The sequence below is a fragment of the Paenibacillus sp. 11B genome (assembly GCF_030487755.1).
Classification (GTDB): domain Bacteria; phylum Bacillota; class Bacilli; order Paenibacillales; family Paenibacillaceae; genus Paenibacillus; species Paenibacillus vandeheii.
Genome location: NZ_JAUKNS010000006.1, coordinates 55,507 through 286,192 on the forward strand (window position 1 = coordinate 55,507; position 230,686 = coordinate 286,192).

General features: G+C 47.1%; 219 protein-coding genes, 28 tRNA genes, 6 rRNA genes and 1 other RNA gene (2 of these 254 running past the window's edge). 32 read left to right on the forward strand and 222 right to left on the reverse strand.

The annotated features are described in order from the left end of the window. The 14 genes from Q0V21_RS24245 to Q0V21_RS24310 form a co-directional block, all read right to left on the reverse strand. A protein-coding gene (locus Q0V21_RS24245) for an AAA family ATPase (protein WP_301880973.1) crosses the window boundary here: on the reverse strand, window positions 1–996 show its 5' portion. It extends 1,269 nt beyond the left edge of the window; the window shows 996 of its 2,265 coding nt (coding positions 1–996); its start codon is at window positions 994–996; the stop codon falls past the left edge of the window. Window positions 997–1,494: 498 nt separating this feature from the next. Then, window positions 1,495–2,184, reverse strand: a complete 690-nt coding sequence (locus tag Q0V21_RS24250) for a hypothetical protein (protein ID WP_301880974.1) — start codon at window positions 2,182–2,184, stop codon at window positions 1,495–1,497. Window positions 2,185–2,198: 14 nt separating this feature from the next. Then, a complete protein-coding gene (locus Q0V21_RS24255) occupies window positions 2,199–2,450 on the reverse strand; it encodes a hypothetical protein (protein ID WP_301880975.1) in 252 nt (83 codons plus the stop codon). A 2-nt stretch (window positions 2,451–2,452) separates the two neighbouring features. Beyond that, a complete protein-coding gene (locus tag Q0V21_RS24260; protein ID WP_301880976.1) occupies window positions 2,453–4,033 on the reverse strand; it encodes a DEAD/DEAH box helicase in 1,581 nt (526 codons plus the stop codon). 10 nt (window positions 4,034–4,043) lie between these two features. After that, window positions 4,044–4,634, reverse strand: a complete 591-nt coding sequence (locus tag Q0V21_RS24265; RefSeq protein WP_301880978.1) for a hypothetical protein — start codon at window positions 4,632–4,634, stop codon at window positions 4,044–4,046. A gap of 29 nt (window positions 4,635–4,663) precedes the next feature. Further along, window positions 4,664–5,764 carry an ATP-binding protein gene (locus tag Q0V21_RS24270; RefSeq protein WP_301880979.1) on the reverse strand — a complete coding sequence of 367 codons (1,101 nt, stop codon included), beginning with the start codon at window positions 5,762–5,764 and terminating at the stop codon, window positions 4,664–4,666. Continuing rightward, window positions 5,764–7,071, reverse strand: a complete 1,308-nt coding sequence (locus tag Q0V21_RS24275; RefSeq protein WP_301880981.1) for an AAA family ATPase — start codon at window positions 7,069–7,071, stop codon at window positions 5,764–5,766. Before Q0V21_RS24275 ends, Q0V21_RS24270 begins: the two co-directional genes overlap by 1 nt. Window positions 7,072–7,086: 15 nt before the next feature. Then, window positions 7,087–7,242, reverse strand: a complete 156-nt coding sequence (locus Q0V21_RS24280; RefSeq protein ID WP_443146323.1) for a DUF6877 family protein — start codon at window positions 7,240–7,242, stop codon at window positions 7,087–7,089. 150 nt (window positions 7,243–7,392) lie between these two features. After that, on the reverse strand, window positions 7,393–7,644 hold the full coding sequence (locus Q0V21_RS24285) for an AbrB/MazE/SpoVT family DNA-binding domain-containing protein (protein ID WP_301880982.1): 252 nt from the start codon (window positions 7,642–7,644) through the stop codon (window positions 7,393–7,395). A gap of 43 nt (window positions 7,645–7,687) precedes the next feature. Next, window positions 7,688–7,879 (reverse strand): hypothetical protein, encoded by a 192-nt coding sequence (locus Q0V21_RS24290; protein WP_301880984.1) that lies wholly within the window; start codon window positions 7,877–7,879, stop codon window positions 7,688–7,690. Window positions 7,880–7,894: 15 nt separating this feature from the next. Continuing rightward, window positions 7,895–8,104, reverse strand: coding sequence for a hypothetical protein (locus tag Q0V21_RS24295; protein ID WP_301880985.1), 210 nt, complete (start codon window positions 8,102–8,104; stop codon window positions 7,895–7,897). A 64-nt stretch (window positions 8,105–8,168) separates the two neighbouring features. Further along, window positions 8,169–9,032 carry an antA/AntB antirepressor family protein gene (locus Q0V21_RS24300; protein ID WP_301880986.1) on the reverse strand — a complete coding sequence of 288 codons (864 nt, stop codon included), beginning with the start codon at window positions 9,030–9,032 and terminating at the stop codon, window positions 8,169–8,171. Then, the gene (locus tag Q0V21_RS24305) at window positions 9,029–9,307 is read right to left on the reverse strand and encodes a helix-turn-helix domain-containing protein (RefSeq protein WP_301880987.1); all 279 of its coding nucleotides are present in this window, start codon (window positions 9,305–9,307) and stop codon (window positions 9,029–9,031) included. Before Q0V21_RS24305 ends, Q0V21_RS24300 begins: the two co-directional genes overlap by 4 nt. Before the next feature lie 5 nt (window positions 9,308–9,312). After that, window positions 9,313–9,594, reverse strand: coding sequence for a helix-turn-helix domain-containing protein (locus tag Q0V21_RS24310; RefSeq protein WP_301880988.1), 282 nt, complete (start codon window positions 9,592–9,594; stop codon window positions 9,313–9,315). A 223-nt stretch (window positions 9,595–9,817) separates the two neighbouring features. On the opposite strand from Q0V21_RS24310, the gene Q0V21_RS24315 reads away from it, so the two are divergent. The 4 genes from Q0V21_RS24315 to Q0V21_RS24330 are packed head-to-tail and all read left to right on the forward strand — an operon-like array spanning window position 9,818 to window position 12,131. After that, on the forward strand, window positions 9,818–10,252 hold the full coding sequence (locus Q0V21_RS24315) for a helix-turn-helix domain-containing protein (RefSeq protein ID WP_301880989.1): 435 nt from the start codon (window positions 9,818–9,820) through the stop codon (window positions 10,250–10,252). Between the two features lie 19 nt (window positions 10,253–10,271). Next, window positions 10,272–10,685 (forward strand): ImmA/IrrE family metallo-endopeptidase, encoded by a 414-nt coding sequence (locus tag Q0V21_RS24320; RefSeq protein ID WP_301880990.1) that lies wholly within the window; start codon window positions 10,272–10,274, stop codon window positions 10,683–10,685. 55 nt (window positions 10,686–10,740) lie between these two features. Then, window positions 10,741–10,911, forward strand: coding sequence for a hypothetical protein (locus Q0V21_RS24325; RefSeq protein WP_301880991.1), 171 nt, complete (start codon window positions 10,741–10,743; stop codon window positions 10,909–10,911). 14 nt (window positions 10,912–10,925) lie between these two features. Further along, window positions 10,926–12,131, forward strand: coding sequence for a tyrosine-type recombinase/integrase (locus tag Q0V21_RS24330; RefSeq protein ID WP_301880993.1), 1,206 nt, complete (start codon window positions 10,926–10,928; stop codon window positions 12,129–12,131). Window positions 12,132–12,227: 96 nt separating this feature from the next. On the opposite strand, the gene Q0V21_RS24335 is transcribed toward Q0V21_RS24330, so the two are convergent. From Q0V21_RS24335 to Q0V21_RS24475, 29 genes are all read right to left on the reverse strand, one after another. Then, window positions 12,228–12,298, reverse strand: a tRNA-Gly gene (locus Q0V21_RS24335). 9 nt (window positions 12,299–12,307) lie between these two features. Then, window positions 12,308–12,381: transfer RNA gene (locus tag Q0V21_RS24340), tRNA-Pro, on the reverse strand. A gap of 7 nt (window positions 12,382–12,388) precedes the next feature. Next, a tRNA-Leu gene (locus Q0V21_RS24345) sits at window positions 12,389–12,467 on the reverse strand. A 14-nt stretch (window positions 12,468–12,481) separates the two neighbouring features. After that, window positions 12,482–12,558 (reverse strand) — tRNA-Arg (locus Q0V21_RS24350). A gap of 6 nt (window positions 12,559–12,564) precedes the next feature. After that, window positions 12,565–12,639, reverse strand: a tRNA-Gly gene (locus Q0V21_RS24355). A gap of 10 nt (window positions 12,640–12,649) precedes the next feature. Next, a tRNA-Leu gene (locus Q0V21_RS24360) sits at window positions 12,650–12,730 on the reverse strand. Between the two features lie 6 nt (window positions 12,731–12,736). Further along, window positions 12,737–12,812: transfer RNA gene (locus Q0V21_RS24365), tRNA-Lys, on the reverse strand. Between the two features lie 8 nt (window positions 12,813–12,820). Then, window positions 12,821–12,906, reverse strand: a tRNA-Tyr gene (locus Q0V21_RS24370). A 9-nt stretch (window positions 12,907–12,915) separates the two neighbouring features. Further along, a tRNA-Thr gene (locus tag Q0V21_RS24375) sits at window positions 12,916–12,991 on the reverse strand. A 20-nt stretch (window positions 12,992–13,011) separates the two neighbouring features. Beyond that, a tRNA-Phe gene (locus Q0V21_RS24380) sits at window positions 13,012–13,087 on the reverse strand. 121 nt (window positions 13,088–13,208) lie between these two features. Beyond that, a tRNA-Asp gene (locus tag Q0V21_RS24385) sits at window positions 13,209–13,286 on the reverse strand. Window positions 13,287–13,313: 27 nt separating this feature from the next. Then, window positions 13,314–13,387 (reverse strand) — tRNA-Met (locus tag Q0V21_RS24390). Window positions 13,388–13,406: 19 nt separating this feature from the next. Next, a tRNA-Val gene (locus Q0V21_RS24395) sits at window positions 13,407–13,482 on the reverse strand. Window positions 13,483–13,489: 7 nt separating this feature from the next. Further along, a tRNA-Glu gene (locus Q0V21_RS24400) sits at window positions 13,490–13,561 on the reverse strand. Between the two features lie 4 nt (window positions 13,562–13,565). After that, window positions 13,566–13,641 (reverse strand) — tRNA-Asn (locus Q0V21_RS24405). A 1-nt stretch (window position 13,642) separates the two neighbouring features. Beyond that, window positions 13,643–13,718, reverse strand: a tRNA-Ala gene (locus Q0V21_RS24410). 28 nt (window positions 13,719–13,746) lie between these two features. Next, window positions 13,747–13,820 (reverse strand) — tRNA-Ile (locus tag Q0V21_RS24415). A gap of 39 nt (window positions 13,821–13,859) precedes the next feature. Beyond that, a 5S ribosomal RNA gene (gene rrf / locus Q0V21_RS24420) occupies window positions 13,860–13,976 on the reverse strand. Between the two features lie 83 nt (window positions 13,977–14,059). Continuing rightward, a 23S ribosomal RNA gene (locus tag Q0V21_RS24425) occupies window positions 14,060–16,985 on the reverse strand. A gap of 354 nt (window positions 16,986–17,339) precedes the next feature. After that, a 16S ribosomal RNA gene (locus tag Q0V21_RS24430) occupies window positions 17,340–18,891 on the reverse strand. The 16S, 23S and 5S rRNA genes sit together here with 17 tRNA genes alongside, the layout of an rRNA operon. Before the next feature lie 682 nt (window positions 18,892–19,573). Then, window positions 19,574–20,119, reverse strand: coding sequence for a GNAT family N-acetyltransferase (locus Q0V21_RS24435; RefSeq protein ID WP_301880994.1), 546 nt, complete (start codon window positions 20,117–20,119; stop codon window positions 19,574–19,576). A gap of 53 nt (window positions 20,120–20,172) precedes the next feature. Further along, window positions 20,173–21,777 carry a response regulator gene (locus Q0V21_RS24440; RefSeq protein ID WP_301880995.1) on the reverse strand — a complete coding sequence of 535 codons (1,605 nt, stop codon included), beginning with the start codon at window positions 21,775–21,777 and terminating at the stop codon, window positions 20,173–20,175. Continuing rightward, on the reverse strand, window positions 21,774–23,765 hold the full coding sequence (locus Q0V21_RS24445; RefSeq protein ID WP_301880997.1) for a cache domain-containing sensor histidine kinase: 1,992 nt from the start codon (window positions 23,763–23,765) through the stop codon (window positions 21,774–21,776). Before Q0V21_RS24445 ends, Q0V21_RS24440 begins: the two co-directional genes overlap by 4 nt. Before the next feature lie 27 nt (window positions 23,766–23,792). Continuing rightward, on the reverse strand, window positions 23,793–24,641 hold the full coding sequence (locus tag Q0V21_RS24450; RefSeq protein ID WP_024629431.1) for a carbohydrate ABC transporter permease: 849 nt from the start codon (window positions 24,639–24,641) through the stop codon (window positions 23,793–23,795). Then, the gene (locus Q0V21_RS24455; RefSeq protein WP_285079965.1) at window positions 24,638–25,588 is read right to left on the reverse strand and encodes a carbohydrate ABC transporter permease; all 951 of its coding nucleotides are present in this window, start codon (window positions 25,586–25,588) and stop codon (window positions 24,638–24,640) included. The genes Q0V21_RS24450 and Q0V21_RS24455 overlap by 4 nt, the downstream gene beginning before the upstream one ends. Window positions 25,589–25,634: 46 nt before the next feature. After that, window positions 25,635–26,972 carry an ABC transporter substrate-binding protein gene (locus Q0V21_RS24460; RefSeq protein ID WP_301880998.1) on the reverse strand — a complete coding sequence of 446 codons (1,338 nt, stop codon included), beginning with the start codon at window positions 26,970–26,972 and terminating at the stop codon, window positions 25,635–25,637. 320 nt (window positions 26,973–27,292) lie between these two features. Then, the gene (locus Q0V21_RS24465; RefSeq protein WP_301880999.1) at window positions 27,293–29,635 is read right to left on the reverse strand and encodes a glycoside hydrolase family 88/105 protein; all 2,343 of its coding nucleotides are present in this window, start codon (window positions 29,633–29,635) and stop codon (window positions 27,293–27,295) included. A gap of 253 nt (window positions 29,636–29,888) precedes the next feature. After that, on the reverse strand, window positions 29,889–31,466 hold the full coding sequence (locus tag Q0V21_RS24470) for an S-layer homology domain-containing protein (protein WP_301881000.1): 1,578 nt from the start codon (window positions 31,464–31,466) through the stop codon (window positions 29,889–29,891). Between the two features lie 234 nt (window positions 31,467–31,700). Then, on the reverse strand, window positions 31,701–32,519 hold the full coding sequence (locus Q0V21_RS24475; protein ID WP_301881001.1) for an endonuclease/exonuclease/phosphatase family protein: 819 nt from the start codon (window positions 32,517–32,519) through the stop codon (window positions 31,701–31,703). Window positions 32,520–32,809: 290 nt separating this feature from the next. Here Q0V21_RS24475 and Q0V21_RS24480 point away from each other — a divergent pair, with 290 nt between their 5' ends. Both Q0V21_RS24480 and Q0V21_RS24485 read left to right on the forward strand, forming a co-directional pair. Next, a complete protein-coding gene (locus Q0V21_RS24480; protein ID WP_301881003.1) occupies window positions 32,810–34,579 on the forward strand; it encodes an SWIM zinc finger family protein in 1,770 nt (589 codons plus the stop codon). A 5-nt stretch (window positions 34,580–34,584) separates the two neighbouring features. After that, entirely contained in the window at window positions 34,585–37,602 is a 3,018-nt protein-coding gene (locus Q0V21_RS24485) for a DEAD/DEAH box helicase (protein ID WP_301881194.1), read from the forward strand. Window positions 37,603–37,767: 165 nt separating this feature from the next. Here the strand turns inward: Q0V21_RS24485 and Q0V21_RS24490 are convergent, their stop codons facing one another. Continuing rightward, the gene (locus Q0V21_RS24490) at window positions 37,768–38,238 is read right to left on the reverse strand and encodes a hypothetical protein (protein WP_301881005.1); all 471 of its coding nucleotides are present in this window, start codon (window positions 38,236–38,238) and stop codon (window positions 37,768–37,770) included. Window positions 38,239–38,630: 392 nt separating this feature from the next. Here Q0V21_RS24490 and Q0V21_RS24495 point away from each other — a divergent pair, with 392 nt between their 5' ends. From Q0V21_RS24495 to csaA, 5 genes are all read left to right on the forward strand, one after another. Further along, complete coding sequence (locus tag Q0V21_RS24495) at window positions 38,631–39,167, forward strand: RNA polymerase sigma factor (protein WP_301881006.1); 537 nt, start codon at window positions 38,631–38,633, stop codon at window positions 39,165–39,167. Further along, entirely contained in the window at window positions 39,151–40,275 is a 1,125-nt protein-coding gene (locus tag Q0V21_RS24500) for a DUF4179 domain-containing protein (RefSeq protein WP_301881007.1), read from the forward strand. Before Q0V21_RS24495 ends, Q0V21_RS24500 begins: the two co-directional genes overlap by 17 nt. Before the next feature lie 30 nt (window positions 40,276–40,305). Continuing rightward, window positions 40,306–40,887, forward strand: a complete 582-nt coding sequence (locus Q0V21_RS24505) for a VanZ family protein (RefSeq protein ID WP_301881008.1) — start codon at window positions 40,306–40,308, stop codon at window positions 40,885–40,887. Window positions 40,888–41,086: 199 nt separating this feature from the next. Next, window positions 41,087–41,719 (forward strand): uridine kinase, encoded by a 633-nt coding sequence (gene udk, locus Q0V21_RS24510; RefSeq protein ID WP_285079982.1) that lies wholly within the window; start codon window positions 41,087–41,089, stop codon window positions 41,717–41,719. A gap of 168 nt (window positions 41,720–41,887) precedes the next feature. Then, window positions 41,888–42,217 carry a chaperone CsaA gene (gene csaA / locus Q0V21_RS24515; RefSeq protein WP_024629442.1) on the forward strand — a complete coding sequence of 110 codons (330 nt, stop codon included), beginning with the start codon at window positions 41,888–41,890 and terminating at the stop codon, window positions 42,215–42,217. Between the two features lie 230 nt (window positions 42,218–42,447). On the opposite strand, the gene Q0V21_RS24520 is transcribed toward csaA, so the two are convergent. Then, window positions 42,448–43,284 carry an AraC family ligand binding domain-containing protein gene (locus Q0V21_RS24520; protein ID WP_301881009.1) on the reverse strand — a complete coding sequence of 279 codons (837 nt, stop codon included), beginning with the start codon at window positions 43,282–43,284 and terminating at the stop codon, window positions 42,448–42,450. A gap of 195 nt (window positions 43,285–43,479) precedes the next feature. On the opposite strand from Q0V21_RS24520, the gene melA reads away from it, so the two are divergent. Beyond that, window positions 43,480–44,781 carry an alpha-glucosidase/alpha-galactosidase gene (gene melA, locus Q0V21_RS24525; protein WP_301881010.1) on the forward strand — a complete coding sequence of 434 codons (1,302 nt, stop codon included), beginning with the start codon at window positions 43,480–43,482 and terminating at the stop codon, window positions 44,779–44,781. Between the two features lie 79 nt (window positions 44,782–44,860). Here the strand turns inward: melA and Q0V21_RS24530 are convergent, their stop codons facing one another. The 10 genes from Q0V21_RS24530 to ytxJ all read right to left on the reverse strand — a co-directional run bounded on the left by Q0V21_RS24530 (window position 44,861) and on the right by ytxJ (window position 57,685). Then, complete coding sequence (locus Q0V21_RS24530) at window positions 44,861–45,571, reverse strand: response regulator (protein ID WP_301881011.1); 711 nt, start codon at window positions 45,569–45,571, stop codon at window positions 44,861–44,863. Window position 45,572: 1 nt separating this feature from the next. Beyond that, window positions 45,573–47,153, reverse strand: coding sequence for an ATP-binding protein (locus tag Q0V21_RS24535; RefSeq protein ID WP_301881012.1), 1,581 nt, complete (start codon window positions 47,151–47,153; stop codon window positions 45,573–45,575). Window positions 47,154–47,161: 8 nt separating this feature from the next. Continuing rightward, the gene (locus Q0V21_RS24540) at window positions 47,162–49,501 is read right to left on the reverse strand and encodes a histidine kinase (RefSeq protein ID WP_301881013.1); all 2,340 of its coding nucleotides are present in this window, start codon (window positions 49,499–49,501) and stop codon (window positions 47,162–47,164) included. Window positions 49,502–49,714: 213 nt separating this feature from the next. Then, window positions 49,715–50,275: a potassium-transporting ATPase subunit KdpC gene (gene kdpC / locus Q0V21_RS24545; protein ID WP_301881014.1), complete on the reverse strand. Its 561-nt coding sequence runs from the start codon at window positions 50,273–50,275 to the stop codon at window positions 49,715–49,717. A gap of 37 nt (window positions 50,276–50,312) precedes the next feature. Then, window positions 50,313–52,457, reverse strand: a complete 2,145-nt coding sequence (gene kdpB, locus Q0V21_RS24550) for a potassium-transporting ATPase subunit KdpB (RefSeq protein ID WP_483312386.1) — start codon at window positions 52,455–52,457, stop codon at window positions 50,313–50,315. Between the two features lie 67 nt (window positions 52,458–52,524). Further along, on the reverse strand, window positions 52,525–54,204 hold the full coding sequence (gene kdpA, locus Q0V21_RS24555; RefSeq protein ID WP_301881015.1) for a potassium-transporting ATPase subunit KdpA: 1,680 nt from the start codon (window positions 54,202–54,204) through the stop codon (window positions 52,525–52,527). 64 nt (window positions 54,205–54,268) lie between these two features. Further along, window positions 54,269–54,346, reverse strand: a complete 78-nt coding sequence (locus Q0V21_RS32940) for a potassium-transporting ATPase subunit F (RefSeq protein WP_082350862.1) — start codon at window positions 54,344–54,346, stop codon at window positions 54,269–54,271. A gap of 627 nt (window positions 54,347–54,973) precedes the next feature. Beyond that, window positions 54,974–56,170 carry a spr1629 family repressor/antitoxin gene (locus Q0V21_RS24560; protein WP_301881016.1) on the reverse strand — a complete coding sequence of 399 codons (1,197 nt, stop codon included), beginning with the start codon at window positions 56,168–56,170 and terminating at the stop codon, window positions 54,974–54,976. A 34-nt stretch (window positions 56,171–56,204) separates the two neighbouring features. After that, complete coding sequence (locus Q0V21_RS24565) at window positions 56,205–56,963, reverse strand: spr1630 family ClpXP-sensitive toxin (protein WP_301881017.1); 759 nt, start codon at window positions 56,961–56,963, stop codon at window positions 56,205–56,207. 182 nt (window positions 56,964–57,145) lie between these two features. Then, entirely contained in the window at window positions 57,146–57,685 is a 540-nt protein-coding gene (ytxJ, locus tag Q0V21_RS24570) for a bacillithiol system redox-active protein YtxJ (protein ID WP_301881018.1), read from the reverse strand. Window positions 57,686–58,059: 374 nt separating this feature from the next. Here ytxJ and Q0V21_RS24575 point away from each other — a divergent pair, with 374 nt between their 5' ends. After that, window positions 58,060–58,932 carry a hypothetical protein gene (locus Q0V21_RS24575; RefSeq protein WP_301881019.1) on the forward strand — a complete coding sequence of 291 codons (873 nt, stop codon included), beginning with the start codon at window positions 58,060–58,062 and terminating at the stop codon, window positions 58,930–58,932. Between the two features lie 116 nt (window positions 58,933–59,048). Here the strand turns inward: Q0V21_RS24575 and Q0V21_RS24580 are convergent, their stop codons facing one another. From Q0V21_RS24580 to Q0V21_RS24720, 29 genes are all read right to left on the reverse strand, one after another. Continuing rightward, window positions 59,049–59,480: a VOC family protein gene (locus Q0V21_RS24580; protein WP_301881020.1), complete on the reverse strand. Its 432-nt coding sequence runs from the start codon at window positions 59,478–59,480 to the stop codon at window positions 59,049–59,051. Between the two features lie 199 nt (window positions 59,481–59,679). Continuing rightward, window positions 59,680–59,907, reverse strand: a complete 228-nt coding sequence (locus tag Q0V21_RS24585) for a hypothetical protein (protein WP_024629454.1) — start codon at window positions 59,905–59,907, stop codon at window positions 59,680–59,682. Between the two features lie 162 nt (window positions 59,908–60,069). Continuing rightward, window positions 60,070–60,942 (reverse strand): sugar phosphate isomerase/epimerase family protein, encoded by an 873-nt coding sequence (locus tag Q0V21_RS24590; protein ID WP_301881021.1) that lies wholly within the window; start codon window positions 60,940–60,942, stop codon window positions 60,070–60,072. A 12-nt stretch (window positions 60,943–60,954) separates the two neighbouring features. Beyond that, window positions 60,955–61,830 carry a sugar phosphate isomerase/epimerase family protein gene (locus Q0V21_RS24595; RefSeq protein WP_301881022.1) on the reverse strand — a complete coding sequence of 292 codons (876 nt, stop codon included), beginning with the start codon at window positions 61,828–61,830 and terminating at the stop codon, window positions 60,955–60,957. Between the two features lie 129 nt (window positions 61,831–61,959). Then, on the reverse strand, window positions 61,960–65,064 hold the full coding sequence (locus Q0V21_RS24600; protein WP_301881023.1) for an alpha-mannosidase: 3,105 nt from the start codon (window positions 65,062–65,064) through the stop codon (window positions 61,960–61,962). Then, a complete protein-coding gene (locus tag Q0V21_RS24605; RefSeq protein ID WP_301881024.1) occupies window positions 65,061–67,373 on the reverse strand; it encodes a glycoside hydrolase family 3 N-terminal domain-containing protein in 2,313 nt (770 codons plus the stop codon). Before Q0V21_RS24605 ends, Q0V21_RS24600 begins: the two co-directional genes overlap by 4 nt. A 44-nt stretch (window positions 67,374–67,417) precedes the next feature. Continuing rightward, window positions 67,418–69,640 carry a helix-turn-helix domain-containing protein gene (locus Q0V21_RS24610; protein ID WP_301881025.1) on the reverse strand — a complete coding sequence of 741 codons (2,223 nt, stop codon included), beginning with the start codon at window positions 69,638–69,640 and terminating at the stop codon, window positions 67,418–67,420. Window positions 69,641–69,815: 175 nt separating this feature from the next. After that, a complete protein-coding gene (locus Q0V21_RS24615; RefSeq protein WP_301881026.1) occupies window positions 69,816–71,453 on the reverse strand; it encodes a type 2 periplasmic-binding domain-containing protein in 1,638 nt (545 codons plus the stop codon). A gap of 128 nt (window positions 71,454–71,581) precedes the next feature. Beyond that, window positions 71,582–72,490: a carbohydrate ABC transporter permease gene (locus tag Q0V21_RS24620; RefSeq protein WP_231952803.1), complete on the reverse strand. Its 909-nt coding sequence runs from the start codon at window positions 72,488–72,490 to the stop codon at window positions 71,582–71,584. 15 nt (window positions 72,491–72,505) lie between these two features. Then, window positions 72,506–73,486, reverse strand: a complete 981-nt coding sequence (locus Q0V21_RS24625; RefSeq protein ID WP_024629462.1) for an ABC transporter permease — start codon at window positions 73,484–73,486, stop codon at window positions 72,506–72,508. A 312-nt stretch (window positions 73,487–73,798) separates the two neighbouring features. Then, window positions 73,799–75,211, reverse strand: a complete 1,413-nt coding sequence (locus Q0V21_RS24630) for an alpha-L-fucosidase (RefSeq protein WP_079344892.1) — start codon at window positions 75,209–75,211, stop codon at window positions 73,799–73,801. 461 nt (window positions 75,212–75,672) lie between these two features. After that, window positions 75,673–76,731: a Gfo/Idh/MocA family protein gene (locus tag Q0V21_RS24635; protein ID WP_301881028.1), complete on the reverse strand. Its 1,059-nt coding sequence runs from the start codon at window positions 76,729–76,731 to the stop codon at window positions 75,673–75,675. A 263-nt stretch (window positions 76,732–76,994) separates the two neighbouring features. Continuing rightward, window positions 76,995–77,861: a sugar phosphate isomerase/epimerase family protein gene (locus Q0V21_RS24640; RefSeq protein ID WP_301881029.1), complete on the reverse strand. Its 867-nt coding sequence runs from the start codon at window positions 77,859–77,861 to the stop codon at window positions 76,995–76,997. A gap of 169 nt (window positions 77,862–78,030) precedes the next feature. Then, window positions 78,031–79,521 (reverse strand): alpha-L-fucosidase, encoded by a 1,491-nt coding sequence (locus tag Q0V21_RS24645; protein WP_079344896.1) that lies wholly within the window; start codon window positions 79,519–79,521, stop codon window positions 78,031–78,033. A 77-nt stretch (window positions 79,522–79,598) separates the two neighbouring features. Then, window positions 79,599–79,769 (reverse strand): hypothetical protein, encoded by a 171-nt coding sequence (locus Q0V21_RS24650; RefSeq protein WP_161634233.1) that lies wholly within the window; start codon window positions 79,767–79,769, stop codon window positions 79,599–79,601. Window positions 79,770–79,953: 184 nt separating this feature from the next. Beyond that, on the reverse strand, window positions 79,954–80,142 hold the full coding sequence (locus Q0V21_RS24655; RefSeq protein WP_024629467.1) for a hypothetical protein: 189 nt from the start codon (window positions 80,140–80,142) through the stop codon (window positions 79,954–79,956). Window positions 80,143–80,243: 101 nt separating this feature from the next. Then, on the reverse strand, window positions 80,244–83,030 hold the full coding sequence (locus Q0V21_RS24660) for a glycoside hydrolase family 3 C-terminal domain-containing protein (protein WP_301881030.1): 2,787 nt from the start codon (window positions 83,028–83,030) through the stop codon (window positions 80,244–80,246). A 220-nt stretch (window positions 83,031–83,250) separates the two neighbouring features. Continuing rightward, window positions 83,251–84,339, reverse strand: coding sequence for a low temperature requirement protein A (locus Q0V21_RS24665; RefSeq protein ID WP_301881031.1), 1,089 nt, complete (start codon window positions 84,337–84,339; stop codon window positions 83,251–83,253). Window positions 84,340–84,451: 112 nt separating this feature from the next. Beyond that, window positions 84,452–85,414 carry a ring-cleaving dioxygenase gene (locus tag Q0V21_RS24670; RefSeq protein ID WP_079344902.1) on the reverse strand — a complete coding sequence of 321 codons (963 nt, stop codon included), beginning with the start codon at window positions 85,412–85,414 and terminating at the stop codon, window positions 84,452–84,454. Window positions 85,415–85,528: 114 nt separating this feature from the next. Beyond that, window positions 85,529–85,771, reverse strand: coding sequence for a DUF896 domain-containing protein (locus tag Q0V21_RS24675; RefSeq protein WP_301881196.1), 243 nt, complete (start codon window positions 85,769–85,771; stop codon window positions 85,529–85,531). A gap of 216 nt (window positions 85,772–85,987) precedes the next feature. Continuing rightward, window positions 85,988–87,019 (reverse strand): SPFH domain-containing protein, encoded by a 1,032-nt coding sequence (locus Q0V21_RS24680; RefSeq protein ID WP_079344904.1) that lies wholly within the window; start codon window positions 87,017–87,019, stop codon window positions 85,988–85,990. A gap of 39 nt (window positions 87,020–87,058) precedes the next feature. Next, the gene (locus Q0V21_RS24685; RefSeq protein WP_443146325.1) at window positions 87,059–87,835 is read right to left on the reverse strand and encodes a TPM domain-containing protein; all 777 of its coding nucleotides are present in this window, start codon (window positions 87,833–87,835) and stop codon (window positions 87,059–87,061) included. Window positions 87,836–87,858: 23 nt separating this feature from the next. Beyond that, on the reverse strand, window positions 87,859–88,890 hold the full coding sequence (locus Q0V21_RS24690; protein WP_079344906.1) for a TFIIB-type zinc ribbon-containing protein: 1,032 nt from the start codon (window positions 88,888–88,890) through the stop codon (window positions 87,859–87,861). A 48-nt stretch (window positions 88,891–88,938) separates the two neighbouring features. Then, entirely contained in the window at window positions 88,939–89,643 is a 705-nt protein-coding gene (locus Q0V21_RS24695; protein ID WP_301881033.1) for a PspA/IM30 family protein, read from the reverse strand. 192 nt (window positions 89,644–89,835) lie between these two features. Beyond that, window positions 89,836–90,636, reverse strand: coding sequence for a carbohydrate ABC transporter permease (locus Q0V21_RS24700; protein ID WP_301881034.1), 801 nt, complete (start codon window positions 90,634–90,636; stop codon window positions 89,836–89,838). A 72-nt stretch (window positions 90,637–90,708) separates the two neighbouring features. Further along, window positions 90,709–91,578: a carbohydrate ABC transporter permease gene (locus tag Q0V21_RS24705; RefSeq protein WP_079344910.1), complete on the reverse strand. Its 870-nt coding sequence runs from the start codon at window positions 91,576–91,578 to the stop codon at window positions 90,709–90,711. Between the two features lie 70 nt (window positions 91,579–91,648). Then, window positions 91,649–92,962, reverse strand: a complete 1,314-nt coding sequence (locus Q0V21_RS24710; RefSeq protein WP_301881035.1) for an extracellular solute-binding protein — start codon at window positions 92,960–92,962, stop codon at window positions 91,649–91,651. Between the two features lie 111 nt (window positions 92,963–93,073). Then, complete coding sequence (locus Q0V21_RS24715; protein ID WP_301881036.1) at window positions 93,074–94,660, reverse strand: response regulator; 1,587 nt, start codon at window positions 94,658–94,660, stop codon at window positions 93,074–93,076. Further along, entirely contained in the window at window positions 94,648–96,477 is a 1,830-nt protein-coding gene (locus Q0V21_RS24720; protein WP_301881038.1) for a cache domain-containing sensor histidine kinase, read from the reverse strand. Before Q0V21_RS24720 ends, Q0V21_RS24715 begins: the two co-directional genes overlap by 13 nt. 204 nt (window positions 96,478–96,681) lie before the next feature. Between Q0V21_RS24720 and Q0V21_RS24725 the strand changes: the two genes are divergently transcribed. The 5 genes from Q0V21_RS24725 to Q0V21_RS24745 all read left to right on the forward strand — a co-directional run bounded on the left by Q0V21_RS24725 (window position 96,682) and on the right by Q0V21_RS24745 (window position 103,811). Then, window positions 96,682–98,391, forward strand: coding sequence for a sigma-54-dependent transcriptional regulator (locus tag Q0V21_RS24725; RefSeq protein WP_301881039.1), 1,710 nt, complete (start codon window positions 96,682–96,684; stop codon window positions 98,389–98,391). Window positions 98,392–98,556: 165 nt separating this feature from the next. After that, window positions 98,557–99,543 (forward strand): 2-keto-3-deoxygluconate permease, encoded by a 987-nt coding sequence (locus tag Q0V21_RS24730; protein WP_024629477.1) that lies wholly within the window; start codon window positions 98,557–98,559, stop codon window positions 99,541–99,543. Window positions 99,544–99,605: 62 nt separating this feature from the next. Beyond that, window positions 99,606–100,901 (forward strand): four-carbon acid sugar kinase family protein, encoded by a 1,296-nt coding sequence (locus tag Q0V21_RS24735; protein ID WP_301881041.1) that lies wholly within the window; start codon window positions 99,606–99,608, stop codon window positions 100,899–100,901. Further along, a complete protein-coding gene (gene pdxA, locus Q0V21_RS24740) occupies window positions 100,898–101,899 on the forward strand; it encodes a 4-hydroxythreonine-4-phosphate dehydrogenase PdxA (RefSeq protein ID WP_024629479.1) in 1,002 nt (333 codons plus the stop codon). Before Q0V21_RS24735 ends, pdxA begins: the two co-directional genes overlap by 4 nt. A 190-nt stretch (window positions 101,900–102,089) precedes the next feature. Then, window positions 102,090–103,811 (forward strand): sulfatase family protein, encoded by a 1,722-nt coding sequence (locus tag Q0V21_RS24745; RefSeq protein WP_301881197.1) that lies wholly within the window; start codon window positions 102,090–102,092, stop codon window positions 103,809–103,811. Between the two features lie 27 nt (window positions 103,812–103,838). Here Q0V21_RS24745 and Q0V21_RS24750 read toward each other — a convergent pair whose 3' ends face one another. The 10 genes from Q0V21_RS24750 to Q0V21_RS24795 all read right to left on the reverse strand — a co-directional run bounded on the left by Q0V21_RS24750 (window position 103,839) and on the right by Q0V21_RS24795 (window position 116,512). After that, window positions 103,839–104,966: a glycoside hydrolase family 88 protein gene (locus tag Q0V21_RS24750; RefSeq protein ID WP_301881042.1), complete on the reverse strand. Its 1,128-nt coding sequence runs from the start codon at window positions 104,964–104,966 to the stop codon at window positions 103,839–103,841. A gap of 32 nt (window positions 104,967–104,998) precedes the next feature. Further along, window positions 104,999–107,341, reverse strand: a complete 2,343-nt coding sequence (locus tag Q0V21_RS24755; RefSeq protein WP_301881043.1) for a helix-turn-helix domain-containing protein — start codon at window positions 107,339–107,341, stop codon at window positions 104,999–105,001. 51 nt (window positions 107,342–107,392) lie between these two features. Further along, window positions 107,393–108,277, reverse strand: coding sequence for a carbohydrate ABC transporter permease (locus Q0V21_RS24760; RefSeq protein WP_301881044.1), 885 nt, complete (start codon window positions 108,275–108,277; stop codon window positions 107,393–107,395). A 29-nt stretch (window positions 108,278–108,306) separates the two neighbouring features. Continuing rightward, window positions 108,307–109,233 (reverse strand): ABC transporter permease, encoded by a 927-nt coding sequence (locus Q0V21_RS24765; RefSeq protein WP_443146326.1) that lies wholly within the window; start codon window positions 109,231–109,233, stop codon window positions 108,307–108,309. Window positions 109,234–109,315: 82 nt separating this feature from the next. Further along, entirely contained in the window at window positions 109,316–111,004 is a 1,689-nt protein-coding gene (locus tag Q0V21_RS24770; RefSeq protein ID WP_301881200.1) for an extracellular solute-binding protein, read from the reverse strand. Between the two features lie 259 nt (window positions 111,005–111,263). Continuing rightward, window positions 111,264–112,148 carry an IS3 family transposase gene (locus tag Q0V21_RS24775; protein ID WP_301879581.1) on the reverse strand — a complete coding sequence of 295 codons (885 nt, stop codon included), beginning with the start codon at window positions 112,146–112,148 and terminating at the stop codon, window positions 111,264–111,266. After that, a complete protein-coding gene (locus Q0V21_RS24780; RefSeq protein WP_079350485.1) occupies window positions 112,097–112,414 on the reverse strand; it encodes a helix-turn-helix domain-containing protein in 318 nt (105 codons plus the stop codon). Before Q0V21_RS24780 ends, Q0V21_RS24775 begins: the two co-directional genes overlap by 52 nt. Window positions 112,415–112,576: 162 nt before the next feature. Continuing rightward, window positions 112,577–113,431, reverse strand: coding sequence for an aldo/keto reductase (locus Q0V21_RS24785; protein ID WP_301881045.1), 855 nt, complete (start codon window positions 113,429–113,431; stop codon window positions 112,577–112,579). Window positions 113,432–113,597: 166 nt separating this feature from the next. After that, complete coding sequence (locus Q0V21_RS24790) at window positions 113,598–114,842, reverse strand: macrolide family glycosyltransferase (protein WP_301881046.1); 1,245 nt, start codon at window positions 114,840–114,842, stop codon at window positions 113,598–113,600. Window positions 114,843–115,258: 416 nt separating this feature from the next. Then, window positions 115,259–116,512, reverse strand: coding sequence for a mechanosensitive ion channel family protein (locus Q0V21_RS24795; protein WP_301881048.1), 1,254 nt, complete (start codon window positions 116,510–116,512; stop codon window positions 115,259–115,261). Window positions 116,513–116,715: 203 nt separating this feature from the next. Between Q0V21_RS24795 and Q0V21_RS24800 the strand changes: the two genes are divergently transcribed. Further along, on the forward strand, window positions 116,716–117,438 hold the full coding sequence (locus tag Q0V21_RS24800) for a hypothetical protein (protein ID WP_301881049.1): 723 nt from the start codon (window positions 116,716–116,718) through the stop codon (window positions 117,436–117,438). 740 nt (window positions 117,439–118,178) lie between these two features. Here Q0V21_RS24800 and Q0V21_RS24805 read toward each other — a convergent pair. The 8 genes from Q0V21_RS24805 to Q0V21_RS24840 form a co-directional block, all read right to left on the reverse strand. After that, window positions 118,179–118,751 carry an ATPase gene (locus Q0V21_RS24805; protein WP_301881050.1) on the reverse strand — a complete coding sequence of 191 codons (573 nt, stop codon included), beginning with the start codon at window positions 118,749–118,751 and terminating at the stop codon, window positions 118,179–118,181. Further along, window positions 118,744–118,941 carry a hypothetical protein gene (locus tag Q0V21_RS24810; RefSeq protein ID WP_024629495.1) on the reverse strand — a complete coding sequence of 66 codons (198 nt, stop codon included), beginning with the start codon at window positions 118,939–118,941 and terminating at the stop codon, window positions 118,744–118,746. Before Q0V21_RS24810 ends, Q0V21_RS24805 begins: the two co-directional genes overlap by 8 nt. A 653-nt stretch (window positions 118,942–119,594) precedes the next feature. Beyond that, entirely contained in the window at window positions 119,595–119,930 is a 336-nt protein-coding gene (locus Q0V21_RS24815; protein ID WP_301881051.1) for a YolD-like family protein, read from the reverse strand. 13 nt (window positions 119,931–119,943) lie between these two features. Continuing rightward, window positions 119,944–120,237: a hypothetical protein gene (locus Q0V21_RS24820; RefSeq protein WP_301881052.1), complete on the reverse strand. Its 294-nt coding sequence runs from the start codon at window positions 120,235–120,237 to the stop codon at window positions 119,944–119,946. A gap of 2 nt (window positions 120,238–120,239) precedes the next feature. After that, window positions 120,240–120,443: a hypothetical protein gene (locus Q0V21_RS24825; RefSeq protein ID WP_063564804.1), complete on the reverse strand. Its 204-nt coding sequence runs from the start codon at window positions 120,441–120,443 to the stop codon at window positions 120,240–120,242. Between the two features lie 125 nt (window positions 120,444–120,568). After that, entirely contained in the window at window positions 120,569–120,865 is a 297-nt protein-coding gene (locus tag Q0V21_RS24830; RefSeq protein ID WP_301881053.1) for a DUF3139 domain-containing protein, read from the reverse strand. Between the two features lie 79 nt (window positions 120,866–120,944). Next, complete coding sequence (locus Q0V21_RS24835) at window positions 120,945–121,592, reverse strand: hypothetical protein (RefSeq protein ID WP_301881054.1); 648 nt, start codon at window positions 121,590–121,592, stop codon at window positions 120,945–120,947. Window positions 121,593–121,817: 225 nt separating this feature from the next. Beyond that, window positions 121,818–122,033 (reverse strand): helix-turn-helix domain-containing protein, encoded by a 216-nt coding sequence (locus Q0V21_RS24840; protein ID WP_301881055.1) that lies wholly within the window; start codon window positions 122,031–122,033, stop codon window positions 121,818–121,820. A gap of 113 nt (window positions 122,034–122,146) precedes the next feature. Between Q0V21_RS24840 and Q0V21_RS24845 the strand changes: the two genes are divergently transcribed. After that, on the forward strand, window positions 122,147–122,281 hold the full coding sequence (locus Q0V21_RS24845; protein WP_256984622.1) for a hypothetical protein: 135 nt from the start codon (window positions 122,147–122,149) through the stop codon (window positions 122,279–122,281). Window positions 122,282–122,692: 411 nt separating this feature from the next. Here Q0V21_RS24845 and Q0V21_RS24850 read toward each other — a convergent pair whose 3' ends face one another. The 31 genes from Q0V21_RS24850 to Q0V21_RS25000 all read right to left on the reverse strand — a co-directional run bounded on the left by Q0V21_RS24850 (window position 122,693) and on the right by Q0V21_RS25000 (window position 147,648). Further along, the gene (locus Q0V21_RS24850) at window positions 122,693–123,433 is read right to left on the reverse strand and encodes a Panacea domain-containing protein (RefSeq protein WP_301881056.1); all 741 of its coding nucleotides are present in this window, start codon (window positions 123,431–123,433) and stop codon (window positions 122,693–122,695) included. Between the two features lie 15 nt (window positions 123,434–123,448). Further along, a complete protein-coding gene (locus tag Q0V21_RS24855; protein ID WP_301881057.1) occupies window positions 123,449–124,123 on the reverse strand; it encodes a nucleotidyltransferase family protein in 675 nt (224 codons plus the stop codon). Window positions 124,124–124,352: 229 nt separating this feature from the next. After that, window positions 124,353–125,147 (reverse strand): N-acetylmuramoyl-L-alanine amidase, encoded by a 795-nt coding sequence (locus Q0V21_RS24860; protein ID WP_301881058.1) that lies wholly within the window; start codon window positions 125,145–125,147, stop codon window positions 124,353–124,355. Beyond that, window positions 125,140–125,577 (reverse strand): phage holin family protein, encoded by a 438-nt coding sequence (locus Q0V21_RS24865; protein WP_301881059.1) that lies wholly within the window; start codon window positions 125,575–125,577, stop codon window positions 125,140–125,142. The genes Q0V21_RS24860 and Q0V21_RS24865 overlap by 8 nt, the downstream gene beginning before the upstream one ends. 147 nt (window positions 125,578–125,724) lie before the next feature. Continuing rightward, window positions 125,725–126,162: a hypothetical protein gene (locus Q0V21_RS24870; protein WP_301881060.1), complete on the reverse strand. Its 438-nt coding sequence runs from the start codon at window positions 126,160–126,162 to the stop codon at window positions 125,725–125,727. Window position 126,163: 1 nt separating this feature from the next. Continuing rightward, window positions 126,164–126,790, reverse strand: coding sequence for a hypothetical protein (locus Q0V21_RS24875; RefSeq protein ID WP_301881062.1), 627 nt, complete (start codon window positions 126,788–126,790; stop codon window positions 126,164–126,166). Next, window positions 126,791–128,170 (reverse strand): pyocin knob domain-containing protein, encoded by a 1,380-nt coding sequence (locus Q0V21_RS24880; protein WP_301881063.1) that lies wholly within the window; start codon window positions 128,168–128,170, stop codon window positions 126,791–126,793. Then, window positions 128,170–128,451 (reverse strand): ketopantoate hydroxymethyltransferase, encoded by a 282-nt coding sequence (locus Q0V21_RS24885; RefSeq protein WP_301881064.1) that lies wholly within the window; start codon window positions 128,449–128,451, stop codon window positions 128,170–128,172. Before Q0V21_RS24885 ends, Q0V21_RS24880 begins: the two co-directional genes overlap by 1 nt. Continuing rightward, complete coding sequence (locus tag Q0V21_RS24890; RefSeq protein ID WP_301881065.1) at window positions 128,451–129,032, reverse strand: putative phage tail protein; 582 nt, start codon at window positions 129,030–129,032, stop codon at window positions 128,451–128,453. Before Q0V21_RS24890 ends, Q0V21_RS24885 begins: the two co-directional genes overlap by 1 nt. Further along, window positions 129,025–130,110 (reverse strand): baseplate J/gp47 family protein, encoded by a 1,086-nt coding sequence (locus Q0V21_RS24895; RefSeq protein ID WP_301881066.1) that lies wholly within the window; start codon window positions 130,108–130,110, stop codon window positions 129,025–129,027. Before Q0V21_RS24895 ends, Q0V21_RS24890 begins: the two co-directional genes overlap by 8 nt. Then, window positions 130,103–130,519, reverse strand: coding sequence for a DUF2634 domain-containing protein (locus Q0V21_RS24900; RefSeq protein ID WP_301881067.1), 417 nt, complete (start codon window positions 130,517–130,519; stop codon window positions 130,103–130,105). The genes Q0V21_RS24895 and Q0V21_RS24900 overlap by 8 nt, the downstream gene beginning before the upstream one ends. Continuing rightward, window positions 130,503–130,901, reverse strand: a complete 399-nt coding sequence (locus tag Q0V21_RS24905) for a DUF2577 family protein (RefSeq protein WP_301881068.1) — start codon at window positions 130,899–130,901, stop codon at window positions 130,503–130,505. Before Q0V21_RS24905 ends, Q0V21_RS24900 begins: the two co-directional genes overlap by 17 nt. A gap of 4 nt (window positions 130,902–130,905) precedes the next feature. Then, the gene (locus tag Q0V21_RS24910) at window positions 130,906–132,066 is read right to left on the reverse strand and encodes an XkdQ/YqbQ family protein (protein WP_301881069.1); all 1,161 of its coding nucleotides are present in this window, start codon (window positions 132,064–132,066) and stop codon (window positions 130,906–130,908) included. Next, complete coding sequence (locus tag Q0V21_RS24915; protein ID WP_301881070.1) at window positions 132,063–132,710, reverse strand: LysM peptidoglycan-binding domain-containing protein; 648 nt, start codon at window positions 132,708–132,710, stop codon at window positions 132,063–132,065. The genes Q0V21_RS24910 and Q0V21_RS24915 overlap by 4 nt, the downstream gene beginning before the upstream one ends. Next, a complete protein-coding gene (locus Q0V21_RS24920) occupies window positions 132,707–135,625 on the reverse strand; it encodes a phage tail tape measure protein (protein ID WP_301881071.1) in 2,919 nt (972 codons plus the stop codon). Before Q0V21_RS24920 ends, Q0V21_RS24915 begins: the two co-directional genes overlap by 4 nt. Before the next feature lie 210 nt (window positions 135,626–135,835). Next, a complete protein-coding gene (locus Q0V21_RS24925) occupies window positions 135,836–136,264 on the reverse strand; it encodes a phage tail assembly chaperone (protein WP_301881072.1) in 429 nt (142 codons plus the stop codon). A 34-nt stretch (window positions 136,265–136,298) separates the two neighbouring features. Continuing rightward, window positions 136,299–136,763: a phage tail tube protein gene (locus Q0V21_RS24930; RefSeq protein ID WP_301881075.1), complete on the reverse strand. Its 465-nt coding sequence runs from the start codon at window positions 136,761–136,763 to the stop codon at window positions 136,299–136,301. Window positions 136,764–136,766: 3 nt separating this feature from the next. Beyond that, window positions 136,767–138,092 (reverse strand): phage tail sheath family protein, encoded by a 1,326-nt coding sequence (locus Q0V21_RS24935; RefSeq protein ID WP_301881077.1) that lies wholly within the window; start codon window positions 138,090–138,092, stop codon window positions 136,767–136,769. A 2-nt stretch (window positions 138,093–138,094) separates the two neighbouring features. Further along, window positions 138,095–138,304 carry a hypothetical protein gene (locus Q0V21_RS24940; protein WP_301881079.1) on the reverse strand — a complete coding sequence of 70 codons (210 nt, stop codon included), beginning with the start codon at window positions 138,302–138,304 and terminating at the stop codon, window positions 138,095–138,097. Window positions 138,305–138,308: 4 nt separating this feature from the next. Beyond that, a complete protein-coding gene (locus Q0V21_RS24945) occupies window positions 138,309–138,752 on the reverse strand; it encodes a phage portal protein (protein ID WP_301881080.1) in 444 nt (147 codons plus the stop codon). Further along, the gene (locus tag Q0V21_RS24950) at window positions 138,749–139,297 is read right to left on the reverse strand and encodes an HK97 gp10 family phage protein (RefSeq protein ID WP_301881082.1); all 549 of its coding nucleotides are present in this window, start codon (window positions 139,295–139,297) and stop codon (window positions 138,749–138,751) included. The genes Q0V21_RS24945 and Q0V21_RS24950 overlap by 4 nt, the downstream gene beginning before the upstream one ends. Beyond that, window positions 139,294–139,638 (reverse strand): DUF3599 family protein, encoded by a 345-nt coding sequence (locus Q0V21_RS24955; RefSeq protein ID WP_301881084.1) that lies wholly within the window; start codon window positions 139,636–139,638, stop codon window positions 139,294–139,296. The genes Q0V21_RS24950 and Q0V21_RS24955 overlap by 4 nt, the downstream gene beginning before the upstream one ends. Beyond that, window positions 139,635–140,021 (reverse strand): protein YqbG, encoded by a 387-nt coding sequence (gene yqbG, locus Q0V21_RS24960; protein ID WP_301881085.1) that lies wholly within the window; start codon window positions 140,019–140,021, stop codon window positions 139,635–139,637. Before yqbG ends, Q0V21_RS24955 begins: the two co-directional genes overlap by 4 nt. A 3-nt stretch (window positions 140,022–140,024) precedes the next feature. After that, window positions 140,025–140,330 carry a hypothetical protein gene (locus tag Q0V21_RS24965; RefSeq protein ID WP_301881086.1) on the reverse strand — a complete coding sequence of 102 codons (306 nt, stop codon included), beginning with the start codon at window positions 140,328–140,330 and terminating at the stop codon, window positions 140,025–140,027. A gap of 40 nt (window positions 140,331–140,370) precedes the next feature. Then, entirely contained in the window at window positions 140,371–141,312 is a 942-nt protein-coding gene (locus Q0V21_RS24970; protein ID WP_301881087.1) for a phage major capsid protein, read from the reverse strand. Window positions 141,313–141,354: 42 nt separating this feature from the next. Next, the gene (locus tag Q0V21_RS24975; RefSeq protein ID WP_301881088.1) at window positions 141,355–142,590 is read right to left on the reverse strand and encodes an XkdF-like putative serine protease domain-containing protein; all 1,236 of its coding nucleotides are present in this window, start codon (window positions 142,588–142,590) and stop codon (window positions 141,355–141,357) included. Between the two features lie 136 nt (window positions 142,591–142,726). Then, a complete protein-coding gene (locus Q0V21_RS24980) occupies window positions 142,727–143,623 on the reverse strand; it encodes a phage minor head protein (RefSeq protein ID WP_301881089.1) in 897 nt (298 codons plus the stop codon). Next, entirely contained in the window at window positions 143,610–145,109 is a 1,500-nt protein-coding gene (locus Q0V21_RS24985) for a phage portal protein (protein ID WP_301881090.1), read from the reverse strand. The genes Q0V21_RS24980 and Q0V21_RS24985 overlap by 14 nt, the downstream gene beginning before the upstream one ends. A 12-nt stretch (window positions 145,110–145,121) precedes the next feature. Continuing rightward, on the reverse strand, window positions 145,122–146,372 hold the full coding sequence (locus Q0V21_RS24990; protein WP_483312387.1) for a PBSX family phage terminase large subunit: 1,251 nt from the start codon (window positions 146,370–146,372) through the stop codon (window positions 145,122–145,124). A gap of 61 nt (window positions 146,373–146,433) precedes the next feature. Next, window positions 146,434–147,321, reverse strand: a complete 888-nt coding sequence (locus Q0V21_RS24995; protein ID WP_301881092.1) for a phage terminase small subunit-related protein — start codon at window positions 147,319–147,321, stop codon at window positions 146,434–146,436. A 57-nt stretch (window positions 147,322–147,378) separates the two neighbouring features. Continuing rightward, window positions 147,379–147,648: a hypothetical protein gene (locus tag Q0V21_RS25000; protein ID WP_301881093.1), complete on the reverse strand. Its 270-nt coding sequence runs from the start codon at window positions 147,646–147,648 to the stop codon at window positions 147,379–147,381. A gap of 122 nt (window positions 147,649–147,770) precedes the next feature. Between Q0V21_RS25000 and Q0V21_RS25005 the strand changes: the two genes are divergently transcribed. Then, window positions 147,771–148,424 (forward strand): DUF4145 domain-containing protein, encoded by a 654-nt coding sequence (locus tag Q0V21_RS25005; RefSeq protein WP_301881094.1) that lies wholly within the window; start codon window positions 147,771–147,773, stop codon window positions 148,422–148,424. Here Q0V21_RS25005 and Q0V21_RS25010 read toward each other — a convergent pair. The 5 genes from Q0V21_RS25010 to Q0V21_RS25030 all read right to left on the reverse strand — a co-directional run bounded on the left by Q0V21_RS25010 (window position 148,421) and on the right by Q0V21_RS25030 (window position 151,739). Then, the gene (locus Q0V21_RS25010) at window positions 148,421–148,630 is read right to left on the reverse strand and encodes a hypothetical protein (RefSeq protein WP_301881095.1); all 210 of its coding nucleotides are present in this window, start codon (window positions 148,628–148,630) and stop codon (window positions 148,421–148,423) included. The genes Q0V21_RS25005 and Q0V21_RS25010 overlap by 4 nt on opposite strands. Before the next feature lie 136 nt (window positions 148,631–148,766). Next, window positions 148,767–150,071, reverse strand: a complete 1,305-nt coding sequence (locus Q0V21_RS25015; RefSeq protein ID WP_301881096.1) for a site-specific DNA-methyltransferase — start codon at window positions 150,069–150,071, stop codon at window positions 148,767–148,769. Window positions 150,072–150,415: 344 nt separating this feature from the next. Beyond that, the gene (locus Q0V21_RS25020; protein ID WP_301881097.1) at window positions 150,416–150,655 is read right to left on the reverse strand and encodes a hypothetical protein; all 240 of its coding nucleotides are present in this window, start codon (window positions 150,653–150,655) and stop codon (window positions 150,416–150,418) included. 329 nt (window positions 150,656–150,984) lie between these two features. After that, entirely contained in the window at window positions 150,985–151,278 is a 294-nt protein-coding gene (locus Q0V21_RS25025) for a hypothetical protein (protein ID WP_301881098.1), read from the reverse strand. 125 nt (window positions 151,279–151,403) lie between these two features. Then, the gene (locus Q0V21_RS25030) at window positions 151,404–151,739 is read right to left on the reverse strand and encodes a hypothetical protein (protein WP_301881099.1); all 336 of its coding nucleotides are present in this window, start codon (window positions 151,737–151,739) and stop codon (window positions 151,404–151,406) included. Window positions 151,740–152,530: 791 nt separating this feature from the next. Between Q0V21_RS25030 and Q0V21_RS25035 the strand changes: the two genes are divergently transcribed. After that, window positions 152,531–152,947 carry a hypothetical protein gene (locus Q0V21_RS25035; RefSeq protein WP_301881101.1) on the forward strand — a complete coding sequence of 139 codons (417 nt, stop codon included), beginning with the start codon at window positions 152,531–152,533 and terminating at the stop codon, window positions 152,945–152,947. A gap of 152 nt (window positions 152,948–153,099) precedes the next feature. Here Q0V21_RS25035 and Q0V21_RS25040 read toward each other — a convergent pair whose 3' ends face one another. From Q0V21_RS25040 to Q0V21_RS25065, 6 genes are all read right to left on the reverse strand, one after another. Further along, window positions 153,100–154,338: a HEPN domain-containing protein gene (locus Q0V21_RS25040; RefSeq protein ID WP_301881103.1), complete on the reverse strand. Its 1,239-nt coding sequence runs from the start codon at window positions 154,336–154,338 to the stop codon at window positions 153,100–153,102. Then, on the reverse strand, window positions 154,317–154,538 hold the full coding sequence (locus Q0V21_RS25045) for a hypothetical protein (protein WP_301881104.1): 222 nt from the start codon (window positions 154,536–154,538) through the stop codon (window positions 154,317–154,319). Before Q0V21_RS25045 ends, Q0V21_RS25040 begins: the two co-directional genes overlap by 22 nt. Before the next feature lie 65 nt (window positions 154,539–154,603). After that, window positions 154,604–155,080, reverse strand: coding sequence for an ArpU family phage packaging/lysis transcriptional regulator (locus Q0V21_RS25050; protein ID WP_301881106.1), 477 nt, complete (start codon window positions 155,078–155,080; stop codon window positions 154,604–154,606). 87 nt (window positions 155,081–155,167) lie between these two features. Further along, a complete protein-coding gene (locus tag Q0V21_RS25055; RefSeq protein ID WP_301881107.1) occupies window positions 155,168–155,293 on the reverse strand; it encodes a hypothetical protein in 126 nt (41 codons plus the stop codon). Beyond that, entirely contained in the window at window positions 155,294–155,473 is a 180-nt protein-coding gene (locus Q0V21_RS25060) for a hypothetical protein (protein ID WP_301881108.1), read from the reverse strand. After that, window positions 155,473–155,850: a LexA family protein gene (locus tag Q0V21_RS25065; RefSeq protein WP_301881110.1), complete on the reverse strand. Its 378-nt coding sequence runs from the start codon at window positions 155,848–155,850 to the stop codon at window positions 155,473–155,475. The genes Q0V21_RS25060 and Q0V21_RS25065 overlap by 1 nt, the downstream gene beginning before the upstream one ends. 102 nt (window positions 155,851–155,952) lie before the next feature. Here Q0V21_RS25065 and Q0V21_RS25070 point away from each other — a divergent pair, with 102 nt between their 5' ends. Then, complete coding sequence (locus Q0V21_RS25070; RefSeq protein ID WP_301881111.1) at window positions 155,953–156,255, forward strand: hypothetical protein; 303 nt, start codon at window positions 155,953–155,955, stop codon at window positions 156,253–156,255. Window positions 156,256–156,336: 81 nt separating this feature from the next. Here Q0V21_RS25070 and Q0V21_RS25075 read toward each other — a convergent pair whose 3' ends face one another. The 19 genes from Q0V21_RS25075 to Q0V21_RS25165 form a co-directional block, all read right to left on the reverse strand. Beyond that, window positions 156,337–157,206, reverse strand: coding sequence for a hypothetical protein (locus Q0V21_RS25075; protein WP_301881112.1), 870 nt, complete (start codon window positions 157,204–157,206; stop codon window positions 156,337–156,339). Window positions 157,207–157,226: 20 nt separating this feature from the next. Beyond that, window positions 157,227–157,646: a RusA family crossover junction endodeoxyribonuclease gene (locus Q0V21_RS25080; RefSeq protein WP_301881113.1), complete on the reverse strand. Its 420-nt coding sequence runs from the start codon at window positions 157,644–157,646 to the stop codon at window positions 157,227–157,229. Then, the gene (locus tag Q0V21_RS25085; protein WP_301881114.1) at window positions 157,643–157,801 is read right to left on the reverse strand and encodes a hypothetical protein; all 159 of its coding nucleotides are present in this window, start codon (window positions 157,799–157,801) and stop codon (window positions 157,643–157,645) included. The genes Q0V21_RS25080 and Q0V21_RS25085 overlap by 4 nt, the downstream gene beginning before the upstream one ends. Beyond that, the gene (locus Q0V21_RS25090) at window positions 157,789–157,923 is read right to left on the reverse strand and encodes a hypothetical protein (protein ID WP_301881116.1); all 135 of its coding nucleotides are present in this window, start codon (window positions 157,921–157,923) and stop codon (window positions 157,789–157,791) included. Before Q0V21_RS25090 ends, Q0V21_RS25085 begins: the two co-directional genes overlap by 13 nt. A gap of 53 nt (window positions 157,924–157,976) precedes the next feature. After that, window positions 157,977–158,135 (reverse strand): DUF6906 family protein, encoded by a 159-nt coding sequence (locus Q0V21_RS25095; protein ID WP_301881117.1) that lies wholly within the window; start codon window positions 158,133–158,135, stop codon window positions 157,977–157,979. A 12-nt stretch (window positions 158,136–158,147) separates the two neighbouring features. Next, complete coding sequence (dnaB, locus tag Q0V21_RS25100; protein ID WP_301881118.1) at window positions 158,148–159,575, reverse strand: replicative DNA helicase; 1,428 nt, start codon at window positions 159,573–159,575, stop codon at window positions 158,148–158,150. Further along, window positions 159,547–159,888, reverse strand: a complete 342-nt coding sequence (locus Q0V21_RS25105; protein ID WP_301881119.1) for a replicative helicase loader/inhibitor — start codon at window positions 159,886–159,888, stop codon at window positions 159,547–159,549. The genes dnaB and Q0V21_RS25105 overlap by 29 nt, the downstream gene beginning before the upstream one ends. Then, a complete protein-coding gene (locus Q0V21_RS25110; RefSeq protein ID WP_301881120.1) occupies window positions 159,881–160,867 on the reverse strand; it encodes a helix-turn-helix domain-containing protein in 987 nt (328 codons plus the stop codon). The genes Q0V21_RS25105 and Q0V21_RS25110 overlap by 8 nt, the downstream gene beginning before the upstream one ends. A 16-nt stretch (window positions 160,868–160,883) precedes the next feature. Continuing rightward, complete coding sequence (locus Q0V21_RS25115) at window positions 160,884–161,168, reverse strand: hypothetical protein (RefSeq protein ID WP_301881121.1); 285 nt, start codon at window positions 161,166–161,168, stop codon at window positions 160,884–160,886. Window positions 161,169–161,367: 199 nt separating this feature from the next. Further along, window positions 161,368–162,228, reverse strand: coding sequence for a recombination protein RecT (gene recT, locus Q0V21_RS25120; RefSeq protein ID WP_301881122.1), 861 nt, complete (start codon window positions 162,226–162,228; stop codon window positions 161,368–161,370). A 9-nt stretch (window positions 162,229–162,237) separates the two neighbouring features. Then, window positions 162,238–163,185 carry a YqaJ viral recombinase family nuclease gene (locus Q0V21_RS25125; RefSeq protein WP_301881123.1) on the reverse strand — a complete coding sequence of 316 codons (948 nt, stop codon included), beginning with the start codon at window positions 163,183–163,185 and terminating at the stop codon, window positions 162,238–162,240. 13 nt (window positions 163,186–163,198) lie between these two features. Beyond that, window positions 163,199–163,321, reverse strand: a complete 123-nt coding sequence (locus Q0V21_RS25130) for a hypothetical protein (RefSeq protein WP_301881124.1) — start codon at window positions 163,319–163,321, stop codon at window positions 163,199–163,201. 88 nt (window positions 163,322–163,409) lie between these two features. Next, window positions 163,410–163,649, reverse strand: a complete 240-nt coding sequence (locus Q0V21_RS25135; RefSeq protein WP_301881126.1) for a hypothetical protein — start codon at window positions 163,647–163,649, stop codon at window positions 163,410–163,412. Window positions 163,650–163,778: 129 nt separating this feature from the next. Then, the gene (locus Q0V21_RS25140; RefSeq protein ID WP_301881127.1) at window positions 163,779–164,015 is read right to left on the reverse strand and encodes a hypothetical protein; all 237 of its coding nucleotides are present in this window, start codon (window positions 164,013–164,015) and stop codon (window positions 163,779–163,781) included. Then, the gene (locus tag Q0V21_RS25145) at window positions 164,012–164,284 is read right to left on the reverse strand and encodes a hypothetical protein (protein WP_301881128.1); all 273 of its coding nucleotides are present in this window, start codon (window positions 164,282–164,284) and stop codon (window positions 164,012–164,014) included. The genes Q0V21_RS25140 and Q0V21_RS25145 overlap by 4 nt, the downstream gene beginning before the upstream one ends. Before the next feature lie 6 nt (window positions 164,285–164,290). Beyond that, a complete protein-coding gene (locus Q0V21_RS25150; RefSeq protein WP_301881204.1) occupies window positions 164,291–164,530 on the reverse strand; it encodes a helix-turn-helix domain-containing protein in 240 nt (79 codons plus the stop codon). A 105-nt stretch (window positions 164,531–164,635) separates the two neighbouring features. Next, complete coding sequence (locus tag Q0V21_RS25155; RefSeq protein ID WP_301881129.1) at window positions 164,636–164,881, reverse strand: hypothetical protein; 246 nt, start codon at window positions 164,879–164,881, stop codon at window positions 164,636–164,638. 10 nt (window positions 164,882–164,891) lie between these two features. Further along, window positions 164,892–165,029, reverse strand: a complete 138-nt coding sequence (locus tag Q0V21_RS25160; RefSeq protein ID WP_301881131.1) for a hypothetical protein — start codon at window positions 165,027–165,029, stop codon at window positions 164,892–164,894. Continuing rightward, complete coding sequence (locus Q0V21_RS25165) at window positions 165,029–165,265, reverse strand: helix-turn-helix transcriptional regulator (protein WP_301881132.1); 237 nt, start codon at window positions 165,263–165,265, stop codon at window positions 165,029–165,031. The genes Q0V21_RS25160 and Q0V21_RS25165 overlap by 1 nt, the downstream gene beginning before the upstream one ends. 142 nt (window positions 165,266–165,407) lie before the next feature. Between Q0V21_RS25165 and Q0V21_RS25170 the strand changes: the two genes are divergently transcribed. From Q0V21_RS25170 to Q0V21_RS25180, 3 genes are all read left to right on the forward strand, one after another. Then, window positions 165,408–165,797, forward strand: a complete 390-nt coding sequence (locus tag Q0V21_RS25170) for a helix-turn-helix domain-containing protein (protein ID WP_301881133.1) — start codon at window positions 165,408–165,410, stop codon at window positions 165,795–165,797. A gap of 385 nt (window positions 165,798–166,182) precedes the next feature. Then, complete coding sequence (locus Q0V21_RS25175; RefSeq protein WP_301881134.1) at window positions 166,183–166,902, forward strand: hypothetical protein; 720 nt, start codon at window positions 166,183–166,185, stop codon at window positions 166,900–166,902. A gap of 81 nt (window positions 166,903–166,983) precedes the next feature. Then, complete coding sequence (locus Q0V21_RS25180) at window positions 166,984–168,429, forward strand: recombinase family protein (protein ID WP_301881135.1); 1,446 nt, start codon at window positions 166,984–166,986, stop codon at window positions 168,427–168,429. 65 nt (window positions 168,430–168,494) lie between these two features. On the opposite strand, the gene ssrA is transcribed toward Q0V21_RS25180, so the two are convergent. The 10 genes from ssrA to Q0V21_RS25230 form a co-directional block, all read right to left on the reverse strand. Then, window positions 168,495–168,857, reverse strand: a transfer-messenger RNA (tmRNA) gene (gene ssrA / locus Q0V21_RS25185). Between the two features lie 682 nt (window positions 168,858–169,539). After that, the gene (gene smpB / locus Q0V21_RS25190) at window positions 169,540–170,022 is read right to left on the reverse strand and encodes an SsrA-binding protein SmpB (protein ID WP_024629496.1); all 483 of its coding nucleotides are present in this window, start codon (window positions 170,020–170,022) and stop codon (window positions 169,540–169,542) included. Between the two features lie 178 nt (window positions 170,023–170,200). Further along, window positions 170,201–172,978 (reverse strand): ribonuclease R, encoded by a 2,778-nt coding sequence (gene rnr, locus Q0V21_RS25195; protein ID WP_301881137.1) that lies wholly within the window; start codon window positions 172,976–172,978, stop codon window positions 170,201–170,203. Between the two features lie 451 nt (window positions 172,979–173,429). Continuing rightward, window positions 173,430–173,663, reverse strand: coding sequence for a preprotein translocase subunit SecG (gene secG, locus Q0V21_RS25200; RefSeq protein ID WP_024629498.1), 234 nt, complete (start codon window positions 173,661–173,663; stop codon window positions 173,430–173,432). Between the two features lie 229 nt (window positions 173,664–173,892). Further along, window positions 173,893–175,179, reverse strand: a complete 1,287-nt coding sequence (gene eno / locus Q0V21_RS25205; protein WP_024629499.1) for a phosphopyruvate hydratase — start codon at window positions 175,177–175,179, stop codon at window positions 173,893–173,895. Between the two features lie 240 nt (window positions 175,180–175,419). Continuing rightward, complete coding sequence (gene gpmI, locus Q0V21_RS25210) at window positions 175,420–176,964, reverse strand: 2,3-bisphosphoglycerate-independent phosphoglycerate mutase (RefSeq protein ID WP_024629500.1); 1,545 nt, start codon at window positions 176,962–176,964, stop codon at window positions 175,420–175,422. Continuing rightward, window positions 176,964–177,716, reverse strand: a complete 753-nt coding sequence (tpiA, locus tag Q0V21_RS25215) for a triose-phosphate isomerase (protein ID WP_301881139.1) — start codon at window positions 177,714–177,716, stop codon at window positions 176,964–176,966. The genes gpmI and tpiA overlap by 1 nt, the downstream gene beginning before the upstream one ends. Window positions 177,717–177,749: 33 nt before the next feature. Beyond that, entirely contained in the window at window positions 177,750–178,931 is a 1,182-nt protein-coding gene (locus Q0V21_RS25220; protein WP_024629502.1) for a phosphoglycerate kinase, read from the reverse strand. Between the two features lie 149 nt (window positions 178,932–179,080). Beyond that, window positions 179,081–180,088 (reverse strand): type I glyceraldehyde-3-phosphate dehydrogenase, encoded by a 1,008-nt coding sequence (gap, locus tag Q0V21_RS25225; RefSeq protein ID WP_056695277.1) that lies wholly within the window; start codon window positions 180,086–180,088, stop codon window positions 179,081–179,083. A gap of 107 nt (window positions 180,089–180,195) precedes the next feature. Continuing rightward, a complete protein-coding gene (locus Q0V21_RS25230; RefSeq protein WP_024629504.1) occupies window positions 180,196–181,221 on the reverse strand; it encodes a sugar-binding transcriptional regulator in 1,026 nt (341 codons plus the stop codon). 482 nt (window positions 181,222–181,703) lie between these two features. Between Q0V21_RS25230 and Q0V21_RS25235 the strand changes: the two genes are divergently transcribed. Further along, a tRNA-Arg gene (locus Q0V21_RS25235) sits at window positions 181,704–181,778 on the forward strand. A 179-nt stretch (window positions 181,779–181,957) separates the two neighbouring features. Next, complete coding sequence (gene clpP, locus Q0V21_RS25240) at window positions 181,958–182,554, forward strand: ATP-dependent Clp endopeptidase proteolytic subunit ClpP (RefSeq protein WP_079344952.1); 597 nt, start codon at window positions 181,958–181,960, stop codon at window positions 182,552–182,554. 191 nt (window positions 182,555–182,745) lie between these two features. Here clpP and Q0V21_RS25245 read toward each other — a convergent pair whose 3' ends face one another. The 7 genes from Q0V21_RS25245 to Q0V21_RS25275 all read right to left on the reverse strand — a co-directional run bounded on the left by Q0V21_RS25245 (window position 182,746) and on the right by Q0V21_RS25275 (window position 189,405). Further along, a complete protein-coding gene (locus tag Q0V21_RS25245) occupies window positions 182,746–183,843 on the reverse strand; it encodes a PdaC/SigV domain-containing protein (RefSeq protein WP_301881141.1) in 1,098 nt (365 codons plus the stop codon). Window positions 183,844–184,207: 364 nt separating this feature from the next. Next, window positions 184,208–184,963, reverse strand: coding sequence for an SIMPL domain-containing protein (locus tag Q0V21_RS25250; RefSeq protein ID WP_301881142.1), 756 nt, complete (start codon window positions 184,961–184,963; stop codon window positions 184,208–184,210). A 147-nt stretch (window positions 184,964–185,110) separates the two neighbouring features. Continuing rightward, window positions 185,111–185,380 carry an HPr family phosphocarrier protein gene (locus Q0V21_RS25255; protein WP_017691248.1) on the reverse strand — a complete coding sequence of 90 codons (270 nt, stop codon included), beginning with the start codon at window positions 185,378–185,380 and terminating at the stop codon, window positions 185,111–185,113. 178 nt (window positions 185,381–185,558) lie between these two features. Next, window positions 185,559–186,497 (reverse strand): DNA-binding protein WhiA, encoded by a 939-nt coding sequence (gene whiA / locus Q0V21_RS25260; protein ID WP_079344958.1) that lies wholly within the window; start codon window positions 186,495–186,497, stop codon window positions 185,559–185,561. Window positions 186,498–186,503: 6 nt separating this feature from the next. Continuing rightward, the gene (locus tag Q0V21_RS25265; protein ID WP_024634129.1) at window positions 186,504–187,490 is read right to left on the reverse strand and encodes a gluconeogenesis factor YvcK family protein; all 987 of its coding nucleotides are present in this window, start codon (window positions 187,488–187,490) and stop codon (window positions 186,504–186,506) included. Between the two features lie 13 nt (window positions 187,491–187,503). After that, window positions 187,504–188,403 (reverse strand): RNase adapter RapZ, encoded by a 900-nt coding sequence (gene rapZ, locus Q0V21_RS25270; RefSeq protein ID WP_024634128.1) that lies wholly within the window; start codon window positions 188,401–188,403, stop codon window positions 187,504–187,506. A 51-nt stretch (window positions 188,404–188,454) separates the two neighbouring features. Next, on the reverse strand, window positions 188,455–189,405 hold the full coding sequence (locus Q0V21_RS25275; protein WP_024634127.1) for an ROK family glucokinase: 951 nt from the start codon (window positions 189,403–189,405) through the stop codon (window positions 188,455–188,457). A gap of 363 nt (window positions 189,406–189,768) precedes the next feature. Here Q0V21_RS25275 and Q0V21_RS25280 point away from each other — a divergent pair, with 363 nt between their 5' ends. Genes Q0V21_RS25280 through Q0V21_RS25295 form a run of 4 tightly spaced genes read left to right on the forward strand, consistent with a single transcriptional unit; the run spans window position 189,769 to window position 193,206 of the window. Then, window positions 189,769–190,725 (forward strand): ABC transporter ATP-binding protein, encoded by a 957-nt coding sequence (locus Q0V21_RS25280; RefSeq protein WP_301881145.1) that lies wholly within the window; start codon window positions 189,769–189,771, stop codon window positions 190,723–190,725. Between the two features lies 1 nt (window position 190,726). Next, window positions 190,727–191,464, forward strand: coding sequence for an ABC transporter permease (locus tag Q0V21_RS25285; RefSeq protein ID WP_079344962.1), 738 nt, complete (start codon window positions 190,727–190,729; stop codon window positions 191,462–191,464). 9 nt (window positions 191,465–191,473) lie between these two features. Further along, on the forward strand, window positions 191,474–192,601 hold the full coding sequence (locus Q0V21_RS25290) for a sensor histidine kinase (protein ID WP_301881146.1): 1,128 nt from the start codon (window positions 191,474–191,476) through the stop codon (window positions 192,599–192,601). 2 nt (window positions 192,602–192,603) lie between these two features. After that, on the forward strand, window positions 192,604–193,206 hold the full coding sequence (locus Q0V21_RS25295; protein WP_301881147.1) for a response regulator transcription factor: 603 nt from the start codon (window positions 192,604–192,606) through the stop codon (window positions 193,204–193,206). Between the two features lie 174 nt (window positions 193,207–193,380). On the opposite strand, the gene Q0V21_RS25300 is transcribed toward Q0V21_RS25295, so the two are convergent. From Q0V21_RS25300 to dnaX, 42 genes are all read right to left on the reverse strand, one after another. Then, the gene (locus Q0V21_RS25300; RefSeq protein ID WP_029881471.1) at window positions 193,381–194,412 is read right to left on the reverse strand and encodes an AI-2E family transporter; all 1,032 of its coding nucleotides are present in this window, start codon (window positions 194,410–194,412) and stop codon (window positions 193,381–193,383) included. 160 nt (window positions 194,413–194,572) lie between these two features. After that, the gene (gene trxB, locus Q0V21_RS25305; RefSeq protein ID WP_301881148.1) at window positions 194,573–195,532 is read right to left on the reverse strand and encodes a thioredoxin-disulfide reductase; all 960 of its coding nucleotides are present in this window, start codon (window positions 195,530–195,532) and stop codon (window positions 194,573–194,575) included. A gap of 170 nt (window positions 195,533–195,702) precedes the next feature. Next, window positions 195,703–197,436, reverse strand: a complete 1,734-nt coding sequence (locus Q0V21_RS25310) for a tetratricopeptide repeat protein (RefSeq protein ID WP_301881149.1) — start codon at window positions 197,434–197,436, stop codon at window positions 195,703–195,705. Between the two features lie 193 nt (window positions 197,437–197,629). After that, on the reverse strand, window positions 197,630–199,381 hold the full coding sequence (locus Q0V21_RS25315; RefSeq protein WP_301881150.1) for a prenyltransferase/squalene oxidase repeat-containing protein: 1,752 nt from the start codon (window positions 199,379–199,381) through the stop codon (window positions 197,630–197,632). A 39-nt stretch (window positions 199,382–199,420) separates the two neighbouring features. After that, window positions 199,421–200,293: a carbohydrate ABC transporter permease gene (locus Q0V21_RS25320; protein ID WP_301881152.1), complete on the reverse strand. Its 873-nt coding sequence runs from the start codon at window positions 200,291–200,293 to the stop codon at window positions 199,421–199,423. A gap of 70 nt (window positions 200,294–200,363) precedes the next feature. Further along, window positions 200,364–201,263 (reverse strand): ABC transporter permease, encoded by a 900-nt coding sequence (locus tag Q0V21_RS25325; protein ID WP_301881153.1) that lies wholly within the window; start codon window positions 201,261–201,263, stop codon window positions 200,364–200,366. 138 nt (window positions 201,264–201,401) lie between these two features. Continuing rightward, window positions 201,402–202,991, reverse strand: a complete 1,590-nt coding sequence (locus Q0V21_RS25330; protein ID WP_301881154.1) for an extracellular solute-binding protein — start codon at window positions 202,989–202,991, stop codon at window positions 201,402–201,404. 331 nt (window positions 202,992–203,322) lie between these two features. Then, window positions 203,323–205,575, reverse strand: a complete 2,253-nt coding sequence (locus Q0V21_RS25335; RefSeq protein ID WP_301881155.1) for a helix-turn-helix domain-containing protein — start codon at window positions 205,573–205,575, stop codon at window positions 203,323–203,325. A gap of 298 nt (window positions 205,576–205,873) precedes the next feature. After that, complete coding sequence (locus Q0V21_RS25340) at window positions 205,874–206,821, reverse strand: ribose-phosphate diphosphokinase (RefSeq protein WP_024634118.1); 948 nt, start codon at window positions 206,819–206,821, stop codon at window positions 205,874–205,876. A gap of 79 nt (window positions 206,822–206,900) precedes the next feature. Beyond that, on the reverse strand, window positions 206,901–207,725 hold the full coding sequence (gene hisJ / locus Q0V21_RS25345; RefSeq protein ID WP_301881157.1) for a histidinol-phosphatase HisJ: 825 nt from the start codon (window positions 207,723–207,725) through the stop codon (window positions 206,901–206,903). An 11-nt stretch (window positions 207,726–207,736) separates the two neighbouring features. After that, window positions 207,737–208,465, reverse strand: a complete 729-nt coding sequence (gene hisIE, locus Q0V21_RS25350) for a bifunctional phosphoribosyl-AMP cyclohydrolase/phosphoribosyl-ATP diphosphatase HisIE (RefSeq protein WP_079344980.1) — start codon at window positions 208,463–208,465, stop codon at window positions 207,737–207,739. Then, window positions 208,458–209,219 carry an imidazole glycerol phosphate synthase subunit HisF gene (hisF, locus tag Q0V21_RS25355; RefSeq protein ID WP_079344982.1) on the reverse strand — a complete coding sequence of 254 codons (762 nt, stop codon included), beginning with the start codon at window positions 209,217–209,219 and terminating at the stop codon, window positions 208,458–208,460. Before hisF ends, hisIE begins: the two co-directional genes overlap by 8 nt. A gap of 231 nt (window positions 209,220–209,450) precedes the next feature. Continuing rightward, window positions 209,451–210,185, reverse strand: coding sequence for a 1-(5-phosphoribosyl)-5-[(5-phosphoribosylamino)methylideneamino]imidazole-4-carboxamide isomerase (gene hisA / locus Q0V21_RS25360; protein WP_024634114.1), 735 nt, complete (start codon window positions 210,183–210,185; stop codon window positions 209,451–209,453). A 297-nt stretch (window positions 210,186–210,482) separates the two neighbouring features. Then, complete coding sequence (gene hisH / locus Q0V21_RS25365) at window positions 210,483–211,103, reverse strand: imidazole glycerol phosphate synthase subunit HisH (RefSeq protein WP_301881158.1); 621 nt, start codon at window positions 211,101–211,103, stop codon at window positions 210,483–210,485. Window positions 211,104–211,106: 3 nt separating this feature from the next. Next, window positions 211,107–211,736, reverse strand: a complete 630-nt coding sequence (hisB, locus tag Q0V21_RS25370) for an imidazoleglycerol-phosphate dehydratase HisB (protein WP_094939832.1) — start codon at window positions 211,734–211,736, stop codon at window positions 211,107–211,109. Further along, window positions 211,729–213,033, reverse strand: a complete 1,305-nt coding sequence (gene hisD / locus Q0V21_RS25375; RefSeq protein WP_301881162.1) for a histidinol dehydrogenase — start codon at window positions 213,031–213,033, stop codon at window positions 211,729–211,731. The genes hisB and hisD overlap by 8 nt, the downstream gene beginning before the upstream one ends. Window positions 213,034–213,195: 162 nt before the next feature. Further along, complete coding sequence (gene hisG / locus Q0V21_RS25380; protein WP_024634110.1) at window positions 213,196–213,855, reverse strand: ATP phosphoribosyltransferase; 660 nt, start codon at window positions 213,853–213,855, stop codon at window positions 213,196–213,198. A gap of 1 nt (window position 213,856) precedes the next feature. Further along, on the reverse strand, window positions 213,857–215,068 hold the full coding sequence (locus tag Q0V21_RS25385) for an ATP phosphoribosyltransferase regulatory subunit (protein WP_024634109.1): 1,212 nt from the start codon (window positions 215,066–215,068) through the stop codon (window positions 213,857–213,859). A gap of 539 nt (window positions 215,069–215,607) precedes the next feature. Then, the gene (locus tag Q0V21_RS25390; protein ID WP_024634108.1) at window positions 215,608–216,150 is read right to left on the reverse strand and encodes an acyltransferase; all 543 of its coding nucleotides are present in this window, start codon (window positions 216,148–216,150) and stop codon (window positions 215,608–215,610) included. Continuing rightward, window positions 216,147–216,797: a pyrophosphatase PpaX gene (gene ppaX, locus Q0V21_RS25395; protein WP_079350116.1), complete on the reverse strand. Its 651-nt coding sequence runs from the start codon at window positions 216,795–216,797 to the stop codon at window positions 216,147–216,149. The genes Q0V21_RS25390 and ppaX overlap by 4 nt, the downstream gene beginning before the upstream one ends. A gap of 6 nt (window positions 216,798–216,803) precedes the next feature. Further along, window positions 216,804–217,841, reverse strand: a complete 1,038-nt coding sequence (gene lgt, locus Q0V21_RS25400) for a prolipoprotein diacylglyceryl transferase (protein ID WP_301881165.1) — start codon at window positions 217,839–217,841, stop codon at window positions 216,804–216,806. A 125-nt stretch (window positions 217,842–217,966) separates the two neighbouring features. Beyond that, window positions 217,967–218,905: an HPr(Ser) kinase/phosphatase gene (gene hprK / locus Q0V21_RS25405; protein ID WP_301881166.1), complete on the reverse strand. Its 939-nt coding sequence runs from the start codon at window positions 218,903–218,905 to the stop codon at window positions 217,967–217,969. Window positions 218,906–219,168: 263 nt separating this feature from the next. Next, on the reverse strand, window positions 219,169–220,293 hold the full coding sequence (locus Q0V21_RS25410; protein WP_301881169.1) for an ABC transporter ATP-binding protein: 1,125 nt from the start codon (window positions 220,291–220,293) through the stop codon (window positions 219,169–219,171). A gap of 103 nt (window positions 220,294–220,396) precedes the next feature. Next, the gene (locus Q0V21_RS25415) at window positions 220,397–221,590 is read right to left on the reverse strand and encodes a PucR family transcriptional regulator (protein ID WP_301881170.1); all 1,194 of its coding nucleotides are present in this window, start codon (window positions 221,588–221,590) and stop codon (window positions 220,397–220,399) included. Window positions 221,591–221,752: 162 nt separating this feature from the next. Then, window positions 221,753–221,825, reverse strand: a tRNA-Lys gene (locus tag Q0V21_RS25420). A gap of 7 nt (window positions 221,826–221,832) precedes the next feature. Then, a tRNA-Tyr gene (locus Q0V21_RS25425) sits at window positions 221,833–221,918 on the reverse strand. A 9-nt stretch (window positions 221,919–221,927) separates the two neighbouring features. Then, window positions 221,928–222,003: transfer RNA gene (locus tag Q0V21_RS25430), tRNA-Phe, on the reverse strand. 20 nt (window positions 222,004–222,023) lie between these two features. Beyond that, window positions 222,024–222,101, reverse strand: a tRNA-Asp gene (locus Q0V21_RS25435). 9 nt (window positions 222,102–222,110) lie between these two features. Further along, window positions 222,111–222,186 (reverse strand) — tRNA-Thr (locus tag Q0V21_RS25440). Between the two features lie 5 nt (window positions 222,187–222,191). After that, window positions 222,192–222,267: transfer RNA gene (locus tag Q0V21_RS25445), tRNA-Val, on the reverse strand. A gap of 9 nt (window positions 222,268–222,276) precedes the next feature. Next, window positions 222,277–222,353, reverse strand: a tRNA-Met gene (locus Q0V21_RS25450). Between the two features lie 46 nt (window positions 222,354–222,399). Continuing rightward, window positions 222,400–222,491 (reverse strand) — tRNA-Ser (locus Q0V21_RS25455). A gap of 87 nt (window positions 222,492–222,578) precedes the next feature. Then, a 23S ribosomal RNA gene (locus Q0V21_RS25460) occupies window positions 222,579–225,504 on the reverse strand. Window positions 225,505–225,709: 205 nt separating this feature from the next. Next, window positions 225,710–225,785, reverse strand: a tRNA-Ala gene (locus Q0V21_RS25465). Window positions 225,786–225,807: 22 nt separating this feature from the next. Next, window positions 225,808–225,884: transfer RNA gene (locus Q0V21_RS25470), tRNA-Ile, on the reverse strand. A gap of 37 nt (window positions 225,885–225,921) precedes the next feature. Next, window positions 225,922–226,038: ribosomal RNA gene (rrf, locus tag Q0V21_RS25475) — 5S ribosomal RNA — on the reverse strand. A 106-nt stretch (window positions 226,039–226,144) separates the two neighbouring features. Continuing rightward, window positions 226,145–227,696, reverse strand: a 16S ribosomal RNA gene (locus tag Q0V21_RS25480). A gap of 359 nt (window positions 227,697–228,055) precedes the next feature. Beyond that, on the reverse strand, window positions 228,056–228,325 hold the full coding sequence (locus Q0V21_RS25485; protein ID WP_285080726.1) for a pro-sigmaK processing inhibitor BofA family protein: 270 nt from the start codon (window positions 228,323–228,325) through the stop codon (window positions 228,056–228,058). A gap of 36 nt (window positions 228,326–228,361) precedes the next feature. Beyond that, entirely contained in the window at window positions 228,362–228,592 is a 231-nt protein-coding gene (locus Q0V21_RS25490; RefSeq protein ID WP_443146329.1) for a DUF2508 family protein, read from the reverse strand. Between the two features lie 344 nt (window positions 228,593–228,936). Next, on the reverse strand, window positions 228,937–229,536 hold the full coding sequence (recR, locus tag Q0V21_RS25495; RefSeq protein ID WP_062329683.1) for a recombination mediator RecR: 600 nt from the start codon (window positions 229,534–229,536) through the stop codon (window positions 228,937–228,939). 34 nt (window positions 229,537–229,570) lie between these two features. Next, window positions 229,571–229,882 (reverse strand): YbaB/EbfC family nucleoid-associated protein, encoded by a 312-nt coding sequence (locus Q0V21_RS25500; protein ID WP_024628773.1) that lies wholly within the window; start codon window positions 229,880–229,882, stop codon window positions 229,571–229,573. 48 nt (window positions 229,883–229,930) lie between these two features. Next, window positions 229,931–230,686, reverse strand: the end of a protein-coding gene (gene dnaX, locus Q0V21_RS25505; RefSeq protein ID WP_301881174.1) for a DNA polymerase III subunit gamma/tau. 1,005 nt of this gene lie beyond the right edge of the window; only the last 756 of its 1,761 coding nucleotides appear in the window; its start codon lies off the right edge, out of view — the gene reads right to left on this strand; the stop codon is at window positions 229,931–229,933.

The following is a 230,686-nucleotide window of genomic DNA, read 5'->3' on the forward strand; positions in this document are numbered from 1 at the left end:
ACCCTCAATCCATTCATGCCATTCCGCCCAACTTGCACGGCCAATATTGGTATCCACAATGAACTGCTTTTTCCCGTTACGTTCAACGCCTGGCATCCGTGAAAGCCTCGAGGGATTCCGATTCTGCTTATCAATGTTCAGACCGTTTTTCTTACAAACGTTATATAGGTAGTCAACCCGCTTCCGGTACTCGTCATAATCAGCTGCATCCACTTTCACAATAGCGTGAACACTCTTCCCACCACTGTAGACCATGACAGCGATAGGCAGCTCTAGTTCCCGCATGATCGCGTTCTGCTTTTCAATGTCCATCGTGTCCGATTCAACAAGTGCGTACCGGAATTCGGTCACGTTATCGTTCTTGACCCCTTTACCATCCAACGGGTTGAACCGGATCCACGCGCCGGCAGCTGCATCGTAATCACCCAGCACGGAACCGATATCATCACCACTCTGATTGAGCGCCTGGATCAGCTCACCTGCTGTCCGATCGTATGCCCCTTTGGTGGGCAGATACTTGCCTTCATCGTTCTGCCAAGTATCCGTTACATAGCCCACGTTCTCCGATGCTTCGAACAACGTCTGCAGGTATGTGGTGAGCTGCTGAATCGGATTCCATACGGCTGGCTCGTGGATCTCCTTACCTTCAATCCAGTTCTTATCGACCACAACATAATCTCCGCCAGCAATTTCATCATCCCAACCGAGTTCCCGATCCTCTCGACCTGCAGAACGTGGTACCCATCCGTTATCCTTGGCCATCTGTGTAATCGTTGCACCAGTAACAGGGATGCCGGATCCTTCAAAGGAAGTCCACTTTCTGAAGCACTCCCCGGGACGGTACCGGCCGCTGTCCCGTTTGCTCCAATCATCCCAATCACTGGCCGTATAACCTTCATATTTCAATGCCATTCCGACGTTGACCCATTCCTGGTAATCCAGGTACGAAGGATCAACATGGTCCAGCAATGCCATAAGATCCAGTTTGTGCTCCATCCGTTTCACTACCTTCCCGTAACTCTACAAGTAATATTTTGTGTTTTCATCTACGTGGTCAGCATCGCCCATCCAAATCCGATCGTCTTCACACCAACAATCTTCATCATGATCGTACCGCCAGCAGTAAACGTCCCCATCCTTGTCTACCAGAGGAACTGTATAAGAGCTGTAGCATGGACCCCCGTCTGAGTATGTCATTTCTACGCGCCCTGTCATTGGACAGAATAATTCGCAGTACTCTTTGCCGTTTTCCCATTTAAGACGCTTCAGTTCAGGTTGTTCGGGCATCATGCTTGATCCTCCCTATAAGGCTCGATTTCCGGATCTCGTATGCATTCTCCTGTAGCATCAACGTTCCATTCCGAACCGCAATTAGGGCATGAAGGATCTTCTGGAACTTCAAGTTTAGGTATCGCAAATCCGCAACCACAATCACAGGCAAATACAATCCAAGTCATGTTTATCCGCTCCTTTGAAGGGGCCGGAGCCCCATAATTATGCCAAGTGGTCTGCAATGAAGAAGTTGCCCCAATCGTCCTTTTGAAGTGGCTCACCGAAAACTGCTTCGCGCACCTCATGAACCGATCCGCAATCATAGCAATCTACTGTCTTCTCTTCCGGAAGAATATAATGATTGCCTTTACCTCTGCATTTAGGATTCTTGCACCAGTAACGGCACTTGTAGTGGGCCACGCCGTCCTTGTACTTGATGCCAGTCACTTTATAGTCATCTACCTGCTCGTTTGTCTCAGAAGAATTGGAGATCACGTTCAGAGACTCTGAATCGATGTTTTGGTAAGCCTCGGCCAACTTTTCACCCAGTGAAGTTGAGAGAGTACGTTCAGAATGAATCATGGCTGGCTTCGTGACCCTTTTTGCATTCTCTATAACAGCATCTTTCAATATTTCTTTTACAGCCTGCTTACTCTTAATCGTGCTGGCCATGACCTTCGTCTGAATCTCAGCAGCAGGAGTTATATCCGAGGCAGATAACGGTGGAGAGATAGCCAGCGTCCGAATCGGCGCAATCACCTCAGGCTTGCTCTCCTCTTTCACCTTCAACCCGAAGGTCCCAAAGAATCCATCAATAACTGCTTTCGTTTCAGTAGAGCCAAGCTGATCCATTTCCAGTTCCCCAGATAATTGTAATTGACCATTAAAAATGTTCATGCGTACCCAACTCATATATGATTGCTCCCTTATTGGTTATTTGAACGACGTTTGATGCCCACAATCGGCCCTGTGTAACCCGCTAGTTCAAGCTGCCGCTGTGCCTTGCGGAAAACATAATCAATGTTCTCGCCTTCCTTTATCTGCCCATCCGCTTCGAGGTGTTTATTGGGAATCCACACATTCTGGTTCGTGCCACCAAGCGTATAACGCTTAGCAGCACGCCCCTCATATTTCCGATTGATCAGTTCTAATCGAATGCCCTTATAGTCCTGGATCATCGTTACTCACCCCGGTACTGTTTCGGCTCAACACCTGCAGGTACTTTCCACCCGTTCCCGGCGATCCGATCAATCATCTTTTTAGCCGAGTCAAAGGACCAGGTACCCACATGTTCAAAGCCTCGGCCTTCCAAGAAACGAATCTGTTTAGGAGTGGTCAGCCCCTCTTCACGACGCTTGTCCAAGCGTTCAAGAAGCTTCGTCGCCTTGCCGGCATTATCGATTTGTTCTGGCATGATGCCCAGCTTCTCCAATGTTTTCACTTGAGCATCAGAAGGGGGAGCCTGTTCCCAACCGAACGATGGTACATAGCTGGATAAATCCTCAGCCTGGATACTCATTTCAAACTGCAGAGGATCCACCAGGGCACGTTTACGGCGCTTCATCTCTGCCAATTGCTTGGCCAAAGCTTCCTCACGCTGGGCAACGACATCCTCAGCTGCCTGCTTCTCCACGTCTTCCAGATCCAGCGCAATACCGGCTTCCTCGATCTGCTTGGTCATGGCCTGGGCAATCTCTTCATTTTCCGCAATGAGATGTGCTGGATGGCAAAGCTCGTGCCGCTCGGTATGCCACAGGAAGTCCAACAGCAGAAGTTCTGTCTTGCCAGGGAATAGACGGGTACCACGCCCGACCATCTGACTGTACAAGCTGCGAACCTTCGTGGGCCGAAGCACTACGACACAATCGACGCTCGGACAATCCCATCCTTCGGTGAGCAACATGGAGTTGCAAAGCACGTTATATTTGCCGCCATCAAAGTCTTCTAATATCTGTGATCGATCTTGAGAATCCCCATTTACCTCAGCTGCTCGGAACCCAATCGAGTTCAGAATCTGGGTAAATTTCTGACTGGTCTTCACCAGAGGAAGGAATACAACAATCTTTCTGTCTTTAGCTACACGAAGCATTTCCTCAGCAATGGAATCCAGGTACGGATCCAATGCGGTACCCAAGTCCTGCGTTTTGAAGTCGCCTGCCTGTTGGCCAACTGCTGACAAGTTTATCTGCAGGGGAATGGTCATGGCCTTGATCGGGCTAAGGAACCCGGACTTGATGGCTTTGGGTAAAGTGTACTCGTAGGCTAAACTTTCGAAGAAGCTGCCCAAGTTTCGCATGTCGCCACGATCCGGTGTAGCCGTAACGCCAAGCACGTTGGCTGTTTCAAAATATTGCAGCACTCGTTGATAACTGTCAGATAAACAGTGGTGTGCCTCATCGATAATAATTGTGTCAAAGTGATTTGCCGCGAATTGTTGCAGTCGTTTATCTCGCATGAGAGTTTGGATACTGCCCACAACGACCCGGTACCAGCTGCCGATTGATGTCTGATCTGCTTTCTCGGTTGCTGTTTTCAGTCCAGTAGATTTCTCCAACTTATCAGAAGCTTGATCAAGCAACTCACCCCGGTGAGCCAGGATGAGCACACGCTCACCCAGCTTAACCCGGTCTTCTGTTACCTTAGAAAATACAATCGTCTTACCGCATCCGGTAGGGAGCACAAGCAACGTACGCTTGACTCCTTTGTTCCATTCAGCTTGGATGGACTGACGCGCTTCTTGCTGATAGGGTCTGAGTTCCATCGGTTACCTCCTAGAATTGACCTGGATTCCAGTTACCTGTTTGTTGTTGACCAGGAAATGGTGCGCTCTGTTGTTGAGCTGGTGGATTGTACTGTGTCTGTGGCTGATTATATTGCGTCTGTTGTTGTTGAGGTTGATAGGACTGTTGGCCCGTTGGCTGAGTGCCTGGTTGCTGAACCTCATCTTGAGCATAAAACGTCTTAATCTCATTGGCCGAACGCGGTTCACCTTTATAGGTATAATTCCGGATCTCAAGTTTCAAACGACCCTTACGTCCCAACGTAGCTGGCCAGTTCATTTTCAGGGGTTCACCTTTTCTCTTTAATCCAACCCCTGCGAAGAAGTTGGAAAGGAAGCCCTCTGTCTTACTGTGCAACAACAAGTTGTGGCTTAAAGTCACATCCCCGTGTTCTGGAGAATGAACGATAATCTCCATTTTCGCCTGATTGCAAGCAGGCATTTTTTCACTGCCGGCGAAACGTCCACGTTCAAATTTTGCTACCGTGAAGTTGTAGTCTCCAGGTGGGAGAATAGTGAAGCCTGTCCCTCCTTCATTGACAATCTCGTCATCCCAACCAAATTCTCTTTCCATTTGTGTCATGTATGAGTCCTCCTAATGTGTATTAAAATTTATGAAAACGGAATTTGTTTGTTCATATCTTGAACCATGCCGTACACTTGTTGCCAAGCTCCTACCAGGACACCATCCACAAACCCAGGGTCATAGTTGGCAATTGGTGTATCAATCGGGTAGTACCCCTTATTGCTCACCACAATCTGAATATCATTTTCTGTGACCTGGTACTGCAACATCAGATCGCGAAGTGATGCAGGGATGTTTGGATTCAGTCCCTGACTTGTATCTGCAACCTGTGCCGGAGCAGATGGAGCTGGGGTCTGGACAGTGGCAGGTGGTGGTGTAACAGGTTGAGCCGGTGGTGCTGCAGGTGGCGCATTCACTGGTGGTGGAGAGACAATCGCTTGAGAAGGACTGGCTTGTACCACGCCATCAAAGATGTGTGCAATATGGCCATAATCCAACGGCAGCTCGTCAGGGAGTCCATGTCGGTTCTTCGCATCCCATGCAGGATGGTGAGTTGTGTACATGGTCCGGCTACCACCTTGCGCCTTATGCTTCTTGCCTTTCTCATCGGCAGCCACACTGAATGTCTTGTAATTGATGAACAAAACCATGTCAGCCCATTCCTTGACGAGTGGCGCTGTACGGCTTCCCGTCTTGGCACCAAGCTTGAGCTGGTACCGATCATAGGCTCCCATTTCATCCGGCTGTTCAAACTTGATGATCTGAGCATGAGCGGTTAGCACCACATGGATTCCGGAATCGACTACATCCTGAAGGAGATTCAGGAAACGTCCAATTTCTTCGGCAACGAATACATATCCTTTTCCATAACCGAAGTCTTCAACACCGCTTTTGTTGTGAATCGCGCATACACTGCTTACAGCAAGCATCTCTGCCCAATCGACGGTATCAATGACCAAGGTACCGAAGCGGTTGCCCTGTTGCCATACCCATCTGACTTGCTCATTGAGCATCGTCCAACTTGTGGGCTTGGGTACCCGATCGACATCCATTTCTGTTGTGGAACCTTCTGTATCAATAAATACGGGACGTGGGAAGCGTCCAGCAAGGGATGATTTACCGATGCCTTCCGGACCATAGATGACGACCTTCTTTGCTTTCTGCACTTTTCCACTGATGACTTGCATCAGAACTCACCTGCTTTCCAAGTTTTTGTTTCAGCTGCAGGCGGGGCGTCCGTTGCGATCGCTTGCTCCTGTCCAGCTACATAGCCGTCTTCGATAATAATGCTGCATTCATCGCCGGTGCTGACACGTGTTGCGATTGCCTGCAGGCCCTCTTGTTCAAGCCAAGCACCAAACTCATTCAGCGTCTGCAGATCCATTTGCTCGAGCTTGTCCAGGAGAATGAAACCACAGTCTGGCTTCAACTTACGAACAATGGCTGTGGACACCTTCAGCTGATCAGATCCACTCATGTTATCCCAGCGCTGTCCGTTGTAGATCAGCTCACCATCATCCACTGACAATCCTTCTAGCGGAAGATTCGCATTGTTCAGCAGTTCTGCCTTTTGATCTCGGATCTCGTTGATCTGAGCGGTCAACTGTTCATATTGAACCCTGTAATCGCTGGCGTCTGTCTCGGCCTTGTCCTTGTCCAGGTTAGCTCGGACTTTTCGGTTAATCTCGTCAATCTGAGTAATATTCTGTTCCAGCTCAGTGGTTGATTGGTCATGCAGATCCAATGCGTCTTTCTGAGCGATACCCAGATCCGTCTGCAGCTGTGTGTATTTCTCCTGAGCAGCATTCAGGATTGCTGTCAGCCGAACGACTTCACGGCCTTGCTGCTCAAACTCCGCCTGGATCTGTGTCACACGTTGTCGCTTGAGTTGATTCTGGCCATTGCGTGCCAGGATCTCCTGTTGCTGACTGATTAGCTCTGAAGCAGAGACAGGTTCCTTCGGTGCATCTGTGAAGTAAGGCTGCTCTTTGGCAAATTTGGCTTTCTGGTCTGCAATCTGGCCAATCGTATGGCGACGGCTGTAAACCTCCTGCTCCTGCTTCTCAAAGGCATGAAGCTTGTCACCCACACCGATGATCCGGAGTAGAATGCTTGCCTTCTCTTTGTTGGTAGCATTCATGAACTTGGGAAGATCAATGGCCAACTCTTCCACAAAGCTATCCAGAAGTTGCTGACCGCCTTTCTGTCCATCCGGATCGATTACCTTCAGGTCAGAGTTCTTACCCTTCCGCTCGACTACCAGTCCGTTGGATAAGGTGAGTTGAAGATAAGGTGCCACCATCGATCCCTCACGGTTAGCTTGGGAAGGACGATATTTATTTCCACCAAGAGCCCATGCAATGGCATCCAGAACGCTTGTCTTGCCCTGGTTATTCCGACCACCGACGAGCGTAAGCCCTGCACTGGATGGCTCCATTTTTACTGCTTTGACGCGCTTTACATTTTCGATTTCGAGCTTATTAATTTTGATCATGGCGGTCACCTTTCTTTATTCAGATAAGAATCTGCGTGCAAATCGCAGTTGTTGTTCAATATAAGGGTCCGTTTCATTGCCACCAGAAGCTAGCCAGTCACCGATACGTCGATTGATGTCATTAAGAACAATGGTAGGTAGCCGGTGAGAAATCAGGGTTATTTCTTGCATTGGATTTATTTCTGTTGGGACGGGTTCTTGCTTTCCCATTTAGCTTGTCGCCTCCTTGGCGGCGGAACCGGCAAAGGCTTGTACACCTCACCGATCACCTTACCGCTATCGTCTGTGACAATATCCCAAGGGATATCTGATTTATAGAGGTCAGTGAACATTCTCAGCTGCCTGCTTAATGCAAGGTGTACAGATCTGCTTACCATGGAATAAGTTCAGACTTTCATCATTTCCGCAGAAGAAGCAGCCTGGTTGATACCTGCGAAGGATGATCTTGTCACCATCCACGAAGAATTCCAGCGGATCTCCTTCCTCGATACCGTGAACCCGGCGAAGCTCTTTCGGAATAACGACACGGCCCAGGTCATCGATGCGGCGGACAATACCAGTGGCTTTTAACATTGCATAATCCTTTCTGTCAGTGGTAAACTGACGGTAGAGTGTTTTAATTAAGTGCAGCTGACAAGGGGTAGGAGCCTTCCAGCTGCATTTTTGCGTGCAGACGATTACGATACGTGCGGTACTGCTTGTCTGCATGAGTAGCGACTTTTACATGGCCACTGCGACGCATCTGACTTGCAAGAGCCAAGTAAAATGCACATGCTGCTTTGTAATTCTGTTCTGTCATCAAGGGCAAGATTCTCACCTCCTCTCATTCGTCATCGTCATCAATTTTTACGGCATCGATGCATTGATCTGGATTGTCGCGCTTCGCAAGTCGTTTCTTCGCGGTGGGAGTTATCAGCCAGTAAATGTACGCTGCAGAAACACCTAGCGCCTTCGCACATTCATCAACGTTACCCGTAGCAATTAACTCATCGCCTCGATAGACTGCATACGCTGCCTTCTTCGTCCGACTCATGGATTCTGAACCTCCTTCATTCAACCAAAGGGTATCTAGATTACATACACCCTCACGAAGAAAACTACTTTCTCTTCCTAACTTTTCTGGACACTTTAGGCACGTATCCGCTCAGCTTTTTCAGACTGACCAGTTGAATCAACTTATCCTTGCCAGCTTCGTTATATTGGAGCTGATGAAGCCCAGACAACCGTTCACCATTCATAGCCTCGACCCTTGTGTACTCAGGCGTTCTGAGCCGGTGTTCACTTGCAAGCTTCCCGATCATGTTTACCGTAGAGCCTGTGATTACCGCCATTTCCTTTGTAGAGTACCAGCGACCTGTATAAGACTCAGAAGGATACTCACTTAATGAGGACCCTTTTTCAGGGATGGCATACTTTGAAGGTATGTCGTCTTCATATCGTCTCGGCGAATCTGCCGATTCCTCCAATACTTGATCAGCGATCTGTCTGCGGAATACAGCTTCATGTTCGCTACTCAAGAATCCATCCTTCACACTGACCCGTAAGAGTTGCAACAGCTTCACCGACTTATCAATAGCTGCCAGCTTGTTTGTAATAGTTGCGTCACCCAGAGGTACCAATGGACCGTCTTTTCTGAACCGCTTTTCCACTTCGATAAAATACCGACGTGCTTTCCTGCCCTGATCATTGTTCTCCACCATAGCCAGTTCCTTCGCCATATCAAGCTTGAGAATGTAGTCGTGGCGGGTAACATTTTGACGTTCCCCCGTTTTGGTGAGCGTGATAATGAAGTCCTCGTCTTCAATAAACGAATACTTTTCAATACGGCCTTTGATCCAAGAAGTGAAGTCTCTGCCCACATCCAGAAAGCCGCAAAGCTCTCGAGCATCTACAACTTGCTCACCGGTATCAGTCATTTGATAGATGGGCAACAATTCATTTAAAATAAGCGACTTATTCAATTCGTTTGCTCCTTTGTTTCCAGCCATTTATCTAAAGCAATCTGGCGGAAATGAATTAATGTTCTATTTCGAATAAACGGGATCACGCCATCTTTGACCATACGCCGTAGTGTAGAGTCCGAAACCTTCAGATATCTGCACGCCTCAGCAAAGTCAAATACATTGGCGTATAAAAGTTGTTCGATGGTCGGTTTAAGCTCAGCCAGGATCTCGTCCCTCAGTTCCTGCTTAATCTCCACTCGGAGTGCTTCAATAAAGCTTGCTGTCGAAGTCATGCTCATCACACTCTTTCGTTAAAGGGTACCTCAAGGGAATTTAAAAACTCCGGATGATTATGGCCTAAAGGGCCCGATTTGCTATTCTCAACTTCAGCATCTTCTGATAAGAAATAGTCAACTGTTACTCCGAAATAAGCGGCTAAAATTAAAATTTTATCTATTTTCGGGTTGTAGTTTCCGTTCTTCCAGCTGCTTAACGTTGCTGTTGAGATGCCCGTGTCCTTGGATACTTGATAAGCTGTTTTTTCTGCAGCAATTAAAAGCTTCTCGAACTTTTTATACAAAATATGCTCCTCCCTTCTAATTAAATCTATTGACTACTAGCTAAGGTTTCTTATATAATCATAGTGCGACCTAAGTTATGAAAGAAATCTTAGTCCCTTACGTTGTTTAACTTAGTTATCTAAGCTATGTTTGTATAATAGCATAGGTATCTGAGCTAGTCAACAGTATTTGGCTTAGTTTTCTGACTTTATTTTTTCGAAAGAAAAATTATGGAGGCAGACTATGTACGAAATATTTGAATTATTATTGAAGGAACATAACGTTACGGCCTATCGTGTTGCGAAAGAAACTGGCATCACTACAGCTACTTTAACAAGTTGGAAGCAGGGCAAATACACCCCTAAGCAAGAGAAGCTTCAAAAAATAGCGGATTATTTCGGGGTGACATTAGATTATCTTCTGGGCATATCTCCTGAAAGAAACAATTCAAATGAAGCCCCACCATACTATGCAATTAGCGAAAAAGATGAACGGGACATTGCTAAAGATTTGGATCGTATTATGGAAGACCTGGCAAGCGACAGCTCCTTGGCTTTTATGGGTGAGCCTATGGATGACGAGGATCGGGAGTTATTACGAATTTCACTTGAAAACACACTCCGAATGTCACGTGAGATGTCTAAGAAGAAATTTACGCCTAAAAAATACAGAAAGTAATTCCCCCAGGAGGGATTTTATGCAGCTTGCACAGTCTGAAGCTTTGAGGTTAATCCATAATTTCGGCACAAATGATCCTTTTAGAATTGCTGAGCTTAAAAACATCTGTGTTATCTTTGAGGATTTAGGAAACATCTATGGGTATTTCTATAAGTCGAAACGTATAGCCACCATCCACATTAACAATAGGCTGGATGATACATGGGCCAGGTGGACGTGCGCCCATGAAATCGGTCACCAGGTTCTCCACCCTGGTTTAAACCTACCTTTTTTAAGGAAGAACACTTTATTTCATATCGATAAATACGAACGAGAGGCACATACCTTGGCTTTGCACTTACATATAGGAAACTCTCTACCTGAGCCTGGAGAATCAAAATCTTTATTTTTGCGCAGATGCGGAGTTCCCTTGGAATTTCATACCCTATATTGATTTAACGCGCCCTAAAATAGAACATACGTTCTTTGATTGAAAGGAGGTGGAATCTATGGATTGTCGCAAATTAAAAACATCTGAAACAGGATATCTTTCACTCCCTGTTGATGATCAAATTGTAAGGGCTCCTGTATTTGATAGAATTTTTGTGAAAAATGGTCTTCTTATTGGAGAGCAAATTGATACAGGGGTATTGTTTATCATTGAAAAACTGAAAGCTTAGAAAGGAAGAATGACATGGCTTGGAATGAACATCTGGGGGGCAACAAGTATAAGATTGTGGAGCGAGATCCATCCAAGGCATCTAGACCCAAGAGGTCTGTTACTGTCTACATGCCGGAAGAGATCGCACGTTCAAAGTCGGATAAGAAGAAAGAAGCTTGGCTTGCGCTTGAAGAAGCTAAATGGAGTGAACAAGTAATAGCGGGAAAGGTAGTTAAACAGGAGGACATCACCTTTAAGGACTTTATCCCAATGTGGGAAAAAGGATACGCTGCGGGAAATATGGGAGAATACACACAGAATGTGAACCTGTATAATCTGAACAAATATGTAGTTCCAGAGTTTGGCCACCTGAAAATCAGTAAAATAACAACCCTGTACCTTGTCACCTTCTTCGGAGAGTTACGGCGCGAGAATGGCAAAGAGTTCGCCACTAATTCGAAATTGAATATCTACAAAGCGGTCAAGTCTGTGTTTGACGCTGCTCATGAGTGGGAGCTGATCGCGAAAAATCCAATGGATGGTGTTCAGCGTCCACGAACCAGTAAGAAAGAAAAGAAAGCCATGCGTGGGGTTAAAAAGGCATTCGATACCTCAGAGACAGAATCGGTCCTCCTGGCTCTATATGACCTCCCGGATAGGTGGAGACTCTATTACACTGGCTCGCTTCTTGGCGGCTTCAGACGGGGCGAATACTTGGCCGTAGAATGGCCTGATGTAGATTATGTTCGGAATGCCATCTGGATCGATAAGCAAATCACATTTGATAAAGAAGGCAAAAAGATTGAAGGCGAAGTGAAGACAGAAGAGTCCGAGGGTTGGGTAGCTATGCCGAAGTGGTACATGGCTCAGCTCAAGGAGTACGAACGATTATGGAAGAAAGAGAAATTCCAATGCAAAGATTGGGCTGGAGAGAATAAATCATATGTATTCCATGGCGGGAAAGGAATTATGTACTTCCCTACGACCCCCACAAGCACCTGGAGGAAGTTTTTACAGAAGAAGGGCATTCCACATGTCAAACTACATGGGTTGCGACACACGGCAGCCATGTTGCTCAGAGAAAGCGGCGCGGATCTCAAGACTATGCAGGAACGATTGCGGCATACCAAGATCGGAACGACAGCCGATATCTACACGCATCAGTCTGAGATGGTCTCCAGAGACGCCGCAGACCGTTTAGAGGTGTTTGATCCTAAAAAGTTGCGATTTGCCCCATGACCTGCCCCATGAACAAAAATAGTCTAGTCGTATGTCGAATTTTGGGTAAACAAAAAACCCTTGGTGGGCAAGGGTTTCAGGCGTTACAACTTACAAAGCGGGTGATGGGAATCGAACCCACGCTATTAGCTTGGAAGGCTAAAGTTCTACCATTGAACTACACCCGCATGTAAAAATCGGGATGACACGATTTGAACATGCGACCCCCTGGTCCCAAACCAGGTGCTCTACCAAGCTGAGCTACATCCCGTTATCTATACCGGCGAGAGGACTCGAACCTCCACGGTTTCCCACTCGATTTTGAGTCGAGCGCGTCTGCCATTCCGCCACGCCGGCATATGAAGTTATAATGGCGCGCCCTGAGAGATTCGAACTCCCGGCCTTTTGATTCGTAGTCAAACGCTCTATCCAGCTGAGCTAAGGGCGCAAATATTGGAGCGGACGACGGGAATCGAACCCGCGACCCTCGCCTTGGCAAGGCGATGCTCTACCGCTGAGCCACGTCCGCTTATAAAGGATGCGCGTGGAGGGACTTGAACCCCCACGTCAAAGACGCTAGATCCTAAGTCTAGTGCGTCTGCCAATTCCGCCACACGCGCATATGATGGTGAGTCATGAAGGGCTCGAACCTTCGACACCCTGATTAAAAGTCAGGTGCTCTACCAACTGAGCTAATGACTCATAGAAACTGGTGGAGGATGATGGATTCGAACCACCGAACCCGTACGGGAGCAGATTTACAGTCTGATGCGTTTGGCCGCTTCGCTAATCCTCCAGAATTACATGGTGCCGGCGAGAGGACTTGAACCCCCAACCTACTGATTACAAGTCAGTTGCTCTACCAGTTGAGCTACACCGGCGTATCCAATCATGATGAAAATGGTGGCTCGGGACGGAATCGAACCGCCGACACGAGGATTTTCAGTCCTCTGCTCTACCGACTGAGCTACCGAGCCTTATAAATGGCGGAACCGACGGGATACTCTCACTTCGTTCGAGACTGCGAAGCTGATGCTCTCGAAGTGAATGCTCCGACGAACCCAAAAACGGATTCTCATCCCTGAAGCAAAATCAAGATGGCGGAACCGACGGGATTCGAACCCGCGATCTCCTGCGTGACAGGCAGGCATGTTAGGCCAACTACACCACGGTTCCAGATCACTTTCTTAAAAGAAAGTATAATTGCGGGGGCAGGATTTGAACCTGCGGCCTTCGGGTTATGAGCCCGACGAGCTACCGGGCTGCTCCACCCCGCGTCGTTATTTAAAATCTATATGGTGGAGGCTGAGGGGTTCGAACCCCCGACCCTCTGCTTGTAAGGCAGATGCTCTCCCAGCTGAGCTAAGCCTCCATATTTATGACCCGTAGGGGATTCGAACCCCTGTTACCTCCGTGAAAGGGAGGTGTCTTAACCCCTTGACCAACGGGCCTTAATGGCTCCCCGAACAGGACTCGAACCTGTGACAACTCGATTAACAGTCGAGTGCTCTACCAACTGAGCTATCAGGGAATGGTGGAGCCAAGCGGGATCGAACCGCTGACCTCCTGCTTGCAAGGCAGGCGCTCTCCCAGCTGAGCTATGGCCCCATACACTTTAGTACATCTGGTATTACTATGGGCCCTGGTGGACTCGAACCACCGGCCTCACCCTTATCAGAGGTGCGCTCTAACCAACTGAGCTAAGGGCCCTTATGAAAATATCGAAAAAAAATACCCCAAAGGGGTTTCGCTTGGCGGCGTCCTACTCTCCCAGGACCCTGCGGTCCAAGTACCATCGGCGCTAGAGGGCTTAACGGTCGTGTTCGGGATGGGTACGTGTGGAACCCCTCCGCCATCGCCACCAAACGCATAGCTTAGCCTTACATTTCAGAGTTTATTCTCTGAAAACTAGATCCGAAACGAAATTTGCGATGTATCACCTGCATATCTTGGATAAGCCCTCGACCGATTAGTACTGGTCAGCTCCATGCATTGCTGCACTTCCACCCCCAGCCTATCTACCTCGTCGTCTTCAAGGGGTCTTACATACTGGGAAATCTCATCTTGAGGGGGGCTTCACGCTTAGATGCTTTCAGCGCTTATCCCTTCCGTACATAGCTACCCAGCGGTGCTCCTGGCGGAACAACTGGTACACCAGCGGTACGTCCATCCCGGTCCTCTCGTACTAAGGACAGCTCCTCTCAAATTTCCTACGCCCACGACAGATAGGGACCGAACTGTCTCACGACGTTCTGAACCCAGCTCGCGTACCGCTTTAATGGGCGAACAGCCCAACCCTTGGGACCTACTTCAGCCCCAGGATGCGATGAGCCGACATCGAGGTGCCAAACCTCCCCGTCGATGTGGACTCTTGGGGGAGATAAGCCTGTTATCCCCAGGGTAGCTTTTATCCGTTGAGCGATGGCCCTTCCATGCGGTACCACCGGATCACTAAGCCCGACTTTCGTCCCTGCTCGACTTGTAGGTCTCGCAGTCAAGCTCCCTTATGCCTTTGCACTCTTCGAATGATTTCCAACCATTCTGAGGGAACCTTTGGGCGCCTCCGTTACTCTTTAGGAGGCGACCGCCCCAGTCAAACTGCCCACCTGACACTGTCCCCGCACCGGATTACGGTACCAGGTTAGAACCTAGATACGATCAGGGTGGTATCCCAACGGTGCCTCCACGCAAGCTGGCGCTCACGTTTCAAAGGCTCCCACCTATCCTGTACAGATCGTACCCAAATTCAATATCAAGCTGCAGTAAAGCTCCATGGGGTCTTTCCGTCTTGTCGCGGGTAACCTGCATCTTCACAGGTATTAAAATTTCACCGGATCTCTCGTTGAGACAGCGCCCAAGTCGTTACGCCATTCGTGCGGGTCAGAATTTACCTGACAAGGAATTTCGCTACCTTAGGACCGTTATAGTTACGGCCGCCGTTTACTGGGGCTTCGGTTCACAGCTTCGGATTGCTCCTAACCGCTCCCCTTAACCTTCCAGCACCGGGCAGGCGTCAGCCCGTATACTTCGCCTTACGGCTTCGCACAGACCTGTGTTTTTGCTAAACAGTCGCTTGGGCCTTTTCACTGCGGCCCCCTCGTGCTATTCACACTACCGGGGCACCCCTTCTCCCGAAGTTACGGGGTCATTTTGCCGAGTTCCTTAACGAGAGTTCTTCCGCGCGCCTTAGAATTCTCTTCTCGCCTACCTGTGTCGGTTTGCGGTACGGGCACCATCACCTGGCTAGAGGCTTTTCTTGGCAGTGTGAGATCATGACCTTCGCTACTATAATTTTCGCTCCCCATCACAGTCCAGCCTTACGATGTGCGGATTTGCCTACACATCAGCCTCACTGCTTAGACGGACATCCATCAGTCCGCGTCACTACCCTGCTGCGTCCCCCCATTGCTCATAACGGCTTACGGTGGTACAGGAATTTCGACCTGTTGTCCTTCGACTACGCCTTTCGGCCTCGCCTTAGGTCCCGACTTACCCTGAGCGGACGAGCCTTCCTCAGGAACCCTTAGGCTTTCGGCGGATCAGATTCTCACTGATCTTTTCGTTACTCATACCGGCATTCTCACTTGTATAATGTCCAGCGCTCCTTACGGTACACCTTCAACCCTTATACAACGCTCCCCTACCCCTGATGCAAAGCATCAAGCCATAGCTTCGGTGGTGTGTTTAGCCCCGTTACATTTTCGGCGCAGAGTCACTCGACCAGTGAGCTATTACGCACTCTTTCAATGGTGGCTGCTTCTAAGCCAACATCCTGGTTGTCTGTGCAACTCCACATCCTTTCCCACTTAACACACACTTGGGGACCTTAGCTGATGGTCTGGGCTGTTTCCCTTTTGACAATGGATCTTAGCACTCACTGTCTGACTCCCGGAAGTAAGTCTATGGCATTCGGAGTTTGACTGAGCTTGGTAACCCTTGCGGGCCCCGCACCCAATCAGTGCTCTACCTCCACGACTCTGTTTTCCGAGGCTAGCCCTAAAGCTATTTCGGGGAGAACCAGCTATCTCCGAGTTCGATTGGAATTTCTCCGCTACCCCCACCTCATCCCCGCATTTTTCAACATGCGTGGGTTCGGGCCTCCAGTGCGTGTTACCGCACCTTCACCCTGGACAGGGGTAGATCACCCGGTTTCGGGTCTACGTCCACGTACTAAGTCGCCCTATTCAGACTCGCTTTCGCTGCGGCTCCGGCTCTTCACCTTAACCTTGCACGGGAACGTAACTCGCCGGTTCATTCTACAAAAGGCACGCCATCACCCCTAAAACGGGCTCTGACTTTTTGTAAGCACACGGTTTCAGGTTCTATTTCACTCCCCTTCCGGGGTGCTTTTCACCTTTCCCTCACGGTACTGCTTCACTATCGGTCGCTAGGAAGTATTTAGCCTTGGCAGATGGTCCTGCCGGATTCATACGGGGTTTCACGTGCCCCGCACTACTCGGGATCCGTCTCGGAGGGAACAGACTTTCAACTACAGGGCTTTTACCTTCTTTGGCGGGCCTTTCCAGACCTCTTCACTTAACCGGTTCCTTTGTAACTCCATGTGAGACGTCCCACAACCCCAGAGAGCAAGCTCTCTGGTTTGGGCTTCTCCGCGTTCGCTCGCCGCTACTGACGGAATCACTATTGTTTTCTCTTCCTCAAGGTACTTAGATGTTTCAGTTCCCTTGGTATGCCTCTACATAACCTATGTATTCAGTTATGAGTAACTGGAAATTACCCCAGCTGGGTTTCCCCATTCGGACACCCCCGGATCAAAGCTTGCTTACAGCTCCCCGAGGCAGTTTCGTTGTTCGCCACGTCCTTCATCGGCTCCTAGCGCCTAGGCATCCTCCGTGTGCTCTTAGTAGCTTAACCATAATTGCTCCGGTTTCGACTGCTCGCTTCCCTTGTTTTGCTTACGCAAAGCCAAAAGTCGCTCCCATTCGATACCATCGCAATGCAGTTTTCACTATTTATTGAAACTTGTTTACACAAGTTCAGCTAGGATGATTGTTGATCGGTTACTTGAACCGAACAAGCATTCATCCCTAAAAGGAATGTTCTAAATCGCAAAATTTCGTTTCGATATCTAGTTTTCAAAGAACAAGCTCCATGCAAAAGCAAGCTGTTTGAGAGGTTGAGCTCTCAAAACTGAGCAACGAGTGAGTAAGTTTGTGCAGATCTAGTCTGCGATTTGAATGTTTCCACTCGGGAAACGATTCTCCATAGAAAGGAGGTGATCCAGCCGCACCTTCCGATACGGCTACCTTGTTACGACTTCACCCCAATCATCTATCCCACCTTCGGCGGCTGGCTCCTTGCGGTTACCCCACCGACTTCGGGTGTTATAAACTCTCGTGGTGTGACGGGCGGTGTGTACAAGACCCGGGAACGTATTCACCGCGGCATGCTGATCCGCGATTACTAGCAATTCCGACTTCATGCAGGCGAGTTGCAGCCTGCAATCCGAACTGAGACCGGCTTTTTAGGATTCGTTCCACCTCGCGGTTTCACTGCCCGTTGTACCGGCCATTGTAGTACGTGTGTAGCCCAGGTCATAAGGGGCATGATGATTTGACGTCATCCCCACCTTCCTCCGGTTTGTCACCGGCAGTCACCTTAGAGTGCCCACCCGAAGTGCTGGCAACTAAGATCAAGGGTTGCGCTCGTTGCGGGACTTAACCCAACATCTCACGACACGAGCTGACGACAACCATGCACCACCTGTCTCCTCTGTCCCGAAGGAAAGGTACATCTCTGTACCGGTCAGAGGGATGTCAAGACCTGGTAAGGTTCTTCGCGTTGCTTCGAATTAAACCACATACTCCACTGCTTGTGCGGGTCCCCGTCAATTCCTTTGAGTTTCAGTCTTGCGACCGTACTCCCCAGGCGGAGTGCTTAATGTGTTAACTTCGGCACCAAGGGTATCGAAACCCCTAACACCTAGCACTCATCGTTTACGGCGTGGACTACCAGGGTATCTAATCCTGTTTGCTCCCCACGCTTTCGCGCCTCAGCGTCAGTTACAGCCCAGAGAGTCGCCTTCGCCACTGGTGTTCCTCCACATATCTACGCATTTCACCGCTACACGTGGAATTCCACTCTCCTCTTCTGCACTCAAGTCACCCAGTTTCCAGTGCGATCCGGGGTTGAGCCCCGGGATTAAACACCAGACTTAAATGACCGCCTGCGCGCGCTTTACGCCCAATAATTCCGGACAACGCTTGCCCCCTACGTATTACCGCGGCTGCTGGCACGTAGTTAGCCGGGGCTTTCTTCTCAGGTACCGTCACCTTGAGAGCAGTTACTCTCCCAAGCGTTCTTCCCTGGCAACAGAGCTTTACGATCCGAAAACCTTCATCACTCACGCGGCATTGCTCCGTCAGGCTTTCGCCCATTGCGGAAGATTCCCTACTGCTGCCTCCCGTAGGAGTCTGGGCCGTGTCTCAGTCCCAGTGTGGCCGATCACCCTCTCAGGTCGGCTACGCATCGTCGCCTTGGTGAGCCGTTACCCCACCAACTAGCTAATGCGCCGCAGGCCCATCCCCAAGTGACAGATTGCTCCGTCTTTCCAGTTTTCTTCAGGAGAAGAAAACAACTATTCGGTATTAGCTACCGTTTCCGGTAGTTGTCCCAAGCTTGAGGGCAGGTTGCCTACGTGTTACTCACCCGTCCGCCGCTAACCATCGGAGAAGCAAGCTTCTCTTCAAGTCCGCTCGACTTGCATGTATTAGGCATGCCGCCAGCGTTCGTCCTGAGCCAGGATCAAACTCTCCAATAAAGTATTGAAAAGAGCGATATGCTCATTTTGAAACTGACGAGATTAAAAATCTCATTTATGCTTCGAAATCATACGGTCCGAAGACGTGTACCGATTTCTCAGCGTCGATCTTGCAAGCAAGATCGTTACTCACTCGTTGTTCAGTTTTCAAAGATCAAACTTGTTCCGTTACTAAGCTTCGTTCATCTCAGCAACTTTTATATCTTATCACTTCCGAACCAACTTTGCAAGCTCTTTTTTTAAGTTTCTTTCGAAGCTTATTCGTTTCGCTTGCCGCACCGTATTTCTCGTGTTTTCTTGGCCGGAATTAGAATATACCATGTGGCAAAATTAATTGCAACCCTTAATTAATAATTAATATTAATTTATTTATAACCATAACCCTGTTAAGCATCCCTATCTTAAAGTGAAGTGGTAGTCGTTACTGTTCATAGTAAACTGAGTGTCTATTCTTTTTAACAAACACGATCAGGCAGTTTAAGGGATCATTACTTTTGTACCTCTATATACAGAGATAAGAAATCATGTTTCAGGAAATCTACATCTAATAGATAATAACTCTCCCCGGGAGAGATGGGTAATGACTCTAGTATTTGTTCTTTCATATAATAGAATCGTTTTTGAAACAATAGACAGGATGGCAGATATCGCTAGCAACTACCCCATCGCAAGTTTCTCCACCTCAGCCCCTGAATCTTCCCATCATAACTGTATCGTAATACCGACCGTCCGCATGTCGTCGATCCTTTTTCAATATCCCCTCTATTTCGAAGCCCATTCCCTTATAAAGCTCCATCGCTTTATCGTTCGTTCCTACCACGCTCAAGCTCATCTTCTCAATTCCATTTGTATCTGCCCACTCTATCGAAAGTGCAAGCAGTTTCTTGCCGATCCCGTAACCCCAGAACTTTTTCGATACGCAAACACCAAATTCAACCTTATGAGAAAATCGCTTTAGATCCACGCCTTCACATCGGGAGTATCCTACAATTTGATCCTTTACGAGGGCGACGAGAAACAGGTTTCTCTTTCTTTCCGTGTCCAACCGGATTATTTCTTCAAATCCTGCCGGGTCAATGAATCCTTCACCTTGTTCGCGATCCATGTTCTCGGTCTCTCCATCCATTTGTACACGTAGTGAAGACAATGCCTTAGCATCCTGTTCCTCTGCGGACCTAATTGAATAGGTCAATCCTTTTACGTTAAACTCCTGTTGATCGATGATCATACGATATTATCCACCCAATCCACTTTATTTTTTGCCTAATCCTATTCATAGCTCTACCCGATTTCAGACGGACTCTTGCCCGTAAGCATCTTGAACACCTGACTGAAATACGTCGCGTTGCGGAACCCGGTCATCTCACTAACCTCGTAGACCATGTAATGCCCTGACTGTAACAGTTCCATCGCTCGTTGAATCCGGTACCCGTTCACATAACTCACAAAGTTATCTCCAGTTACTCTTTTGAATAGCTGGCTCAAATATTTGGGGTGTACAAACAGGCCCTTGGCAATGCCTTCAAAACTGATCTCTTCAGCATAATGAACTTCAACGTACTGTTTCACCTGCTCCACCAGTTTATTGCTTTTTTTCTCGCCCATCTCTTTCCGTGTCTGTTCCATCCAGTTTTGAATAATGCCATCCATCCAGCATATCAGATCCTGCAGCCCATATTTCGATTGAATTTCCCGCAAAAAATTACTCATCGCTACCGGCGGTGCCAGCGTGGGATAATGTCGGTTCCAGCTATGAATCAGCGTGTTGAATAGGCTCACCGCCACAACCTGCACATCCTGAATACTGGTACCACTCCCTTCGTTCAGCAGATTGCGAATCTGAATCCATATTTCCTCTGCCAGATCGGTCCTCATATCCGCCCAGAACTCATTCCAATGACGTAGCAATAGCGAATAGTCCGTCACACTCGACGTAGAGGAATCAGTTGAATCATAACGATATACGCGGCTCCCACCCTGAAATTCTGCTTTTTCCAGCGCATCCCTGCTCTCCAGATAGGAGTCCATCACTTCACATAAGTGACCTTTGGACGTCCCAATACCTGCACTCATTTCGATCTTGAGATACGTAAAAATCTGATCAATCATCCGTTCAACAATCGACTCCATATGTTCTAGCAGATCCTTCTCACCAAATAGAAGCAGTACAAACACCTGATCCGAATAGTCCACGATCTCCACCTGGCATTCATTTAGTTGCGAAGTCTGCTCCCTGACGGTCTCCTGAATAATATCCGCTGCCCCATACCTTAATAGCTGCCAGTCCCGCTCTTTCATCCGTGTCAGAAATGCAGGCCGATACAACTGCAAACTGATGGCGCGTACCTGAGCAGGCATGCGAATACCCACATAATCCATACGCTCCGCAGGTAACTCCTCTTCCTTATAGCGAGTAGTTAACAGTTCGTGGAGAAACAATTTGCGCAGATAGGGAACCACCCGCCCAATCTCCTGTTTGTACGTCCGCTCCAGCTGCTCATGCCGCTCACGTACATCCTGTTCCAGTAACACCTCACGCAAAACAGACTCAATCTCCTCCACTTCCGCGGGTTTCAGCAAAAAATGATTTACACCCCAGCGCATAGCCGCCCGGGCATTCTCGAATTCATCATATCCGCTAAGGATGATGATCGGCAGATGAGGATGGTCCCGCCTCAATGTTTGCGTGACCTCAAGCCCTGTCATGCCTGGCATATAGACATCCGTCATCACCAGATCCGGACGCAGCCGATGGAACAGCTCCAGTGCATCCATGCCATTGGAGGCCGTTCCTGCGATGCTAAGGCCAAGAGAGGGCCAATTAATATGGTCGGTTAATGCTTTTACAATATGCGGATCATCGTCTACAAGCATAATGGTTTTCATTCATTTTCACCGTCCAGCCAAAAGTTTAATTGCTCCTCCGTCTCAATGCGTGGCAGTGTAATGGTCACCTCTACCCCGCCTGATTCACCTGCACGTATATCAACACCATACCCGGCGCCACAATACAGCTGAATGCGCTGATGTACATTTCGTATACCAATTCCAGACGTCTCTTCCAGCTTCCAATCTTCAGGCAGGCCCTGTCCGTTATCCTTAATGCGAATGATGATTTTGGGTGCGTGCGCAGACTTTCTGGGCGGACGATAGCCCATGGATTGAATGCCCCGTTCCGTTAACTCTGGTGACTCGATGATAAGGTTGGTTGGCGAATCCTTCAACTCAGGTAAATTGCTGCTCTCCGATTCCTGCATATCCACCTGTATGCGAAGTTTTCCTTCCTTCGGATGCCCATGCATCACCGCATTCTCGATAAAGGGCTGCAAAATGATTTTGGGAATGTAGCACCCGCGCACTAGCGGATCGATATGTTCCTGATAATCAATGGAGAACGGCAGCCGCTCGGACTGAATGCTGACGTAACAACGGGCATGCTCCAGCTCATCACGCACCCGGATAAATAGTTTGCCTCCGCTCAATCCAATACGTAAAAGTTTGCTGAGTTGCACAATCATACGGCTGATATCCTTGGCTTCATAATCGAGAGCACGCCAGTGAATCATGTCGAGTGTGTTGTAGAGAAAATGCGGTTTGATTTGCGCCTCCAGCAAACCGGTCTGGGCTTCACGCTTCGCGCGGCTCTCTTCCTTGACCTGGTCCATCAGCTCTGTCAGCTGTGAAGCCATATGGTTAAAACCATACGCCAAATGGGCATATTCCTCGGTGAACGAAAGCTGAACCCGGGTATTGAAGTCCCCTTTCTCCAGTTGCCTCATCCGTTTGATCAGCTGACGCAAGGGGCGAACAATCCGCCGCACGAACAAATACGCGAGTATCGCCGAGCATAATAACCCCAGTACGGCTATTCCAAGGACCTGCCATCCTGCCTGCCTCACAGGAGATAACAGTGTGTGCACAGGGATAGTCTGTACCAGACGCCACTGAAGCATGGCAGGTCTTGAATATAGAACAAGCTGCGCCCCACCGGGCTTGCCGGAAACCACTTCAAATCCGTCCTCTCCATGTTCAACATGCTCCTGAATCCATGCACGATCTACAACAGGTTCACTTTCCCTAGCAGCAGATGCATTAATAGAAGAAAAAAGTTTGGAGGCTTCATTGGTTGAGCTCAACTCCCTACTAGACGCTACCTCTAAATTGTTATCGCCCATCTGCATAACGACGTTGCCTGCGGTATCCACCAACAGTACCTGTCCATCCAGCACCATGGGCAGATCCGCAAATCGGCGAACAATATCCTCGCGACTCAGGCGGATGAGCACGTAGGCCACCGTCCCGCCCCGGCTATCAAAGATTCGCTGGGCGTATCCGATTAGCGATTGGCCAGACTCATTTTCCCGCAGAGGTACCCAGGCCGCGTCCGCCTGCTGCAGTGCAGCAAACCATGAATCACCGGCAATCGTATCCACTGGATAGATGCGATCAGCCATTGTGACGGTGACACCGTTGAAGGCATCCGTATACAACTCTATTGATGTAATGCCTTCACTAACTACCAACGTGTGCTCCAGTATTTTGGATACCTCGCGCCGTTGGTGAATCTGTGTCAGCCTTCCCGTCCCCTTTGTTTCCAGCAGATTGGACAGCTCACGGTTGCTCGCCAGAGCATAGGCCGTCCCTGTCACACCTGTAATAAAATCAAACCCCCGGCGCGTACTCTCATTCAGGAGAGCCAGCCTCGCTTTACTAATCTCGGTAAACGTGACGGCAGAGAATGACTGATATGCCAGCCAGACAATAACAGAGACGAGCAGCAGGTTAAACGCAATAAAGCAAGTCACCATCAACGTGGAGAGCTTGCTTTGTTGCAGCTTTCGATTTAGGAATAACGACAATCTTCGTTTCCGCATGTGGAATCAACTCGTTTCGTCTTGGAATTACCCTTTGAGCCCGGAGGTCGCGATTCCTTCCACGAAGTACTTTTGACACACGATAAATACGATAAAGCAAGGCACCAGCGACAGCACTGACATTGCAAACATTGGACCCCAATCGGACTGGGAGCTGGAATCGAGGAACAGGCGAAGGCCCAGCGGCACCGTGTATTTGCTGACATCACTCAGATAGATCAACTGGCTGAAGAAATCGTCCCATGTCCACAAAAAAGTAAAGATCATCGTCGTTACCAGCGCCGGAAAGGCCAGCGGAATGATAATTTTGGTGTAAATTCGTACAGGACCACATCCATCAATCGTAGCCGCTTCATCCAGCTCTTTGGGCAATCCCCGGAAGAACTGGACCATTAGGAAAATGAAGAACGCATCGGTGGCCAGCCATTTCGGCACTACCAAAGGCAGATACGTATTCACCCATTCCAGATGGTTAAACAGAATATATTGGGGGATTAACGTCACATGATGTGGCAACATGATCGTCATGAGCATCAAGCCAAAGCAAATCGCTTTGAACCGAAAATTCAATCGGGCAAAGGCGTATGCCGCCATCGAGCAAGAGATGACATTGCCAAGTACAGCGCCCAGCGACAGGACAACCGAGTTGGTTAGAAAACGGGAGAAGGGATTCCCCTGAATGCCCGTCCAGCCATTGATGTAATTTTGCCAATTCCATTCTTGCGGCCAGAACCACGTTTCGGTGAAGATCATATGTCCCGGTTTGAATGAGCTGCCCAGCATCCAGAGCACCGGATAAAGCATGACAAAGGCAATGCCCGAGATCAGTACATGTTTGGCGACTACCCATGCAGCAGAGTTTCGTTGTCCAATCATGATTTCCCACCATCCTCATAGTGCACCCACAGCTTGCTGCTGCGGAATACCAGCAATGTAAAGACACCGATCAGGATTACCAGCACCCAGGCCATCGCGGATGCATAACCCATCTGGAAGAACGAAAAGCCTTTTTTGTACAGATATAGAGAGTACATTAATGTTGAATTGACAGGCCCTCCGCTGCCGTTGCTAATGACAAAAGCCTGAGTAAAGGACTGAAAGGACGTGATCAGCTGCATCACGAGATTGAAAAAGATCACCGGTGACAGAATCGGCAGTGTGATATAAAAGAATCGCCGGAGCGGTCCGGCACCGTCAACCGCAGAAGCTTCGTCATATTCAGGTGGAATCTGCTTCAAACCTGCCAGGAAAATAATCATCGACGATCCGAACTGCCATACCGACAGCAGCACGATTGAATACAGGGCATACTTCGGGTTGGCGACCCAATCGGGTGCTTTAATGCCTATCATGGCGAGCAAACCATTAAGAAGTCCATCCCCGCCCAGCATTTTGCGCCACAGCATCGCAATGGCTACACTTCCCCCAAGCAAAGTTGGGATGTAATACACCGTACGGTAGATGCCGAGCCCGCGAATGCCCTTGTTCAACAGCATTGCCACCAGCAGAGCAAAGATTAGCTTGATCGGTACAGATACGGCGACATACGTAAATGTGACTTTGAGCGATTGGATGAATAGCTTATCCGATGTAAACATCGTGGTGTAGTTATCCAGACCAACCCAGGAAGGGGCGGCCAGGATACTGTAGTCGGTGAACGAAATGTATAAGGAAACGAGCATCGGGCCAAGTGTCAGAAACAATAAACCAACCAGCCATGGGGCCAGGAACAGAAGCGCTGCTCCATTATGGGCATATCTCCGTTTCACCCGCCGGGCTGCCACACGCTCGGTTCGGGCTTGAGTGACCTGTGTTGTACTCATCTTCGCAACCTCCCCGCGGAATATGAAGTATGGAACCGTTCGAGTATTATTGACTTGATGCAAGTGTCGCTTTGGCACCTTCAATAAACTGCGCAATTACATCCGGTGTGTTGCTTTGACCAAAGGCGATCTGCTCGCTTGCACTTTTGAAGCTGGTATCCACTTCGGAAAAACCTTGCGGGTAGGGTGGGTCAATCTCACTGGAGTTTTTCGAAACGACATCGATAAATTGGAAGATCGCTTGCTCCGCTTCGGGCAGCGTAGGCTGCATCTTCTCACGGATGCTGGAATTGACGGGTACTCCGCGCTCCGAACCGAGAATAGCAGTAGCTTCGGGATCATTTACCATGAAGTCGATAAACATCGCCACTTCCTTCGGATGCTTCGTTTTGCCATAACCGGACAGGAACTGGCCCGCTTTCAGGTATTCACCGATTTGCTTTTCATCCACACCATGCGGAAGCACTTGTATCCCGAGCTTATGATCCTGATTTTTGTTTACCTGCTGGAACGTCAGCAATTGGTTAGACCAGGCAAAATCCATGGCTGCTGTACCAAGCGAAATCGGGCGTGTTTCGAGTGCATTCGTCGTGGATGCCGTCACTTCTGCAGAGGTCGCACCCCCGTTCTCACGAAGTGCCCCCCACATGTCAAACCATTGCTGAAGCTCTTCACTGGTAGCTGTCAGCGTCCCGCCATCAAATAGGCCCTTTCCTGATTGCCGGATAAATACTTCAAACATGTTGGTGGTTCCCGAAACATCTGCCGAACCGTAGAAACCGTCACCCTTCTCTGCTGCAATCTTGGCAGCGATATCGCTAAAATCCTTCCACGTCCAGCTTTCCTGCGGCTCCTCGATCCCGAGCTCCTTGAATACGGTCGCGTCGTAGATAACACCTGGTGCATTTACACCTAATGTAATCGCGTATAATTTATCGTCAATTGATCCGGCTTTGAGCATGCTCTTGTCATGATCGTCTGTACGCAGCTCTTTGCTCTCTGCATATGGGGTCAGGTCAAGTAAAGCACCACGCCGGGCGAAATCGGTAAGAAAGGCATAATCCATCTGTATGATATCCGGCGCATTGGAACCAGCTACCTGTGTGGTCAGCTTGTCAAAGTATCCGTCCCAACCGGAATATTCCGGTTTAATGGTAATGCCAGGGTGTTTCTCCTCAAACAGCTTGATCACTTTGGTCGTGAGATCGTGGCGAGTCTGCGACCCCCACCAGGTCATACGAAGTTCAATTTTGCCGGAAGCCTCACCATCATCCCCTCCTTCATTGGAGGAAGCAGATGGTCCTGAAGATCCTCCGGAACAAGCTGTAGCGAACATTAACAGGGATAGGCAGAACAGGGTTACCCACTTTTTGGTATTCAACATGAATGAATTTCCTCCCCTTTTTGCTATTGTGGAATCGCTTACAAAACTATTGTAACGGCCTATAGCTGCTCATGACATAAACAAAAGTAAGCTTTCCTGTCAAAAAAGTAAGGGGTTGGGACAAAGGTCCATTCAATCGAGCATTGCATAAATCCAAAGATCGCCTTTCTTTCGGCAAGATATAGATCGATATTCATAGTGATTAAATAACCACCAGGAATAATGCCCCAGTGGTTATCATATATACTGCAATCTTTATACAGCGGGCCGTGCCTCGCTACATCTCAACGGTGGTCCTTTACTGATTTCACCTAACCCTTTCAGGATTGCGTCACAGCAGTTGATGACACCTTATGCTGAGCCAGATGTTTCTTCATCTTCGCTACCTCGGTTCCTGCCAGCATCATAATGCCAATTCCGTGATTGTCATTCGTCACCGTGAGCAGGTCTTTATTGTAGTACTCTGCGGTAAAGGCATATCTTGACCCACTGCACACACCATGTACATTTCCCTGACGGTCAATCGCTTTACAGGTCAATCCGTTCCAAGCCCGCTCAGCAGCTTCAATGTAACGCGCGGGTTGATTTAACCAGCCAAAACGCACTCCCCGTGCAAAACCATAGGCAAACATCGCGGTACAGGAGGCTTCCTGGTATGTTTCCGAATCATTCAATACCTGATGCCATAATCCACCCTCTCCTTGCAGAGCTGCATATCCTTCACATAATTCATTGAAGAAGGCAATTAAAGCCGGACGCTCTGGGTGCTCTGCCGGCAAAGCTTCCAATACCTCAGACAACGAAAAGAGTGTCCATCCATTTCCCCGTCCCCACGGAATCTGTGTCGCCTGTCCATATTTGAAATCGTATACGTGAGACATGATCTTGAAATCCGGCATGAACAAATACTTCCGATACAGTAAAAATTGTCTGGCCGCTTCATCCAATGGTGACATATCCCCTGTCAGTCGGGCATACCGCACGAGAAACGGTGTGCTCATATAAAGGTCGTCTGCCCACATTGTGTTCTCGGCAAATTCTCCGATACACTCGCGGTAAAATGCACCGTCTGGCTGTCTTTCCAACCGGGTCAGCATAAAATCCGCAATCCGATCCGCAATAGGCAAGAACGTCGGCTCCTGACATTCTGAATAAGCCTCCAGCATCGCGGAGCCAAACGAGCCACAGTTATCCAGCATTTTCAGCATAACCAACTGCTGGTTAACCGCCGGGAAACCATACTGATCCCTATCCCATAATGAGTACTCATCCATTCGAGTGCACGCCTGCACATGATCTGCGGCATAACGCGTAATATCAGGTCGCTGCAAATAACGTCCGGTCTGCAACAGACCATACACGGTGACACCCAATGGATAGTCCCAACGACCATAGTTGGTCACACTGCCTACTGTCCATTTGTTACTGAGCATTGCATTTTCATAATAGGGACGTATCCACGCATCCGGCCTGTCCAGCTGCCAATACACGCGTCCATTTTGTGCCCGATAGCTACCCGTTTCTTCTCGGTTATCCTGCATTATACTTCCTTTATACACCCGATCTGTACGCATCAGATCCTGCAAATCAGGTTCGATCTCCTCCGATGTAAAAGGGCCGAGATATAACAACGACTCTCCGGAAGCTCCGTGTACACGCTGAGGAAGCTCCAGCTCCAGTTGCTCTCCATTCACCGTTGCGTTTATAACAAAATCCCATAGCTCAGCCGTATCACTACATTCACTGCGAACCAACAGGTCGTTCCGTCCAAAAGATGCGGGTATCTCCACGTCGAATGGGTCCGCTTCCTTTAATTGAAACGCCATTTCGCCGTTCAGCCATATATTCAGAGGCCCGGAAGAATGACCAGTCAAACGGATGGCGCAATCGCTTGAATCCCTGTTGATTAACCGTGTCCACGCATAAATTCGCTGACCAGGAAGATGTCCGTACATTCGCTCAAGTGTCGGTTGCGTCTGCTTTTCCGCTGACCATTGCGGTTCCGGCAGCCACTCTAGTCTGTGATTCTCTTCTTTTCCGAGCAAGTTCCATTCTGGTTGACTGTCCTCCGCTATTTCGGATGTATGGTCCAGGTTAAACGAGAACGTTTCTTCCGAATTTACAGGTTTGGAATACACCCATCCAGCCTGCCCCTGTCTCTCCTGGAAAGGAGCGAGCACATTCAGAATGCGCACTTTCCCCTCGTCCGAGCCAAACTGACATCCAAAGCCCGCAGGTGTAGACTTCATCTCCAGCAACAACGTATTCCAGCCCGGCTTAATGTCGATTCCCAGCTTCACGGTCGCGTCCAGACTGATCTCATCCATTACCGTGGAGCGATATACCAATTGCTCGTTAAAATAGAAGCGAACAGGTCCATAACAGCGGACCAGCACATCCAGATTTCGATCTTCATCTCCCCAAACCAGCGCTGCGGCGTAGGAAACCTGACCTTTTGGGGCATCAGGGAAGCGATTATTCAAATTCAGATCATACAGACCTTTTTCGTTTTGTAAAATACCAGACTTCTGGAATACCCGATATACAAAATCAGCCTGCGCATTGGCCCCAATATACCTCTCAGCCAGTACCTTCAGTACTTGATCCTGATCTTCCCCGAATCGATAATACATGCTCTGCGGTTCACTAAAATACGTTGTCATTGAATGCCCACATCCCTCTCTGTTATCATACAAGGTATAGCGCTTAACCTTTGTGAGAATTTCCCTTGTTGAAGGGGCCACGATGGCTTGTTAACCTTCAGAACAGACGAATAATAATCCAAGTATAACTGACATGCTCTATAGTGGCTACAGATTTTTGATTACGCTTACAAATAAATAATTGTGTTTTCAGTCTGACGGTAAAACAATACAACGGACTACATCGTTGTAGTCCGTCTCATTTAAATTGCACTTATCCGAAAATATCAAAGTTAACGAATAGCTTCCCGGTTTCTTCATATACGGATTTCGTTAATCCTTCGCCGTCAGCATCAACGCGAATGTTCAAATCATATAGACCTTTTGTCGCATTCATCTTATTGCCCAATTGCAAAGTAATACGTGTGCCGGATTGTACACTTACTTTAATCTTAAGCGTATGACCATCATTGCTGATCTGACTGCTATCAATCGTATAAGACTCACCATCAAGTACATAAGAATCATTTACGCTAAACTGGAAAGCATCCGTAGAGTACTCAATCATGCCATCCACAAAATCTTCCCCTACTTCGTAATTTAAAGAAAATGGAGCATTCTCATATTGAACCTGGAGATACTTGGTTTTGGCGTTACTTGAGTCGAAACCAAAATTATTGGACCCTATAGTCGGCACGTCTACTGGCATCTCTCCTTTCACCAGTGTAAATGCCAGAACATGTGATGCATCCTTAGGCGACTCATTACCTGCTGAATCCTTGGCGGTAACCACATACTTGTAGTCTCCCGGAATCAAATTTTCCAACTTGGTAAGCGCAAGAGAACCATCCGCTTTGCTTTTGGCAAGGGGAATTCCTTCGTCCAACTCTCCTTCATCCACGACTCCGTTCGTATTCGCATCAGTCCATCTATAGAAAGTTACAACGGCTCCTTCTTCGCTGACTGCTCCAGGATCGCCCTGAACTTGATCCCAGGTTCTGCTGTAATTATCGATAATGCTAAATTTACTTACATCGACCGTCGGTGCTGTTATATCCGCAGGCACAGATGGACTCGTACTTTCGCCACCACTTCCACTCGATGATGACCCGTTATTATTCCAACTGATAGATGGGGATAGAGTAGGCACAGGCGTTGGTGTTACCTCTGGTGTTGGCGTCGGTACTGGTTCAGGTTGTGGTGCAGGTTGTGGTGCAGGTGTTTCCTTTATCGTTTGCAGTAATCGGGAAGCCGTCAATGCTGCAGCTTGACGATCCGCTTGCAAAGCCGGTTTGAACATGTTGTTTTGATCACCGATAATGAATCCAGCTTCGAGCGCCGCTCCAACTGCATCTTTCGCATACTCCGAGATACTTGCGCTGTCCTTGAATGTTAACAAAACACCTTTGCCCGATACATCTGTTCCCATCGCCCTCATCAAAGTTACGACCATATCCTGTCTGGATAATGTCTGGCCACTCCCGAATTTCCCGCTTCCCATGCCTTTAAATATGCCTGCTTGGTATACTGCTTCAACAGAAGTATAGGCATAACTGGTCACAGGAATGTCTGTAAATGTCGGATTGGATGGAGCATTATTGGTTACATCCAGCTTTAACGTCTTGGCAATAAGGATGGCAAAATCCTGTCTGGTGATCATACCTGATGGATTAAATCGACCATCACTGAATCCGGCGATAATCCCTTCAGTTTGCAACTCTACAATGGCATCCTTGGCGTAGGATTTATCGATATCGGTAAATGATACTGCGGCGTTAGCCTGTGTCGTCCACAAAGATGTTGTCAACAAGGATGCCGCTAGAATCGAGCTGATGAAATGATTTTTTCTCAAAAGAATGCTCCTCCTCAAAATCTAATGGAAAATTACTAAAATAATATGGACATGTACGATAATCCACATTATATAGAGGGGCTCTGAACCGATTCTGAACAAACATGAGTCTTTTGTATAACAGTCTGCCAAAGGCTGAAAATAAAAAACCTCCGACTGCACTTTCCTTTAAGGAAGTGAGCGGAGGCTTTCGTTTTCATTTTGATAAAAATCGTGTACAAGAGTGTCTTCGTGTTAAATTTCCACAGCTACGCCGTAATGGTCAGAGACCACAGGGCCGTTCTTTCCATTGAGAACCACAATCGACGACTTGGCCTGTACAGGTCCGTTGGAGAAAATATAATCTATACGCAGATCGCGTTTATTATCCGCCCAGCCAGCAATGGCTTTGACCACGGTCGCTCCATCATCCTTTTGCAAAGCTGTCGCGTACAGGTCATTCCAGCCTTTGCCAATCATGTAGTCGTATCCTTCCCCGCGGACTTCTGCCACATTATTAAAGTCACCCATAATATACAACGGCTGGTCCATGTATGGAGCAAGCTTGCTCTCGGTCAGTTCCCACTGGCCTTTAAAAGGTTCCTGATCATCATTCCACCAGTTATAGTGGCCATTCACAAACCAAGTCGCTTCACCTTCAACCACTGTCTGTATTCCGACAATTTTGCGTGTCCGGTAGTTGTCATAATCCCTCATGTGGGATACATATTCACCAAAAGCCTGTGAGATCGGTGTCCGGCTCAGGATCGCCAAACCTTCATCGTATATGCTAAATCCTACATGGGTCGGAATCCATGTCCAGTAATATTGCTCAGATAGCTGCCGGAGCAGAACGTAGGCATAATTATCTTTTTTAATAACAGCTTCGGAATCCGCGGTAAAGTAATGTTTCAGTTCCTCGGCGGACAGCAGCTCCTCCTGCATGGATTGATTGACTTCCTGCAGAGATATCACATCGAATTGATGTGTATTGATAAAATCAGCCAGCTGACTAATCTTGTTCAATTGATCCTCTTCCACCCAAGCATGTGTATTTAACGTAAGTATTTTCATATGCTCTCTCCTGTTGATTGAAATTTGGTCGGCGTCCAGCCTGCATTGTTCCTGAAAGGAATACATACCCTAAGCATACACAATACGAGGCTTTTTCGCATGGTTTCTGGTAGAAAGTAGAGAACAGCACTCTTGGATTTCCCTTGTCAAAAAGTCTCTTCCAAGTTCTCAGAACCGATGCACGGAGCACACGATAACTGATATGATGGATATATGATGGATATATGAAATGTACACCATTACGTCAAGACGTGGTGATGACTGAACCTATGATTTCCCCAGGAGATGGAATGATGAACATACCTAATGACATGAAAATGGATGATGCGCAGTGGCAACAGCTGATCAGGCAGGTCGCGGAACATTTTAACAACCTGACGATTATGCGCGGATTTCAATATTATAAGCAGAAACGCGTCGGACCATTAGCCTACACCGAACAAAATGGGATTTTGGCTGAAGTGCAAGGCTCAAATGACTATCAGGTAACCCTGAGCTTGCCATCGCTGAACACCAGTCACTGTACCTGTCCGGTTGGTTCTCGCTGCAAACATATGATAGCCGTTCTAATGGGTTACGCGGAGCAACTGGGGCGACCGGTACACGGCATTGTGAACGCCCACTCCAGTACGGCACTGAAACAGGCTCCAAAGCCTGCTGCTATAGCAACTCCGGGACGTTCCGATTACACTTCACACGAAGAGGATCTTACCATCCCTGATAATCAGTATAGCCAGATCAAGGAACGTGCAACAGAACTTGCCGAACTTGAGATTGCGGAATGGCATGAACTGTTTCGGGCATGCCTCAAACGATTAGGAACGGGCACGCCAAGTACATCGTATGTGCAGGCCGCAGCGGACGAGCTCTATTCGATCAAACCTAAACTGTCCGCTGGCATGGACCAGTTATTTGAGCTGCATGTTCAGTTATACCTGATTCGTTTCTGTGTGCCTGGCCGCAATTCAATCACACATACCCCTGTGTATCTGAGCTATCCTGCACAACTTGCTGTGGATGCGCTCCAGAAAGGGTTGGAACAGATCCTTAGCCGTCCGCTGGATCTCTCCGGTCTGAATGGTACGAAGCTTGAACAGCACTGGAATCGGCTTGAGGAAACCTCGGCGTACCTGCGTACGCAGATGATATCCGAGACATCCAACATGATGTTCTTTACGCCAATATATCGACAGCTTTGGTTAAACTGGATCGTACCTCATCTTCAGGAAAACCGGAAAACGCTGGAGTCAGAGATGGAGTTTCTACAGGAAATGGAGAACGGCCTGACTGCTGCTTCCAAACCAGATAAACCTGGCGAGAGCGTGCTGAGCGTAGCAAATCTGACCGCAAACGGGAGCGGTGCGCCGATTAAATCAATCACCCTGCCCTTGCCACTGGTGTTGGCACAGAGCTGGATTTATTTCCATTTGGGACAAGATGAACAGGCTTGGCAGCGATTAATCAGCGGAAGCTCGGCATATGGCATCCCGCCGGAGCATCTGCTGCATTTTCTTCACGTACTTGCAGATTCCTCCGACTGGAAACGGCTGGGCGAGTGGTTAGTGCAGCTCGGACCTCTGCTCGCGAACCGTCGAAACTCCCCTTTGAATGATTACATGCAGTTGTGGGACACAGCCATTCATCATCTGCCTGCTATAGAGCACCGCATGTGGGACACACTGGTCAGCATGCTGCCTCATTCCCGTCCGGCTTATGAAGAAGCGATGCATTCCCGGGGACAGTGGCGGCGATGGATGGATTTTCAACTGAGCACGGAGACAGAGCCACTTGAATTCCGTGTCGCTGTGCTACAGCCGATTGAGAAGGAGGCCCCCGAATTGCTGCTTCCTTTCTACCATCAGGCAGTGGATCGTTATATCGGGCACAAAAACAGGGACGGTTACAAAGCAGCAGTGAAGCTGTTGAAGCGGCTGTCCAAAATTTATAAAAAATTGAAGCAGGAAGAGCACTGGGAGCAGTTTATCACCACATTGGCCGTTCGCAACAGCCGACTGCGCGCCCTGCAGGAAGAGCTTCGGAAAGGTAAGTTAATCTCATGAGCCTAATGCACCCTTACACCGAAACGATTGAGGTCCATGTTGCATTGACCGGATACGGGGATGCCCTGTTCTATGGAGCGCTGAACACCCATCATTTTGTAACAGGACAATCGCTTAAGCAGCGATTATTTGCTTGGCATGCCCCTTCCTTCTACGGAACAGAACTGGAAACGAGACAGCTTGAAGAGATTGAACTGGTTGTACTGCCTGCGGAAGAAGTCATTCCTTTCTTCAGCGAAATGCACACCCTGCTTCATATTGAATGGAAATGGGATGAGCAGGCAGAGCATTTGATCCGGTTGGCCCCGGTACTTGCAGCGTCGATTGAAAATCGTAAATACATCCCCAGCTTCACCGCATTTCGTTCGGGACAACTGCAATGGACCTGGGACCCGGACAGCTTGAAAAAGCAGGATCGAACCGATCTTGGCAAAGCCCTGGAACAGTCGGATGAGAGCTACGCCGAAGGGCTGAGCGCTGCTTATTCGGCCTCCGTATTCCACCGATGGTACAGCACGGAGGAAGCTGCTACCGATCTTCGACGCGAATTCCCGCAGTTGTTTCCACAAAGCGGCACGACTGCGCAAACAGCCGGAATGGATGCACAATCCTGGCTGGTGTCCATCGGCTGGAAAGCAGACGCAGCCCCATTCCGTCCACTCCTGCAATTGCTGGAGCCGGAGGAGGATGAACCGGCATGGCGGCTGCGGCTGGTATTGCAGAATAAACTGGATGCAGCCGTACTCGTTCCCGTTCAGTTGGATTCACGCGGCCGGTTGGAAGGTGAATGGCCGGAGGTATGGACGCCGTTCATCCTTGATCGTTCGGCAGGATGGCTGGAACAGCTGCGTGCACATCTGCCCCGAATTCGCCGCTCCATCAGCGGCAGCCGGGATGTGCTCAGTGATCCATTGGGAGATCAGGATGCATGGCTGTTCCTGACACAAGACAGCGGACGTCTGCTCGAAGCCGGCTGGCAAGTACTGCTTCCGGGTTGGTGGGAAGCTGCACGCAAGAAGAAACCCAAGCTGCGTGCCAAGGTGAAACCGGAGGAAGGCAGCGATCGGGGACAGTCGTTCTTCGGACTGGACTCAATCATTCATTTTGACTGGCGGATTGCGATCGGGGATACGGATCTTAGCGAGGAAGAATTCGCTGATCTCGTGGCCCGTAATGAACGGCTTGTTCGTTTCCGAGGGGAATGGGTTCCCCTCGACCCTGCCTTGCTTGAGCAGATTCGCCGGGCCATGGGCGGTGTGGATCAGGAACAGGGCCTGTCGTTTCAGGATATTTTGCACCTGCATCTGCTGCACAATGAGCAGCGAGAATATCGTAACCAGAAGCGCAAGGAAGGACAGGAGGATCAGGAAGAGGAACAGCCTCAATCCAACGAGAACATTCGACTTGAGGTGGAACTGAACGAACACCTTAACCGGGTCATCGCACAGCTTGGCGGCGGGCAAGGCGGCGCTCCTTCCCTGCCGGTTCCGGCAGGATTGCATGCTGAGCTGCGTTCTTATCAGAAGGAAGGCTTCGCCTGGCTTGGATTCCTGCGCAGATTCGGTCTCGGAGCTTGTCTTGCGGACGACATGGGACTCGGAAAAACGATTCAGTTCATTACGTATTTGCTGCATCTCAAAGAGCATGAGCAGCGCTTGCCTGGGCAGGCCCCAGCCCTTCTCGTCTGCCCGACTTCCGTACTCGGAAACTGGCAAAAAGAGATTAGCCGCTTTGCTCCCTCTATTAATGTCAGTCTGCATTATGGAGCTCGCAGACTGAGCGGAGAGGAATTCCAGGCACAGACTGAACAGGTGGATATCATCATTACCTCCTATGCAACGGCTACGCTGGATCAGGAAATGTTGCAGTCGTATACGTGGGCATCGATCTGTCTGGATGAAGCGCAGAATATTAAAAATGCTCAAACGAAGCAATCTATGGCGGTGCGCAGCTTCCCTGCAAAACACCGTATTGCACTGACAGGTACACCGATTGAAAATCGACTGTCCGAGCTGTGGTCCATCTATGATTTTATTAATCCAGGCTATCTGGGCAGCGCAAGGGCATTCCAGACTCGATTTATCAGTGCGATCGAGAAGGATAAGGACGAGCAGCGCATGCAGGATTTGCAGCAGCTGGTGAAACCATTCATGCTGCGCCGCAAGAAAAAAGATCCGAATATTCAACTCGATCTGCCGGATAAAAACGAAATGAAGACTTATATTCACCTTACGGGTGAACAAAGTGCCCTGTATGACCAGTCCGTTCAAGAACTGATGGACAAAATGAAAGAGCTGGAAGGCATTAAGCGCAAAGGCGCCATTCTCTCAGCCTTAACCCAGCTCAAACAGTTGTGTGATCATCCCCTGCTGCTGACCAAAGAAGCCTTACCCGAGACGATCTCCTCGGAAAGCTCTATAACAGCGTACGACCTGTACAGTCCTCAGGACATGGCCATGCTGATCAGCCGCTCTGCAAAGCTGGAACGACTGATGGAACTGGTCCGCGAACTGCGGGACGAGGGCGAACGCTGTCTGATTTTCACCCAATACATCGGCATGGGACAGATGCTGCAGCAGGTATTGAGACAAGAGTTGCAGGAGCCTGTGCTGTATCTGCATGGGGGTACGTCCAAGACAGCAAGGGATCGGATGATTGACGAGTTCCAATCGCGGACGTTGCCTGCGGCAGAGCAGCCGTCGGTCTTTATTCTGTCCATCAAAGCAGGCGGCGTGGGCTTGAACCTGACCGCAGCGAATCATGTATTCCATTTTGACCGCTGGTGGAACCCTGCCGTGGAAAATCAGGCTACGGACCGCGCCTATCGAATGGGACAGACGAAGGATGTGCAGGTGCACAAGTTCATCTCGCTGGGCACACTCGAAGAACGCATTGACGAGATGCTGGAGAGTAAGCAGCAGCTCAGCGACAATATTATCACCAGCTCTGAAAATTGGATTACGGAGCTATCGACGGATGAGCTGCAGGATCTGTTCACCCGGCGCCGCGACTGGTCGGGTTAACTCCAGATTAGACTGATGCAACATTCGTAACCCTGTAAATCGTAAATACAAAAAGAGCGAAGTGTCGGAAATGAATTCCGCCTTCGCTCTTTTTGTACCTTAACCCTTGACCTTTCACTTGCAGGCGTTTAATGGTTAGGGTTGTTTAAGTAAGATAATTCCATTCTAGCGCATATTTCCGATGATGGATGATCTTGAATCTTGCATTTTTTTGATGAAGTTAGTCATCACATCAAAAGCTTCATTGCGTTTGTTGGACAAAGCCTGCAAACGCAGCATATCCATTTGTTGAGAACTGCTCAACGCATCGATTTTGCTCTTCAAGGCTTGCACTTGGGAAGCATCCCCACTCTGAATGGCCGCTTGCAATTGTGCGTTCAGCTCTGCGATCGCTTGATTGCGATTTTGAACTTCTTGAATTTGCGACTGCAATTGGTTATCCAGCAATTTGGCGCGTTCTTGCTGAACCATCATCAAAGCTGTTTCGATGTCCATACTGCTCAGATCAATGCTTGCAATGGAAGACATCACCGGGCTTGCCACAGGTGCACTTGCTGCAGAAGCAGAAGTTACAACTGATACAGCTGCGATGGCAGCAACAACCGTGGAAGAAATCAATTTGCCTGATTTTTTCATAACGTACACCTCCTTTAATGTTTATAGACACCATCCATTAACTGGCATCTTTCGACATCATATATCCAAGGTCCTAGATCCTACAACCCAGATTCGCCAAGTTGAGACTAAATTGATACACATCAAGTCCCGAATATTCAAAGTCATAGTCATACTCATCGGTATATCAATCTTTTTTAGGCCGATCCCCAAAAAGTCAGTCAATTGTCCAATATAAGAATCCGCCCTTCTTACGACCTGAAGGGAAGAGTTCAATTCTACTCGTCATATATACTGAACCTTTTTCCAATATGAAAAGTAATTGTGACCATATACAGCATTCGAAAGTCTAATCTATGTAAAACCAACCAAGGGCTGTCTTGATAGTCCCCTAATGAAAGGAGCTGTTATCCATGGATTCAACCGATCTCATAAACCAAGCCATAGAGGGAGATCGCGATGCCTTTATCAGGCTCATAAGAGAGATTGAAAATTCCCTATACAATACCGCAAAATCCATGCTGCGAAAAGAGGAGGATGTGGCTGATGCCATTCAGGAGACTATCCTGAAAGCTTATAAATCAATGCACACCCTTCGTGAACCCCAGTATTTCAGAACCTGGATGTTCCGCATCCTTATTAATGAATGTAATACCATGTTATCCCGCCGTTCCCTCTCCACCTCCTATGCGGAGGTGCCAGCACAGCAGAAGGAACATTCCAGTCCCTACGATGAGGTAGACATGAGAGAAGCAGTTGACCGGCTAGAAGAATCGAAACGAATCGTCATTGTGCTGCACTATTTTGAGGACTTGTCCCTGCGTCAAGTTGCAGATGCACTGGGCATATCCGAAAGTGCCGTGAAAATGAGACTCACCCGGGCAAGGCAGGAACTGTACCATAAATTCAAAAACTTTCGGGAGGTAAAATTGTATGTCAAACCCGTTTAATATGGATCAGAAATTAAAGGAACACGCGAAGGAGCGTCCCGTCATGTCTGAACTCGTACGTAATCGAATCGATGCTACACTGGAGTCACTGTCTGAGTCATCTCACACCTTGAAAACAGAACATGCTAAGCACCCCAGTCGACTTCAAAAGGGATTGCGTCGTACCGCAGCTGCTACCATCGCAGCCGGGGTATTAGGCGTGACTGTATTCGCATCCGGCTTTGTATCACCAGCCATGGCGGACTCCTTACGCAATATTCCACTGGTGGGCAGCCTCTTCAGTTCGATTGAAGCCGATATGGGTCTGAAAAACGCAGGCAACGAAGGTCTGACAACTATGGTAAATAGCAAGGTCACCTACCAGGATGTGAAGCTGGAAGTGCTGGAAACGGTATATGACGGTACACGTGCAGCGTTTTTAGTTCAATTCACTGCGCCCAATCTGAATCAAGGCGAATATGACAACGGTAAAGATATTGTGAAGCTAAGCAATGGGATTGATAACGTCTTTTTCAATGTAAACGGGTCACGTCAGGACACGGGTCTGTTCTACAGTTCCATAGGAGAAACGCAGCCAAACACGCTGCTCTTTGAACAAGTCATCCCCTCCGAGCAGAATTCGGCCTTCCCGGATCAATTTGACGCCGAAATTAAGTTGACGCTGCAAGGAATTGATCATGAGTTCAAGCTAAATATTCCTTTTACCAAATCAACAGACGATATCCAGCATGTTCTGCCTGACACTACAATCTCGAACGATCTGTATACTGCTGCTGTTACGGAAGCCAAAGTTACACCTGTTACAACACGCATATCTACAATCATTTCCTTAAACAACAAAAGCACACTTACCGCGCAAGATGAAGAGCAGTTGCGCCATATCGGATTTGCCATTTTCGATGATCAGGGCCGGCAATTGACAGCCCTTAGCGGTGAGGGCTTGTATGAGGGAAACCAGTTGAGATCCGAGCGAATTTATGCCACAACATCCAAGCATCTGAAGTACTTAATCGTGAAGCCTTTTGAGATTAAGGATGATTTTACGGAAGTGATCAAAGACCATCAATTCATCAAGGGAATGGACATTAAGGTCAACTTGAATCAGTAATAAATCATATCCTTTTGAAGGAGTCATTGTATGTCTGTTCAATATACGATTACATCTCTAAGCATACTCGGTCCATTATTCTTTCTGGTCCTGATTGCCCTGGTGTTCTACACCAGGGTATACAAAATCAGGTACACAGCCAGACAATATATTTTAGTGATCGCTTTTATCGTTTACCTTTTTGGAGTTATGCATTTTGTATTCTTCCCCATCGACATTAACATCGGAATATATGCCAATCAGACTCCGTGGTATAAGGCCATTCAGTGGATTCCTCTTCTGACTGCGGATGCACCGAGTTTCGCATTAAACATCCTGCTGTTTATTCCACTGGGGTTCATACTTCCTTTATTAAAACCTTGGGCTAATTCCATACGAACCGCTGCAATGGCAGGATTAACTCTAAGTTTTCTCATCGAAATGCTGCAGCTCCTGATTCGAGTTACCTTGGGCAATGGCCGCAGCACTGATATCAATGATCTAATTGCCAATACTGCAGGATGTGTGCTTGGGTATGTCACCTTGAATTTGTTCACAAAATGGGCCATTATACAACGCCTAATGACCACATGGAGGTTAAAACACGACCCATTACACAAATATAAGCATTAATTGATTGCATCAAGCGCACACCTCCCCTGGTAGGCAAAACATGGTCAATTCATTATGATGAAAAAAGCAGTCTGCTATGATACAATGAAGGAATTGTGTATTCACAGACAGACATGTGGATAAAGCCCATGAATGAATGATTTCTGGTACGCTTTATCCATGATCATGCTGCCACTCTAGGGAGGTTTATGGAACAACCATGCTCATTATTGGTATCGCCGGAGGAACCGGCTCCGGTAAAACGACGGTAGCTCGTTCCGTCATTGACCGTCTTGGATCGGGCAAAGTAACTTTTATATCCCAGGACAACTATTACAAAGACCAGTCGCAGCTCACCCCTGAGCAACGTCGACTCACCAATTACGATCATCCGTTTGCATTCGATAATGATCTGTTGATTGAGCATCTCACCCTGTTAAAACAAGGCCAAACGGCATATGCTCCCGTATATGACTTCACCATAGATAATCGTGCCGCGGATGAAACGGTTGAACTGGCACCAAACCATATCATTATTGTGGAAGGACTGCATGTTCTGATCGATGAGCATCTCCGCGCTCTTCTGGATATTAAGGTATTTGTCGATACGGATTCTGATGTGCGTATTCTGCGCAGAGTTCTGCGGGATATGGAAGAACGTGGCCGTACGATTCAATCCGTATATAAACAATATCTCGAAACCGTCAAACCGATGCACGATGCTTTTATCGAGCCTTCCAAAAAGTATGCAGACATCATCATTCCCGAAGGTGGACATAATGAGGTCGGTATTCAAATGTTATCCATTCTGACTGAGAAATATCTGACTGGTGAACAGTGGAATGGCGCTTAATTAAACATGCTGATGCATTACTTGCCCTGCATTCATCACGTTTGAGTGAATGACAGAGAGATCCTACAGCATGACCACTGAAATCCAGATTGCGATTTAGCGCAATCTGGATTTTTTGGGTATTTCTATTTTATAATGGACTCTATAGCTGAAAGGAGACATCACCACATGGCTACTTTTGAAGAGTTTATACAGCATGATATCCGCGTTGGTACAGTGGTGGAAGCCGAACCTTTTCCTAAGGCTCGAATCCCTGCCATCAAAATGACTATCGACTTTGGCCCACTCGGCCTCAAACGTTCAAGCGCCCAAATTACAAAACATTATACCCCCGATATGATGATCGGCAAGCAGGTTATTGCCGTAGTCAATTTTCCGCCGCGCCGAATTGCTGGTTTTGTATCGGAAGTGCTGGTGCTTGGCGGCGTGCCTGGTGAAGGTGACGTTGTTTTGTTAACGCCAGACCAGACATTACCCAACGGCACGCCGATTGCCTGATTTTTTCATGATAATGCGATTCTGTCTTTTCACCTTAAAGCATAATGCTATAAATCTTCCGATTCGTGGTCTTTTACCATGCAAATCAGTCCAGCCGGAACGATTTCCAATCCCAAGTGCCACATTAATCATCCACAAAAGGATTGCTTCATAAGTCATGAACATGACTTTGCAGCAATCCCTTTTGAATTTAACTCCCCACTCTTCCCAATACATACAACAGAATGAAGTTATTCTCCCTGCTCCATGCTTCTCGATTCTTTCGGAGACACACCGTTCACTCGCTTGAACATCTTGGAAAACAGCAATGGATCTGTATACCCCACCGAGTGAGCCACTTCGCTAACCGACAACGACGAATGCTGCAGCAGTTCAGCTGCACGGTTCATCCGGTATTCGAGAAAGAATGCCTGTAATGACTTACCATACCTTTCCTTGAAAAGTCCTGACAGATATGTACGGTCCAGACCTACAGCTCGGGCAATATCAAGGATTGAAGTTCTCTGACTATACCTGATCTCCATAAACTGAACCGCCTGCCTGATGTATTCCTCCTTGGTAGACAGAGGCCGCTGCACCTGCTCTCCTGCCGGAGAAGATGCGATCAGCTCTGCAATCAAGCGGTATAATAAGCTCTGGTTGAACACATCTCCCCCGGTACGTGTGGATGCCTGAACCATCTCCGCATACAACCGATCAAATATGTCTAAATCCCTGGCATCAAATATAGGATGTTCGGAACTTAACTGTGCCCGCTGCATGAATGTCTTGGCGTGCACCCCTCTGAAGCCAAACCAGGAATATGTCCAAGGTTGCTTCTCATCCGCCTCATAATGGATAAGGGTATCCGGAAAAATGATGAAACCCTGACCCTGTGTCAACTCGTATTGCCGATCCGCCATAAACACAGTGCCTTTGCCTTCGTGAATGTAATGAACAATGTAGGAATCCCGGACGCCAGGCCCCCAATAATGCGACGGATCACATGCCTGCCAACCGAAAAATAACAATACCAATTCCATCTGCGTCAAATCCATAGGAACCACGTTCGTTTCGACCAGTCTCACATTTCTCACCCCTTATGTTCATTACCGCAACAATCTCTTCACTAAAATTATAACAGGTAAATATGTAAATTATCAGCTGTAAACGAATCCAAAAATGGGATTATGCCATGTTTCAGAGAGGTTGAGCCATAGTTATACAGGCCTGATTCTCCTATATTGGAGGTACACCATTTATTCAGGGAGGCTGAACTTGAGATGAACAAAATTACGTTTCTCGGTGCGGGAAGCACCGTTTTTGTCAAAAATGTATTGGGTGACGTCATGATGACTGAAGCACTGCAAGATTTTGAGCTGGCGCTGTTTGATATTGATGCCGAGCGCCTAAATGATTCGGAGCGATTGCTTACCAGCATGGCACGTTCCCTCGGAAGCGGCTGTGCCATCAAAGCATATACCGACCGCAAGGAAGCGCTGCGCGGAGCCAAATATGTAATCAATGCTATTCAGGTGGGTGGATATGATCCATGTACAATTACGGACTTTGAAATTCCGAAGAAGTATGGACTGCGTCAGACCATTGCCGACACGCTGGGGATTGGCGGTATTTTCCGGAATCTGCGGACGATTCCGGTAATGCTCGATTTTGCCCGGGATATGCAGGAAGTGTGCCCTGATGCGTGGTTCCTGAACTATACCAACCCAATGGCGGTACTGACCAATGTCATGAATGTGCACGGCGGAATCAAAACCGTAGGTCTATGTCACAGCGTCCAGGTGTGCGTACCGCATCTGTTTGATGCACTGGGGATCGATCAGACGGGTGTAGTCGCGAAAGTTGCGGGTATCAATCATATGGCCTGGCTGCTGGAAGTCACTCGGGATGGTCAGGATCTGTATCCAGAGATTAAACGTCTGGCGAAGGAAAAGCAGAAAGAGCAGCATGATGACATGGTACGTTTTGAGTTGATGCAGCGCTTTGGATACTATGTTACCGAGTCTTCCGAACATAATGCCGAGTACCATCCTTATTTTATCAAACGGAACTACCCCGAGCTGATCGAACGATTCAACATCCCGCTGGATGAATATCCGCGCCGCTGCGTGAATCAGATTGAAGGCTGGAAGGAAATGCGTGAGAAGCTGTTATCCAGCGAAAATATTGAACATACGCGCAGCCGGGAGTACGCTTCGCATATTATGGAAGCCATGGAGACAGATCGCCCTTACAAAATCGGCGGTAATGTCATGAATAACGGGTTAATCACCAACCTGCCTCGTGAAGCATGTGTAGAGGTGCCTTGTCTGGTTGACGGTTCCGGTATCAGTCCAACGTATATCGGTGACCTGCCTCCACAACTGGCTGCCCTGAACCGGACCAATATCAATACCCAATTGCTGACGATTGAAGCTGCCATCACGGGTAAAAAGGAACATATTTATCATGCCGCCATGCTCGATCCGCATACTGCTGCCGAACTGTCTATGGATGATATCGTCGCGCTGTGCGATGAACTGATCGAAGCTCACGGAGACTGGCTGCCGAAGTACACATCATAAGAAATTCATGGTTTCGCACTTGAAAAGCGCCGATTTCCTCTCATTAGAGAGGGAGTCGGCGCTTTCAGGAGTTTTCATTTTATTTTCCAACCTCATCCTGAAGCAGGAAACGATAGCCGATTCCCGGCTCAGTCTGGATAAATCGAGGCCGCGTGGGATCTTCCTGCAATTTTTTACGCAGATGACCGACGTACACCCGTAAGTAATGGCTGTCTGACTCATGGTGATGCCCACCCCACACTTGTTGCAGCAGCTGCCGTTGGGTAATAATTTTGCCTGCGTTGGAAGCAAGTACTTTCAGCATTTCATACTCGGTTGGAGTTAACTTGACGGGTGATCCCTCCAGATCCACCTGCCTCTGGGCCAAATCAATCGTGAGCGGACCAAAGCGCAGTACAGGCTCATCCGTTGTTTTCGCCACATGGCGAAGAGCAACCCTAATCCGGGCAACCAGCTCGCCCATGCCGAACGGTTTGGTAACATAATCATCTGCCCCGCCGTCCAGTGCAGCGATTTTATCCTCTTCGCGTTCTTTCGCTGTCAGCACAATGACCGGTACCTGAGACCACTCCCGAATACGCTGAAGTACGTCCATTCCGGACATGCCGGGCAAGCCCAGATCAAGCACGATCAGATCGGGATGCACAATGCTCGCCTGGACGACCGCCTCTTCTCCGTCTGCACATTCATGAATCTCAAAGTTGTGCGCCTGAAGCGTAACCTTCAGCAGTTTGCGGATCTGTGGTTCATCATCCACAATCAATATGCGTGCGCCTTGTGGTGCCGTCATGTCATTCTTCCTCTCCTTGTCCCATATACGGGAATGATGCCTCGGGTTCTTCGGTAGGCAAACAAATGCACACCCGTGTCCCGCCTCCCGGATTCGGCTCTGCGGTAATCGTACCTCCATGAACCTCGACAATTCCTCTGCAGATGGCGAGTCCCAGTCCTGTACCTGTCACATGCCGTGACGATTCAGAACGATAAAACTTCTCAAACACCCGCTCTCGATCTGCTTCCGGGATCCCGACGCCCGCATCAGCCACCACAATGGTCATTCGTCCAAGCGACTCATCTGCCTTTACCGTAATGACGATTTCACTGTCGACCGGAGAATATTTAATGGCATTGCTGATGACGTTAACCAGGACCTGCTCCAGCAATACCTCGTCTCCAGATATAAATGGCGGTTGATCCGGCAAATCCACACGGATGCGGCGGTGCTGAATAAATTGCTGAACCTGCCCCAGCACAATACCGATCATGTCACCCACATCACACCATTTCCTGCGCAGCTGCAGCATACCACTTTCCAGCTTCACCATGCCAAGCAAGTTGGTCACCAGCCTGTTCATCCGCAGCGCTCCATCCCGAATATTGCCTGTAAGTTCCTTTCGGTCCTCCGCGGTAAAAAGGGAATCATTCTCTAGCAGGCCTGTGGCTGAACCAATGATGGCGGTAAGTGGTGTACGCAGTTCATGAGATACTGAATCCAGCAGAGCGGTACGAATTCGCTCCGATTCAGCGGTCATTTGCGCCAGCCTCGCTTCCTCCGCCAGCTTAACACGAGCGATGGCGCTCGCCACCAGCCCGCCACAGGCTTCCAGCAAACGCAGTTCCTCCCGCTGCTCATAAAGATCACTGGATTCCAGATTCACGGCAAGCACCCCGTGAATCTGGTCTTCTGTACGCAGCGGCACATACAGCCCAGACGATTCCCGCAGACTGGACGATCCGCGTCCAGCTACTTCTCCATGGATGTATACCCACTTGGCAATGGCAGCCTCAGACTCACTTTTGCCCCAGCCTGCGAAATCCGGTTCGCCCGAAGATGAGGTAACCGCGAGCTCCCCGTCAGAATTAGGAAGATATAATGCCGCCGGAGCCCCAAGTGTTAGAGAGACTTGCCTCGCAATATTGTTCAGCAGTGTATCCAAATCTGTAACAGCCGTCATCTGACGGCTTAAAGCATACAGCGAATTTGTCGTATTCTCACGCTGTTTCACCATCTCCAGTTGCTGCCGCAGGCGCCCTGCCAAACTTGCGGTTAATACCGCAACTGCCAAATACACGACAAAAGAGAAAATATATCGTAAATCTTCAACCGTAAAGCTCAGATACGGGGGTACAAAAAAGAAGTCAAAGGCAACAACGCTAAGACTTGCTGCGTATATCGCCGGTCCCAATCCCCAGTAAACGGCACTGACCAATACGGGGAAAAGATAAATCAGCCCCACGTTAACCAGATCCTCGCTCATACCGATCGTATGAAGCAACATAGTTAACAAGGCGATGCCGAGGGTTACCCATATATATTTGGGGACACGCTTCAGCTTCAACCAAACCGCTTCCCCTTTGGTTCGTTCAGACACAGTACAATTCACATCCCGCTCTGATCATAATCGTAATCTGCAACAATCAATACATCTATATGCCTCGATAGCCGTACCAGCCTGCTGACAACCGATCCTTTTCCACGGTAGCCATTCAGCCACCAGACACGTTTTGCCTGACCCACTACAAGCTGCGTTGCTTTTTCTTCAGAAGCTCTACCTGCCAAAATACCAGGCACATCTCTCAGTCTCAGACAGTGATGAATGTAAAATTCCCCGCCCAATCGGACCGTGAGCTGTTCCAGCTCCTCCAATTGACACCTTGCCTCGTCACTCATAACCTTGCCTACATAAACATGATGCACATGCCAGACCGCCTTCAGTCGATAGGCGGTACGAAATCCACGCCGGATCAGCCGATCGGCATGTTCATCACAGCTTACGCAGACAAAGACTGCTTCCTGTCTGCGCCAGGGACCGCGCAGCGCGCTTTTGGGCTCCTGAGATTCCAAACGTTCATCCACATCATCCGCCAGTTCGCGCAGGGCAAGTTCCCGCAAGGCAATCAGATTGCCAATGCGAAAGAAATGCTCCAGTGCTTGATTCACCTTGGCTGCTGCATAGATTTTACCCTCCCGCATGCGCTGCCGCAAGGCCTGCGGGGCTACATCAATGAGCTGAACCTCATCCGCCATTTGCAAAATCTGATCCGGCACCGTCTCTCGGACCCGAATCCCCGTAATATGTTCCACTGCATCGTTCAAACTTTCCAGATGCTGCACATTAACTGTGGTGATGACGGAAATACCTGCCTCCAACAGAAGAAGCACATCTTCGTACCGTTTTTGCCGCATGCTTCCTGGAATATTTGTATGTGCAAGTTCATCCACCAACACCACTTCGGGACACAGACGGAGAATCGCCTCGGTATCCATCTCCTCCAATTGGACCTCCTGATATATCCGCTGCTCCCGTGGAATTACGGACAATTGACCAATCTGCTCCACCGTCTCCGCCCGATTATGCGTCTCCAACAGACCAATCTGCACGTCGATGCCTTTACGAAGCAGATCATTGCCTTCCCGGAGCATCATATAGGTTTTCCCTACGCCTGGGGCAGCACCGATATATACTTTGAACTTACCACGCCGAATCTGGCCGATCTGTTCTTTCATTTCCTGCTCGCTTAACCTGCGATAGGTCGGTGTCTCCATTTCGGGCAAACGGGCAGGGAGCACACGCTCTCCCTCCTGCTGTGCTCGATCCGCCAACAGGAAAAGATCGACGCCCCGCATCCTGCGCAGCAGGGAGTTAACGAATGATCCTTGCCACAGCTCCTGCCAGCGGGTGTGTCGTGAATGTCCCATTACGATTCGGGTAATCTGATGCTGGACCGCATATTGTGCCAGCGTTGATGGCATTTTCCGGCGATGTACGACAGTTAATTCCTCGAATCGACCACCAAACTTCTCTACCAGTTTGATCATGCTGCGACGGAAAACAATAGCCTCCTTGGTTAACGGCTGCTTCATATTGCGGAAGGTCACGGCTTGCAAATCCCCGTTCAGCCTCTTCGCAATCTGTTGTCCGCGCCGAATGTAGATCGACCCATTCCAGTGATATTGGGTGGATACCAGAATACGTTCCATGATGCCTGTCGTCACGGTAATGCCCATCTCTTCCCGGTGCTCTCGCAGCGATTCGTTAACCCCTTCCGCGACAAGCCGGAGAGCCAGCTCACGTAAAACACCCAGATTCCCCTGTCGAAACACCGCTTCTCCTTCATGTCCCCTAAGATGTCCCTCAGCGAGTCGGCTCAATACCGTTTCCGGCGTCACGTCGATCAGCTTCACCTCATCGGCCAGTTCAAGGGTATCCGCAGGCACGGTATGTTCCACGGCGATACCCGTAAGCTGACGTGCAAGCTCCGTATATCCCTCCAGCTCATATACGTTCACCGTTGTAATGACGCTGATGTTATGCCGCAGCAAATACTGTATATCCTCCAGCCGTGTTGCGTGACGTGCTCCTTTCCGGTTTCGATGGGCCAATCCGTCAACGAGCACCACTTCCGGATTACGCGCGAGCAGGGCGTCCAGATTCAGGTCCTTCATCTCCATGCCGTCTTTCCCACGAGACCAGTGAATGCTTGGAATCCGTTCCAACTCACCCAGCTGCTCCACCGTCTCCGGTCTGCGCATGGTCGACACGGCGCAGATGACGACATCAATACCCTGCTGGCGCAATGTGTTTCCTTCCCTCAGCATATGATATGTTTTGCCTGAGCCACTTACTGGACCAATGTAAATTTTCAAGGTGCCCTGCTGCAGCTTCGTAATCATCTTCAAAATGTCTTCCGGAGACTTGCGCTTGAAGCTGTCCTCCATCCCGCCCACTCCCCCTATCCATAACTGTTACACAACATGGAGAAAGCCCCTTCCGAAACTCGGAAGAAGGCCAGATATGGTTTTTCATACAACATACATCGCAGACTATATCTTATATGTGATTAACACATTTCCAAGCAAATGGAGCCCGAACAACGTATCCTTTCTGCAGACGGACCGTAAAATATGATCTCTTTCAAACACCCCGCTCCCTTACTTCAGCTCTGCCTTCAATACCAGATTCAGTGCGGTCACATTCACACGTGGCTCACCGAAGATGCCCAGCTGTCGCCCTTGTGTATGTTCCTCCACGATCTGGGCAAGCTGCTGCTCGCTAAGGCCTGTTGCCTGACTAATACGAGGAATCTGTGCTTTTGCCGCTTCAGGTGACAGATCCGGGTCCAGACCCGAACCCGAACTCGTCACGAGATCCGCAGGAATGTGCTGCAAGCCCGGGTTCTCCTGTTGGACCAGAGCCACCTTTTCCTTCATCTCAAGGATATACGCCTCAGACGCCACGGCGCGATTGGAACCTGCTGAAGCTGTTCCATCATAACTGGCGTTCGAGGCCCGGGGCTGGAACAGCCCCGGCGATTTTACTTCCTGCGCCAGCAGCGACGAACCGATTGTTTTTCCGTCCGCTGTGATCAGACTGCCGTTGGCATGATTAGGGAAAAGCAGTTGAGCCACTCCGGTCGTGACCAGCGGATAGACAATTCCGCAGATTAGCATAAGCACGACAGACAACCGGATGGCAGGCAGTACCTGTTTCATATGAATCACATCCTGATTTCATTATTAGTTGTACCATTTACACCAGATGAAGTCCCGACAGCACCAGATCGATCAGCTTGATTCCGATGAACGGCACGATCACGCCGCCTACGCCATAGATGAATACATTCCGTCCAAGCAGCCGCTCCGCGGACATGGCTCGATATTTCACACCCCGCATAGCGATAGGAATGAGCAGCGGGATAATGATGGCGTTGAAGATCAATGCAGACAGAATTGCGGACTGTGGTGAAGCGAGATTCATAATATTCAATGCCTGGAGCTGCGGCATAGCCAAAATAAACATGGCCGGAATGATGGCGAAATACTTGGCAATATCATTCGATATCGAAAAAGTCGTCAGCGCGCCGCGGGTAATAAGCAGCTGCTTGCCAATGGAGACGACCGACAGCAGCTTGGTCGGGTCGGAATCCAGATCAATCATGTTGGCCGCTTCCTTGGCTGCCATGGTGCCTGAATTCATCGCCAGGCCTACATCGGCCTGTGCCAGAGCAGGAGCATCATTGGTCCCGTCGCCCGTCATGGCGACGAGCTTTCCTTCCTGCTGCTCTTTTTTGATCGCAGTAATCTTGTCTTCCGGTTTCGCTTCGGCAATAAAATCATCCACGCCCGCTTCCAGCGCAATGGTCGCCGCCGTCAGTGGGTTATCGCCCGTACACATAATCGTCTTGATACCCATAGCTCGCATCTCGGCGAATTTCTCCTTCAGACCTGGCTTCACCGTATCTTTCAGATAGATTACACCATAAATCTGGTCGTCCATTGCAACAGCAAGCGGTGTACCCCCAGCCTTCGCAATTCGGTTGGCTATATCATCCAAATCCCCAGGTATCCGTCCTCCACGGGAGGAAATATGGCGTTTGATCGCATCCACCGCACCTTTGCGAATCTGCTTCCCACCGCTTAGATTCAGACCCGACATACGGGTCTCTGCGGTGAAGCTCACATGCTCTGCATCTGCATATTCCGTCTCCGCCCAGTTCTCGCCCTGCTTGCCAGCTAACTCAACGACCGAGCGCCCCTCTGGTGTCTCATCCACTACGGAAGCTTGCAGCGCAGCCCGGGTCATCTCCTGTGCTGACACCCCCTGAACAGGGACAAACTCAGCAGCCATGCGGTTTCCGTACGTGATCGTTCCGGTTTTGTCCAGGATCAGCGTATCAATATCGCCTGCCGCTTCCACCGCTTTCCCCGACATGGCGAGTACGTTGAACTGTGTTACGCGGTCCATGCCTGCGATCCCAATGGCGGATAACAGCCCGCCGATCGTTGTTGGAATCAGACAGACGAGCAACGCGATTAGTGTCGCCAGATCAAGCCGGATGCCCAGGTAGCTTGCCATCGGAACCATCGTTAATATGACAATCAGAAAAATTAGGGTCAACACGGCAAGCAGTGTAGTCAGCGCAATTTCATTCGGTGTTTTCTGACGCTGTGCACCTTCAACAAGTGAGATCATCCGGTCGAGGAACGACTCCCCCGGATCGGTCTGTACACGCATGACAATATAGTCGGAAGTGACTCGTGTACCTCCCGTAACGGAGGAGAAGTCACCACCTGCCTCCTTGATCACAGGGGCAGATTCCCCGGTAATGGCGGACTCGTCGATGGAGGCCAGCCCTTCAATGATCTCACCGTCCGTGGGAATCAGCTCTCCCGCTTCTACACGGACGAGATCTCCTTTTTTCAACTGGGTCGAAGACACTTGCTTGAGGGTTCCGTCTTTCTGTACCAGATTCGCCGTTGTGTCCGACTTCGTCTTGCGCAGTGTGTCTGCCTGAGCTTTGCCCCGCCCCTCTGCCAGTGCTTCAGCAAAGTTGGCAAACAGCAACGTGAATAACAGGATGAGAAACACTGCGATGTTGTACCCTCGCCCTGCCTCGGATGCAACAAACAGGTCCGGATTAATACACAACAACAACGTGATGAGTGTGCCTACTTCAACGATAAACATCACCGGATTTTTGATCATGACGACCGGGTTCAGCTTTTTGAAAGCATCCAGGGATGCCTGAAGCAGAATCTCACGACTTAAAGTTTTAGTTCTTTTGGGAGTACCTTGATCTGTACCTGTACCTCGCGTTCCCTTACCATGAGGGCTAATCATGCCCATGCCTGTTCCTTCCACCGACTGCTCCTTCTTTCGTTCTATAGCATTCATTGCGTTAATCCACCTCCACACTCTACGTCCTCACTCATATCCCCATAACGGATTGCCGTACTCTCCATCAACGGATCATCGCCAAATGCTCTGCAATCGGTCCAAGTGCCAGTGATGGGAAGAACGTCAACGCACCGACCACCACAATCATCATCACCAGAATGCCTGCAAAAAGAGGCGTATGTGTGCGTAGTGTACCCGTTGTTACGGGAACCACTCGTTTGGTGGCCAGTGATCCGGCAATAGCAAGCATCGCGATCATGGAAATGTATCTTCCGAGCAGCATCACCACACCAATGGCGATGTTGTAAAAGTCTGTGTTGGCATTCAGTCCGGCAAACGCCGATCCATTATTGGCAGCCCCGGATGCAAAAGCATAAAGCACCTCGGTCAGGCCATGCATGCCTGAGTTCGAAATCGAAGCTACAGCTTCCGGGCGCATGAGCGCCAACGCAGTTGGACCGAGAATAATCAAAGGGTGAATGAGCAGCGCAATGGACGCGAGTTTCACTTCTTTGCCCTCGATTTTTTTGCCCAGAAATTCAGGGGTTCGCCCAACCATCAGCCCACAGATAAATACAGCCAGAATGACATAGAGCAATCCGTTGAGCAAACCTACTCCTTTGCCGCCGAATACGTTGTTGAGCATCATTTCAGCCAATGCCACCATCCCGCCGAGTGGAGTAAGCGACTCATGCATATTGTTCACCGACCCTGTTGTAGCTGCTGTTGTGACTGCCGTGAAGAGCGCCGATTCGGATATTCCGAACCTGACCTCTTTACCTTCCATATTGCCTTGAATGCCCATCGCATCCAGCGCAGGCACACCGCGATATTCCGAAACAAATACCGTAGTCAGCATGATGAGGAAAAGAAAACTCATGGCCGCAAACAGAGCCCAGCCCTGCTTCCGGTTGTTCACCATGATGCCGAAGGCATACACCAGCGAGGTTGGCAGCAGCATCATGCAGACGATATGCACCAAGTTCGACAACGCTGTTGGATTCTCAAATGGATGCGCTGCATTCGTTCCGAACCAGCCTCCACCATTGGTACCTAGGTGCTTGATCGACTCCAGCGAAGCGACCAGCCCGCGGCTAATCGTTTGCTGCGCCCCCTCCAGCGTGGTTGCGTTCACCGCTCCCGCCAGTGTCTGCGGCACACCCTGGAATACCAGGAACAGCGCTACAATGAAGCTCAGCGGTAAAAAGATTCTCGTGATTGACCGTACCATGTCGACGTAAAAGTTACCCAGTCCATCCCGGCGGCCGACCAGCCCGCGAATGAATGCAATTGCCACCGCGAAGCCGGTCGCCGCCGAGGTGAACATCGGAAACGTCACTGCCAGCATCTGTGACAGATACGACAGGGAGTTCTCGCCGGTGTACGACTGCCAGTTCGTGTTGGTCATGAACGAAACAGCCGTGTTGAATGCCTGCGCCGCAGGCATATTGGCGATGCCATCCGGGTTGAGTGGCAAATATTGTTGCAGCCGCAGCACCAGAAACATCAACAACAGCATGACGAAGTTGGAGAGGAGCACGGCCGACAGGTACTTTTTCCAACCCATCGACTCGTTCTCCTTCACCCCCATCAATCGATACAACAGTCGCTCAGGTCCGCCAAATATCCGATCCAGCCCTGTTCGCTTGCCGTCAAACACCTTCACCAGATAACTCCCCACTGGCTTCACCAGCAGTATGATGATTAGCAGCGTTACCGCTACTTGTAATAAACCACTACTCATATCCGCATTTCCTCCCTAAAAATCGACGATCCGAGTGCTTCTGGATTCGTGCATAAGGCGACCATCAGAATTTCTCCGGCCTCACCAGCACGTAACCGAGATAGATCACCAGCGCGAGCACAATCATCCCGATGACGATCATATGGCTCCTCCCCTTTCTTGCCCTAAGCTTTCTCACAAAACTTTACAAATCCCCAGAACACCACAAACAACAGCACAACCAGCCCGATTATCGTGGCATCATTCACCATGTGTTCTCCTCCCTCTCTCTACCGTTCTTGCAACCTTCTACATATGAAATCGTAATACGAAACGCTGTAAAAAGGGGGTAAAGAAATACCCGCCAGGGTGTAAAAAAAGCGTAAAAAAGACCCGCTCACCTCAGCTATTAGCTGAAGGGAACAGGTCTTTGTGCATTTTTATACTAAGCAATCATTACCTATTACGGTCTGTCTTCAAATTAAATCAAGCTCTACCATGATGGAGGTCAGCTTCTAAAAAGTCTTAAAGTTCAAGCATGCTGATGCTGGCGAATGAGTAGACGATTTTCTAAGGAACACAGGACGTCTTATTTTGCCTTCGAGCCCTCTTTTTATAAAGTAAGGAACATCAGACACGTTATTTCCCAAAGTCCCCTGACAAAAACGCTTCAAATGGCTGTTCATTCTGATACAGCGTGTCTCAGGTTCCTTAGATTTCTGCAAGCGCTTCAAACCCTTGAATAAGACGTCTCAGATTTGTTAGCGCTCGCTCCTTGCTCTGCTCCATTTCAAGAACTACGTGTGGGCATTTCCCTAACATTTTGAGTGCTAGTTTCTCGCTTATTGGTCATGTATTTGTTAAAAAAGTCAGTACTAATTCCCGTCATGTGATGAAAGAAGGAAGTCTCCACTTTCCAATCCTCCTCAATCATATAACGAATATCCAAAAGGCCTTTCTTTGAGAGAAGATCAACAATGGTTTTGATCCTCATGGGTTTTTGAAGAGGAATAGAGGAATCGAAAGGCTCTTTCTCCAAATAGCCTCTACGATGCATTGCTGCATAGAAATTCCGATGGTCCTTCGTTCCCATAATTCCTAAATGGGCTGCTCTGTACCCTAAAACTTGTAGTGAGGTTTTCCATTTTTTTTTGAGTTCCAGGTAATTATCTGGATTAGTAATATGAGCAATTTCTTTTACATCCCTTAAAAACTCGTTTTCTGGTAATAAGAATGCCGTAGCAAATATATTTGCTTCATTCTCAATCATTTTGTGCTCTTTCCGGTCCAGATTAACAAATTCAAGACGATAATGCAGCAATAGATGACCCAACTCATGTGCAATATCAAAATTTCTGCGTACCGCCGAACGCTTCATATTACCCAGTATGATAAACGGGCGATTACTTTCCGTCCAAAGGCTGTATGCATCAATGGCCTCACCAATGGCCTTTTCAAATACAAAAACACCGCTCTTTTCGATCAGAAACATTAGGTTTTCATTCGTGAAAGGCTCCAAACCAAGCTTTTGGCGTGCCATTTGGGCAGCATGTTGGATCTGAGTGACTCGATCATCCTCAAAATGATTCAAATATTCAATAACCTCATCCCGCAGCTTAATAATATTAAGCGTCGGAAGGCTAATTTGTGCCGTAATGTAATTTACAAACGTATCTAGATATTCCACATGTTTTGCCTCTGTCTGCGTCTTGGATATAACATTCAACACTTTCGAACGATAGGCGATGTTCATGACATTAATGTTGGCAGGTGTCATGTGCTGGGCTAGCATATCTTTCGTGTAAAAATATTTACTTTTCACACTGAAAATGCGTTTCAACTCATTCACGATTTGCACTTTAGGAGATGTATAAGCGTTCTCGTATTGCCAAACTGCTTGTTCTGTCACACCTAACTTTTCGGAGAGCTGTTTTCTAGAATATCCATGCATGATTCGTAAATTGGTCAAATTTTCACCAATGAACATGCTGCTCCCTCCTTATTGTACTAACATTGCATAATCAACCCTGCTTATCCGCCTCCAAGATTTCGATATCATATGCGGCAGGGTCAACGATATCTTCCATATCTGGCGCAAGAACCTCGCGGTCATCATCATTCAAATCTGCACCAGAGATCAAATCAGATAAATCTTCTATAAAATAAGCTATATTATCTTCCGGATTGGGCAAATAATGCTGAACTTCAGATATTTGATATGCGTCATCAATGGCATAAGTAAGAATATGGAACTCATTATAAGTGGATGCAAAATTCTCAAGCTCCTCTTTTACACGACTTACTTGGCTTTCTGAAATAGGAAATGATAGTTGTTCAACTCTCTCCCCTTTTTCTTGTGCAGAAAATAAGCGCGGATCTGGGGAGAACTCCAAATCTTTATTGATTTTGGAGAGATCGTGGAGATACGTTCGAAACGGGCCTTTATTTCCCCCGCCAGTTGGTATTTTAGCTCGTGAGAAGCAATTCTCATTAAAATAGGCAGCATTCTTAATCATAAAAAGAATCTTCGAATCTTCATGCGTAAACTGAAGGTAGTCCCAAGTTAAACCCGCTTTGGATTTCTTGTGAGCAAAACCTTGTTGACCGCAATAGTCTGCTATTTTACTTTCAATAAAATTGCCCTTGGTCCAGGCAAAAGCTGAACTGATCTTCATATTTTCTCTTCGATCTTTACGGTGATCAATATAATCGCGATATCCATCCACAATAGCATTTACAATCATTTTACTATGTTCCGAATTAAATTTATATTGTTCCATAAGAATCACTCCGATTCCGATTATATGAAGGCAGTTTATATTTTAATCGAAATCAGATGGTATGGATATGATTTTTTTTGTTTTTTTTAAAGTTTCACCATATTCTCATAAAAAATACTCCCATTCATATCCATGACGAATTTATTCGTCCAGGCTATCAAAAGGAGTAATGTCTTCGCCCTTCATCCAAACGGATTCTGGGCCCATTGCAGCAATTTTTTTCGGGTAATTTTCCCGTGTGATGTATGTTGGATCACCCGGCCGCTGTCCAGCAGCAGAACTTGAGGCGATTCATGGTGAACCTCGGTATCTTCAGCGATGCGGCGGGAAAGCGTGCGGCTTTCAATAACTTTGACGATCCGGTATTCCATTTTTTGTGCAGGATTGGATGCATTCGAACCCACAAACGCCATAAACTCCCTGTATGCTCTTGCACTGATTGGACAGGTTGTACTGTGTTTCAGCAGCAGCACCGGATGATCCTGCGACCGCACAAGCAATTCTTCCCATTCCTCTTGCTTATGCAACTCCTTGACATGTTCACTCAGCATATCATCCAGCCCCGAGCCAGCACGTTTACTAACGACAGATCCAACCACGACGCCCAATGCCACACCAAAGGCAATACCCAGGCCAACCTGATTTGCAGCCACACCAATACTCGTTCCAATGGCGATGCCCACCCCAAGCCAAAGCGTTTGAGAATTCACTTTTTTATCCATGGAGATCATCCTCCCTAAAGAAATTCATAAAAAATATTAATTTTAATATAGAAGCAATCACTCATTTGCCTGTATAAAATGGCTATGGTAACCTAAGAATAGTCAACAAGGCGAGGTAAGATAGAACTCTCTTACTGCGCACGTCTGTTACGATGCAAAATCAATCCCACCGCAGGAGTCAACCTGTTTAACGGTGGGTTTTTGTTTATCACTTTCTTTAGAGCATTCCCACCGATTGTCTACCGAAAATTATATCATAGGCGCCCATTCAGGCGCTTTTATATTCTTCATCTAAGGGTACACTTTTGTGATACACTGATTGTAATTTGGCAACGATGAACATGAAGAAATGATTGGAAAGGCGGAAATTCGTTATGGCATATGCTTTTATGATCGAACCGCAGTATTATAACGCTTTGGAGAACGAGGACGAGCTGATTGAGAAGTGCCAGGAGTGGGGTTTGCTGTCGGAGAAAGCAACCAAGGTCAAAACGTTCTATTATAAAGGAAATGGACTGAATATGCCTTGTACCATCGTTGGCTTTGTCGATCATATGGCAGCCGTCATCCAACTGGACAATGAGCAGAAACACTGCATTCATCCGTCGTACCTGAAAGAAATGCAGGCGTCCAGCTATAATGTGAAAAGTTCAATTGGAGCGGGAACAGTCAAGCCCGGGGAACCGGTTGCTGCAACCCAACCAGATCATATCTCCAGCTCTGATACCGTTCAAGAGCCTGATGCTGCGTCTAATCTGGATGAAATTCCATCCGGTATGAATGCAATGGATTTCGAATCGGATGTGGACACGGATGACGATGATAACTCTTCTGCTCTAAAAGGCGACCCTGAGGGTCTGGTGGAAGAGTACGTTGGACCTGCAAATGCAACCAGCAGTGCAGCCAAACCTAAGGCCAAAACCGCAGGCAAAGCCAAATCAGTCAAGATTGAGCTGCCGGAGGGTAAAGTGAAAATGTCCGCCGTTGTGAAGGAATTTACGACCGTGCCGAACCACTTCTCCGACAATGATGACGAAATCATCATCTATGAAGCCGTAACAATCACGGAGCCTGAAGTCGTTGACATTGGCGAAGCCTGGTCCAGCCACAGTGCTACCATGAAGAAACAGGAGCTTGAGGTTGGTGATGTGCTTACGTTTGAAGCCAAAATCATCAAGAAAAAGCTGACCAGGAACCCTGTTCCTTATAAAATCAACAACCCCTCCAAGCTTCAGAAAGAGGTCTAGTTTTCAAGTAGCGTACGCCCATCCCCTTCTTTCAGCGTCGCAAAAAACCTCCAGACCATGTAACTCATGTCCTGGAGATTTTGTTTTTTTATATCAAAGACACGCTAACTCGCACTTTACTGATGGCTTGCTGCCACACAGCTAATTTGGAACTGAACGCCAAATTTATCAATAACCGTACCGTAGGCCGGACTCCAGAACGTTTCCTGAATCGGCATTTTCACTTTCCCGCCATCTTGCAGCTGGTTAAAGATTTCTTTGGCTTCCTCCGCGGTATCCGTATTCACTGTGACATTAACATGGTTACCCACTACATATGGCATGCCAGGAAATGTGTCGGACAGCATCAGCACAGAGCTGCCAATTTGCAAAGAAGCATGCATGATACGGTCTTTGGCTTCTGGTGGTACGGGGTGATCCGGATCGGATGGACCGTCGCCAAATGTCTGGAGAGCTAACACTTCGGCTCCAAATGCTTTTTTATAAAAATCCACTGCTTCACGTCCATTGCCATCCGTTACAAGATACACATTCAAGCTGATCGCCATGCGTTCTTCATCTCCTTGATATCATGTAATTAAACCACTAATGCCGCTTGCGACATGAGTATATACGAACAGGCTGTCCGTTGACAAGAGTACGGATAACAAGCTCATAGGTAGGATTATCCGCAAGCCTTCTTTTATCCAAAAAAAAGACCACTCTCCCGATTCCTGTCGGTCAAATGGCGTGGTCGATCCTATGAGGTTAGCGCGTTTTTACGATGCTATCTATTTCACTTTTCAACAAGAGGTATCGGTGAACACTTCTCATGATCGGGACCTTAGTTAGTTTATTCTTGTCTACATAAAGTTTCATCTGATCTTTGGTCAGACCCAACAAACTCCCTGCTTCAGATACCGTCAATACAACCTCGGGATTCGTAGCATTAAACGTTCTCTTCACTTTCTGGTTCCAGTCCTCGAATACCTGCATAGATCAGTGATCTCTCCTATCCATAGCCAGTCGTTCTCCAGGCTGAATAGATCCATTATACCATACTTGTGATGATCGTAACTGAATCCTTATGGAGAACCAATTTATGTTAGTGCAGAATTCCTTTCTTGGACCCCTTTGAAAGCCTTTTAATCAAATCCGCTAAACCTCTTCCCAGAATCGGCGCAGGTTGTTCATGGCGATTTTGGATGCTGACTTGCACTCCTCCATGCCTTCGAACTCCACCGTTATGTTGCCGTCATAGCCGGAGTCTTTGATCAGCTTCACAATTTTGCGAATGGGGATGTCCCCATGCCCAACGATGGCTCCACGCAGGAAATTACCATTGGCAGTGGTAAACCACTCCCCTTCGCCCGGATGTTCATCATAAGAACGGAAATAGAAGTCTTTGAAATGGACCAGAGAAGCGTACGGCAGATTTTTCATGACCCCGATAATCGGGTTTTCATCCACACACATGAAATTGCCAATGTCGAGTGTTGTTTTGAAGTTCGGACGATCCACGGCATGCAGCACACGCTGCACACGATCGCTCGCCTGCACGCTGAAGCCGTGATTTTCGATGGTTGTCGTAATACCAAACTGCGCAGCATAATCCGCAATGATCTGGCTTCCCTTCACCATGAGCGGGAGATTTTCCTCGAACCAGGCAATGGTCATTTTCTCCTTTGGCAACGTAAACGCCGTGACGTCATGACGCATATGCTTCACACCCATCCGGTGTACGACGTCGACATGTCTTTGGACCCGAGCCATTTCTTCCGCAAAAGCCTCTTCCGTCTCCTGCACGAAATTCGCAGGCATCGAATAGTTGGACAGCTCAATACCTGCAGAAGCAGCTCGCTCCCGGATGGCATCAGCCAGCTCATAATTATCTTCCACGGTGTAGCCATACGGAACCATCTCCATATGCTCACCACCATTTGCTGCAATCCAGTCGATCATATCCAGAACCGTCATTTCACCCGAATTCAAATCATTCAACAAGCTATACGTACTCAGGCCCACTTTCATCTGCTCAGCTCCCTACCGGTATTGTTTGATGAATTCAACTGCTTTGCGAATGTCCAGCTCCGGCTGATCGCCTACTTCACGTTCAATTGTCAGATACCCTGTGTAACCAATTTCCTGAAGGGCCGCAAAGTATCCGTCAAAATCCACACCGCCCTCTCCAAGCGGCACTTCACGGAAGAATGTCCCAGAAGAAACCATTTCGGCAATCTTCTCATGATCCATGGGCGCGTAACCTACTGCGCCATATACATCTCTCGGATCGACTTCCTTGAGACGCACCCCATCTTTCACATGGGTGTGGACAATATAATCCTTCAACAGATGGACACCGCGAGCCGGGTCATCCCCCGTAACCATAACCATATTTGCTGGGTCAAAATTCACCGATACCCCATTGGTCGACAATGTATCCAGGAATCCTTTCAAATCTGCGGCTGTTTCCGGCCCTGTCTCAATAGCAAAGTACGCACCTACACTTTTCGCATATTGACCCAGCTCTTCGCAAGCCGCATGCAGCGTGGCATACACTTCGGAGGAAGGATCATGCGGAACAATACCGATATGTGTTGTGACGATATTCGTACCCAGATCAAGAGCAAGATCCACGATGCGCTTGGACTTCTCTACTTTCCACGGATTATCTTCCTTGACCTGAAACCCATGACCACCCAAATCGCCAACCAGCGCAGAAATTTCAAGCCCAAGAGAATCGATATAACTTCTTAACTCTTTGCGAGCCGCAGGCGACAGATTTTCGGGATCCATCTCTCCCTTGACCGCATAGATCTGTACACCCTCCGCTCCAACGTCTTTCGCTTTGTTCAGCCCTTCTCTTACGCCTACGTTAAAGCTGTCCACGATGACGCCGATCTTGTTCGTTAATTTCATGTTATACCCTCCTGCTGAATTGGTATTTTATCGTCCTGATGTAAATTCATGATGAATGCTCTACTACACTTTCGCCCTATTCACGGTCCACTCCTCTTCTTGTAAAAGATTCTTATCTGGCACCTTACGTTATTCCGGTGAACCGATTTTTACGGATTGAATCTCATAAGGCTTGAACGTCAGTTCGAGCTTCCCTTCACGACAAGCCAATGGGCGGATTTCGTCCTCCAGCAGATTGACCACTGACGTTTGTATCCGTGCGTCAGACCACTGAAGCTCAACTGTCTCTCTGCCGCCGGATGATTCATAGAAACGCAGTATCGTCCCCGTGCCGTCTTCTGAAGCTTTGACAGTATCCAGAATGACGTGCTCGCTCCGAAAGTGAACCCAGGAATGCTCTGCCGTTAATGTGCCTTTATGTCTGCCTGCTGCCACAGCCTGGGCCGGATGGTTCAGCTCCATTGCACGGCGTACCACACCCGCTTCCCGCCAATCGCCTTGATGGGGCAGGAGCGAGTAGGTGAATTCATGCTCCCCCTGGTCGGCATGTTCATCCGGCCATTTCGGAGCACGGAGCAGGGACAGACGAATCGTCTGATCCTTGATGTCGTACCCGTACTTGCAATCGTTCAGCAGACTTACACCGCTATTACCTTCGGAGACGTCTGCCCAACGATGCCCACACACTTCAAACTGTGCCTGCTCCCAGCTGGTATTGTTATGGGTTGGCCGCTCCAGCGCACCAAACGGAATTTCGTAGGTTGCTTTGGCTGACACCAAATCCACCGGAAATGCGACTTTGAGCAACTTATGGTTCTCAACCCAGTTTACCTTGGTCTTGAAATCCACACGTCGCTGATGACGATACAGGATCATATCCTGGTGAATGTCCGAGTTGTTCAGCTTCCAGTGGAAACGAAGGACATCCCTTGTTGCCCCGCACTGCACGATCTGTCCGGAGATCAGCTGTACCGCCCCTGCCCGTTGAGATTCGAACCTCGGGTCAATATCCCACGCATCCCAATACGTAGGTTTGTCATGGAAAAACTGTAACTCGTTCGCTTTATCTCCCGGCTTCAGCCACTCCCGCTGGATGGACTTGTCATACCATCTTGTGATTTCTCCCACATCGTTAAATTCAAGCGTGTAGAAGTCTGTTTCCCAGACGGAAGGGAAAGATTCCTCCTGTTTCCATACAGAAAGATCGGCATCCGATGCCTGGCGCAGCCATATCGTGGTATACCCAAAGGCAGGAATGGATGGAACATAAACTGACAGGGTCAGCACATCTCCATTTTGCTCTAGGTCACCTGCCAGATGATTACCCTGATGATCAAAAGCAGCGAGACCAGTCAGACTCACGTCGCCTGTAATGGCCACCACTTCTCCGCGCTCCCAGCCCAGACTATTAAAAATAACGTAAGGCAGGCCATCCAAACTATCTGTAGCAATACGTTCCACAAGGGTACCGAGGGCGCTCTCCATCGCCGATGTTCCCAGAGAAAATACCTTCGTATACTCCTCCGCGGAGGTGACATATGCTTCGGGGATAGATGTACCCGGGATAATATCATGGAACTGATTGAGCATGATCAGCTTCCAGCCTTCATCGAGCTTATTCTTCACCTGTGCTGCTTCAGAAGATCCGGCAAACTGCTCCCAGATCTCCGCTTCACGGTACAGTACTTCGGCTTTCCGATTGCTCCGTTTATTCCGCGCATGGGTAGTAAACGTTCCCCGGTGAAGTTCCAGATACAGGTCTCCATGCCATTTCGGCAAAGGGGGATTATGGTTAGATATTTCTTCGAAAAATGCTCCCGCTGTACTGAACTTGCTGATGGGCTGCCCAACCATGAGATGGGATCGCGCTCCGAACTCCACCATTTCATTCGTGACCCCGCCCCCGCCATCACCATGACCGTAAAGCAGCATTTGCTCAGGATGTACATCCTTCTGCTTATACGATAACCAATGCTCATCCATATCTTTGGGCCGGGTATGTTCATTCACTCCATGATTCAAGTACGCAAGCACCGAGGTTCCATCAATACCCACCCAATCAAATAGATCATATGGAAAAGCATTGGTATCATTCCAATTGAGCTTGGTGGTCATAAAATAGGGAATGCCCGCCAACTTTAGCAACTGCGGCAACGAAGCACAGTACCCGAAGGTATCGGGGAGCCACTCAATGCTTGAACGCTTGCCGAACTCCTCCTGATAGAAGTTCTGCCCGTACAACATCTGTCTTACCAAGGACTCACCGCTCGGAATGTTCAGGTCCGGCTCCACCCACATGCCGCCAACCAGCTCCCAGCGACCTTCGGCAACCCGGGCTTTGACCCGCTCATACAATTCCGGGTAGTGCTCTTTCACAAACGCATACAGCTGCGGCTGGCTCTGCGAATATACAAACTCCGGGTATTCATCCATCAAGGTACACATCGTGGAAAAAGTACGGCTGGATTTACGGACTGTCTCACGTACAGGCCACAGCCAGGCAATATCGATATGTGACTGCCCAACCAGATGCATGAACCCATTCCGGTATTCTTCCGGGTCCTCCTTCTGCACAGAATGTGCCAGCGAATTTTCGAAATTCTGCACCCATGCCGCCTCCACCCAGCGATTCGGCTCGTTGTACATCTCATCCATCACCTGATGAATGTCCCGGACAAGATGGGTCCGCTTCAAGTCTTTCTCAGGCAATGCCTTCAGCGACTCCGCAAGTACAGTAATGCTGTACATCAAGCTCTGTAGCGGTTGATTCACATATACCAAAGCAGTTCGGATACCACGGATCGGCGGCTGAATCACCGCTTGTCGGTTTAGCGGGTCATGCGGTTCCGGTATAGGATCATACAGCTCAATCTCCAATAAAGGCGTAGTTCCCACACGACTCCTGGGTAAAGGTACATACCAATGATTGCGGTCCAGTCCGTGATAAGGCGCGCCATTCACCTTCAGCAGCCCCTCACCCCCAGCTTCAAAAATCAATCCAATCGCATGATCCTCCCAATTGCATGGAATCTCTATGGTTTTGCTCAGAAAATAAGTCGCTCCATGGTTGCTATGGAGCGGATTTAAGCTTTGGACAATGGCATTCTCCTGTTCATACTCGTATTCTCCTGGCCGGATATACTTAGCTTTCTGCATCTGCCACTCTGGAAGCTCCACCGTATCGAGCCATTGCTGCTGAGCCAGATCCTGAATGAATCTCTGAATTCGAATCATACCTCCACCCCCACCTTCTGAATGTGTAAACTGCAAGCAGTCCAGTCTCTGGAGCTGCTGCCCACCATCAGTCTGAATTCACCTGGTTCGACAACAGGCTGAAGACGGGAGTCGATCAGCGCCAGATGTTCTTTTTGTACAGGAAAAGTAACCGTTCGAGTCTGTCCCGGCTCCAGACGGATTTTGCGAAACCCTTTCAGTGAAATTTCAGCCCGGGTTACTGAAGCTGATACGTCCGTAATATACAGCTGCACCACCTCATCTCCAGCAACTGATCCGGTGTTCGTGATTTCCACCTGCACCTCAGCTTCATCGTCTGGCCCGATCACTTCCGGCACAACCCGTACATTCTCGTACTTAAATTCCGTATAGCTCAGCCCAAAGCCGAACGGATACTGCGGTGCAAGATCGGTCTCCAGATATCGCTTACCTCGGGTGCGTTTGGCATTGTAATAGATCGGAAGCTGCCCCACATGTTTGGGAATGGAGACGGTAAGACGACCGGATGGATTCACATCACCGAACAAAATATCTGCTATGGCGTTCCCCCCCTCCTGCCCCGGGTACCACGCTTCCAGGATGGCATGGGCATGCTCATCAATCCAAGGTTCAGCAATGGGTCGGCCGTTAATATATACAACAATAATCGGTTTCCCCAGCTTATGTACTTCCTGCACCAGCTCCAGTTGAACACCCATCAGGCTCAAAGAAGATCGGTCTATGCCCTCACCGCACTCCATATCGTTCCATGGATCATCCGTGACAACGGATGCCCCCGTCCGCAGATCAATGGTGCCTTCGCCAAAATCACGACTACTTGACCCACCCATCACCATAACGATGATGTCAGCTTGTTCAGCAGAGGCAAGCGCTTGTGCAAAGCCCTCTCTGGAATCGCCTTTGATGCGGCATCCGGGCGCGTATAACACTTGCTCCGTATCCGTCCCAAGCTTACGGCGAATCCCGTCCAACACCGTAACAATCTGTTCTCTCGGCTGTGGCGAGGTGTAATCACCAAGCTGGTTGTAGACATGGTTTGCATTCGGTCCAATAACGGCCAGCTTCGTACCTGTATTACTGAGTGGAAGGATGTTCGCTTCATTTTTAAGTAAAATAATTCCCTCTTGCGCGACTTTCCTCGCCAGCTGAATATGGTCCTCACATCCAATCACCTGCTCTGCAAAGTCAGGATCAACGAAGGGCTGTTCGAATAAACCCAGTCTGAACTTCATCTCCAGCACTCGCCTTACTGCTGTATCCAGATCCTGTTCTTCGATTATTCCTTGCTCCAGCGCCTGCCCCAGATGCTTCCGGTACATGTATCCGGACATCTCCATGTCCACACCTGCCTTAAGCGACTGCGCAACGGCCTGCTCCCCGTTCTCCGCCGTGTTGTGTCCACTGACCAGCATCTGAATCGCACCAAAATCGGTGATGACGAATCCGTCAAATCCCCATTGCTCGCGCAGGAGATCATTTAACAGATACGAGCTCGATGTACAGGGTACACCGTCAATTTCGTTATACGCTGTCATGACAGAACATGCTCCGGCTTCAACCGCTTTCTTGAAGGGCAATAGATCCACCTCATGCAACTCACGTAATCCCATATGAACAGGGGCCGCATTGCGTCCACCCTCTGAACTTCCATAAGCTGCAAAATGTTTGAGTGTCGCCACAATTGTCCGGTTGGTATCCAGTCGTTCACCCTGCAGCCCTTTCATCGCTTCTACCGCCAATTCACCAATCAGGTATGGATCTTCGGCAAAACATTCCTCTGTCCGCCCCCATCTCGGGTCCCGCACCACATCCAGCACAGGGGAATACGTTGCCGCTCCCCCTTGACTCCGGGTCTCCACAGCAATCGCTTCGCACATCTTGCGGTACAATTCCACGTTCCAGGCACTTCCTACAGCAAGCGGCACCGGGAATACGGTCGCTCCAATCGCCATATGACCGTGAGAACACTCCTCCCCGAACAAAATGGGGATCCCCAGCCTGGAGTTCTCCAAGGCATACCGCTGAATTTCATTGGTGGCAACAGCTCCCTGCCTAGGGGTCAGGCCTGTCTCCAGCGTCACTTCCGTCCAGGGATCAGCACGAAGGGCACCATACAATGACCCAATCCCGCCCTCTGCGATGTCCTTTTCAAACTCATCCGTAACCCGAACCGTACCATCTGCATCCTTAACATAAGTCTTCCACCCCATGGGCTGAATCAGCTGTCCTATCTTCTCCTCCGTTGTCATCCGACCGAGAAGATCTTGTACCCGTTCCTGAACGGGAAGCGAAGCATCTTTATAGTTCATATGCACATTCTCCTTATGAGTTCGGCTTGGTTTGGAACATGGGCTCACATGGCTTTTCGGTAGTCGCTAGGTGCTACACCCACCACATTCTTGAACGCCCGATTGAAGGAATTATAGTTCGTGTATCCGACTTCCTCACTGATCTCCTGGATGGCCTTGTCGGTCTCCAGCATAAGCTGTTTGGCCTTCTCTATGCGGTGACTAATCAGAAGATCCACGAACTTCTCACCAATTTCGTCCTTGAACAACTTGCTTAAATATTTCGGATTGATATCAAATAAATCACTTAGATAATTCAGCGACAGCTCGGGATTGTTATAGTTCTGTTCAATATATTTGCGAATTTCAAGAATATGAGATCGGTGTTTTCTGGAACAATGAAGTGTCTGCATCTGTTCCGACAGATCCCGAAAGCCTTCCCAGCACAGCGTTCGCAAATCATCTAACGTCTCCCATCCTTCCAATCTGGGGAGGAGCGGTGTAAATACGGCTGCCCATTGCTCCTGATATTCCCGCGGAAGTTCCGCGAACTCCCGATTATAATGCTGGAACAGCAGCTGGACCGTATTCATAATCTCCTGGCGGGAGAGCACGGATTCACGGATTTGTTCGAACAAGCGGTCAAAGTGCTTCTCCCAGACATTGTCCGACAATCGCATCGCCTGCACCAGCAAGGAGATCGTCTTCAGGAACTCATATACATCATTAGTCGAGTTCGGTACCTCCCCGCATGATATGATTCGGTTGATTCCGAGCACAGCCTTGTACTCCAGGGCATGCACAGCCTCCTTCAACGAAGCTCTCAGGCCACGAACATCGACTGCCACTCTACCAATCCCGATAGTTACGGTGAAGTTCAAATACTGCCCAACCCTGTCCAGATAACCGGAGAGCAGTCTCTGCTCGGTTTCCTCACCCTTTTCCATCTCGGGCAACCAGAGTATTGCATACAGCCGCTGATCCGATATCCACTCTGCCCATACTTCGGTCCCTTCTTGCCTTGCACTCTCCTGCAGAATGCTGGATAACACAAACTTGAGAAGGGATTGATCCTGATTGTGATACTCCTCCATAAATCGGGAATACTGATCAATCTCCACCACAATTACAGCCCATCGATCCTCCAACTGCGGGAGCTTGAACCTGTTCATCTCCGCTGTAAGCTCATTGCCAGTGAAGTCTCGTGTACCCTCCAGCAGCTCCTGAAAGAAATATTTCTTCTGCAAAATCAGGTTTTCTTCATGCTCCTCCTGATATTGCTTGGTTTGATCAATCATTTGCTCCAGCGTGGTCTGGATAAAACGGAACTCGTTATCTTTTGGTTGACTCATCCCCGGCTGTTTCTGTGAAGCCACCGTCTCAATTAACGTGACGATTTGCTGGATGGGCTTGTAATTTCTCCGTGTCACATAGATCACCCACACCACACCAATCAGGACAACAGCAACGGCAAAAACAAACCAGATATTGTAAAATTTTAGAGCAAATTTGATGATCTTGCCATTATTCAGTCCGGTCTGTACCTTCCAGCCGCTGTAGCTGGATGTAAATTCGGAGAAGACTTCACCTGACGCCATTTGGGGAGATGCTGCCCTAGCGCCATCCTGCTTTCCACCATCCCACAGATTGCCGCCCGAGCGATTGAAGATATTCACGAAAGTGAACTCAGGGTCGTACATCTGCATGATAGACTTCTGCAAGGCTGGCAGATTGACGTTAACAACTACAAGACCCGTGCCGTTTCCGACACCGCGAATGAGTGTAATGACCTGTTTGCCTTCCTCGGTCGGGAATGCCTTAAAGGATCTCGCCCCCACCCACTTTTGCGTCGCCGCAGCACGGCTGTCCTTAATAAATGGCGCGTCCGGGAATTCCTCAATAGGTACCGCCTTGCCGTTACTGAACACCGTATCGTCGTTGTATCTCACCAGATATATGGAATCAATCAGCGGATACTCTATTTTCAATTCATCAATAACCTGGACCGCTTGAATTCCGGCATACACATCCTCGCTTCCGGTTACCGAATAATAGTTTTTCAGATTGGGGTTGGTCAAAATATCACGCAGCACCTTGAAGTCGATGGAGCGCAGTGAATTGTCCAGATATTGCGTTACCTGTGATGCCAGAAATTCATTGGCCTTGAGTGCTTCTCTCCGGTTCTGCTCATTAAATACCTGGAAGAAGATAATAAACAGAATTGTGGTTACGATAAAAAAAACAGGCAAATACGATAGCAGCAAACGTCTAAACCAACTGTTGTTCATCTCCGAGGCCCCCCACACTGTTTATGTGCATGATGACAACCACGCCAATCTGGTCGCTAATTTTCCATAAATATTCAGTAAATTATATCGGATGAAGTGGGGTTGTCAAAAGGAGAAGACCGTCCCGATTCCTGTGGTGACATCGGGACAGCCTCATTCATGAATCCATCAACCTTTATTGATTCTTCTCAATCGCACGCTGGTAAATCTCAAGGTAATTGCTGAGTCCCAGACCATCAAAGCCTTTCACGTACGCGTCCCATTCCTTATCAATGCTCTTGCTGCCGATAATGAATTGAGCCATATTGGTCATCACGTAATCCTTGACGGCCGTCGTGAGCTGGGCAGCAGTTTCTGTATCTTCAGGACGGATAAATACGTTCGCAGGATAGACCTCTTTGGGCGCATAAGGTTCATATACATTGGTTGCTTGTGCCAGGCGTGTACCGTAACCCTCCGCTTCCAACGGGTTCTGTCCTTCTGCAAACAGATTGCGGAACGTATTGGACAAGTCATGTGCTCCGATCTGTGACCAACTCTCGTTGACTACAACGTTCGGGTCACGCTCAGGCAGGTTATAGTAGCTGTATTTGGCCGGCTCGCCATTGATGTTTTTCTCATCGGCATCCGCCTTCTTCCAGCCTTTCCCCTCCGTTGGACCGTACTCTGCGTACAGGGCACCTTCTTCACTGAACATGTAATCTACAATCTTGATGGCAGCAATCTGCTGCGCTTCGGTCGCTTTGTTGGTGATGGCAAACTCAAACTCACCTACGCTCTGTGTAGCGCCTGTCGTCTGCACGCCATCCGGCCCTTTCAGCGGAGGTACGATGTCCCAGTGCTGGTGGCGGGTAATATCCTTGTCATACGTGTTCACGAGATAGCTGACCAGCGCTGTCGTTATAGAGCCGACCACTTCATCGCCTTCCTTGTTACCCAGCTGCCCGATCGCCTGATCGTTCTGCGTGAAGGAAGCCGGATCAATCAGGCCTTCTGCGTACAGCTTGTGCATGTACTCCAGCCCTTTTTTCCACTCTTCCTTGTTCCCTGCAAAATCAACCTTCCCATCCTTCACGATCAGATATTTATCGTTGTCATTATAGATAAAACTGTTCATGAGATAGGCATCGATATTGCCATTCCATACATATTTGTTCGGTGCACCCGTGAGCGGAATCTCATCGGCTTTGCCATTGCCATTCGGGTCCTGCTCTTTGAATGCCTTCAGTACCGTGTAGAGTTCATCGGTCGTGGTCGGCATTTTCAGACCCAGATTGTCGAGCCATTCGGTGTTAATCCAATATTTCTGAGCATACGTACAGTGATAACATTCATTGAAAATTGGCAGAGCGTAGATGTTCCCGTCAGGTGCAGTAATCGCTTCTTTAAAGTACGGCTTCTCCTCCATAATCTTGGTGAGATTCGGACCGTACTCCTTGATCAGATCCTGCAGCGGGAGGAACACGCCCTGTTTTCCGTAGGTTTGCAGGTCTGAGGTGGTGAACTTGCCATGGAGGAACACTTCGGGATAATCGCCACTCGCCAGCAGCAGCTGTCTGCGATCTTGCAAGGCGTCTGTCGGAGCCAAATCCCATTTCAGTGTTACATCGAACTTGTCTTCGATAAATTGGGTGAACTCATTTTCTTCCATGGATGCTTTACCTTGTGGGGCAAAGAAGGTCATCGTTACCGGGCCACCGCTCTCCCCGCTACCGTCGCTCCCTTTACCCGTCTCTGCGGATGAACCGCATGCGGACAACAAAGCCATCGAAGCAAAGACCAGAAACAACATCGAAATCCAAGATTTTTTCAATCTGACTCCTCCTTTTTGTTGAAAACGGCATAACCATCTGTTTACGCACTCGTGTTAAACCCGATCCCGGAAGCCGGAGTGTTCCCCCACCTCCTTTCAAACGGCTTAGCGGGAGTAAATTGCAGAAATCATCCTTTGAGCGAGCCCACCATGACCCCTTTGACAAAGTGCTTCTGCACAAACGGATACATGATGAGAATCGGAATACTGGCGACTACGATTAGTGCGTATTTCAGTACCTGCTCGAACCCCTGATCCCGCAGCTGCTGGCTCGTATTGGCCAACATTGCCGGGTCGGCGGCGTTCAGAATCAGCAGATTGCGGAGCACATATTGCAGTGGGAACAACTTTTCGGAACGCAGATAGATCAGGGCATCAAAGTACGCATTCCAGTGACCCACCGCATACATCAGCGTCATGACCGCCAGAATCGGCTTTGATAACGGAAGAACGACGCTGATCAAATACCGAATATCTCGGCATCCGTCCATTTCTGCCGCCTCCCCCAGCTCTTCCGGGATGGAAGACTGGAAGAAGGTTCTCGCTACGATGACCTGGAACACTGCGAGCGCCCCTGGCAGCCACATCGCCCAGCGTGTATCCAGCAGATGGAGGTCCTTCATCAAGAGATAGGTTGGAATCAGACCGCCGTCAAAGAACATCGTGATCATCATGAAAATAATGATTGCCCCCCGTCCATAAAATGACTTTCGTGACAACGGATAAGCGAGCATGACGGTCAGCGCCACGTTGATAAACGTACCTACAACGGTATAGATAATCGTATTGTAGAACCCGAGCATGAGCTGTTGGCTTTTGAAAATGGAGATATAGGCCTTGATGTTAAAGTCTACCGGGAACAGCCACACCTGACCGGATGTAACGGCACGGGAGGAGCTGAACGAAGAACTGATGATATACAAGAGTGGGTAAAACACCGTTAGCAGTATGGCGAACAGAAAGATATAGTTGAATGTCATGAAGATGCGGTCACCAAGCGGGTCCTTGATCCGGTTACGATTCATCAGGTTGAACATGGATGAGCTCCTCCTTTACCACAAGCTGTTCTGGGATACTTTGCGGGAAATGCCGTTGACGATAACGAGCAGGATCAGGTTGATAACGGAGTTGAACAATCCTACCGCCGAGGAGAAGCTGAAGTTTGCCCCGATCAGACCAACCTTGTACACATACGTGGAGATGACTTCCGAAGCGCTCGTGTTGAGCGGATTCTGCATCAGATATATTTTTTCAAAGCCTACGCCCATAATGCTGCCCAAACTCAGAATTAGCATGATGACGGTGACCGGTACGAGCGTTGGAAGATCGATATGCCAAATTTTCCGAAGCCTTGAAGCACCGTCCATCTTTGCTGCCTCATAGAGGGATGGATCAACGCCAGCAAGTGCCGCGATATAAATAATCGATGAATAGCCCATGCCCTGCCACACGCCTGACCAGACATAGATAGATTTGAAGTATTCGGGAATACCCATAAAGTTGGTCATCGGGAAGCCCAGGAAAGTAAATAGCTTGTCTACAACACCCACATGAGGTGACAGCATCAGAATGATAATGGATACCATGACGACTGTTGAGATAAAATGCGGAGCGTACGTGACCATCTGGACGGTCTTTTTAAAGTAACCCGTACGGATTTCATTCAGTGCCAGCGCAAGCAGGATCGGAATGGGAAACCCGGCGAGTAACGAATAGAAGCTGATGCCAATCGTATTTTTGATCAGCAGCCAGAAATTTGGGGATTCAAAAAAGGCTTCAAAATGTTTCAGCCCAACCCATGGGCTGCCCCAGATTCCTTTGACGACACTGAAGTCTTTGAAGGCGATCTGTACCCCAACCATCGGAATGTACTTGAAGATCAACAGATACAATACAGGAGGCAGCACCAGGAGATAGAGCTCCCAATGCTTTTTGAGGCTTCTGATAAATGGATGCTGTCGCTTAGGTTCTGCGTAATTCCTTCCTTGCTGGAGCTCCACCGGTGCAGGTATGCTTTCCGTAGCTCGACTCATTCGCGTCACTCCTTCTACACCTTAAGTGTAATAATACATTACATTTACATCCCTTAAACATCCTTTTGTTTGATTCTTTTTCTGTATTGGCGCCAACCGTGTGAAGAATAATGTCAGGTAACGCTTTCTTGAATTGATAGTACCTTGAGCGGCGTTCTTTTATCAATTTGCAATTTTCCCCCACCTCTCCTTATTCCCAAAACCCTTGTCGTACAAGGGAAATCGCCCTTTATCTTATGTATATTGCAAAAATCCCTAAACAAAAAAAAGCCCGAAGGACTGTAAAAGTCCCTCGGGCTTGGAGTTGTAGATTTATTCGTTTGTGAACAATCTGAACGTCAGCGTGATAGGTGCTGCTTCCGTAACTGCTGCCTGCGGCAGCTCTACAACAAGTCCATCTTCTGTCCGTTGGAATGACAGCACATCATCTGTGCCAACGAGTTCAATTCGCTCCACCTTTTCCACATATGGAATGGTCACTTGTGATTCTACTGCCTCGTTTTCGTTTCTGTACAGACGGAAGGCATACGATACGTTCAGATCTTCCTTACGTGTGAAGGCCCACTTTCCTGTGAAGTATGGTCCGCAAATCCGCGTGCCATAGATGCCCTCCCCATGCGTACCGATCCACTCTCCGAGGGCTTTAATGCTTCGGACTGCGCCTTTCGGGAGACGTCCGTCCGGTTGCGGTCCCACATTCAGTGCCAGGTTACCACCCTTGGATACTACCTCAAGCAGAATATGCGCCAGTTGTCTTGCTGATTTATACTGATCATCATATCCAAACGCAAAGGAATTGCCCACCGTGATACAGCTCTCCCAAGGAATATTCATTGGGTGCTCTGGAATGGTTTGTTCCGGAGTTACGATATTCTCGTATGGTCCACCTACCGTGCGATCTGCTGCCAGCAGCCACGGCTGGGTTGTCCGACGTGCCCGCTCCACCACCTCGCCCAGACGGATATCCTGACCGTGGCGTCCTTCGCGCACCCAGCCTGCATCCAGCCACAGACATTCGATTCGTCCGTAGTTGGTCAGCAGCTCCATAATTTGCTCATGCGTGAACTCCACGAACTTTTCCCAGAGCCATGGATACGCTTTCGGATCATAGGATGGCCCACGCCACATATGGCTTCCCCGCTCCATGCCCGGTGTCCAGTAATACGGCGTATGCCAGTCTGCTTTGGAGAAATAAGCCGAGATGCCGAGTCCCTTGGCACGAAAAGCGTCAAAAAGCGCCCGGCAAATATCCGCATACTTATGGGTGTGAAAAGGGGTGTCCTTGCCCGTGATGCGATAATCGGTTGTATGTGTATCCCACATGCAAAAACCATCATGATGTTTAGTGGTGAACAGGAAATATTTGAACCCGTTATCAGCAGCCATCTGTGCCCATTCCTCAGGCTGAAAGCGAATGGGATTGAAGGTTTTGTTGAGATCAAAGTATTCCTGCTTGAAATGCTCCATGTCGTCAGTCCAGTCGATGTCATTGCGCGACCAATCGCCATCTTCGTCACTGAGCGCCCAGGACTCCACGAGTCCAAGCTGGGAATAAGGACCCCAGTGCATCATCAACCCCAGCTTCTGATCCTTGAACCACTCCAGCCGTTCAATGAGCAATGGGTCTTCAGGCTTCACCCATTCATCTTCCTTGCTAAAGTTGTGAACCCCGGCTTCGACGATCTGTTCTTCCTGTTCCAGCACCGTATCTTTGGTTTCGCTCATCCCGTTCATCTCCTTCGGATTGGATATCACACGTTGAAAAAGTAGCTTTACACAGGTCACTGCGCGGTCAAAACAATCTTCCGATCGCTGTTATCCCCGGATTTCTTTGATTTCACTTTATAAATGGTGGAAATCCGGGGATAAAGGCGAGCGCTCCGCTTCTCCAGATTTGTTCTGCCCTCTCCGTTATCGTGTAAATGTTTTGTTCAACTAAGAAGGACGTATTAAGCCCAGTCATTTCGATTGCAGTGCAATCTTCAGATTGGTTCTGCACTCTCCGTTTTGGCTTAAACGCTCAGTTCAACATGTAGAGAAATATAAGCCCTATCACTTCGATTGCAGTGCATTCTTCAGATAGATTCTGAACTTCGTTTTGGAACAATGGTTAGTTCAACAAGTAAAGACTTGTTAGACATCACTACTTCGAATGGCGTTGCGACTTTCGTATTACAACACCCTGTCTACAGTGAAATTTCGCGTCCTTCACGTGCTGACTCGTAGATGGCACAGAGAATTTTCATAATTTCAACGCCATCCTCAACGGGACTAAGCGTCTCTTTGCGTCCTTGGGTACTGTCGATAAAATGATTCACTTCGTTACGGAAAGAACCTGCGAAATCAAGGGATTTGAAATCCACCTGTGGCGTCATATTCAAAATGGTATCGAATTTCTCACCAATCAGTGAAATTTCCGGTTCCAGTTCAGCCCCACCTTTATGGCCATAGAGTCTGACCGAAGTTTCATCCTGTTTCGCGTGCAATGTGAAGCTTACATCCACCAGCAGGCTTGCCCCGTTCTCGAAACGAATCAACGCATTAGCCATATCCTCTACAGTGTTTTTGTTCGCATCATAGTCCGCAGCCTGGTAGAACGACAGATTACGGATATTGGCACGGTTACCCAATCGATTGGAAACATTCGCGGAGACGGTTTTGACCTTCGGTTTACCCATCAGGTACCAGGAGATATCAATAATATGCACACCAATATCGATCAACGGGCCGCCGCCAGAACGATCAACATCTGCAAACCAGCCTCCTGGATTACCCAGACGCCGCAGACAGGATGCCTTGGCATAATAGATCTCTCCCAGCTCGCCTTCATCAATGAACTTCTTCAGGATCTGCGCATTGTCGCTATAACGGCGTACAAAGCCAACCTGAAGCAGTTTTCCACTGCGGTGAACAGCTTTCTCCACCTCTAACGCATCTTCTACCGTCTGACAGAGCGGCTTTTCGCAGAGTACATTTTTCCCCGCATCCAGAGCAGCAATGCTGATCTCGGCATGTGTATCATTCCAGGTACAGATGCTTACCGAATGAATTTCGGGCAATGCCAGGAGTTCCTTATAATCTGTGAATACATGAGTAGCGTTATATTTCTTCGCGGCTTCCTGGGCACGCGCTTCATTCAGATCGCATATGGCGTATATTTCAACTTCGGGATTACTGTCATACGCTTGCAAATGAAAATCGGATATTGATCCTGCACCGATAACGGCAATTTTAAGTTTGGACATGAATTTTTCCCTCCATAATCTGTTGAATGATGGTCATATCAGTTGATTCAAAACATATGATAATCGGCTTAACGTAACTACGGTGAATGTTTGGACTTTCGACCGCTGTTGTCTACAGATTTCTTGTATCAACCGCTCTCAGCGGTTGAAATCCGCAGACAAAGGCGGGCGCTACCGCTCCTACAGTTCCAAACTTCCCCTATGTTCTTTCAGCCCCCTACATATAAAAATTGATTCCACTTATATAGTAGTGCAGTCGCTGCTTATGCTTCCTCCCAGAAGCGGCGGACGTTATCCATCGCGATGCGGGATGCTGTTTTGCAATTTTCCATGCCTTCAAATTCAACAGAGATGTATCCGTCATAACCGGATTGCTTCAACACACGGAATACTTCCGGCATGTCGATGTCCCCGTGGCCCACAATCGCTCCGCGCAGGTAATTGCCGTGTGCGGTCTGGAACCAGCCCTCTCCGGGATTACGGTAAGAGGGTCTCCGATAGAAATCTTTGGCGTGCACCATGGATGCATAAGGAATGTTGTTTTTTACAGCGCTAACCGGGTCTTCATCCACACACAGGAAGTTACCGATATCCAGCGTTGTCTTAAAGTTTTCTCTCGCCGCCTCATGCACCAGCCGCCGGACTCGCTCACTGGACTGCACATAGTAACCGTGATTCTCCACACTTGTCGTAATACCGTGACTCGCTGCGTAGTCGGCAATTCGCTGACAGGCCTTTACCAGAACAGGCAGGTCTGCCTCAAACTGGGCGACCGTTCCTTCCTGTGCAGGACGAAATGCAACATCATGGCGCATTCTCGTAACGCCAAGTGCGGCAGCGACATCCACATGCTTCAGGACAGCAGCTATCTCATTTTCAAGTGCATCCGGCCCCTCTCCTGTAACGAAATTGGCACCAATTGCGTAATTGGAAATATCGATTCCCACTTCTCGTGCAGTCTCTCGAATCTGTTCAATTAATTCTGGCTGGTCGATCAGGCTGTACCCTATCGGGACAATCTCCACATGTTCTCCGCCCTGATCAGCGATGTAACGGATGGCGTCGGGGACAGTCAGTTCTTTGACATCGAGTGCTTGTTGCAGACTGTATGTGCTGAGTCCTACTTTCATATCTTCTCATCCTCTCCTGCTGGTGTGTGGCTCTACCTTACCTATACCTTTTTCCATAAGATCATACAATTCCCAATAATCGTTTGCTACTCTATTTTCCATGGGATGAATCCAAAATCGGCTAATCTACAAATGTTACGGCTTGACATCTTAGAAAAAGGGGAATTCTTCATATGTCAGAACTGCCTTTGTGCCCAACCTCCTGTTTGTTCAGATATACACCCAGTGAGGACAACGTTGGGTACCATCTGGATTCATGAATGGTCAGGCGAATGGTTTTGGCGGTGAAGGAATCGAAATGACAGATTCGTTTGTGACCAACAACCGTGCCGGAATAAAGCACCTGCCAATCACCACGCTCTCCCTTTGCCTCCAGCGTAAAACGCTCAATTCGCTGGCCCGAACGGTTATGTTCCATGAGAACGACACGGTTAAACAATCTTTTTTCCGGCAGTTCCACTTCCAGTGAAGCCAGCTCTGTCCCTTCAGGTGGACACCAGAACGTATCCGGTTCCTCACACAATACCTGAGAAGCCGCATGTTCTTCATCCATCGTCTCCGATGCCCGCATTTGCGCGCCTACAGCCAGACTTTGCCCATAAGTGCCTCGTAAAGCGTCTCCGAGCTGCTGCAGCCGCTCAGCATCCCGTTCGTGAATCAGGCCGCGTCGATCTGGCGGAAGATTAAGTAGAAAATTGGCGTTACCACCAACCGCTCCATCATAGATGCCGAGCAGTTCCTCCAGCGATTTAACCTGATCATCCTCGTTGGCATGATAGAACCACCCCGGCCGGATGGACGTATTCACTTCTGCTGGATACCAGATGAGCTTGCCCTCATGCTGCCGGATCACCTCCCGACTCCCCAAATCCGCATCCTGTGTATTAATTCTGCTGGCAAACTCGCCATCATCCACCTGCTGGGATTGCTCCTGAATCTTCTCGTTATCCTGCAAGTAGGCAGGTACAACGCTCCATTCCGAAGCCCGGGTATGACCTGCCTCATTACCGCACCAGCGAACATCCGGCCCACATACCGAGATTACAGCCTCTGGCTGCAGCTCCCGAATCAGTGCATAATAGGAATCCCAATCGTAGACCTGCCTTTTCCCATTCGGTCCCTCTCCGCATGCGCCATCGAACCACACGCAGAAAATTTCACCATATTGGGTTAACAGCTCACGCAACTGATTTTTGAAAAACTCGTTGTATCGCTCCGAATCTCCGTAGGATGCTTCGTGACGATCCCAAGGAGACAGATAGATGCCGAACTTCAACCCAGCTTCCCGGCAGGCATCGGCAACCTCTTTCACCAGATCACCCGCACCATTTCGCCAAGGGCTGGCGGCTACCGTATGATCCGTGTATTGGCTTGGCCATAAACAAAACCCATCGTGGTGCTTGCATGTGAGAATTAATCCTGTCATACCGGCAGACTTGCAAGCCTGAACCCATTGCTGGGCACTCAGATGAGAAGGGTTAAAGATAGCGGGATCTTCATTCCCCGTTCCCCACTCCTGATCTGTAAACGTATTCACAGTAAAATGAATAAATGCATAGAACTCCATCTCCTGCCATTTCAGCTGGCGTTCTGATGGCACGACCTGCGCTGCCGCCTTTACCCAATCGGTGGTATTCACTGGATTTTTTTCTCCTCTCATGCCGGTTCTCTCCCGCTCTCCGACAAATGCCACAAAGGACCGGCAGAGCAAAGTATCTCCAGCGGTCCTTAATATGTTCATCTGTCGTTGAAAGTCAGCTTCCTGAATGCAATTCGATCCCTATTCCATGAATACTCTCCCCATCTCAGCGGTACGGTCCACGACCCTTGCCGCCGTCCCAACACCCTGCTCGCCACATCCATTGCCTTTTCATGCTTGCCTGCAAACCATGCCGCCATAATCTTCATGAATGGGTCTCCTTTCGGAAAATGATGGGTGAGCCATTGGAATGGATCACTTGTTATTTTTGTTATCATAATAATGTTATTGTTTTATTCATAAACAGTCTAAGACGTTATGAATGAAACGTCAATACACAAAAAAGACACCCTACGGGTGCCTCTCTCTTGATCCATATCGAATATTATATGTTCATTTTCGCTTTGCCTTTGTCATTCGGTTAAACATAATCAGTGCAGCAATCAACATGGCAACAATTGCGATATTACTTGCTGCATCATGCGACATGCCGAACAGAACGCCCAGGTTGGTAACCAGGCCTCTGACAATTAGCGCAACCGCAATCAGTAGAATGGGGCTCCAAAAATTATATCTTCTCATCCTTCGCAACACTCCTGACCAGATTGTTCAGAAATTCCGGATCTCATAACACAATCATAACAGTCGTCATGTTCAGTTACAACAGATCAGACGATCCTGTGTTACACTTGTTTGAATTCGATCCAGTCGATCTGCAGACCCGGTTTGGTGAAGTCCAGCTTCAATTCGTATACGCCTGCTTCCAACTCCACTTTGACAAGTTTCTGTCTGATCCATTTACCCTCAGTACCGTTGGTTTGAATGGTCGTCATCAATTGATCATTGAGAATGACATTACATGCGCTTTGAGCCAGTTCCGGCTCAGGAGACATGATCTGTACAATAATCCGGTATTGACCTGATTCATCCACTTTCATGTAGACAGATTCGCCCACAGCTGGTTTGACCTGTGCATTGTCAGCCAGTACTTGTGCCTGTTCTGTGGAAAGTGATGCATTCGCTTGGAATGAAGCGACATTCTCTACAATCTCATGTTTTCTGGAGAAGACAGGTGCATTCATGATAAATTCACAAATATTCATGGCGGAGCGCTGAAGCTCTCCGCGTGTCAACGTCCCATTTTCCAGAGATTCGATTGTGTTGTCATCCCAGCCGTTAATTTCCGCACCATAGTTAGGTACAACCATGTACAGATCGTTTTGCGCGCGAACCATCCAATTGGTGTTTTTCCGATCTGCTGGTCCACCATCAACACCGTCGTTCATAATAGCCCACCAGTCAGTCATCACGATACCTTGGAAGCCCCACTCTCCACGAAGAATGGTCGTGTTCAGATCGTAGTTGGAGGCCGCCCAATGTCCATTAATCGGATTGTAGGAAGTCATGATCGAATTCGCACCGCCTTCTTTCACGGCAATTTCGAACCCTTTCAGATAGATCTCACGCAAAGCGCGTTCGGATACTACGGCATCCACTTTACTGCGATGTTTCTCCTGATTGTTGCAGGCGAAATGTTTCAGCGTAGCATTAGAGCCACCCTTCATGATTCCTTTCGTGCAAGCAGCAGCAAATACACCAGAAATTAGCGGATCTTCTGAAAAATACTCAAAGTTACGTCCATTCATCGGACTCCGGCGAATATTCAATCCAGGCCCGAGCAGTGCATCCACCTGATTTCTCAGCAATTCCTGGCCTTCCATCACATACAGCTCTTCGACGAGTTCTGCATTCCATGTTGCTGCCAGCAAAGTTCCAATAGAAACCTGTGTAGCTTTCTCCCCGCTATCCATACGAATACCGGATGGGCCATCTGCAGTACATGCAACAGGGATTCCGTAATTAAACAGACTGTCACTCACGCCGCCAAATGCGGAAGCTGTGCCCGATGTAACGAGTGGGCTGCTCATACCTTCGCCTCGCACGATGGCTGCCAGATCCTGATCACTCAGTTGGGCAATAAAAGCTTCCAGGCTGACTTTGCCATCCTTCACATCTCTCAGCTTGTAGCCCTGATTGCTGGTTTGCTTCAGCGTTGGCGGCAGGCTTTGTTCAATCCGTTCAGCCATGGATATCTGGCGCGTTGGTACATCTGCAAAGATCAGCTCGTAAGACCCATCTTCTTTGCGAATACCTGGCTTCATTCTCGTAAAACTTTCAGTCGGTGCCATGGCCTCCTGAAGCTGTTCTACGAGTTGAATCGTTTCTACGACGTACCCATCTTGGCCATCAATGCTGACGTGTTCCACATTTTTGACACTGGTTCCCACGTACAAACGATATGTTCCTGCCTCAAGTACATATGCCGATGCATGTCCTGTTACGCCAGCATCATCATAAGAAGCCATGGAATCTACAGGGAAGCTCACAGTCAGGCGCTGAGACTCACCCGGCTGAAGCAGATTGGTTTTGCCGAATGCTACCAGGGCTTTCGCAGGTTTCCCCAATTGACCTTGTGGGGCTTCATAATAGATCTGCACCACTTCTTTACCAGAATAGGTTGTGCCCGTATTGGTTACGGTTACATTCACCTTAATGCTGTTTTCTCCATCTTGGGAGATCCATTTTGCGTCTTCAGCCTTGGTTGTGAACGTGGTATAGGACAAGCCATATCCGAATTCAAATTGTACTTTTTCAGGTCGAAACGTTTCGAAATAACGGTAGCCTACGTAGATATCTTCCTGATATAGGTTCTTGAACTCGTTGCCGTAATTGCTTGTTGATGGATAATCTTCGATAGAATATGCGATCGTATCCGTTAATTTCCCGCTTGGTGTAACGTCCCCTGCCAGCACATCAGCTATCGCATTACCACCCTCCATACCGCCATGCCACGAGTAAATGACACTTTGGATCGGATGAACGTAACTTTCATCATTCAACCAGCTCATGTCCATGATGTTCGAGACATTTAGTACCACGATCGTTTGTTCAAAATGATTCGTGACCTGCTTTAGCATCGCTTTCTCATCTTCCGTCAACCGATAGCTGCCTGGTGCATCCACGTTATCCTGATCTTCGCCTGCTGTACGTCCAATGACCACAATTGCTTTGCTGGATTTACTTCTGGCTTGGGATACCAATTCATCGGTCAAAGGCATTTCCTGCTGATTCCAAGGCTCTGCCGCCCATACTTTTCCACCATCATCGAACGGGTTTTCCTCAATCCATTTTCCATAGACAGCTGCCAATTCTTCATTGACCGTAAGACCTTTTTTGCTACGCAGACCGTCGAGCAAATTGGTTGTATACGCCACATGAACGCTGCCGCCCGACCCTGTTCCACTGCGATAATAGTTGACTTGAATCCGTCCAAACACTGAAACGTTTTCGTCTTTTTGAATCGGAAGAGCTTGTCCTTCGTTTTTCAAAAGCACTGCGCCTTCCGCAGCAACCGTACGGCTAAACTCTGCAAACCCTTCCAATGGAACTCCGATTTGATGTGTGCTCAATGATTTCCCTCCTGATTGTCATCTCCATCTCCACGAATCGCTATGTATATTCGTTAATCTGGTAGATTCACTTGTATCTAGTCTCATATTAACAGATTCTATAGTAGAAAATAAATCAGGTTAAACGTTTTTTCTCACAGTAGGCCTGATTTTGTAATTATCCAACTTAAAAAGCCACGAACGTAACCGTTCGTGACTTTTATTCTTGTCGACCCACGCATCAGGTCGTTAATTTGGCATAGACAAGGAAGAACACCATATTCTCTCCCACAATTGCATAGTTAGGTACCTGATAAACCAGATCAACAGCGATAAACGCAGCCATTATTCCCAGCATAAGCACCAAGTGACGCGGACGGAGCCGCAGATGAGCATGTCTGTATCGGTGGAACACCAAGGAAGTTGACATAAAATACAACAGAACCGAACCGAATACAAAAGCCAACATGAAACCGTAATTGAGTTTATCCAGATACAAAAGTTGAATGGAAGCGGCGATCATGCTCATGGATATATAGATGAACAGATGGCCATAGATAATGGCTTGCCCGGCGGTCTGAATCTCCTTACTGACTTTCTTCTCAACGTTATCAAAATACTGCCACCACATCGCAATCACGAATATGGATGTAAACGCGGCGAACAAAACAGATTGTACATCCCAGTGATCCATTTGCAGCACGGCAATGATACTGACGACCGATTCACCGAGCAGGATGAGTGTAAACAGAGCGAAACGTTCCAATAAATGATGGGTGTGTATCGGCACCTTCACCAGATTTTTGCGTCCAATCAGTGGAAGGATGATATCCACAGCAATTCCCACGTACAAAATCGCATATCGCAGCCATGAATCGAAGAACAGGGAACCTGTTGAGATCAATATGCCGATGATGAAGCATAAGCCCAGATAACGGGCAGCCTTTTGCTGATGTTCGCTTTTGGAATTATGAATCAACAAATATTGAATGGCTGTCAGTGCCCTCGAACCAATATAACCCGCAAAGAAGGGCAGATAATACTGGTCAAAATCAACCGAAAGGCTCGCCGTCATCACCAGAACGGAAAGGAGCTGAAGGATGAGAAATACGCGATGGATGAAGATATCCTGACCGTAACGGTTAATAAATAGAGTCTGACCGACCCATGCCCACCAGACAGGAATGAAAATCAATACGAATTTCATCAGATATTCAAACGAAATCACGCCGTGTTCGGCATGCAGCAGGACATGACCTGCTTTGGAGACCGCTGCTACAAAGAGCAAATCATAGAACAGCTCCAGCCAGGTAACCTTTTTCTCCATCATCCTTCAATGCTCCTTTAGTTGAACTTATATCAAAGTGATTAATTCTCTACAACTCGATCAATTGATTTACACAGGTTACTTCACAGTCAGGACTACTTAATGCTCAATGGGATCAACGCTCCACTACAGATGGCACAGGTTCCAGGTTTCTTACTTGAATGGGCTGCAAATTGCCTTCGATTTGGGCACGGTATGGCTCAAACCATTCGGGCAGCATGAGTTTCTGTCCAAGCGACTCCGCAGGCTCATCTTTCGCGAATCCAGGAGGATCGGTAGCAATTTCGAACAGGATTCCGCCAGCTTCTCTGAAATAGATTGCGTTAAAATATTGACGGTCCCGAACCGGGGTTGGTTGATAGCCATACTGTTGCACAGCTTCTCTCCACTGTTCATGCTCTGCAAAATCTTTGGCACGCCACGCAATATGATGGACCGTACCTGCTCCACCCATACCCAGAGGCATCCGAGTGACAGGAACATCAACGACATTACCGATATCACCGTTGGACCGGAAACGTACATATTCCTCGTCCTCATTCACTTTGGTGAATCCCAGTATTTTAGTCAGCGCATCCATCGTTCTCTGCGGATTGACGCTGAACAGTACTGCACCTCCAAATCCTTTGATGGCTTTATCCGCTGGAATGCCTTCATGCACCCAGGTGCTGGCTGCACCCTCCTCACGTTCAACAAGCTCAAGACGCAAGCCTTCGCTGTCTTCGAATTGCAGCAGCTCTTCGTTAAACCGATTTGTTTTGGTTACCTCAATGTTATACTGCTCCAGCCGATCCTGCCAGAAGCCAATAGTCCCAGACGGGATCACATATGAGGTAATACCGACCTGACCGCCACCAATTTTGCCTCGCGGTGATCCCGCTGATGGAAAGAATGTAATGATGGTGCCCGGACTGCCTTTCTCATCTCCAAAGTACAGATGGTACACGTCTGGTGCATCGAAGTTGATCGTTTTTTTCACAAGACGAAGTCCCAGAACTCCAGCATAAAAGTCGACATTGGTCTGCGGATCGCCCGCGAAAGCTGTAATATGGTGAATACCTGCTGTTTGAATTGTCATTATCATTTCCTCCTTGGTTTAACGAACATTTTGAATGGGAATGGTTATTTGATGATAGTCTGATATGCGCTTTATTATAATTATGTTCATTTATATTATCTTTAAATTAAGATATTAGATCGAACTGAGTCTGTTATTATTTTGTTGGGTTTGTTTCTGTTTCAGTTTATCCGGAGTAACGTCGTCGCCGTTCGGATCATAGATGGTTGCATTCAGCAGAATATCATTGATCGAACCACGAAAGGTTTGCAGATATTCCTGACGCAGACGAGTTTGTTCCACTTTCTCCATCTCCGTTAATCCTGCACCTTTGGCTTTTCTTGAAAGTTCATTAATTCTGGTCAATGTTGGGATCATCATCTGGATCTCTCCTCCTAAAGTGTATTTAAGATATTTGTAATCGGTTAGTCTTAGATGTAATTTATATTCAAATTAAATATCTTAATTTAAAGATAAATGATTTGCTATGAATTGTCAACTGTTTTATTCCGTTTAAAATAGAATGAAAAAAAGGGCCTACTCCACAGTATGCACCTTGCATCTTTGAGTAAGCCCTTCTTATATTTAGATGTATTAACCCAACTTCTGACCACAGTTTGGACAGAAATTGGCCCCTTCATTCTTTGCGCCACAGTTCGGACAGAAGTTCGGCTTTTTGTTATCCCCGGACGAAGAAGATGCACCTGCATCGCTGTTTTGATTTGCCGTAGACTTTTGATCCGAATTCTGATTCTGAGATGGGTTAGCATTATTGTTTTGATTCTGATTCATGTTCTTCATCATTTCATTCGCCATGTTCATGCCCATCATCATGCCCGCCATATCCGAAGCAGCGCCGCCACCCTTAACTTTACCGGATGAGATGCCGTCAGTCATGCTAACCTGCTGATACTTTTGTAAATTACCGATCATTTCATGTGAAGCCGTCTTCGTAATCATATCCTGGATTTCCTGCGGATAATTGAAGCTCATCACTTGGAAGCCTGTGATTCCGATCCCGATATCCATCATTTGCATATCCAGATCTTCCTGAATGCCTTTCGCAATATCTGAAGCATTCGCCTGCAGGTTGAACATGTCCTTGCCCTCACGACTAATCCACTTCATCAACAGCTGATCCAACACAGACGTAATTCGAATTTTGACATCCTCGACCAGATAACTTTGCTTAATACCCGCGATTTTATCGATCAGTGTGACATAGTCGCTTACTTTGAAATTAAACGTACCATTCGCACGAATCGGCATCCCGCCTGGAAGTTGAGGAGTCGGAATCAATACCGGACTTTGCGTACCCCACCGAACCGTAAACTCCTTCGTATTTACAAACAGCACCTCAACCCGCATGCCGCTGTTAAATCCGAATTTGAATCCTTTTAAGGTAGACAGAAACGGAATAATTTCGGAATCGATATTAAACGATCCTTCGTCCTCGAAAATCCCTTCCACCTTACCGTTATTCAGGAAGATCGCATCCTGTCCCGAACGGATAATCAGTTTACTTCCTTTCTTGATCTCACGGTTACTCCACTTCCAGAAAATCATATCATCTCTGAACTCTTCCCATTCCACCACATTCGAAAATTGATTTTTGAAAAATCCCATACTTGTTCCCATCCCTTCTATTTGGACATTCCCCTTATTCTAGAAAGATCTGCTGCTTCCGCTATGCGAATGACCACCTCGGCTGGTACCTCCGCCTCCACCGCCTCCGCCACCGTTGTTATTGTTTTTCTCGATTTTGCGTTTGGTTACGGTGGTACGGATATAGCGATCCTGACGATCAATTACACTGGAATTACTTGAATCTTCATAAGTAGCACGATTAACTGTAACTCGCCCACCGGAACGATAGGCCATTACCCCAACAGCAATGCCTCCAATGGCTACTGACGCAATGAGTTGGAACCAAATATTGAAGAGGATATTATCTGGATTCACTCCCGGCTTAATTCCCATATATTCGTAGGACAGCTTGATATACTTTTCAAAAGCCAGTTTATAATTCCCCTCCGTCACATCTGGTGCAATCTTGGCTGTAATTTTATCGGCTCTGCCGTTGTCGATATACTCTTCCCCTTTATAAAAGCCAGCCAAATACATCTTCCGGTTATACATGTCAATTGTCAAAATAACTGCATTGCCATGAGCCTTATCGTAACCAAGTCCCTGATCGTCGTAGAAATCCTCGGTCAGCAACTTTTCACTCTTCTGCTGCTCATTATTTGAAGTATAAATAACGAAGTCCGTCTGCCTTTGGGCTCCATACTCATTCGCCAGTGCATTCAGTTCACTTTTCTCCTGCTCATTCAACAGATTAGCTTCATCGTATACCAGGTTTTTGCTGTCGGCTGCCGATGCCACTGACATTGGAATCAATGGAGAAACGAGAGTAATCACCAATAAAATGAGCGTCGCCATCCATGCCAGATGTTTTCTTTTTCTCACAGGAATCCACCTCCCATCATCCAGGAGACCAGTTTCAATGACAACAAAGAAACGGCTGAAATTCCTGCGAACCATCCGGCAACTTTAGCTTTACTAATGGGCGGTTTTCCCACCACTTTACCTGTCTGACCATTCATGGCGAAAGTATACTGCGAACGGTTGTAGTCATAATAAACCATCCATACCGGGAGCAGCACATAGTCTGCATTTTTTAACGTGGTATCAATCTGTTTGTCCGTGTAGCTGACACTGCTATAGCCCGAAACCGTTGAAGCAATATAGGAATCGATATAAGAGCTCGTTTTTTCCTTGGCACGCGGGTATAGTTCCTCATCGGTATAACTATATTTTTCAGCAATATACCCGGCGAGATACGGGGTTTTGAAAAGCTTTAACTGGTTATACGGAAAAGGCTCCAGCTTATCCATCAGTTCATCTTTCATTTTTTCCGAAGCGTCAATGGGCAGATTCACATAATTAAGCCGGATTCTCCGGTAAATATCGAAATGCTGCGTTTCCGTGTAATGGTAGTCACCCTGCGTGTAAGTCCTGATTTTTGTGCCACGGCCATGAACTTCGATTTTGTTATGTAACTCATATAACCAGAAAGGCACGTATATCCCGGTAATGCTCTTGACCCGGTCAGCTGTCATGAATCCGCTAGGTGTCAGCAAGCCGTTTCTGCACCACTTTTTGAACGCCTGCTTGGCCTCATCCTTACTGATTGAAAAGGGAATGACCATTGCCGGTGCCAGATCTCCCGTCAGTCGATCACTCAGAACAACGGCAGCTCCACAGAAGCTGCATGTCGTAGCACTTGTCTCCGGCTCAGTCACAATATCCGCGCCGCAGCTGTTACAGTGATACTCCTTGACCTCATTCTCCGTGAACACTTGTTTCTTCAGCGGATCGGGGAGCTGTTCGATATTATCCTGTCGTCCGCAGCTGGGGCAGGATAATGCTCCAGTTGCACTATCAAAAAGCATTCCACTGCCGCAGTTGGGACATTTGTATTCGATTACCGGCATTTGCTCACCTCAATGTTTAACGAAATGTATGACACTATATATATGTCTTTATTTATCTTCCAATTTCTTCTGTATTGCTGCAAGCTCTTCCTCTGGACTCGGCGTCACCTGTGCATTATTACCCGCTTCGGCATTCATTTGTTGCTCCAATTGCGCAATTAACACATCCAGATCATCTTCCTGTGCCTCAGCACGCAGTTCAGCCAAAGCCTCAGCTTCGTTAAGCGCCTGATTCGCTTTGTCTTCCATAGCCTTGAAAGCAGCGTTCGCTTTGGAAGCCGAGGCGTTCCGTTCATTGGCCTGTTGTTGCGCTTGGGCAGCCGCCATCCTGCCCTTCAGCTCTGCATGCCGTGATTCCAATTGTCTCATATCCGCAACCAGCTTCTCATGCATATGCTTCATCATTTTGGCTTTGGCAGAAGCCCGGTCATAGGCAGCTTGTAATTCATTCCGTTTCTCAGCCTGCTCTGCCTTCTTTTCGAGAAAACTACGTGCTTTGTCTTCATCACCGGACTCCGCAGATTTTTCTGCATATCGCTGTAGTTTCTTAATCTCTGCGGTGCATTCGTCCAAAGCCCTCTTCGCCCTGTTCTCATCCGAGAGAACCGCAGCAGTCTCTGCCTTCACCTGACCCAGATCACTGCTCAAGCTCCGCATATATTCATTCACGGTCTTCTCCGGATCTTGCGCCCGAGCCAGCATATGGTTAACATTCGCTTTCATCACGTCCCTAAACCTCGATAAGATTCCCACAACAAGTTCCTCCTTCGATCAGTTCATATGTACTATAATACATGATTATGTGGTTGAAGGTTTCAATATTGAGAGCATGCATCGTTCCAGACCCAAACAGCAAAAGGCCGTCCTCGTCATAAATGACATGGGACAGCCCGCTTCAACGCAAATTAGAAATCCTCATGCCATCCTTGGCTTTTTATCTCCTTCTTAGCCCTTGATCGCGCCCGCGATCATGCTCTTCTGCACCTGTTTGTTCAGAAGTAAATAAATAATAAGGGTTGGCAAAGTGGTTATCATGAGTCCCGCTCCGATAATCCCCCACTGCGTAATGTACGTCCCCACCATGGACATCATACCCACCGTGAGCGTCTGATACGCCTCATTATTAATAAACGTGACTGCAAACATCAACTCGTTCCAGCAGGCGAGAAAGGTAAAGATGGCAACCGTAGACACCGCAGGACGAACAAGTGGCATAATAATGGAGAAAAATGTTTTGTATACTCCACAGCCATCGATAACCGCTGCTTCTTCCAGTTCGCGAGGAACCCCCTTAAAAAAGCTGCCCAAAATAAACACAGCCATCGGAATGCCAAACGCAACATAAGGAATGATGAGCGACCAATACGTATTCAGTAATCCTACATTTTTCAATATAATAAACAAAGGCAGCAACGTCGCATGGATGGGAACCATAATACCCAGAAGGATCAGGGTCATCGTGAGCCCGCTCCATTTCCAGTTCATCCTCGTAATCGCGTATCCCGTCATAGAGGCGAGAATTAATACAAGAATAATGGAGATGATCGTCACCAACACGCTGTTAAAAAAATAACTCAACACATGTCCGTCCGATAACGCCCGGCTGTAGTTGCTCCACAGAAATGTTTTGGGAAAAGCTGCAACATCACCGCTGAATATCTCGCTATTATCTTTGAGGGAGAAGAAAGCAAGCCAGACGAGTGGATACATCTGGATGACGGCCACGATCATCAAAAACAGATGCAACAGGATTTTTCCCCACGGTTTTGGTTTCGGGGACGACAGTACCACTTCAACCGTACTCAGTGTTCTCACCCCCTACTCGGTTTTGAACCATTTATTGATAATTACAGTGCAGATCAGACATTCCAGAATGATAAAGACAGATATTGCACTTCCATAGCCATACCTGTACATTCCAAAAATCGTCGTATACATCAACGTGCTTGGCACTTCGGTCGTAAACAGCGGCCCCCCGCCCGTCAGTACATAGATCAGATCGAACACTTTAAAGGCCCCAATGACCGAAAAAATAAGACATACTTTGAGTATGGGCCTCATCAGCGGAATCGTAATCGAACATGCGGTTCGCAGGCGGGAAGCACCATCCATTTTGGCCGCCTCCACAATATCCTGCGAAATGGACTTCGCGCCTGCGTACATCAGCAGCATGTGATAACCGACATACTGCCACAGAGTTGGCACAAAGGAGGCCGTAAGGGCCGTGTCCTTCTGTCCAAGCCAGTCCTGGGCCAGATGAGACAGCCCTATACTCTCCAGCAAAGCATTCAGAAGTCCATAGTCGGCGTTATAGATTTTGGACCATAACTGTGCAATGACAACGGTTGAGATCAGAACAGGTATAAAGTAGACCGTACGATAAAACCCTTCTCCCTTTACATTTGAAGCCAGTACAAGCGCTAACACCAGCGAGATCGGCAGCTGGATGAACACCGATGCCCCCGCGAACAGCAGCGAATTTTTAATCGAATTCAATACTCGTGGGTCTTTAAACATTTCAACATAATTATCCAGTCCGACAAACACACCTTTGCCAATGCCGTTCCAATCCAGCAGACTATAATAACCGGAGACAAAAATCGGAATGAGTACAATACCGCAGAAGAGTATAAGTGTTGGCAAAACAAATATCGCAATCGTCGTTTTATTGGAAAATACCGCGTTCATGATCATCCTCCTCTCCAAGTTGCAGTCAGGGTGCAGCCCTGACTGCAATCTTGTTTTGGGTTTCCATGGATTAGAGACTTAATTCCGTTGGTTTCAGCTGTGCCATCTGTTCACAGAATTCTTCGGGAGTCACATCTCCCGCCAATAGCTGTGCAATCAGGTTTTTATGCGCCTCTGCCGATTCCGCGGGTAAAATGTTGTCCCACCAGGCAATGAATGAAGTCGCCGTTTTCATGATTTCCGCACTGGATTGATCGAGCGTGGATAATCCCGATGTATCCAGATCGTCCGTGTTCCAGCTAGGGAGCCCTGCCCCTGCCAGATAGCCTTGCGTGCCCAACTGCTCACTCAAATACTGGAGAAACTCAACCGCTTCTTGGGGATGCTCGGTGTTTTTGCTAATGTAGAAGCCATCCACCGCTCCACCGAAAATCTCTGTACTCGTTCCTTTTCCATCTTCAAATACAGGAAAAGGAATGACCTGAACGTTGCCATTGGTTGCCGAGGATGGATCTTCAATACCCGCATTGACCCAGTTGGCCTGGAACATCATTGCTCCATTCCCTGCATTGAACGCACCTAACATTTCATCATAACCCATGCTGAACATGCTGCTGTTAAATGCCCCGACTTTGGCCAGTTCCTGCATCTTCGCAGCCGCCGCAATAAAATCGGGGGAATTCCATTTTGCAGGGTCCTTGAACGCTTCAATGACCGCTTCATTCCCTGCCTGCCGCATCGCAATGATGTCATACCAGTACATGCCTGGCCAGCGATCCTTTTCGCCCATGAGAGCCGGGGTGATACCGGCAGCTTTCAATTTTTCTATTGCATCAAGCAGTTCCGTATAGGTTGTCGGCAGTTTGGCTCCCGCCTGCTCGAACAGCTTCGTATTCACATAAAGATTAGCAATATGGGTGTACACCGGAAGGGTGTAGATTTTCCCGTCCTTTTCAATCGCCTCTGCCATGCCTGGAGCCATTCTTTTTTTGAGATCATCAGTAATGTACTTGGTTATTTCCAACACATTCCCGGATTGGATATAAGGCTCCATAAAACTTCCTCCACCCATACCATAAAACAGATCAGGCGCCTCGCCTGCGGCAATGGATGTCTTGATTTTCGTTTTATATTGTTCCCCGGTTGTGCCTGTCCGTACAATCTGGATGTCGGGATGTTCGTTGTTCCATTTCTCGATGATTTGCGGCAATAATTTGGCCGACGGATCAGTATTGCCTACGGACTGATCCCACAGCTTCAAGGATACGCTTCCACTTCCACCTGAGCCTGTCCCCTCCGTTGACCCGGATGAACATGCGGCCAAGCTGCCTGCAATACCCAACGCCATTACCATAGCCAGCGATTTTCTTAATAGCGCTTTCATCTTGTGACCTCCCTAATCGTTTTGTTCTACTCGTATTATTTTAGGGAACCCTCTCCGGTATCACCATTTAGAAAACGCACAATCGCTTTTAAAATTCCAACATCTTTCAGATTATGATTTGCGTTGTCTGTATTCATTCATGGATCTGCCCACGCTTTTTTTGAATAAAACACTGAAATATTGCGGGTCTGTGATGCCAACCTGCTCCCCAATCTCATACCCCTTCAATTGAGTCTGCTTCAACAGTAACTCTGCCCTTTTCATGCGTAAATTCGTAAGGTACTCCACAAAGGTTTTCCCTGTCTCCTTCTTCATCAACCTTCCCAAATGACCCGGACTGACAAAGAAGGCCTCGGCGGTACTCGCCAGACCTACATCAGGATCACTCATCCGATCTTCCAGATACTCTTTTACCTGACTAATCAGGTTGTCTTCCTTGATCTGGTTTTTGGAATGCACCATTTCGGTAACATCTCGGATGTAACGTTCCAACAATATATATAATTCCGGGAGATGATCCGCAGTAAGAATGGAAACCAGTGTTTCTTTGTTAAGGACCTGCTCATTTTCCATCTGCTGTTCCATGACTGCTCGCTGACATTCGGTAATTACGTCCATTGCCGCGAGGCGGAACTGTGACACACTTGAAAAGGACACGTTAAAAATATGATTCAGCATTTCAACAGCACGCTCAACAGAACCGACACTGATGTAAAATTGCAATTGCTGAAGAAGGTCGGCGTTGGATCGATAGGCCTGTTCCCTGTTCTCCACGATATCCTCGAAGAAGACAACCTGATTTTTACCGACAAAGGCTTGGTAATGCAAAGCGCGACAGGCTTCCTGATATGCCTCTGGTCCCTCTGCTGCACGGCCGTGTTTGCGTCCGATACCCATGCTCACAGAGCAGGGATAAACTCTGGTTAGAAGGGGGATGAGCACTTCGCCATGCTGAATTAAATCGACAACTGAATTCAAGGCGATGAGCACAATCCGGTTGAGCGTGTCCGTCAAACGAATAACGCTTGGTTCTTTCTCATAAAATGCGTCTAGCTCGTTTCTGCATTTCATGCTCAGCAAAATCAGTTGCTCCTCCGACTCCTTGGCCGACGCCGTGGAAATTTCGATAACCGCTATCTGGATTTCATTAACCTCCAGAAGCATCGGAATACTGAAATATACCGCTTTCTCCAGGATTTCAGCCTGCGTCATGATAGCGCCATTCAACCATTGCAGCATAAATTTTTCCCTGAGATATGGAAAATTACGTTCCAAATCTGCTCTGAGTCTTCGGGTTTCCTGTTCACGCGCCCGCTCCTCTTCGAACATGATTCTGAGCTTATCCGTCACTGTAAGAAGTTCCGCAGCACGAATAGGTTTTAATATAAAATCCACAATGCCAATCTGGATGCTCTTGCGTGCATACTCAAACTCATCATGCCCTGTGACCACCACGATTTTAATAGCCGGGTACTTCTTCAGAATCACTCGGCTTAATTCAATTCCATCCATGTTAGGCATATAAATATCCGTAAAAATGATATCCGGCTTCTGCTTGTCCACTAAAACAAGGGCCTCTTGTGCATTAGAGGCTTCACCCGCGATCCTCATCCCTTGCTTCTCCCAGTCGATACGCATACGAAGCAAGTTCCGTATTAGATATTCATCGTCCACGATTAATACGTTCAATGGTTCCATGATGCATCTGCTCCCCTCGGTATTTTTATCATGATCGTCGTTCCTTTCCCAGGTTCACTATGTATTGTTATGCAGTCTTGTATGCCATAAAACATTCGCAGTCGCTCCATCGTTCCCCACAGGCCAAAGCTTCTGATCTCGCCTTTTCGTTCCGTATGGAGAATCTGGACCATCTCATCATCCGACATGCCCACCCCATCATCGGATATAGTCAGGCTCACCCCGTCTTTTGTTTTGCTCGCGTTGATCCAGATCGTTCCCTTCGTGCCTTTTGGGCGAATACCATGGTAGAGTGAATTTTCAGCCAATGGCTGCAGCACCAGCTTAGGAATAGGCAGCAGCGAACAGTCCTCATCCACCCGGAATTCAATATCAAAGGTGTCCTGATAACGCGTACTCTGAATCTTCATGTAGTTTCGAACAATCTCGACTTCTTCTCCAATCGTAATTACTTCACGACCTTTGCTGACACTCATGCGATAATATGTACCCAGCGCTTCCAAAAGTTCGCATACCTGATGATTGCGACCGGACAGAGCCAGCGAAGTGATGGAATCCAGCGTGTTATATAAGAAATGCGGTTTGATCTGAGCCTGGAGTGTATTCAGCTCAGCTCTGCGGATAGTGTTCTGCTCTTCCATGATGCGCTTCAGCATTTGGTCAATTTGTTCAATCATCTGGTTGTAGCCCATGAATAGCTGTTTGAATTCATAACTATTCAGTTCCACATTCACTTTCCTGAAATTGCCGCTCGGTGCTTTGTTCATGGAACGTAGAAGCTTATGAATAGGTTTGATGATACTGTTTGAAATGATGAACGAGCTAACAAAAAAGACTGTTCCATTAATAATTAACAGAAGCAGCGCGAGTAACACCAGTGACTTATTTCGGGTATCCACCCTGTCATATGGATTCATACTGATGAACTTCCAATGCTCCTGCCCATCCGATCTGTACGAGACCGCATATTTCTGTGATCCGTTACTCAGCGTAAGCGATCCTGAGCTTCTCTGCTTGAAATGTTGCTCCAGTTCATCTTGGTGCGCAGCAAGAATCTCCTGAAAAGTGGTATTGCTTGGGTCCACGGTGGAATTATCGACAATGATCTGATTATGCTCATCCAGAATAGCGATCTGAAACGAATCCTGGGTGATCAGATTGGCGTATGCTTGGGCAAACGATTGCCCTTTAATATTCATAACCAACACCCCGAGTGGGGAAGTATCGTCGAGATCCCGAATCATTCGAATAAAGGAGACAAACTGTTCATCCTCCGGATCTGCAGGTACAGCATCGCTGGCATGGTGTATCAGCATATATTTTCCTTTATTGCTCAAGGCCTGCTTATACCACAACGCTTCCTCAACGTTCGCTTCCAGAAATGTAGGCAATTCCTCTGTCCCAACGGTGAATCGATGCCCTGAATTATCATAAATATGTACCGAATCAATCATTGGAACCGCTTGCATAAGATTGTACAAATATGTACTAACCTTGGCCTGGGTTTGCAGGTTGGCATATACATCCCCTTGCCTTAGCAGGTCCTGCAAGTTATGATCCGAGAAAATCATTTTGGAATAGTTGTTTACATTCTCAATGATCAGCTCCACATTTGTTTGGATGGATGTAATGGTTTGCAACGACGTTTCATTAATCTTCTTCTGGGCCGAGTTCGAAGATATTTGGCTGAGTACCATATAACTGAATGCAACTGTGAGCAATATGATTACAAAATAAGCAAATGGTATTTTAAAAGCTAGTTTCTTCGGCTTGTTGTGAATAAATGATCGCAATTCATCAATCCACTTTATGATCATTGTCGTCCCCCGCTCTATATGATCTGTATTGTGCTGACCCTATGTTTCATTATAGCCGTAGCCCTGTTTATCTCAATGGACGAAATAAAAACCAGCCTGCCCATGTGACCGGCAAGAGACTGACGCGAACCAGGGATGCCATTCCTCTGCAAGTTGGCTATAATAAGGAAAGTCCTCTGGTCTGATGTACCAGAAGGAACATGAATGATTTTTATAAAAGGCAGGAAAATTATGCGTACACGAGTTCATATTATCGCTCCTTACGAATCCATGACTACTATTATAGAAGAATGCATTCCGCAATTTCCCCAGTTAGCCATTCAATATGAGGTAGGCGATTTGATGAAAGGCGCCGAATTGGCGGCCCAGGCTGAACGAAACGGGGCGGAGATTATGATTAGCCGCGGGGGAACGGCTCAGCTAATCAAGGAAGCAGTAACCATTCCCGTCATTGATGTGCAGCTGTCCGGATATGACATGATTCGTTCGTTGACGCTGGCAAGCCAGTTCAACGGCCAAACGGCTATCGTCGGCTTTGCCAATATTACTTCAGGTGCACAGTCCATTATCGATCTCATGGAACTGCCTTTAAAGGTATATACCATACACAGCTCGGAGGAAGTGGCAAGGCTGCTGCTGGAGCTGAAGGCGTCAGGATACCGTCAGATTGTTGGCGATGTCATCACCGTGAATACGGCCAAAACCTATGGAATGGAAGGTCTACTGATCCAATCCGGCAAGGAATCGATTCTTAGAGCCCTTGAAGATGCACAGTTGGTATATCGTTATTTGAGCAAAAATCATGCGGTATCGATCATCTTGAATAACCTGGTGACCAAGGAGCATCCAAATCTCATTATTTTGGACGACCAGAACGAAGTTGTATTCGAGAATTTGACTGATTTTGAGCAGAATCCGCTGACCGATAATCACATTTATCTTACTAATACCAACCTGGATTTCCACCAGTCCCAAGTTCAGAATGTGTTCATCGTGGATGATTATCAACTTACGGTGACGGCCTATGAAACGACGTTAAGTAACAAAATCTATAAAGTCTACTCCCTTGAAAAAGGACAGCCTTATGCATTTGCACAATTTGGCATAACGGCGTATACCTATATATCCATGGAACCGATTGTTGCCGAATCCCCTGCGATGCAGGCGGTATTGAAGAACATCCGCGCTCTTTACGAGAACCATGAACCTATCTATCTGCTAGGTGAAGCGGATTCGGGTAAATCTTTTCTGGTAAAACATATTCATCAGATGTATTCCAGCGGTGGGCTGATGCTCCAAATCGATCTTGCCCAGGTTCCTCCCGGTCATTTGCACAAAATCCCACTTTCCAAGGTCCGAAACGTGGAAATAAATCATTTGGGAAATGGCCCATCGGAAGAGGAACTGACCTCATTCATTCAGGCTTGTCTACAGAGGCAGATTGGGGTATTCATCCTGGGCGAACAGGGACTTCATACAAATGCAACACTGGACATCGAGCTGAATACAATCATTATGCCAAGCCTTGTGGACAGGCAAGAGGATCTTGCTCCACTGATCCAGCATTTCCTCAGCGATTATTATCAGAAGTATGGAACGGTTGCGGTCAAAATGAAAGAGGACGCGCTGCAACTAATCAGAGATCAAGTCCCGCATATGACAGTGAACCAGTTGAGGCATCTAATCAAACAGGCTGCACTGAATGAACAGGATTACGTGATCTCAGCCGAGACCTTGTCGCATCTGCTTGGTGAACAACCCTCATCGAATACGATGAAGCTAAGTGGTACGCTGAAAGAAATCGAAAAAGAGATTATTCAATTCGTTCTGCATGAGGAAAACAATAATCAATCCAAGGCGGCCGACCGCTTGGGGATTAACCGTGCCACGTTATGGCGTAAACTTAAAGAATAACTTTAGGTTTACGCTTTTTTTACGACTATGTATGTTGCATTATTAAACACTTTAATAATTAATTTAAATTTACAATAATTAAGCGTTGCTAAAACAAACAATATGGGATAACATAATCCCTGCAAACGCTTTATAAAAACGATTACTTCATAAGGAGCCACTACTATGAACATTAAAGCAACATTAGATCGTATTCCTGGCGGTATGATGGTTGTTCCCCTGTTGCTCGGCGCAACCATTAACACATTCTTTCCGAATGCTTTGCGAATCGGAGGTTTCACGGAAGCCCTGTTCGTAAACAGTTCAAGCACGTTGATTGCCCTGTTCCTGTTAATTGCCGGTACGCAAATCACGTTCAAGACGGCAGGTTCTTCGGTTGGTAAAGGCGTTACATTGCTTGTGTTCAAGTGGGCAGTTGGTGCAATATTAGGTTTGATCGCCATATTCTTTGCTGACTCCAATGGATTATTCCTTGGTTTGGCACCGCTTGCAATTATCGCCGCCATGACGAATTCCAATGGTGGACTGTACATCGCATTGGCCGGACAATACGGCAAAGAAGATGACAAGGCGGCTTATCCTTTCCTCGCGCTCAGCGATGGACCGTTCCTCACCATGGTTGCTCTTTCCATTTTCGGTGCGATGGGCTTTGCCAACGGCATGTTCTCCCCGATGTCCTTTGTAGCTGTACTGCTTCCGCTTATCGTCGGCGTTATTATCGGTAATCTGGATCGAAACTTGGCTGAATGGCTGCATAAAGGCAGTGACAAGCTCGTTCCTTTCTTCGCCTTTTCACTGGGTATGGGAATTAACTTCTCGTCGATCATTCAAGGCGGACTCAGCGGTATCTTGTTGGGTGTACTGACTGTATTGATCACTGGCGGCGTTGGATTCCTGTTGTTCAGAGCTATTGGTTGGAACCCGATCGTTGGTGCTTCTGAAGGTTCCACAGCCGGTAACGCTGTAGGTACGCCTGCTGCCATCGTGGCTGCAAACGCTTCTTTTGCCCCGATTGCCGAGATCGCTACGGTACAGATTGCTGCAAGTGTTGTGACAACTGCCATCCTGCTTCCGATATTCATCGGATTCCTCTCCAAAAGGCTTGAGAAGTCAGGCGGCGTAGAGAAATACAATCAAAGACCGTCCACATAAATGCATTAAACTTAGCTGACCGGACTTATATTTAATTTTGCTTTCCAAGGAGGGATGACTGCATGAAATTAGCCATTATTGCAGATGATTTGACCGGCGCCAATGACAGCGGGGTGCAGCTTGCCCGTCATGGATTAAAGACAAGCGTACTTTTCAACATGGATGAAGATAACATTCGTCATTACGATGCGGTTGTCTTCGATACCGATAGCCGTTCTATCATACCGGAGGATGCGTATCAGCGGGTACGCCAAGCAGCCGAACTGCTGTTGAGGAACGGATTTAATACCATTTTCAAAAAAATGGATTCGACCATGCGCGGAAACATCGGGATCGAGATTGACGCTTTATACGATGTGGTCAAGCCCGATTTTATGATGATCGCCCCGGGCTATCCCAAGAACAATCGCACCATTCTTAACGGCACGCATTATCTGAACGGCGTTCCACTGGCTGATACCGAAATTGCGAATGATCCGAAGACACCTGTGACCTTATCGTATCTTCCGGATCTGCTCAAGCTCCAGACTAAGTATGAAGTGGGCGAGATTAAGGTGAGTGATCTTGAATCGGGCACAGATCACATAAAGTCACTACTGGAAACCTATAAAGCAAACGACATTCCCTATATCCTCGTCGACTCGACAGATGAGCAGCATCTGGAGCAGGTCCTAAGTATCACCAGCAAACTGGAATATTCATTTGCCTGGGCAGGATCAGCGGGAATTGCCAACTACCTTCCCACTCATTACGGCTTGGGAGCCCAGTCCACGGAATTGACGATTCCTGCGAATCCGGGCCCCATACTCACCGTTGTAGGGAGCGTGAACAAAAACTCCCGTGAGCAGCTCAAGCAATTGCTACAAAAAACCAACATATCAGCAATCGCTTTTCACTCCTTCAAAGCCGTATCCGGTTCAGCAGATCGTGAGCAAGAAATCGATCGTGTGTATGAGGAAGTGAAGGCCAAAGCCGTGGAAGGCAATGACGTTGTCCTCTATTCAACCGCGGAACAGGTCGATATTGAACTGGCACGTGCTACGGGTGAAGTCAGAGGGCTTAATCACACCGAGGTCAGCAATGAAATTGTACGGGCCATAGGTGAGATCTGTGCCAAGCTCTTAGAGAATGGGTATTTCAAAGGTGTATCCATGACCGGCGGAGATACGGCTAAACAAATCTGTATGAAGTGGAATATCAGCGGTTTCGAACTGCTCGATGAGCTTGAAATTGGTGTACCGATATCGAAATTTATTGGAATTGACGATCTGCACGTAATTACCAAAGCGGGCGGATTCGGCAAGCCCGACGTCTTCATCCATGCGATTAAAAAATTAAAAGGAGGAGTTACCGTATGAAACCAACCGTAGGAATTACAATGGGCGATGCAGCAGGCATTGGACCCGAGATCATTATGAAAGCATTGGGCCATCAGGAGGTCTACAACAACTGCAATCCACTCGTCATAGGCGATGCGAAAATATTGGAGCGTGTCCTGCCTGTCATCGGATCGAGCCTGAAAGTAAATGCCATTCATGAGCCATCCGAAGCCAAGTATGCATTCGGTACTGTGGACGTCATTGATCTGGATCTCATTCCTGCAGATCTGGAATATGGAAAAGTATCTGCCGTTGCGGGAGATGCAGCATTTCAGTTTCTGGCGAAAGCCATTGATCTGGCCAAAAAACAGCAAATCCACTCCATCTGCACGGCGCCTCTGAACAAGGAAGCCCTGCATCTGGGTGGACACTTGTATCCAGGTCACACCGAAATTTTGGCTGATCTGACCGATACCGAGGATTTCTCCATGATGCTGACTACACCCAATCTGCGAGTGATTCACCTTACGACGCATATGGGTCTGATTGATGCCATTGCGAGCATCAACCCGGAAAGAACATACACTGTGGTTAAACTGGCTCATGATACATTGAAAAAAGCTGGCTTCGAGAATCCACGCGTTGCAGTATGCGGTATTAACCCGCATGCGGGCGAAAACGGATTGTTCGGTAATGGTGAAGAGGAAGAAAAACTGCAGCCCGGCATCGAACGTGCGCAGAAGGAAGGCATTAACGTGGTTGGTCCACTCCCGGCGGACACGTTATTCTTCCGCGCTGGCCGTGGCGATTTCGATATCGTTGTTGCTTGTTATCACGATCAGGGACATGCACCGATCAAAGTCATGGGCATTGAAGAAGGTGTGAACATTACAGTGGGTCTCAAAGGCGGGATTATCCGTACTTCTGTAGACCATGGAACGGCTTTTGACATCGCAGGCAAAAACATTGCTGATGACAAAAGCATGCTGGCCGCCATCCGTTCCGCCATTGAGCTTGCACCCAAAACGCAAGTTTAAAGAAACAAAAAGAGCTATGTTAAAGTTACGACCGTTCCCCATGCTCTATAGGGGAACGGTCGTTTTTGTGTATAAGTCATGACGTGGTAAGTGGAAATGGACTTTTCGTAAGCTTCATCACATACCTTAAAGTAAAAACGATTGAGGGTGTGTGAACTCCGTGAACAATACTCCCCCGCCATCTTCTACTATGGAGAAACCGAACTTTCTTGTCATTCTTGTAGATGAGGAGCGGTATCCTCCTATATATGAAAGCAAAGAAATACAGGCATGGCGCAGAGAAAATCTGATTACCCAGGAACGTTTAAAGTCTCACAGCATGGAATTCCATCGGCATTACATCGGATCAACTGCCTGCTGTCCCAGCCGGGCTACCATGTTCACAGGTCAATATCCATCACTGCATGGTGTCAGTCAGACTGTCGGCATTGCCAAGGAATCGTTTGACTCCGACATGTTTTGGCTGAATCCAAATACGGTGCCTACCATGGGGAATTACTTTCGGGCAGCAGGATACGAGACGTATTATAAGGGAAAATGGCACATCTCCAATGCGGATATTATCTCTCCCGGCACCCACCAAAGTGTTCCCAGCTATAACCCCTTGACGGGAGTTCCTGAGCCACACCTGGAAAGTCTGTACCTTCACGCGAGCCGTTTGGAGGAATTTGGGTTCTCCGACTGGATTGGCCCTGATCCCATAGGCAGAAACCCTCGAAACTCCGCTTCTTCCGCCGCGTTTGGCTTAAGTGGACGGGACGAGGTGTACGCCGCAGAAACGGTTCATCTCATTGAATCCCTTGATCGCAGGAAGAATGAAAACCAACATGCTGAGCCCTGGCTCATTGTCTCTTCCTTTGTGAACCCGCATGATATTACGTTATATGGTGATCTCGCCGAGCGCCTGCCCGATTTCAAATTCGAGGTAGACCCAATGCCCCCTGTCGACGCCCCTCCGACGATACACGAGTGGCTGGGCACCAAACCACGTTGTCAGGCGAGTTACAGAGATTTATATCCCAGAGCTTTGCAGCCTATCACCGATCAGAGCTTCTACCGCCAGCTGTATTATCAATTGCAAAAAAATGCGGATCACCAAATGTCTAAAGTGTATGAAGCTCTTACGCGTTCCTCCTTCTATGACAATACCATTGTTATTTTCACATCGGATCATGGTGATCTGTTGGGCGCTCACGGTAATCTTCACCAAAAGTGGTACTGTGCCTATGAGGAATACCTTCATGTTCCTTTTCTGATTCACAATAAACATCTGTTTCCTGAGCAGCAACATGTGCATAGCCTGACAAGTCATGTCGATCTGCTGCCAACGATGCTGGGTCTGGCCCGTATTAACGTTTCCGAAATCCATGGACGATTGCAAAAGAAGTTCAGTGAAGCGCGCCCATTGGTAGGAAGGGATCTTACGCCTCTTATATATGGAAAAAATAATCCGGGACTGACACGGCAACCGGTCTATTTTATGACCGACGACGATGTCACCCGTGGTCAGCACCAAACGAATCCATTAGGCGTACCCTATTCGTCGGTTGTACAACCCAACCACATCGAAACCGTCATTACCACCCTTTATAAAAACAATAAACCGGAAATCTGGAAGTTTTCCCGGTACTTCGATCATGCTCAGTTCTGGAGTCAGCCTGGTGTTAAGGATGTCATCACGCAGCCTGTGGGAAATCCAACTTCAGGGCAATGTGTAACCACAACGAAAACACAACCGGTACAGGATGAATATGAATTGTACAACTTGACGGACGATCCGCTGGAGACCTGCAATTTCGCCCATTCTGCCTATGCTACTCCGCAGACGACGAGCATTCAGCACTGGATGATGCAACTTCTGGAGGAACAGCGGCAACAAAAACGTCTGTATCCTCATCAACCTACGATATAGAGGTATACAAAAACAACAATTCTCATCCTATCGATCGTACCAATAGCCAAGGATACCTCGTTCCAGACGCATCAGCGCCTCAAGATAGAAATAATCGCCCCAGATCGTGTAATCATCAGGTGAATCTCCACCTCTTACGGAGTAGGAGCCATGCTTCAGCAGACCCTCTGCTGTATCCGAGCCCTGCGTGGAATAATGATTAATTAAAGATTTCACGGACGATTCCGCTGCATTCCGAAAAGCCTCCCGCTCAGGATCAGCTTCATCAAGCTGTCCGGCAATTTCCAACAGACCGCAGGCAACAATGGCCGATGCAGAGCTGTCCCTTTTCGTATTAGGTGTCTGCGGGGCATCAAAATCCCAGTACGCTACTTCATCCTCCGGAAGATGGGCAATAAAATAACGGGCGAGACGCTTCGCTGTCTCCAGCATCTCGGCACTTTGCAGATAGCGGCTGCAGAGTGCAAAACCATAAATCCCCCATGCCTGTCCGCGTGTCCAGGTAGAGCCGTCATGGTAGCCCTGATGCGTACCGCCTCGAATAGCCTCTCCGGTATCCTGATCAAAATAAAAAGTATGATAGCTTGAGTCATCCCCACGAACGAGGAAACGGCGGCTTTTCAGCGCATGCAGCTCGGCAACGCGGCGATACTCCTCATTATTCGTCTGCTCATACGCCCAGAACAGCAGCGGAAGATTGAGCAGGCAATCGATAATAATTCGCCCTCCGTTACTCACATCGCCTTTGCGTCCCCAGGCCTGGATTAGTCCAGCTTCCTCCCGCCAACGTTTCATCAGCATATCCGCAGCTTCCAGCGTGAGTTTTTTGGCGGCGGCGTCATGCTCCACAATCCATTGTGCCTTGGAAGACAATGAATAGAGGAAGCCAATATCATGATGATCAAATATGATTTTCTGATCCATTCGCCGACGGAAGTTATCGACGCTATTTACGGCTGCCTCACGGAACCTCGGGTCCTGCGTATACTCCGTGCTTAACCACAGAATGCCCGACCAGAATCCTGCCGTCCACTCCGTATTATCATTAAGCACATAATGCTCATCCCCGTTACTAACATGGGGAAAGCGCCCCTCGAATCGATCTATGTTGCGCCGGGTGACATTCAATGCATCTTCAATAGCTTTTTTCCACATGAACCGTTCCTCCTCTAGGCAAGTCATATTCTTCAATTCTCTTGCTGGACAAGTCTGCTATTTTGCTTATACTGGCCGGGTGTAATTCCCTCATATTTCTTAAATACACGAATGAACGAATTGCTGTTCAGGAAACCCACCCTCTCAGATACGTCCTGGATCGTCAGTTCCTCTGCCTGTAAAATTTTCTTGGATTGCTCAATTCGATAATGGTTGATGTAATCAATCACGTTGACTCCTGTCTGTTCCTTGAAGTACTTGGAGACATAGGTTGGATGGAAACGAAACCGCTCGGATAAATGGGTCAAACCCAAATTGACATCCGCATAACTCTCATGGATAAATTCCACTAGTTGATCCTTCAATTCCTCACTGCGGGACCGCTTGCGCTCATGCACGGTCTGGCATACCGTCTCCAGTATCCGAAGCAATTCGACCTCAATCTCCTCAAAGGTCTCACATGCATACAATTGCCGGATCAGATCGTTGCGCTGCGTCATCTCGTTCTGGTCGTCCGTCTTGATCTGTTCGGTAGCTTTCAGAAAGGTACCAATCAACTCAAACATCAGACAGCGAGCCAGTTCAACCGACAAGGGCTCTCCTGCGAAATTGGTCATGAGAATTTCGTTCATCACTTCCGTGGAACGGGCATAATTCCCTGTAGCGATATAATTGATGAGCTGTCTCTCCAGATCAAGAGGGTAATACAGCTCCTCCTTGGGCCGACGAATCCGGTTCGGATCAATAATCTGACCGATCCCCAGAATTAGCCTGTATTCCAGCGCTTCTTCCGATTCCCGGAAACAATCCGCGATCTCCGCCATACGGTGATGAACATGGCTGATGCCAACAGAGAAGTACACACAGAATCGGGAGCCAATGAAACGCTGGGCTTCTTCGACTGCATGAATTAACCGATGACTGGTATCCTCCGTATCCTCCTCACACTCCCGAATATTAATCAGGAACGCGATTCTTCCATCAATGTCGACAGAGTATACGTGACCGATCGAGCCAATCATCTCCTCCAGCACATTGGTCAGGATTAGGTGCACAAATTGATGCTTCTCCTCCCTGTCCTGCTCACGAACTCTGGAACGGAACAGTCCTTCAACATCCTCAATGTGCAGGAGCAATACGGCAAATGAATTTGTCTCGAACCGAATGCCAGAGCTTTCCAGGGTCGAAGCAAACTCCTCACCTACTTGTACCCTTCCCTTCATCAACTTGGAGAGCAGACTGCTCCGTATAACGCTTTGCTGATCTTTAAGCCTGTTCGCAAATTGATCCTGTTCTTCCCAGGCTTGGATTAGGACAGACTGCAAGATGCCATATTCATCGTCCGGCTGCTCCAGTTTCCATTTGACCTTATCCGAGATAATGTTCATGATCCGTCCCAGCGGACGGTAATTCCGTCTGGTGAACCACCAGGCTGCCACCCCGCCAAGGATAAGTCCTGCGATAACGCCTCCAAGCGTAATATCGCGGATGACCGTCAGCTTCTTGGCATAGATTCGGGTAGGTATGATGGATACATACTTCCAGTCCTGGATCTTGGAAGAAATCTGCGATATGGTCACGGATTCTCCGTTCCAATCGATGGTTTCCGTTCTTTTCTCAGCATCCTCGAAAAGGTTAAGATCCTCCCCCTTTATGTAAGGGGTTTCAAGTGATCCGGTAGAAAATAACGTTTGACCGTCGTGGTCCAGAATGAACACGGTGCTCTCCTTTTCCAAACGTACATTATCAATGGCTTGCTGGAACCGATTGGGGTCCAGGTTAACGACAAAGGTAGCAGGGCTGCCAGCGCCATTCTGAATCGGAAACGGCTGAATATAGACCAGCGTGTCCTCAATCCGTCGGTCCTCGCTCCGAACCTCCATCTTTCGGTACATGCTTTTACCAGAGTCATGCATAAGCCGGGTCCACGCTTCCTCGGATACATTCGTGCCCTGATAGAATATGTCATATAGATACTTTTTTTGAATGAGTGAAGAAGAGGACAACGCAATATCGGACTGTTTGATATAAATATACAGTTCACTAATCAAGCCGTTTCCGACGCGTGTGGATTTCAGGTTTTTGATCAGATCAATCCCCATAAACCTCCAGCGGGCATCCTGTTCAGACGCGTGATTAATGAAGCTCATGAGTTGGGAGTCGGCCATTAATTGATTGCTGATGCTGCCAATATCGCCAATCTGGTTATCAATAGTTTCCTGCACCTGAGATAACAGCACCATGTTGGAACGATTAACTTCTTCCTCTAGCAGCATGCGAGACTCGGCAAAAACAGCAGCACCGATCACAATGGGAATGAGCAGAATGACCATGTAAGAAATGCCCCAGGACAACAGGATGCTTTTCTTCTTCATGCGTCTCCTCCTCACACTGTGTTATTGGGTATGGCATGGCCTAAAGCAACTCTATTCTTTGATTGCTCCGATCATAACACCTTTAACAAAGTATTTCTGCAGAAATGGATAGATGAACAATATAGGCAGGGTGGCTACCATGACCGTTGCGTATTTTACACTTTCCCCGATGGCCTCTTTGTCCATAGCGGTGGCTCCTGTTGTCATCGAATCCGTACTGTTCTGAATCAGAATTTCCCTTAACACCAGTTGAAGTGGGAACAGGTTCCGGTCCCGAATGTACAGGATCGCGCTAAACCAGGAATTCCAGTGACCGACGCCGTAAAAGAGAATCATCACCGCAATGACGGGCATCGACAATGGTACGACGATCCGCCAGAGAATAAGCATCTCCCCTGCCCCGTCTATACGGGCCGACTCTAGCAGACTTTCTGAGATTTCTGCAAAGGAAGTCCGCATAATAATCAGATTATAGCTGCTGATCAAACCCGGTATAATCAGAGCCCACAGGCTGTTCCCCATATGGAGCGTGTTATTGATCAACAGATAGGACGGGATGATTCCGCCGTTAAAAAACATCGTAAATACAATCGCCAGCATGATCGGATTGCGGAGCATGAAGCTTTTGCGGGACAACGTATACGCCCCCAGAATGGTAAACAGCAGATTCAGCGCCGTGCCCACCACCACAATGAATATCGTGTTCCGGTATCCGGATAGAATGTTGGGGTTGCTCAGTACCAGCTTGTAGCTGTCCATCGTAATGCCTTTGGGAAAAAGCAGCAGACCTCTATGGGCCATGAGCTGACTTGAGTCACTAAGCGACGCATTTAGCACATGCAGCAGTGGATACAAGGTTATGATAATCAGACCTGTCATCAACATTGCGTTCGCACCACCAAACAGCCGCTCTCCAATGGATCTTTTCACTCGCAAAGAAATCCCTCCCTTCACCTCGTTCTTGGTTAGAACAGCTTGGTATTGGATATCACCTTGGACAGGCGATTGGCACCGATTAGCAGCGTAAAGTTAATGACCGACTGGAAGAGACCCACCGCGGTCGTATAGCTGAATTCGGCACTTTCACTTATCCCTTTGCGATAAACAAACGTCGAGATTACATCTGCCGTATCATACACGTTCGGATTATAGAGCAGAATAATTTTCTCGAACCCAATCTCCATCAGTCCACCAATGCGGAGTATGAGGAGAATCATAATCATCGGAATGATGCCGGGAAGCGTGATATGCCACACCTGGCGAAGCCGACTCGCTCCGTCCACGTTGGCAGCATCATAAAGCTCGGGGTTGATGCCGCTAAGTGCAGCCAAATAGATGATGCTGGAAAAACCAAGCTCCTGCCAGATTGATGAGGCGGTATATATGGTACGAAAATTGGCCGGATCGCTAAGAAGTGCGCTGCTCTGACCGCCAAAATAACCAATAATGGTATTAAACAGTCCATCTCGGGACGAAAAATCAACAATCATGCCGCAGATGACGACAATGGAAATAAAATGGGGAATGTACGAGATCGTTTGCACCGTGCGTTTGAAGATCTCATGCCTGAGCTCATTAAGCAGAAGAGCAAGAAGAATGGGAGCCGGGAAACCGAACAACAACTGATAAAAACTTAGCAATAGAGTATTCTTCAGAATTCGCCAGAAATAATAGCTCTGGAAGAAATCCTGAAAATGCTGAAATCCGACCCAATCACTGCCCCATATGCCTTTGCCCACCGAGTAGTCCTTGAACGCAATGATGGCCCCGTACATCGGAAAGTATTTGAAGACGAGAAAATATAAAACGACGGGAAGAGCCATCCAATAGATGGCTTTATTCTTTTTGTAATTAAGCCATAACAAGGAAAGCTTGTGCGACAACTCCTTCATCCCCTTCCTTTTTCATTCCAAAGAGGGCGTCCACGGCGGTGAAGCGGTAAAGATGGCTTCACCGCTCGTGGGCATCTCCTCCTTATCTGGCGTTATACCGGTCCAAGGCCGCTTGCTGAATTTCAATAGCCCGTTTCACGTTAAACTTGTTGATCTGATCGACAAACTTGTCAAAGTTCTCAATCGGCTCAACCCCAATGACGAATTTGACGAACATCTCATCCCGATAAGTTCCAATATCACTCATGATTTTGCTGTACTCCGTAGATTCTTCAGTCGTCAGACTGGTAGGAGGAAGGCCTACCTTCAGCGTATTCTCACTGTATTTGGAGAACAGAACCGCCGCATCCTTCTGCTGCTGGAGCTGATAATACTGCTCATTGTACCGATCGTCATCCTCCCCTACGAAGGGATAGTTCGCAATAAAATGTTTGGCCATGGCCTGAGCAACCGACAGACCGTCCGGATTTTTCAAAATCTCATCGTTATACGTCGGGTAACCGTCCTTCATCGTATAGGTGAGGCCCTCCACACCGAAATTTTTCAGCATATGTCCTTCTTCACTGAAGAAATAATCGAGTGCCTTGATCGTTTCTTCCGGGTGTTTGTTGCTATTGGTGATCACAACGCCGCTACTGCTCCACTCCCAGGAACGTCCGGTAAACATCGGCTCATCCCCTTTGTTCAGCACCGGATATTGCACGGCTGTCAGATTGGCGTTCGGATCCGTTTCCTGCAGAGCGGGCAGGTAGCGGCCTACACCTCCACCGATATAGGTGAAAAACGCACCAGCTTGACTGCTCAAAATTTTGGCGTCATATGTTTTCTGGTCATTGGTAGCAAAATCGGGATCAATCAATCCCTCCTGATACCAGCGATGGAACATCGTTAGAAACTCCTTATATTCCGGCTCGATTGGTCCATAGACGACCTTGCCATCTTTCATAAATGTATTATTAGTGATGCCGTAAGCCTCCAGATACGTCGGTGCGGCTGGTCCCATCGTGGTCATTTTTGGGGGTGCACCAAACAACAGGGGCGCTGCTACGCCTTTTTTCTCCTTGAAGGCCTTGAGTACTGTCTCCCACTCCTCAATCGTTTCCGGTTTCTCCAGCTTCAGCTCATCCAGCCAATCCTGACGGATGAACGTACCGCCGAAGGTTTTGTATTCCCCCAGACGCAGATGCGGTATCGCATAGATATCTCCGTTGTCGGCTTTTAACTGTTTGGCAACCTCGGGATTCTCCTCCAGGGTCTTTTTCAAATTGGGAGCGTATTCATCAATGAGTTCGTTAAGTCGAATGATGATACCATCATTGAACAGTTTGGCGTAATCTCCATTGACAAACATGGCATCAGGCAGCTGATTCGAGGCAATCATGACGTTGAACTGTTCGGTCTCGGCACCCACCGCGGGATGCTGGAATTCGATTTTGGTATTGGTTTTCTTTTCCCATTCCTTAATCGCCGTGATTTCATTCATGCTCTTGAGTGTGATGGACGCATTCGTATTCATCGACATCCAGATTGAAATGGGTGTAGGTCCATCTCCTTCTGCTTCACCTGCACTTCCGTTGCCTCCCGAGCAGCCTGCAAGAGCAGTAATACTCATCATCAGGCAGATTCCAATTGCCAGTCGTTTTCTCCATGACCGTTTCATTGCTTCACGTCCCCCCATTGAATTCGTATCGTTGATAGGCAACCCTGTCATCGCTCCCCATAAAGTTACCGCTTGCCCGCTATAATGGCTATCCTCCATTCTTGCCGACATATCCAAAATTTGATGTTTCCTTGTGCAGCGCAGGATTTGCATATGAATGCAAGAGATCAAGATCATATTTCCAGATTGAATGGTGAAGCAACAAAAGTGAAGAACACTCTTTCCAAATAACCATTTGGTCAAATCGTTTAGAAGAATATTGAACCAGTCACACCTGTTTAGTAAACCATAAGTTTTGTAAAAACATACAGCAAAAAGCCCCCTATCTACATTGGTCAAGACCCCATTTAGTAGACATTATAAAAAGACCCTAGGCTGCAAACTGGCGTCGGTACTCTACCGGCGTCAGTTTTTTTAGTTTCCGTTGTGGCCGTTTTCGGTTGTAAAAACGGATATATTTTTCGATTTTGCTTTGTGCTTCGCTAAGCGTTCGGATATGATAAGGATAGAGTCCTTCCGTTTTGAGATGCGAGAAGAAACTCTCCATCGAGGCATTGTCATAACAATTTCCTCGGCGAGACATGCTGATTCGGGCGCCAACCTTTGGCAGCATGTCGTGGTAAGCATGAGACGTGTACTGGAATCCTTGGTCGCTATGAACGACCAGTCCGGTCACGTCTTTTTGCTTCGCAAACGCCTTGCTGAATGTGCGAAGCACCAGTTCATTGTCGTTGCGTTCGCCTATTTCGTAAGCCACAATTTCGTTATTAAACAGATCCTTTATGGCTGAAAGATATATCCAGCGCTCTCCCACACGATACTGGGTAATGTCCGTTACCCATTTCTGATTCGGTTTTTCTGCACTGAAATCTCGCTTCAAGAGGTTCTCTGCTACACGCTGCGCAGGTGTATACGAGCTGCTGGAGCGCCGTTTACGACGGATTCGAGATTGAATACCGAGCATTTGCATCAGGCGGAGCACCTTTTTGTGGTTCATCCAAATCCCCTGATCTTGCCAAAGGAACAACTGGAGCTGCCGATAACCATATTTGCCTTCATATCGTTGATACGTTTGAAGCACTTGTTTCTTCGCCTTTGCGTCGCGATCGAATCGTTTACGTTTTACATAGGCATAAAATCCACTCCGTGACACGCCAAACACATCACAAAGTTTCTGGATATCACCGTATGCCGCTACTTTTTCTATGATCTGAAATCTTTCTTGTTTGCTTCCTCCTTCCAGATGACCAAGCACTTTTTTAGCAACTCATTCTCCCGTTTCAGTTTTTGTACAAAGCGGTCTTGATCCAAGTATTCTTTACGTCGACCTCGCTGATCCATCAGTCCAAACTCACCTTGTTCCCGATATTTTCGCATCCAGCGCTTCATTCGTCCTGGATCATGAATCCCCAGATGTTCATTAATCTTTCGATAAGTCCACCCCTCAACCGTATGCAAACGAATAGCCTCATTTTTTATCTTCTCCGAATACGTTTTAAACTTTTGTCCCTTAATCGCCATAAAAAAATACACCCCCTAGAATTTCATCGGCTAAACCCAGGGGTTTTTCCAATGTCTATTCTAAGGGGTGCACTTCACATCTTTGTAGAATAGGAGGCTACGTTTCCTTTATACTCGTTTTCCTCACCTTACGGTGAATCGCACGTTTTCACATTCAGCAATTTAAAACTCTTCGTATTCACTCGGGTCCTGATTCCACAACCGTCCATCCTCACGATGATAAGAAGAGATGACTTCCATCTCCTTCTCGCTCAGCTCGAAATCGAATATATCGATATTTTCTTGCTGGTGTTGAAGAGAGCCTGCTTTGGGGATCGGAATTGAACCAAGCTGGGTATGCCAGCGCAAAATAACCTGAGTAGCCGTTTTGCCATGGGCCTCGGCAATCCGAAGGATCTTTTCATCTTTTACGATATCCTGTACAGCATCATTGCCACGCCCAATAGGACTCCATGATTCGTTCACAATACCATGCTGTGAATCCTTCTTCCGCTGATCGGCTTGGTCAAAGAATGGATGCAGCTCAATCTGATTCAAACTTGGCGCTACTCCCGTCTCCTTAATCAGGCGGTCATTATGTTCCGGAAGGAAATTGCTAACTCCGATGGAACGGATATATCCGCGTTTCTTCGCCTCAATGAGTGCCTGCCACGCTTCCACATACATATCCTGCTTCGGATTCGGCCAGTGAATCAGATATAGATCATAATAATCCAGATCTGCTCTGTATAGAGATTCCTGGATGGCTACAATCGCCTTTTCAAAGGCATGGTAACGCCCTGGCAGTTTGGATGAGATCAGCAGGTCTTCTCTGGAAACGGAGCTCTGCTTAATGGCTTTTCCAACAGTCGCCTCATTCTCATAGTTATATGCTGTGTCAATCAGTCGGTAACCTGCATCCATCGCGGATGCTATGGAATTGACACCTTTTTCTCCTTTTAAGCTATAGGTACCAAAGCCAATGGCAGGTACTTTCAAGCCATCATTCAACGTATATTCCGGGATTGTATGATTCATCTCAAAACTCTCCTTTGCGAAAGGTATACTAAGCGATATGGATAAAGTGATATGCCCTCTCGTTTATTCTACCCCTCCATACGCGGATGAATCAAATGAAAGCCACCCACCCGTTAAATGGGGGAGTGGCTTTCTCGTCTAATTTTAATAGAGGCAAGTTGCCTCTTTATTCAAGCGAAGAGATGGTCGTGGCCGATAACGACCGCTTGCCCATAAAGTTCTGAATGGCCATAGCAGCCTGCTTGTACCCGCCAGCGTCGCGTAATGTTTTCCCAATAACCTCAGCATGTTCCTTGTAGGATTCGTTGCCGAGCACCTCTAATACCGCGGTTCTCAGCACGTCGGGTGTAAGGTTATTTTTATCCACGATGACCCCTGCTCCCAGCTCCTGCACCCGACCTGCTACACGCGGCTGATCAGAGGTTAACGGGAGCATAACCAACGGAACATTGTAATACAAAGCTTCGCTTGTACTGTTCATGCCTGCATGTGTCAGAAAAGCATCTACGCCCTGCAAAACCTCCAATTGTGGAAGGTAGGGTCTGATCATGAAATTATCAGGAATGAGATCCGCAATGGGCTCCAAATCCGTATCCTTTCCCGAAGACAATATAAACTGCACAGGCAAATCCCGAAAAGCCATAAAGCACAGCTTATAGAATTCAAGATCCTTATTTAAAATGGTCCCCATCGAAATATATACCGCCTGTTTATAGAGGGCATGCAGAGATTCCTTTGCAAAGGCTGGTGCATCCTTACGGGGTAAAATAGATGGGCCGGTGAACACATAGCTGTCATCCAGCTTGTCCCCCATGGGTTGAAAATATCGGCTGGTATAGACCAGCTTTAGTTGCCCGGGATGCCCTGAAAGATCCGCCAGGGAAGGCACAGCCACATTGAACTGAGAAGCAATTTGCTGGGACATCTCGATGATGCCGTTGTATAGCTCCTTAACCTCCTCATCGTCATCCTTCAGTTGATTACCGAATCCGAGAGGCTCCACAAAAACAAAGGTCGTGGTTGAGCATACCACTGGTATACCCAGCTTTTCCCCTAAAATTTGTCCTCCCCAGCCTATTAAGGAGTCAAAAATTAAATAATCATAGGTTTCATTTTCGATCAGATTGAGAACATCCGGAATAAATCGTTGAATAATTTTTTTCAAAACCATATATAAAAATTGGTAAGGGTGCTTGATTTCAAACGGCTTCATATCCGGGTTGTTGAGCAGGGTTGCCTCGTTGAAGGAGTATGCTTTAAATTGTGCGCCTAACGCTTCAATCTTCGTCCGGTATTGTTCCGTACAACAGTAGACAACTTCATCGCCGTTCTCCACCAGTTCCTTGATTATTCCGAGCGTCGGATTGATATGCCCTTCTGCAGGCATCATTACAACTAATACACGTGCCATGAGATTCACCTCCATTAAATTTTCCAATCTTCCAAGCGGGACATTGTATTTCTATATAAATTGAACTAAAAAATAATTTACACTTGCCACTCCGATGACAGAATAACCTTCCGATCGCTGTTATCCCCAGATTTTTGTGGATTCCCTTTTTCAAAGGGTAAAATCCGGGGATAAAGGCGAACGCTCCGCTTCTTCATGTTATTTCTGTCCTCTCCGTTCTCGTGTAAATGTTTAGTTCAATTTATATAGCTTCAAAATGATAGGGTAAAACAAAATCTGGAAATCATGCCCATATAAATATACTATTAATTATTTCCAGATTTGTAAATAGTATATATGTCACTTTTTAAACAAAAAAAGCACCTTTACGGTGCTTCCTCTGCTCATTTCATATTGGATCAGGTAAATAACCTATCTCAATATCCTCTCGAATATTGCGGGCTTTCTTTTAATTGCACGATATCGTGTCCCGTTGGATTCTGGAAAGCACGAAGGCCAAATGTCGGCGCAACAGCGAAGATGTGGTCAAAGATATCCGCTTGAACCGATTCATATACCCCCCAGGTGATATCATTACTGAATGCATAAATTTCAAGTGGTAGTCCGTTATCTCCCGGTGCTAATTGTCTCACGATCAACGTCATATCCTTATGAATTTTCGGATGATTCCTTAAATATTGATGGATATATTCCCTGAATACACCCACATTCGTAAGCTGTCTACCGTTCACAATGCTTTCCGTATTAATGTGGTGTTCCGTATTGTATTCGTTAATTTCATTTAATTTGGTCTCAAGATAGTCCGTAAGATAGTGGATCTTCTGAAATTCCCCAATCATTTCCTTAGTGCAGAAGCTTATGCTGCTCGTATCAATATAGACGCTTCGCTTAATCCTTCTGCCACCGGAGACTTGCATGCCTCTCCAGTTTTTGAACGAATCCGAGATGAGCGCGTAGCTTGGAATCATCGTGATCGTTTTATCAAAATTCATAACCTTTACCGTGTTTAACGTAATATCGATGACGTCGCCGTCAGCATTATATTTGGGCATTTCAATCCAGTCACCAACACGCACCATGTCATTCGATGATAATTGCACGCCTGCCACCAGTCCCAATATGGAATCCTTGAAGACGAGCATCAGAACAGCTGATAAAGCGCCAAGTCCACTGAGAATAATCAACGGATTCTGACCAATCAGGCTCGAAATGACGATTATGCCCCCAATGATGAAAAGGACAATTTTGGCCACCTGAATGTATCCCTTAATCGGTCTGATCTTGGAGACTTCATAGGAACGATATATGGTATCAAAGGCGTTGAGCAGCGCATTTAATACCGTGATGGTTATGACGATCATATAAGTTAGAGCAGCTTTTTCAATTAAAGCTTGATAGGACGGGAAGATATACGCCGAATAATAGATGATAATTGCCGGTACGAGATGCGAGAGCTTGTGAAACACTTTTTTCTCCACAATGATTTTATCCCACGTGTACCGATTGTTGTTGACGATTTGGATAATAATCTTCAATACGATTTTTTTGGCTATAAAATTGGCCAGTATGGAGACCACAGCTATAAATACCACCATGATCATATTCGAAAGATATCCAATGGTTTGTTCACTCATGCCCGTTCCGTCTAGTTGATTTTTGATAAAGTCCATTGTATCCTCCTGACGCAGTTTATATTAACTTATTATTATAAATTACATCCTAGTACGAAGTAAATTTTCAAAATATTACAGCAAGATGCTGATGGGTAAAGTGTAGATCCTCCCCCTTCATGAGTATCACGTCACACAAATGGGCTAATGTGCATAGACTGGGGCTAAATATAAACCAGATTTATGCATTGGAGATGTGAACATTGAGTAATCCAAAAAATAAGGCGAAGACTCAGCAATTCCCCATGAAAAAACTTTCTCCCGTAAGCATGGTAACGGAGCTTCCACCCGTCCGTGGCCATTTAAGAACCTCCGCCTCAAATCCGAATAAGCCCATCCATAATGAAAAGGGCACATCATCGGCTATCGATGCCTGTGTGGATCGTGCTTTTCGTATTCCTATATTTCTGAGTACAACCAACACGGTAAATGACTTGCAAGAGCAATTTTTGAACCGTCTGATTAGGGAAATTGAAGATGCACTACTCTTTCCCCGCACATTGCCCGTTAGTGAACAATACCCGGAAAACATTCTGACGAATATACGACGCCTGGTTTTTTCAAGCTATGGATTACTCGCAATCAACTTCCGAAGATTTTTTGTTCAAATTCTCGAATCCAATGTAGGGGGGCCACCGACGACCACTCCGTTCTGGGAAGGATCGACGTTTTCGCAAATCGAGCCTGCCATGGCCTTTCAATTCGGCATTCCAATCTTATTGGTGAGAGAGAAGGGAACGGACGTCAGTAATGGAATCTGGGCCGGAGGAATCACACCTCTCAATATATTTGTTGACTGGGATTCCGACAACCAATCCGTAGACGATTTCTTTAACAGTGTTCAATGGAGAGAGGTCTTTGCCAATTGGACGGCGGAGGTAAGGGGTAATTATTTGCTTCGCACGGAACCACTATTCAATAATTAAAGTTAATTTAGTAGATTCACTGCCATTGACGATGAAATCTTTGCGTAGATTGCAATGCCGTACTCGGGAGCTTCTTTCACTGGCGCGGGTGCTTCTTAACCTCATAGACAAAGCAAAAGAGACCCTAACGGGTCTCCTTTGCTGTCTCGGATGGAGGCGAGGTGGCATCCCCCATTCGGTACTTAATTAGATGATTGCGGATTCTCTTATCTACTTATGGAGACAAAAATTGAACCTGTCATTCGAGAAAACGACAAGTTCTTTTTAATCAAACTTTTCTTGCCTTATTAAAAGTTTGAAATGTTAGAGTACAGCCTAATGCAATGGTGCTTAATAATGTAATCAAATTTGCACTACCCCGTAAGTAGTACCAAAAATTAATTGCAATGTAAAGGATCATTACAAATAACAAAATCCATTTTGTACTAGGCATTCTTTTAAGTATCAAATAACTAATTCCTATAAATAATACTAGAGCTCCAAAAGACAGTAGAATAAGGTTCAGTCCTGAAATGTATACCATTTCACACCCCTTTTTCACTTTTGATTATACTAACATATGTATAAGTTACACTCGATGGTAAGTTGTATTCGCGTTTCCGTGCATGTTGATTTTTCTTTTCAAAAATTTCCTGGAGCTGTTCGCGATTTTTAAGCATCGGGGAGTTCGAACCCCTGTCCGAAGATAACGACACATAAGCCTCTACGGGTGTAGTCACAGTTTTGATGTCACCCGAGTATCAACATCCAACCAAAACAGGATTAGCCCAAGCAGGTATGAACTCCACACAATAGATCAAGTGACCTTGCACGATTTCCGCTACAATTAAAGGTTCGTATGTATTATCAATGATGATAACTTGATCCGCAATGGCTAGAGCTGGTGTAAGGTTCTTCAATGACTCACCATATCGATAACGAATATCCTCTTCTGCAATCCAATGACCACCCTGCTCAACACGAGAAGCTACACGATCTATATGCATCTGGACATCTTGAAGGCCGATGTAATACAGGACAATTTCGTAATTCTTCTCTTTAGCGATTTCCATATGTTTCAGAACAAATGATCCAGACAATGTCGTTTCTATGGCAAAGTTCTCACCATTTTTTATGAGCGAGCGAATTCTTCTCACGGCTTCCCTTCCAGCAGACAGGTCAGCACTACGAGGATTATCTGGTTTCAACTCTCTTGCAATCTGATCGGGATCTACCAGTTCACCAAGCCAATCTCTCATTTGCATACTAAGTGTACTTTTCCCTGCTCCATTGGTTCCAGCAAACACAGTCATAACTGGTTTGGTTTCACTCATGATATTCAAACTCCTGGCGCTTCCCAGTGGCATCAAATATTATTTCGAATTTCTTACCTTCAGCATCCTCACGAACGCGTTTGTTGTTTTTTATATAATAAATAGAAGCACCCGATTCTTGAGCTTGCTTCCGCGCATGTTGATTTGCCTTCTTTAAAATTTCTTGGAGCTGTTCTCGATTCTCAAACATCTTGAATCCCCCAATCTAAATATATACTTTATTATATCATAAACAGAAAAACCACCAACCAGAACAACTGGTTGATGGCTTTTGCTTACTCTAATGGAGGCGAGGGGCATCGACCCCCATTTGGTACTTAATTTTTCATCCGACAGCAACAATAATTATTTACCTTTCTCGGATCTCACGTGCCAAATAAGAAAACCAACATTTGTGACTACTGGGGGGAGATTTTTTCAAATAACAAAAGAGACCGATTCATTAATCCGGTCTCTTCTTAATATTTTTTATAATTAAAATAGATACATATATAACTAAAATCACAAACGTAACCAGCATAATTATCGGTCTAAATATATTTACTGAATCTATCGCGTTTATGCAAATAATAGCAGTAATCAGTAATGCAATGTTCTGTATATGGTGTTTTGTTTCTTCTTTTTTTATCAAGCGGTAGCTCACTAATATCACAATGTAAATATATAAACCTAAGCCTACAAATACTGTCCAGTTTATAAGATCACCCCTTGTAATATTGTGCTATTCATAACAATAACTCCATAAACAAAATAAAGGAACCTCAGTACCAAAAAAATGCAATAGTAGGCTCCTTTATTGTCTTTAATTTGTGAAAAAAGGCATGACCAAGGCCTTACTCGTTTTTATATGCTTGCTTTAATAATCTCTTCTATTCTTGGCCAACTGTAGTCCTCTTCTCCCCGTACAAGTTTGATTCTCCTGTTTGGCTTATCGATCGATGTCACAACGCCCCTCAGCTCCTCGTCATCGAACGGATTGAATACGGTTAACGTGATTGATCTGCATTCCTGGTACGATTCAAAAATCGCTTCTTCAATGAGCTGCATTTCCTGTTCATCCAAGACAGGCTTCCCCCTTCTCTCTTGTTCCTTCTGATCCTTTAAAAATGCTTCTCGATGTTCAGGAAGAATTATGCGCGATCCCTCATATACACCATTCGCCGTCAATTTGCTTGCCACATTGCATCCCTCCTCAGTATTGGGTCCAATAGCTTAAATCGTTTGGTTGAGCTGATGTCGGTGCCTCTGGAAGCTTAGGCTTTTCCGACTCTCGTTCCCAGCCTTCCAGGATCACAATATTGGCCGTGTTAGACTTATCCTCCCAGTGTATGTATTCAGTTGTAATAAGGGTCTCCAAGGCGGCCATAACTACTTTATCCCCCTTACCCGTTTTAACAGTCAATTCATGGATTGTAGGCAGCCGACGCCGCCCACTACTGTAGTTGTACAAGATCCTCAGTACCTTCCGTTCATAATCCGTCAACATGTTTAAGCCCCCTGTGCTGTCGTCCTGATCGGATAGCATGCCAGTAAACCGGATTCGCGGAAAGTACGTGGCTGCCCCGACAATAGATCATCAGCTTTAATCATTCCGGATCGTATGCTTTTGACTTGGATACGACGTTTCGTGATCTTTCCACTTTGATCCTCGTATATGATTTCAACCAACCAACCCAAGTATTTCACTGGCATGTTTATCCCTCCAATAAGAACGTTTGTTTGCTTTTGGCTATTATATGCGAATATACGTTCGTTATTCAACAAGAAAAAAGCCCCATTGAACTTAATATTCAAATGAGGCTAATATAATGACATATTCAATTAGGATCAGGGTAGACTTGAACCCATTCCTTTCCTCCTCTATCTGTATATACATATTCTTCTGGGTCATCTTTAAATTGAACAGTGACAGGATACATCGGCATCTTACTTCTCCGAGCATGTATACTTAAGATTTCGGAACTTTCTATTCCTTTCTCATTTATCAAATAATTGCGAAGGCTTTCCTCCAAACTATGCATCTTCGACTTATAATTTAAATACCAACCGCCAGAGAGAAGGACAATAATAATAATAAGAAGAAGAATTATCCATTGAGTCTTATACTTTTTCATTTTACCTCCTAATCGCAATAAGTAATAACCAAATTATATCAAAAGGACCGTACCTAGGATACGGTCCTCTTAGCTTAATTTAATTAGCAATAAATGAACCTTTTAACACAAAATAAGTACTATTAGTGAAAATGGCAGGAAAGATTACACTTCCCCAGTCTTGATCAGAGGTATTTTTACCGATGACATCAAAATTTTCTCCATAATGAAAAGCTTGCCAAATGAATTTAGAACAGTAATTTGGGGTCATCACACTGAGTCTGTCTGAAGCTTTAATTTCATACTTCGTAACTCGACTGTAATTATTTTTTGCCCATGCTGCTGCTTTAACTCCTCGACCATCACGTGGAGTATAGATACTAAGCTTTTCACCTGGTAAATGCAACTTAGCATATGAGGTAATATCACTTGCCGCACCGCCGTTCTTTGCTGGTGTAACATGATACACCTTAAAGTCAGAACCTACGATACCAACATGACCAACAAAAAATGTTGTTTTATTCGACTTACTTGAATAGAGAATATCTCCAACTTGCATTTTGATATTTGTACCTGGATATGTAGGGCCAATCTCAGCAAAAATACCGATATCTCCATTAACATTAGTTTGAGCCTCTACTTCTGGTTCACCAGTGGTAATAGGCGATGCACTAACGCTGTTCAAATTGAAAAAGGCTCCAAAGAACAATACGGTGAAAAATGATAAACCTAATAAATACTTTTTCAAATCAATTCCTCCTTTTTTTAACAACAAATGAAATATTACATTTTATACCCAGCATGTTCAATGAGATATAAGAATCAAATTATATATAGGGCAAAACTACTAATATATAATTCTAATAGATTATATTGTAATATTATGTAGAATAATTCCTATATTTTGGTCATGAGAATAATTAAAAAATTAGTAATATAGAATAAAACTCATTAACAAAAAAGAGCAGTGAGGTTATCCCTCCTGCTCTTTTTTGTATTCAATTAACTGACCGATATCATCAAGTTCTAATGCAACCATAATTTTATTGAGGTTCTCAGGTGACCAAGCTTTAGATTTATTTTCGGTCATATCTGCGACTGTATTCCAACGTATTCCAGTCAACTTGCTCAATTGACGAGTGTTTAGATCCCTCTCTTCAATTAACTCAGCCAATTTCAACTTTAACATCTCTCTCACCTCATAATTATCATACACGTTTATAGAATATAATTCAACGATTATCGTTGACATTCAACGAATTTCGTTGTATAATTATAAATGTAAGGAGGTGAACAACAGCAATGAAAACGTTAGATTGGGTCTTGCTCCTAACAGCGATCGCAAACATGACGACGGCCATCGTCAATATGCTAAGTGCCGCTAAGAGCAAGAATAAGAAAAAAGGAACCAAACGCCGCGGACCACGCAAACGTTAAAAGTTCCCGAGTAGGCGGCTAACACAGCGCCTGCTCACCCCAATCTTAACACAGATGTAAAATAAAATGAAACTGGAGGTATGCAAAATGGATATCGCAATCTGGATTATTGCTATAGGTGGATTCGTTATCTCAGTAGCTGCTTTAATACTGTCGATCAAAAACTTCAAAAAGTAATAGAAGAGTTGGATTGGGGAATGCAATTACCTTGGAAGTATAACAGCATGGGAGACATCACATACATTTATGTGACTGGGGCAGGTAAATACTATCAAGCGGTCCGGATTGTCAGAAGGCTACTGGGCCGCAAAGCTGCAGCTGAGCTGCGGACAAACAAGCACCGGACACGTTGTGTGATAAAACTATACGGCTTATAGAAAAAAGGCCTTGCCGTTGGCAGGGCCTTTTAATTTAGACAGTCAAGTGATGAGATCCCTTTATCAAATCGTCCGTGATAAGACAATTCATTCCTTCAAGATAGACTGTATCCCAAGGACCTCCGACTTGATGAGTTTTATCCACTAATTCTCTTGCATCAAGATCAAAATATCTCCCTACCACTTCAAGGATGCATACTGTTGCTTCAACACCATCTTCTGATCCCAATACACGAACAACTGAAGCAGGTAAAGATGCACCTGTAGACAATTGGAATTCATCATCTTCCATGACAATAACAGATGAACCGTTATGGCGTTGTACTTGATATACTTCTTCTACAACAGGGCCATATTTATATGCAACAATTGGTTCACGGAATAATTTACGACCAGTTTTCAAAAGATATTCTGCATAAGCATAATAAAGTAATTTTTGAAGTTTAAGTTGTGTAACAGGCTTAATTGCTAGAATAAACTTCACAATATCATGCACATTCAATTCTTTACTCGCGGTGATTTGTCTTATAAAGACTTCCATGTCTTCTGACACAAGAACGTCCTTAAAGAAAGAATCTTTTTCCACAACTGACGTCCATGAGATTGAATCTGTAGATAATTTATGAATCCCCAAAGTTGTATGTCCACATTTTTCAACCTTGTTCATAAATTCTGCAACAATCTCCCGATCTAATTTACCTTCGGAAGCATAATGCCATCCAACCCTTTGTCCTCCAATATAATCACTTAATATTGCGACAAAATGAAAAGCCAAGATGCCCACCTCCTTTCAATGTCCTTCTTTGTATTCTTGAGGCCACTTTATGTATTCTCTTTTGCTTTTATGTTCTTTATGAGACTGTTCATTACGCTCTGCATCAATCGGATTCCAAATTTGTAATTCCCAAGGGAAATACTTATTATCTCCATTAATGTATATATGTGTTGCTTTATAATCGTCTTTACACGCGTTGTTACAATTTAGTTTATACCCAATTGATGACTTAATATCGTCAAGAAAATCATCTACATCGGTACTAGCATGATCAAAGTCATCAATCATTATTCTGAACCCGAGTAAATCATTCAGACATTTATTGATGGAAACGCCACCTTGCTCTGCTTTTGCATATCTATAGTGAAACAATTTATTGATAATCGAATCTTTTTGTTTAATTCTAAGCCTGAAATCAAAATGACGATAGTCAAAATCATAATCCATGTACACAACTTGTTTTCCTAATGCATCTTGATAATTTTGTATCAAGTCAAGGAATGAGGGATCAAATAGATGGAAGTTTTGTTGTTCTTCATCTTGATCATTCGTAATAATACTATCTATTCTTTTTTTCTTGAGATTAAGCATCTCACCCTGAACAGCTCCAATAAAGTCTCTAGAATAGGAATCATGAACAGAACAAATGTCAACTATTAACTCCTTCATAGACTCAAACGGAATTCCCAAAACAATCTCATCCCTTAGTTATAGTTCACCTTCCTTCAATAATATCATGCCTGTCAATAACCTTTCTCTTGTTAATTATACCGAACGTATGTTCTATAGTCAAGTTATTATCCTTGTCATTCTAACCAATCACATCAAAACTGAATAAATGAAAAAAAGCCCTTCACTGTTATAACGCTAGTGAGGGGCTTTTTAACGATGATATCGAATTCCAATTCCGTTACCACACTTATTCTGCTGCTTCAATCTTCTTCAATCGATCGTCCAGATCTGACACATTACCGTTGATTCCTGCAATCAGCTTCAGGATATTTTTCCTTAGTCTGTTCGTCACAATCCCGGATTCCTCTCGTGTGATCATCGCCCCAGGACGGGTGCCATCATAGTATCCATTTGCCGTAACCTCTGCCCATGCCGCTTCTGCCCACTTACTTGGCACGTTAATGTCTCTTTCCTGTGTCACTGGCTTGCCCTCCTTCGTATCTTCAACTAGTCCTAGGTATGCAACGATCCCCTGAACGTGTCCTTCAATAATCACATCAATTACATTCGCCTGCTTCAGCCGATCCGCGTCAGTGGCCACATCCACAAACAGGTTTTCCGTCAAGACTGCCGGCATTTTAGATTCGCGAACCATGTGTAAGTTCTGTGCCTTCTGTCCACGATCTATTCCGCCAAGCTTGCCCATAATAGCCTTGTGTAGCTTGTCCTGCAGCTTGATACTGTTTTCGGAAGCAGACGTAAACCGGAAGGACTCAAACCCGCCCTTACCGCCACCGGCATTACAGTGGATGGAAACCAGAATGTCTGCACCGGCTGCGTTCGCTTTGGCTGTCCGATCGCGGAGCTCCAAGAATACGTCCGTGGATCGGGAGAGTAGCACCTGCACGTTTTCATAATCCGCTTCCAATCGGTTCTTGATACCAAGCGACACCTTCAGAACAATATCTTTCTCCTGGATGCCGTTTGCCACTGCTCCTGGGTCCCTACCTCCGTGCCCTGCGTCGATCCATACTTTAAACATTTGTACCAGCTCCCTTATCGTTGTCATTGCCACCTTTGCCCTTCAGGACCTCAATTGCTTGCTTGATTACGGCCGGTATAGGCGCACCCATTTTCCCACCGTTCTCGGTGATCGATAACAATTCGTTTGCAATGTAAAAGAAGGCAACAGTGTCCCTGAACAAATGCTCATCACCAAGGATGCCGTCTACCAAGTGGCCAACCGCAACCATGGCAAAAATAAAGACCTTACGGGCAATCCCAATAAGGCCAATTTTACTTTTCAATCCTCCATTAGAACCGGCTGCTACGACACCTGTAAGATAATCAAGCACCACGAACACCAGCAATACTCCCAACACTCCAGACCATCCCCCAAATAAATAAGACACTAACCAGCTACCCAAGGCCAAAGCCCATTTCCCCACGTTCTCCAACTTCCTATCCCCCATCTATTTAATTTAAAAATCCTCTGACCACTCCAGGCACAACAAAAAACACGCTCCGCTATCGGACGTGCTGCGTCTTACAAATTCAATTGTTGGCATCCCCTCCCCCAAGACTCAGTTCTCTATTTTTCTGTCTATATATCACGGCGGTTATCCATAAGCTTCCCATGCTAAATCAGTAGTTAAATATGCGTATGGAAATCTAAAACCGCCGTTAGTTACATAGGCGTCATTAACTGGTATGGAACCTTCTACAACTCTATATAACTCCGGTGCAGTTGTTGCTCCCGTACCCCAAAACCAATTATACGTAGGCCAAGCGCCGTGCTTTATGTTTTTTGAATACGTACCATTCGTGGAGCTCAAATTATAACTGGCGTTGAATGGTCCTATAAAAATAATACTCGGCTTAAACCCTAACCCAGAAACTACAACGGAAGGCAATAATATTTCCTCCATGGTACTTCTTGTGAAAATAACTCGCCCATTCGAATCAGAAGATTTAACAATCCCAGATGCATACTTAAAGCCGCCCGGTGTCCCATCCAACCTGGAATTATCCAACAAAAAATTATCGATTATCGGCATGTTAAGTCACCACCATTCCGGTTGCATAAAACGAAACCGTGCTTGCTGAGGACGCCCAAGCTGCCAAAGTTTCACCTTTAACAAGAAGCTGGTCCAAAAAAGGTATTGTCAATGTATCGTATGCCTTTAATAGTTTGCCTCCAATTATCTGATAATCACCAATAGACAAGGCGATTGTTGTGTCACTAGCAGTAAGATTGCAAAAAGTTACTGATTTAATCAAGACATCATTTAATGTATCTTTGAACACAGTTCCTGTTTGAGATGTGGTTACCGTGTTTGCCCTTATTAATACGTATGGTTTGACTCTTTCCGATGTATCAAAAACTACGCCCGTTACATTAATGTGTATCGTGGGCGCACTTCCAAAACTTATCGTTTCTATCTGATTTAAAACAAACCCGGCAGCGGGTAGAACAAACGTGTCAAACGCCTTTATGACATGATTGTAAACGATGGGGTAACCAGCCAAAGTAATTGTAAACCTTTGATCTGTTGACGTGGGGTTCGCGACTGTTATTGACTTGATAATAACCCTCTTCCCTGATGGGACCGTGTATACAACATACGGGGAAGTTGCGGTTGCAACACCGATCCCCGCGTAAAGTTTTTTGATTGCAGTAGCCAATTACAACGCCCCCCATATGTTTTGTCTTTCGGTGTACTCATACAAGGCCAGGTCGTCCGCTTCGGAGCTGTACGGAACGTCAGCCGAACCGTATGAAAGTTTAACTCTAGTGATTGCTTTGACGCTTCCGGGCACGGTTCCGGTTGTCGTATTTCCGAAAACCAAGCGCACACCCACGCCAGCAACGCCAGCCGGAATGCTTATTAAGCCTGATTTTCGATGCCAGTCCGAATTAAGGTTTGCGACAACATTGCCGATAACCGAACCGTTGCCGAAATTGTATACTTCGATATATAACGAACCAGAAGTCATGCCGATGTTATAAAACACGCCCTGTAGCCTATATGTTGTCGATGGTATGACAGGTATAACAACGGACGATTCGAGAAAGGCATAACCACCAGCTTCCAATTGGTCAAGCGCTTGAAAGAATTTTAATTCCCTCACGTTATTGCCGTTATTAACATTAAAACCCCTTATGTTAACCCAACCTTCCAAGCCATAAAAAGCAGACGAATTGCGAACCAGGTTAGGCGAATCCGCACCAATGATTGGAGATACCGCCGCATTGGCATAGCCCTGGGCATTTTCATTTGCCAAGGGGAGAACCACTTTCTCATCATTTTCTAGCGCTGCATTGATGGCCTCCTGTTTCGCATCAACGCTAGATTGCTTTATTTCTTCAAGTTCTTCTCTTGTAGGTACTTTCTTCCACGGCCCCCATCCGAAATAGTAGTTTCTTTGGAATACTTCCAAGTTACCAGGCTGAAAAGTGGTCAAGGTTTGTAACACTCCAGCATGTGGCTCGACCGTTAAATGAAATGCCTCTGCTGTCGGAGAATTAAGTAAAGTTGCTACAGTGGCATTGGCTGGGCAATAATAGTTGCCCTCTTCCATGTAGGTATTAAGGTCTGATCCAAACGGAATGACAATCGATTTCTTAATGAATCCACTATCTGCATATGTCACCAATGAATCATAATCATCTAAATCAAGCACACGTTCAAACGGTTGCCATGTTGCATTGCTATCCCTCTTGTTGCGTTTGTACTGTTTGTTATAAGCTTGGTTAGCCGGATCAGTACCGGAGTACATCTCGGTAAAGGTTTGATAACCGCCTGTGCCTATACGCACAGTTTCAACATATCCGAACGATTCGTTTGCTCCAGTGGCTGTCCTCCAGGCTGATCCTTGACCACCAGTGCCACCACCTACGTAAAATACAGATATACCCTCTGGATAAACTGTGATGGCCGCACCGGGTGCAGCAAAGTTATTAGCAAGTTTGATTGCGCTTTGTTTAGAATTTATCTCCGCACCAATTTGATTCATATCCGATGGCTTGACCTCATCCTCCATAGTCCAATCCGTTTTAGCCATTAATCTGTCACCTCTTCTATTTCAAAAGTTTCGAGCATGAGCGTATCCGACTGGTTCGGGACGTTTACAGCCTTCGAACTGACTCGGATATTTGGGCCTTTAACTTCGATCAATGTGATCATGGATACATCAGCCGCTGGAATCAAAAAGTTGAGCGCAACAGTTGAATCCGTGACCGCTTTTTCAACAAAATCTGTGATCTCGTACACTCCGTTCAGAACAACCCTCGTTATCCGTGAATTCAGATGTACAGCCAGATCGTTCAATATCTCTTGATCCATTACAATGTCACCTCCGGACCTAAATCCGCAAACGGCTTTTCGCCAAGTTTCCAACTGCCGTCAAGCTTGTAATTCCAGGATACATCCCTTTTGACAGTCGTATGTTTAATGCCTATTTTGTGCCGCAGGGACGTATTTTGCTGGTACACCATATTCGCAGGCTTGACTGTTTGGATGGTGTGTTGCACCTCTTTAAACAGGTTCGCGTTTTCTATGTTGGTGGTAACAAGCAACAAAAATTTCGCTGTGTCGATCGTAACTATGGTCAACCCCGGACCAAGTAGACGATCCAGTTGTGCTTGTAACCAACGATGTGTAAACGGGGGTTTAGTCGACTGACGGTTAATGATGCGCCGGCGGCGAAAATCCAACGACTCTGTAGTGGGGTTAGCCTGGATGCGCAGCATCTTTTCTCGGCGCCGAATTGCCGTCGAACTGGCCGTCATGATGAACATGTCATTACGCTGTCGTAAAACACCTGCAGCAATATTGTCCAGCTCCATTTCCTGCGCCATGAGCAGAGCTGTCATTTGCTTACTGTCCACATAATACGGCGGCAGATACTCCATGAGTCTACTCATTAAGCGTCACCCTCCCTCGTTGCGGCACCTGATCAACCGTCAGAGTGATGTTGGCAGTAGATCCATTTAGCTGTGTACCAATCACATCCACAACCCCGGAAACGGTCAGTATGCGTGATTCAAGCGGAGCAACCCGTATAATCAACGGTGCATCGGATTCCCATGTTGATTTGAGTGCCTGAAGGTATCCATCAATCACATCTTCAACATCTTGTTGTACTTGTCCAATTGATGTATCGGAGTCCAAAGTTAACGTGGTTGTGATATTAATCGTGAACCAGTTAACTCCGTCTAACGTTACGGTATGTCCGATTGGCGCTAACCCAATTCCCTGTCCTGCAAAAGCCACAGGATCAACGATCTCCTGCAACTGATTGATTAAAGCTGTTGAAGGTGGAACATGACCTGTTGCCATAATGGTTGCTTTCACCGAGCCACCGCCCTGCCAAACAGGAGTAATCCGCACGGCCCCAACCCCATCCAAGGCTCTAATCATTTGACGATAATCAGCCACGTTCCCGCCAAAAGGTTGCTCGTTAATCTCTATGAAAAAACGTTCACGCAGCTGATCATCCGTTTCTTCATCTTCGCCAGGTACCAGGATGTCACTCAAAGTTGCCGTTGCTAAATCGTTGATGTACTCCACGGGTAGCATCGAACCGAATGGGGCGTTTCCCACGACTCCTGCAGTTTCAGCAGTCACTTTATACACGCCTAGTGAAACTCTTTCTTTGACTACATAGTTCAAATCCTCAATAAAAAAGCGGCTGCCGATCGCTACATCAATCCCTACTCCATTCGAATCCAGAAACGTACCTTTTCGAACTGCAAACGTTGCTTGCTTCCGATTAACACCCCATTCAGCTGCGCCTTCGGTTAGATACTCTCCAGTTGCTGTATCGACGTTGTATAAGTCGTCTCCGGCAGACAAATCGATGTTCATCTGAGCGAATTCAGCTGCTGCAGGTGCTAAAGAATCATAAATAATGCTTCCAGGCCGCTTGTCCAAATCATCAGGTACCCTATCAAGCATCCTTTGCAAGATGGCTTCATATTCGTATTCTTCTGTATCAAACACTACCGACCACCTCCGTTAGCCGCAGATCCCCTTCGTTTGTGACAACGGTGAATGTGACCGTCGCACTGTCGCCCTGCTGTTCAACATCAAAATCTTTAACCTCGCTGATCCGTTCATCGTAGATCAATGCTTCTGTAATGACACGGGGCAGCTCCGAAGCTATAAAACCCGCACTTGTCGCCAGACCGACAACCGTATCCGATTCTGCACCATAACTCTCCGGGTATATGACGTGTTCAAAGCGAATGGTCCGTAGTGTCTTGATGATGAACTGCTTCATGGCTGGAAGTCCTTCGATGGCACGACCAATCTCGCCAGTGACCGGATCAAATGAATAGGTCCTGGTTGGTTGAATCTCCGAAGTAAAGAGATCCGGGACTTGAATATTCAGATCAGGAGTCAGCGCCATATTTCACCAACCTTTCTGCGATATAAAAAGACTGACCGCCTTGAAAGCTCATGACTAATACTTTTTCTCCGGCCCGCAGTTCATCAAGAAACGTAACTGTTCCAGAACAAATACCGGAACCCGATATTTTCCCATCTCCTGAATAATCCGAGGTTTGAATCGTGCCTTCCATTTCAAAATCACCTTCTATTTCTACCTCCCGAGTATAGGAAGTAAGACGTTCCGAAACTGACAGCATTTCCGCTGGTATCGGGTTCTTGCTGTCTAAGCCTATTTGTATGCTCAGTGCAGGCGGCGGCGTTAGGACGGTAGCTTCCAGTAGTTGCACTGGTCCAGCTGCAGCTACTGCAGCCACTGCAGCCTGTTTGATAATGTCCAACATGTCATCACCCCAATATTTCTTTGCGGAGCTGCTCCGCAAACTCCTTGTCTTCGTCAGCTTTGCTTTTTTTCTTCGTTGATTTCTTTTTGGACTTGTCCTTGTCTTTGTCAGAATCGCTCTCCTCCGGTTCTACTGTAACGTCGATATCCGGAAGGTCGTCTGTTTTGGTCAACGTGATTGACATCGAATGTTCATTGCCACTAAAGGAATGGCTATCCTCGTCAACATAAAAAGCCCGGCTTACGCCGAGCTCTTTGGCTATCACATATATTGCAGATCCAGATATTACAGGAGCGATACCGAGCGCATCGATGCTGAAGGTCTCGCCTATCTTGCCTTTTTCCATCATCATGGACGTTGCGCGCTGCATCAGCTGCGCCTTGTTCAGCTCGTCGGACACTTCCTCATAATATTGGAGTGTACCGAAACGCTTCTTAGTCGTTGGGTTATCCACCTTCGCAATATGAGTGGCACTGACCTTTTTCTTTTGGACCGTTTCCTTTTTACCCTTCTTCACCTTGGTTTCAATGGTCGTATTGGTCGTAGACGTCAATTTAACTTGGGTATAAGTATCCTCAATGGATTGCGCAAACGAATAATCTACCAAGTTAACCCCGTCCTCGATCACCCATTTACGAGCCAGATCCACGCGCTTAGTCAGGTGCAATTTGCCCTTGTCAGAATACAAATAGTATTTAACACGGGTATGCTTATACGTCAGCGAGATGGCCGTCAGGATCATATCGAATAGCGTTCCCTGCAGGATGCGGGTAAGCTTATGCGGGGTGTCTGCTATCTTACCAATCGGGATACCGAAGTCACCACAAATACGCCGGACTATCTCACCCAGCGTTTTCCCGGTAAATACGTATTTGTCCTCGGATTTGGTCAGATACACCAGATCATCATAAGCTGTTAAAGCAAGGCTGCCACTTTTGGTCCTTTCCTTTGAAAAGATCGTTCCACGGAAAAGCTCCTCACCTTTCCAACGAAAAAGCAACTGATCTCCCACGTCCACAGGCTGCTTGCGATGCATTCCGCGCGTCGTGGAAAGGATAGTCGCTGCAAGAGTCCTGGGAGCCTTCAACTTCTGGCCGGACCAATCTACTTCTTGGACCGGCAGTTCATACGTTCCATTGCTTCGAACAACAAACAGTTCCATCATTTTAACTTCAGCCCCTGCCCTGGCTTAATAGAGTATGGCGCTTTGATTTTGTTCAGTTCAGCAAGCTTCTGCCACGTTGTTCCGTTTGCTTGTGCGATCTTCCATAAGCTGTCGCCAGACTTCACCGTGTAACTGGCTGGTGTCGTCTTTGTACTGGGTCGTGCCGCCGTGCTGCTGGTTGTGACCTTTTTGCTACCATTGCTGGCTGTCTTGGTCGCATCCAGCTTCCGAATCGTCACGAACTTGTATTCACGCAATGATAAGTCATAATAGATCGTTTCAACATCGCCGCCCTCTTCCCGGTATACAAAATCCTCAATGGTCACAGCAAAGTTCCAAGCGGTTCCAGAAACGAGGAAACGAATCGGCTTTCCTGACTCCTTCCATTTGGATATAATCGCAGCCGCCTGTTTAGGGACGGGAATATCTTCATATTCACAGTAAGGCCCCCACGCAGCGGGAAAAAAGCTGGAGAATTCGAACGTCTTGAGTACCGGATCATTAATAATCGCCACTTCACCGATTCCAGCCACATCAACGGTTGTCGTTTGGCTGCCGTTGCCTATCGTGATATCTGGCGGGTTGACCGGAAGGCGTAACCGTTCAGCGTTGTTGTTCCATGATAGCCAAACTTCACGGCTCATACGAATTGCACCCCCTGTGGTCCAAGATTCAATTCATCTTGTAATGCCTTTTTGACAACACGAACCACCTTATTAGCGTCCATGTCGTTGGAGTAATGGTTGTCACCTGTAATATTAATGCTGATTGGCGCTGCTACAGGTGAAGCAGTTTGACTTCCTCCGGATGCTGCCATTCCGCGTATCAGTTCCGCTTCTTCGCGTGGGAGGACGGTTTCGCCTTTATGAAGGTTCGCCTTGTAATTATCATACGGGATGTTGGAAATCCCCTTAGCGTGACTGGGCTCATCAATAGTTTTCGGAGTAAAGCCTTTAATAAGATTCGGGAAATTTGAAACAGGTGCAGCTTTACCGCTCATCATTGGACTGTCAGATGTCTTACCGCTTCCAGTTAGTGTAGAAACTGCTTTTTTATTCGTTTCACGTGTTGCTTTAGTCTCCAATAGCTGGATTGTAGGTATGTTGTATCCTAACACATCTCCTAAACCATTCAGTTTCTCGATCAACCAGTTCACGCTCTTTATCATTGCATTAACACTTCTAGCAACGATATCTTTCGCTCCTTCGAAGGCATTAGCAACAACCTCTTTAATCTTATCCCAGTTCTTCCAGGCTTCCCACAGCACACCAAGTGCTGTGACTACCCATCCAATCACAGGCAAAAACCGTACCAATCCACCAATCACTCTACCGATCCATGGCAAGAATGGTTTAGCCCATTTGAGCACTTTAACGAAACCTTTGCCCAACCAAAGCAGTGCACTTCCTACCCATTTCAATATACTCCATACGACCTTGAGCACTTTCCACAATCCTTTGAACACAGGAGTTGCGACTTTTACAGCCTGGTATCCTTTCGCTGCACCATAGACACCCAAAAATGCTGCACCTACTACCTTCAAAATGGGCAACAATGTATCCCAGTTTTCAACAACCCATTGAATGCCTTTGGACAACCCATTGGCGAGCTCACCCGACAGTTCAGCTACACTTTCGGTAAACTTAGCTATCGATTTTTGTCCTTCCGGCGATGAAGCCCATTTGTTGAGTTCGATAAAGGCCGGGGTGACAGCAGTCAAAACGGATTGACCGATATTCTTAACCGTCTTGCCTAACTTGCGGGTTGTGTCATTGATGGCCGTCATGGGATTATTTTCGCGCATGGTGTTGAATTGTTTCTCCAGTTCTTTGCTGGCTTCGATTGGCTCATTGATAGCACGAGCTGCAGCAAGCACTGGTTCCTTGATGTCTTCATATTTGGTGCCGAGTAGTTCCGTAGCATACAAGGCACGTTGGGCTTCGCTCGGTATTTTGGACAAGGCTGTAGCAAATTCAAACATTACTTTTTCACCGGATAACGTTCCCGCATCCATAGACTTGTAAAGTTCCCTGGTACGGGACTTGCCCAACACTTTAGCCATTGCTGTAATCTGGTTGTCTGTCAGTTCGTTACGGCGGATGTTGAATTCTCGGAACATATCAGCCGGCTCGTCAAAGTTCCGACCACCGGCTTGAACAGCAGCAACAAACGCCGAACCGACCTGCCCCATGTTGAGCTGCAAGTCTTTGAAGGTCGAACTATACTCATTGATTGTGTCCAGGTAATCGTCATACTGATCACCCGCGTTTTTGATAACGTAAGCAGACACATCTCCAATCTCGCTCATGCTGCCAAGTTGGTTTTTGTATGCCGATGCAAAGGCCCGGTCCACCTCAGGTATGTCCTTACCATAGAGCTGTGCAAACATGGCCGAGGTCCGGGCAGCTTCTTGGAGTGCCTTGCCCTGCAGGTTAGTTTGCTGCGCAAAATCAACGAGAGACTGAGCAACACCAGACCGCTCGGTGCCAATATTTTCGCCATAATAAATCTGATCAGTCATAGCTGTGACTTGGGGTTGGCTGATTCCGCTGATAGCCGATGCCTTGGCATCCGTCTCAAACGCGTTTGCACCTTGTGCCAGAATGGCTGTACCACCCAGTGCAGCCCCGATGCCCAAGACTTTGTTTTGCAACCCTGCCAAACTGCTCTCGATCCGTGCAATGGCACGAGTTGCCAAATCTTTGACTTTAACCACAACTGTTGCCGTTATAGCTCCCACACGACGAGCCAATGCACGTACTTTATTTAATCCTCGGATAGCCGTGTCCCGAACCCGTGTTTGTATCGTAACTCTCATACGCCCAAGGTTACGGGCAAACGAACGCAAACGGGTTAAACCGCGGAGTGCTGCGTCTCGGAGTTTCGTACGGACTGTAGCCGTATATCCACCAAGTGCTGTAGCCATGGATTGTAAGCGGGTCAAACCACGACTGGCCATGTCCCGTAGTTTAGTCCCGATTAGCACGGTCCTGCGGTGTAACGAATCGCCCAAACGACGCAAACGAACCAGTCCCCTGGTCGCCATATCTCTCAATTGTGTCCTTAACACAGCTCTGCGCCATCTAAGATATGCCATGGTCGCCCTGATCCGAACCAATCCGGCGGATGCTTCATCCCTTAACCGTGTGCGTATGACAGCCACCAAGCGACTGATCCGTGGCACTTGCGCGGATAATCTGCGCAGCCCCCGCGTAGCCATGTCACGCAAACGTGTTGTAATGACCACGGCTCTGGCTTGTATGTTTCGTCCTAATTGCCTGAGTCGCAACAAGCCGCGACTGGCCCTGTCCCGAATGATCGTACGTATTACCGTAGCTTGTCTATTAAGATAATCTCTTAAATCCCTGATCCGGTTTAACCCACGAGAAGCAAAATCTCGAAGTTGCGTCCGGATGATGGCTCGTGTTCGGGATAACCTTTCAACGCGGCGTCTGACCTGATCTACTGTGTCACGCAACCGATTGAAGTTTCCTCGCATTTGTCGGACCCGAGAGCTTATGCGATCTCGAATGTCAAACATGGCCGTTAATGTAGCCAAGGTTACTCCTCCTTTCTACACAAAAAAGGGGCCTAGATTGGCCCCATTACTTGCGTTTATTTGCTTTCTCCTGATCAGAAAGGTATTGATCAATTGAGCCATAAATAAAAGCCCGGTGGTATTGGTCCATGCCCCAAAGATCCTGGGGCAATATCTTCAGCTTGTGCAGAGCATAATGAGCGTACACAGCATCCCGGTCACCGGACTTGATTAGTTTTTTACGTCATCAATCAGGTCATCTTCGGAATCATCGAATCCGTTGATTCGGTTGGCAGCCTGCATCCATTCAGCATATTCACCGCCGACAGACAGAATGGATTTCGCCAAGTCAACCGGGTCGGTCAGACCGTATGAAGCCAGCAGTTCGGCATTTCTAAAGTCAGGATAAACGGTTGATTCAACGGCGATACGCAAGGAGAAACGTTTGTTATCCAGCTTCTCCCCTACACGCTTACCTTTTTTGAATTCAGGTTTGGTGCAATCCGCTTCCAGTTCATCCATGCGCTGAGTGGATAATGCTTTCATAATAAACGGAATTGGTTTACCTTCGTCGTCTTTGTACCGCTGCGTGATGATTACTTCTTCTTCAGGAACTTCTTTCGCTTTACCTTTCATGAAAAACGCCATATTTTTACTCATATCTGTATTCGCTCCCTATTTATCGTATTTTGGATTAGCCCAGTGTCGGGGCTTTGAACGCATTTGGAATATCAACATCATCAAACGTGAAGCTGACTTCTTCATCCAACGCGTCTGACTCGGTGTCTAGTTTAGCCATAATTATACTGTCCAGGTTGACCCCTTTAAGTGTCACGGTCTGTTCACCGATACTGGAAGTTGGATCATCATTGGTAATTTGGATGTCGAAGTACGTATCCACACCATTTTTCATATATTCAAGCATGAGCTGGCGGTATCGTGTGGTGGTATAAAAGATTGTCATAGAACCAGAACCGGACCAACCCGTCGCTTTGTGTTGAACACCGCGACGGCCCAAAGTTTTGACTTCTGCTTTTTGCTTTTCTACTGTTGCTTCAAGCGTTTTTACATAAAACATTTCTTCTGCAACGCCGTTAATTGTAGCGAAAGCTCGTCCTTCCTGGCCGGAGATGGCATCCTGCGCTTTAAGGAATCCCATAAGTTACTTCACCTTCACTCTCATGTAAATTTTCTCGATTGCATCCACCGGCTGGATATCCATTTCGACATACACTGCATCAGTTGCTTCACCAGCAAGAACGGTAATGTCTGTTTGACTATTGAAATTTTGGATAGCGCCAAATCCCTGATAAGTGTTTGCGATATTGGTGAGCGCAGACCTCAGTAGGTTACGGCCATCGGCTGAATTACCAACTTTACCAATGTAATATTGATCGAAGGTTTCTTTAGAGTCGTTAGCCAAGCCATCCAACACCCTGATAACCCGGTTCTTAGAACGTTCCCGCCCTTTAGTCAACGTATAGCTACGGAAGGTGTTAATGTCTTGTTCAACAATAGCCCGTCCCTTGCTTGCAACAAATACAAATTCCCCAGCCAACAGCGCATCCTCAATCTGCGTGTTCGTGTATTTGACATCCACGTCCACAGCATCGTCATAGGCAGCGTAAGTCAATGACTGGTTGACGGCAGCTCCTGCAGTAGCCCCAGCGACCCAAGCGACCGCCTTGATCCGGTCAATCACCGTCTGATCAGACAAGACCACTCCATTCTTGACACTGATGACGCCCTCGTAGTCAGCTGTAGGATAGTTTGGTACCACCAGTTGAATTTTCTTGCCTTCGTTCTCCCGCTGCCGCTTAATAAAGGCAGTGTAGAGAGCCTTCAACGTCGTGTCATCGGACATCAAGCCGACCGTATTGAAATCTGTGACCTCAAGCAGTTCCAAATATGAAGTATGGTCCGCATTGGTCACCGTACCGTCAGCACCGCCCGATAATGGCACACCTGCAGATGCTGCAAGATCCTTATCCGTGTCGGTGGCTGCGAAAGACACCCATGCGTTTTTTGTCAGTCCGTCAATGTCAGCCACGGTTTGTTTATCTTGTTCCGCTCCGGCCACCAAAGTATAGACGTCAAATTTAGATGGATCGTCAATATTGGCTTGAATAACCACAGTGATGTCATTACCACGCACGCCGCCATATTTGGCCGTTACGGTTAAGTTGCCGCTTGTGGCGATTGCTTTGATACCCGTATTAAGACGATAGAGCAATAGTTTTTGCGCTTGCTTCAATGCTTCACGAATGGGCAACATTTCTGCAGTTGTAATGTCGTAACCCAGCGCGTCGAACGGATCAGCTCCAGCTTCCACTTTCACTAGTTGCTTGCTCGGCCCCCAGCTAAGAGGAACAGCCATAGTGACCGTTCCGCGTTCTCCGAGGGCGGTTGTTGCAGTGCCCACAGATTCGAAATTCATATATACGCCTGGGCGTACTTTGTTTTGTCTTGTCCAAATTCCTCCGGCCATGTTTAGCGCACCTCCCTTGATTTAAATACATTCATTTGTCGTTGCACTTCTTGATGCGTGTACGTCTGACCGTCCTGCAGCAAGGCCATGAACACGTCCTTTTCTGCATTATTGTACTTGGTCGACTGCAAAAACTGCTCCTTGCTGAAGCGTGGTTCTGCAGGTACAACCTTTGCCGCTTTCGCTGCCCGTTCTTCTTTTACATCACTCATGTTTTCACCGCCTGATTCCTTGATTTAATAACAAAGAGCCCATCTTCTCGTAATCCACCCGGCTATATTGGTACCGGGATGACCACGTTAAAGTGAGCTGTGCAACATCATCGTCTATAAGGCGGGTTTCCGCTCGGCGGAGCCGCATGTATTGGCCTGTATTTTGACCGTCCTCGTCAATTACAGGAATGGTCATACGGGTTTGCCTGAAGATCTGGGCGATCCGTTCGGCAGCATCCCCGGCTTGCTCGTCTGTACGGTCGAATACCTTGACTGCCAATGAAAAATCCACCCTGTACGAACTGATGGAGCTGGGCGCATCCGTGATAATAGGTTGCGGGAAATAAAGAGACGGCACAACAAAGTCTTGCGGCATTCGATCGGTGTAAACTTGAACGGGATGTACCCGAAAGCAAGCCGCCATGATCGATCCCACGTCACTATTCATCGTCGCCTTCCCCCTCGCCTATTGGAACGTCGACCACTCGGCAATGCATCCAGCCATTCCTGCAGACGACGTTCCAAGGAACGTTCAAAAAGGCGCTCAAAAATCATCAAAGCCGTGTCCCAATAATGTGTACCCTCAATCCACTGGCGTCTGAGCATCATGCCCGTGCTTGCTCCTGGATCATAATCAAATCGGTCTCCGTGCCAACGACCAGGTACCCAACGTTGTTCTACGCCCTCTTTCGTCGTCCAATGACCGTCGTTGACGAATTGGGCATACTCCAGATTAGTACCAACCTCAAGGCGCAGGCCGCCCGAAGAAGTTGACCAAACGTTATCACCATCGCCCCTGTCAAAACTGTTAAGCAGCCGCCGAGTGTCTACAGTTTTCGTCCGGATAATTTCATCCTGGATGAGCTCCAAAAATTCGAACCCCATTGCATCAAGCCACAGAGCATATTCCTGTCGTAACCCACCATTGGCTGCCTGATCCAAACCACTGATCAATTCATTAAGCCCGCGGATCTCTGCACGGTTCCTGCTCATAGGTTAGCCCTCCTTGTTGCTGTGACTTCCCAATGATGCCCCCGGAGATCCCGGGGCACCTGCAGCGTCAGCTCCACACCATTCCATACCACCTTGTCATTCACCCGAACATCAGTGTCTGGGAGAAAATGAACAAGGAACGAATGTAAGATTTCGTTGTTTGGCTCAGCCTGATTGATCGACTGGCCTTTTTCCACGAACCAGCACGGGACGTCCGTTGCATCCGGTACCGATCCATATTTGAGATCAGGCGCAGCAGGAACACCAAACCGTTGGGGAGCTGAAGCAGATTGCATATGGTAGATGTCGCATCGATCAATAAGTAAATCCTCATAACTCATAACAATCGCATCCTCATATTGACGTTACCTTGCACCGGCTGTGCTTTGAATTTACGCAACATGGCCAAGATTGACGCCTTACTGATAATCTGGCCGTTATCCAAGGTGTATGAATAACCGCCAATGCTTTCAGACTTGATCCCCTTGGCAATCGACTCATCGCCGTTAACCAGGGCATAGTATTGTCCCAACTGGATCAGGGCAAGCCGTGCTGCGGGTGGCAGAACGGGGTAAAGGATCGAATCACTGAAATCGTGACCGACCTCTTCAAACACTTCCGTTTCCGCCTGCAGGATGTCCATCTGAAGCAACTGCGGGGCTCTCGCTTTGACCTTGGCAAACACCGTGTAATCAATGATTTCCTGCGGTGTGATTAGGGCCATAGGCTATCCCTTCCGGACAGAGAACAACGCATTATTCGCAAGTCGTGAATGCAAACTCTCCGTTACTTCTTTTTCCTCGTCCACCTTAAAGACGATACCACCCACATCAAACGTCTTCCCCCGTTCAAGAGTGGCAAAATATTGTGCGGTATTTTTGGAAGTTACGGCTTCGCTTGCAGGCTTATCGGATGCTTTATCATCCTTTTTTTCAGTCTGACCTTCAAGATTAAGGGATGTTTGTCCGCTGGTGGATTCTTGATTATTCTGATCCTCAGAATCTTTCACTGTATTGTTCTTAGCTCCTGCCATAATTAATTACCTTCCTTTCATAGTTGAATTGAATTTGATACTAAGCTTTGATGTGAATGATCTTGGCTGTTGCGTCTTCTTCTTCCAATTGGACATCGATCTTAGCTGTCAAAACGATAATGAACACACGGCGAGTAATATCCTTGTCTACTTCTACTTGAAGTTTACGGTTCATACCAACAACAATATTTTTGGGATGCGTAAGAATGGCATCAGTCACATCGGTATAAGCAACAGGAGAAGTCACGTTGTAGGGTTGCAACATAGCGATTCCGTTGACCGGAACACCATATGCGTTAACCAGGCGACCTCCATCCAAGCTTTGATCACCACCGGATGTTTGACGATTGGCGAAACTGTCCCTCCAGTCAAGTTCAACACCAGTGTTTGTGTAGTACCTCCAGTCCGCAGGGTTACGCAGATACTGGTTAGGCACAGCTTTGATTCCTCGCTTGAAAATCTCCTTGGCAATTGCTTCCCCTTCTGCATCGACGATATGAGAAGATACTTTCTTCCGCACGCCATCAATCAAAGCAAGATACTCATCGCTTGAAGCAGTATCGCCATTGATGATCAGTTCCTCCAAATCAAGCGCTGCGCGATCGGCCAGCAAGTTCATGATTGTCGTCCGAATATTATCGCCTTCGATGTTGTTCTCAATCGTGTCGTACGAGATATTGATCTCAGCAATGACTTCCTGTGTGTTCAACTTGATAGTACCTGTTGTAGGTTTGGAACGTTGAGATTCTGTAAGTGCTGTCGCTTCAACACCTGGACGCAAAATACGTTGCCCAAAGCCAATTTTCTCAATCTTCTGACTGTCAGAATTCATCGGAACTGTACGAGCACTATTCAAAATAGTAGGTGCCGCAATCATACGGCGGTAAAAGGCATTGAATTGTTGTTCGTTCATTCGACCGCCGGACGCAAGATCCGCAAGGGTCATAGTAGCTTTTTCGATAATTGCTCTGTTGCTTGGCATAATTAAATCAGTCTCCTTTGTTGTTTAAAAGTTTAGTTATGATTAGAACAAGCCTTTATACGGGTCGCTATCGTCATGCTCTGACTTATGAATAGACTCAGGCTCACTTTGACGGGAAATACCACGAGCTTTCTCCACAGTTGCCAAACGGGATTCGATCGGCGCTAGTGCTTCCTTCATTACGTCTTTCAACTGATCGGCAATACCGCCTTCAGGCTCCGGTGTTGGCGTAGTCCCTTCTGGATTGTCACCTTCACCTTTCTCCAACTTGTCCAATCGGTCAGTAACCGGAGCAAGTGCACTCTTCACGATCTCCGCAATGTCTTCTTTCTTCACTTCTTCGTCCCCCTCATCGTCCTGCTCGTCATCTGCAGGCACTGTTTTGTTTTTCAAATCGGTTAGTGCAGCAATGGCATCATCGATATGCTTCATGTTGCCGTCAGAAATCTTCTTGCCTGCCTTAACAATGCTTTCAGGTGGTCTACCTATTGCTTTTGCAATATCCTCTTGGATCAACACTTCTTGGGCAATTGTAATGAAGTCTTGGAGTGCTTCGCGGATCGTTTCAGGATCGCGTTCTACTTCACTGTTCCAATCGTCCCAATTGAAGATGACACTATTGAGCGCATCCTGTGCCGCCCAAAATTCACGACGGCGACGATCACGTTCGTATTTTTCAGCCACTTCACCTTTAGCAATCTTCTCAGTGCTTCCACCCGTGAAAAATGATTTCATTGCATGAAAAAAGCCCTTGACCTCATCACTTTGATGGGCCTCAGGCTCCTGGGTTTGCTTTTCAATTGTCTCTGCGGTACCGGCCATCGAATAACCAGTAATATCCCCGCTCTGGATTTGCTCCCAAATCTCTTCACTTGCTTTTGTGACAAGTACCCACGAACCTTTACGGATCGTCTCTTCTCCCAGTTCAAAGTCTACAGGTGCGATGTAGCACTCCACCACATCCCCGACGCCTGGATCAAAATCATGCTGCGTGTCCATGACAGCACCCTTGGCAATCGCAAGGTTGGCCATAAATCCGTGAACAGCTTTCTCGATCTCTTCGGCAGTCATCATGTCACCGTGTGTATCTTCGGTTTCTGGCTCGTACACAACGCCATACACTAGCTTCTTAGTATCGTCTGACTTGGTAATCAGCCGAACTTGTTTCTGAAAATCCGGCTTTTTGGCGGACTTTGTAAGGAAGAACCGTTTTTGATTGGCTCCCTTGTCGACGTAGCTGATGTGGGTAATATCTACGTTAGTTAGTTCTCTTGGCATTTTCTTTGTTCACCTCCTCTCAGAATTACTGTTTTTGTAGTCATTGGACAAGTATATTGAAATCCGCCGGATACCAACGATACTTCGATATTCTCGTGATCCCATAAACACGATGGACAATCAATGATTTTCACGTTCAATCCTCCAATTCGTCCAGAACCTGCTGCCGGATGGCTTCCTTCTCTTCCGGACTCAGGCCCAATATTTTTTTATCCGTCACAGGGGACATGACACATTTACAGCCAATACGTTCCTCAGGCGGAAGCTGCGGATCACGCGGATAATCTCCCTTATGGCCATTGACGTCAAATGGTTCGTCCACCGGCACTTCGTCGCCGTCCATCTTTACGTGAGCTTCCCGCGGGTTATTGTTCTTGCTCCCGCTATGCCGCCAACGCTTGGCGACGACTGACGGGCTTTGCTTGTACGCTTCCCACTGGCTCCGGCTCGATGCAGCCAGTATCTCCGTTTGCGCAGTAACACGTGCACGTTCTCGGTCAAACTGCGGAAGATCCTTGATTCGCTGCACTGCCTGCTGAACTGATTCACCCTCGGTCAAAGCTGTACTCAGGGCATCTTCCACGGCGTTGTGCGAGGTAAGGACCATGATCTTGCCTAAGTCCTCTCCCCACTCTTTAATCCATTTAGTGGTGCGGCCAGACAACGTACTAAAGGCAACATCCTTGTCTATGGCCTTCATCATGTCAGCAGCCAAATCGGTAATGGTTGCAGTCAGGAAAACCATTGCCTCTGCGCTGAGCAATGCCGCGAACTCATCTGATGCAAACAGGTCCTGTGTGACAAAATTAATGATAGTTTCAATCGTCTCGTCTTTGGCAACGAATGCGTTAATCCCATCTACGTAATGCTTCCGCTGGTCCCTTAGCAGCTTGGCAACCGCCGATTCAAAGTCTTCCACATAGTCCGGGACCTTCTGCAAGCCGGGGAAATCGGGAATATCTTCAGTCATGTCGCCTTCCTCAGCTTTGACGATGGATGCAATCGATGTGAGTAAACGGTCAATTGGCTCCACGTTGCATTCCCTCCAGTACGTCCCGCAAGTCTTTCAGTACGCTGATGATCTCCGAAGGAGCTGCAGCCGATTTGGAAAGTGCGATTGGGAACGTGCTGCCCGCTTGCTGCTGTCTGAGCGTTAACGGAAGGTTGGCTGCCTCGTCTTCGAAGTTTTCAACCGTTTTGCCGAGGACCTTGCCCACATCATCCCGAACATCATTCGGGGACACACCACCGATCTGATTATAAACAGTCAATAGTTTGGCTTTGTCTTCGCTGTCCGAAATGTCCGGACCTTCGAAGAAGACTTCGACGTGCTGAAGGTTGTACGGTTCCAACAAAACATTATTCAGAATGAAGGCCAGGCTATCACGTTCAGGTTGGAAAACCTGTTCCTCAGTGATTTCCCGCGCCTTATCTGCTGTAGCCCGATTAAAGTCACGGCTGCGCCCGACAAAGATATCAGGCAAACGGAAAGCCGACTGTTGTTTCATACGCGAGTTGTCGTCATACGTCTGGAATAGCGCGTCACCTTGGAGAATATCGGCCAAAGACTTCATTTCAATGTCGACTTTGGTTTGCTTGTCATCTGCTATGCCCTCTGCCATCCCTTCAACTTCAAGTATCAGCCACTTATGGGCATGTTCAACACCCTTGACATGATTGGCGTACTCTTCAAGCTGCTGAATGCTCTCTTTGGTAAGCATTCCGTTTTTGACAAGGACAGCCATCGGGATATGCCTGCCATCGTCGAAATAGTTCAAGTTCAGGATTTCTGCTTTTCTACTGCCGGCCATGTGTGGCGACTGGCTAATCCAACGCGGTTCACCATAAGCTTTACTGCCGATTTTCAGGTGCAAGATTTCGTTTGCCTCTTCCTCAGCAGGGATATCATCCCCGTATTGCCCTGTCTTCCAGCTCATCTTACGCGGATCACCAAATGCCTTATACCAAACTTTTGAACCGTTTATCTCTTGCAAGTACCGGCGGAACTTTTTCCGACGTTTGAATTGCTTGCCGTTACGCCACATTGTCATTTCCACCGGATCACCAAGTTTGGATACCTTGATATATTCAGGTTCCATGTTCTCTGCTTCAGCAGGCATCCCAGTTCCGTCACGAATAATTTCAATGTACCCGTTCCCCGTGCGTTCACGGTGTTCAACCGCTTCGGCCCATACGTCTTTGAAAGGTTTGTCGAAATTGAAAAACTGGAGCAGTTCCTTCACCCGGTCCCATTCCGCTTTCATTTCGGGGGTTTCATCTACATTGGTATCATCTTTTTTGTACTGTAAACCAAACCCGAAACCAGCGATATTTTGCTTGTACGCATCGATACACTGAGGGAGTACGGTACTTTCCTTGCTCATCTCAATCAGGTCTGTCGGGTTGTATGGTGGAGTGATCAGGTCGCCAAATGAGTTGCCTTCGTCCCTGATCGCTGTTGACGCACTACTCTTGCTGACAGACGTTGATTTAATTACTCGTGCGTTGACTCTTCGCATGTTTTCTCCTTCCTAACGCCGACTCGGACGTTCACGCTGTGGACGTTCGGCCGGGTTGTTTTCTCGATCTGACCGCCGTTGTTTCGCACGCTGCATCAGGTAATCTGTATGGATTCCATACCGCCGGGCGTCACAAGTATGGTCGTTTTGCTTAATTGGCTTGTCTTCGCCGCGTTGGGCTGCCTTATCGTCCCAAATGTAAGAAACCAACTCTTTGAGGGAGTTGGTGTTGTCGGCGCAAATATACAGTTCATCATTCCGAAAGCGATTGGATACCGTCTGAATACCGTCCAGTACGGCGTTTACTGCCGATCGGATGTGATTAATTGCCCGACGTTTCAACTCAATAATGAAGGCCTTGGCGCTCGGGTCAATGAAAATTGCGTACTCATCTCCATCAGCAAAGGCTTGAAGGTCATCGGCATATTCGCTGTTCGTTTTCTCACCCTTTTGCTTGATGTCGTGGTAATACTCGTCCAACTCGTAATAAACATCACCAAGTACACCGTACTTCAAGAACGTGGTTGGGTTATTGGCTCCGTAATCGACGCAAATGAACTTACGATCAAATTGAACTGGGAACCAGTCACGAGGCTTCTTGTGTACCTTGTCGTTGAACTTGGAGAAGATTACACCCTCAGCCATAACCCAAAGGCCAAGAATAAAACGGTCATAGAATATCCCGGAGTACATCCTCCGGTACCGATCCCGGACACGTTCGGACAGCGAAAGGTTGTCTTCCATGGTGAAATGCAAATGAATAGCTCGTTTGACAATCAAGTTGTCCAGCCATTCCACCTTAAACCAGTGGTACGGTCCAGCAGGGTTACAGTTGAACCACATCTTTGCGTCTTCAACGGAACAACGAGCAGTGGCTTGATCAACGAATGACTTCGGCATCAGAGCTACCTCATCAAAGAACATCCCTGCCAAGGTGATACCTTGAATCAATTCTTGTGAACGTTCGTCCTTACCCCCAAAGAGAAAAAACTGATTGCTTACAAGACCACGGGATATCGTCAGGACGTTTTCCGTCTTATTGTCGTGAATCTGATACCCACGACTGGCAAGCATGCGTTTAAGCGGACCAACAACGTTACGGCGCAGTGCCCCGATCGTCTTTCCTGCCATACCAAATTGTTCGGTCCGGAACGTCTCCGTTGCCCAAACGATGAAACTAAACGACATGGCTACCGTCTTGCCGGCACGAACTGATCCGTCACAAATGATGGCATCCATATCATGATGGGGGCTTTCGGGCATCCACCACGTCAGGACCTGGACTTGCTTATCAGAAAAAGGCCGCCACTTGAAAGGTGCAGGCTTAAGCTTCAGTGTTGCCATCTTTAGCCCACACCTCCGCAGCGCGTCCTCTCAGAGCATCCATAAATCCGTCATCTTCAACTTTATCTGGTTCAGCACCGCCACGTTTAATCATCAGCTCATGCTTCAACATCTCGATTCGGACGCGCTTCTCTTCGTCCAGAAGTCTGGCCTTCATCTCGATTGCCTTTAGCTTCTGAGTCTGTACACGGGTTAACGCTTCTTCAAGAGAAATGATGTCATCGATCACGCGGAAGGTCTTTTCTTCTACCTGAGATTCGACCAGCTCTGTTCGAGTCACAGGAACGGTCTTCGTTTTACCCGTCATCTCATCATGAACAGTCATGGCTTCCTTGATTGATTTGAGTTCGTAAAGAACACGTCGTTCCCTCTCGGTCAGTCCATCGGTCAATCTCTTGATTCGTAGCAGCATTCGGCGTTCGCGGATCTCAAACTTCATGATGGCTTCACCTGCCTGCAGGATCGGGTCCGTATCAATCAGATCGATGAGATCCAACTCGTCATCTTCCAGAGCATCAAGCCAAATGGTTTCATACTCACCTGTGGTGACGGCCTTCTTGTTACGATACGGGCCACCGTTCCCGCCCCTATTGCCTACAGCACGTTTATTCCCTGGCGGAGCTCCACCTCGATTACCGACAGCATTTTTGTTCCCTTTGGGGGCTCCTCGTTTGGTAACGTTACTAATGGTTTCAATGGTAACGTTACTATTCAACTCAGCCGCCCAACCGTCCTGAGACTTCCACTTGCGAATCTGTGTTTCCCCAACAGAAAGAGCGGTTGCGATGTCCTTTAGCTTCATCGCCCCGCCGCTCTCTAGCCACATCAGTTTAGCTTTGTCCCGCTCGGGACTTCTCTCTCTGGCCATCTACATTCATCACCACCCCCAACAAAGAAGAGCTGCGACAGTCACCCGTCACAGCCCCTATTCAACTACATTATATTCAGATTCGAATTCAGCCTTCTTCATGTGTTTCAACGTTCCGGCTGCATCCTTAACAATATAATCCCCGACAAGTACCACCAATGGTTTGAGTGGGTCGACGATCACGCGAAGCTCCACCACATTACCAGTCAAGTTAATTGAAATCGGAACCCCAACAAATGAAAACACCTCATCCGTATGGGATGTATTATTGCCCTCGAACTGTATGGCCGTAACGGGAATGATTTTCTGATAGCTTTTAACGGACAATGTATACCCCCCCATTCTGTTTTGATACCAATTTCCTTATTTCGTGGCCATCTAAATTGTCGTCACCACCGACAACAAAATTGTATAATTAAGGGACAATCTAAATTGAAAGGAACCTACATATGAAAACTACATATTTTCCACCATTATTTAAAGCAGAGAAATTCAGTTGCCCCCACTGTGAAGTCTACACAACCCAGAGTTGGGATGATATGTTCTATGGAGATAGAAAAAATACATTTGATTTAACAGTATTTTTTCAATGTACATGTTACAGTTGCAATAGAGCGTCTTACTGGTATAAAGAAAACATGATCATCCCCTTACAGTCGTCAGCACCGTTACCACATGAAGATTTGCCTAGCACATTACTCGACGACTATGAAGAAGCCAGAAGCATCGTTCACCTTTCACCAAGAGGCGCGGTTGCATTATTAAGACTGGTTCTCGAGAAGCTTTTAGCAGAACTGTTAGGAGAGCAAAGTAACGGGATAAATAACGATATAAAATCATTAGTTCGAAACGGGCTACCTGTCAGGGTAGAAAAAGCACTAGATATTATTCGGGTAGTTGGAAATAATGCAGTACATCCAGGTAGACTTGACCTAAAAGATGACCAACAAACAGCACTTACTTTATTCGAACTCATCAATATAATCATTGAAAATCAAATAACTCTACCCAGAACACTAGACACCCTCGAAGATCAATTCATTTCGGAAGGACAAAGACAAATCATTAATGAACGTCAAAGACCTGTATCTTTAGAGCCTTAAATTTCATCCTGCTGAAGCTTGATATCCAGTTCAATAAGACGTTCCAAATCCTGAACAGTCTGCATCTTTATATTGCCAGCCTGCAGGTCTTTCACCCACTGGGCAATAGCTGCCTTGACGATTCTGCGGTATTGCTCCTTGCTTTCAAGGATACCCTCGGCGACTTCGAGTTCATGCTGCAACAAAATTTCATCTTGTGTTCTCATGCGTACCCCTCAGCTTTCCGTTATGATGGAATGCGAGATAGCGGATGTTGTCGATAAAGCCGCGCGCGGCGGGCCGCTATCTCAGCCGGGGGATACCCTGGGTGATGGGGAGGACGTGTCTGCGTCCTCCTTTTTATCATGTCATGGGAACTACACGATGAATAAGTACAGGCTCAATGCCGGTGGACTCCTGGTACCGTCGTTTGATTACATCGCAAAACTTCGGATCGATTTCCATGGTTCTGCAAGGACGATCCATCTGATCACAAGTCATCAGCGTGGACCCGCTGCCTCCAAAGAGGTCGACAACAGTATTCCCAGGTTGGCTGCTATTCTTAATTGGAATGGCCAGGAGCTCAAGAGGTTTCTGAGTGGGATGAACATACTTACCTACATCACCACGGGAAACCTCCCAAATCGTAGACTGTTCAGGCCCTTCAACTGGCAGGCCAGCACGCCAAACCGTAGTTTGTCGGCGGTCACCGTACCAACCAGGAGCCTTCCCTTTTATATGGCCATAGAATACCGGCTCATGCTGCCAGCGATACTGTGACCAGCCGAATGATGCAGCATTCTTAACCCACACGCACTGACTCCGAACAACAATACCAGCAGCGTTCATAGCATTCTCAAATTCCCGTTGATAGGAAGAGGGATGAAACACGTATATCCCAGCCGTTGGCTCCATTAAGCTTGAATATCTTTCGAAAACGGCATGCAAAAAGCCCGCAAATTCCTCTGCGGGCATGTCGTCGTTCTGTATGCTGCTCCGGCCATCTGCGGCCAAACGGGCTGAATCGCTCTCTATAGCAACATTGTATGGCGGGTCTGTCACTACCAGGTCGGCCAGCTCCCCATCCATCAGGCAACCGACATCTTCCTCACTGGTTGAATCCCCACACATCAATCGATGTGGACCAAGCTGCCAGATATCACCCCGCTGCGTCTCAGGCACATGAATATTATCCAGTGCACCTTGAACGTCGAAATCATCCTCAACTACCGGTTCCTCAATCTCCGTATCAGGCATTGTGCCGAACTCCGCGATCACTGCATTAAGCTCCTCAGTGTCAAAACCGGACAATACCAGATCTGCCCCTTCAGCCTGCAGTTCACCAAGCAACCTGCCCAACGCTTCATCATCCCAACGTCCCGAAACCTTATTCAAGGCGATATTCAGGAGCCGTTCCTGTTGATCGTCCAGATCCACCACGGATACCTGCAGCTCAGTGTGGCCGAGGTCGTTCACCATGATCTTATACCGTTGATGGCCGCCGACCATGTTCCCGGTCCGTTCGTTCCAGACAATCGGCTCCACATAACCAAATTCCTCTATGCTGCGGCGAAGCTTTTCGTATTCTGGATCTCCTGATTGAAGGTCAACGCGAGGGTTATAGGCTGCTGCATTAATCTGATCGATTGGCACGATTCTGATGTTCATATCAATTACCTCCAAGATAAATTCTGAGTTCAGCACCTTTTGGCAGAGATGGAACGACTACTAAAGTAAGATGCCTTACTCCAGATATGAAAATTACTTTAAGTATTTCAGCAACTCTACCTGGGGATAGCGCGATGAATAAAGCAACAAAACTTTAGGAGGACTATCCACAATGACAAACCAAATGATGTATGAACTCTTACACACTTTGCTTAGCGACACATTGCCCGATCTGCTCATCGCAGTTAAGGTTTATTACTGGTATCTCGGACAACGAGAAATTACAAGAAGAATGAAGAAATAAAAAAAGGACAAGCATCATAGCTCGTCCTCGCTGATTGTATTCAACTGTTATGTCTATTTAATGCATCTTCTAAGCGTTCGAATAAATCTCCATAACGTTCTTTTGTGGGTTCATCAGCTACAATTTTCATTCCATCCAAGCTGAAGACCGCTCCATGTAGATGCACTGCATGAATTACAAGTTGATTATAATAATCAGGACCTGATTCATTGATGCGTACATTAATATCATAAAGGTCGTGTGCTTCCAAAAGAAGTGTATCTTTATCAATTCTCTTCATATCAACACCCCCATTCGACACATTCATTCGTATCAGGAATATATTACCTCTAGCATTTCGAAGTGTCGAGGTTAACGCAAACACATTATTTCGCAACACTTTAGGGTGAAGATTGGATGAAAATTGCTGTGCATTTGTGTTGAGTTGGTTTCAACGTTTGGGTGAACATCATATGCATGCGTAGGCTCAATTAGACGCTGTTCTCCGCTCCTTACAAGGTTCATCCCTGCAAACGGACGTTCTCATGTTACGAAGCTCAAAACGGCTCACATTCTGTCATATGAAGGCAAAAGAAAAAGCACCACCATGGGTGCTCTCGCTTCAATAGTCTACTTGTTCAAATTCCAAATCTCATTCGCAAATGCGTTATGTCTATCATTTGATTCCTTAGCAGACTGCAAACATCCAACAATAGTTTTGCGCTTACCATTCGGATTGATATGACGAGTTTTGTATGCAACATCTATCCCGTGCAAAACTGATTCACTTTTAAACTGAGTTTCAAGTAATTCAACAGAATCGGCTGCCCATTTTTCATAAGCGGTACTAAGACTAGCGTTTCCTGTAAGGCCGTCTACTTCAGCTTCAAAAGCAATACCTTCAGAAATAAGTTTTTCAAACATAGGTAACACCTCCCCTAACACTATCAATACGTGCTAGAGATGATATACGTCCTTGGAACATTTTGGTCGCAAACTATTCTTATTAATTTTTAGATAAAGAAAAAGCACCCCGAAGGATGCTCCCTTTACTTAGCTTGAGCATTTCGCTCATACAGACCATCGACAACAAAATCCAAACCAAATTCAGATTTTAGAGTTTCCAGTTTGTAAATTCCACCGGGTATTTTGCCAGCACCCATGTCTTCAATTCTTCTTTTGACTATTTCAGTGGCGGCATGAGTGAGTGTTTCGTGTGCATGTTCTTGGAAGTATTCTTTATCCACAATGCGATTACTCGCATAAAATACAACTGCATTAACAAGAATAATTTTTCCGTCTTGATTATTCCCGATAATAACATAATAGTTACCAAGTTCATCTTTGATCAAATCTCTCATAGGCAATAATTGTGGAGCATTCATAGTAGATCTCTCCTCTCTTTATTATTTATGAACAGGTATATTTTACCTCTTTAGGACAAACAGGTCTACTACAGAACTGTTTCACTCCATCCCATCTGCCCCATACACAACCTTTACATTTCTCCGGCTGCTTGTTGGGGCGAATGCGTATCTTCTTCCGTCTTCTGCTGATCAATTCAATTCCTCCAATAAAAAAAGCCGATCCAGTTAAGGAACGACTTTGACTGTTATATGTACTTTATTGATTTAACCTGCTTTGATATGCAATCTCGAATTGAGGAATTCCTTTGTAGATAAAGAAATATACACATACGAGAAATAAAATGCTAAATGTGATTTTGAAATTTGATCCTCTTAATCCCAAAACAAACCTTAAGATAATTGCTATTGCTACTGCTGGTAAAACTAAATATAGACCAAACGTCTCAAAGATCGCATAGGCCATGGCGTTAAAAGTGCTTTTCCCCGTTTCTCCTATTATGTCCAGAATATCACCTCCTGCGTAATTAAAAGATTGGCGTCCGTACCGTCCGCAGCAAAAACGCTGCGCTCTTTGCTTTAAATGCATACGTTCTAAGTTAGAAGAGAGGAAGAACAAGACCATTTTACTGAAGCTACCAAATGCGGGTCAAGGAACAGAACACGGGTGAGTCCCAATGAACTGGAACAAACCCGTTGTTTCCTTTGTATTCCTCACTATTTCATGTTTCTACAAACTGTTTATTGAACCATAGTAAAGCAATTTAAAACATGATAATATTCAAATAAAAACAAAATTCAGGAGGTTTTACATGAGAATCAAACCATTACCAACTACCGCTATTCTTATTTATTTGGCTGTTGTATTTTTTGCTGTAGTATTTTTAATTGTTGGTACCAACGATATAAATGAGCTTGCTGGCATATTCGAGAAAATTACAACTATTAATTTCGCACTTGCCATCGGTTATTCTGCTTTGCTGGCAGCCATAGCATCACTAGCTTCTCATAACACACGACAAAACAATCAGATTAAAAATGACATTCTGAGTTTCATATACATAACAGTATTTTATGTATTAGTAAATCTCATAGTTGTTATGATTTCTTTTATTTTAGATGAATTTTACTCAGCATTAATAGGAAGAGTTATGGTCGGAATTTTGATAGTCATTTTAGTTGTGTACTCACACTTGCTCTTGAAAACATTAAAGCAATTAATCTACTAATTTTTGAAATAGAAAAAGCGAGAAGAGGAACGCCCCAGTCATATGCCGCTATTGCAGCTGTGCGTTTCATTCTCGCTCGATTTCCACAATACAAATATATCACATAAAAAATCCACCAAACTGTCAGTTTACTTCCAAAAAAAGTTCAAATATCAGTCAATTATATTTTCAGGTGTTTCGGTAACCTTAAGCAACTCAAGATCTAAAAGCTTTGGATTAAAGTAAATAGGATTATCGATTAGAACTTTTATAGTTATTTTCAGAAGAACAATAGCTAACCGGGGAGTTGGTATAGTCAACCCAAGCTCTTGTAGTGTGATCTCCTGGTTTTTCACTTTTCCTCCGTGTACAATCGAAGAACGATAAGCATATATTTTTTTAACAATGTCAAACACCATGTCTGGAGTATACGAAGTTAGTGGTGATATTTTGAAAATAGTAGCCATCCTCAAAGCAAGTTTGTGAGTGAGTTCTCCAGTCCCTCCATCACTGAGTAATGCTTCCATAGCAATTGTTGCATCCAAAATTGAATCTTCTTCTTCCTCCCTTAGAACACACATATTTAGTCTTCGATTAGCAAGTTGCAATTTATGCTGTTTTTCTAAATCAAACCTTTCAAACAGATTTAGTATATCTTTTGCTAAGTCTTCATTAATTGTTGTAAATTCAGTTTTTAACCAAAAATAATCTTCAAATACCTTAGGATATGACTTAACTGTAGTCCCGTATATTGAACTGAGAAAAGCATTATACTTTTCAGTCCAACCAACAGGAACAGCAAGTAACTGAGCATAACCTAAGTCATTATCAAAGGTAATTATCCTCATTGAATTAAAAAAAGCATTGATCTTATCAATTGGATACATGGAAATATCCGAAAAGTGTTGGTTCACGTCGAAGTAAGATCTTTTTCCTTCTATTGAGAAACCCTTTATTTTTAATGCATGCGATGCTCCATTAAGAATAGAAGATGATATTGGAGATCCATGTTGTTGTATTGATGATCTTGAGAGTTGAAGGTTATCATCTATCTTTACAATCTCTATATCTCCACTTTCAGAAACAGCACAATCTTCAAAATCAAACTTGGTGAACAATATCGGAACATATATATCATAATAAAGTCTCTCAGCAAAAATGAATTCTTCAATCGGTTCATACAATTTATTAAAATTCTCAACTTTCAGTTCAGAGTTTGTTCCATAAATATGTAAATACGCCTCTATCAACTTGGTAACCAGTAGGCGGACACCTAACAAGTAAATATCATTATCGAAAAACCCTCTGTACGAGAAAAAAATTTTAAAATAATCATCGTTACTTAATAATTCCAAATATTCTTGAAAACCATCAATTGAATTTATATCTATTAATTTCTTGTCATCAAACAAGCTTGATACTCCTTAGGTCCTCCTAAGACATAGTACTTACTAATCTCGTCAAAACCAATCTCTTTCTTTTTTATATAAGGAAAATCATAATGTTGGGTTATATAAACCCTTTCATTTTCTTTCAAAAAAGCTTGGACTGCTGAAATGCCAGAAAAAACAACTCTTTGAATGTAATCTTTTAATATCTCCTTATTAACCATTGTTTCACTCCTGTCCCTATTCTTATGGATTTCATTATATAGCAGAAATAACTGGACGAATCCAGTTATTTCAAACAGTATCCTGCTTCTCTCAATATTTCTAATCTAAGTGAGTTAGCCAAGATATTTAAACCTTCAACTTTAATCCGCCGAAATGTGCTATCGCTGAGCCCCATCTCTCCACAACTGATGTAATCGAACTCACCTTCATTGTCCAAATAGCTCCGTTGGATAACCTCACGTTGAACAGAAGACAACTTCTCCATTGCCAAATTAAGCAACCGATCCTTTTCCTTCAGTTCCGCTTCCTTGTCCACGTTATATATAGCGATTCGTTCTGTCTGTTTACTAATCGCATTGGTAGATTGATGCTCTCTATAGACATATGCCTGCGTGATCGCTGCCTCTCGCCGTGTGAATCCGATCTGCCGGTACTGACGAACGGTTTCAATAAATTCTTCCACAGCGCGGCGGGTAGCTTTCTCGTCGATCGGCAGGATGTTAAACGTAAGTTGTAAGTTGTTTTTTCGGCGTTTCCCCATTTTGATCCCCTCACCGTGTTATAATTTTTGGTGAGGTTTATTAGATGTGTCCCCCGCCGTGCCGCCAAGCTTGCGGGGGATATTTGTTTATACTGGAATAACTTCGCTGCAGAACTCGTCCCACTCCGCTTCACATTCTTCAACGGACCAGCCGTTTACCAGGTCTTGCGGATATCCGTACTCCAACAGCAACGCCCTAAAATCCCGTTCCAATTACCACTCACCCCCGCGTTTATAGTACCTACTGTTGCCGTTGTGCTGTTGTGGAGCAGTAACCGCCTTTTGCAGCTTGTCAGGCCGTTTAGGTGGATGCTCAGCCCCAATTGCCTTTAAATGATTTGCGATCTGCTCCGGTGTCCACACTACAGTTTTCACTTTCATATAATCCGTCATCAGCAGATCCTCCCTGTTTGAATGCCTTCCTGCAGATCAGTAAGCAGCGCATATACTAATGCATCTTTGGCATGTTGGTTACTCTGCCGCTCGATCCAATCCATGACTCCCTCACGACTCACCATTGCGATCTTCTTGCACGACTTATCTGTCAGAGCAAGTGTACGTGGTCCGTTCGGCGTCCGAGTAAGACATCCTTTGATAATCAATCTATCCAACACCCCGTGAACCGTTGAAGCCGACGTAATCATGAATGCATCAGCAATCTCCCGAATTGTTGGACCGTATCTGTGTTGATCTATAAAGTCCGCTATAAAATCGTATATCTCCTGCTGCCGGCGCGTTAGCGGCTTGTCCGATATTGCTTTCGTTGTCATCTCTCTTCCTCACTTTCCCTTGCACGTAGGATAATGCCCCATCTTCGGATCAAATATTGAATCTTCTAATCTCAATAGACGTAATAGATATTGAGGTGAAAAATGAAAATAAAAAAAATATGGAAGTGGACAAAGATTAGTTGGGGATTACTATACATAGGCTTTGTTGTAGTGTTTGTGATAGTCCTAGGTTTTTTTATGGCAGGAATGCTTCAAGATCAAAAAGCACTAATTGATACCGCGGCAATGAGTACAATTACTTTGTTACTTGCTCTGGTTTCACTACCAAATTTATTAGTTCAGTTGCTCTCTCTTCTCGAAATAAATCAAAAGAAAACTTATACTGCCACAAAAAAGTGTCCCAACTGCAGACATACTATCGAACTGAAGATCACTGAAGATTAGAAATACATACGAACCATTTAACGAATGCAGCTGGTCACCCCGGCCAACAATCGACCGGGGATGCTGCTATATTAAAGATGCTTAGACTGCTACGCCATCCTGCATCATTTTGGTTACTCTCTTTTTGTACACGTTCAACTTGGAACTGATTTGTGAACTTGGGATGTTCATCTCCCTTGAAATCTCCAACCATGTCTTCCCATCGTTTTTCATCTGTAACAATGCAGGGAAATCGGCAGGAGCGTCAGCAAGTTTTATATCATCAAAGATCGGGCGCTGAGCAAGGATGAACTGTTCGAGTTGTTCCTTATCGATCTCAGCAGGTGCACTATCTTTGTCACCTGCAGGCGGATCTTGTTGTGCTACGTGTTGGGGATCTGCTGGCGGCTGCTGCTCATCTTGCGATTCCTCGGAAGAGAAGTCCATTTCCTTCGGTCCGGACTGATCATCGCCTCCATCCCTCATCCAATCAGGAATGTCATCATTATCGTTATGACCGTACGGATCGTCTGAATCGCTTCCTGGATCATCGCCTCCTGTTGGTGGGACAGTTGGCTGATCGTTCTCATTCTCCGATTCCTGTACCTCTCCGGTTCGCTCCTGCGGCTGAGTCGGTTCGCCATCTGGACCAAACATCTGAGCTTGGTTCTCGTCCTGCTCTGGTTCGTCTCCTGTCTTCTCAATCCGCGTAACTACACCAGATTGATCAGTCGTTACGCGATGGCCATTCCATTTGCGGTACATATCGTCACGTTCTTCGTCATCGAAATCAAATGCGGCTTGCGGATCTCCCAGAATGACGTGAATCTCTTTGTTCAAGCAACCTGTTAGGAATTGAAGGTTTTGCTGCGCCACCTTGTGGGGAATTGTCAGCTTTAGCTCAACATCCTTATCACCAAAAACAATTTTCTTGTCAGTAGTTGCCATAAATTTCGCGAAATCTTGTACCATATTCATTCATCTCCCTAGTTTTATAATTGTGATAATTCCTTGATCTTCACTTCAATGCGTGGTCGTGCGCTGTATCGTTTCCGGGCAAACACCTCAACAACCTGGCTATCATCCTTCCAAATAACACCTTTCAATGCATCCTTGACACCCTTCAGGTAATTGTCCACGTCCGGTTTCGTTATAGGTACGATGTGTCCAGCTTCGGCCAGTGCGGCTTTCTTTTTGCTAAGTGATTTTGGTATAGATCGGTAAACCGTCAGCACCATTCCCAAAGGACCTTCTAACAAAGCATCAGGTGCGTGTTCACTGGCTGCCAGCTTCACGTAATCTTTGTAATCCTTAGATTTCTTCGGATCGTACATCTTCACAAAACCTGTGCTGGTCGAAGCCTTTGGACGCCCCTGCGCCACCGGTTCACCATATACCGTGAAAGTGATCATGTGCGCCGCCGTCCTTTCATAGTTTCCTTACGCCGCTGCCTTGCAGGCAACATGTCCCGCTTAATGACAAACACCTCAGCCAGTTTACGACCGTCGTCACCGCGAACAACGTAACTCAAATGTGTCTGATGGTGCGGATCAATCAGCTTTTGCATGCTGCACCTCCAATTCCGACAATTGCATCAAACTCAGCGATCCCTTCGTGGAGCTCAGTTTGATCAATCCCCGCAAATTCGGCCTGCAGCTCGTCCCGATCAGGAACCTGTCCCGTGTTCATGAATCGATGCCTCATGTACTCTGACACGGACCATCTGGTATACGGACTGCCCATCATGCTCCCCGCCGAATAGTTCTCGGTTTACCTGAGAAGCGGTGAACAATGACCATTTGGTCTGGCAAATCCCTTTCAACCAACCAGTTCTCTTCATTCAATCCATTAGCCTTGATCTCCATTTTCTGCCGCTTTGTCGGTCGTTTCCCTTGTTTCATGTCCGTTCCTCCTTACGCCCATTTGCGATTTTCTATATTGTGGGGCTGCTGCTGTGGTGGCGTTGGCCCGAATGAATCGTTATGAGTGCGTTGGTAATTGACGAATTTATTGAATTGCTTCAGGAATACCAGCTCAACTGTCCCAACGGGGCCATTACGCTGTTTTCCGATGATAATTTCGATGATGTTCTTCTTCTCGGATTCTTGGTTGTAATAGTCATCCCGGTACAAGAACGCTACGATGTCGGCATCTTGCTCAATGGAACCCGATTCACGAAGATCACTCATCATTGGGCGTTTGTCCTGGCGTTGTTCGACCGCTCGGCTGAGCTGGGAAAGGGCAACAATTGGTGCATCCAGTTCTTTAGCCAATTGTTTTAATGTCCGTGAAATAAGGGAAACTTCTTGTTGCCTGTTTTCCCCCGCTTTAGAACGTCCGGTCACCTCAATCAGCTGTAAGTAATCGATGACGATCAGCCCGAGTCCCTTTTCCTTTTTGAGCCTGCGGCACTTGGAACAAATGTCTTGAACCGTTATGCCTGGCGAATCATCGATAAAAATATTAGTTGCACCCAATGTGCCAACAGCATCTGCGAGGGTCGTCCAGTCTTGATCCAACAAATCCCCGCTCTTCATCACACTGGCATTCAAGTTACCTTCTGCACTGACCATCCGTTGCACTAACTGACCCGCTGACATCTCCAAACTGAAAATTGCTACGGTCTCATCCGTTTTAATCGCCACGTTCTGTGCGAGGTTGAGTGCAAAAGCAGTCTTACCAACGGATGGCCGGGCTGCGACGATTATAAGATCCGACTTTTGTAGACCGCCTGTGATACCGTCAAGGTCAGCGAAACCTGTCTGTAAACCAGTGACAATCCCATTTTTCAAGTTGGTTGCCTTCGTTTCTGTCGTTTCAACGAAATCCACCAACACTGATTGAATCGGCTTAAAGTCTTGTTCAGGCGCCGCTCTGTCTGCTAATTTCGCATTAGTTTGATGAGCACTCGCGAGAAGCTGAGGAACCTCAGTCCCGGCTGCTGCTTGTTGAATCTGCAGCATGCTTGTCCGGATGAAATCCCGACGAATCGCCGTGTCTTTTAACTGATGGATGTATTGGTTGTAATGTTCCACGTTGGAAGCTTTCGGAACTGAACTTGCCAGCTCGGAAAGATAAGTTACACCGCCAATATCATCTAGCTCACCCTTGTCTTTGAGTCTCCCGACCACTGTTACCAAATCAACAGGTTCCTGATTCTCTGCCAGCTCCACGAGTGACTGAAAAATCATGCGATGCTTTGCGCTGAAGAATTCATCTGAAACAAGTTTAGTGGCGATTTCTTCGGCCATTTCAACATCAATGAGTGCCGCACCCAATATAGCTTGCTCGGTCTCAATGTTCTGTGGCAGATCAATCCCTGGTATTGCGAAGTTTTGCAAGTAAACCATCCTTCCATCCTGCGGGGGGCAGTGTTGCCTTTGCCCGGTTAGCTTCTCGTTGATCCAGGTACGCTCTGGTTGCCTCCAGCTCACGTTGCCGGGCTTCCTGATCTCCCAAATTGCCGCGGATCTCAGCGATGTTCGGTGGCCACTTCCCTGTCCGTACATGCTCTTGAAGGTTTTGCTGAGCTGCTTCAAACGAGAAGTCATGCAGATACTTCATGTGACGATCCACATTTTCCTCACTCACGTCGAAATGGGGGTAGTTCTCCTTGATCTCGATCAGCAAGTCAAAGATTTCTGCTCTATCCACGCTTACGTTCCTCCTCCGCTCGCCGCCTTAAATCTGCTAGTTCTTGCTGCTGACGGCTTAGTCTGCGCGGCTGAGTAGCCGCTGGCGCTTGTACATTTGGAACCAAAGTAGGTTTAACAAGTTGCTGCTGTTCCTCGGCCTGATGAATTGACCAAGCTTCCTCGATACCTTCCACGTAGTACAAAAAACTCTTGGGAAGCTTGAAGCTGTTCCCCTCACGAATGCGTTTTGCCTCAAGCAGGCTTGCCATAGTTTGGATGGTAAAAGGGTTAGGCGTACCTCCGGCGACCATCTTACCCATGGCTAAACGCTCTTTTGGAGAAACATTAAAATCCAGTTTGTTGTGCATCTTGCAATAAGCATCCAATATTCCAATCATTCCATCGTCATCGGAAGGAACAGGATTCAATATGTCATCCCACGATTCCGAATCATTAGCAGTAGTAACAGTAGTAGTAGTAATATCTTTTAGATCGGACAGTTTTGTCCGATCACTACCCAAATTTGCTGTGTGATCGGACATTTCTGTCTGATCACTTGGTGACTGATCGGACAAAACTGTCTTATCACCGTGATTGTGATCGGACATATTTGTCTGATCACCAACTTCATGATCGGACACTTCTGTCTGTTCACTTTCGACTGATCGGACATTTTTGTCTGATCTCTTTTTGGAGTTTCTAACCTTTAGAATCAATCCTCTTGGTGCCCTGGTCACATTGATGTACTGATGTTGTTCAAGTGCATCCATCCATCTGCTGACGGTCTTGTCGTTAACTCCGAAATAACCGGCTATCTCAGACAGCTTCATTGGCTTGCCGCCAAGGACAATGCCCCAGACAGTTTCCTCTTCCTCAATCTCCTTCGTGGTTGAACTGATGCACCAGAGGAAAAGCCATATCGCGTTGCCTATGTTCTTGTAGTGGTCTGGCTCCAAGATGCCGGAGTAGATCGGAAACGGGTAACTGCCTTCGGGCATACCGTTCATCCCCTCTTTAATGCTGTGAACTATTTACTGCGTAAACGGCGACATTTAACTCGGTGTCATTGCCCGTTATCTCCTGAATAATGGTTTGAATTCCACGACCGAAATGAGTAACTAAATCATTAATGGCTTGCGGCATATGAACCGGATCTGATGACGCTGCCGCCTGTGCCCCCAACGAAAAAGCGACGTCTCTTAAATGGGACTGGATAGCCTCCGGCCCTTCCATCGCGGCGTCTTCAAACATTTGTTGCAACTGGTTGAAGACTGCCTTTCTGCTCTGTTTCGTAGTCATACATCACGCCCCCTATCATCACGTAAATAAATGTGCGGGTACTTCGCACGAACAACCATCCATCCAGGATATCCCCGTGCGAAGTAATCCCTAACCTCTTGTTTGAACAATGCAGGGTCAGAATCCATTAGTCGCCATATCCGATCACCGATCATACTTCGTAGAAGCGACTGACCGGTGATAGAATCCATCTGGCTCATTATTCAAACTCGACCTGATCAGTACCGCCTTCGCCTTTTTGTTCAGGTGGTGGTGGATCGTCAGTACCTGCAGGCGGGGTGATATCGATGAACGGTTCATCCGAAGGTGTAATATCTTTCCTTGTGGTTTCGTCCTGCGTTACAGCAGAAGCAATCTCTACGCTAATCGGCAACCACTTCCATCCTGAGCGAACAACGGTCTTCTTGCACATCTCGGTATAATCCGTGACCCAAGGTCCATTATTAGAAGCCTTAGAACGTTTCCGGTGTGCTTCGATCTCGCTGATAGGCATGTAGTGGATGAAATGACCACCGTCATTGAACTTGGCGACCATGTATGCACCAACCACTTTACCTGCCTCTGTCGGCTTCTCATCTTTGCGAAGGAACCAAGGAATGTGTTTCAGGTTCTCCTCCAGTCCATATGTCAACTCAATGAAGTCATTTTCATAGACTTCATGTGCAGAAATCGATTGAATGTTACCAGAGCGCCGCGCCAGGTCGATCATGCCCTTGTAACCGATGATGAACGTCGCTTCTTTACCGTAAGGAATGATATAGCAATGACCGATAAGTCCGGGCTCGAGCCCTAACTGAGCTGACTGCATAACCGCCGCCATTAAGGAAGGAATTGAACATTCCAACAACTTTGGGTTGGTCCGTATCGTCGTAAGTGCAATACGACTCAGACGTTCAATGTTCATGTGCTTTGGCATTGCCTCAGCAATCTGAGATTCCATTTTCTTCAGATAAGCAGCAATGGTCTGTGATGGACTCACAGCAGGTGCATTATTTGCCCCTGCGGCTTTATTTTGTAATTTCCCTTCGAGTGATGCTCCGCTTGCTTGCGCTCGTGCCATTAGGGCCTCCTATTTCACCAAGAATCGTCTGGAAGACGTGGTGTTCGCGTATTTTTCATATATATCCGGCTGATCTTTCTTTAGACGCTTGCTATCAATCCGAGTGGTTTCATTCGACTTCCAGGACAACAAAGTATCGCCGTTATGAACAGCCAACTCGTTCTCACCCATGATTGATTTCAACTCGTTTTCATACCGTTTGACCTGTTCCGCAGCAACCGCAGCGTCTTCCTTTGCCGCTTGAAGCTGACGAACGATTCCAGCTTGCTTATCATCCAAGATGACTTCACTTGCTGGCGCGGATATGGGGTAAAGCTGATTCAACAGATTGGCCGAAGCGTCACTGCCATCGATCATTGGCGGTATGCCAGGCACTACATGTCGGCTCCAAAATTCGTCCTCGATCTGTATGAGCGAATCAATAATTCGGTCATTTCTTTCGACCAACTTATATTGGAACTTCTGACCACCAATGAGGACCGCGAAGTACCCATAATCGACGCCCAGAACAGCCATGTAATGCTGCAACTGGATCGCATACTCATCAGGAACCTGATCGTCTTCCCACTCACCGAGTTTGTAGGCGCTGGCCGTTTTACACTCTAGGATGCCAAGTCCACGACCACCTTTGTCCAATATCAGGCGATCAACGTTACCAAGCATGAATTTATGTTCGGGATGCTGATATAGCTTGTTGCTACGTTGAACCCTTAATCCGGTTTGGACCGTGAATTCCCTGGCTACAACATCTTCGAGGACGTTGCCCCAGTAAGCTGCCTCTCCGGCCTCATCTGGTTCGATCTGTCCAGTCTTATCCAGAAACACCCCAACGGGTGATTTGTATCGATTCAGTCCAGCGACAGCAGAAGCATCGGAACCACCAATACCGTTCCGGCGAATCTTAAGCCATTCATCACGAGCCATGTTTTTTGTACTAGCTGCGATATTCATTGCCATATTCGTTCCTCCCTCATATGAAATCGTGAATGTTCATTCCCCGATCGGCGAGTTCTTCGCTAATCGAGGGATATTCGGAACCGTGTTCCTCAAGGCATTCACGTTCTTCCCAATGGGATTCTTCAAACTCAGACATGTGCGTCCTCCTTGTTTGGAACGGTCACCCATGGTAAGATGACCGTGTATTTAGTTTTCAATGTTCTGAGATAGCCCGCTGCAACGGGCTATTTTTCGTTTTCTGACACGGTTTCCTGTGCATTATTCGGCAGCGTCCCCGCTTCTTCCAATTCCTCAATGATTTCTTGAATGTGTTCCATTCTCGAAATGAGTGATTCCAGTTCCCCGTCTGTGAACTCGGAAAGACGACGAAGGATATAAGGTGTGGTGTTGACCGCGTCATTTGTGTCATCTTTTAAGCTGTTTAATGGGTCCAAAACTTTTGCAATTAATTCAGATAGAATCATTTTCCGTGTGCCCTCCCTTCGTATGTATTGATGCGTCAGCCGCATCTTCCGACGCCGTACGGGAGTTGGTTATGAAACCGTCCGACGCCGGAAGACAAGGCCGACTGGCTTGTCCATATCTCGTTACAGTTAAATCTGATCGATTGCTGCTACAGCCTGCGCTACGTATTCATCAGGTAATTCCCTAAGGCTTGCAGCAGCGTTCTGCCAGCGATGGAAGATTAGTTCCCTCTCCTGCCAAAGGGATTCGAAATCAGGTGTTTGAATTGATCCATTAAAAGATGTAACTGCTGCCGTGTTCTCGCGAAGGGCCTTGGCTGACTCAACGTAATTGATGATGATTTGGATGTATAATTGATCTTTCATACCGATTCCCCCTTGCGCGTTTGCTCGGGAGACGATAAAATGAGCAGCAGAAGAGACTTTAGACGAGTTCTCAGACCAAGTGTCCGCCCTGCCAGGCGGGCATTTTTCATTTCTACTTCTGCAAACCGTATCATCCGGTTCAGATATTCTTCTGCGTTCTCCATTTGTCCAGGCAACATTCTTTCAGGTTGTTCTCGAATCAACTTCAAGTTATGTAGAGAATGTTTTCCGGCCTGCAACGCTTGGGCTGCCAATTGTTCACGTGACATATTCGATCACCCTCCTATTAGTCTTTGAATCATGCTGATCCCGTCCATGCCGTACAAAAAAGCGACGACGACTTCTCTTGCCCCTGTTACTTCTGCCCATCGCATCATGGTGGTCATGTCCGGAATCTTATGATCCTTTTCAAATTTGCTTACACAGGCTTGCGTGCGATGGAGCTTGTCCGCCATTTGCTCTTGCGTGAAACCAGCTCGTTCGCGGCAAAGCCTCATAACCGTTCCGAACTTCATATCCAAGCGTGATCACCTCCCTCCTCGGAATATTCCATATTGGAATGGGAATGCAGTTAACCTCGTAATATGATTGTTTCAAGAGCTTCCCCGCTCGTGATCCCTTCATCGCCCGCCGGCAGCCGGTACAGCTCGGCGGGTTTCTTGTATTCTCTTGAGTTCAGTTTCACTATCCCGTTTCAGGGATTTGAACTCACGTTTCGATATAAGATGCGGATTCTTACATTGGCGTTCTAGTGACAACGTATGATCGATAGCCTGATCCATCGTCATCTTGCCAACATTAACTCGGGTGACTACAGCGGCAATGAAACATGCTCGTGATGTGGATTTGATCCAATAAAAGCGCATTTGCTTCACCTCACTTGACTGATTTCTTGGAGCCGAGCTTTTCTTTATTAGCCTTGATTTCACGACACGCTCTTTCGAGTAATTCACGGTCAAACACGCCTGTATCAATAGTGACCTTGGTCGTATCCGTCTGTTTAGGTGTGTTCATTAGCTCGCTCCTTTCTGAAAAGAACACGTTTCGTGCGGTTCAGAGTCAAAAAAAATCTCTTGTACTGTTTTCTCATAGTAATTGGCGATTCGTATTTTAATTTCGTCTTTTGGAATCCGCTGAGCATTTTCATACATTTGCAACGCACTAACGCTGATTCCTATAGCATGTGATGTTTCTTCTCTGCTGGTATCGCCTCGAAGCTCTATGAGTCGCTTAGCAATCAATTGTTTCATAGTTGTTGGCCCCACCTTTCAAAAACACATTTCGTGTTGTTGATCTTATTATATAGAACACATTTCGTGGTGTCAACACGTTTTGTGTTTCTGAATATTTTTTAACACGTATTGTGTTAATATTATGAATGGGTGATAATTGATGGCCACTTTTGGGCAAAAGTTACGTGCAATTCGCACGGGAAACAATCTAACGCAAAAAGACCTTGCTACAATATTCAAGGTCAGTGAAAGTGCGATTGGTATGTATGAAAGAGACGAACGGGAACCGTCATTCAAATTTATTAATGATGTTGCAGACCGTTTTGAGGTAACCACAGATTACTTACTAGGAAGAACTAGTGATACAAATCAAGGTACATCTAAGGTTATTTCAAAAGGAGTAAAAGAATTCCTTAGTGCAATTGAATTAGCTGACGATGAAGCAATTTTGAAACTAAAAGGAATGTTGCGCCACGAAGGTAATGAGTTATCAGATGATGCTATAAGGGAAATTATTTCTTATGCTCGTTACAAAGCAAATCAAGAATAATGTCTGGTAGTTCAAATCCGAGTTCTTCAAAAATGTCCTTAACTTCGTATTCTTCTGTTTTCTCTTGGTCCATGCTGCCACTTCCGTTCCTGTTTCTTGGTAAAAAAATAGAACACTTGTTCCTATTTAATTCTAACATGTGCTCCTATGATTGGTAAATCCTCAGCAGTTATTTCTTGATAATTATATCTGTGGATCAGCACAGGAACGGTATTAATTGGCTCACACTGGAGTAAAGAGTTACATCTGAAGAACGGCTGCATCAAAACAACATCTTACCATCATCTCGTAAATCGTCTTTACGAAGTGATGTTTACATATACAACACTAATGTACGAGCAAATTCCCCAACCGATGGGACAGAGAAAAGAGAAGGTATAGAAAGATGAAAAAAGTAGCTTTATTTACTATGGTTTTCGCACTTGTAGCAGTATTGTCGGCATGCGGAGATACAAAGGAGAATTCTTCTTCGCAAGCCAGCCAAACAGAAACCAAACAACAAGAAATTGAAGCAGAAAACCAAAAACTAAAAGAAGAAGCTGAAGCTTTGAAAAAAGAGTTAGCTGAAAAAGAAGCTTCCGAAGTTGAAACTGCAGCTACTGAGGTGAGCACAGAAACGCAAGAACCAGAAACTAAAAGTGCTGTTACCGCGGAAATGATGAGTGTAGTTGTTCCTAATCTTGTAGAGGGTGGCGCTGTTGACCAAAAAACCTACGATTATTTGGTAAAACATGCTGATCTCTTTCCAGCTGTAACTGCTGAAACAAAAAAAGCTGCAACCAAGGAAGTAGATAGCAAAATCACTTCGAAGCACCTCTTTAAAAATATTACCCCTTACCTTGATAAGATGGTAAAAGTAACTGGTACCGTTGTGCAAGTACAAGAAGAAGAAACAGATTTCGGCACTGTAGCGTCTATACATATCATGGACGAATCCGGTAACTCCTTAATCGGTTATTATAATAATTCAACAGGAGATATTCTCGACGGTGATGATGTGACAATGCGCGGAGTTCCTACAGCAGTCTATTCTTTTGACAATATAAGTGGTGGAACTACGAATGCTATTATGTTGGCCGTTTCTACAGTTCAAAAAGTCCAATAATAAACTAACAGCAGATAAGCCCTACGGGGCTTTTCTTTCGCACCAATAACCGAACATACATTCCTAAAAGGAGCGAATAAAATGAAGGCAGCCCTATACATCCGCGTAAGTACAGACAGACAGAATGAAGAAGGGTTCTCCATGGAAGCGCAGCACGATTTACTTATGGAACTACTGGAGAAGAAAGGGATGGAGTTGTACCGCGTTTACTCCGATCCAGGAATCAGTGGTAGAACGATTAAAAAGCGCCCTGGTATTCAAAGGCTTATTGAAGATATGAAAGCTGGAAAGTTCGATGCAGTATTGATTCATAAGTTAGATCGCCTCAGCCGAAACCTGGGAGACTTGTATGACTTTATTGCCATGATCAACAAGCTTAATAAGCGTTTCGTGGTGGCATCTTTGGGGAGCGAGGAAATAGACACACAATCTCCAATGGGGAAAGCTTTCCTGTACTTTAACGGAATTTTTGCTGAAATTTATTCGGATAACCTTCGGGAGGAAACCTTAAAGGGACTTACAAAGAAAATGGAGAACGGTGGGCTGCATATGTCCAAGGCTCCTCTCGGGTACGATATCGAAGTGATTAATGGAGAGCGTAAGCTGATAGTAAATCACTACGAAGCAGAACTGATTAAAGAAGTATTCCGGCTGTACCTTGCTGGCAAAGGGGTTGTGTCCATAGCGAAACATATGAATGGGCACAGTCGTGGAAAAGAAGGTGGGGTATGGGACAGCAAGTATGTAAGGATCGTACTGCAGAACCATACTTACACTGGTCATAATCACTTCAAGCCGGTACTATGGGAAGAATCCAAAAGAATCATCAAACCTGGGGAACATGAAGCAATTATTTCTATGGAGGATTTCCTGAAGGTACGTAAGATGATGGAGCGGCGTGGAGAGAATCACATGAGCAAACATAGTTATGATTATCCGTATGGAGGAATTGTTAAATGTGGGGCATGTGGGGCAACATACATTGGAAATGCGTCAAGACAGACACTCGTAGATGGAACCGTACGCGTATATAGGAGTTACCGCTGCCGGAATCAGTATTCAAATAAAACTTGTGATGCTCCAGGGATTTCAGAACATCACCTTCAGCAGCTCGTCTTCGAGCGACTGCAGATCACCAATAAAAAACTTCAGGACAAAAAAACGACCGCTCAGGCCAAGAGTGATCAGCGTATGCTTCAGAAAGAAATTGAGGTATCGAATCGTCGCCGTAAGAACTGGATGCTTGCGCTCGGGGATGGAAAGCTGTCTCCTGATGATTATGCCAACTTGATTGACGACGAAGAAGCCAGAATGAAGGCAATTACTACTCAGTACGAAGAAAAAGAAGATTATTACATTAACGAGCTGTCTACAGAAGAGATTAAAGACATGATGGCCAACTTGAAAGATAACTGGGTACTCATCGAGCCTGAGACGCAAAAGCTGCTTGTGCAATCCATGTTCCGTCAGATTGTAATAAAAAAAGAATCAGACAAGTGGGGCATCCTTCAAATGCTCACCGTCTGATTCTTTTTTTCTTGGAGATTTTCTCTAAACGCCTTCAACATAGTACTTACTCATTAAGTACCATCTTGGAGGCGAGGGGAGTCGAACCCCTGTCCGAAGATAACGACACATAAGCTTCTACGGGTGTAGTCACAGTTTTGATGTCACCCGAGTATCGCCCTGTAACCGGCTATACGTTGGGTCAGCCTGATTGTCTTCTTCAGCACACCCCAGGCGGAGATGTGACAGCGTATCCCACTACTTGTTAGCCCCTAATCCTGTCACATGGGCGATGCAGGTTAGAAGCACGCACACAGTTTCTTAGGCTGCGAAAGCGTAGTTTGTTTGTTGTTTGCCGTTTAATAGGCTTTAGCGTTGATGAAGTGGACGCGTCCCCACTACCCGCTACCCATGCTCGAACTATCCCCGTCGAATCCATAAACGCCCCCTCATATAAGAAGGGCTCCAGGATTAATCCGTGAATACGGAGCAAAGGTGCTGCACATCTTTTTCCTCCAAGGTAAAAAGATGCTTCTTTCAAACTCGGCATTCCTGTCTGCTACAAGAACATCATAACACAGGACCAATCACCGATATAGTACAGATTGCTGGAAGACGTTCCAGCAGGCTGAGCAACTGTGCAAGTTTATCCAACACACATATGAGGCTCAATCGTCTACATATTATACCGCGTCCCTCAAGCGAAGTAAAGTTGAGTACCGAAGTGCAGACAATTCATGAGCATGAACAGCTTTCTTAACTATCTTACCCATGATCCGAACAAAGTACGCAGCCATCAGCAAACTTACTCCCACGATTCTTTCCAGCAATCCTCACAAGTTTACCCGGTACCACTGCTAACAATTTCATTAGACAGGACGTGGCAACAACTGGTGTATCTCATATCAGAACTGGCACAATAATCTGACAGACTTGGCCGTACGGCAGGTCAGCATGATGCGCCAAACCATTACACCGCTCCCCCGTAGCAAGGACTCTTTTATCAAATCAAAAAATCCCAAGATCCACCCCAATACGGGCAAAACCTGAGATCCTTATTTCTAACATAACGCACTTATCACTAAATAACTTACCGTGCGCCATTCAACACATAGCAATCGCAAATCCAAATCAACGAGCAACCTTCTGCTTCTCGCGCAGAACCCGTTGAATATCACGTTGGGCATCGCGTTTTGCAGCAGACTCCCGTTTATCGTACTGCTTCTTACCTTTACCCAGCCCGAGCAATAGCTTTGCATACCCGTTACGAATATAGATCTTCAGCGGTACAATACTGTATCCGTCCTGCTTCGACAGCCCAAGCAGCTTGTGAATCTGCACTTTATGCATCAACAACTTGCGTGTACGGGTTGGATCAATTGGATTATGACGATTCCCTTGTTCAAAAGGGCTAATATGCATATTGTGAATATGAATCTCACCGTTCCGAATCGTGGCAAAAGCATCGCCAATATTCGCACGGCCGTTACGAAGAGATTTAATCTCCGTTCCGGTAAGCACCATGCCCGCTTCATACGTATCTTCAATGAAGTAGTCATGGGAAGCCTTTTTATTCTGTGCAAGCACTTTACTCTGTCCATCATTCTTGCCCATGTCCTCACTCCTTCTCCGTAAAATAAGCCGGTACCATGCTCTACAGCAGCGCACCACAATTTCCTCAGGTACCACATGCCAGACCTTAATTGTAGCAAGTACCGCTGTTAAAATCAAGAAAGAGGCGGTCTGCGCCGCCCCTCCTCATTACACTCATTTCATGCTCAGCGAAACCCGATTACTTTTTCTTCTTCCGTACAAAAGCCGCCGTTCCGTTGGCAGGTGCACCTTTATTCTTCTTGCGCTTGCGGCGTGGTGCTCCGCCTTCCTGAACACCGCCTGGTGTAGCTCCTTCGCCGATAAACACTCCGCTAGGTGAGGTGTTTTTGCGTGCACTACCGCTTTTGCCACCTTTACCTCCGCCTTTACCGGATTTGAAGCTTCCCTCACCGCGACTGCTGCCGCTGTTCAGACCATTCTCTTGACCACCAGCTGAAGTGCCTTCCTGGCCACCTGCTGTAGTACTATAGCCGCCTTTGCCTGAGCCAAAACCAAAGCTTACCGCTCCCTTGCTCCGACCCGCTGATCCGCCGGCGTCTCCAGTACGACGCTCACCTCTCGGTTTACCGCCAACTTTGCCACCTGCGCTTCCTGCTGTGTTCGAAGCTCCGCTACGGCCGCCACGACCACCTTTGCTGCTCTCATCGGCTGATCTGCCACCACGGCTGCCTGCAGCACCAGTTGGGGCACCTTTACCACCACGCGAGCCACTGAATCCACCGGAACCACTCTTCGCTCCACCGCGTCCTCCGCCACCAGCAGGACGTCCACCTTTACCGCCCCGTCCACCACTGAAGCCACCTGGACGTTCACCGCGAGGTTTCATGTCGACCATTTCAAAGTCAATCGTGTACTCTTCCATGCTCACACGGGCCACACGAATCTTCACCTCATCACCGATGCGGAAGACTTTAGATGTACGTTCGCCAATCAGAGCCATATGTTGATCGTCAAAATGGTAATAGTCGTCTGTGAGCGCACTCAGGCGAATCAGACCTTCTACTGTATTCTCCAGTTCAATGAACATACCGAAGCTGGTTACACTGCTGATCATGCCTTCGAACTCTTCGCCGACTTTATCAAGCATGTACTCCGCTTTTTTCATTTTCTCTGTATCACGTTCAGCTTCAACCGCCACACGCTCACGTTCCGAGGACTGCTGCGCAATATCGGCCATACGTCCAGCCAAATACTCCTGACGGTTCTCAGGCAAAGCCCCATTGTTCTCAATCACTTCCCGAATAACACGGTGAATGACGAGATCGGGATAACGACGGATCGGTGATGTGAAGTGACTGTAGAACTCTGCTGCCAGACCAAAGTGACCCGACATCTCGGAGTCATATTTCGCCTGCTTCATGGAACGCAGCATCATTGTGCTGATAACCGTCTGTTCCTTCGTTCCGTTAATATCCTCAAGCAGGGATTGAAGCGCCCGTGGATGAATCGCGTTGCCACGTCCTTTGACGTGATGTCCGAAATTCGCCGCAAAGGCGAGAAAATTTTGCAGTTTTTCCTGATCTGGATCTTCATGCACACGATAGATGAACGGAACCTTCAACCAGTGGAAATGCTCTGCTACCGTTTCATTGGCTGCCAGCATGAATTCCTCAATGATTTGCTCCGCAATCGAACGCTCCCGCTTCACGATATCAACCGGTTTGCATTCCTCATCCACAATGATTTTGGATTCTTCAAAATCAAAGTCAACCGCACCGCGGCGCATACGCATCGCACGAAGCTTCAAAGCGATCTCTTTCATCAAGTGGAAATCGTCCACCAAATCCTTGTAACGCTCCAACAATTCAGGCTCTTCACCTTCAAGAATTTTGCGAACGTTGGAATACGTCATCCGCTCTTTGGTCTTGATCACACTTGTAAAGATGTCGTGTTTCACAACCTTCATCTGGTCGTTGAACTCCATTTCACAAGATAACGTCAAGCGATCTACCTGCGGATTCAAACTACAGATCCCGTTGGACAGACGTTGTGGCAGCATCGGAATAACACGGTCCACCAGGTACACACTGCATCCGCGGTTGTACGCTTCCTGATCCAACTTGGAGTTTTCCCGCACGTAATAGCCTACATCGGCAATATGAACGCCCAGACGATAGTTACCGTTCGGCAACTTCTCCACGTTGACAGCGTCATCGAGATCCTTGGCGTCTTCGCCATCAATCGTAACGATATTCAGCCCACGCAGATCGCGGCGACCCTGTTGGACAATTTCTTCTTCCGTAATGGCGTCTGGCGCTTTTTCGGCTTCTTCCACGACTTCATCCGGAAAGGCTTCTGGCAGCTGGTGCTTACGGATTACGGACAAAATATCAATACCCGGCTCATCCTTATGACCGAGAATCTCGATCACTTCACCTTCTGCTGCTGCCCGGCCCTCTGGATAGCTGACGATTTTTGCAACAACTTTTTGTCCATCAACAGCCCCGTGGAAGTTCGGACGCGGGATGAAAATATCCCGGTTAATCCGCTTATCATCCGGTATAACGAAACCGTACACCTCGTGACTTTGGAATACACCAACAACCTGCGTAACCGCACGGGTAACAATACGGACAATCTCACCCTCCAAACGTCCACCGGAAGGTCCTTGAGAAGTCACTTTAACCAACACCGTATCACCATTCATGGCGCTTTTCATATCATTGGCGTGGATGTACACATCCGGGTGCTCCCGATCCTCAGGGATGAGGAAAGCAAACCCTTTCGCATGAGCCTGCAAACGTCCACGCACCAAATCCATGCGTTCTGGCATGCCATAGCGGTTATTGCGGGTCAGCAGGACTTTGCCGGATTCCTCCAGCGTATTGAGCATAATCAAAAAGGCTTTGAAATCAGCCGCGTCTTCAATCTCGAAGTGCTGTTCCAGTTCCTGATAAGTCATCGGTTTATAAGCGGTTTCCCGCATGAAGTCGAGCAATTGTTGTTCTGTTATCATTAATATTCACCTCGGGAAACATAAAAGTGTAATCTTGTCTCGTCTCTCTATGTATCAGAAACCTTACCAATAGAAAAGCCGTCTAACTCAGGCCTCACTATCTCATACCCTAGTATACACGAATTCAATCCGGCGCATCCGTACCCTGCAAAATAAACTGAATATGCATGGCCCTTTGAATAAGCGCGCTTTCATGCATCATAACAGCATTTATGCTACATGTGTTTTTGCTCTCGAACAGACAGAAAGAAACGGCCCAGAACAGGGCGAATATGTAGGAAGGTAACCGAACGGAAGTGAGAAGAAATCGAAGATCAAAATCGTGTGGTTCATTGGAAAAGACTGGTCATGGATGAATTTATTAAAAAACCTCCGTTTCTTCTCGAAACGAAGGTAATCATTTAAGCGATTACGCTCAAGCTATTGAATTGTTCAGGCATATATCCGATTCTTACTTGGACACAACCGTAACAATAATAGACAAAATGAAGAATCCTGCACCCAGTACAACCGTTGCACGTTGCAAGAAAAGATCCAGTCCGCGCGCTTTCGTTTTACCGAAAAGATGTTCCGCACCACCGGAGATGGCACCCGCCAAACCAGCGCTTTTTCCGTGCTGCAGCAATACTACAGTGATTAGACCGATCGAAAATACGACGAGCAGCAATTTCAAAGCAATATCCATTCATTCCACCTCCTACCCATGTGGGCATAACATCTCACCATAAAAACAGTTACTTTAATTGTAACACAGCAATTAGCGTGATACAAGTAGTGGCGATCTCTCAATTCACTGATACTCAAATATTCAGTGAACAGTATCCATATTTATGGGTATTGAAATGCATCTAACAAAAACAAATAAAAAGGACAAGCCGGTTAACCGGCTTGCCCAAGAGTTGTCAGAAGACAACTTATTTTTTGAGGTTGTAGAAACCTTTAAGACCATTGTATTGAGCCAGTTCACCCAGTTGATCCTCAATGCGAAGCAATTGGTTGTACTTCGCGATACGGTCTGTACGGGAAGGAGCACCCGTTTTAATTTGACCCGCGTTTGTTGCAACAGCGATGTCAGCGATTGTGCTGTCTTCGGACTCACCGGAACGGTGAGAGATTACAGCAGTGTATCCTGCACGTTTAGCCATTTCGATTGCATCGAATGTTTCAGTCAATGTACCGATTTGGTTAACTTTGATCAGGATGGAGTTACCGATACCTTCTTCGATACCTCTACCCAGACGCTCTGTGTTCGTTACGAACAAGTCATCACCAACGAGTTGTACTTTGTCTCCCAGTTTTTCTGTGAGCAATTTCCAACCATCCCAGTCGTCTTCGGACATACCGTCTTCAATGGTGATGATAGGGTATTTCTCAACCCATGAAGCCAGAAGGTCAACATACTCAGCGGAAGTGTAAGATTTACCTTCGCCAGCAAGTGTGTATTTACCATCTTTGTAGAACTCAGTGGAAGCTACGTCCATACCCAGGAATACGTCAACGCCTGGTTTGTAACCTGCTTTTTCAATCGCTTCGATGATTGTAGTGATTGCTTCTTCGTTCGAACCAAGGTTCGGTGCGAAGCCGCCTTCGTCACCTACAGCTGTGTTCAGGCCTTTGGAGCTCAGTACGGATTTCAGGTTGTGGAAGATTTCTGCACCTACGCGAAGAGCTTCTTTGAAGCTTGGTGCTCCAACAGGAAGAACCATGAACTCTTGAACGTCGATGTTGTTGTCAGCATGCTCACCACCGTTGATGATGTTCATCATTGGTACTGGAAGTACTTTAGCGTTGAATCCGCCCAGGTAAACGTACAATGGCAGGTCCAGAGCGTCAGCAGCTGCGCGAGCTACAGCCATAGATACAGCCAGGATTGCGTTCGCACCCAGTTTACCTTTGTTTGGCGTACCATCCAAAGTAATCATCAATTTGTCAATACCCAGTTGATCCAATGCATCCATACCGATTACTTCTGGAGCGATTGTTTCGTTTACGTTTTTAACAGCTTGCAGAACACCTTTACCCAGGTAACGGGATTTGTCGCCATCGCGAAGCTCAACGGCTTCGTGGGCACCAGTGGATGCACCGGATGGTACGATAGCGCGTCCGATTGCGCCGGACTCCAGGTATACTTCAACTTCAACTGTAGGGTTACCGCGGGAGTCGAGGACTTCGCGAGCGTACACGTCAGAAATAATAGTCATGAGTGATAATCTCCTTTTAATGTGGAATTTTATTTTAATACGTACAGAACAATCGGGTTTCACCAAGCCACTCCGCGTGCAGTACCGTCTTCCGATCGCTGTTATCCCCTGATTTCATTGAACCTATTTTTATAAGTTGAAATCATGTGATAAAGGCGACCGCTTCGCTTCTACAGATCGGTTCTGCCCGCTTCGTTAAGGTTTAACTTTAGCCTTATTCAATAACCTATTAAAATTATATTATTTACGGGTAGCAATGACCGATGTACCTGTCATTTCAGCCGGTTTAGGCAATTGCATCAGGTCAAGAATCGTTGGAGCGATATCCGCGAGGATTCCGCCTTCACGCAGGGTAACATTCGCATCTGTAACGATGAATGGAACCGGGTTCGTTGTGTGAGCCGTGAACGGACGTCCTTGCTCATCGAACACCATATCCGCGTTACCATGATCCGCAGTAATCAGCACAACGCCGCCTTTAGCGAGAACTGCATCCACAACACGGCCCATGCATTCGTCTGTTACTTCTACTGCCTTAATCGTAGGCTCCAGCATGCCGGAGTGACCAACCATATCAGGGTTAGCGAAGTTCAGAATGATGGCATCATGTTTGTCTGCTTCAATCTCGCGAACACATGCGTCAGCTACTTCATACGCGCTCATCTCCGGTTGCAAGTCATACGTTGCAACTTTTGGTGAGTTGATCAGCACGCGTGTTTCGCCTGGAAGCTCAACATCACGGCCGCCGCTGAAGAAGAAGGTTACGTGCGGGTATTTCTCAGTTTCTGCAATACGCAATTGTTTCTTGTTGTTCTGTACCAGCACTTCACCCAGCGTGTTGTCGAGGTTTTTAGGCGAGTAAGCCACATAACCCTCAACAGTCTCGCTGAACAGCGTCAGGCACACGAAATGCAAGCCCACAGGGAACTTCGGACCACGGTCGAAACCACGGAAATCCTGGTTCGTGAATACTTGCGACAATTGGATCGCACGGTCAGGACGGAAGTTGAGGAAAATGACGGAATCGCCGCTCTCCACCAAGCCTACCGGTTGGCCATCCGCTTTAACGATAACCGTTGGTTCAACGAATTCGTCAAATACGGATTTTTCATACGATTCTTCAACCGCTCTGAGTGGGTCAGTGTATTTTGGTCCATCACCATAAACGATGGCACGATATGATTTCTCAACACGTTCCCAACGTTTGTCACGGTCCATCGCATAGTAGCGACCTTGAACCGTTGCAATTTGTCCTACACCGACTTCTTCAATTTTAGCAATCAGCTTCTGCATGAATTCTCTACCGCTATCTGGCATAACATCACGGCCATCCATGAAGGCATGAATGTATACGTCATTCATTTCTTCTTTTTTGGCGAGATCCAGCATAGCGAACAAGTGGTCGATGTGACTATGTACGCCGCCATCGGACAACAATCCATACAAGTGAAGCTTTTTACCGCTTTGTTTCGCTTCGCGAACAGCTTTAACGAGTGTTTCATTATCGTAAAACTCACCGTCACGAATCGATTTGGAAATACGAGTCAAATCCTGGTATACGATCCGGCCAGCACCAATGTTCAGGTGACCTACCTCGGAGTTCCCCATTTGCCCTTCTGGCAAACCTACAGCTTCACCGCAAGCAGTGAGCGTTGTATGAGGGAATTGGCTCATAAAACGGTCATAGTTCGGTTTCTTGGCTTGCGCTACCGCGTTGCCTTCCACCGTGTTCCGAAGACCAAAGCCGTCCATAATGATCAGTGCTACAGGTTTTGGAGCTGTCATTACTTCGCCCCCTCAACAAGCGCGATGAACGAAGCCGGCTGCAAGCTGGCACCGCCAACAAGCGCGCCGTCGATGTCGCTTTGTCCGAGGTATTCTGTTACGTTCTCAGGTTTAACACTGCCGCCGTATTGAATACGAACTGCATCTGCTACCTTTTGGTCGTACAGATCCTTCACCAGCGTACGAATGTAAGCAATAACTTCATTCGCATCTTGGGAAGTGGAGGATTTGCCTGTACCGATCGCCCAGATTGGCTCATAAGCGATAACCACTTGTGCTACCTGCTCAGCAGTCAGACCTGCCAAAGCTGCTTCTGTTTGCACTTTGCATACGTCTTTCGTCTGATTGGCTTCACGCTCTTCAAGCGTTTCACCAAGGCAGAAGATTGGAGTCAATCCGTGACGGAATGCTGCATGCAGCTTTTTATTGACAGTCTCATCGGTTTCCGCAAAATATTGACGGCGCTCCGAGTGACCAATAATGACATAATCCACACCCAGGTCTTTCAGCATAACGCCGCTGATTTCACCTGTGAATGCACCATTGTCTTCGAAATGAAGATTTTGTGCACCAATTTTGATGTTTGTGCCTTTAACGGCTTCTACCAGGGACGGCAGATTCGTAAACGGTGCGCAAATAACCGTCTCTACGCCTTCAACTTCCGCTTTTCCTTTAACTTCCTGAATGAAGTCATTGGATTCGGAAACCGTTTTGAACATTTTCCAGTTACCTGCGATAATCGGTGTTCTCATGGTTTTCAACTCCTTCATGCTATAGCTTAAAGCTTACTTATCGTTCAATGCAACTACGCCAGGAAGCACTTTGCCTTCCATGAACTCGAGCGATGCACCGCCACCTGTAGAGATGTGGTCCATTTTGTCAGCCAATTTGAACTTCTCAGCTGCTGCAGCGGAGTCACCACCACCAATAATGGTGTAAGCTTCTGTCTCTGCACAAGCTTCAGCAACCTCACGTGTACCGTTAGAGAAAGGTTCAATTTCGAATACGCCCATTGGTCCGTTCCATACAACCAGCTTGGAGTTTTTAATTACTTCAGCATAGATTGCACGTGTTTTCGGTCCGATGTCCACGCCTTCCCAATCTGCAGGGATGCCGTCGATGCCAACGATTTGTGTGTTTGCACTTGCACTGAAATCGTCAGATACAACAATATCTACCGGTAGGTAGAAATTTTTGCCCAATTTTTTCGCTTTTTCAATAAAACCAAGAGCAACATCCAGTTTGGAATCATCCAACAAAGATTGTCCGATTTCATGTCCTTGTGCTTTGAAGAACGTGTAAGTCAGACCGCCACCGATGATTACGTTGTCTGCAATGTTCAACAGGTTGTCGATTACATCGATTTTGTCTTTAACTTTGGAACCACCGATGATTGCTGTGAAAGGACGCTCAGGGTTGGAGATTGCTTTGCCCAACACTTCAAGTTCTTTCTCCATCAACAGACCGGATACTGCTGGCAACAAGTGAGCGATACCTTCTGTCGAAGCGTGTGCTCTGTGAGCTGCGCCGAATGCATCGTTAACGAATACGTCAGCCAGTTCAGCGAATTGTTTTGCGAGTTCCGGATCGTTTTTCTCTTCACCCGCGTGGAAACGAACGTTCTCAAGCAACAATACGTCGCCGTTGTTCAGTTCAGCGATTTGAGCTTTTACTGTTTCGCCAACGGAATCATCCGCTTTAACCACTTTTTTACCGAGCAATTCGGACAAACGTTCAGCAGCTGGAGTCAAACGCATGGATTCAACCACTTCGCCTTTTGGACGACCCATGTGGCTTGCCAAAATAACTTTAGCACCTTTTTCGATCAAATAATTGATCGTAGGAAGCGTGGCACGAATACGTTTGTCATCTGTAATTTTACCATCTTCGAGCGGCACATTAAAATCTACACGGACAAAAGCCCGTTTTCCTGTCAATTCGATATCGCGTACACTTTTTTTGTTCATCTGTATTTCCTCCGCACCCATGTATTTGTTGGACCAATCAAGAGCTGAAACCCCTTGTCAATCCTGGTGTTTTTGAGAAATTTGCAAAATGTTGATATATAAAGAGCGGAAACAATAGCATCTGTTTCCGCTCTATGTTATTGCAGATATTACTTAATCATTTTTGCAAAGTGCTCCAAAGTGCGAACCAGTTGAGCAGTGTAGGACATTTCATTGTCATACCAAGCTACAGTTTTAACCAATTGTTGGTCGCCAACAGTCAGAACTTTAGTTTGAGTTGCATCAAACAGGGAACCGAAAGTGATTCCTTGGATATCGGAAGATACGATTTCGTCTTCTGTGTATCCGAAAGTTTGTGGATCGGAAGCTTCTTTCATTACTGCGTTAACTTCTTCAGCAGTAACTTTTTTACCCAGAACAGTTACGAGCTCAGTCAGGGAACCAGTAGCTACTGGTACACGTTGAGCTGCACCATCAAGTTTGCCTTGCAGTTCTGGAATAACCAGACCGATTGCTTTAGCAGCACCAGTTGTGTTAGGGATGATGTTTTCAGCTGCTGCACGAGCACGGCGGAAGTCACCTTTAGGGTGTGGAGCATCCAAAGTGTTTTGGTCGCCAGTGTAAGCGTGAATTGTAGTCATCAAACCTTGAACGATTCCGAATTTGTCTTGCAGTGTTTTTGCCATAGGTGCCAGGCAGTTTGTTGTGCAAGATGCGCCGGAGATTACAGTTTCAGTACCGTCGAGGATTTCATGGTTTACGTTGTAAACGATGGTTTTCATGTCGCCAGTAGCTGGTGCGGAGATAACAACTTTCTTAGCTCCACCTTTCAAGTGTTTCTCAGCTGCTTCTTTAGTTGTGAAGAAACCAGTACATTCCAGAACGATATCTACGCCGAGGTCGCCCCATGGCAGTTCTTCTGGGTTACGGTTAGCCAATACTTTAACTTCTTTGCCGTTCACTTTGAAGAAGCCGTCGTGTACTTCAACATCGCCATCGAAGCGACCTTGAGTTGTATCATATTTGAGCAAATGAGCCAGCATTTTAGCATCAGTCAAGTCGTTGATTGCTACAACTTCAATGCCCTCTACATTTTGAATACGGCGGAATGCCAAACGACCAATACGTCCAAAACCGTTAATACCTACTTTAATCATGAGTAAGTTCCTCCCAAGTTTTGATTGATTTTTTTATGAAGCTTATATATTCAAGACAGACGGTGAAGTCCGTCAAGACAACAATGTTTGTGGTGCAAAATAAAGCCTTATTCCATTTCGGCAACGATGACTTCGGCAGCAGCCTCATCAATAATCAGAATATCTTCCTGACCAAATCGCAAGACGGAATGTATGGCAGCAGCCTTGCTTTTGCCACCTGCAATCCCAATCACAACATCGGTCCGCTCAATATCCTGAAGTCGCATGCCCAGCGTAAGCATGGTATGTACCACCTCACCCTGATCATTAAAGTAATAACCGAAGGATTCCGATACGGCTCCTTGCTCCTGAAGTTCATCGATAATCTCAGGTGCAAGCTTGCGTCGCCGCGCCATCTCTACGGCATCACCGATTCCATGAATGACGATCCGTGATTTACGGATCAGCTGTAGAATCTCCTGAACACTAGGGTCCTGGATTAGTGATTCGTAGGCGTGATCACTAAGCAAATCCGGTACATGCAGGAGTTTGTATTGGGCTCCTACCCGTTTAGCCATCGTGGATGCGATCGTATTGGCCTGAATTTCGAGGCTTTCTCCCAACCCGCCGCGTGCCGGTACGAACCAGACACCTTTCAGCGATGTTGGCGGAGTCAGTTGCTCTGCCACTCCAGCCGTTGTTGAACCGCCAGTAACGGCGACAACATCATTATCACTCATAATATTACCCAGAGCCTTCGCTCCGGCTCTGCCCAGTTCCCGTTTGGCAAATGGAGAAATGTCCGAATCGCCAGGAACCACTACTACCTTTTGCAGACCGTAGGCTTGCTTGATGCGCTCTTCCAGTTCGGATAATCCAAACAGCTCTTTGGCGACGGGTTCCAACTGCTGCAGCAATTCATGCCCCGCCTCGCTGATCTTCATCCCTGCACTGTCAATTTCAATAAGTCCCTGAGCCTTTAACAAATCGGTCTCAGCCCTCAGAACCCGCTCGGTCATCTGCATGGAATTAGCTAACGTTCTTCGTCCGATCACATCCGATAACATGATCTGGTGCAGAATCGTATACCTCTTCTTCAAGACATCCATGAGATCAGGCAGAAGCTGCTTTTGCACTTCTAAAATCGTTCGCATGCTTTCCACTCCCGCAAGCTTCTCGTTCCAAGCTCTCTTTCATGGCCCTAAAACGTCCCGGGTTAACTTTTTAAGTCCCACGTCTATTCTACCTAAAACTGACGCGACATGCAAGTGTTTCGAAGCATTAATTCGACACGTTTCAGGCGTTTGTACGCGCCTATTTTCACAATGTCAATCTCCCAAGTCGAGAACAACCTGTCCGATACTATATATAGAAGGAAAGCAAAAATCTCATCTACATATTGCTCGCTTTTGTTTTTCATATAGTATGTCCCAAACCTCTTTTAGCATTTACCTATTTGCGCTCTTTATCCACTTATCTTCATCATGATCCATTTCAGAGTAATCCAAACCAAAACAGCGAGCATCTGCTTGCAATTAAATTACTCATGAGCTATAATCATTATTGCTGTCACATATTTGAAACGTATATTACAAAACTGCTTTTAAGCAACTATATTTGCAGCAATAATCAATGTGCGCCCGTGGTCCAATGGATATGACGTAGGCCTCCGAAGCCTGAGATCCAAGTTCGATTCTTGGCGGGCGCGCCATTCTTAATTAGCAGCTCATAACCCTTTTAACCAATGAAACCGAATAGGTTTCTTTTTTTTCAAACTTAGTTTGACTTTCTTTGACTTTTTGTTTGAAATTGTTTATGATGTGGTTAATACGGTAACAGTTTATATATAAACACCAATTTAACATTTACATTTCCGAGGAGGTTTTTCACGTGAGTTATATTCCAATGGTCGTTGAACAGAGCAACCGGGGTGAGCGCGCCTATGACATCTATTCCAGATTGCTGAAGGATCGTATCATCTTCCTTGGCAGTGATGTAAATGACGTTGTGGCGAATGCCATCATGGCACAGATGTTGTTCCTAGCTGCGGAAGATCCGGAGAAAGACATTCACTTATACATCAATAGCCCAGGCGGATCGATTACAGCCGGTATGGCCATTTACGATACAATGCAATTCATCAAACCGGATGTATCTACCATCTGTGTAGGTATGGCGGCTTCCATGGGTGCATTCCTGTTGAACGCAGGTGCCAAAGGTAAACGTTTTGCTTTGCCTAACAGCGAAATCATGATTCACCAACCACTTGGTGGTGCGCAAGGTCAAGCTTCGGACATCGAAATCCGTGCCCGTCGCATCCTGAAAATGCGTGACACCTTGAACCGCATCATCTCTGAACGTTCAGGCCAACCACTGGAGCGTATCGAGAAAGATACAGATCGTGACTACTTTATGAGTGCTGCTGAAGCTGCCGATTACGGTATCATCGATAAAGTCATCGAAAACGTAGGTTCCCAAGGCATCTAAGCCAAGCGAATCGCCAATTAAACGGATATACCATATAGCCAACTCAAACGGCAACGCCCAGTTGAGTTGGCTATATGAAAAAGGACGCTCTCGTCAATGACGAGAGCGTCCTTTTTTTGAAGATACATATGAGTGCATGATATATATTTATTCGATTTCACTTTAACTCTAATACCTTAACTCTAATACTTTTACTTGTTTGCTGTTAAGCCACTAAACGGCTCTGTGCCTTTAGGTAGCAACTCTTTATACGTGAACGGGAATTCCGGGAATCCTTCTGCGTAAGCTGTGTACTCATACAACTGGAAGAATACAACCACACCTGTTGGTGTTACATAGAAATCCTGATCTTTATTCAGGCCTTTATAGCCTTCAAGGTAACCTCCACGAGCTTTAAGCTGAACTCCAACTTTTTTGCTTACCGTTTCACGCACAGTTTTGTTATTTTGAATCACATCATCCAGACTCAGTTCCTTACCGGAATCAAGGGCAAAGGTGTGTCCTGAACGAGTCGTCATGCCATGTGCACCAGCATAATCTTCATAACGCTGAGTAATCAGACCCAGAACACCACTTTCGTTATACGTCACGACATAAGTGCTCTCAAATGCATATGGACGGTTCGCTGCTGCGTCGCCGAATTCCTTGGTTTGTTTTTTGAAATCCGCTACAAAAGCATCGACTTCATCTTTCAGCACCTTGTTGATGGCCGCTGCTGCTTTATCGTTAGCCAATCCGCTCACCTGAGGATATTGAATATCGACTTCGGCGTTCTTGATGCTCACCTTCACGGTTGCCGCCTTAACCGCCACACTATTCTGCTTCACCTTGCTCAGCGTCAGTGTCTTCGCTTTTCCATCCCAGCTGCCCTGAACTCCCAGATAATCTCTCATTGCAGAAAACGGAATATACAAGCGGCCATTAATCAGTTTTGCTTCGAATTGTGGGTAGTAATTGTTAATTCTAACACTCGGTGCCCCATCAATCATGCTGATTGTCATCGTATTATTGGCTGCCGTTAAGGCGTACTCTTTAGCCTTTGCATCATATTTCAAGCTTCCACCCGCCACATCCTTCACTGCGGTAAGCGATACCCAGGTAGAACCGCCTTGCAGAAGTCCTTTTTGAGTAAGTGTTTTGCCTCCCGATTTCAGGGTTACCTCAGTAGGCGTTGTCACTTTCGTCGATACAGATGCCGCCTGTACGGAACTATCCTGCCATACAGCCCCGCTCCCCACAATAATTCCTGCCGCCAATAGTGCACTAGTCCATTTTTTCCATGATGTCATATATATAACTCCTCTCTCGAATTCAAATTTGAGTGGCATTGCGTATGTATCCTGATTTGTTCGTATGTCTCATACGCTCACCTCTTTATTATAATTAACCCAATTCCGGAAAGGTTTACAGCTTCAGTTACAATGTTGTTCGATCCAGATGCCTATAATGAAGGTTTTGTTACGAACAAACGGACAAAAAAGATACCAAAAAACAGCAATTTAATTCTTCATATTTCAACTCTTCTTTTCAAACTTCATCAAAGTCCGCCTTTATAACAAAAAAGACGCTGTCCATCGGACAACGTCTTTGTCATTATTGCCTTTCGCCCGCCCAAGCATCTCTTTAACGGACATTTGGTAATAATTATTTTGCTTATTTCATTTCATAAGTAATATTGAGCGTTGTGCTTACTTTAACCTGTCCTGTTTCAATTTCTGTGCTACCAGCAGAATCAGCTGTCGCTTTGGACATCAGAGACTCACTTGCATAGAACACAGGCACATTAGCGTCACCTTGACTCACGGACAGAACAGCGCCCAATTGGCGTTTAACCGCTTTTGCAATAGCTCCAGCTTTTACATCAGCATTGGCAACGGCTTTCTCAATGACTTGAGCTTCAAAGCTCTCCGGTTTTTCGACTGTAAAACGTACATTCTCAATGTTGTTGGCCCCAGCTTCGGAAGCAGCATCCAAAAGCTCTCCAATCTTGTCCATCTGACGGTAAGTCACGGTCAGTGTGTGATGAGCGGTGTACCCTTTGATCTTTTGTCCATCTTTGTCGCTATACGTATAGTTGGGCTGTACGTAGAACTGGCTGGTTTGAATATCGTCCGCACTGATTTTCCACGTACTTTTCAGCAGATTGCTCACCTTTTGAATTTTCGCTGCATTCGCTTTTTGAGCAGAGGCAGCTGTATCCGCCGTACTGTTCACTCCGATGGAAAGATAAGCGATGTCAGGCTTCACCTGAATTTCACCTGTACCCACAACGTTAATCACGTTTTGTTGTACCCCCTGTACCTCAGCAGCATACGCATAATTACTAGGCGCTACCCACGCCGTACCTCCAACAAGCAATGTACCTGCAACCATCACCGCACCCAGCGGTTTCATCCATAATTTACCCATTACGTTAGCCTCCTTAAGTTTTAACATCTCATACTCAAATCGATTTGATACCTAACAGACGGGCTTAATTCCATAATGTTGCACTTGACAGCTATAAAACGCAAAAAAGCCCCTTTCGGGACTTCTTCATTGGGTTCAAATCATATCTTATTGGTTCTCAAGCTCTTCCTTGCTTACCAGACTAACTAAAGCGTTTACAGCCTGCTCGGCATCCGCGCCTTCTGCACTAATCTGGATTTCCGTACCAGTACTGATTGCAAGGCTCATGATCCCCATGATACTTTTTGCATTTACTTTTTTGTCGTCCTTCTCGACGAACACTTCAGATGAGTACTTATTCGCTTCTTGAACGAACAGTGCCGCAGGTCTGGCATGGAGACCCGTTTTCAAACGGACAACTACCGGGTGCTTTGTCATGGAAACTTACCCCCTATTATGAAATCTGGACATTAAATACACAATTATATTTATAACATTATACCATATAACCAGAGCAGGACACTAGAAGAAAAACTCAGGGTAATTGGAATGTCATTATTATGACCCATTTTAGCCTTTTTACATCGCCCATTACACCTGAGCTGCCTCTCTTTTTTCAACCGTAACGCTCGTTACGAACCTTCTCAGCTAGCTCATCAATTTTGCGAAGCCGGTGATTCACTCCGGACTTGCTGACTGTACCCTTAAGCAGTTCGCCTACTTCCTTCAAGTTGATATCCGGATGGGCGAGTCTGACTTCAGCCACTTCACGAAGCTTCTCGGGCAACGACTCCAGACCAACTTCCTTTTGCAACAGTCTGATGTTATCGATCTGTCTGACTGCTGCTCCAATCGTTTTGTTCAGGTTCGCCGTCTCACAATTGACGATTCGGTTGACGGAATTACGCATATCTCGCATGATCCGCACATCCTCGAACTTGAAAAGGGCCTGATGTGCACCAATAATACTGAGTAGCTCAATGATTTTCTCGCCTTCCTTAATGTATAGGATGAATCCTTTTTTGCGTTCTATACACCGGGCATTGAGATGAAATTCATTCGCCAGGTCCACTAGGGCCTGACAGTGCTCCTCATACATGGACGCAATCTCCAGGTGGTAGGATGAACCTTCGGGATTGTTGACCGAGCCTCCCGCCATAAATGCTCCTCGGAGATAAGCACGTTTACAGCAATTATTATTGAACAGCTCTCCACTGATCCCGGGAGTAAACAGAAATCCTTCGGAAACAATGTACAGCTTTTTTAATATCTCTTGTACCATGGTTGGAATTCGAACAATATACACATTGTTCTTTTTCAGCCGCATTTTTTTGCGGACAAGCAATTCCGTATGCACTTGAAAATGCTTTTTAAGCAGAGAGTATGCCCGTCTTGCAATCGCGGCATTCTCCGTCGAAATATCCAAGATGACTTTTTTATTCGATAACTGCACCGCACCAAGCATACGGATGAGGGCTGAAAGTTCCGCCTTTTCGCAGCACGGTTCGCTTTCAATCATCGTTAGTTCTTTTTTGGTCTGTGCTGCAAACGACATGAGACTTCACCTCTTCCGTAACATCCAATTTTGTACAAGTTGATAGATGTGATGGCTCAGCTTGTCGGCATCATGACGCAGATAAGTTCGGAACAGGACCAACGTATCCGCAACCACTTGATAGCCGGCACTCTTCAGCACATTCATATCGAGCACAACCGGTTTAGCTCCTTTTTCCGCATACTTATTCTGCACCTGCAGCGGAATATCACCATTATTTACAATGACATAGTCGAAAATCTGGTGTCCTATATGTTCATGTACCGCCTTGAGGTGGTCACTCACCGTATAATTATCCGTCTCTCCCGGCTGTGTCATCACATTACAAATAAACATTTTCACGGCGTCAGCCTCAACGACAGCTTCAGCCAGCTTAGGTACAAGCAGATTGGGAAGAATGCTCGTGTAGAGACTACCTGGCCCAATCAGGATGGCGTCTGCCTGACGAATGGCTTCCACAGCCTCTGGCAACGGCTCCACGTGATCCGGTTCAAGGAAAACGCGTTTGATCCGTAAGCCAGCTTCAGGGATTTTGGACTCGCCCGTAACAATCGAGCCATCCTCCATCTCTGCATGCAGAATAACGGCCTGCCCGGCTGCGGGCAACACCTCACCCCGAACGGCAAACACGCGGCTAAGTTCCCGCACAGCGGTCACGAAGTCGCCCGATATATCCGTCATTGCAGCCAAAATCAAGTTACCCAGGCTGTGGCCTGCAAGCCCCGCGCCTGTATTGAAGCGATAATTCAGCATATCCGACAACAACGGTTCTACATCCGCTAGCGCCGTAAGTACGTTACGAATGTCGCCCGGAGGCGGCATTTGCAGCTCATTACGCAGGATGCCCGAACTTCCTCCGTCATCCGCCACCGTCACGATGGCCGTGATGTCCAGCGGCTTTTCCTTCAAACCGCGCAGCATCACGGATAATCCGGTTCCGCCGCCCATGACTACAATTCTCGGACGTTCTCTTCGTGGTCCGGCTTCTTTCATCCCTTCACCCTCTTCAATGACGGTCCCGGTCGGCGTCGCGATGGCTCACGGTGACAGCCTCAGTTTCGCTGCTTCCCAACATTTTGCCCAAATATTCCGATATTGCTACCGAACGATGCTTGCCTCCGGTACAGCCGATTCCAATAATAACCTGGCTTTTGCCTTCCTTCCGGTATTGCGGAATCAGAAAATGCAGCATATCCAGCAGCTTGGTCAGAAACGCCTGCGTCTCCGGCCATTTCATAACATATTCGTATACATCATTATTCTGTCCCGTATTCGGACGTAAATGCTCAATATAATGCGGATTTGGCAAGAAACGAACGTCAAACACCAGATCCGCATCAATTGGAATACCGTATTTGAACCCAAACGACGTAATATTTACCGACAGCATATGGCTTTCCAGATGAGAAAAGCGGGATATGATGCGCTCTTTCAGTTGAGCAGGCTTCATCGTGCTTGTATTCAGCACCTGAGTGGCGGAATTTTTGAGCTCCTCCAGCATTTTACGTTCCAGCCGGATGCCGTCCAGCGGCATGCCCTCAGGAGCGAGTGGATGTCTGCGCCTGCTCTCCTTATAGCGCTGGACCAATACAGAGTCTGTCGCGTCCAGGAATAATATTTCGCAATGAATGGTAAAATGATCTTTAATATAGTTCAGTGACTCGGACAAAGCCGTAAAGAACTCACGCCCGCGAAGATCGATAACAAGTGCGACCTTGCCAATTTTGCCGTTCGATTGTTCAATCAGTTCCGCGAATTTCGGAATCAATACCGGCGGTAGATTATCCACACAGAAGAAACCAAGATCCTCCAGGCTTTGTACTGCAATCGTCTTGCCTGCCCCGGACATGCCCGTAATGATAATGAGCGTGGCGCCTGTGCCCGGTGAAACTTCACCTTCAAGCATAAATGTCCCCTCCTTATCATATTGCTGTCGGATTATACTGTTACGAGGTTACTAGGAACGCAAGAGAAGACCAGCCGCGCCAACAATACCTGCATTATTGCCAAGTGTTGCTTCAAGAATTTTAACGCCTTCTTGCAGTGGTTCAGGTGTCAGCTTCGCAAATACAGTGCGTACTTCATCAAACAAAATATTACCCGCTTTGGATACACCGCCACCGATAATGAACATCTCGGGGTTAATTACAGCAGCTACAGCCGCCATCGATTTACCCAAATAGAACGCTGCACGATTGACGATACGCAATGCAACTTCATCGCCCGCCTTGGCTGCATCAAATACTTCCTTGGCTGCGATTTTGTCAACGAGTGCCAGTGATGTATGATCTCCACGCTCTACAGCGTCTTTGGCCATACGAATAATTCCCGTTGCTGAAGATACAGTTTCCACGCATCCCATTTTGCCACATCCACACTGGATCGCTTCCAGATCAGGGACAACACTGACATGACCCAGCTCACCAGCCATACCGGAAAAACCCTGATAGATCTTGCCGTTCAGGATCAGTCCGCCACCAACGCCTGTACCAAGCGTATAGCACACACAGTTGTCCACGCCCTTACCAGCGCCTGCCCATGCTTCACCCAGTGCAGCCACGTTTGCATCGTTATCTATTTTGACTGGCTTGCCCAGACGTTCTTCCAAAATCGAACGAATGGCTACATTCCGAAATCCAATGTTGGGGGCAAGAACGATAATTCCCTCGCGTACATTGGTGAACCCAGCCACGCCCGCTCCCACACCTTCAAGCTGCTCCCAGCTGAAAGGCGATTCGGCAACGATATGACGGACATACTTCTCGATGTTGGCAATGACCGTGTCAACGCCCTTATCCACTTCAGTCGGTCCTTCATACGTATACATAAGCTGACCGTGTTCATCACATATACCGACCTTGATTGCTGTTCCGCCGAGATCGACCCCAACGTAGATTTTCTCAGACATGCTACAAGCCACCTTTATCTATCTATAATAGTTTAATCCTACGTACCAACTATAATTGAAGGATACGCCTGGGTCAAGACGATAAGACCTTTGCTGTGATTAGCTTCCCCGCTATTGTGAACAACATCACAGGCTATTTTTGAATACGTATACAACCCCATTTGTCTCTATTAAAAACGCAAGCTTCTTTTCTTCCTCCATAGAAGAGGAAGCCTCAACTCATGATATTGCATATCCACTCGTTCCATGCGTAAAAGATGACAATTGTCATCTGAATTTCATGACAATCCTTACTAATCACGTCTCAGGCCGTTCGGTAAGATGGGATTATCTTACAGAACAGAACAAGGACGTGATTTAAAGATGAGTTTACCCGTTATAAAGCTGGAACAAGTTAACAAAAGGTACGGCAACAAAGAAGTTGTCAATAACATCTCCTTGGAGATTACCCGTGGTTCAATTGTTGCAATCCTTGGCCCAAACGGTGCGGGTAAAACAACTACCATGAAAATGATACTTGGCCTGTCCACCGCTACATCAGGCATCGTGACGGTGCTGGGCCAAAAACCGAATCGCAAACAGGTTCGACAGAAGATAGGTGTCATGCTGCAGGACGTGAGTGTAATGGATGGACTGACCGTTCGAGAGATTATACGCATGGTACGCAGCTATTATCCCGCTCCGCTTCAAGCAGATTATATTGAAGAACTGACAGGACTTCCTCCAGCCGACTTGAACAAAAGAGCAGAGAAGCTGTCCGGCGGACAAAAGCGCAGTCTGAATTTCGCCCTCGCCATGACAGGTGATCCCGATATTTTATTCTTTGACGAACCTACAGTCGGGCTGGATTCCGAAACCCGGAGACAATTCTGGGTACGAGTCCGACAACTTGCACAAGAAGGTAAAACCGTAATCTTCACAACGCATTACCTTCATGAAGCAGATGAAGTAGCAGATCGGATTATTCTCTTTAACCGAGGTACCATTGTCGCAGACGGAACACCCGAGAATATCAAGGCCGGCATCACTATAAGGACCGTTTCCTTTTCTACGGAGCAAAGTATGTTTGGCAAGGATTCAGTGTCCATAACGGAGATGGCAGCCGAGACCGAAGATGTCCGTGCACATATCGAAAGCTTGCCTGACGTGGACGGGATTGAATACCACAAAGATCGTTGCATTCTATACACCAAAAATACGGATTCACTACTCCGTCACATCATTGAACGTCGGCTGCCTGTTAGTGACATCCGAATTGAAACAGGACAACTGGACGATGCCTACACAAATTTGATGGAAACCATGAAGGAGGAACTTTGATATGTTGATGCTTCTCGCCCAATCTCGTGTTGAAATGCTTCGCATGTCCCGCAATATCTATTTTATTTTCTGGTCTTTGATGATGCCCGTAGCCTTCTATTTCCTTTATACACGCATATTCACTACAGGAACAACGGAATCAGAACAATGGAATGCGCACTACTTGATGTCCATGACCTGCTTCAGCATTATGGGATCCTCTATCATGACACTCGGTATCCGGCTTGTCCAAGAAAGAGCACAGGGGTGGGTCACCTACCTGCAAGTGACTCCATTACCCAACTCCATTTATTTTGGAGGCAAAATGGTGGGTCAAACGATAATGCATCTATTCTCCATCATCATCATCTTTACAGCTGGATTTCTGATTAATCATGTATCACTTTCCCCTGCCCAATGGATAAATTCCGCCCTTTGGATTCTGGCAGGATCTCTTCCCTTTCTTGCACTTGGTACCTGTATAGGAACAATGCGGCGGGTTGACACTGCCAGTGGACTGAGCAACGCCCTTTATCTGTCTCTTGCCCTGCTTGGCGGAATGTGGATGCCTCTTGATCTCATGCCGAACTGGCTCGGACAGATTGGAAACTGGCTGCCCTCCCACAGCTTTGGAAATGGAGCGTGGATTATTATAGCCGGAGGCGTACCTGCGCTACACGATATCCTACTTTTGGCAGCATATCTGGTAGCATTTATGTTACTATCCACATATATCCGCAATAAACAAAGGGAGGCGTAATCTTCAAAGATGCTTCAGCATTTCGAGCTTTTCCCCAAGCGATATGGCTTTTACCCGTATATATGGATGATCTATTTGGCTATGCCAGTCTATTATTTGTGGAACGCACAAGGACATGAGCAGTACATCGGGATAACTTCCTTCGTCGTTTTTATGCTGACTTATCGGCAGCTCTACATGACATCCGGAACCTCCTTTTTTTCCTATTGGCTCAGCTTACAAATTCTTTGCGTTCTGGTACTGAGCCTTGTGATTGATCCCAATATGTTTTTTCTCGGATTTTTCACAGCCAATTTTATCGGATGGTACACCGAAAAGCGTCAGTTTCGAATGTTTTTGGTGATATTCGCCATCGTCCAGACCCTTCCCATTGCCTTGAAAATTCAATACCTTACCGCTTATCAGCTCATGTTTTTTGCGCCATTTTACCTCATTATGCTTGCTTCACCCTTCGGGATCCGCTCCATGTTGGATCGGCAAAAGCTGGAGGCCCAGCTGGATGAAGCCCATCAGCACATTAAGGAGCTGATCAAACGTGAAGAACGAATGCGAATTGCCAGGGATCTGCATGATACCATGGGACATACACTTTCGCTGATCACACTGAAGAGTGAACTTGTAACCAAACTCATTGTCAAAGAACCGGAACGCGCGATTCAGGAAGCACGAGAGATTGAGCGAACTTCCCGCGCCGCTTTGCGGGAAGTTCGCCAGCTCGTCAGTGACATGCGGGCAATCAGCATTGTTGAAGCAATCGCTGATGCCAAAGAAATGTTAAAGAGTGCCGATATCGAGCTTCAATTGGCAGGAGAACTGGGCCCATTTCATGATGTTCCTGATCTTACCCAGAACATGGCGAGCCTCTGCCTGCTTGAAGCCGTAACGAATATTGTAAAACATAGCAAAGCCACCTGCAGTGTAATCAAGCTGGAACGTATGCATGATGGCATAAGCATAAGGGTTATAGACAACGGTGATGGCATGAGTCCAAATGAACATCAAGGCAATGGCCTAAAAGGGATGTCTGAACGCCTGAACCTCATCGACGGTTCCCTCCAGATTTCCTCGGACTCTGAAGGAACCGATCTTGTCTTTTCCTTCCCACTGATTGCCACCGAACACCAAGGAGGTATTTGAGCATGATTCGTATTTTAATTGCTGAAGATCAACGCATGCTGAGAGGCGCGCTTGCCTCACTGCTAGATCTGGAAGATGATTTGGAGGTCATTGGTGAAGCCGGAAATGGAGAGGAAGCTCTGAAGCAGATTGGTTCCCTCCAACCAGATCTGTGTCTTATGGATATTGAAATGCCCGTGATGAGCGGCCTGGACGTAGCAGAACGTATACAACAACTCGGTCTGCCCTGCCGTATTATCATCCTCACTACTTTTGCCCGTCCGGGATTTCTGGAACGTGCCATTCAGGTCGGGGTACAGGGATATTTACTCAAGGACGAACCAAGTGATCGTTTGGCAGGAGCTATTCGACGGGTCATGAATGGTGGACGAGAGGTTTCCCCAGAGCTCGTTTTCGGTGCAGCCAAAGAAATCAATCCGTTAACTGAACGGGAGAGAGAAGTGCTTAAGCTCGCAGCCACTGGCATGAATGCCAATCATATCGCCGCCTCCCTTCATCTCTCCTATGGAACCGTGCGCAACTACCTGTCTGAAGCCTTCAACAAGCTTGATGCCAAGAACCGCATCGAAGCCGTCAGCATTGCAGAGGAGAAAGGATGGTTGTAAAGGCTAGTGCGGCCAATTCATAAGAACCAACTGCTGTTCCAACCTACATAACCGTCTGTCCATACATTATCAGTGAATATGGACAGAGAAAAACGCCTTCCCCAGAACGGGAGGCGTTTCTCTGCTTTTTGAATATTACCTAAATTTAGCCTTCAGCAGCTATTCAGCTACTGGTCACAACTTCGTTTCCACACGAATGGGCTCTTCCGTTTTTTCCATCTTGTTAACATCCAGAATATCAAGCAGGAAGACAAAGATCGGAATACCGATGATAAGCCCCCAGATTCCCAGGAAATGTTGAGACAGGATCAGTACGATAAACGTGTAAAACATCGGCAATTTGGTTTTGTGTGCCATCAGCTTCGGATTCAGGAAGTACGTCTCCAGCGCATGAATGATGATGATCATAATGATCACGATTACGCTGAGCTGCAATCCTCCCAGTTGATATCCGATTAGACAAAGTGGAATCAATGAGATGATAACCCCCGCAACAGGTACCAGACTCAGCATGAACACCAGAATGGTCAAGGCGAATAAGTACGGGAAACCCAGTATCCATAATCCCAAAATCGTCAAAGCTGTATTGAATACCGCAATCAACAACTGCGCCTCAATGACTTTACCAAAGGAAGATACAAATTTATCTCCAAGGTAAGCCACTTCATTATAGAACCAGCCAATCTTGCTTGTTTTGAACTTGGAGGTAAACTTGGAGATCTCCCGCTTTTGCAACAAGAAGAACAGACTGAGTATGATGACCAGCAGAATGAACTCCAACCATTTGCTTAACGCAAAAATATACTTCAATGCATCGTTGGTATAGTTTTTAATATCGAACGATTGCAGATAACCTGCAATTTTGGAAGCAAAATTATCACCGTCCGCGGTATCAAGAAACTTCATGATTTCATTTGTTAACTGAACGACCTGATCCACGATCCGTGGTGAATACCTGGAGATACCCAGTACAATGGCTGCAATAACGATAAGATAGAGCAGGATGACGACAACTTTATAGTTAACCGGAAATAAACGATTCAACTTCTCTGTAATAAAATGCTGCAACCTGTTCATGACATACGTCACCAGGAATAACAGCAAAATCATGTGCAGCATACTCCCCATGCTGAAAAGCACCAAACAAAACAACAGCAGGATCAAAAATCGCCGCACTGTTGCATTCTGTAACCAATCTTTTATCATTTCCCCCAAAGTCTTCACCTCACAGCTAATATGCCCATTATGTATACGATCTGATGCTCATTTTGGTTTCAAAAAAAGAGAAGCCTTCCGGCTTCTCACATCATGAGACTTCCCGTTGTCTCTATTACTTAATTTATGCCAAACCATACCCTTTTCATGCTTACTTATCCAGTGTTTCGCTCCAGTCATGCACAATGCTGCCTTCAAGGAATTTCTCGCAGTCCATTGCGGCCATACACCCTGAACCTGCTGCTGTAATGGCCTGACGGTACTTCGTATCCTGAACATCACCACAGGCGAACACACCCGGAATGTTAGTCTCGGTAGTACCTGGTTTAACGACAACATAGCCGTGTTCATCCAGTGTAATCTGATTGCTCAGGAATCCCGTATTCGGTGTATGCCCAATTGCAATGAATACGCCGTCGGCTTCAAGCAGCTCTTCCTGCCCGGTCTCGTTATTGCGCACCTTAAGCCCTTTAACCCCAAGAGCCTCAGGCACAACTTCGAGTGGTGTACGGTTCAACGCCCATTTCACCTTCTCGTTGCTGCGAGCCCGATCCTGCATAATTTTCGATGCACGCAATTCGTCCCGGCGGTGAACCAGGGTAACGTCTGTTGCAAAACGGGTCAGGAAGCTGGCTTCCTCCATCGCGGAGTCTCCACCGCCGACAACGACGATCTTTTTGCCACGGAAAAAGAATCCGTCACATGTGGCACATGTACTTACCCCACGTCCCACATTCTCCTGCTCTCCCGGAATGCCGAGATAACGGGCCGAAGCGCCGGTAGAGATAATGATCGAATCGGCTTCCAGTTCACCGATGCCTCCAACTTTAACCTTGAAGGGCGGTTTGTTGAAATCCACTTCCTCCACCCAACCATTTTTGAACTCCGCGCCAAAACGCTCCGCTTGCTTGCGCATATTGTCCATCAATTCCGGACCCATGATGCCTTGTGGAAAACCAGGGAAATTCTCAACTTCCGTTGTCGTCGTCAATTGACCACCCGGTTGTAGACCTTCGATAACCAGTGGGTTAAGATTAGCACGAGCCAGATATATCGCTGCTGTCAGACCCGCAGGTCCGGTTCCGATCACAATCGTTCTGTATTTAGTCATATAGATACAGCCTCCTTAATAAGGTTGAGAGTGTGTTGAGTGGCGATTAACTTGCTATGATGATATCCTACAGGCATGTCGAGACCTATTCGTTAAGTTTACCCGTTTTCCAGGCCAATGTATCCTTCACGCCATGAAGTCTTTCCCAAAGCGAGATTTTCAAGAAACATTTATAGGATCGGTGGGTTGGAGTTGCACACTTTGTTGATTTGCCGTGCATATTTGCTGACTGTGGCAGCTGATATGCCATATCGCTCGGCTATGCTTTGGTAGGTCACTGGACGACTATGAATCTTGGCCGCCAAATATTCCAATCCCGCAGCCAAGCCTTCTATTTGCTTCGTACCAGGCACCTCCGGGTGTACGCGCGATACATAGTCGGTCCACAGCCGTTCCATTTCTTGCTGCAATTCGGCTTTGGCTTCGGACATCTGTAACGCACGGTCCACGACCGCCTGCCAATGCGAAGATGGTTTTGTCTCCGTTTGTTCCGTCATCGACTCCATCTTCGGAATGGTGCGTTTGCTCAACGCAGTTAACGGTAGTAGAACAGGAGAATCATCCTGTTTAGCTGCTTCTGAATCAAGACCATGGAGTACGGAACGAGCGGCTTCCACCAGCTCCTGATCTTCACCCGGTTCCTGGATAAAGGATTGCAGTGCCTGCTGCACCTCATAATCACCAATCATGCCAAGAGCATGAATGACCTGAAGCTTGGTAGCCCGATCCCCATGTCGCAACGCCCAGAAGAAAGAGGAACGGATCAAGGGATCGTTTTTCATCTCTTCAGGTATGCCGTTGCCATAGTTCTCCCATTGTCTGAATTGCTCGTCAAATGGCAGATGATAGTGATAACTTAGTTTTTCCGGATCTTTTTCTCCCTGTCTCACAGCCTCAAGTCCAGACAGATAGTACCGGGATACTTCCGAACCCGGGTCCAGCTTGCCCACGTGACGCCACAGACGTTCAGCGGAATCGTAACGTTCCGTATTATAAGCCGCGACTGCTGCATAATGTGCGAGAGCCGGGTCTGCAGCGGTTTCTTCATCCTTCAACAGGCGACGGAAATGCACATAAGCCGTATCATGTTGACCCAGGATACCCATCGTGGTAGCCAGTTTGTAGACCTGTTCGTGCTGGAAAGGCACGATGACACGCAATTTTTTGATCAGAAGCAGCACTTGGTCGGCTCGATTCTCGTTCTGGTGAAAGATTGCGAGATTACACAGTGCATGCAAATTACCAGGCTCCTGCTCCAGTACTTCGGCAATCGTCTCTTTCGCTTTGGGAAACAACCCCATATAATAATAGGCAAGCGCCAAGTTGTTGCGAGCAGCCAAGTAATCAGGATAATCGGGTGCCATGTCTTCCAGCAGCTCAGCCGCCTGTGCAAACTTCCCTTGTTCCAACAATTCCCGCGCCTGATCGTGCTCAACGACACCTTTACGTGATTTGATCCGGTTCAGTTTGGCTGGTCGATCCAGCTCGTAGTACAGAAGCTCCATCATCTCTTCGGCTTCCGTCATAAACTGACCCTGGGTATCCTCCTCCAAATACGTAACAAGCGCTTGCTCAGCTTCTTCAAACCGATCCATATTCGCATAATTGTTCGCCATGTAGAAATAACATTCCGTCATGGACGGATCTACCACGTCGAGCACATGCGCAAGAACGGCATTCGAAGCCTCGTAATCCCCCTTCTCTGATAATATACCCGCCATATTACAATGATTCACCGGATTTTCCGGTTCATATTCAACAGCTTTACGAAAATATTTTAATGCCTTGTCGACGTGATTACGGTCCAGCGAGCGGACAGCTCTCTCAAAAAAGAAAGAAGCATCCAAGTGAATCGGTATAACATTGGCAAGGTGTCCCTCAGCCCGCAGTAGCTTGCCCTTCATCTTCCAAGGCACCTCCTCTTTGCTTTCATTCATACTCTCCAGTATACCACATCTTAAGGCCCACTTCTCAATATGTAGTTTCATGTCGTTTATGCCAAAAATGCGCAAAAAAGATGACACCCCTCACCCCTTTCGAATGAAATGTCATCTTTTTGCTTCATGGACTTTTACTTATAAAAGAGATTCATCAGAATTACACCTTCAACGCCATGGTAGGCGAAAGAGAGATATGAACCGTCTTGTGGAAAGGAGTCATAAAGTTAACCAGCACAACCTTACACTTATCAGGCAGCTTCGCCTCACGTACGGTTGCCGCCAAATGCCCCATCTCGCCTCCAGTCAGCTCAATCCAGTCATCTCCACAGGAATATCGCAATGTGCCGCTCTTCCACAGGTAATGGCCCTCATCCGTCTCAAGCAATCCCTCCTGGGAAAGCTCGCCCTCGCTTCCGAACACGAAAGACAGCTGCACCATGATCTGCTCCGGCTGCTCTCCCGCCAGTTTCAGTGTCCAGCCATTTTCGGTTGGTAATACTTCCGTCTGTACACGGAACGTCTGCTCATGGGTGAGCGCTCGACTCTGATGGGGTAACAAATACCACGGACTGATGGCTGTTCTCGCCGTCTCAGGCAGTTGGCAATCAGGGATCGGACCATAGTAACCCTTTTTCTGCTCGCCCGTTAGACTATAACCTGCCGGCAATCGAGACATGTGCTGCATCGGCACATATCCTGGATTAAAATAGGAGGCCAACTGAACAGCCAGCAGACGTACCGCACCATGACGAAGGGCAAAAAATGAAGGCACCTCCGTCATTACAGTCGCGCTTGTATTACCGGACCGAATACGCGCTACAGGTGCGCCGAAGTCCGTATGCAACCGGCTGTGTGAGATGCGTCCATGATGACCTGCCGATTCCATTCGCTGCAAATAGTCCTCCCGCACAAATCGCTCGTTCAGTATGATCTCGTACAGCTCAGGCAAATGATCACGTGCCTTACCTGCCTGCTGAAGCTCAGGCTCCAGCAGCAGCCGAACGAGCGCATTAACCGAGCAGACGCCGGGATCTGTTAACATTTCTCCCGCCCATTCAGCCATGCCGGCAAAGATCGGATCACCGTCCAACCGGGCCAACATGGCATACGGCAAATAATACGGAGATAGATCATGCACGCTCCCTAGATCCTGGCGACCTGAGTAATCCGTAACAACCTCACCTGTTGGATGTACAAGATACACCATCATGCGCAGATTGAGCCTCACCGGTTCCAACAACTCGGGACGATTTAACAGACGCGCCGCATGGATTAACATGATATCACTGACGGCACTGTAAATTCCGTTGCTCCGTTCCGTCCATTCCCCGTCAGGCGTAATATCCATACCCTCAGCCAGCCACTGCTCTGCACGCTGCACCGCTTCCTCCAGGTCAAACAATTGATGCAGGAAACCGAGCGCCGCGCACAGCACCCAGCGATGGTTCGGGGTATGACAGCCCCCGGTCAGCAAAACCGGAACAGTTCGTTCCAGAAACAGGCGCATATTGTTCAGCACAGGCTGCAATGGCTCCCATTCCAGCTGCTTAAGAAGTTGATACAACTGAGCATATCCCACGACGACAAATGCTGTATCTGGCGGAGAATGGGAATTGGTCCAGCCGGGGGAGATGGAGCCATCTTCATGCTGATTACGGAGTACATACTCCGATGCCAGAAGCAGGCGATTAAGCAATTCATTGTCTTGGAAATAAATCGAATCGGGATTAACAAGCGCCGCTCCCCAGTAACACATATCCGTAGGTGTTCCTGTTGTGTGATTGACCCAAGCGATACCTGTAGAGAGATCAATCGTTCCTCCATAATAGCAGCTCTCCGGGTCAAGTACTTGCCGGGTAATCCCTTTCTGAACTGCTCTGTCATTGCTGTCCACCAGTTGTCTGTACATGTCTAGTCCCTCCAAACAAATGCATTTACACCGTTATCATCAACCCTTGACTGCCCCAAGCATGGCACCGCTAACAAAATACTTTTGCAGCCACGGATAGACGAGAAGAATGGGTACGGTCGCAAAAACGACGGTCGCAGCCTTAAGGCTTTCCGGGGTTAATGGAGCGCGATTAGCACCCTCCATCAGCGTAAGTTCGCTCACCATATTGTTTTGTACCATTTGGAAGAGCTTGAGCTGTAAGGGATATAGCTGCGGATCATTAATATACAAAAGGGAATCCTGGAATCCATTCCAGCGTCCAACCGCATAGAAAAGGGCCAACGTAGCCAATACAGGCATGGATAGTGGCAATATAATTTTAAAGAGCGTGTGTACATGTGAACTGCCGTCAATCTCTGCCGACTCCTCCAAACTTTCCGGTATGCCTCTGAAGAAGGAAATGAGGATAATCAGGTTAAACGGACTCACCAGACCAGGCAGAATCAATGCCCAGACCGAATTAAGCAAGTTGAGATCACGAATGAGCAAGTACTCAGGTATCATCCCGCCGCTGAAGAACATCGTAATAATGATGACATACATAAAGAGCTTGCGCCCTTTCAGTTTTTTCTTGGTTAACGGATATGCAGCTGCAAGTGTGAATAGCATGCACAACACTGTGGTCACGACTGTTAGAACCGTTGTGAAACCCAGTGAATAGATCATCGATTGATCAGAAAACACCTGAATATACGCATCCCAATTGATTTCTTTGGGGAATATGGTCACTTCACCTGACGTAATCGCCCGGTTCGAACTGAGTGATATCGCAATCGTGTGCAGAAACGGAGCCAGACAAAATATAACAAACAAAATGATAAAGGAGATATTAACGATATCAAAAATCCGGTTTGAGGTGCGTTCACTCATATGCGCACAGCTCCTTTACTGATGGTCTATACAAACAAGCCGATTGGCGTATCTTTCATTCTTTAATAACCTACAAAATACCTTCACCGGTTGCTTTTTTTGAAATATAGTTGGAGCCAAGTACAAAGATAAGTCCCACAACGGCCTGGAACAAACCAACGACGGTTGCCAGTGTGTATTGTCCTGATTCAAGACCAACTCTGTATACAAAGGTACTGAGTACATCGGAATATTCACGCACAGCCGTGTTACCGATAATATAAGGCCGATCAAAACCGATACTGACCATATGTCCAAGATTGAGAATAAGCAAGGTCACGATGGTTGGTTTGATGCTCGGCAACGTAATATGCCAGATTCTCTTCAGCCGTGATGCTCCATCAATCTCAGCCGCTTCAAACAATTCCTTGTTCACGCCGGTTAATGCGGCCAGATATAGAATGGTTCCCCATCCTGCACTTTGCCAGACACCTGTGAACAGGTACGTCACAAGCCAGGGGTTCTTCTCTGTCAAAAATGGTATTGAATTTAACCCCATGCTCTCCAGCACACCGTTAACCATACCCGATTGATTACCAAACAATTGGTATACAATCCCCCCGATGATCACCCATGAAATAAAGTGAGGAATGTACAGAATCGTCTGTGATATTTTTTTAAACCATTTAAATCGAACTTCATAGAGCATGATTGCCAATATAATAGGTGCAGGGAATGAAACAATCAGATCAAGAAAATTCAGCATAAAGGTATTGCGTAGTGTGGTGTAGAAAACACGCATCCCAAATACCTCACGGAAAGCATCGAAACCGATCCACTCACTACCGTTAATGCCCTGAAACAGGTTGAAGTCTTTAAAGGCGATCTGAACACCATACATCGGTCCGTAGCGAAAGATCAAAAAGTAGATCAGCGGCAGTGAGATCAGTGCATACAATTGCCAATACCTTTTCAAGTATGTGATCGTCAAGTCGGTTTCCTCCTATCAACAAAGAAACGGCTGTGCCGCACAAATCAGCGGCACACGTCCCTTCCAAAGTTATGCGGTAACATGCGTATCTTATTTGGAGCCATGATGTGTAAGGATTATTTATTGAGTAACGATTACTTACTGAAGTGCTTCTTCAAGCTCTTTCTTCAATTCTGTGCCACCGAGCGACATGAAATCAGTCATTTCCTTTTCATAAACAGCTTCAAATTCTGCAGGCTTAGCCATCGCTGTTTTTACGATAAGCACTTTTAGCTTATCATTCAGCGCCGTCCCATATTTGGATTCCGCTGCAATTGGTTTGCTAAAAACGATCGGACCGATGGTGTCGGTGTTGGCAATGTTAATGGATTGTCTCATTAATTCCTGATTATTCTCCGGGAAGCCCGCGATCCATGCTGCTTCATTTACTTCCTGGTCTCCGATCACTTTGCCATTGGCGATAATAGCCATGTCACCGGAATTGTAGATGCGATCCTTCATTTCCTGTGTTGCGTCATTTTTGACAACTGGAATTCCATCGACCATCTCGTAATTTTCACCTTCGACGCCGCTGTACATATCAAGCAGATTATTTCCAGAAGCCATCCAATCCAAATATTTCACTGCTTCTACAGCTCGTTTGCTGCTCTTTGGAATCATGATATACATTCCGTTGCTGCCGTAACGTGATTTGATATATTTATTGTCAACATTGGCGTTTGTATAAGCGTCGATTGCTGCGACTTTGCTACCCGGCACGTTTTTGTACAAATTATCCAGCATACCGTCTGCGTACAGAATCTGACCTACATCTTCCGACATGTAACCGATGTTGCCATTTTGGAAGTCCTTAACCAATTGAGTTTTCTCTTCATCGAGACTGAAATCTTTGCTGATCAGACCTTCATTGTACAATTTGTTAAGGAACTGCATCGCGTCCTTAAAGCCTTCATGCAACGGTAGTTCGTATCGTTGACTGTACGTCAGTCCATCCTGAATCGGCTTGATAAACGAATAAATCAGTGTCTCATACTGAGCTGGCGCAAGTGCCATACCCATTGGGATGTTTTTGCTTCCCAGATTACCCGGATCTTTCTCTTTAAATGCTTTTAGCGTCTCGTAGAGCTCATCCGTTGTCGTTGGAGCCTTCATTCCAACTTTGTCGAGCCAATCCTGGCGGATATAAGAATTATAACGGGCAGTAATGGCACGTTTACCCGGAATGGCGAATTGCTGACCTTCAAGCTGACCAAACTTCAACAAGTCTTCACCCAAATATTCTTTTAGATTAGGTGCATGCTCATTAATAAGCTCACCTACGTCGGTAAGTCCCCCCTGCTGGGCATAGCGATAGAACACACTCGAGTCATATACAAATACAATATCCGGAACGTCACTGGCGCTAGCCATTAACACATTGAGCTTCGTCGTTTCCTCCGAACGCTGAACCGGTACGAATTGCACATCAATGTTATTTGGATCACCAAACTGTTCCTGGATCCATTTAGTCATATAGTTGTTGGTAATCGTATACGGTGAAGGGCTGTTACCACGATCAAAAACCTCGACTTTTAAGGTAACGCGCTCACCCTTGCCCGATGCGCTGCCCTCTGCTGTCTCTTGATCTGATGCAGATGAGCATCCAGCAAGTAGAGATACTCCCATTACCATCGTAAGTGCCAATCCCATCCATTTCTTAAGATTGCCTTTGGTTGCTTTTCCTGTCATTTTGTCATCCCCTTTGGCTTTGCGTGAATGTTTAAAGCTTGCCCAGAGTATTCCACATCTTTCCGTACGCTGGCAATAAACCTGTTTCGGAAACGCTTACATATGGATAATGGTTTATCCCTAGCGACGATTTTCGCAGACTGACGATTTTCGTAAAGGGGCCACAAACAGGAGTAAATCAGGGGCTTCTTGCATAAACGCAGGCTCCGGTCGGATTCCAGGCTTACACCAGCAGCAAAAAGGCGAACTTCTGCATGGCGCCTCTTGAGAGATACACCTGCATGAAGTCCACCCGTGCTTAGAGATTTAATTCGCAGCATGAGCCTATGGTTTACGACTCGGATTCGTGATGTTCACGTTTCAAACGGCGATAGTCACCTGGTGTAATACCCGCAACCCGTTTAAATACTCGTCCCAAAGTAATCCCATTGGCGTAGCCCACCTTCTGGGCGATGTCCTGTAACGAAAGATCCGTATTCTTGAGCAGCCGCTCCGTTTCCTTCATCCGCAATTCTGTAAGGAAGTCTACAAACTTCATATTGAACTCTGTCTTGAACAAATAACTCGCATGTTTGCCGGTAATCTGGAATCGATCACTCAGATGTTTCAGCGAAAGATCTGGATTCGCAAACTGTTCTTCAATATAGTTTCTCATTTCATTGACCATCGCTTTGTAGCTCTTGGTTTCAGTTACCGACACATAAGTTCTGAACAGATCCGTGAGGTCATCAAAAAGAATGTCCTTAACACCTTCAAGTGTCTCCGCTTCTTTCATCAGCATTAACCACTTGTTAATGTTTTCCTCCGATAATTTCTCCTGCAGCTGTTCAGACATGACCGCTACTTCACGGCTGAGCATCTGCAGCATCGCCTGAATCAAGGAGTGAATCTCATCATCCGGCAGCTTATCACGTTCAAATGCCGTGAAAATCTCCTCCAGCTGATCACGCCACTGACTGCTCGACATCCGAAACCGTTTAACAAAATCAGCAATCATCTGCAAATAAGTATAGGTATCCAGCAGCTGCTGCTGAGTTTCTCCATACCCGGCCAGTGCCACATCCCCGTCTCTCAGTAATCTGCGGTGCATCACAGTCTCAGCCGCCACGTATGATTCACGAATGGCCTTGATGCCCTCTGCAATCGGTCCGATACCGAAACTCAAGGATATACGCAGATTCTGCTCAACCCAAGATCGGCATTCCTCTGCAACCAGGCGAATCTGCTCTGTCATATCCACACTGCTGTCTGTGGACAGGAAAAGGATCGCAATCTGATCAGAGCTCACCCATTCCGTCCAGCATTGCATATCTGCATTGCGTGAGAGCTCTTGCAGAACGTTCATTAGCGCAAATTTAAGCGTATTCTGCTCACCTCTCGTGAACTGTTCCTGGAAGCCCTTCTCATAACGGTTGATTTCGCCAACCACAACAGCGAAGCATGACGAAGTATCCATACCCGTTAACGGGGAAAGATCCTTCAATCGTTCTACCGCATGATCCAGATTTTCTCCATTCAGCAGATCGTTAAAAAGTTTGCTGCGTTGCAGTAACACGTTTTCCCTGCTCTTTTTGTCCGAATCCATCATATGGTTGATCAGGTTTTCCAACACGCCATCAATCAATTTCATCTCATCGGTACGAGAGCCGGATTGTTCCAGCACCCGAATCTGATGCGCCTCAATCCGGTTCATAATGATCTGAATAGGCTTATAATTACGACGTGTGATATAGATGATATAGATAATAGCGCAGATGACTGTTACAACCGCAATGGCCACCCACACATAGGAAACGACCGAGACCCAGCCATACAGGTTTCCTTTCTTGATTCCACTGGAGATCGTCCACCCCAACCTTTCCAGCGAAAGGGTGTTCAGCTCTTGTCCTTCTACGGCACCTTCACGATCTGAATGCGCATCGTATACAACCTGACCGTTACTGTCAAGAATGCTCATGAAGGAAAGCTGTCCATTGACCATACTGTCAATACTCTGCTCAATACTGCTCATCTTGATATTAATGACAAGCACCCCATCCGAACCAAATGGCAGGGGCATGTCTTTATCTACCGTCAACACTCGAATAGGCGTACGCTGATTAACCCCCGCATCGTATTCCCTGACAGGCTGCCAGCCTGAAGCAAGAGAACCGGACTCAAGTTGGTTGATCCATGCCTTGTCTGAAAAGCTGTCTATATCCTTGGACCCGCTTGACGTTAAAACGCTTTCATTTTTCTTATCATATAAATATATCGATTGAATCCAAGGGTTGGAGCTCGTCAGCTCACGTAAACTCTGTGCAATGCTATACACGGTCTCTTTGCCCACCTGATTCTGGCTATTAAAATAGTACTTGTAGGCCTGTTCACTCTGCACCGCTTCCATCAACGAAAGCTCAATATCCCGGAGCGTCCGGTCCAGACTGTCCGCCAAATAACTGGAGGAGATGCGATCTGCTTTCCTTGTTTCTTCCCTGGAGATGTCATTAATGAAAACAAAAGCGATAAAAATGAGTACGGTCATGGTAAGAAAGAAAATAGGAAAATAAGAAAATAGTAGCCGATAATACCAAGTCCGGGACAATAGACCCCACTCCTCACTCCACGACACCGGTGTATATTGCCGTGGTTCTACTGTTCATTACATCCGTCACATCTCTGGGATTGAATCACCCTAACAGCACGCAGCCATAGAACTAATTTTAAGTTATTATAGCACAAGCCTTCAGGCAGCAAAGCAGGAATCGATTGTCTACGCTCTCTTATCACATCGGAATCCTTATCCTCATCCATGATCATAAAAAAACAAAAACCGTGCTGAGCAGCAAACTACTCCAACACGGTACAGTAAACCTGGATTCGCACATGTCTGTGCTGCATAGTTAAATCCCTGAATCTTTGAACAGCGTAGCCATAGACCCACCATCCACAATGATGCGAATAGCACGAGCAAGCATTGGAGCTACAGGTAACACTTTGAAGCATTCGGGATGATCATCAGGCAGTGCGATGGAGTCTGTAACCACCACCTCGGCTATAGAGGGATGATTGAGCTTACTTAGCGCCCCATCCGAGAACAGACCATGTGTTGCGCATACATATACGTTTTTGGAGCCACGCTCCTTCAACCCTTCAACAACATTGAGAATTGTCGTTCCGGTATCAATCAAATCCTCAATAATAATCGGAGTTCGACCCTCCACATCCCCAATGACGTGTGTAATGATTGATTCGTTATGGCTTGGCCGCTTCTTGATCATAATGGCAAAAGGGGAATCCAGACGATTCGCCAGTTTCTCCGCCATCGATGCTCGTCCCGCATCAGGGGAGACAACCACCGGATTTTCAATGCCTTTACTCAACAAATAATCACTAATGAGATCCAAGGATGTCATATGGTCCACTGGAATATTAAAGAATCCCTGAATTGCTGCTGCATGCAGATCAATGGTTACTACCCGGTTGGCTCCGGCGGTAGTTAACACATCTGCAACCATCTTGGCCGAGATCGGCTCACGCGGAGCAGACTTACGTTCCTGACGGGCATATCCGTAGTAGGGAACAATAATATTTACCGTACGGGCAGAAGCCCTTTTGGCTGCATCAATCATGACGAGCAATTCAACGAACAACTCATTAATCGGATGAGATAATGATTGAATCAGAAACACATCACAGTTGCGGATCGTCTCTTCGTAGTGAACGTATATTTCTCCGCTCTTGAACCGGGACAGTTTGATCTTGCCTAGTTGTACGCCCAGCTTGTCGCATACCTGTTCTGCCAGCTTAGGGTTCGATGAACCGGAAAAAATACGTAACGAATGCTGCATAATGCCCTCCCGAGGGTTGAAGTCCCTATATAATCCTTATCTAAAAGGTTATTTCCTACCCTCATTATACTCCACTGCTCTATACATTTAAAGAAAGGAACGAGCGCTGACGACCTTCAAAAACAGCTACCTCCGTACAGCCCAGCTCGCGCAGGAGCGCCTCGGCTTCAGGCAGGTAATCGCCAAGCTTCAACGGATCATGTGCATCGGAGCCAAGCGTGAGCGGAATCCCCAATTGAATAGCCTTAGTTAGCATCCGGCGACCGGGGAACATCTCTGCACATGGCTTCGATAATCCTGATGCATTGAGCTCCATAGCGCAGCCACTCTTTGCAATGCCTTGCAGCGCTGCATTTTCCAAAGCTACCCGCTCTTCCGTCTGCTCTGGTGCCGGAGCGAAGCCAAAGCGCTTGATGACATCCGCATGGCCCATAATATCGTACATTCCTGTAGCTGCCGCTTTGCTCACGGCATCATAGTACTGACGGTAAACTTCCAGTACGTCTTTGCCTTCCCAATGATGGGTCTGGCGAAAATCCGTAATATCCCATTCCCCGAGAAAGTGAACCGATCCAATCACATAGTCCCAAGGGTACCGCTCGATAATGGCCTGAATTTCTGTCTCCCAGCCTTCAATATAGTCGCCTTCGAGGCCGACACGCACATCAATCTGACCACGGTACCGCTCTTTCAGAGAAAAACACTCCTCCACATAACGCGGCAGCTCGTCCATAGCCATGGCCATCTCGGGATAATATTGAGCGGGATCTACATGCAGCAATGGCATGTGATCCGACAGCCCAATCTGAGATAGGCCAATTTCCACCCCACGCTGCACATAAGCCTCCAGCTTGCCAACAGCATGACCACACCGCTCATGGTGTGTATGATAATCTATGCGCACAGGTTCGCCTCCTAATCGCGGCGAGGCCGCTCGTGGCGACGGCTCAGCTCTGACATGATGTCATCCAGCGGCAGCTTGCGCTCTTGCAACAGTACGAGCAAGTGATACATCAGGTCACTGACCTCAAGGCGAAGCTCGTCATTGTCTTTATTTTTGGCGGCGATGATCGTCTCGGACGCTTCTTCACCGATTTTTTTCAAAATTTTATCCACGCCCTTATCAAACAGGTACGTCGTATATGCGCCTTCCGGACGCTCGCGTTCACGCTCTGCAATTACGGATTCCAGTTCAGCCAGTACTTCGAAACGACCTTCTGAGCTGGAACTTGCAGTCGTTGCACCCGATTCACTTGAAGCCTTGTCTCCGGGTTGCTCTGGCAAGCCCACGATTTCATTATGGAAACACGTTACTGCTCCGGTGTGGCAAGCAGGCCCATTTGGCTTTACCTCAACGAGCAAGGTGTCACCATCACAATCGTATTTCAATGAAGTAATCGTCTGTACATTGCCTGAAGTTGCGCCCTTGTGCCATAGCTCTTGACGCGAACGCGACCAGAACCACGTTTCACCGGATTCCAGCGATAATTTCAAGGATTCCCGATTCATATAAGCCATCATCAGAACTTGACGCGTCTCAGCATCCTGCACAATGGCAGGTACCAATCCGTCGCTCCAACGAATGTGCTCCACAACCTGCTCCAAGGATAATTGCTCCTTGATCTCATTGCTTACGTTAGTCACGGATCTCCACCCCTTGCTCTCTCAAATGTTGTTTTAACGCCGGAACGGCGATTTCTTTATAATGGAATATCGTTGCCGCCAGACCTGCATCCGCTTTACCTGTTGTGAACACATCATAGAAATGAGATTCCTTGCCCGCACCGCCCGAAGCAATCACCGGAATACGTACCGATTCAGATACCGCTGCGGTCAGCTTCAGATCGAATCCGTCCTTCGTTCCATCCGCGTCCATGCTTGTCAGCAAAATTTCTCCAGCACCTAATGTCTCCGCCTGCTTAACCCATTCCAGCGCCTTGATCCCTGAAGGTTTCCGTCCACCATGCGTATAAACCTCCCACTCGCCCCAAGCCTCATTATACTTGGCGTCTATTGCTACGACGATGCACTGGGAACCAAAGCGGCGCGCCCCATCCGCAATCAGCTGAGGATTAAGAACGGCTGCCGTATTTACAGCAATTTTATCCGCTCCTGCACGTAGAATGCGCTTCATGTCTTCCACCTTGGAAATGCCTCCACCCACGGTAAAAGGAATAGCGATCTCGCCTGCGGTCTGCCGCACTACTTCTTCCATCGTCTCGCGGCCTTCCACCGAAGCGGAGATATCGAGAAATACCAGTTCATCCGCGCCCTCGCGGTCATACAGCGCCGCCAGCTCTACCGGATCACCCGCATCGCGGAGATTGACGAAGTTAACGCCTTTGACGACCCGGCCGTCCTTCACGTCCAGACAAGGAATGATTCTTTTTGCCAGCATAATCCTCTTCCTCTCTCCTGATGATCGCATACCTGTATAAGTTCAACTTAGAATATTCACACTAGCCACTCCGATGACAGAACAACCTTACGATCGCTGTTATCCCCAGATTTTTTGATCCTTTTTTAAAGGGAAAATCCGGGGATAAAGGCGAACGTTTCACTTCTTCAGGTTATTTCTGTCCTCTCCGTTATCGTGCAAATGTTTATTTGAGCCTATATAGTATCGCTATTATTTATTAACCGCACGAACCGCTTCGGACAGATCGATGCTGCCCGTATACAGCGCTTTGCCCACGATTGCTCCTCCGACACCATCTTCCGCATGTTTGCTTAAACGAAGCAGATCATCCATGACACTAACTCCCCCGGAAGCAATCACCGTACGACCACTCGCCTTCGCAAGAGACACAATCGCTTCCACGTTAGGACCCTGCATCATGCCATCACGGGAGATGTCCGTGAAGATAAAGGTTTCCGCACCGAATGCCGCCAGTTCCTTCGCCAGCACCTCAGCCTGAACTTCCGATGTCTCAAGCCAGCCGCGTGTTGCCACATACCCATTACGTGCATCGATACCAATCGCTACTTTGTCTCCATATCGTCCCAGTACTTCTTCAGTAAAAGCGCGATCCTCGATAGCCGCTGTTCCGATTATAAGGCGACTCACGCCAAGACCGAGCAAACGCTCCACATCAGCTACTGTACGAAGACCTCCACCTACCTGTACAGGTACGTTCACGGCCGAAGCAATGCGTCCAATCAGTTCATCATTCACTGGATGTCCTGCTTTTGCACCGTCCAGATCCACCAGATGAACGTATGTACCACCTTGCTTCTCCCAGGAAAGAGCAACTTGAACCGGGTCATCGTTATATACCGTCTCCTGATTGTAATCTCCCTGCACCAGTCTTACACATTTGCCGTCCCGGATATCAATTGCCGGATATATGATAAAAGATGACATACAAGGCCTCCTGAATATATTCAAATTTGTCTCTATAAATTGAAACTAAAGAATATTTACACTTGCCACTCCGATGACAGAACAACCTTCCGATCGCTGTTATCCCCAGATTTTTTTGAATCCCTTATTTAAAGGGGAAAATCCGTGGATAAAGGCGAACGCTCCGCTTCTTCAGGTTATTTCTGTCCTCTCCGTTATCGTGTAAATGTTTAGTTCAATTTATATAGATTAGATTTTATATAAGTTTAGCTACGTATTAAGGATGAAATTAAAAAATCATATGATTCCAAATTATGATTACCCCTTCGATCCAGTCAATGCCAGGAAGTTTCCAAGCAACTTCATCCCCAGCTCTCCGCTCTTCTCCGGGTGGAACTGCATGCCGAAATTGGAGCCTCTGCCAACAATCGCCGTAACCGGATGTCCGTAATCCGTTACAGCCAATAGATCGCTCTCTACTTCCATACGTGCATGGTATGAATGGACAAAGTAGACATGACCTGCCTCAAGCCCCGCGAATAATGGATTTTCCGGATGCAGGAACTCCAATCGATTCCAGCCCATATGTGGAACCTTTAATTCTCCCGGTGCGAATCTCACCACTTGACCCGGCAAAATGTTAAGTCCCTCATGCTCACCATGCTCCTCACTTGAGCTGAACAACAACTGCATGCCCAGACAGATCCCGAGCAGCGGTTTGGGTCCAGCTGCAGCTTCCTTCACCACAGCGTCCAAACCACTTTCCCGCAAGTGCACCATGGCATCGCCAAACGCACCTACACCTGGCAGAATCACACCATCTGCACCAAGAATAGCATCCCGATCACCTGTGACCAGCGCTTCGTAGCCAAGACGTTCGACCGCTTTGCCGACGCTGTGCAGGTTCCCCATACCGTAATCGACAATTGCAATCGCCATCGTCTACAGCACTCCCTTCGTGGAAGGCACACCCGTTACACGTGGATCAATTGTTGTCGCCTCATCCAGTGCACGACCCAGTGCTTTGAAGATCGCTTCGATCATGTGATGTGTATTTTGCCCGTAGTGCACAATAACGTGCAATGTAATCCGAGCTTCCAGCGCTAATTTCCACAGAAACTCATGCACCAGTTCGGTCGAAAAGCTGCCCACTTGCTGGGATGGGTACTCTGCACGGTACTCGAAGTGAGGTCGGTTGCTCACATCAATCACAACCTGAGCGAGAGCCTCATCCATCGGCACAAATACACTGGCATAACGTTTGATGCCGCGCTTATCACCCAACGCTTCACGAAGTGTCTGCCCCAGACAGATCCCGATATCCTCCACCGTGTGATGGTCATCAATATCAACATCTCCGCGCGCCTGTACGTTCAGGTCGAATTGTCCATGCTTCGTGAACAGGTCCAGCATATGATTCAGGAAAGGTACGTCTGTTTCAATCTCGGATTGCCCCGTTCCATCTACGGCAAAAGCAAGCTGAATGTTCGTTTCATTTGTCTTGCGGTCTACCTCTGCCTGGCGTACAGCCCCCTTGTTCTGAAGGTCCAAACCATTATTCTGCTTATCCATTATCCGATTCCGCCTTTCCTTCCTGTTCTAACCGTACAGCAATCGCACGGGCGTGTCCTTCGAGCCCTTCATGCCGGGCCAGCTCTATAATAGCCGCTCCGTTTTGGAGCAACGCTTCCTTGCTGTAATAGATCAAACTCGATTTTTTGATAAAATCATCCACGTCCACAGGTGAACTGAATCGGGCTGTTCCATTGGTCGGAATAATATGATTCGGTCCCGCAAAATAATCCCCTACCGGCTCCGAGCTATACGGGCCGAGGAAAATCGCTCCGGCATTCTCGATCTGGCCTGCGTAAGCCATCGGCTCCTGCACCATGATCTCCAGATGCTCCGGTGCGAGCCGGTTCACCACATCGATTCCCTCATCAATGGAATCGACCACAATAATCGCGCCATACTGCTCCACGGAAGCAGCAGCGATATCGCGCCGCGGCAGCACTTCCAGCTGCTGCCGCACTTCGGCCTGCACGGCTTCCGCCAGCACGGCCGAGGTCGTGACGAGAATGGCCGATGCCATCTCGTCATGTTCCGCCTGCGACAATAGGTCGGCGGCGACATACACCGGATTCGCCGTATCATCGGCGAGCACCACAATCTCACTCGGCCCGGCGATACTGTCGATATCGACCGCGCCGTATACCTCGCGCTTCGCGAGCGCCACGTAAATATTGCCCGGTCCACAGATCTTGTCGACCGGAGCAATACTCTCCGTGCCGTAAGCGAGGGCGGCGATCGCCTGAGCGCCGCCAACCCGGTACATCTCGCTCACGCCTGCTTCAGCAGCAGCCACGAGAATGTACGGGTTAATGCCTTCGCCGCCGTTCGTTGACGGCGGCGTCACCAGAACAATCTCCGGCACGCCAGCCACCTGTGCCGGAATTACATTCATCAGCACCGACGACGGATATGCTGCTTTGCCGCCAGGTACATAGACACCGACCCGCTTCAGCGGTCGGATCACCTGGCCCAGCAGACTGCCGTCCGGTTGCCAATCCATCCATGAGTTCCGCTTCTGCTTCTCATGAAAAGCACGAATGTTAGCGGCGGCTTGCCGAATCGCCGTCACGAAGGAAGGCTCTACGGCTGCATAAGCCGCCTGCAGCTCTTCCTGCGGCACGCGCAGCTCTGCGGCCGTCAGCTTCGTGCGGTCCAGCTGCTCTGTGTAACGCAGCAATGCCGCATCTCCTTCCCGGCGAATGTCGCCGACAATGCGCCGTACCGTTTCATTTTGCTCCGGTGTACCGTACTCCACTTCCCGCTTCAGATCAAATTCCCGTGCAGGTATAATTTTCATGCGTACAACCTCCTTATCCCCTGTATAACGTAATCCCTGTCATGTATGTGCAGATTCGTTCCTGTTGTTTGTCATCACTTGCTTCTATCGTTTCATTCTTTGGTTATTTCCGTTTCTATATTTCCCGTTCATTAAAACCTTACATTCCTTGCTTATCTATGTTTAACCCCGAACTATACCCGCCGACAATTCATTCGATGCTGGAATGACCTGTTGGAGAGCATCGCATAATGCCTGAATCCGTGCGTTCTTCATCCGATAGCTTACCCGATTCGCGATAAGGCGGCTCGTGATATCCAGGATGCCTGTCATCTCAACGAGTCCGTTCTCCCGCAACGTCTGTCCGGTCTCTACCAGATCGACAATCCGGTCAGCCAGACCAATCAAGGGCGCCAGTTCGATGGAACCATTCAGTTTGATGACCTCTACTTGCTGTCCCTGTTCACGAAAATATTGGGAAGCGATTCTCGGATATTTTGTTGCCACCCGCTGCTGAATGCCAGGCGTCCAGTCGGGTAGTCCAATAACAGACATACGGCACTGCGCGATTCCCAGGTTCAACAATTCGTACACGTCCCGATTTTCCTCAAGCAGAACGTCCTTGCCAACAATACCAATGTCCGCTACTCCATATTCCACATAGGTAGGCACGTCCACAGGTTTCGCCATGATGAACTCCATCCCCGCTTCCGGCACTTCAATCACCAGTTTGCGTGTATCATCTACATCAACGGGAATATCAAGCCCGGCCTCACGGAACAATTTGGAGGCTTTCTTATAGATTCGGCCCTTCGGCATGGCAACCTTCAAAATATCCGACATCTCAGCGTCCCCCTCCATTTTCAGATCCGTATGTGATAACCTGCTCAGCCTGGATTGACTTGTTGCCTGTTAGAGCACCAGTATTCGTACTTGCCTCTGTTCCATCTCTAGGAAGAAGTTGCGTTACTACATTCTGACCGATACTGCGTAGTCGCGCCGCCTCCGTTAGAGCCTCAGCCCGGCGTTCCGAGTTATATTGAATAAGTACAGGCTTCTTCTCTTCCATTGTAATTCCATGAACACCATCGATAATCCGGTTCGTTTTGAGCGCAAACCCTGTAGCTGGAAGTGAACGGCCAAACTGCTGTAACAGATTGTCATATCGTCCGCCGCTGCATACCGGGGATCCGAGTTCGCCCGCATACCCTTCAAACGTCATGCCCGTATAATACGAGAAATCACCAATCATCGTTAGATCAATCAACACATGTTCGGAAACACCGTACGCTTCCAACACTTCAAATACCGCACATAAATGTGCAATCGATTTTGCTGCTTCAGTACTTGAACTCAGCTCTGCTGCGTGTGTACATACTTCTTTACCGCCACGCAGACGCAAAATGGCTTCAAGCTGCTCCTTCAGTTTCGGTTCCAGATTCAATGCTTCAATGGATTGGCGATAGCCGACATAATCGCGTCCCAGCAATCCTTCTTTCAACTGCTCCTGTTGTACCGTTTGCCCTGGAATGACTTCTTCCAGTAACCCGTTCAGAAATCCCATATGACCCATCGCAATTTTAAAGGAAGAAACACCCGCTGCCTGCAAAGAAGCAATTGCAAGTGCTACAACTTCTGCATCTGCCTCAGGCGAATCATCACCAACAAGCTCTACACCCGTTTGGAAAAATTCCGCCTCACGTCCCGCTTCCTCTTCTATAGAACGAAACACATTCGCATGATAGGACAGACGCAGCGGAAGCTCTTCATCCTTTAACAAAGAAGAAACCACTCGTGCAATTGGCGCTGTCAGATCCGATCTTAGCACCAATGTAGTCCCGCGACTGTTCAATAATTTAAACAACTTGCGATCCGATGTGGAGCTCGCTACACCTACGGTATCGTAGTATTCAATCGTTGGTGTAATGATTTGACGGTAACCCCAGCGTTCCATGCATTCCAGTACATTTCGCTCAATTGTTCGCAGCTTGGTCACCACATGTGGTGTATAGTCACGGAAACCTGTCGGTTTCTCAAAGCCTTTTGGTTTGGACATTGGTATTATTCACCCCGAGTCAGTAATTTAAGATTGGTAGACGTTCTATTTCAACAGGATTTATGTAGTGTAAATCCTCATTCTATCTTGTAACCTGATTTCTTATGGTTGCTGCCAGACAGCCTTCAAAACATGTTTCGTAAATGTTTAATTATGCTTACCTATACTTAACTTTCATCCCGATTCTTTAACATGGTAAAGTGCTAACAAACTAAAGGATATGGGATATGATAACATGAATGACCATCCATCGTCAACAAGACGGCACCTTTGGTTCACTTGTTAACGCATCCTCCATTTGTGATCACATTGCTCAAGAACAGTCTAATTATTTGTATACGAAAAAAGCTGCCATCAGCAGCTTCCATATTCCAGTCAGTTCAACTTTTATCTTCCCCTGACTGAACCAATACAGGTTAATTTCCGTATATTCGTTAACCATCTTTTCAGATATTTCTTAAATCCCTTTTCGTATATCCTTACATTTTTCCTGTATTCCTTTGTTTCCACCTGTTCTTGATTTCTTATGACGCGTCTTCTTACTCCAAATTTCCAGGAACAGGTTCATCAGCCTTTAAGACGATCTCCTCCATTGAAGCATTCGAGCGAGACAGATCACGAAGTGGATTCCCTCCAACAAAAGCCCCCGGAGCTACATCCTTATGAACCACTGCTCCTGCAGCTACAACCGCACCGTCCCCAATGGTCACACCTGGCAGAATAGTTGAATTTGCACCGATCAGCACATTTTCCCCGATAATCACCTCACCGAGTCTGTACTCCTTAATGAGATACTCGTGAGCAAGGATCGTGGTGTTGTAACCAATTACAGAATTTTCGCCCACCGTAATTTTCTCCGGGAAGAACACATCGACCATGACCATCAGTCCAAATGCCGTATGTTTACCCACCTTCATGCCGAGCATGCGACGATAGATCCAGTTCTTGACCGATAGAATCGGGCAGTACCGTGACAACTGAATCCAGATAAAATTGCGCACGCCTTTCCACGGACTCACGGTCTTGTAGATATGCCAAAGTGCGTTATGGCCTTCTACGGGATAGCGGGTTACTTTTCTCATGAACGTTCCGTTTCAATCAGCGTAAGCAAGTCCTTCATGTCGTGCAAAATGTAATCCGGTTTATATTCGCTCAATACGGCTTCTCCCTTAAGCGACCAGGCTACGCCTGCCGAAAGTGCGCCCGCATTCTGTGCCGATTGAATATCGACCGGACTGTCACCCACCATCAATGTTTTGGAAGGATCTGCACCCAACTCCTCGATTGCTTTTAGGACGGGTTCAGCATGCGGCTTGGGATGGGTTACATCGGTAACCGTCACAATCGATTTCATATATTTCAACAGGTCGAAACGCTCCAGCACCTTTAGTGAAGATGGACGAATCTTCGTTGTGACCACACCCATCACAATTCCTGCCTTATGAAGAGCTTCAACGACCTCAATGACGTGTGGAAATGGTTGCACCATCGCATCGTGATGTACATCATTGTACGCTCGATATCCTTTTACATACTCGGCAACATCCTCTTTCCCAGAGAATGTACGCATCTGATTCTCCAGTGTACCTCCCATATGAGGAATGATCTGTTCCCGCGTCCACGGCGTGGACACCTGCAGATCCTCCATTACGTGAAGGAAAGAGTTGATAATTAGCTCATTCGTGTCGATAATCGTTCCATCCAGATCAAACAAAACCGTGTCAATCATGCTGCATTACTCCTTTTTCTCTTCAGCTTGCTTCAGATCCTCTTTGGTCGAGACTGGAGTTACCGTGTCCTCTTTGCCTGCAACCGGGCCTGTATGCACTATATCATCCGCTGATTCTGAAGGAACCTTGGAAGATACAATCGGATCGCTATACCGCACATCTGCCTTGCCTGTCATTCTTCTCACAACGATGAAGACAATTGCAACAACAATGATGCCAATAGCCAGCAGCTGCGAAATTCTTACATTACCGTAAGCTGGATCAAGATATCCTTGCTCGAAGCCCATAGCTGTCATCGGGGACCATAACCCATTAACCATGGAGGCAACCCATTGCGGAGCCTGGAATCCCAGACTGTCGGTACGCAGCGCTTCGATAAAGAAACGACCAATCGAGTACCAGATAAAATAGGACATAAACAGCTCACCAGCACGCAGAAACTTCTGACGACGAAGCACTAGTAAGATGACCAAACCAACAAGACTCCACATTGATTCGTACAAAAACGCAGGATGGTGGAATACACCTTCCACGTTCATCTGATTTACAATAAAGTCTGGCAAATGAAGCTTGTCTCTCAAAAATGATTCTTCTACAGGACCGCCATAGGCCTCTTGGTTTACAAAGTTACCCCAGCGTCCGATCATTTGTCCAACAATCAGTCCAGGTGCACAGATGTCGGCCATGCGCCAAAAATTATACCCTTTACGACGGAAGAAAATGACTGCACATATGATCGCACCAATCAGTGCGCCGTATATGGCGATACCACCATTCCATATTTTAAAGACATCCCAGAAATTATCCTTATAATCGTCCCACCGAAATGCCACGTAGTATATGCGGGCACCGATAATAGCAGAAGGCACACCAAGCAGAACCATGTCCATGAACACTTCCTGCGGAATGTTATACCGTTTGCCTTCCCGGATCACAAGCAGCAAACCTACGAGTGCCGCTGTACCGAGAATAAGCCCGTACCAGTGAACCTTTAACGCTCCGATGGAGAACGCGATCGGGTTCAACAGTAATAATGTATCCATTCATTCACACTCCTATAAATTGACTCATTCATACGCATGACCAATTGCTGCATGTCTTCAACACTCTATACAGAGTACATCACATCAACAATTGGTCTTTTAGCATATAATAGATCCTTCTCTTCTTAGTCCATGTCTTCCATATCTTCAGAGATCGTTGCTGTCAGCTTGTTCGTAAATTGCAGTGCAGCATTCAGACCCATCTGCTTCAAGCGATAGTTCATTCCTGCTACTTCAATAATAACAGCCAAGTTCCGTCCCGGACGAACAGGGATCGTTACAAGCGGTACATCCGTATCAATAATACGTGTCGTCTCTTCATCCAGACCAAGACGATCATACTGCTTATCTTGCTGCCAAGCTTCCAGACGGACTACCAATGTAATCCGTTTATTATTGCGGACCGCACCCGCACCGAACAATGTCATTACGTTGATGATGCCGACGCCACGGATTTCAAGCAAATGACGGATCAACTCCGGTGCAGTTCCGTGAAGCTGGAAGTCTGATGTCTGACGAATTTCTACCGCATCATCGGCAATCAATCGGTGACCACGTTTCACCAGTTCCAGTGCCGTTTCACTTTTACCAATACCACTGCTTCCGGTGATTAACATCCCTACGCCATACACATCACAGAGTACACCATGAATTGTTGCTGTAGGCGCCAGCTTTTTCTCCAGGAATCCGGTAATCCGGCTGGACAGAATCGTTGTAGCCATGTTACTGCGCAGCACAGCCAGGTTCTGTTCTTCACTGATCTCAATAAGCTCCTGTGGCACTTCAAGTCCACGGGTTACTACGATACACGGCGTTTCTTCCGTACAGAGACGCTGCATCCGATCACGGCGCTCATCTTCTGGCAGCATTGCAAAAAAGGCCAGCTCTGTTCTACCAAGCAGCTGTACCCGTTCTTGTGGATGATATTCAAAATAACCGGCCATTTCCAGGCCAGGACGGTTCAAATCGTCTACTGTAATGACTCTCTTCAGTCCGTGAGATCCAGAAACAACCTCCAACTGGAACTGTTGTACCAATTCAGATACTTTCACTTTTTTCGCCATTTGTCTCTTCCTTTCAGCATTCGCTGCCCTCTATGTACATCAGCATTAGCGTCATTCCATTGCATTAATAGCGCATTCATGTTGTTTGTTACAGCATCTAACCTTCAAATAATCTTAAATGAATTCCGGGATGAATGCAATCTTGGCTTCACTCACCGATGAGTCAAAAAAGCCCCTTCCAGCAATAACGGAAGGGGCTCAGATTACAATGTATGATTGCGTTAACTGACAGATTTCATCGTTACCGATGAATCTCAGTGCTATTAGTCTTGAAGAAGAACGTTTGCTTCAGTCTCTTTGTCAAAGATATGAACTTTGTTCATGTCAATTGCCATTTTAACTGTGGAACCATCACGAGTGTTGGAACGTCCGTCTACACGTGCGATTGTAGTATCATTACCTACACCGCTCAAGTAGAGGAGCATTTCGTGACCCAGGTTCTCTGTTACGTCTACGTGTGTAGAGAATACAGAGTTCGGGGATGCTTCCAGGAATACCGGCTCTTCGTGAATGTCTTCTGGACGAACACCCAGAATCACTTCTTTGCCAATGTATCCTCTTGATTTCAGCACTTGTGCTTTACCTTGTGGGATTTCAACGTCCACACCAGGAGCTATGAAATGCAGGCTAGCACCTTGCTCAGCCAGTTTACCCGAGATAAAGTTCATTGTCGGGGAACCGATGAATCCAGCTACGAACAGGTTCGCCGGGTGGTTGTAAAGCTCTTCCGGAGAAGCTGCTTGTTGGATGATACCATCCTTCATAACAACGATCCGATCACCCATTGTCATTGCTTCGATTTGGTCATGCGTTACGTAGATAACGGTTGTTTCCAAACGTTTCGCAAGTTTAGTGATCTCAGCACGCATTTGACCACGCAGTTTGGCATCCAAGTTGGAGAGAGGCTCATCCATCAAGAACACTTGTGGATCACGGACGATCGCACGTCCCAGAGCGACACGCTGACGTTGACCACCGGACAAAGCCTTAGGTTTACGCTCAAGCAAATGCTCGATATCCAGGATTCTAGCTGCTTCACGTACACGTTTGTCGATCTCATCTTTTTTCACTTTACGCAATTTCAAACCAAACGCCATGTTTTGGTATACGCTCATATGCGGATACAAGGCATAGGATTGGAATACCATCGCGATATCGCGGTCTTTAGGAGCAACATCATTCACGACACGGTCGCCGATATAGAGTTTACCTTCAGAAATTTCCTCAAGGCCTGCGATCATACGCAGTGTTGTTGATTTACCACAACCGGACGGACCTACCAGTACCAGAAATTCTTTATCTTTAATGTCCAGGTTAATATCAACTACTGTTGCTTTATCAGAACCCGGGTATTTTTTGAAAATATGCTCTAAACGTACACCAGCCATGATTGTTGCCTCCTCAGAGATCATTTTGTAATCGAATACATTTTGTAGTTTTATATTAACCCATTTGCATGATGTTTGACTATTCGCAAACTGCACAAAAATATCAAAGCTTTTTCGTCACTTTGTACATAAGCAGTAAAAGCCGCACCAGAACAGCACTTTCGAAGTTTCTGACATCATATCCAATCTCCTGTTTGATCTTATCAAGGCGATATACCAAGGTATTTCGATGAATGAAGAGGCGCTTTGCCGTCTCGCTGACATTACAATCCAGATTGAAAAAGGTTTCGAGCGTAGCCAGTGTCTCACTATCACTAAACAACACAGTGCCCTTTCCCGTTTCCTGTATAAAACGAAGACGTTGTTGCACAGGAATGCTGTCTACCAAACGTTCGAGGTGTAAATCCCAAGGAAGATGAATGTGCTGTGCAACATGGAAGGCCCGGCCCAAGTGAACACTTTCTTGAAGGAGCGCCGTGACAGAAGATAGTTGCCTTGTAGGGATACATGGTAAGGAAGCAGACAAATGAAATACACCTGCCCATTCACTGGCTACCAACTCATATAGCCCCTGACAAAAGGCATTCAGCAAATCCTTTCTGGCTTCAGCGGTATCCTCTTCGGCTTCACCTGTAACGATCTGTTCATCACCCAGAAAGACCCACTCCTGCGCACCTACAGGAATCAGTATAATTTCTTCACCAAAATAACTTTCGAGCAGTTTATTCAGTTCCTTGGAACGAATGCGATGAGCATCAGGTGTCTCACATTGCAGCAAAAATGGGATTTTCTCTGCTTTCAATTCTCCAGCCAGCGAAAAATAATCCGGGATAGCCTCCTGCTGAGCTGGGTGCTCAATCTGCTGTCGAAGCCAATGACCCAATTCAGCAAGCTGTTGCTCTCTATCATTTTCATAAATCACAGGCTGTTCTTCATCCAGTAATCGATTATGATTGCTAATGAGCAGCTCAATTAATCGCCGTACTTCAAACGTAACAGAGTTTGCAGAACATCTCCAACACAAGACATTGCCTTCTTGCTCATTCATACCGACTTTGAAATAAACATGTTCCTCTGCAGTCCAACTTCGTACATCTGTAACCAGATCATTTGAGCTTTCATCTTGAGGTGTAAGATCGTCGGTCCCTTCTGTCCCACTCAGGGTCATTTGTTTAGCTTCCAGACCAACTGAGTTTATTGTGAACTGATTCCATTCTTCTATAGTTAACACAGATTCGTCCAATGTAGTACCTATGATTGCTTGGATTTGTTGTTTTAGATCAGGTATGAGCTTCATATAATGAACGCCACCACTCTGCTTTTTTCTATTATTTTATCATATCTTGGACAGCATCGCCTTTATCGGTCCACATATGAGTTTCCACATGAACAATCAAATTATCCATAACAAAAAAGAGTGACTAATCAAATTAATGATCAATCACTCTTTTTCAAAAGATGAGTCATGAAGGGCTCGAACCTTCGACACCCTGATTAAAAGTCAGGTGCTCTACCAACTGAGCTAATGACTCGTAAAACTGGTGGAGGATGATGGATTCGAACCACCGAACCCGTACGGGAGCAGATTTACAGTCTGATGCGTTTGGCCACTTCGCTAATCCTCCAGGATTACATGGTGGCTCGGGACGGAATCGAACCGCCGACACGAGGATTTTCAGTCCTCTGCTCTACCGACTGAGCTACCGAGCCTTATTCAATTTTGGGATTAATGGCGGAACCGACGGGATTCGAACCCGCGATCTCCTGCGTGACAGGCAGGCATGTTAGGCCAACTACACCACGGTTCCAGGCATTAATGGTGCCGGCGAGAGGACTTGAACCCCCAACCTACTGATTACAAGTCAGTTGCTCTACCAGTTGAGCTACACCGGCGTATATGGTGGAGGCTGAGGGGATCGAACCCCCGACCCTCTGCTTGTAAGGCAGATGCTCTCCCAGCTGAGCTAAGCCTCCTGGGTAATATGGTAGCGGCGGAGGGGATCGAACCCCCGACCTCACGGGTATGAACCGTACGCTCTAGCCAGCTGAGCTACACCGCCATATTAAAAACCAAATCCTAATTGCTTGTCCATCTTAAGGTAAAGATGGCGGAGAGAGAGGGATTCGAACCCTCGCACCGCTTACGCAGTCTAACCCCTTAGCAGAGGGTCCCCTTATAGCCACTTGGGTATCTCTCCAAATAGACAATCAAGAACAATACTCACAAGGATTGCTCCCTGAAAACTAGATCCGAAACGAAATTTGCGATGTATCACCTGCATATCTTGGATAAGCCCTCGACCGATTAGTACTGGTCAGCTCCATGCATTGCTGCACTTCCACCCCCAGCCTATCTACCTCGTCGTCTTCAAGGGGTCTTACATACTGGGAAATCTCATCTTGAGGGGGGCTTCACGCTTAGATGCTTTCAGCGCTTATCCCTTCCGTACATAGCTACCCAGCGGTGCTCCTGGCGGAACAACTGGTACACCAGCGGTACGTCCATCCCGGTCCTCTCGTACTAAGGACAGCTCCTCTCAAATTTCCTACGCCCACGACAGATAGGGACCGAACTGTCTCACGACGTTCTGAACCCAGCTCGCGTACCGCTTTAATGGGCGAACAGCCCAACCCTTGGGACCTACTTCAGCCCCAGGATGCGATGAGCCGACATCGAGGTGCCAAACCTCCCCGTCGATGTGGACTCTTGGGGGAGATAAGCCTGTTATCCCCAGGGTAGCTTTTATCCGTTGAGCGATGGCCCTTCCATGCGGTACCACCGGATCACTAAGCCCGACTTTCGTCCCTGCTCGACTTGTAGGTCTCGCAGTCAAGCTCCCTTATGCCTTTGCACTCTTCGAATGATTTCCAACCATTCTGAGGGAACCTTTGGGCGCCTCCGTTACTCTTTAGGAGGCGACCGCCCCAGTCAAACTGCCCACCTGACACTGTCCCCGCACCGGATTACGGTACCAGGTTAGAACCTAGATACGATCAGGGTGGTATCCCAACGGTGCCTCCACGCAAGCTGGCGCTCACGTTTCAAAGGCTCCCACCTATCCTGTACAGATCGTACCCAAATTCAATATCAAGCTGCAGTAAAGCTCCATGGGGTCTTTCCGTCTTGTCGCGGGTAACCTGCATCTTCACAGGTATTAAAATTTCACCGGATCTCTCGTTGAGACAGCGCCCAAGTCGTTACGCCATTCGTGCGGGTCAGAATTTACCTGACAAGGAATTTCGCTACCTTAGGACCGTTATAGTTACGGCCGCCGTTTACTGGGGCTTCGGTTCACAGCTTCGGATTGCTCCTAACCGCTCCCCTTAACCTTCCAGCACCGGGCAGGCGTCAGCCCGTATACTTCGCCTTACGGCTTCGCACAGACCTGTGTTTTTGCTAAACAGTCGCTTGGGCCTTTTCACTGCGGCCCCCTCGTGCTATTCACACTACCGGGGCACCCCTTCTCCCGAAGTTACGGGGTCATTTTGCCGAGTTCCTTAACGAGAGTTCTTCCGCGCGCCTTAGAATTCTCTTCTCGCCTACCTGTGTCGGTTTGCGGTACGGGCACCATCACCTGGCTAGAGGCTTTTCTTGGCAGTGTGAGATCATGACCTTCGCTACTGTAATTTTCGCTCCCCATCACAGCCCAGCCTTACGATGTGCGGATTTGCCTACACATCAGCCTCACTGCTTAGACGGACATCCATCAGTCCGCGTCACTACCCTGCTGCGTCCCCCCATTGCTCATAACGGCTTACGGTGGTACAGGAATTTCGACCTGTTGTCCTTCGACTACGCCTTTCGGCCTCGCCTTAGGTCCCGACTTACCCTGAGCGGACGAGCCTTCCTCAGGAACCCTTAGGCTTTCGGCGGATCAGATTCTCACTGATCTTTTCGTTACTCATACCGGCATTCTCACTTGTATAATGTCCAGCGCTCCTTACGGTACACCTTCAACCCTTATACAACGCTCCCCTACCCCTGATGCAAAGCATCAAGCCATAGCTTCGGTGGTGTGTTTAGCCCCGTTACATTTTCGGCGCAGAGTCACTCGACCAGTGAGCTATTACGCACTCTTTCAATGGTGGCTGCTTCTAAGCCAACATCCTGGTTGTCTGTGCAACTCCACATCCTTTCCCACTTAACACACACTTGGGGACCTTAGCTGATGGTCTGGGCTGTTTCCCTTTTGACAATGGATCTTAGCACTCACTGTCTGACTCCCGGAAGTAAGTCTATGGCATTCGGAGTTTGACTGAGCTTGGTAACCCTTGCGGGCCCCGCACCCAATCAGTGCTCTACCTCCACGACTCTGTTTTCCGAGGCTAGCCCTAAAGCTATTTCGGGGAGAACCAGCTATCTCCGAGTTCGATTGGAATTTCTCCGCTACCCCCACCTCATCCCCGCATTTTTCAACATGCGTGGGTTCGGGCCTCCAGTGCGTGTTACCGCACCTTCACCCTGGACAGGGGTAGATCACCCGGTTTCGGGTCTACGTCCACGTACTAAGTCGCCCTATTCAGACTCGCTTTCGCTGCGGCTCCGGCTCTTCACCTTAACCTTGCACGGGAACGTAACTCGCCGGTTCATTCTACAAAAGGCACGCCATCACCCCTAAAACGGGCTCTGACTTTTTGTAAGCACACGGTTTCAGGTTCTATTTCACTCCCCTTCCGGGGTGCTTTTCACCTTTCCCTCACGGTACTGCTTCACTATCGGTCGCTAGGAAGTATTTAGCCTTGGCAGATGGTCCTGCCGGATTCATACGGGGTTTCACGTGCCCCGCACTACTCGGGATCCGTCTCGGAGGGAACAGACTTTCAACTACAGGGCTTTTACCTTCTTTGGCGGGCCTTTCCAGACCTCTTCACTTAACCGGTTCCTTTGTAACTCCATGTGAGACGTCCCACAACCCCAGAGAGCAAGCTCTCTGGTTTGGGCTTCTCCGCGTTCGCTCGCCGCTACTGACGGAATCACTATTGTTTTCTCTTCCTCAAGGTACTTAGATGTTTCAGTTCCCTTGGTATGCCTCTGCACAACCTATGTATTCAGTTGTGAGTAACTGGAAATTACCCCAGCTGGGTTTCCCCATTCGGACACCCCCGGATCAAAGCTTGCTTACAGCTCCCCGAGGCAGTTTCGTTGTTCGCCACGTCCTTCATCGGCTCCTAGCGCCTAGGCATCCTCCGTGTGCTCTTAGTAGCTTAACCAACTCGCTCGTGTTCGAGCTGTCGCTCCGCTTGTTTTGGACTACGTCCAAAGCCAAAAGTCGCTCCATTTCGATCACTCGCTCATGCAGTTTTCACTATTTATTGAAACTTGTTATACACAAGTTCAGCTTAAAAAGGAATGTTCTAAATCGCAAAATTTCGTTTCGATATCTAGTTTTCAAAGAACAAGCTTGTAAAATCTTGTTGGTGGAGCCAAGCGGGATCGAACCGCTGACCTCCTGCTTGCAAGGCAGGCGCTCTCCCAGCTGAGCTATGGCCCCATATTAGATTTTAAGGTATACATGGTGGGCCCTGGTGGACTCGAACCACCGACCTCACCCTTATCAGAGGTGCGCTCTAACCAACTGAGCTAAGGGCCCACATTATATATCATATTGAAACCCGTAATGGGTTTACGCTTGGCGGCGTTCTACTCTCCCAGGACCCTGCGGTCCAAGTACCATCGACGCTGAAGGGCTTAACGGTCGTGTTCGGGATGGGAACGTGTGGAACCCCTTCGCTATCGCCACCAAACGTTTGAGAGTTTGAGCTCTCAAAACTGAGCAACGAGTGAGTAACTAGCCGACCTGGCTAGATTTTGTATTTGAATGTTTCCGTTACAGGAAACGATTCTCCATAGAAAGGAGGTGATCCAGCCGCACCTTCCGATACGGCTACCTTGTTACGACTTCACCCCAATCATCTATCCCACCTTCGGCGGCTGGCTCCTTGCGGTTACCCCACCGACTTCGGGTGTTATAAACTCTCGTGGTGTGACGGGCGGTGTGTACAAGACCCGGGAACGTATTCACCGCGGCATGCTGATCCGCGATTACTAGCAATTCCGACTTCATGCAGGCGAGTTGCAGCCTGCAATCCGAACTGAGACCGGCTTTTTAGGATTCGTTCCACCTCGCGGTTTCACTGCCCGTTGTACCGGCCATTGTAGTACGTGTGTAGCCCAGGTCATAAGGGGCATGATGATTTGACGTCATCCCCACCTTCCTCCGGTTTGTCACCGGCAGTCACCTTAGAGTGCCCACCCGAAGTGCTGGCAACTAAGATCAAGGGTTGCGCTCGTTGCGGGACTTAACCCAACATCTCACGACACGAGCTGACGACAACCATGCACCACCTGTCTCCTCTGTCCCGAAGGAAAGGTACATCTCTGTACCGGTCAGAGGGATGTCAAGACCTGGTAAGGTTCTTCGCGTTGCTTCGAATTAAACCACATACTCCACTGCTTGTGCGGGTCCCCGTCAATTCCTTTGAGTTTCAGTCTTGCGACCGTACTCCCCAGGCGGAGTGCTTAATGTGTTAACTTCGGCACCAAGGGTATCGAAACCCCTAACACCTAGCACTCATCGTTTACGGCGTGGACTACCAGGGTATCTAATCCTGTTTGCTCCCCACGCTTTCGCGCCTCAGCGTCAGTTACAGCCCAGAGAGTCGCCTTCGCCACTGGTGTTCCTCCACATATCTACGCATTTCACCGCTACACGTGGAATTCCACTCTCCTCTTCTGCACTCAAGTCACCCAGTTTCCAGTGCGATCCGGGGTTGAGCCCCGGGATTAAACACCAGACTTAAATGACCGCCTGCGCGCGCTTTACGCCCAATAATTCCGGACAACGCTTGCCCCCTACGTATTACCGCGGCTGCTGGCACGTAGTTAGCCGGGGCTTTCTTCTCAGGTACCGTCACCTTGAGAGCAGTTACTCTCCCAAGCGTTCTTCCCTGGCAACAGAGCTTTACGATCCGAAAACCTTCATCACTCACGCGGCATTGCTCCGTCAGGCTTTCGCCCATTGCGGAAGATTCCCTACTGCTGCCTCCCGTAGGAGTCTGGGCCGTGTCTCAGTCCCAGTGTGGCCGATCACCCTCTCAGGTCGGCTACGCATCGTCGCCTTGGTGAGCCGTTACCCCACCAACTAGCTAATGCGCCGCAGGCCCATCCCCAAGTGACAGATTGCTCCGTCTTTCCAGTTTTCTTCAGGAGAAGAAAACAACTATTCGGTATTAGCTACCGTTTCCGGTAGTTGTCCCAAGCTTGAGGGCAGGTTGCCTACGTGTTACTCACCCGTCCGCCGCTAACCATCGGAGAAGCAAGCTTCTCTTCAAGTCCGCTCGACTTGCATGTATTAGGCATGCCGCCAGCGTTCGTCCTGAGCCAGGATCAAACTCTCCAATAAAGTATTGAAAAGAGCGATATGCTCATTTTGAAACTGACGAGATTAAAAATCTCATTTGTGCTCCAGTCGATTCAAGCCAAGGCTTGTTTCATACTTTCGCGTTCATTCTGCAAGCAGAATGTTTACTCACTCGTTGTTCAGTTTTCAAAGATCAAACTTGATAATTTTCTTGCTTTTTCGTCACCATTTTCTCTCAGCGGCGACTTTTATAATATACCATACTTCGTTTGTTTCAGTCAAGCTTTTTTTGAAATTCTTTTTTCAAGTTCTTAACAAACTCAGTCATTTCGTCAAAAGCAATTAACCAATCAAGCAAAGCAACGAGATATAATGTACCATATAATTATCTTGGGAGTCAACTACCCAAACAAAGAAATTTTTAAACCCAACAACAATCCAACTCCCGGCAATCCTAGAATGCTTACAGTACCTATTGTGGCAGGGTTCAGTGGAATGTAAGTCCCGGTGATCCAGCCTGAATAATTAACGATATATATCCCCACCGCAGCCAATACCAGATGTATCCCGAATGATGTAAAGAAGGATAGCCCAATCCGTTTTCTAAACAAGATGATGACCAACCCCAGTAACGATACAACAAGCACACTGCCTAATATAATGCTTTTCATGTTCAACACCCCCAAGTTTGGATAGTATACCATCACTTACATTCCCATCCCTCGATCACCTACAGACGCCCTATTAACCCCTAAAAAACGCTTAGCCCGCTTCAAATGAATCTGATATTTACGCTCGGCAGCTTCCAATACATAGATCGCATAATCTATCTCATCCTCCCCTTGTGCCTCTTCAAACTGTCTGACCGCCCGTTCCCACTCCGCCTTGGCTTTCTGAATATCTGAATAGATCTGGTCTTCTTCCATTTCCTTTAGCATTCTTTCACGTTTCTCTACCGATCTTCCTACATTTCGCCATATCAACATAAGCCCTCCCCCTCCTGATCAGCACAGCATATTCTCATACATATCAGGGAAAGGACAAACTTAGAACTGAGCTAAATAATTTAATCAATCGTTAATTTGATGTCAACGCAATTCTTCGGCTAAATATTTATACATCATAGAATTGAGAGTCTTCACATTTTACCAACGTTAAAACGATTATTAGAACAAAAAAAGAGAGCCTAAAGGGCTCTCCAAAGTAATCCAAACTCATCTATTCTTTTGTTTAAGAAATTAAATTATTATATGTGCACACTCTCATCAAGCAACACGCACAACTATCTCATTTCCCTGCGCCCTTCCAGCGCTTTGGAAAGAGTCACTTCATCCGCATACTCCAGGTCGCCCCCAACAGGCAATCCATGGGCAATCCGAGTCACCGATATCTCAAACGGACGGACCAGGCGGGAAATATACATTGCCGTGGCCTCACCTTCGATATTCGGATTTGTAGCCAGAATCAGTTCTTTAACCCGTTCATCACTTAACCGAGTCAAAAGCTCCTTCAGACGGATATCATCTGGACCTATCCCCTCCATAGGAGAGATCGCACCCTGCAGCACATGATAGTATCCGTCAAATTCCTTGGTACGCTCCATAGCCACCAAATCTTTGGAATCCTGGACTACACAGATTACCGATACATCCCTGGATTTATCCTGACAGATCCGACAAGGATCAGTATCCGTAATATTACAGCACACCGAACAGTAATGGAGATTCCGCTTCACACTGACGAGCGCTTTGGCAAAATCAATAACGTCATCTTCCTTCATGTTAAGCACATGAAAAGCTAGTCGCGCGGCCGTCTTGGGGCCAACACCCGGCAAACGGGTGAAGGCATCAATCAGCTTCGCTATCGGTTCGGGATAATACAATCGATTGCGTCTCCTTTGATAGGATCAATTTAAATTAAAATAATCCCGGAATTTTCATGCCACCTGTGAATTTACCCATATCCTGGTTCGCAATTTCATCAGCTTTGGTCATTGCGTCATTAACTGCTGTCATAACCAGATCCTGCAGCATCTCAACATCTTCTGGATCAACCGCTTCTGGCTTGATTGTGATTGCCAGCAATTTTTTATGTCCGTTAACTTCAGCAGTTACAACACCGCCACCAGAAGTACCTTGGACTGTTTTGTCCGCCAGCTCCTCCTGTGCCTTCAGCATTTGCTCCTGCATTTTCTTCACTTGTTTCATCATTTGGTTCATGTTGTTCATGATTATTCATCTCCTTCAGTATAGTTATCGCGCCAGGCGCATGTATATCTATTCTTTGATCACTACAAGGTCCTCACCAAAGAGCTGGATGGCTTCGTCAATCCAAGGCTGCTTGTTGCCTGAACCGCCGTCTTCATGCTCAGGTTCAAGCTTAAAGTCCTCCTTTGGCGTTTCAGTAGCTCCTTCCATCGCACCGGTCCAATCTTTGAGCATCATCGTCACAAGACGCGCTGAACGTCCAAGCTGTTCAGACAGTACCCGTTCGATCACTTCGCGATTAGCCTGCTTCTCCGTAGTTTCACGGTGGATGTTGTTCTTAAATGCCACCAGAACATTGTCTTCCAGCAGGGATACCGGTTCACCATCCATAAACCAGGCGTGAACGGTTACTTTCTCTTCTTTTACGCGCTGCAGGATCTGCCCCCACTTCTTGCTGACCTCCACAAACTCAGGAGATCCCTTACGCGCAACATACTGATCGAGCTGTGCAGGCAGCTTCGCCGGCGAATTGCCTCTCGACACCGGAGCTCTTGTTGCCGGACGTGAAGGAGCATTCGATGCAGCCTCTCCCCCAGACAAACCACCCTTAAGCGCACGATCAAGCTTTTTCTCCAGTTCAGCAAGCTGTTGCTTCAATCGGTTGATCTCCCCACCATCCGCTGGCGAGGATACAGCAGGAGCCGTACCAACCGAACCCGATACTTGACCCGATGTCGCCCCTTGTGCCGGAATGCTGCACAGTTTAAGGAGAGCTACTTCAAACAGTGTCTGCGGCTGTACTGCGTATTTCATTTCGCTCTGGTA

Coding starts and splice junctions, on each gene's coding strand:
- Q0V21_RS25035 (WP_301881101.1), top strand. CDS start 152,531: ATGAGAATCAAACCATTACCAACTACCGCTATTCTTATTTATTTGGCT.
- udk (WP_285079982.1), top strand. CDS start 41,087: ATGCTCATTATTGGTATCGCCGGAGGAACCGGCTCCGGTAAAACGACG.
- Q0V21_RS24315 (WP_301880989.1), top strand. CDS start 9,818: ATGTACGAAATATTTGAATTATTATTGAAGGAACATAACGTTACGGCC.
- Q0V21_RS24260 (WP_301880976.1), bottom strand. CDS start 4,033: ATGGAACTCAGACCCTATCAGCAAGAAGCGCGTCAGTCCATCCAAGCT.
- Q0V21_RS24295 (WP_301880985.1), bottom strand. CDS start 8,104: ATGAGTCGGACGAAGAAGGCAGCGTATGCAGTCTATCGAGGCGATGAG.
- Q0V21_RS24560 (WP_301881016.1), bottom strand. CDS start 56,170: ATGTTCATTGGTGAAAATTTGACCAATTTACGAATCATGCATGGATAT.
- secG (WP_024629498.1), bottom strand. CDS start 173,663: ATGGATATTGCTTTGAAATTGCTGCTCGTCGTATTTTCGATCGGTCTA.
- Q0V21_RS25320 (WP_301881152.1), bottom strand. CDS start 200,293: ATGAGTGAACGCACCTCAAACCGGATTTTTGATATCGTTAATATCTCC.
- Q0V21_RS24575 (WP_301881019.1), top strand. CDS start 58,060: ATGGCATATGCTTTTATGATCGAACCGCAGTATTATAACGCTTTGGAG.
- Q0V21_RS24270 (WP_301880979.1), bottom strand. CDS start 5,764: ATGCAAGTCATCAGTGGAAAAGTGCAGAAAGCAAAGAAGGTCGTCATC.
- Q0V21_RS24975 (WP_301881088.1), bottom strand. CDS start 142,590: ATGCCAAGAGAACTAACTAACGTAGATATTACCCACATCAGCTACGTC.
- Q0V21_RS24785 (WP_301881045.1), bottom strand. CDS start 113,431: ATGAATCATACAATCCCGGAATATACGTTGAATGATGGCTTGAAAGTA.
- melA (WP_301881010.1), top strand. CDS start 43,480: ATGAACAAAATTACGTTTCTCGGTGCGGGAAGCACCGTTTTTGTCAAA.
- Q0V21_RS24735 (WP_301881041.1), top strand. CDS start 99,606: ATGAAATTAGCCATTATTGCAGATGATTTGACCGGCGCCAATGACAGC.
- Q0V21_RS25410 (WP_301881169.1), bottom strand. CDS start 220,293: ATGGCTGGTGTACGTTTAGAGCATATTTTCAAAAAATACCCGGGTTCT.
- Q0V21_RS24465 (WP_301880999.1), bottom strand. CDS start 29,635: ATGACAACGTATTTTAGTGAACCGCAGAGCATGTATTATCGATTCGGG.
- Q0V21_RS24455 (WP_285079965.1), bottom strand. CDS start 25,588: ATGAGTACAACACAGGTCACTCAAGCCCGAACCGAGCGTGTGGCAGCC.
- Q0V21_RS25180 (WP_301881135.1), top strand. CDS start 166,984: ATGAAGGCAGCCCTATACATCCGCGTAAGTACAGACAGACAGAATGAA.
- Q0V21_RS25020 (WP_301881097.1), bottom strand. CDS start 150,655: ATGAAGAGAATTGATAAAGATACACTTCTTTTGGAAGCACACGACCTT.
- Q0V21_RS25285 (WP_079344962.1), top strand. CDS start 190,727: ATGTTGATGCTTCTCGCCCAATCTCGTGTTGAAATGCTTCGCATGTCC.
- Q0V21_RS25170 (WP_301881133.1), top strand. CDS start 165,408: ATGGCCACTTTTGGGCAAAAGTTACGTGCAATTCGCACGGGAAACAAT.
- Q0V21_RS24690 (WP_079344906.1), bottom strand. CDS start 88,890: ATGCCGGTAATCGAATACAAATGTCCCAACTGCGGCAGTGGAATGCTT.
- Q0V21_RS24940 (WP_301881079.1), bottom strand. CDS start 138,304: ATGAGTGATGTAAAAGAAGAACGGGCAGCGAAAGCGGCAAAGGTTGTA.
- Q0V21_RS25165 (WP_301881132.1), bottom strand. CDS start 165,265: ATGAAACAATTGATTGCTAAGCGACTCATAGAGCTTCGAGGCGATACC.
- Q0V21_RS24705 (WP_079344910.1), bottom strand. CDS start 91,578: ATGAACGCGGTATTTTCCAATAAAACGACGATTGCGATATTTGTTTTG.
- Q0V21_RS25115 (WP_301881121.1), bottom strand. CDS start 161,168: ATGACTACGAAACAGAGCAGAAAGGCAGTCTTCAACCAGTTGCAACAA.
- Q0V21_RS24460 (WP_301880998.1), bottom strand. CDS start 26,972: ATGTTGAATACCAAAAAGTGGGTAACCCTGTTCTGCCTATCCCTGTTA.
- Q0V21_RS24805 (WP_301881050.1), bottom strand. CDS start 118,751: ATGAGTGAAACCAAACCAGTTATGACTGTGTTTGCTGGAACCAATGGA.
- Q0V21_RS25220 (WP_024629502.1), bottom strand. CDS start 178,931: ATGAACAAAAAAAGTGTACGCGATATCGAATTGACAGGAAAACGGGCT.
- Q0V21_RS24680 (WP_079344904.1), bottom strand. CDS start 87,019: ATGGGATTTTTCAAAAATCAATTTTCGAATGTGGTGGAATGGGAAGAG.
- Q0V21_RS25045 (WP_301881104.1), bottom strand. CDS start 154,538: ATGGTTAATAAGGAGATATTAAAAGATTACATTCAAAGAGTTGTTTTT.
- smpB (WP_024629496.1), bottom strand. CDS start 170,022: ATGGGCAAGAATGATGGACAGAGTAAAGTGCTTGCACAGAATAAAAAG.
- Q0V21_RS24750 (WP_301881042.1), bottom strand. CDS start 104,966: ATGTGGAAAAAAGCTATTGAAGATGCATTGAATGTCACCCGGCGCAAC.
- hisH (WP_301881158.1), bottom strand. CDS start 211,103: ATGGCGATTGCAATTGTCGATTACGGTATGGGGAACCTGCACAGCGTC.
- Q0V21_RS24710 (WP_301881035.1), bottom strand. CDS start 92,962: ATGAAAGCGCTATTAAGAAAATCGCTGGCTATGGTAATGGCGTTGGGT.
- Q0V21_RS25300 (WP_029881471.1), bottom strand. CDS start 194,412: ATGATAAAAGATTGGTTACAGAATGCAACAGTGCGGCGATTTTTGATC.
- Q0V21_RS24320 (WP_301880990.1), top strand. CDS start 10,272: ATGCAGCTTGCACAGTCTGAAGCTTTGAGGTTAATCCATAATTTCGGC.
- Q0V21_RS25245 (WP_301881141.1), bottom strand. CDS start 183,843: ATGACATCATGGAAAAAATGGACTAGTGCACTATTGGCGGCAGGAATT.
- Q0V21_RS25340 (WP_024634118.1), bottom strand. CDS start 206,821: ATGCAGCATTCGTTACGTATTTTTTCCGGTTCATCGAACCCTAAGCTG.
- Q0V21_RS24840 (WP_301881055.1), bottom strand. CDS start 122,033: ATGTTAAAGTTGAAATTGGCTGAGTTAATTGAAGAGAGGGATCTAAAC.
- Q0V21_RS24655 (WP_024629467.1), bottom strand. CDS start 80,142: ATGAGAAGATATAATTTTTGGAGCCCCATTCTACTGATTGCGGTTGCG.
- Q0V21_RS25265 (WP_024634129.1), bottom strand. CDS start 187,490: ATGAAAGAAGCCGGACCACGAAGAGAACGTCCGAGAATTGTAGTCATG.
- Q0V21_RS25485 (WP_285080726.1), bottom strand. CDS start 228,325: ATGAAAAGCATTATATTAGGCAGTGTGCTTGTTGTATCGTTACTGGGG.
- gap (WP_056695277.1), bottom strand. CDS start 180,088: ATGATTAAAGTAGGTATTAACGGTTTTGGACGTATTGGTCGTTTGGCA.
- Q0V21_RS24795 (WP_301881048.1), bottom strand. CDS start 116,512: ATGGACTTTATCAAAAATCAACTAGACGGAACGGGCATGAGTGAACAA.
- Q0V21_RS24725 (WP_301881039.1), top strand. CDS start 96,682: ATGATTTTTATAAAAGGCAGGAAAATTATGCGTACACGAGTTCATATT.
- Q0V21_RS25295 (WP_301881147.1), top strand. CDS start 192,604: ATGATTCGTATTTTAATTGCTGAAGATCAACGCATGCTGAGAGGCGCG.
- Q0V21_RS25065 (WP_301881110.1), bottom strand. CDS start 155,850: ATGACAACGAAAGCAATATCGGACAAGCCGCTAACGCGCCGGCAGCAG.
- Q0V21_RS25050 (WP_301881106.1), bottom strand. CDS start 155,080: ATGGGGAAACGCCGAAAAAACAACTTACAACTTACGTTTAACATCCTG.
- Q0V21_RS24885 (WP_301881064.1), bottom strand. CDS start 128,451: ATGGATCAAGAGATATTGAACGATCTGGCTGTACATCTGAATTCACGG.
- Q0V21_RS25110 (WP_301881120.1), bottom strand. CDS start 160,867: ATGCCCGAAGGCAGTTACCCGTTTCCGATCTACTCCGGCATCTTGGAG.
- Q0V21_RS24540 (WP_301881013.1), bottom strand. CDS start 49,501: ATGGAGGACAGCTTCAAGCGCAAGTCTCCGGAAGACATTTTGAAGATG.
- Q0V21_RS24600 (WP_301881023.1), bottom strand. CDS start 65,064: ATGATTCGAATTCAGAGATTCATTCAGGATCTGGCTCAGCAGCAATGG.
- Q0V21_RS25390 (WP_024634108.1), bottom strand. CDS start 216,150: ATGAGAAAAGTAACCCGCTATCCCGTAGAAGGCCATAACGCACTTTGG.
- ppaX (WP_079350116.1), bottom strand. CDS start 216,797: ATGATTGACACGGTTTTGTTTGATCTGGATGGAACGATTATCGACACG.
- hisF (WP_079344982.1), bottom strand. CDS start 209,219: ATGCTGGCAAAAAGAATCATTCCTTGTCTGGACGTGAAGGACGGCCGG.
- trxB (WP_301881148.1), bottom strand. CDS start 195,532: ATGACTAAATACAGAACGATTGTGATCGGAACCGGACCTGCGGGTCTG.
- Q0V21_RS24930 (WP_301881075.1), bottom strand. CDS start 136,763: ATGGGATTCCTTAAAGCGCAGGATGCCATCTCCGGCCAGGAAGGACGA.
- Q0V21_RS24255 (WP_301880975.1), bottom strand. CDS start 2,450: ATGATCCAGGACTATAAGGGCATTCGATTAGAACTGATCAATCGGAAA.
- Q0V21_RS25155 (WP_301881129.1), bottom strand. CDS start 164,881: ATGCGCTTTTATTGGATCAAATCCACATCACGAGCATGTTTCATTGCC.
- Q0V21_RS25130 (WP_301881124.1), bottom strand. CDS start 163,321: ATGTCTGAGTTTGAAGAATCCCATTGGGAAGAACGTGAATGCCTTGAG.
- lgt (WP_301881165.1), bottom strand. CDS start 217,841: ATGGATACATTATTACTGTTGAACCCGATCGCGTTCTCCATCGGAGCG.
- Q0V21_RS24950 (WP_301881082.1), bottom strand. CDS start 139,297: ATGAGCAGGAACCGTGCAGAGATCCGCGGGCTTAATGAATTGATCAGT.
- Q0V21_RS24730 (WP_024629477.1), top strand. CDS start 98,557: ATGAACATTAAAGCAACATTAGATCGTATTCCTGGCGGTATGATGGTT.
- eno (WP_024629499.1), bottom strand. CDS start 175,179: ATGACTATTATTTCTGACGTGTACGCTCGCGAAGTCCTCGACTCCCGC.
- hisA (WP_024634114.1), bottom strand. CDS start 210,185: ATGTCATCTTTTATCATATATCCGGCAATTGATATCCGGGACGGCAAA.
- Q0V21_RS24605 (WP_301881024.1), bottom strand. CDS start 67,373: ATGAACTATAAAGATGCTTCGCTTCCCGTTCAGGAACGGGTACAAGAT.
- Q0V21_RS25415 (WP_301881170.1), bottom strand. CDS start 221,590: ATGAAGCTCATACCTGATCTAAAACAACAAATCCAAGCAATCATAGGT.
- Q0V21_RS24450 (WP_024629431.1), bottom strand. CDS start 24,641: ATGATTGGACAACGAAACTCTGCTGCATGGGTAGTCGCCAAACATGTA.
- Q0V21_RS24285 (WP_301880982.1), bottom strand. CDS start 7,644: ATGTTAAAAGCCACTGGTATTGTCCGCCGCATCGATGACCTGGGCCGT.
- Q0V21_RS24915 (WP_301881070.1), bottom strand. CDS start 132,710: ATGAGCCGTGAAGTTTGGCTATCATGGAACAACAACGCTGAACGGTTA.
- Q0V21_RS24330 (WP_301880993.1), top strand. CDS start 10,926: ATGGCTTGGAATGAACATCTGGGGGGCAACAAGTATAAGATTGTGGAG.
- Q0V21_RS25070 (WP_301881111.1), top strand. CDS start 155,953: ATGAAAATAAAAAAAATATGGAAGTGGACAAAGATTAGTTGGGGATTA.
- gpmI (WP_024629500.1), bottom strand. CDS start 176,964: ATGACAGCTCCAAAACCTGTAGCACTGATCATTATGGACGGCTTTGGT.
- hisG (WP_024634110.1), bottom strand. CDS start 213,855: ATGTCGGATATTTTGAAGGTTGCCATGCCGAAGGGCCGAATCTATAAG.
- Q0V21_RS25145 (WP_301881128.1), bottom strand. CDS start 164,284: ATGTCACGTGAACAATTGGCAGCCCAAGCGTTGCAGGCCGGAAAACAT.
- Q0V21_RS24715 (WP_301881036.1), bottom strand. CDS start 94,660: ATGGAACCATTGAACGTATTAATCGTGGACGATGAATATCTAATACGG.
- Q0V21_RS24755 (WP_301881043.1), bottom strand. CDS start 107,341: ATGAAGAAGAAAAGCATCCTGTTGTCCTGGGGCATTTCTTACATGGTC.
- Q0V21_RS24880 (WP_301881063.1), bottom strand. CDS start 128,170: ATGGCTAAAACGGATTGGACTATGGAGGATGAGGTCAAGCCATCGGAT.
- Q0V21_RS32940 (WP_082350862.1), bottom strand. CDS start 54,346: ATGATCGTCATCGGGATGATTGTGCTCGCGCTGGTGATCTATCTCGGT.
- Q0V21_RS24280 (WP_443146323.1), bottom strand. CDS start 7,242: ATGCAAGAAATAACCCTGATTTCTCACCGGCTACCTACCATTGTTCTT.
- Q0V21_RS24910 (WP_301881069.1), bottom strand. CDS start 132,066: ATGATGGAACTGTTTGTTGTTCGAAGCAATGGAACGTATGAACTGCCG.
- Q0V21_RS25025 (WP_301881098.1), bottom strand. CDS start 151,278: ATGTTTGAAAAACTTATTTCTGAAGGTATTGCTTTTGAAGCTGAAGTA.
- Q0V21_RS24870 (WP_301881060.1), bottom strand. CDS start 126,162: ATGCCGATAATCGATAATTTTTTGTTGGATAATTCCAGGTTGGATGGG.
- Q0V21_RS24325 (WP_301880991.1), top strand. CDS start 10,741: ATGGATTGTCGCAAATTAAAAACATCTGAAACAGGATATCTTTCACTC.
- Q0V21_RS25005 (WP_301881094.1), top strand. CDS start 147,771: ATGAAAACTACATATTTTCCACCATTATTTAAAGCAGAGAAATTCAGT.
- Q0V21_RS24445 (WP_301880997.1), bottom strand. CDS start 23,765: ATGCGGAAACGAAGATTGTCGTTATTCCTAAATCGAAAGCTGCAACAA.
- kdpC (WP_301881014.1), bottom strand. CDS start 50,275: ATGAAACAGGTACTGCCTGCCATCCGGTTGTCTGTCGTGCTTATGCTA.
- Q0V21_RS24970 (WP_301881087.1), bottom strand. CDS start 141,312: ATGCCAAGCAACAGAGCAATTATCGAAAAAGCTACTATGACCCTTGCG.
- Q0V21_RS24630 (WP_079344892.1), bottom strand. CDS start 75,211: ATGAGCGAAACCAAAGATACGGTGCTGGAACAGGAAGAACAGATCGTC.
- hisB (WP_094939832.1), bottom strand. CDS start 211,736: ATGGATAAGCAGAATAATGGTTTGGACCTTCAGAACAAGGGGGCTGTA.
- Q0V21_RS24585 (WP_024629454.1), bottom strand. CDS start 59,907: ATGCAGGTATTCGAGGACTGGAACCAGAAAGTGAAGAGAACGTTTAAT.
- Q0V21_RS24500 (WP_301881007.1), top strand. CDS start 39,151: ATGTCAAACCCGTTTAATATGGATCAGAAATTAAAGGAACACGCGAAG.
- Q0V21_RS24565 (WP_301881017.1), bottom strand. CDS start 56,963: ATGGAACAATATAAATTTAATTCGGAACATAGTAAAATGATTGTAAAT.
- Q0V21_RS24965 (WP_301881086.1), bottom strand. CDS start 140,330: ATGGCAGGAGCTAAGAACAATACAGTGAAAGATTCTGAGGATCAGAAT.
- Q0V21_RS25250 (WP_301881142.1), bottom strand. CDS start 184,963: ATGGGTAAATTATGGATGAAACCGCTGGGTGCGGTGATGGTTGCAGGT.
- Q0V21_RS24495 (WP_301881006.1), top strand. CDS start 38,631: ATGGATTCAACCGATCTCATAAACCAAGCCATAGAGGGAGATCGCGAT.
- Q0V21_RS25075 (WP_301881112.1), bottom strand. CDS start 157,206: ATGGTACAAGATTTCGCGAAATTTATGGCAACTACTGACAAGAAAATT.
- Q0V21_RS25135 (WP_301881126.1), bottom strand. CDS start 163,649: ATGATTCTATCTGAATTAATTGCAAAAGTTTTGGACCCATTAAACAGC.
- Q0V21_RS24745 (WP_301881197.1), top strand. CDS start 102,090: ATGGAGAAACCGAACTTTCTTGTCATTCTTGTAGATGAGGAGCGGTAT.
- csaA (WP_024629442.1), top strand. CDS start 41,888: ATGGCTACTTTTGAAGAGTTTATACAGCATGATATCCGCGTTGGTACA.
- Q0V21_RS24610 (WP_301881025.1), bottom strand. CDS start 69,640: ATGAACAACAGTTGGTTTAGACGTTTGCTGCTATCGTATTTGCCTGTT.
- Q0V21_RS24435 (WP_301880994.1), bottom strand. CDS start 20,119: ATGATCATCGATCAACAGGAGTTTAACGTAAAAGGATTGACCTATTCA.
- tpiA (WP_301881139.1), bottom strand. CDS start 177,716: ATGAGAACACCGATTATCGCAGGTAACTGGAAAATGTTCAAAACGGTT.
- Q0V21_RS25330 (WP_301881154.1), bottom strand. CDS start 202,991: ATGACAGGAAAAGCAACCAAAGGCAATCTTAAGAAATGGATGGGATTG.
- pdxA (WP_024629479.1), top strand. CDS start 100,898: ATGAAACCAACCGTAGGAATTACAATGGGCGATGCAGCAGGCATTGGA.
- Q0V21_RS24765 (WP_443146326.1), bottom strand. CDS start 109,233: ATGAAGGAGTTGTCGCACAAGCTTTCCTTGTTATGGCTTAATTACAAA.
- Q0V21_RS24440 (WP_301880995.1), bottom strand. CDS start 21,777: ATGAAAACCATTATGCTTGTAGACGATGATCCGCATATTGTAAAAGCA.
- kdpA (WP_301881015.1), bottom strand. CDS start 54,204: ATGAGTAGTGGTTTATTACAAGTAGCGGTAACGCTGCTAATCATCATA.
- Q0V21_RS24490 (WP_301881005.1), bottom strand. CDS start 38,238: ATGAAAAAATCAGGCAAATTGATTTCTTCCACGGTTGTTGCTGCCATC.
- Q0V21_RS24890 (WP_301881065.1), bottom strand. CDS start 129,032: ATGAGTAGACTCATGGAGTATCTGCCGCCGTATTATGTGGACAGTAAG.
- Q0V21_RS25490 (WP_443146329.1), bottom strand. CDS start 228,592: ATGCTAAAGGAAATGGAAGAAGACCAGATCTATTCAGATATTCAGAAA.
- Q0V21_RS25280 (WP_301881145.1), top strand. CDS start 189,769: ATGAGTTTACCCGTTATAAAGCTGGAACAAGTTAACAAAAGGTACGGC.
- Q0V21_RS24935 (WP_301881077.1), bottom strand. CDS start 138,092: ATGGCCGGAGGAATTTGGACAAGACAAAACAAAGTACGCCCAGGCGTA.
- Q0V21_RS24945 (WP_301881080.1), bottom strand. CDS start 138,752: ATGAATAGTGACGTGGGATCGATCATGGCGGCTTGCTTTCGGGTACAT.
- Q0V21_RS25085 (WP_301881114.1), bottom strand. CDS start 157,801: ATGCAAAAGCTGATTGATCCGCACCATCAGACACATTTGAGTTACGTT.
- Q0V21_RS24995 (WP_301881092.1), bottom strand. CDS start 147,321: ATGGCCAGAGAGAGAAGTCCCGAGCGGGACAAAGCTAAACTGATGTGG.
- Q0V21_RS24845 (WP_256984622.1), top strand. CDS start 122,147: ATGAAAACGTTAGATTGGGTCTTGCTCCTAACAGCGATCGCAAACATG.
- Q0V21_RS24685 (WP_443146325.1), bottom strand. CDS start 87,835: ATGGCGACGCTCATTTTATTGGTGATTACTCTCGTTTCTCCATTGATT.
- Q0V21_RS24265 (WP_301880978.1), bottom strand. CDS start 4,634: ATGACACAAATGGAAAGAGAATTTGGTTGGGATGACGAGATTGTCAAT.
- Q0V21_RS24480 (WP_301881003.1), top strand. CDS start 32,810: ATGATGAACATACCTAATGACATGAAAATGGATGATGCGCAGTGGCAA.
- Q0V21_RS24530 (WP_301881011.1), bottom strand. CDS start 45,571: ATGACGGCACCACAAGGCGCACGCATATTGATTGTGGATGATGAACCA.
- Q0V21_RS25275 (WP_024634127.1), bottom strand. CDS start 189,405: ATGTCTGAGAAAATCTACGTTGGGGTCGATCTCGGCGGAACAGCAATC.
- Q0V21_RS24305 (WP_301880987.1), bottom strand. CDS start 9,307: ATGACTTCGACAGCAAGCTTTATTGAAGCACTCCGAGTGGAGATTAAG.
- Q0V21_RS24620 (WP_231952803.1), bottom strand. CDS start 72,490: ATGTTCAACCTGATGAATCGTAACCGGATCAAGGACCCGCTTGGTGAC.
- Q0V21_RS24770 (WP_301881200.1), bottom strand. CDS start 111,004: ATGTCGGCAAGAATGGAGGATAGCCATTATAGCGGGCAAGCGGTAACT.
- Q0V21_RS25315 (WP_301881150.1), bottom strand. CDS start 199,381: ATGTACAGACAACTGGTGGACAGCAATGACAGAGCAGTTCAGAAAGGG.
- Q0V21_RS24475 (WP_301881001.1), bottom strand. CDS start 32,519: ATGAAAATACTTACGTTAAATACACATGCTTGGGTGGAAGAGGATCAA.
- Q0V21_RS24650 (WP_161634233.1), bottom strand. CDS start 79,769: ATGAAGATTATGGCGGCATGGTTTGCAGGCAAGCATGAAAAGGCAATG.
- Q0V21_RS24810 (WP_024629495.1), bottom strand. CDS start 118,941: ATGTTTGAGAATCGAGAACAGCTCCAAGAAATTTTAAAGAAGGCAAAT.
- recT (WP_301881122.1), bottom strand. CDS start 162,228: ATGGCACGAGCGCAAGCAAGCGGAGCATCACTCGAAGGGAAATTACAA.
- Q0V21_RS24830 (WP_301881053.1), bottom strand. CDS start 120,865: ATGAAAAAGTATAAGACTCAATGGATAATTCTTCTTCTTATTATTATT.
- Q0V21_RS25140 (WP_301881127.1), bottom strand. CDS start 164,015: ATGAAAGATCAATTATACATCCAAATCATCATCAATTACGTTGAGTCA.
- Q0V21_RS25385 (WP_024634109.1), bottom strand. CDS start 215,068: ATGTCCAAACCAAAAGGCTTTGAGAAACCGACAGGTTTCCGTGACTAT.
- Q0V21_RS24640 (WP_301881029.1), bottom strand. CDS start 77,861: ATGAAAGTAGGACTCAGCACATACAGTCTGCAACAAGCACTCGATGTC.
- Q0V21_RS24580 (WP_301881020.1), bottom strand. CDS start 59,480: ATGGCGATCAGCTTGAATGTGTATCTTGTAACGGATGGCAATGGACGT.
- Q0V21_RS24925 (WP_301881072.1), bottom strand. CDS start 136,264: ATGAGTAAAAATATGGCGTTTTTCATGAAAGGTAAAGCGAAAGAAGTT.
- Q0V21_RS24955 (WP_301881084.1), bottom strand. CDS start 139,638: ATGAGTTATGAGGATTTACTTATTGATCGATGCGACATCTACCATATG.
- rnr (WP_301881137.1), bottom strand. CDS start 172,978: ATGATAACAGAACAACAATTGCTCGACTTCATGCGGGAAACCGCTTAT.
- Q0V21_RS24250 (WP_301880974.1), bottom strand. CDS start 2,184: ATGAGTTGGGTACGCATGAACATTTTTAATGGTCAATTACAATTATCT.
- Q0V21_RS24590 (WP_301881021.1), bottom strand. CDS start 60,942: ATGAAAGTGGGCCTGAGTACGTATAGCTTGTTGAATGATTTGAATTCG.
- Q0V21_RS25090 (WP_301881116.1), bottom strand. CDS start 157,923: ATGAACACGGGACAGGTTCCTGATCGGGACGAGCTGCAGGCCGAATTT.
- Q0V21_RS25290 (WP_301881146.1), top strand. CDS start 191,474: ATGCTTCAGCATTTCGAGCTTTTCCCCAAGCGATATGGCTTTTACCCG.
- yqbG (WP_301881085.1), bottom strand. CDS start 140,021: ATGGCCCTAATCACACCGCAGGAAATCATTGATTACACGGTGTTTGCC.
- kdpB (WP_483312386.1), bottom strand. CDS start 52,457: ATGAATGCTATAGAACGAAAGAAGGAGCAGTCGGTGGAAGGAACAGGC.
- Q0V21_RS24820 (WP_301881052.1), bottom strand. CDS start 120,237: ATGTTGACGGATTATGAACGGAAGGTACTGAGGATCTTGTACAACTAC.
- hisD (WP_301881162.1), bottom strand. CDS start 213,033: ATGAAAATTATACCTGCACGGGAATTTGATCTGAAGCGGGAAGTGGAG.
- Q0V21_RS25060 (WP_301881108.1), bottom strand. CDS start 155,473: ATGACGGATTATATGAAAGTGAAAACTGTAGTGTGGACACCGGAGCAG.
- Q0V21_RS25160 (WP_301881131.1), bottom strand. CDS start 165,029: ATGAACACACCTAAACAGACGGATACGACCAAGGTCACTATTGATACA.
- ytxJ (WP_301881018.1), bottom strand. CDS start 57,685: ATGGATAAAAAAGTGAATTCTCAAACGCTTTGGCTTGGGGTGGGCATC.
- Q0V21_RS24595 (WP_301881022.1), bottom strand. CDS start 61,830: ATGAAATTAACGAACAAGATCGGCGTCATCGTGGACAGCTTTAACGTA.
- Q0V21_RS24985 (WP_301881090.1), bottom strand. CDS start 145,109: ATGCGAAGAGTCAACGCACGAGTAATTAAATCAACGTCTGTCAGCAAG.
- Q0V21_RS25310 (WP_301881149.1), bottom strand. CDS start 197,436: ATGAAGGGCAAGCTACTGCGGGCTGAGGGACACCTTGCCAATGTTATA.
- rapZ (WP_024634128.1), bottom strand. CDS start 188,403: ATGCTTGAAGGTGAAGTTTCACCGGGCACAGGCGCCACGCTCATTATC.
- Q0V21_RS24670 (WP_079344902.1), bottom strand. CDS start 85,414: ATGACAATTCAAACAGCAGGTATTCACCATATTACAGCTTTCGCGGGC.
- Q0V21_RS24860 (WP_301881058.1), bottom strand. CDS start 125,147: ATGTTTAAAGTATGGATCGACGCAGGGCACGGAGGTAGGGACCCAGGA.
- hprK (WP_301881166.1), bottom strand. CDS start 218,905: ATGGCGAAAAAAGTGAAAGTATCTGAATTGGTACAACAGTTCCAGTTG.
- Q0V21_RS24790 (WP_301881046.1), bottom strand. CDS start 114,842: ATGGCACGTGTATTAGTTGTAATGATGCCTGCAGAAGGGCATATCAAT.
- Q0V21_RS24900 (WP_301881067.1), bottom strand. CDS start 130,519: ATGGCGCTGACTCCTGATCTGAATATTCAAGTCCCGGATCTCTTTACT.
- Q0V21_RS24825 (WP_063564804.1), bottom strand. CDS start 120,443: ATGCCAGTGAAATACTTGGGTTGGTTGGTTGAAATCATATACGAGGAT.
- Q0V21_RS24665 (WP_301881031.1), bottom strand. CDS start 84,339: ATGATGGAGAAAAAGGTTACCTGGCTGGAGCTGTTCTATGATTTGCTC.
- Q0V21_RS24780 (WP_079350485.1), bottom strand. CDS start 112,414: ATGGCGATTAAGGGACAAAAGTTTAAAACGTATTCGGAGAAGATAAAA.
- Q0V21_RS24865 (WP_301881059.1), bottom strand. CDS start 125,577: ATGGGGGATAGGAAGTTGGAGAACGTGGGGAAATGGGCTTTGGCCTTG.
- Q0V21_RS25255 (WP_017691248.1), bottom strand. CDS start 185,380: ATGACAAAGCACCCGGTAGTTGTCCGTTTGAAAACGGGTCTCCATGCC.
- whiA (WP_079344958.1), bottom strand. CDS start 186,497: ATGTCGTTTGCAGCACAGACCAAAAAAGAACTAACGATGATTGAAAGC.
- Q0V21_RS24990 (WP_483312387.1), bottom strand. CDS start 146,372: ATGCCCGAAAGCCCCCATCATGATATGGATGCCATCATTTGTGACGGA.
- Q0V21_RS25500 (WP_024628773.1), bottom strand. CDS start 229,882: ATGAACAACATGAACCAAATGATGAAACAAGTGAAGAAAATGCAGGAG.
- Q0V21_RS24625 (WP_024629462.1), bottom strand. CDS start 73,486: ATGAGTCGAGCTACGGAAAGCATACCTGCACCGGTGGAGCTCCAGCAA.
- Q0V21_RS25125 (WP_301881123.1), bottom strand. CDS start 163,185: ATGGCAATGAATATCGCAGCTAGTACAAAAAACATGGCTCGTGATGAA.
- Q0V21_RS25010 (WP_301881095.1), bottom strand. CDS start 148,630: ATGAGAACACAAGATGAAATTTTGTTGCAGCATGAACTCGAAGTCGCC.
- Q0V21_RS24675 (WP_301881196.1), bottom strand. CDS start 85,771: ATGATCCCAACATTGACCAGAATTAATGAACTTTCAAGAAAAGCCAAA.
- Q0V21_RS25080 (WP_301881113.1), bottom strand. CDS start 157,646: ATGATCACTTTCACGGTATATGGTGAACCGGTGGCGCAGGGGCGTCCA.
- Q0V21_RS24275 (WP_301880981.1), bottom strand. CDS start 7,071: ATGATCAAAATTAATAAGCTCGAAATCGAAAATGTAAAGCGCGTCAAA.
- Q0V21_RS24645 (WP_079344896.1), bottom strand. CDS start 79,521: ATGAGAGGAGAAAAAAATCCAGTGAATACCACCGATTGGGTAAAGGCG.
- Q0V21_RS25095 (WP_301881117.1), bottom strand. CDS start 158,135: ATGAAACAAGGGAAACGACCGACAAAGCGGCAGAAAATGGAGATCAAG.
- Q0V21_RS25030 (WP_301881099.1), bottom strand. CDS start 151,739: ATGAATGCTCCACAATTATTGCCTATGAGAGATTTGATCAAAGATGAA.
- Q0V21_RS25015 (WP_301881096.1), bottom strand. CDS start 150,071: ATGAACATCAGAATCGTGCCAATCGATCAGATTAATGCAGCAGCCTAT.
- Q0V21_RS24485 (WP_301881194.1), top strand. CDS start 34,585: ATGCACCCTTACACCGAAACGATTGAGGTCCATGTTGCATTGACCGGA.
- Q0V21_RS24635 (WP_301881028.1), bottom strand. CDS start 76,731: ATGTCCAAACTTAAAATTGCCGTTATCGGTGCAGGATCAATATCCGAT.
- Q0V21_RS24905 (WP_301881068.1), bottom strand. CDS start 130,901: ATGTTGGACATTATCAAACAGGCTGCAGTGGCTGCAGTAGCTGCAGCT.
- Q0V21_RS24720 (WP_301881038.1), bottom strand. CDS start 96,477: ATGATCATAAAGTGGATTGATGAATTGCGATCATTTATTCACAACAAG.
- Q0V21_RS25175 (WP_301881134.1), top strand. CDS start 166,183: ATGAAAAAAGTAGCTTTATTTACTATGGTTTTCGCACTTGTAGCAGTA.
- Q0V21_RS25230 (WP_024629504.1), bottom strand. CDS start 181,221: ATGCGAACGATTTTAGAAGTGCAAAAGCAGCTTCTGCCTGATCTCATG.
- Q0V21_RS25150 (WP_301881204.1), bottom strand. CDS start 164,530: ATGAAGTTCGGAACGGTTATGAGGCTTTGCCGCGAACGAGCTGGTTTC.
- Q0V21_RS24505 (WP_301881008.1), top strand. CDS start 40,306: ATGTCTGTTCAATATACGATTACATCTCTAAGCATACTCGGTCCATTA.